Annotated in this window: 203 protein-coding genes and 1 pseudogene (1 of these 204 cut by a window edge); 96 read left to right on the top strand and 108 right to left on the bottom strand. The window is 62.1% G+C overall.

Going from position 1 to position 230,686, the window contains the following annotated elements:
* Positions 1-25: 25 nt before the first annotated feature.
* Positions 26-262, bottom strand: coding sequence for a hypothetical protein (locus JNB71_RS19100; RefSeq protein WP_220373391.1), 237 nt, complete (start codon positions 260-262; stop codon positions 26-28).
* A 149-nt stretch (positions 263-411) separates the two neighbouring features.
* Between JNB71_RS19100 and JNB71_RS19105 the strand changes: the two genes are divergently transcribed.
* From JNB71_RS19105 to JNB71_RS19120, 4 genes are all read left to right on the top strand, one after another.
* Positions 412-1,356 (top strand): ornithine cyclodeaminase family protein, encoded by a 945-nt coding sequence (locus JNB71_RS19105; protein ID WP_220373392.1) that lies wholly within the window; start codon positions 412-414, stop codon positions 1,354-1,356.
* An 87-nt stretch (positions 1,357-1,443) separates the two neighbouring features.
* On the top strand, positions 1,444-3,906 hold the full coding sequence (gene hrpB / locus JNB71_RS19110) for an ATP-dependent helicase HrpB (RefSeq protein WP_220373676.1): 2,463 nt from the start codon (positions 1,444-1,446) through the stop codon (positions 3,904-3,906).
* A gap of 29 nt (positions 3,907-3,935) precedes the next feature.
* Positions 3,936-5,240, top strand: coding sequence for an ActS/PrrB/RegB family redox-sensitive histidine kinase (locus tag JNB71_RS19115; protein ID WP_220373393.1), 1,305 nt, complete (start codon positions 3,936-3,938; stop codon positions 5,238-5,240).
* 78 nt (positions 5,241-5,318) lie between these two features.
* On the top strand, positions 5,319-5,912 hold the full coding sequence (locus JNB71_RS19120; RefSeq protein ID WP_220373394.1) for an ActR/PrrA/RegA family redox response regulator transcription factor: 594 nt from the start codon (positions 5,319-5,321) through the stop codon (positions 5,910-5,912).
* A 12-nt stretch (positions 5,913-5,924) separates the two neighbouring features.
* Here the strand turns inward: JNB71_RS19120 and JNB71_RS19125 are convergent, their stop codons facing one another.
* Positions 5,925-6,458: an MmcB family DNA repair protein gene (locus JNB71_RS19125; protein WP_220373395.1), complete on the bottom strand. Its 534-nt coding sequence runs from the start codon at positions 6,456-6,458 to the stop codon at positions 5,925-5,927.
* A gap of 180 nt (positions 6,459-6,638) precedes the next feature.
* Here JNB71_RS19125 and JNB71_RS19130 point away from each other — a divergent pair, with 180 nt between their 5' ends.
* Positions 6,639-7,301, top strand: a complete 663-nt coding sequence (locus JNB71_RS19130; RefSeq protein WP_220373396.1) for a L,D-transpeptidase — start codon at positions 6,639-6,641, stop codon at positions 7,299-7,301.
* 149 nt (positions 7,302-7,450) lie between these two features.
* The gene (locus JNB71_RS19135) at positions 7,451-8,356 is read left to right on the top strand and encodes an AraC family transcriptional regulator (RefSeq protein WP_220373397.1); all 906 of its coding nucleotides are present in this window, start codon (positions 7,451-7,453) and stop codon (positions 8,354-8,356) included.
* Between the two features lie 30 nt (positions 8,357-8,386).
* On the opposite strand, the gene JNB71_RS19140 is transcribed toward JNB71_RS19135, so the two are convergent.
* The 4 genes from JNB71_RS19140 to JNB71_RS19155 all read right to left on the bottom strand — a co-directional run bounded on the left by JNB71_RS19140 (position 8,387) and on the right by JNB71_RS19155 (position 13,796).
* Complete coding sequence (locus JNB71_RS19140; protein ID WP_220373398.1) at positions 8,387-8,632, bottom strand: Atu4866 domain-containing protein; 246 nt, start codon at positions 8,630-8,632, stop codon at positions 8,387-8,389.
* Positions 8,633-8,636: 4 nt separating this feature from the next.
* Positions 8,637-9,371 carry an SDR family oxidoreductase gene (locus tag JNB71_RS19145; RefSeq protein WP_220373399.1) on the bottom strand — a complete coding sequence of 245 codons (735 nt, stop codon included), beginning with the start codon at positions 9,369-9,371 and terminating at the stop codon, positions 8,637-8,639.
* Between the two features lie 146 nt (positions 9,372-9,517).
* On the bottom strand, positions 9,518-11,686 hold the full coding sequence (locus tag JNB71_RS19150) for a malate synthase G (RefSeq protein ID WP_220373400.1): 2,169 nt from the start codon (positions 11,684-11,686) through the stop codon (positions 9,518-9,520).
* 109 nt (positions 11,687-11,795) lie between these two features.
* Positions 11,796-13,796, bottom strand: coding sequence for a hydantoinase/oxoprolinase N-terminal domain-containing protein (locus tag JNB71_RS19155; protein ID WP_220373401.1), 2,001 nt, complete (start codon positions 13,794-13,796; stop codon positions 11,796-11,798).
* 141 nt (positions 13,797-13,937) lie between these two features.
* Between JNB71_RS19155 and JNB71_RS19160 the strand changes: the two genes are divergently transcribed.
* Positions 13,938-14,555 (top strand): hypothetical protein, encoded by a 618-nt coding sequence (locus tag JNB71_RS19160; RefSeq protein WP_220373402.1) that lies wholly within the window; start codon positions 13,938-13,940, stop codon positions 14,553-14,555.
* Here the strand turns inward: JNB71_RS19160 and JNB71_RS19165 are convergent.
* The 5 genes and pseudogenes from JNB71_RS19165 to hslV form a co-directional block, all read right to left on the bottom strand.
* Positions 14,518-15,211: pseudogene (locus JNB71_RS19165) on the bottom strand (cytochrome P450). The gene JNB71_RS19160 and the pseudogene JNB71_RS19165 sit on opposite strands and share 38 nt — an antisense overlap.
* 78 nt (positions 15,212-15,289) lie before the next feature.
* A complete protein-coding gene (locus JNB71_RS19170; RefSeq protein ID WP_220373677.1) occupies positions 15,290-16,222 on the bottom strand; it encodes a DUF1402 family protein in 933 nt (310 codons plus the stop codon).
* A 186-nt stretch (positions 16,223-16,408) separates the two neighbouring features.
* On the bottom strand, positions 16,409-17,713 hold the full coding sequence (hslU, locus tag JNB71_RS19175; protein ID WP_220373403.1) for an ATP-dependent protease ATPase subunit HslU: 1,305 nt from the start codon (positions 17,711-17,713) through the stop codon (positions 16,409-16,411).
* Positions 17,710-18,228 (bottom strand): GNAT family N-acetyltransferase, encoded by a 519-nt coding sequence (locus tag JNB71_RS19180; RefSeq protein WP_220373404.1) that lies wholly within the window; start codon positions 18,226-18,228, stop codon positions 17,710-17,712. The genes hslU and JNB71_RS19180 overlap by 4 nt, the downstream gene beginning before the upstream one ends.
* On the bottom strand, positions 18,218-18,742 hold the full coding sequence (hslV, locus tag JNB71_RS19185) for an ATP-dependent protease subunit HslV (protein ID WP_018327117.1): 525 nt from the start codon (positions 18,740-18,742) through the stop codon (positions 18,218-18,220). Before hslV ends, JNB71_RS19180 begins: the two co-directional genes overlap by 11 nt.
* A 225-nt stretch (positions 18,743-18,967) precedes the next feature.
* On the opposite strand from hslV, the gene hisB reads away from it, so the two are divergent.
* The 7 genes from hisB to coaA all read left to right on the top strand — a co-directional run bounded on the left by hisB (position 18,968) and on the right by coaA (position 23,651).
* A complete protein-coding gene (gene hisB / locus JNB71_RS19190) occupies positions 18,968-19,576 on the top strand; it encodes an imidazoleglycerol-phosphate dehydratase HisB (RefSeq protein WP_220373405.1) in 609 nt (202 codons plus the stop codon).
* Positions 19,577-19,602: 26 nt separating this feature from the next.
* Positions 19,603-20,076, top strand: coding sequence for a DUF2628 domain-containing protein (locus JNB71_RS19195; protein ID WP_220373406.1), 474 nt, complete (start codon positions 19,603-19,605; stop codon positions 20,074-20,076).
* Positions 20,076-20,726, top strand: coding sequence for an imidazole glycerol phosphate synthase subunit HisH (gene hisH, locus JNB71_RS19200; RefSeq protein WP_220373407.1), 651 nt, complete (start codon positions 20,076-20,078; stop codon positions 20,724-20,726). Before JNB71_RS19195 ends, hisH begins: the two co-directional genes overlap by 1 nt.
* 1 nt (position 20,727) lies before the next feature.
* Complete coding sequence (hisA, locus tag JNB71_RS19205) at positions 20,728-21,471, top strand: 1-(5-phosphoribosyl)-5-[(5-phosphoribosylamino)methylideneamino]imidazole-4-carboxamide isomerase (protein ID WP_220373408.1); 744 nt, start codon at positions 20,728-20,730, stop codon at positions 21,469-21,471.
* 67 nt (positions 21,472-21,538) lie between these two features.
* Positions 21,539-22,315, top strand: a complete 777-nt coding sequence (gene hisF / locus JNB71_RS19210) for an imidazole glycerol phosphate synthase subunit HisF (RefSeq protein WP_220373409.1) — start codon at positions 21,539-21,541, stop codon at positions 22,313-22,315.
* Positions 22,316-22,333: 18 nt separating this feature from the next.
* Positions 22,334-22,648 carry a phosphoribosyl-ATP diphosphatase gene (locus tag JNB71_RS19215; RefSeq protein WP_220373410.1) on the top strand — a complete coding sequence of 105 codons (315 nt, stop codon included), beginning with the start codon at positions 22,334-22,336 and terminating at the stop codon, positions 22,646-22,648.
* Positions 22,649-22,655: 7 nt separating this feature from the next.
* Complete coding sequence (gene coaA, locus JNB71_RS19220; protein ID WP_220373411.1) at positions 22,656-23,651, top strand: type I pantothenate kinase; 996 nt, start codon at positions 22,656-22,658, stop codon at positions 23,649-23,651.
* Between the two features lie 3 nt (positions 23,652-23,654).
* Here the strand turns inward: coaA and JNB71_RS19225 are convergent, their stop codons facing one another.
* From JNB71_RS19225 to JNB71_RS19245, 4 genes are all read right to left on the bottom strand, one after another.
* Complete coding sequence (locus JNB71_RS19225) at positions 23,655-24,266, bottom strand: alpha-ketoglutarate-dependent dioxygenase AlkB family protein (protein ID WP_220373412.1); 612 nt, start codon at positions 24,264-24,266, stop codon at positions 23,655-23,657.
* A gap of 8 nt (positions 24,267-24,274) precedes the next feature.
* A complete protein-coding gene (locus JNB71_RS19230; protein ID WP_223215926.1) occupies positions 24,275-24,772 on the bottom strand; it encodes a hypothetical protein in 498 nt (165 codons plus the stop codon).
* A gap of 76 nt (positions 24,773-24,848) precedes the next feature.
* Positions 24,849-25,283 (bottom strand): alternative ribosome rescue aminoacyl-tRNA hydrolase ArfB, encoded by a 435-nt coding sequence (gene arfB / locus JNB71_RS19240; protein ID WP_220373413.1) that lies wholly within the window; start codon positions 25,281-25,283, stop codon positions 24,849-24,851.
* Between the two features lie 139 nt (positions 25,284-25,422).
* Positions 25,423-27,033, bottom strand: coding sequence for a phosphoenolpyruvate carboxykinase (locus JNB71_RS19245; protein WP_220373414.1), 1,611 nt, complete (start codon positions 27,031-27,033; stop codon positions 25,423-25,425).
* A 339-nt stretch (positions 27,034-27,372) separates the two neighbouring features.
* Here JNB71_RS19245 and JNB71_RS19250 point away from each other — a divergent pair, with 339 nt between their 5' ends.
* The 12 genes from JNB71_RS19250 (at position 27,373) to trxA (ending at position 45,413) form a co-directional block, all read left to right on the top strand.
* A complete protein-coding gene (locus JNB71_RS19250) occupies positions 27,373-28,104 on the top strand; it encodes a response regulator transcription factor (RefSeq protein WP_220373679.1) in 732 nt (243 codons plus the stop codon).
* Positions 28,105-28,271: 167 nt separating this feature from the next.
* Positions 28,272-30,053, top strand: a complete 1,782-nt coding sequence (locus JNB71_RS19255; RefSeq protein ID WP_220373415.1) for a sensor histidine kinase — start codon at positions 28,272-28,274, stop codon at positions 30,051-30,053.
* Positions 30,050-30,517: an HPr kinase/phosphorylase gene (locus JNB71_RS19260; RefSeq protein WP_220373416.1), complete on the top strand. Its 468-nt coding sequence runs from the start codon at positions 30,050-30,052 to the stop codon at positions 30,515-30,517. The genes JNB71_RS19255 and JNB71_RS19260 overlap by 4 nt, the downstream gene beginning before the upstream one ends.
* A gap of 145 nt (positions 30,518-30,662) precedes the next feature.
* Positions 30,663-31,064, top strand: a complete 402-nt coding sequence (locus JNB71_RS19265; protein WP_018327133.1) for a PTS sugar transporter subunit IIA — start codon at positions 30,663-30,665, stop codon at positions 31,062-31,064.
* Positions 31,033-31,350, top strand: a complete 318-nt coding sequence (locus tag JNB71_RS19270) for an HPr family phosphocarrier protein (RefSeq protein WP_220373417.1) — start codon at positions 31,033-31,035, stop codon at positions 31,348-31,350. The genes JNB71_RS19265 and JNB71_RS19270 overlap by 32 nt, the downstream gene beginning before the upstream one ends.
* A 224-nt stretch (positions 31,351-31,574) precedes the next feature.
* On the top strand, positions 31,575-32,975 hold the full coding sequence (ahcY, locus tag JNB71_RS19275; RefSeq protein ID WP_220373418.1) for an adenosylhomocysteinase: 1,401 nt from the start codon (positions 31,575-31,577) through the stop codon (positions 32,973-32,975).
* A 491-nt stretch (positions 32,976-33,466) separates the two neighbouring features.
* The gene (locus tag JNB71_RS19280) at positions 33,467-35,947 is read left to right on the top strand and encodes a sensor histidine kinase (protein ID WP_220373419.1); all 2,481 of its coding nucleotides are present in this window, start codon (positions 33,467-33,469) and stop codon (positions 35,945-35,947) included.
* The gene (tsaE, locus tag JNB71_RS19285) at positions 35,947-37,437 is read left to right on the top strand and encodes a tRNA (adenosine(37)-N6)-threonylcarbamoyltransferase complex ATPase subunit type 1 TsaE (protein ID WP_220373680.1); all 1,491 of its coding nucleotides are present in this window, start codon (positions 35,947-35,949) and stop codon (positions 37,435-37,437) included. Before JNB71_RS19280 ends, tsaE begins: the two co-directional genes overlap by 1 nt.
* 87 nt (positions 37,438-37,524) lie before the next feature.
* Positions 37,525-38,256, top strand: coding sequence for a nucleotidyltransferase family protein (locus JNB71_RS19290; RefSeq protein WP_220373420.1), 732 nt, complete (start codon positions 37,525-37,527; stop codon positions 38,254-38,256).
* A gap of 7 nt (positions 38,257-38,263) precedes the next feature.
* A complete protein-coding gene (addB, locus tag JNB71_RS19295) occupies positions 38,264-41,446 on the top strand; it encodes a double-strand break repair protein AddB (RefSeq protein ID WP_220373421.1) in 3,183 nt (1,060 codons plus the stop codon).
* The gene (addA, locus tag JNB71_RS19300; RefSeq protein ID WP_220373422.1) at positions 41,436-45,002 is read left to right on the top strand and encodes a double-strand break repair helicase AddA; all 3,567 of its coding nucleotides are present in this window, start codon (positions 41,436-41,438) and stop codon (positions 45,000-45,002) included. The genes addB and addA overlap by 11 nt, the downstream gene beginning before the upstream one ends.
* A gap of 87 nt (positions 45,003-45,089) precedes the next feature.
* On the top strand, positions 45,090-45,413 hold the full coding sequence (gene trxA / locus JNB71_RS19305; RefSeq protein ID WP_018327141.1) for a thioredoxin: 324 nt from the start codon (positions 45,090-45,092) through the stop codon (positions 45,411-45,413).
* 80 nt (positions 45,414-45,493) lie between these two features.
* On the opposite strand, the gene JNB71_RS19310 is transcribed toward trxA, so the two are convergent.
* The 17 genes from JNB71_RS19310 to JNB71_RS19390 form a co-directional block, all read right to left on the bottom strand.
* Positions 45,494-46,126, bottom strand: coding sequence for a GNAT family N-acetyltransferase (locus JNB71_RS19310; RefSeq protein ID WP_220373423.1), 633 nt, complete (start codon positions 46,124-46,126; stop codon positions 45,494-45,496).
* Positions 46,127-46,173: 47 nt separating this feature from the next.
* Positions 46,174-47,517, bottom strand: a complete 1,344-nt coding sequence (locus JNB71_RS19315) for a bifunctional folylpolyglutamate synthase/dihydrofolate synthase (RefSeq protein WP_220373424.1) — start codon at positions 47,515-47,517, stop codon at positions 46,174-46,176.
* 111 nt (positions 47,518-47,628) lie between these two features.
* Complete coding sequence (gene accD / locus JNB71_RS19320) at positions 47,629-48,549, bottom strand: acetyl-CoA carboxylase, carboxyltransferase subunit beta (protein WP_220373425.1); 921 nt, start codon at positions 48,547-48,549, stop codon at positions 47,629-47,631.
* 50 nt (positions 48,550-48,599) lie between these two features.
* Positions 48,600-49,439: a tryptophan synthase subunit alpha gene (gene trpA / locus JNB71_RS19325; RefSeq protein WP_220373426.1), complete on the bottom strand. Its 840-nt coding sequence runs from the start codon at positions 49,437-49,439 to the stop codon at positions 48,600-48,602.
* 4 nt (positions 49,440-49,443) lie between these two features.
* A complete protein-coding gene (gene trpB / locus JNB71_RS19330; protein WP_220373427.1) occupies positions 49,444-50,664 on the bottom strand; it encodes a tryptophan synthase subunit beta in 1,221 nt (406 codons plus the stop codon).
* Entirely contained in the window at positions 50,661-51,347 is a 687-nt protein-coding gene (locus JNB71_RS19335) for a phosphoribosylanthranilate isomerase (protein ID WP_220373428.1), read from the bottom strand. The genes trpB and JNB71_RS19335 overlap by 4 nt, the downstream gene beginning before the upstream one ends.
* A gap of 274 nt (positions 51,348-51,621) precedes the next feature.
* Positions 51,622-52,383 (bottom strand): M48 family metallopeptidase, encoded by a 762-nt coding sequence (locus JNB71_RS19340; protein ID WP_223215927.1) that lies wholly within the window; start codon positions 52,381-52,383, stop codon positions 51,622-51,624.
* A 121-nt stretch (positions 52,384-52,504) separates the two neighbouring features.
* Positions 52,505-52,936, bottom strand: coding sequence for a DUF2852 domain-containing protein (locus JNB71_RS19345; RefSeq protein ID WP_018327150.1), 432 nt, complete (start codon positions 52,934-52,936; stop codon positions 52,505-52,507).
* A 142-nt stretch (positions 52,937-53,078) separates the two neighbouring features.
* A complete protein-coding gene (gene phaZ / locus JNB71_RS19350; RefSeq protein WP_220373429.1) occupies positions 53,079-54,353 on the bottom strand; it encodes a polyhydroxyalkanoate depolymerase in 1,275 nt (424 codons plus the stop codon).
* A gap of 203 nt (positions 54,354-54,556) precedes the next feature.
* Positions 54,557-55,390 carry an amidohydrolase family protein gene (locus tag JNB71_RS19355; RefSeq protein ID WP_220373430.1) on the bottom strand — a complete coding sequence of 278 codons (834 nt, stop codon included), beginning with the start codon at positions 55,388-55,390 and terminating at the stop codon, positions 54,557-54,559.
* Positions 55,387-56,406 carry a zinc-binding alcohol dehydrogenase family protein gene (locus JNB71_RS19360; protein ID WP_220373431.1) on the bottom strand — a complete coding sequence of 340 codons (1,020 nt, stop codon included), beginning with the start codon at positions 56,404-56,406 and terminating at the stop codon, positions 55,387-55,389. Before JNB71_RS19360 ends, JNB71_RS19355 begins: the two co-directional genes overlap by 4 nt.
* An 83-nt stretch (positions 56,407-56,489) precedes the next feature.
* Positions 56,490-57,464: an ABC transporter permease gene (locus JNB71_RS19365; protein WP_220373432.1), complete on the bottom strand. Its 975-nt coding sequence runs from the start codon at positions 57,462-57,464 to the stop codon at positions 56,490-56,492.
* A gap of 42 nt (positions 57,465-57,506) precedes the next feature.
* A complete protein-coding gene (locus tag JNB71_RS19370) occupies positions 57,507-59,060 on the bottom strand; it encodes a sugar ABC transporter ATP-binding protein (protein ID WP_220373433.1) in 1,554 nt (517 codons plus the stop codon).
* Between the two features lie 132 nt (positions 59,061-59,192).
* Entirely contained in the window at positions 59,193-60,182 is a 990-nt protein-coding gene (locus JNB71_RS19375) for an ABC transporter substrate-binding protein (protein ID WP_220373434.1), read from the bottom strand.
* Positions 60,183-60,418: 236 nt separating this feature from the next.
* Complete coding sequence (locus JNB71_RS19380; protein ID WP_220373435.1) at positions 60,419-60,865, bottom strand: RbsD/FucU family protein; 447 nt, start codon at positions 60,863-60,865, stop codon at positions 60,419-60,421.
* Positions 60,866-60,889: 24 nt separating this feature from the next.
* The gene (locus JNB71_RS19385; protein WP_220373436.1) at positions 60,890-61,909 is read right to left on the bottom strand and encodes an aldo/keto reductase; all 1,020 of its coding nucleotides are present in this window, start codon (positions 61,907-61,909) and stop codon (positions 60,890-60,892) included.
* A 28-nt stretch (positions 61,910-61,937) separates the two neighbouring features.
* Complete coding sequence (locus tag JNB71_RS19390) at positions 61,938-63,443, bottom strand: UxaA family hydrolase (protein ID WP_220373437.1); 1,506 nt, start codon at positions 63,441-63,443, stop codon at positions 61,938-61,940.
* A 282-nt stretch (positions 63,444-63,725) separates the two neighbouring features.
* Here JNB71_RS19390 and JNB71_RS19395 point away from each other — a divergent pair, with 282 nt between their 5' ends.
* On the top strand, positions 63,726-64,604 hold the full coding sequence (locus JNB71_RS19395; RefSeq protein ID WP_220373438.1) for a GntR family transcriptional regulator: 879 nt from the start codon (positions 63,726-63,728) through the stop codon (positions 64,602-64,604).
* Positions 64,605-64,619: 15 nt separating this feature from the next.
* Positions 64,620-65,711 (top strand): mannitol dehydrogenase family protein, encoded by a 1,092-nt coding sequence (locus JNB71_RS19400; protein WP_220373439.1) that lies wholly within the window; start codon positions 64,620-64,622, stop codon positions 65,709-65,711.
* Here the strand turns inward: JNB71_RS19400 and hpaI are convergent, their stop codons facing one another.
* Entirely contained in the window at positions 65,712-66,515 is an 804-nt protein-coding gene (gene hpaI, locus JNB71_RS19405; RefSeq protein ID WP_220373440.1) for a 4-hydroxy-2-oxoheptanedioate aldolase, read from the bottom strand.
* 156 nt (positions 66,516-66,671) lie between these two features.
* Positions 66,672-68,132 carry an NADP-dependent succinate-semialdehyde dehydrogenase gene (gene gabD, locus JNB71_RS19410; protein WP_220373441.1) on the bottom strand — a complete coding sequence of 487 codons (1,461 nt, stop codon included), beginning with the start codon at positions 68,130-68,132 and terminating at the stop codon, positions 66,672-66,674.
* Between the two features lie 245 nt (positions 68,133-68,377).
* On the opposite strand from gabD, the gene JNB71_RS19415 reads away from it, so the two are divergent.
* Complete coding sequence (locus tag JNB71_RS19415; RefSeq protein WP_220373442.1) at positions 68,378-68,980, top strand: nitroreductase family protein; 603 nt, start codon at positions 68,378-68,380, stop codon at positions 68,978-68,980.
* Positions 68,981-69,049: 69 nt separating this feature from the next.
* On the opposite strand, the gene gyrB is transcribed toward JNB71_RS19415, so the two are convergent.
* The 5 genes from gyrB to JNB71_RS19440 all read right to left on the bottom strand — a co-directional run bounded on the left by gyrB (position 69,050) and on the right by JNB71_RS19440 (position 74,385).
* Positions 69,050-71,518 (bottom strand): DNA topoisomerase (ATP-hydrolyzing) subunit B, encoded by a 2,469-nt coding sequence (gene gyrB / locus JNB71_RS19420; RefSeq protein ID WP_431029354.1) that lies wholly within the window; start codon positions 71,516-71,518, stop codon positions 69,050-69,052.
* A gap of 117 nt (positions 71,519-71,635) precedes the next feature.
* Complete coding sequence (locus tag JNB71_RS19425; protein WP_018327166.1) at positions 71,636-72,010, bottom strand: helix-turn-helix domain-containing protein; 375 nt, start codon at positions 72,008-72,010, stop codon at positions 71,636-71,638.
* Complete coding sequence (locus JNB71_RS19430) at positions 72,007-72,570, bottom strand: Smr/MutS family protein (protein WP_220373444.1); 564 nt, start codon at positions 72,568-72,570, stop codon at positions 72,007-72,009. Before JNB71_RS19430 ends, JNB71_RS19425 begins: the two co-directional genes overlap by 4 nt.
* Positions 72,563-73,672, bottom strand: a complete 1,110-nt coding sequence (gene mltA / locus JNB71_RS19435; protein WP_220373445.1) for a murein transglycosylase A — start codon at positions 73,670-73,672, stop codon at positions 72,563-72,565. The genes JNB71_RS19430 and mltA overlap by 8 nt, the downstream gene beginning before the upstream one ends.
* A gap of 14 nt (positions 73,673-73,686) precedes the next feature.
* Complete coding sequence (locus JNB71_RS19440) at positions 73,687-74,385, bottom strand: Tim44/TimA family putative adaptor protein (protein ID WP_220373446.1); 699 nt, start codon at positions 74,383-74,385, stop codon at positions 73,687-73,689.
* Between the two features lie 138 nt (positions 74,386-74,523).
* Here JNB71_RS19440 and JNB71_RS19445 point away from each other — a divergent pair, with 138 nt between their 5' ends.
* Both JNB71_RS19445 and secB read left to right on the top strand, forming a co-directional pair.
* Positions 74,524-75,042 carry an FxsA family protein gene (locus JNB71_RS19445; RefSeq protein ID WP_220373682.1) on the top strand — a complete coding sequence of 173 codons (519 nt, stop codon included), beginning with the start codon at positions 74,524-74,526 and terminating at the stop codon, positions 75,040-75,042.
* A 77-nt stretch (positions 75,043-75,119) separates the two neighbouring features.
* Entirely contained in the window at positions 75,120-75,611 is a 492-nt protein-coding gene (secB, locus tag JNB71_RS19450; RefSeq protein WP_018327171.1) for a protein-export chaperone SecB, read from the top strand.
* Positions 75,612-75,665: 54 nt separating this feature from the next.
* Here the strand turns inward: secB and dnaQ are convergent, their stop codons facing one another.
* Genes dnaQ through JNB71_RS19475 form a run of 5 tightly spaced genes read right to left on the bottom strand, consistent with a single transcriptional unit; the run spans position 75,666 to position 79,270 of the window.
* Positions 75,666-76,373 carry a DNA polymerase III subunit epsilon gene (dnaQ, locus tag JNB71_RS19455; RefSeq protein WP_220373683.1) on the bottom strand — a complete coding sequence of 236 codons (708 nt, stop codon included), beginning with the start codon at positions 76,371-76,373 and terminating at the stop codon, positions 75,666-75,668.
* A complete protein-coding gene (gene coaE, locus JNB71_RS19460; protein ID WP_220373447.1) occupies positions 76,373-76,966 on the bottom strand; it encodes a dephospho-CoA kinase in 594 nt (197 codons plus the stop codon). The genes dnaQ and coaE overlap by 1 nt, the downstream gene beginning before the upstream one ends.
* Complete coding sequence (locus JNB71_RS19465; RefSeq protein ID WP_220373448.1) at positions 76,963-77,823, bottom strand: shikimate dehydrogenase; 861 nt, start codon at positions 77,821-77,823, stop codon at positions 76,963-76,965. Before JNB71_RS19465 ends, coaE begins: the two co-directional genes overlap by 4 nt.
* A complete protein-coding gene (locus tag JNB71_RS19470; RefSeq protein WP_220373449.1) occupies positions 77,816-78,415 on the bottom strand; it encodes a Maf-like protein in 600 nt (199 codons plus the stop codon). The genes JNB71_RS19465 and JNB71_RS19470 overlap by 8 nt, the downstream gene beginning before the upstream one ends.
* Positions 78,416-78,445: 30 nt before the next feature.
* The gene (locus tag JNB71_RS19475) at positions 78,446-79,270 is read right to left on the bottom strand and encodes a pyruvate, water dikinase regulatory protein (protein ID WP_018327176.1); all 825 of its coding nucleotides are present in this window, start codon (positions 79,268-79,270) and stop codon (positions 78,446-78,448) included.
* A 404-nt stretch (positions 79,271-79,674) separates the two neighbouring features.
* Between JNB71_RS19475 and hemE the strand changes: the two genes are divergently transcribed.
* From hemE to JNB71_RS19515, 8 genes are all read left to right on the top strand, one after another.
* Positions 79,675-80,709, top strand: coding sequence for a uroporphyrinogen decarboxylase (gene hemE, locus JNB71_RS19480; protein ID WP_220373450.1), 1,035 nt, complete (start codon positions 79,675-79,677; stop codon positions 80,707-80,709).
* Positions 80,706-81,245, top strand: a complete 540-nt coding sequence (gene hemJ / locus JNB71_RS19485) for a protoporphyrinogen oxidase HemJ (protein ID WP_220373451.1) — start codon at positions 80,706-80,708, stop codon at positions 81,243-81,245. The genes hemE and hemJ overlap by 4 nt, the downstream gene beginning before the upstream one ends.
* Positions 81,246-81,438: 193 nt before the next feature.
* Positions 81,439-82,704: a transcription termination factor Rho gene (gene rho / locus JNB71_RS19490; protein ID WP_026203593.1), complete on the top strand. Its 1,266-nt coding sequence runs from the start codon at positions 81,439-81,441 to the stop codon at positions 82,702-82,704.
* A gap of 172 nt (positions 82,705-82,876) precedes the next feature.
* Positions 82,877-84,220, top strand: coding sequence for a tRNA uridine-5-carboxymethylaminomethyl(34) synthesis GTPase MnmE (gene mnmE / locus JNB71_RS19495; RefSeq protein WP_346657290.1), 1,344 nt, complete (start codon positions 82,877-82,879; stop codon positions 84,218-84,220).
* A gap of 97 nt (positions 84,221-84,317) precedes the next feature.
* Complete coding sequence (gene mnmG / locus JNB71_RS19500; RefSeq protein WP_220373452.1) at positions 84,318-86,201, top strand: tRNA uridine-5-carboxymethylaminomethyl(34) synthesis enzyme MnmG; 1,884 nt, start codon at positions 84,318-84,320, stop codon at positions 86,199-86,201.
* Entirely contained in the window at positions 86,198-86,836 is a 639-nt protein-coding gene (rsmG, locus tag JNB71_RS19505; protein ID WP_220373453.1) for a 16S rRNA (guanine(527)-N(7))-methyltransferase RsmG, read from the top strand. The genes mnmG and rsmG overlap by 4 nt, the downstream gene beginning before the upstream one ends.
* A 14-nt stretch (positions 86,837-86,850) precedes the next feature.
* On the top strand, positions 86,851-87,645 hold the full coding sequence (locus tag JNB71_RS19510) for a ParA family protein (RefSeq protein WP_220373454.1): 795 nt from the start codon (positions 86,851-86,853) through the stop codon (positions 87,643-87,645).
* 44 nt (positions 87,646-87,689) lie between these two features.
* Entirely contained in the window at positions 87,690-88,577 is an 888-nt protein-coding gene (locus JNB71_RS19515) for a ParB/RepB/Spo0J family partition protein (RefSeq protein WP_220373455.1), read from the top strand.
* Positions 88,578-88,622: 45 nt separating this feature from the next.
* Here the strand turns inward: JNB71_RS19515 and holA are convergent, their stop codons facing one another.
* Genes holA through leuS form a run of 3 tightly spaced genes read right to left on the bottom strand, consistent with a single transcriptional unit; the run spans position 88,623 to position 92,800 of the window.
* The gene (holA, locus tag JNB71_RS19520) at positions 88,623-89,657 is read right to left on the bottom strand and encodes a DNA polymerase III subunit delta (protein ID WP_220373456.1); all 1,035 of its coding nucleotides are present in this window, start codon (positions 89,655-89,657) and stop codon (positions 88,623-88,625) included.
* A 10-nt stretch (positions 89,658-89,667) separates the two neighbouring features.
* Positions 89,668-90,186: an LPS assembly lipoprotein LptE gene (gene lptE, locus JNB71_RS19525; protein ID WP_220373457.1), complete on the bottom strand. Its 519-nt coding sequence runs from the start codon at positions 90,184-90,186 to the stop codon at positions 89,668-89,670.
* Positions 90,173-92,800: a leucine--tRNA ligase gene (leuS, locus tag JNB71_RS19530; protein ID WP_220373458.1), complete on the bottom strand. Its 2,628-nt coding sequence runs from the start codon at positions 92,798-92,800 to the stop codon at positions 90,173-90,175. Before leuS ends, lptE begins: the two co-directional genes overlap by 14 nt.
* A gap of 247 nt (positions 92,801-93,047) precedes the next feature.
* Here leuS and JNB71_RS19535 point away from each other — a divergent pair, with 247 nt between their 5' ends.
* Both JNB71_RS19535 and JNB71_RS19540 read left to right on the top strand, forming a co-directional pair.
* Positions 93,048-93,707, top strand: coding sequence for a YggS family pyridoxal phosphate-dependent enzyme (locus JNB71_RS19535; protein ID WP_220373459.1), 660 nt, complete (start codon positions 93,048-93,050; stop codon positions 93,705-93,707).
* Between the two features lie 99 nt (positions 93,708-93,806).
* Positions 93,807-95,714 carry an AMP-binding protein gene (locus JNB71_RS19540; RefSeq protein ID WP_220373460.1) on the top strand — a complete coding sequence of 636 codons (1,908 nt, stop codon included), beginning with the start codon at positions 93,807-93,809 and terminating at the stop codon, positions 95,712-95,714.
* On the opposite strand, the gene JNB71_RS19545 is transcribed toward JNB71_RS19540, so the two are convergent.
* Entirely contained in the window at positions 95,711-96,592 is an 882-nt protein-coding gene (locus JNB71_RS19545) for a LysR substrate-binding domain-containing protein (protein ID WP_220373461.1), read from the bottom strand. The genes JNB71_RS19540 and JNB71_RS19545 overlap by 4 nt on opposite strands.
* A 140-nt stretch (positions 96,593-96,732) precedes the next feature.
* On the opposite strand from JNB71_RS19545, the gene JNB71_RS19550 reads away from it, so the two are divergent.
* Positions 96,733-97,119, top strand: coding sequence for an ectoine synthase (locus JNB71_RS19550; protein WP_220373462.1), 387 nt, complete (start codon positions 96,733-96,735; stop codon positions 97,117-97,119).
* A gap of 66 nt (positions 97,120-97,185) precedes the next feature.
* Here JNB71_RS19550 and JNB71_RS19555 read toward each other — a convergent pair whose 3' ends face one another.
* A complete protein-coding gene (locus tag JNB71_RS19555) occupies positions 97,186-97,887 on the bottom strand; it encodes a DUF1013 domain-containing protein (protein ID WP_026203596.1) in 702 nt (233 codons plus the stop codon).
* Positions 97,888-98,122: 235 nt separating this feature from the next.
* Here JNB71_RS19555 and acs point away from each other — a divergent pair, with 235 nt between their 5' ends.
* Positions 98,123-100,075: an acetate--CoA ligase gene (gene acs, locus JNB71_RS19560; RefSeq protein ID WP_220373463.1), complete on the top strand. Its 1,953-nt coding sequence runs from the start codon at positions 98,123-98,125 to the stop codon at positions 100,073-100,075.
* Between the two features lie 68 nt (positions 100,076-100,143).
* Here acs and JNB71_RS19565 read toward each other — a convergent pair whose 3' ends face one another.
* Positions 100,144-100,611, bottom strand: coding sequence for a thermonuclease family protein (locus JNB71_RS19565; protein ID WP_220373464.1), 468 nt, complete (start codon positions 100,609-100,611; stop codon positions 100,144-100,146).
* Positions 100,612-100,660: 49 nt separating this feature from the next.
* Complete coding sequence (locus JNB71_RS19570) at positions 100,661-100,861, bottom strand: DUF1674 domain-containing protein (protein ID WP_220373465.1); 201 nt, start codon at positions 100,859-100,861, stop codon at positions 100,661-100,663.
* Between the two features lie 124 nt (positions 100,862-100,985).
* On the opposite strand from JNB71_RS19570, the gene htpX reads away from it, so the two are divergent.
* From htpX to JNB71_RS19600, 6 genes are all read left to right on the top strand, one after another.
* On the top strand, positions 100,986-101,945 hold the full coding sequence (htpX, locus tag JNB71_RS19575) for a zinc metalloprotease HtpX (protein ID WP_220373466.1): 960 nt from the start codon (positions 100,986-100,988) through the stop codon (positions 101,943-101,945).
* Positions 101,942-103,360 (top strand): RsmB/NOP family class I SAM-dependent RNA methyltransferase, encoded by a 1,419-nt coding sequence (locus tag JNB71_RS19580; RefSeq protein WP_220373467.1) that lies wholly within the window; start codon positions 101,942-101,944, stop codon positions 103,358-103,360. The genes htpX and JNB71_RS19580 overlap by 4 nt, the downstream gene beginning before the upstream one ends.
* 219 nt (positions 103,361-103,579) lie before the next feature.
* Complete coding sequence (locus tag JNB71_RS19585; RefSeq protein WP_220373468.1) at positions 103,580-105,265, top strand: heparinase II/III family protein; 1,686 nt, start codon at positions 103,580-103,582, stop codon at positions 105,263-105,265.
* Positions 105,266-105,386: 121 nt separating this feature from the next.
* Entirely contained in the window at positions 105,387-107,000 is a 1,614-nt protein-coding gene (gene purH, locus JNB71_RS19590; protein ID WP_220373469.1) for a bifunctional phosphoribosylaminoimidazolecarboxamide formyltransferase/IMP cyclohydrolase, read from the top strand.
* A 90-nt stretch (positions 107,001-107,090) separates the two neighbouring features.
* Positions 107,091-107,339, top strand: a complete 249-nt coding sequence (locus JNB71_RS19595) for a type II toxin-antitoxin system VapB family antitoxin (protein WP_220373470.1) — start codon at positions 107,091-107,093, stop codon at positions 107,337-107,339.
* Positions 107,336-107,749, top strand: coding sequence for a type II toxin-antitoxin system VapC family toxin (locus tag JNB71_RS19600; protein WP_220373471.1), 414 nt, complete (start codon positions 107,336-107,338; stop codon positions 107,747-107,749). The genes JNB71_RS19595 and JNB71_RS19600 overlap by 4 nt, the downstream gene beginning before the upstream one ends.
* 16 nt (positions 107,750-107,765) lie before the next feature.
* Here the strand turns inward: JNB71_RS19600 and JNB71_RS19605 are convergent, their stop codons facing one another.
* A complete protein-coding gene (locus JNB71_RS19605) occupies positions 107,766-109,157 on the bottom strand; it encodes an MFS transporter (protein WP_220373472.1) in 1,392 nt (463 codons plus the stop codon).
* A gap of 43 nt (positions 109,158-109,200) precedes the next feature.
* Positions 109,201-113,988, bottom strand: coding sequence for an NAD-glutamate dehydrogenase (locus JNB71_RS19610; protein WP_220373473.1), 4,788 nt, complete (start codon positions 113,986-113,988; stop codon positions 109,201-109,203).
* Between the two features lie 285 nt (positions 113,989-114,273).
* Between JNB71_RS19610 and pdxY the strand changes: the two genes are divergently transcribed.
* Positions 114,274-115,149: a pyridoxal kinase PdxY gene (gene pdxY / locus JNB71_RS19615; protein WP_220373474.1), complete on the top strand. Its 876-nt coding sequence runs from the start codon at positions 114,274-114,276 to the stop codon at positions 115,147-115,149.
* A 245-nt stretch (positions 115,150-115,394) separates the two neighbouring features.
* Positions 115,395-116,036 carry a carbonic anhydrase gene (locus JNB71_RS19620; RefSeq protein WP_220373475.1) on the top strand — a complete coding sequence of 214 codons (642 nt, stop codon included), beginning with the start codon at positions 115,395-115,397 and terminating at the stop codon, positions 116,034-116,036.
* An 88-nt stretch (positions 116,037-116,124) separates the two neighbouring features.
* Here JNB71_RS19620 and JNB71_RS19625 read toward each other — a convergent pair whose 3' ends face one another.
* The 3 genes from JNB71_RS19625 to JNB71_RS19635 form a co-directional block, all read right to left on the bottom strand.
* Positions 116,125-116,952, bottom strand: coding sequence for a lytic murein transglycosylase (locus tag JNB71_RS19625; RefSeq protein WP_220373476.1), 828 nt, complete (start codon positions 116,950-116,952; stop codon positions 116,125-116,127).
* A gap of 220 nt (positions 116,953-117,172) precedes the next feature.
* Positions 117,173-118,207 carry an aspartate-semialdehyde dehydrogenase gene (locus tag JNB71_RS19630; protein ID WP_220373477.1) on the bottom strand — a complete coding sequence of 345 codons (1,035 nt, stop codon included), beginning with the start codon at positions 118,205-118,207 and terminating at the stop codon, positions 117,173-117,175.
* Between the two features lie 113 nt (positions 118,208-118,320).
* On the bottom strand, positions 118,321-118,533 hold the full coding sequence (locus JNB71_RS19635) for a hypothetical protein (protein ID WP_220373699.1): 213 nt from the start codon (positions 118,531-118,533) through the stop codon (positions 118,321-118,323).
* A gap of 157 nt (positions 118,534-118,690) precedes the next feature.
* Between JNB71_RS19635 and JNB71_RS19640 the strand changes: the two genes are divergently transcribed.
* A complete protein-coding gene (locus tag JNB71_RS19640; RefSeq protein ID WP_220373478.1) occupies positions 118,691-120,577 on the top strand; it encodes an MFS transporter in 1,887 nt (628 codons plus the stop codon).
* 77 nt (positions 120,578-120,654) lie between these two features.
* Here JNB71_RS19640 and JNB71_RS19645 read toward each other — a convergent pair whose 3' ends face one another.
* The gene (locus JNB71_RS19645; RefSeq protein WP_220373479.1) at positions 120,655-121,329 is read right to left on the bottom strand and encodes a phosphatase PAP2 family protein; all 675 of its coding nucleotides are present in this window, start codon (positions 121,327-121,329) and stop codon (positions 120,655-120,657) included.
* 683 nt (positions 121,330-122,012) lie between these two features.
* Positions 122,013-123,125, bottom strand: a complete 1,113-nt coding sequence (gene leuB, locus JNB71_RS19650; RefSeq protein WP_220373480.1) for a 3-isopropylmalate dehydrogenase — start codon at positions 123,123-123,125, stop codon at positions 122,013-122,015.
* A gap of 363 nt (positions 123,126-123,488) precedes the next feature.
* On the opposite strand from leuB, the gene JNB71_RS19655 reads away from it, so the two are divergent.
* Positions 123,489-123,665: a hypothetical protein gene (locus JNB71_RS19655; RefSeq protein ID WP_018328377.1), complete on the top strand. Its 177-nt coding sequence runs from the start codon at positions 123,489-123,491 to the stop codon at positions 123,663-123,665.
* Between the two features lie 263 nt (positions 123,666-123,928).
* Here JNB71_RS19655 and JNB71_RS19660 read toward each other — a convergent pair whose 3' ends face one another.
* Positions 123,929-124,759, bottom strand: a complete 831-nt coding sequence (locus tag JNB71_RS19660) for an alpha/beta fold hydrolase (protein WP_220373481.1) — start codon at positions 124,757-124,759, stop codon at positions 123,929-123,931.
* Positions 124,760-125,015: 256 nt separating this feature from the next.
* On the opposite strand from JNB71_RS19660, the gene JNB71_RS19665 reads away from it, so the two are divergent.
* Complete coding sequence (locus JNB71_RS19665) at positions 125,016-125,180, top strand: hypothetical protein (RefSeq protein WP_220373482.1); 165 nt, start codon at positions 125,016-125,018, stop codon at positions 125,178-125,180.
* Positions 125,181-125,659: 479 nt separating this feature from the next.
* A complete protein-coding gene (locus JNB71_RS19670) occupies positions 125,660-126,037 on the top strand; it encodes a hypothetical protein (protein ID WP_220373483.1) in 378 nt (125 codons plus the stop codon).
* On the opposite strand, the gene JNB71_RS19675 is transcribed toward JNB71_RS19670, so the two are convergent.
* The 3 genes from JNB71_RS19675 to JNB71_RS19685 form a co-directional block, all read right to left on the bottom strand.
* On the bottom strand, positions 126,038-126,424 hold the full coding sequence (locus tag JNB71_RS19675; RefSeq protein ID WP_220373484.1) for a RidA family protein: 387 nt from the start codon (positions 126,422-126,424) through the stop codon (positions 126,038-126,040).
* A 6-nt stretch (positions 126,425-126,430) separates the two neighbouring features.
* Positions 126,431-127,036 carry a 3-isopropylmalate dehydratase small subunit gene (gene leuD / locus JNB71_RS19680; protein WP_220373485.1) on the bottom strand — a complete coding sequence of 202 codons (606 nt, stop codon included), beginning with the start codon at positions 127,034-127,036 and terminating at the stop codon, positions 126,431-126,433.
* A gap of 116 nt (positions 127,037-127,152) precedes the next feature.
* Positions 127,153-127,398 carry a hypothetical protein gene (locus tag JNB71_RS19685; RefSeq protein WP_220373486.1) on the bottom strand — a complete coding sequence of 82 codons (246 nt, stop codon included), beginning with the start codon at positions 127,396-127,398 and terminating at the stop codon, positions 127,153-127,155.
* 125 nt (positions 127,399-127,523) lie between these two features.
* Here JNB71_RS19685 and JNB71_RS19690 point away from each other — a divergent pair, with 125 nt between their 5' ends.
* Both JNB71_RS19690 and JNB71_RS19695 read left to right on the top strand, forming a co-directional pair.
* Entirely contained in the window at positions 127,524-128,426 is a 903-nt protein-coding gene (locus JNB71_RS19690) for an HpcH/HpaI aldolase/citrate lyase family protein (RefSeq protein WP_220373487.1), read from the top strand.
* A 3-nt stretch (positions 128,427-128,429) separates the two neighbouring features.
* A complete protein-coding gene (locus JNB71_RS19695) occupies positions 128,430-128,636 on the top strand; it encodes a DUF1737 domain-containing protein (protein WP_220373488.1) in 207 nt (68 codons plus the stop codon).
* 59 nt (positions 128,637-128,695) lie between these two features.
* Here the strand turns inward: JNB71_RS19695 and JNB71_RS19700 are convergent, their stop codons facing one another.
* Positions 128,696-129,130: a metallopeptidase family protein gene (locus tag JNB71_RS19700; RefSeq protein WP_018328400.1), complete on the bottom strand. Its 435-nt coding sequence runs from the start codon at positions 129,128-129,130 to the stop codon at positions 128,696-128,698.
* A 169-nt stretch (positions 129,131-129,299) separates the two neighbouring features.
* Here JNB71_RS19700 and JNB71_RS24545 point away from each other — a divergent pair, with 169 nt between their 5' ends.
* The 12 genes from JNB71_RS24545 (at position 129,300) to typA (ending at position 145,424) form a co-directional block, all read left to right on the top strand.
* A complete protein-coding gene (locus JNB71_RS24545) occupies positions 129,300-130,226 on the top strand; it encodes an ImuA family protein (RefSeq protein WP_223215928.1) in 927 nt (308 codons plus the stop codon).
* A 40-nt stretch (positions 130,227-130,266) separates the two neighbouring features.
* Positions 130,267-131,685, top strand: coding sequence for a Y-family DNA polymerase (locus tag JNB71_RS19705; RefSeq protein WP_346657293.1), 1,419 nt, complete (start codon positions 130,267-130,269; stop codon positions 131,683-131,685).
* Positions 131,682-135,119, top strand: coding sequence for an error-prone DNA polymerase (locus JNB71_RS19710; protein ID WP_220373490.1), 3,438 nt, complete (start codon positions 131,682-131,684; stop codon positions 135,117-135,119). Before JNB71_RS19705 ends, JNB71_RS19710 begins: the two co-directional genes overlap by 4 nt.
* A gap of 328 nt (positions 135,120-135,447) precedes the next feature.
* On the top strand, positions 135,448-135,759 hold the full coding sequence (locus tag JNB71_RS19715; RefSeq protein WP_083926040.1) for a (2Fe-2S)-binding protein: 312 nt from the start codon (positions 135,448-135,450) through the stop codon (positions 135,757-135,759).
* A complete protein-coding gene (gene bfr / locus JNB71_RS19720; RefSeq protein ID WP_026203801.1) occupies positions 135,725-136,210 on the top strand; it encodes a bacterioferritin in 486 nt (161 codons plus the stop codon). The genes JNB71_RS19715 and bfr overlap by 35 nt, the downstream gene beginning before the upstream one ends.
* Positions 136,211-136,478: 268 nt before the next feature.
* Complete coding sequence (locus JNB71_RS19725; protein ID WP_220373491.1) at positions 136,479-136,670, top strand: hypothetical protein; 192 nt, start codon at positions 136,479-136,481, stop codon at positions 136,668-136,670.
* A gap of 142 nt (positions 136,671-136,812) precedes the next feature.
* Positions 136,813-137,076 (top strand): hypothetical protein, encoded by a 264-nt coding sequence (locus tag JNB71_RS19730; protein WP_220373492.1) that lies wholly within the window; start codon positions 136,813-136,815, stop codon positions 137,074-137,076.
* 99 nt (positions 137,077-137,175) lie between these two features.
* Positions 137,176-137,817, top strand: a complete 642-nt coding sequence (locus tag JNB71_RS19735) for a LysE family translocator (RefSeq protein ID WP_220373493.1) — start codon at positions 137,176-137,178, stop codon at positions 137,815-137,817.
* A 114-nt stretch (positions 137,818-137,931) separates the two neighbouring features.
* The gene (locus JNB71_RS19740) at positions 137,932-139,992 is read left to right on the top strand and encodes a M3 family metallopeptidase (RefSeq protein WP_220373494.1); all 2,061 of its coding nucleotides are present in this window, start codon (positions 137,932-137,934) and stop codon (positions 139,990-139,992) included.
* 131 nt (positions 139,993-140,123) lie between these two features.
* Positions 140,124-141,704 (top strand): alkaline phosphatase D family protein, encoded by a 1,581-nt coding sequence (locus tag JNB71_RS19745; protein WP_220373495.1) that lies wholly within the window; start codon positions 140,124-140,126, stop codon positions 141,702-141,704.
* Positions 141,705-141,901: 197 nt separating this feature from the next.
* Positions 141,902-143,464, top strand: coding sequence for an alkaline phosphatase D family protein (locus tag JNB71_RS19750; RefSeq protein WP_220373496.1), 1,563 nt, complete (start codon positions 141,902-141,904; stop codon positions 143,462-143,464).
* A gap of 136 nt (positions 143,465-143,600) precedes the next feature.
* Positions 143,601-145,424, top strand: a complete 1,824-nt coding sequence (gene typA, locus JNB71_RS19755) for a translational GTPase TypA (protein ID WP_220373497.1) — start codon at positions 143,601-143,603, stop codon at positions 145,422-145,424.
* Between the two features lie 173 nt (positions 145,425-145,597).
* Here typA and gfa read toward each other — a convergent pair whose 3' ends face one another.
* The 8 genes from gfa to JNB71_RS19795 all read right to left on the bottom strand — a co-directional run bounded on the left by gfa (position 145,598) and on the right by JNB71_RS19795 (position 154,881).
* Positions 145,598-146,173, bottom strand: coding sequence for an S-(hydroxymethyl)glutathione synthase (gfa, locus tag JNB71_RS19760; RefSeq protein ID WP_220373498.1), 576 nt, complete (start codon positions 146,171-146,173; stop codon positions 145,598-145,600).
* A gap of 127 nt (positions 146,174-146,300) precedes the next feature.
* Positions 146,301-146,939 carry a metallophosphoesterase family protein gene (locus JNB71_RS19765; RefSeq protein ID WP_220373499.1) on the bottom strand — a complete coding sequence of 213 codons (639 nt, stop codon included), beginning with the start codon at positions 146,937-146,939 and terminating at the stop codon, positions 146,301-146,303.
* Between the two features lie 215 nt (positions 146,940-147,154).
* Positions 147,155-147,724: a CarD family transcriptional regulator gene (locus JNB71_RS19770; RefSeq protein ID WP_220373500.1), complete on the bottom strand. Its 570-nt coding sequence runs from the start codon at positions 147,722-147,724 to the stop codon at positions 147,155-147,157.
* 412 nt (positions 147,725-148,136) lie between these two features.
* Positions 148,137-148,475: a ferredoxin FdxA gene (fdxA, locus tag JNB71_RS19775; RefSeq protein WP_112859337.1), complete on the bottom strand. Its 339-nt coding sequence runs from the start codon at positions 148,473-148,475 to the stop codon at positions 148,137-148,139.
* Between the two features lie 198 nt (positions 148,476-148,673).
* Positions 148,674-149,087, bottom strand: a complete 414-nt coding sequence (locus tag JNB71_RS19780; protein ID WP_220373501.1) for an RNA-binding S4 domain-containing protein — start codon at positions 149,085-149,087, stop codon at positions 148,674-148,676.
* 4 nt (positions 149,088-149,091) lie between these two features.
* The gene (locus JNB71_RS19785) at positions 149,092-152,154 is read right to left on the bottom strand and encodes a helicase-related protein (RefSeq protein WP_220373685.1); all 3,063 of its coding nucleotides are present in this window, start codon (positions 152,152-152,154) and stop codon (positions 149,092-149,094) included.
* A 693-nt stretch (positions 152,155-152,847) separates the two neighbouring features.
* Positions 152,848-153,573 (bottom strand): beta-ketoacyl-ACP reductase, encoded by a 726-nt coding sequence (locus JNB71_RS19790; RefSeq protein WP_220373502.1) that lies wholly within the window; start codon positions 153,571-153,573, stop codon positions 152,848-152,850.
* Between the two features lie 126 nt (positions 153,574-153,699).
* The gene (locus JNB71_RS19795) at positions 153,700-154,881 is read right to left on the bottom strand and encodes an acetyl-CoA C-acetyltransferase (RefSeq protein WP_220373503.1); all 1,182 of its coding nucleotides are present in this window, start codon (positions 154,879-154,881) and stop codon (positions 153,700-153,702) included.
* A 226-nt stretch (positions 154,882-155,107) separates the two neighbouring features.
* Here JNB71_RS19795 and phaR point away from each other — a divergent pair, with 226 nt between their 5' ends.
* A complete protein-coding gene (phaR, locus tag JNB71_RS19800; RefSeq protein WP_018328419.1) occupies positions 155,108-155,689 on the top strand; it encodes a polyhydroxyalkanoate synthesis repressor PhaR in 582 nt (193 codons plus the stop codon).
* A gap of 44 nt (positions 155,690-155,733) precedes the next feature.
* On the opposite strand, the gene JNB71_RS19805 is transcribed toward phaR, so the two are convergent.
* From JNB71_RS19805 to mtgA, 4 genes are all read right to left on the bottom strand, one after another.
* Positions 155,734-156,141, bottom strand: a complete 408-nt coding sequence (locus tag JNB71_RS19805; RefSeq protein ID WP_220373504.1) for a hypothetical protein — start codon at positions 156,139-156,141, stop codon at positions 155,734-155,736.
* Positions 156,142-156,335: 194 nt separating this feature from the next.
* A complete protein-coding gene (gene rpmF, locus JNB71_RS19810) occupies positions 156,336-156,521 on the bottom strand; it encodes a 50S ribosomal protein L32 (RefSeq protein WP_026203804.1) in 186 nt (61 codons plus the stop codon).
* Positions 156,522-156,680: 159 nt separating this feature from the next.
* Positions 156,681-157,328: a glutathione S-transferase family protein gene (locus JNB71_RS19815; protein WP_220373505.1), complete on the bottom strand. Its 648-nt coding sequence runs from the start codon at positions 157,326-157,328 to the stop codon at positions 156,681-156,683.
* Between the two features lie 78 nt (positions 157,329-157,406).
* Positions 157,407-158,186: a monofunctional biosynthetic peptidoglycan transglycosylase gene (gene mtgA, locus JNB71_RS19820; RefSeq protein WP_220373506.1), complete on the bottom strand. Its 780-nt coding sequence runs from the start codon at positions 158,184-158,186 to the stop codon at positions 157,407-157,409.
* Positions 158,187-158,318: 132 nt separating this feature from the next.
* Here mtgA and JNB71_RS19825 point away from each other — a divergent pair, with 132 nt between their 5' ends.
* The 3 genes from JNB71_RS19825 (at position 158,319) to JNB71_RS19835 (ending at position 161,024) form a co-directional block, all read left to right on the top strand.
* Positions 158,319-159,233 (top strand): polyprenyl synthetase family protein, encoded by a 915-nt coding sequence (locus JNB71_RS19825; protein WP_220373507.1) that lies wholly within the window; start codon positions 158,319-158,321, stop codon positions 159,231-159,233.
* 3 nt (positions 159,234-159,236) lie between these two features.
* Positions 159,237-160,292, top strand: coding sequence for a histidinol-phosphate transaminase (hisC, locus tag JNB71_RS19830; protein ID WP_220373508.1), 1,056 nt, complete (start codon positions 159,237-159,239; stop codon positions 160,290-160,292).
* Between the two features lie 90 nt (positions 160,293-160,382).
* On the top strand, positions 160,383-161,024 hold the full coding sequence (locus tag JNB71_RS19835) for a LysE family translocator (protein ID WP_220373509.1): 642 nt from the start codon (positions 160,383-160,385) through the stop codon (positions 161,022-161,024).
* A gap of 1 nt (position 161,025) precedes the next feature.
* Here the strand turns inward: JNB71_RS19835 and ispG are convergent, their stop codons facing one another.
* The 4 genes from ispG to JNB71_RS19855 form a co-directional block, all read right to left on the bottom strand.
* Positions 161,026-162,279 (bottom strand): flavodoxin-dependent (E)-4-hydroxy-3-methylbut-2-enyl-diphosphate synthase, encoded by a 1,254-nt coding sequence (gene ispG, locus JNB71_RS19840; RefSeq protein WP_220373510.1) that lies wholly within the window; start codon positions 162,277-162,279, stop codon positions 161,026-161,028.
* A gap of 121 nt (positions 162,280-162,400) precedes the next feature.
* Positions 162,401-163,594 (bottom strand): MFS transporter, encoded by a 1,194-nt coding sequence (locus tag JNB71_RS19845; protein ID WP_220373511.1) that lies wholly within the window; start codon positions 163,592-163,594, stop codon positions 162,401-162,403.
* Positions 163,595-163,622: 28 nt separating this feature from the next.
* Positions 163,623-164,003, bottom strand: a complete 381-nt coding sequence (locus JNB71_RS19850; protein WP_220373512.1) for a VOC family protein — start codon at positions 164,001-164,003, stop codon at positions 163,623-163,625.
* The gene (locus tag JNB71_RS19855) at positions 164,000-164,782 is read right to left on the bottom strand and encodes a DeoR/GlpR family DNA-binding transcription regulator (protein ID WP_220373513.1); all 783 of its coding nucleotides are present in this window, start codon (positions 164,780-164,782) and stop codon (positions 164,000-164,002) included. Before JNB71_RS19855 ends, JNB71_RS19850 begins: the two co-directional genes overlap by 4 nt.
* Positions 164,783-165,075: 293 nt before the next feature.
* Between JNB71_RS19855 and JNB71_RS19860 the strand changes: the two genes are divergently transcribed.
* The 3 genes from JNB71_RS19860 (at position 165,076) to JNB71_RS19870 (ending at position 167,494) form a co-directional block, all read left to right on the top strand.
* Positions 165,076-165,852 carry an amino acid ABC transporter substrate-binding protein gene (locus JNB71_RS19860; protein WP_220373514.1) on the top strand — a complete coding sequence of 259 codons (777 nt, stop codon included), beginning with the start codon at positions 165,076-165,078 and terminating at the stop codon, positions 165,850-165,852.
* Between the two features lie 203 nt (positions 165,853-166,055).
* Positions 166,056-166,736 (top strand): amino acid ABC transporter permease, encoded by a 681-nt coding sequence (locus JNB71_RS19865; RefSeq protein ID WP_220373515.1) that lies wholly within the window; start codon positions 166,056-166,058, stop codon positions 166,734-166,736.
* The gene (locus JNB71_RS19870; protein WP_220373516.1) at positions 166,733-167,494 is read left to right on the top strand and encodes an amino acid ABC transporter ATP-binding protein; all 762 of its coding nucleotides are present in this window, start codon (positions 166,733-166,735) and stop codon (positions 167,492-167,494) included. The genes JNB71_RS19865 and JNB71_RS19870 overlap by 4 nt, the downstream gene beginning before the upstream one ends.
* 302 nt (positions 167,495-167,796) lie before the next feature.
* Here JNB71_RS19870 and pyc read toward each other — a convergent pair whose 3' ends face one another.
* Positions 167,797-171,255, bottom strand: coding sequence for a pyruvate carboxylase (pyc, locus tag JNB71_RS19875; protein WP_220373517.1), 3,459 nt, complete (start codon positions 171,253-171,255; stop codon positions 167,797-167,799).
* A 110-nt stretch (positions 171,256-171,365) separates the two neighbouring features.
* The gene (locus JNB71_RS19880) at positions 171,366-172,106 is read right to left on the bottom strand and encodes an autoinducer binding domain-containing protein (RefSeq protein WP_220373518.1); all 741 of its coding nucleotides are present in this window, start codon (positions 172,104-172,106) and stop codon (positions 171,366-171,368) included.
* A gap of 462 nt (positions 172,107-172,568) precedes the next feature.
* Between JNB71_RS19880 and JNB71_RS19885 the strand changes: the two genes are divergently transcribed.
* Entirely contained in the window at positions 172,569-174,326 is a 1,758-nt protein-coding gene (locus tag JNB71_RS19885; protein ID WP_220373519.1) for a glucan ABC transporter ATP-binding protein/ permease, read from the top strand.
* A gap of 219 nt (positions 174,327-174,545) precedes the next feature.
* On the opposite strand, the gene JNB71_RS19890 is transcribed toward JNB71_RS19885, so the two are convergent.
* The 3 genes from JNB71_RS19890 to JNB71_RS19900 form a co-directional block, all read right to left on the bottom strand.
* Positions 174,546-175,709 carry an OpgC family protein gene (locus tag JNB71_RS19890; protein WP_220373520.1) on the bottom strand — a complete coding sequence of 388 codons (1,164 nt, stop codon included), beginning with the start codon at positions 175,707-175,709 and terminating at the stop codon, positions 174,546-174,548.
* A 128-nt stretch (positions 175,710-175,837) separates the two neighbouring features.
* Complete coding sequence (locus JNB71_RS19895) at positions 175,838-184,324, bottom strand: GH36-type glycosyl hydrolase domain-containing protein (protein WP_222857356.1); 8,487 nt, start codon at positions 184,322-184,324, stop codon at positions 175,838-175,840.
* Between the two features lie 467 nt (positions 184,325-184,791).
* A complete protein-coding gene (locus JNB71_RS19900) occupies positions 184,792-185,685 on the bottom strand; it encodes a LysR family transcriptional regulator (RefSeq protein WP_112859129.1) in 894 nt (297 codons plus the stop codon).
* Between the two features lie 115 nt (positions 185,686-185,800).
* Here JNB71_RS19900 and hglS point away from each other — a divergent pair, with 115 nt between their 5' ends.
* From hglS to JNB71_RS19930, 6 genes are all read left to right on the top strand, one after another.
* On the top strand, positions 185,801-187,201 hold the full coding sequence (hglS, locus tag JNB71_RS19905) for a 2-oxoadipate dioxygenase/decarboxylase HglS (protein WP_220373522.1): 1,401 nt from the start codon (positions 185,801-185,803) through the stop codon (positions 187,199-187,201).
* 10 nt (positions 187,202-187,211) lie between these two features.
* Positions 187,212-188,633, top strand: a complete 1,422-nt coding sequence (locus JNB71_RS19910; RefSeq protein WP_220373523.1) for an FAD-binding oxidoreductase — start codon at positions 187,212-187,214, stop codon at positions 188,631-188,633.
* Positions 188,634-188,666: 33 nt separating this feature from the next.
* A complete protein-coding gene (gene amaB, locus JNB71_RS19915) occupies positions 188,667-190,199 on the top strand; it encodes an L-piperidine-6-carboxylate dehydrogenase (protein ID WP_220373524.1) in 1,533 nt (510 codons plus the stop codon).
* Between the two features lie 25 nt (positions 190,200-190,224).
* Positions 190,225-191,457 (top strand): pyridoxal phosphate-dependent aminotransferase, encoded by a 1,233-nt coding sequence (locus JNB71_RS19920; protein ID WP_220373525.1) that lies wholly within the window; start codon positions 190,225-190,227, stop codon positions 191,455-191,457.
* Positions 191,458-191,621: 164 nt separating this feature from the next.
* Positions 191,622-193,040, top strand: coding sequence for a cytochrome P450 (locus JNB71_RS19925; protein WP_220373526.1), 1,419 nt, complete (start codon positions 191,622-191,624; stop codon positions 193,038-193,040).
* A gap of 5 nt (positions 193,041-193,045) precedes the next feature.
* On the top strand, positions 193,046-194,035 hold the full coding sequence (locus JNB71_RS19930) for a lysophospholipid acyltransferase family protein (protein ID WP_220373527.1): 990 nt from the start codon (positions 193,046-193,048) through the stop codon (positions 194,033-194,035).
* Positions 194,036-194,038: 3 nt separating this feature from the next.
* On the opposite strand, the gene phnN is transcribed toward JNB71_RS19930, so the two are convergent.
* From phnN to JNB71_RS19985, 11 genes are all read right to left on the bottom strand, one after another.
* Positions 194,039-194,629 (bottom strand): phosphonate metabolism protein/1,5-bisphosphokinase (PRPP-forming) PhnN, encoded by a 591-nt coding sequence (gene phnN / locus JNB71_RS19935; protein WP_220373528.1) that lies wholly within the window; start codon positions 194,627-194,629, stop codon positions 194,039-194,041.
* Positions 194,629-195,768, bottom strand: coding sequence for an alpha-D-ribose 1-methylphosphonate 5-triphosphate diphosphatase (locus tag JNB71_RS19940; RefSeq protein WP_220373529.1), 1,140 nt, complete (start codon positions 195,766-195,768; stop codon positions 194,629-194,631). The genes phnN and JNB71_RS19940 overlap by 1 nt, the downstream gene beginning before the upstream one ends.
* Before the next feature lies 1 nt (position 195,769).
* The gene (locus JNB71_RS19945) at positions 195,770-196,477 is read right to left on the bottom strand and encodes a DUF1045 domain-containing protein (RefSeq protein WP_220373530.1); all 708 of its coding nucleotides are present in this window, start codon (positions 196,475-196,477) and stop codon (positions 195,770-195,772) included.
* A gap of 118 nt (positions 196,478-196,595) precedes the next feature.
* The gene (phnE, locus tag JNB71_RS19950) at positions 196,596-198,101 is read right to left on the bottom strand and encodes a phosphonate ABC transporter, permease protein PhnE (RefSeq protein WP_220373531.1); all 1,506 of its coding nucleotides are present in this window, start codon (positions 198,099-198,101) and stop codon (positions 196,596-196,598) included.
* A 9-nt stretch (positions 198,102-198,110) separates the two neighbouring features.
* Complete coding sequence (phnE, locus tag JNB71_RS19955; protein WP_220373532.1) at positions 198,111-199,073, bottom strand: phosphonate ABC transporter, permease protein PhnE; 963 nt, start codon at positions 199,071-199,073, stop codon at positions 198,111-198,113.
* Positions 199,074-199,183: 110 nt separating this feature from the next.
* A complete protein-coding gene (gene phnD, locus JNB71_RS19960; protein WP_220373533.1) occupies positions 199,184-200,089 on the bottom strand; it encodes a phosphonate ABC transporter substrate-binding protein in 906 nt (301 codons plus the stop codon).
* A gap of 89 nt (positions 200,090-200,178) precedes the next feature.
* Positions 200,179-201,015, bottom strand: a complete 837-nt coding sequence (gene phnC / locus JNB71_RS19965) for a phosphonate ABC transporter ATP-binding protein (RefSeq protein WP_220373534.1) — start codon at positions 201,013-201,015, stop codon at positions 200,179-200,181.
* Positions 201,016-201,158: 143 nt separating this feature from the next.
* On the bottom strand, positions 201,159-201,776 hold the full coding sequence (locus JNB71_RS19970; protein WP_220373535.1) for a DapH/DapD/GlmU-related protein: 618 nt from the start codon (positions 201,774-201,776) through the stop codon (positions 201,159-201,161).
* Positions 201,773-202,480 (bottom strand): phosphonate C-P lyase system protein PhnL, encoded by a 708-nt coding sequence (phnL, locus tag JNB71_RS19975; RefSeq protein WP_220373536.1) that lies wholly within the window; start codon positions 202,478-202,480, stop codon positions 201,773-201,775. Before phnL ends, JNB71_RS19970 begins: the two co-directional genes overlap by 4 nt.
* A 63-nt stretch (positions 202,481-202,543) precedes the next feature.
* Positions 202,544-203,320 carry a phosphonate C-P lyase system protein PhnK gene (gene phnK, locus JNB71_RS19980; protein ID WP_220373537.1) on the bottom strand — a complete coding sequence of 259 codons (777 nt, stop codon included), beginning with the start codon at positions 203,318-203,320 and terminating at the stop codon, positions 202,544-202,546.
* 241 nt (positions 203,321-203,561) lie between these two features.
* On the bottom strand, positions 203,562-204,440 hold the full coding sequence (locus tag JNB71_RS19985; RefSeq protein ID WP_220373538.1) for an alpha-D-ribose 1-methylphosphonate 5-phosphate C-P-lyase PhnJ: 879 nt from the start codon (positions 204,438-204,440) through the stop codon (positions 203,562-203,564).
* A 46-nt stretch (positions 204,441-204,486) separates the two neighbouring features.
* On the opposite strand from JNB71_RS19985, the gene JNB71_RS19990 reads away from it, so the two are divergent.
* Complete coding sequence (locus tag JNB71_RS19990) at positions 204,487-204,690, top strand: hypothetical protein (protein WP_220373539.1); 204 nt, start codon at positions 204,487-204,489, stop codon at positions 204,688-204,690.
* Between the two features lie 23 nt (positions 204,691-204,713).
* Here JNB71_RS19990 and fosX read toward each other — a convergent pair whose 3' ends face one another.
* Genes fosX through phnG form a run of 4 tightly spaced genes read right to left on the bottom strand, consistent with a single transcriptional unit; the run spans position 204,714 to position 207,317 of the window.
* Positions 204,714-205,133: a FosX/FosE/FosI family fosfomycin resistance hydrolase gene (fosX, locus tag JNB71_RS19995; RefSeq protein ID WP_220373540.1), complete on the bottom strand. Its 420-nt coding sequence runs from the start codon at positions 205,131-205,133 to the stop codon at positions 204,714-204,716.
* Complete coding sequence (locus JNB71_RS20000; RefSeq protein ID WP_220373541.1) at positions 205,130-206,227, bottom strand: carbon-phosphorus lyase complex subunit PhnI; 1,098 nt, start codon at positions 206,225-206,227, stop codon at positions 205,130-205,132. The genes fosX and JNB71_RS20000 overlap by 4 nt, the downstream gene beginning before the upstream one ends.
* 2 nt (positions 206,228-206,229) lie before the next feature.
* Complete coding sequence (gene phnH, locus JNB71_RS20005) at positions 206,230-206,850, bottom strand: phosphonate C-P lyase system protein PhnH (protein ID WP_220373542.1); 621 nt, start codon at positions 206,848-206,850, stop codon at positions 206,230-206,232.
* Positions 206,850-207,317, bottom strand: a complete 468-nt coding sequence (gene phnG, locus JNB71_RS20010; RefSeq protein WP_220373543.1) for a phosphonate C-P lyase system protein PhnG — start codon at positions 207,315-207,317, stop codon at positions 206,850-206,852. The genes phnH and phnG overlap by 1 nt, the downstream gene beginning before the upstream one ends.
* An 86-nt stretch (positions 207,318-207,403) precedes the next feature.
* Between phnG and phnF the strand changes: the two genes are divergently transcribed.
* The gene (phnF, locus tag JNB71_RS20015) at positions 207,404-208,141 is read left to right on the top strand and encodes a phosphonate metabolism transcriptional regulator PhnF (RefSeq protein WP_220373544.1); all 738 of its coding nucleotides are present in this window, start codon (positions 207,404-207,406) and stop codon (positions 208,139-208,141) included.
* A 55-nt stretch (positions 208,142-208,196) separates the two neighbouring features.
* Here phnF and JNB71_RS20020 read toward each other — a convergent pair whose 3' ends face one another.
* Positions 208,197-209,036: a fumarylacetoacetate hydrolase family protein gene (locus tag JNB71_RS20020; RefSeq protein WP_220373545.1), complete on the bottom strand. Its 840-nt coding sequence runs from the start codon at positions 209,034-209,036 to the stop codon at positions 208,197-208,199.
* A gap of 190 nt (positions 209,037-209,226) precedes the next feature.
* A complete protein-coding gene (fba, locus tag JNB71_RS20025) occupies positions 209,227-210,273 on the bottom strand; it encodes a class II fructose-bisphosphate aldolase (RefSeq protein ID WP_220373546.1) in 1,047 nt (348 codons plus the stop codon).
* 642 nt (positions 210,274-210,915) lie between these two features.
* On the opposite strand from fba, the gene JNB71_RS20030 reads away from it, so the two are divergent.
* Genes JNB71_RS20030 through JNB71_RS20045 form a run of 4 tightly spaced genes read left to right on the top strand, consistent with a single transcriptional unit; the run spans position 210,916 to position 216,223 of the window.
* Positions 210,916-212,514, top strand: coding sequence for a peptide ABC transporter substrate-binding protein (locus JNB71_RS20030; RefSeq protein ID WP_220373547.1), 1,599 nt, complete (start codon positions 210,916-210,918; stop codon positions 212,512-212,514).
* A gap of 59 nt (positions 212,515-212,573) precedes the next feature.
* A complete protein-coding gene (gene oppB, locus JNB71_RS20035; protein ID WP_220373548.1) occupies positions 212,574-213,497 on the top strand; it encodes an oligopeptide ABC transporter permease OppB in 924 nt (307 codons plus the stop codon).
* The gene (locus JNB71_RS20040) at positions 213,490-214,620 is read left to right on the top strand and encodes an ABC transporter permease (RefSeq protein WP_220373549.1); all 1,131 of its coding nucleotides are present in this window, start codon (positions 213,490-213,492) and stop codon (positions 214,618-214,620) included. Before oppB ends, JNB71_RS20040 begins: the two co-directional genes overlap by 8 nt.
* A gap of 1 nt (position 214,621) precedes the next feature.
* Positions 214,622-216,223, top strand: coding sequence for an ABC transporter ATP-binding protein (locus JNB71_RS20045; protein WP_220373550.1), 1,602 nt, complete (start codon positions 214,622-214,624; stop codon positions 216,221-216,223).
* Here the strand turns inward: JNB71_RS20045 and JNB71_RS20050 are convergent.
* Entirely contained in the window at positions 216,213-217,166 is a 954-nt protein-coding gene (locus tag JNB71_RS20050; RefSeq protein WP_220373551.1) for a DMT family transporter, read from the bottom strand. The two genes, JNB71_RS20045 and JNB71_RS20050, sit on opposite strands and share 11 nt — an antisense overlap.
* A gap of 265 nt (positions 217,167-217,431) precedes the next feature.
* Here JNB71_RS20050 and JNB71_RS20055 point away from each other — a divergent pair, with 265 nt between their 5' ends.
* The 3 genes from JNB71_RS20055 to JNB71_RS20065 all read left to right on the top strand — a co-directional run bounded on the left by JNB71_RS20055 (position 217,432) and on the right by JNB71_RS20065 (position 221,371).
* Complete coding sequence (locus JNB71_RS20055) at positions 217,432-219,741, top strand: FdhF/YdeP family oxidoreductase (RefSeq protein ID WP_220373552.1); 2,310 nt, start codon at positions 217,432-217,434, stop codon at positions 219,739-219,741.
* Positions 219,742-220,065, top strand: coding sequence for a hypothetical protein (locus JNB71_RS20060; RefSeq protein WP_223215929.1), 324 nt, complete (start codon positions 219,742-219,744; stop codon positions 220,063-220,065).
* A 238-nt stretch (positions 220,066-220,303) separates the two neighbouring features.
* Positions 220,304-221,371: a DUF475 domain-containing protein gene (locus JNB71_RS20065; protein ID WP_220373553.1), complete on the top strand. Its 1,068-nt coding sequence runs from the start codon at positions 220,304-220,306 to the stop codon at positions 221,369-221,371.
* A 104-nt stretch (positions 221,372-221,475) separates the two neighbouring features.
* Here JNB71_RS20065 and JNB71_RS20070 read toward each other — a convergent pair whose 3' ends face one another.
* From JNB71_RS20070 to JNB71_RS20090, 5 genes are all read right to left on the bottom strand, one after another.
* Positions 221,476-221,646 (bottom strand): hypothetical protein, encoded by a 171-nt coding sequence (locus JNB71_RS20070; RefSeq protein ID WP_220373554.1) that lies wholly within the window; start codon positions 221,644-221,646, stop codon positions 221,476-221,478.
* Between the two features lie 171 nt (positions 221,647-221,817).
* Entirely contained in the window at positions 221,818-223,335 is a 1,518-nt protein-coding gene (locus JNB71_RS20075; RefSeq protein ID WP_220373555.1) for a tripartite tricarboxylate transporter permease, read from the bottom strand.
* Between the two features lie 9 nt (positions 223,336-223,344).
* Positions 223,345-223,836 carry a tripartite tricarboxylate transporter TctB family protein gene (locus JNB71_RS20080; RefSeq protein WP_220373556.1) on the bottom strand — a complete coding sequence of 164 codons (492 nt, stop codon included), beginning with the start codon at positions 223,834-223,836 and terminating at the stop codon, positions 223,345-223,347.
* On the bottom strand, positions 223,833-224,777 hold the full coding sequence (locus tag JNB71_RS20085; RefSeq protein ID WP_220373557.1) for a Bug family tripartite tricarboxylate transporter substrate binding protein: 945 nt from the start codon (positions 224,775-224,777) through the stop codon (positions 223,833-223,835). Before JNB71_RS20085 ends, JNB71_RS20080 begins: the two co-directional genes overlap by 4 nt.
* Positions 224,778-225,033: 256 nt before the next feature.
* On the bottom strand, positions 225,034-226,101 hold the full coding sequence (locus JNB71_RS20090) for an ABC transporter substrate-binding protein (protein WP_220373558.1): 1,068 nt from the start codon (positions 226,099-226,101) through the stop codon (positions 225,034-225,036).
* Positions 226,102-226,178: 77 nt separating this feature from the next.
* Here JNB71_RS20090 and JNB71_RS20095 point away from each other — a divergent pair, with 77 nt between their 5' ends.
* Together JNB71_RS20095 and JNB71_RS20100 are read left to right on the top strand one after the other, a co-directional pair.
* The gene (locus JNB71_RS20095; protein ID WP_220373559.1) at positions 226,179-226,853 is read left to right on the top strand and encodes a response regulator; all 675 of its coding nucleotides are present in this window, start codon (positions 226,179-226,181) and stop codon (positions 226,851-226,853) included.
* Positions 226,853-228,244, top strand: coding sequence for a sensor histidine kinase (locus JNB71_RS20100; RefSeq protein ID WP_220373560.1), 1,392 nt, complete (start codon positions 226,853-226,855; stop codon positions 228,242-228,244). The genes JNB71_RS20095 and JNB71_RS20100 overlap by 1 nt, the downstream gene beginning before the upstream one ends.
* Here the strand turns inward: JNB71_RS20100 and JNB71_RS24655 are convergent.
* Entirely contained in the window at positions 228,241-228,363 is a 123-nt protein-coding gene (locus JNB71_RS24655) for a hypothetical protein (protein ID WP_262927113.1), read from the bottom strand. The genes JNB71_RS20100 and JNB71_RS24655 overlap by 4 nt on opposite strands.
* A gap of 387 nt (positions 228,364-228,750) precedes the next feature.
* On the opposite strand from JNB71_RS24655, the gene JNB71_RS20105 reads away from it, so the two are divergent.
* Both JNB71_RS20105 and osmF read left to right on the top strand, forming a co-directional pair.
* Entirely contained in the window at positions 228,751-229,746 is a 996-nt protein-coding gene (locus JNB71_RS20105) for an MDR family oxidoreductase (RefSeq protein ID WP_220373561.1), read from the top strand.
* Positions 229,747-229,958: 212 nt separating this feature from the next.
* A protein-coding gene (gene osmF, locus JNB71_RS20110) for a glycine betaine ABC transporter substrate-binding protein OsmF (RefSeq protein ID WP_222857358.1) crosses the window boundary here: on the top strand, positions 229,959-230,686 show its 5' portion. The gene runs 223 nt beyond the window's last position; 728 of the gene's 951 nt are visible here — the first part of the coding sequence; its start codon is at positions 229,959-229,961; its stop codon lies beyond the right edge, outside the window.

Here is a 230,686-nt window from a genome sequence, read left to right on the forward strand (position 1 = left end):
CAAAAGAGCCCGACACGAAACCGCATCAACCCCAAATTCGCTCGCAATTTCCTAAAGAAACTTCAGAGCGAGTTCGTCGGTCGCCAGCAGCGCCGCCGCCCTCGTTGGTGAGCGGTTTATAGTCCCACCCCTCAAACGAAGTCAACAGCTCAATTTCAAAAAAATCAACTTTCTCGTAAATGATTGGTATTATTGGGGTATTCAAAGATTCTGGCAAATCCAGCCGGAATTCAGCCAAAATTTCCAGGTCGCGGCCGCGCAAATTCTTGTCCAAATGGTCAAAAGTAGAACAGACCCGACCGTACGCGGTTCGCGGTCATGCGCTACACGCACAACATCAAAAAATCCCGTCCTTTTCGCCACCGGAAGACTCCTGCTAATCTCCCCCCACTTTTGTCATGGGAGATCGACATGCTGGTTCTGAATGAGGCCGATACACGCGCAGCGCTGCCCTGGGGGGATCTCATAGAAGCGCTCCGGACGATGTTTCGCGACGGCTGCGAAATGCCGGTGCGCCATCACCACGATGTCGCCGTCCCCGGCGAGGAAGCCGCGACCCTGCTCCTTATGCCCGCGTGGCAACCCGGCCGCTATATCGGGGTAAAGATGGTTTCGGTGTTTCCGGGCAATACCGGCCGCGCTCTGCCGGCGATTCATGGCAGTTATCTGCTGTCGTCGGGAAAAACCGGCCAATTGCTGGCGATCATCGACGGAGCGGAGTTGACGGCTCGACGGACCGCAGCGGCCTCGGCGCTTGCAGCCGACTATCTTGCCGCAAAGGATGCGCGACGCATGCTGATGGTCGGTGCCGGGCGGCTGTCGCTGAACCTGATCGAGGCGCATGCCTGCGTCAGGCCGATTTGCGAGGTGACGATCTGGGCGCGCGATGCCCGCAAGGCCGAGGCGACGGCGGCACAGCTCGACCTTCCCGGCGTCACCGTCGCCGTGTCGACCGATCTCGAAGCGGCGGCCCGCCAGGCAGACCTGATCTCCTGCGCGACCCTGTCATCCCAACCTCTCGTGCGCGGCGAGTGGCTGAAGGACGGGGCGCATCTCGATCTGGTCGGCGCCTTCAAGCCGAGCATGCGTGAATCGGACGACCGGGCCGTCGAGCGCGCCTCATTGTTCGTCGATACCCGCGACGGCGCGCTCAGCGAAGGCGGCGACTTGGTCCAGCCGCTGCGCGCCGGCATCATTGCTGCGGGCGCTGTTCGGGCGGACCTGGCGGAGCTCGCAGGCGGACGGCATCCGGGGCGCACCGAACCCGGCGAGATCACTCTGTTCAAGTCTGTGGGGGCTGCCCTCGAAGACCTGGCGGGCGCCATTCTCGCCTTTGAAAGGTCGCGTCCAAACTGAGCGCCCGCGCCGATTGTCGTTGCGTCGTCGGTGGCGCACTTGCTATTGCGCGCGCGGCGCACGATCGGCGAGGAATTATCCATGAGCATGACGAGCACTCTGCCCGACCTGCCGGTGCGGGCTATCCTTGCCGAACTCGGCCAGGTTTTGGCGCACGCACCCTCGGTCGTTTTGTCCGCCCCGCCAGGGGCCGGCAAGACGACATTGGTGCCGCTATTCCTGCTCGATCAACCCTTTCGCGGCGACGGCCGGATCATCCTGCTCGAGCCGCGGCGGCTGGCCGCCCGCGCCGCTGCCGGCCGCATGGCAAGCCTGCTCGGCGAAGCCGTCGGCGAGACCGTGGGCTACCGCATGCGGCTCGACAGCCGGGTCTCGGCCAGAACGCGCATCGAAGTGGTGACCGAGGGCGTCTTTGCCCGCATGCTGCTCGACGATCCGGAACTGCCCGATGTTTCGGCCGTCCTGTTCGACGAATTTCATGAGCGTTCGCTCGACGCCGATGTCGGGCTGGCGCTGGCACTCGACGTGCAGCAGGCGCTGCGCGACGACCTGAAGCTGATCGTCATGTCGGCAACACTGGATGTCGAGCGCGTTGCCGGGCTTCTTGGGGGCGCGCCGGTCCTCGAAAGCCGGGGGCGCAGCTTTCCCGTGGATGTGCGCTATCAGGAACGGCCGTCCAGCGAACGGGTGGAAGACGCGGTGACGCGCGCGATCATCGAAGCCCATCGCAAGGAAACCGGTTCGATCCTTGCCTTCCTGCCGGGGCAGGCGGAAATCATCCGCACGGCCGAGCGGCTGGAGGGTCGGTTCGACGCCTCCACCGTGGTGACGCCGCTGTTTGGCAATCTCAGCCAGAAGGAACAGGACGCGGCGATTCGCCCGGCACCGGCGGGAACGCGCAAGATCGTTCTGGCCACCTCGATTGCCGAGACCTCCATCACCATCGACGGGGTTCGCATCGTGATCGACAGCGGGCTGCAGCGGCTTCCAGCCTTCGAAGCCTCCACCGGCATAACCCGATTGGAGACCCTGCGCGTATCTCGCGCCTCCGCCGACCAGCGCGCAGGCCGCGCCGGACGCACGGAGCCAGGCATCGCCATCCGCCTTTGGCATCAGGGTCAGACGGCAGCGCTTCCGGCCTTCACCCCGCCGCAAATTCTCTCAAGCGACCTCGCCGGTCTCGTGCTTGATCTCGCCCATTGGGGCGTGAGCGATCCGCAAGGTCTTGCCTTTCTCGACCCGCCGCCACCCGCGACGTGGCAGGAGGCGAAGGCGCTCATTACCCAACTTGGCGCGATCGATGCCAATGGCGCTTTGACAGCCCGGGGAAAGCAGATCCGCCAGTTGGCCCTGCCGCCGCGTCTGGCCGCCATGGCCGTTTCGGCGGCTAAGGAGGGACAGGCCTATGAGGCCTGCCTGCTGGCCGTTCTGCTGACCGAGCAGGGCCTGGGTGGAAATGGTGTCGATCTCGAAGACCGGTTGCGTCGCTTCAAGACCGAGCGCGGCGATCGCGCCGAGGCCTCGCGCGGCCTTGCCCGGCGCATGGCAAAGGGCCTGAGCGCGGGCAACGAGGCGAACGATCCGGTGCAGCCGGGCATACTGCTGATGCACGCCTTTCCTGACCGGATTGCCCTGCAGCGCGGCGGGCGCGGTCGCTTCGTGATGGCCAATGGCCGCGGCGCGGAACTGCCGGAAACCGAGCGTCTGGCTGGCACTTCGATGCTGGTCATCGCCGACCTCACCGGGCGCGCCGGCGGTCAGCGCATTCTTGCCGCCGCCGAAATTTCCCGTGCCGATGTCGAAGCACACATGCCGCAAGCGATCATTCGCGAGGACCAGACCTTCTTCGACCGGCCGAGCCGGCAGGTCCGGGCAAGGCGGGTGACGCGGCTGGGCGCCATCATCTTCGAGGAAACGCCGCTCCCGCGGCCGAAGGGCGAAACGGCCGCGCGGGCGCTCGCTCAAGGCGTCCGGCAACTCGGTCTTGCGGTACTGCCTTTCTCCAGGGAAGCCATGCAATTACGCGAGCGGCTCGGTTTCCTGTACCGGACCATCGGCAACCCTTGGCCGGATATGTCAGACGAGAGCCTGCTTGCTCGGCTGGAGGACTGGTTCGTGCCCTTCCAGGGTGAAACGCGGGGCATCGACGACATCAGCGCCGCCAGCCTTTCCGAAGGGCTGCAGTCGCTGGTACCGCACGCGGTCGCCCGCGATCTGGCACGGCTTGCACCGACCCATTTCGAGGCGCCGACTGGCCAGCGCCATCCGATTCGTTATGACGGCGACGAACCGGTTCTGTCCATCCGCGTGCAGGAACTGTTCGGACTGAAAACCCATCCGTCGATCGGTGGCGGGCGGCTGCCATTGCTTCTGGAATTGGTCTCGCCCGGTCACAAGCCGATGCAGACCACGCGCGACCTGCCGGGGTTCTGGGCCGGGTCCTGGAAGGACGTCCGCGCCGACATGCGCGGCCGCTACCCGAAACACCCGTGGCCCGAGGATCCGGCAAATGCGGCGCCGACGACACGGGCAAAGCCGCGTGGTACATGAAGCGTAACGCGAGGACGATGGGAAACCAGATGACGGCAGCAGAAATCGAAAGCGATGAACCGACGACGAGTCGGGTACTGCGGCTGCAGACGATCGTCCGCCTGCGCTGGCTGGCGGTTGGCGGGCAGTCCATCGCAGTAATCATCACCGCCTTCTTGCTGCAATTCCCCTTGCCGCTGGTTGCCTGCTCATCGCTGATCGCCTTTCTTGCCCTGGTGAATGCCTACCTGACGATCCGCTACCCGCCGACGCACCGGTTGCAGCCGCCAGCCGCTTTTGCGCTGCTCGGCATCGACCTGGCGCAATTGACCGCCCTTCTCTTCATCACCGGCGGGCTCGCCAATCCTTTTGCGCCGCTCGTCTGCGTACCGGTCATCATCTCGTCAGCCTCGCAACCCAAATGGCACAGCGTCGGCCTGGCGATCCTCGCGATTCTTGGGATCACGGCGCTGGCATTCACGCCCTTTCCGCTGCCGTGGTATCCTGGCGTCGTGCTTCTTGTGCCGACGATCCTGACGGCGGGTTTCTGGTTCGCCATCGTTTCCACCACGGCGTTTGCCGCATTCTACACCTACCGTGTCTCGCTGGAGGCGAGCGAGCTCTCGGAAGCGCTGACGGCGACGGAACTGGTGCTACAACGGGAAAAGCACCTGTCGCAGCTCGACGGGCTGGCTGCCGCGGCGGCGCACGAACTGGGAACACCGCTTGCCACCATCAGTGTCGTCGCCAAGGAGATGGAACGAGAGCTTGGCGACGACCCCCGTTTTGGTGAGGACGTGCAATTGCTGCGCAGCCAGAGCGAACGCTGCCGCGATATCCTGCGCCGGCTGACGACTTTGTCTTCCGAGAACGAAGCGCATATGCGGCACCTGCCGCTGTCGTCGCTGATCGAGGAAGTGATGGCACCGCACCGTGAATTCGGTATCCGGATCAACCTGGTCGAAAGGGGCGACCGCGCCACCGAGCCCGTCGGCAATCGCAATGCCGGCATTGTCTATGGCCTCGGCAACCTCCTGGAAAACGCGGTCGACTACGCCAAGCAGGAGGTGACGGTCACGGTCGTTCATACGCCGGACATCGTCTCGGTCACCATCGAGGACGATGGCGACGGCTATGCGCCCGACATTCTCAGCCGAATCGGCGAACCCTACGTGACCAAACGCCAGAAGGACGACAGCGCCGGCGGACTGGGTCTCGGCCTGTTCATCGCCAAGACGCTGCTGGAGCGCTCGGGCGCCAAACTGACGTTCGAAAACGGCGGCCCGGACAAGCCGGGCGCGCGCGTCAGCGTCGAATGGCCGCGCACACTGATGGACACGAAACTGACAAAATGACTTTATGGCGTTTTGAACCGCGAATATGCGAACTACATAGAGCGCAGAAAAATTGAGCCCTGCGCCGAGGATTGCGACATGACGGAAAGAACCACCGAACAGGGACCAGCCGCCGGTGACGGCAAGCTGGATGCCGCGTTGATCGGCGCAGACACCTCCCTGCTGATCGTCGATGACGACGCCCCCTTCCTGCGCCGTCTTGCCCGTGCGATGGAGACGCGCGGCTTTTCCGTCGATATAGCCGAATCCGTTGCCGAGGGGATCGCCAAGGCAAAGACCCGCCCGCCGAAACACGCGGTCGTCGATCTGCGGCTGGGCGACGGCAGCGGGCTGGACGTGATCGAAGCGATCCGTGCCAAGCGCGACGACACCCGCATCATCATGCTGACCGGCTATGGCAATATCGCCACCGCGGTCAACGCCGTGAAACTCGGTGCCGTCGACTATCTCGCCAAGCCTGCCGATGCCGACGATATATTCGCGGCCCTGGTACAACGGGCCGGCGAGCGCGCAGAGCCGCCGGAAAACCCGATGTCGGCCGATCGCGTCCGCTGGGAGCATATCCAGCGCGTCTACGAGATGTGCGAGCGCAACGTGTCGGAAACGGCCCGGAGACTGAACATGCATCGCCGTACCTTGCAGCGCATCCTGGCAAAGCGCGCGCCCAAGTAAGGTGTGCTCGCCTTAACTGTTGCTGTCGAGAGCGCCGGATACGATCTCGCGCATGTTCGGGCTGGTATCGCCCGCCCGGTCGGCCGACCACTCCGCCAGCATCAGCCGCTGCGCCGCGACCCGACCGAAATTGAGGGATACCGACTTGCGCGTCGGAGCCGCGAGCCGGTGTTCGGGCGCGTCGCGGATCATCTCCGCGTCATAGCCGTCCGACAGCAGCAGCCCGCATTCTTCCGGAAAGATGTCGAGCGGGACGCCGCTGTGGGTGGCGAAGTAAAGTCGGTCTGAATGCATCCGGTAATCCGGCCATTTGCGGTCGACCTTGAAGTCCTCGATCGAGGTCTTGATCTCGACGATCCAGATATCGCCTTTCGGCGAAATCGAGATCAGATCCGCCCGCCTTCCGCTCGCAAGCGTCAGCTCCGGCAGCACCGCATGGCGCATTTCATGAAGGAATCGCTGCACGCCGCGGCGCACCATCAGCGCGCGCTGGGACTGGCGCCCGTCGATCAGCGGGCTGTCGTTGTGGATAGAGAGAATCGCCATGCACTAAACTCTGGCACAAGGCCGCTTTTGTTGCAAAAAAACACTCCGTGGAATTTTTGAAGCACCCGGCAAAAATGCTGCGCCGCATTCACTTGCAATTGGATGTTAATCGAAAATAAACCATAATCGCTGATGGTCGAGCCGACCCAGATATTCTTAACTTCATTTTAAGAGACACCCATGCGCTTCCGCAATGCAGTTCTGCTGTGCAGCCTCGCGGCCTCCCTTGCTTTGGCCAGTTGCTCCACCGCACCGATCTCTCCGATCGGTGAAAAAGTCGCGACCAACCAGATTTTCTCGAATGGCTACGGCCCGGTGGAGGATCATGGCTACGCCCTGCCGGCGATCCCGATCAACAAGGTCAACGCGCGCTTCCACCGGCAGATCGTCGATTATACCACGGCTGAAAAGCCCGGCACGATCATCGTCAACACGCCGAATCGTTTCCTCTATTTCGTGCTGCCCGGCGGCAAGGCCGTTCGCTACGGCATCGGCGTAGGCAAGGCGGGCTTCGCATGGGAAGGCCGCGCCTATGTCGCCTGGAAGCAGGAATGGCCGACCTGGCATCCGCCGAAGGAAATGGCCGAGCGCAAGCCGGAAGTGGCGCAGTATGTCGAGGACGGCATGGGTCCGGGCCTGCGCAATCCGCTCGGCGCCCGCGCCATGTACCTGTTCAATGACGAGGGCAAGGATACGCTGTTCCGCATCCACGGATCGCCGGAATGGGCATCGATCGGCACCGCCGCCTCTTCGGGCTGCATCCGGATGATCAACCAGGACATCATCGATCTCTATGCCCGCGTCCGCCCGGGCAAGAACACGCGCGTCATCGTCCAGCAGTAACCGCTGGCGCGAACATCGCAGATACTTTCAAATCCCCGGCCCGCCCGGGGATTTTGCTTTTGTGATCACAAATCTGCTCGAAACCGTCGCCTTGACGCCAGGCTTCCGCTTTCCGATATCTGCCAGCAGGGTTTTGCGGAGGCTTCCTCTTGTACGACATCGAAAATCTTGCGGCACTGATGGACAAGCATACGCATCAGGACGGTGTGCTTCCGACAGCGATTCCCCGGGTCTTTCTCATTCGCGCTTCCCATCCCACGACGCCCCTTCACGTGCTGCATGCACCAGCTGTCTGCATCATCGCGCAGGGTGAAAAACAAGTGATGCTGGCAGATCGTATCTATCGATACGATCGCAGCCGCTATCTGACGGTTTCCGTCGATCTGCCCGTTGTCGGCCAGATCATCTCCGCGACGGCGGAAAGGCCATATCTTTGTTTCCGGATCGACCTCGATCCGATGCTGCTCAGCGAAATCATGATAGCTGCCGGACATATGGAAAACGAGGAAAGGGGCGCGGCCACCAGCGGCCTTTTTCTCAACGACGCCACACCCGACCTGATCGAGGCCGCCATACGGCTGATACGCCTGTTGGATAGTCCGCGCGACATCGCGATGCTTTCGCCGCTGATCGAACGCGAGCTCCTTTATCGCCTGCTGGTCGGTCCGCAAGGCGGACAATTACGCCAGATTGCCTATGGGGAAAGCCGGTTACGGCAGGTCAATGCAGCGATCGGCTGGATCAGGCGGAATTTCGACAAGCCACTGAGGATCGAGGACATGGCCGAACAGGCCCGCATGAGCACCTCGTCCTTCCACCAGCATTTCAAGGACGTCACGGCCATGAGCCCTCTGCAGTACCAGAAGCAGCTTCGCCTGCAGGAAGCGCGGCGGCTGATCCTTGGCCAAGCGCTAGACGCGGCAACCGCTGCCCACACGGTCGGCTACGAAAGTCCGTCGCAGTTTTCCCGGGAATATGCGCGCCTGTTCGGCGCGCCGCCGCTGCGCGACATCGCCCGATTGAAGGCTTCGCCGGACTATCTGCTGCAGGCTTGAGGACACCCGAAAGCGCCGCCAAGCGTCTGTCTATTTTGCCCGGCGCAGCACCATGCCGGCGTGGTGGAGAACGCCGTCGATGAAATCGCCATCGGCGGTGAAGCCGGTGTCGTCGACATAGTCGATATGCGTGCCGGTAACGGTGTACCGCCCACGATAAGCACTTCTGCGCTTTCCTCTCGCCTCGTCGTAACGGCCTTCCGGCAAAAGTTCATGGCGGATATAGCCGTCGGCTGTCACCCACATGCCGACATAGGGATGGCCTGCCATCGTCATCTCCTCAATAGGGGCTTGCCGTCGGGCGAACGATCAGTTCGCTGACATCCACGTCATCGGGTTGGGCGATGGCGTAGCCAATCGCGCGGGCAATGGCCTGCGGAGAAATGGCAATTTTGCGGAAGCCACGCATCGTCTCGCGTGCCGTCTCGTCGGAGATGGTTTCGGCCAACTCCGATTCGGTGACGCCGGGCGAAATCACGGTCACGCGAATCCGGTCGTTCTCCTGGCGCAACCCTTCCGAAATCGCACCAACGGCGAATTTCGTGGCGCAATAGACCGCAGCCGTCGGCGAAACCGCGTGGCCGCCGATCGACGAGAGATTGATGATCTGGCCGCTTCCTTGCGCCTTCATGATCGGCAGGCTTGCGGCGATGCCATGAAGCACGCCGCGGATGTTGACGTCGATCATCCGGTCCCACTCCTCGACTTTCAGTGCGTCGAGCGGCGACAGCGGCATGACGCCGGCATTATTGATGAAGACATCCAGGCGGCCATATTCGCGGACGGTCTCCCGGGCAAAGGCATCCATCTCTGCGCGACTGGTGACATCGAGCGCACGGCAAAATGCGGTTCCGCCTTGCGCTCTTATGGCGTCGACCAAGGCTTCCAGCCTGTTGGTGCGTCGGGCGCCAAGCACAACGCAGGCACCTTCCTTTGCAAGGTATCGCGCCGTCGCCTCGCCGATACCGCTGCTGGCGCCGGTAATTGCGATCACTTTTCCGCTAATAGCTGACATTTCATTGTCCCTTTTCATTGCGGCGGGAACGCCCCGCCGCTGGAAAGGACAATGATGCAGAGCGCCTCTTCAGCGGTAGATCATCCCTCCGAGAGTCTTGCCTGATCCTCCAGGGAGATTGCGAATCTGCAGGAATCTCCGCTCGATCAGGCCGTCTGACTTGCCTTCAACTCCAGCCGGCGGCGATGCAGGACCGGTTCGGTATAGCCGTTCGGCTGTTCGCGGCCCTTGAGCACGAGCTCAAGCGCTGCCTGGAAGGCGATGGAGCCTTCGAAGCTGCCGGCCATCGGCATGTAGGCCGAATCACCGGCGTTCTGCCCGTCCACGACCGCCGCCATGCGCTTCATCGTCTCGACGACCTGATCCTTGCTGACGATGCCGTGGTGAAGCCAGTTGGCCATATGCTGGGCGGAGATGCGCAGGGTCGCACGGTCTTCCATCAGGCCGACATTGTTGATGTCCGGTACCTTGGAGCAGCCAACCCCCTGATCGATCCAGCGGACAACGTAGCCAAGAATCCCTTGCGCATTGTTGTCGAGTTCGCGCTGGATTTCTTCCGGCGTCCAGTTCGGCCGCGACGCGACGGGGACAGAGAGGATATCGCTGAGCTTTGCCCGCGCCCGGCTCTTCAGCCCTGCCTGAACGGCGGTGACATCGACCTTGTGGTAGTGGGTTGCATGCAGCGTCGCGGCCGTCGGCGAGGGAACCCAGGCCGTGTTGGCGCCAGCCTTCGGGTGGGCGATCTTCTGCTCCAGCATCGCCGCCATCAGATCGGGCATTGCCCACATGCCTTTGCCGATCTGGGCATGGCCGGACAGGCCGCATTCCAGGCCGATATCGACATTCCAGTTTTCATAGGCCGCGATCCAGGCGGCCTGCTTCATGTCGCCCTTGCGGATCATCGGACCGGCTTCCATGGAAGTATGCATTTCGTCGCCGGTGCGATCGAGGAAACCGGTATTGATGAAGACGACGCGTTCCTTGGCCGCCCGGATGCATTCCTTCAGGTTGACGGTAGTGCGGCGCTCCTCGTCCATGATGCCCATCTTCATCGTGTTGGGCGCCATGCCAAGCGCGTCTTCGACGCGACTGAAGATTTCCGAGGCGAAGGCGACTTCTTCCGGACCATGCATCTTCGGCTTGACGACATAGATAGAGCCTTCGCGCGAGTTCATCCGGCGGCCGTTCGGGCCAATATCGTAAAGCGCGATCAGGCCGGTGATCATCGCATCCATGATCCCTTCCGGAACCTCGTTGCCGTCGCGGTCGAAAATGGCTGGATTGGTCATCAGGTGCCCGACATTGCGTACCAGCATGAGGGCGCGACCTTTCAGCGAAATCTCCGATCCATCCGGCGCCGTGAAGCTCAGATCCGGATTGAGCTTGCGAACAAATGTCTTCGCTCCTTTGGTCACTTCTTCCTGCAGGTCACCCCGCATCAGGCCGAGCCAGTTGCGATAGACGACGACCTTGTCCTCAGCATCGACGGCGGCGACGGAATCCTCGCAATCCATGATCGCGGTAATCGCCGACTCGAGAATGACGTCGGAAATATGAGCCGGATCATCCTTGCCGGTCGGCGTCGACGGATCGATGACGATCTGGATATGCAGGTTGTTGTTTTTCAGAAGCACGTGAGATGGCGACGCCGCATCGCCGCGGAAGCCGGCAAATTGAGCTGCATCGGCGAGCGTCGTCGCACCGGCCGCCGTCGAAATCGCCAGACGGGAGCCGGCGACGGCAAAGCCCGTTACATCGCTCCAGCTTCCTGCAGCCAGCGGTATACTGGTATCGAGAAAGTCACGCGACCAGGCGATAACCTTCTGTCCGCGAACGGGGTTATAGCCCTTGCCCTTTTCCGCGCCGCCGTCTTCGCTGATGGCGTCGGTGCCGTAGAGCGCATCATAAAGCGAGCCCCAGCGGGCATTGGCGGCGTTCAGGGCATAGCGCGCGTTCATCACGGGAACGACGAGCTGCGGTCCGGCGATGGTGGCGATTTCCGGATCGACATTGCTGGTGGAGACGGAGAAATCCGTCCCTTCCGGCAGAAGATAGCCGATCTCCCTCAGAAAACTTTCATAGGCGGCCATGTCGACGGGCGCGCCGTTCTGGCGGTACCAGCTGTCGAGCGTCTCCTGAAGCACGTCACGTCTGGCAAGAAGGGCGCGGTTTTTCGGCGCCAGGTCGTGAACGATCTGAGAAAATGCCGAGAAGAACCGATCGGCGTCGATGCCGGTGCCCGGAAGAGCCTCGGTCACCAGGAAATCGTGCAGGCCCGCATCGATCGTCAATCCATTCTTTTCTATCCGGCCCATCGGCAACTCCCTGAAATTACCCGCAAATATGAGAGGCCGCAGTCTCTCATGGTTTCATTCCCTGTCAATCCAGCGAAAATGCGAAGAATTATTTCCGAAACCGAACAAATCACGCATGCGCGACGCGCGGCCGGCCGCTGGCGACGGCCGTGAACCGGGCTTCTATCAGCCTTCGGCTGCCCTCGACCTCCGGCGCATCGATATCCTCTCGCACCATCACAGCCGGCTCGTCGGCGCCGTTCGCCCGGGCCGACGCCAGCGCCGCCGTTTCCGCCCTCTCGCGTGCCGATGTGAATGCCTTGCCTTCATCGAGGAAGCGGCTGCTCGGCCCGGCACCGTTGACGATGAAGATACCCTCTTCCGGCGTCGTGACAAACACGGTCACCGAAGCCCGCACCTGACCGACGACCGCGCCCACCGCATTGGCGACACCCGCTTCTTGCGGAATGCACGACTCTGCGCGCAGCATTTCCGCGATAGCCGGATAATAGACCGGCGCGGAAGCCCCCAAGCCCACCAGCGGCCGGTCGAGCGAGAGGGAAAACCCGACGATACCGCGCTCGCGTTTCAGCGCCCGATCGACGGCAAGCGACACGGCCGGATCGATCGCCGCGCCATCCTCCGCCAGGCAGGAAGAAAGAATGACTTCGGCGGACTGGCGCGTCACCCGGGCGACGATCAGTTCCGACAGTTCCTTAGCCGAGGCGGCGATCGGCTTGCCGGATCCGTCCTTGGTGCGCGCGGCAAGTTCGGCGCCCAGCCGCGCAGCCGTCGCATTCCACTGCCCCTGGCGCCCGAGAACATGCATGGCATCCGACGGTGTCAGGCCGCAGATATGCACGAGGCCGCGCGCCACCAGCCGGTCCAATGTCGCCTTCTGCGGCGTGCTCGTCAGAAGGTGCTCCAGCGACACCGGCACAGCACCTATCCGCTCGTACAAGGCCTGCTCCTGCAGGTGAAGGCCGCTCGCCAGTTGATCCGGAAGGCCGGTACGAACAGCAAAACGGCCGTCATGACGGCCGACATGGGCCGTGCGCAGCTGTCGTTCGAGCACGGAAATCACCGCATCCGCATGCTGGGCAGCCGCCAGACTGAGAGGCAGGAATCGGCGCGGACCGAGATCGATCTTCGCCTTGAGGCCGCGATCGTTGATGCGCACCTCCGAATCGCCGCCAAGCCCGAACGTGCGCATGGCGACAGCCTCGACCATGGTGCGGAAACCGCCGACGACGGCGCCTTCGCCGTCGAGACGCGGGCGCCCCTGATCAAGCACGGCCACATCGGTCGTCGTGCCGCCGATATCGGAGACGACCGCATTGTCGAGGCCGGTCAGGTGCCGGGCGCCGACAAGGCTGGCGGCGGGGCCGGAGAGAATGGTCTCGATCGGTCTGAGCCGCGCTTCGGCAGCGGAAATCAACGCCCCGTCGCCACGCACCACCATCATCGGCACGTCGATGCCGCGCTGTTTCAGAAAGCCTTCGCAGGCGCCGATCAGCCGGTCGATCATCGAGACCAGGCGGGCGTTGAGCAGGGTCGTCAGCGCGCGGCGAGGGCCGCCGAGTTTCGAGGAAAGCTCATGGCTGCAGGTGACCGGCAGGTGCGAGACCTCGCGGATACGATTGCGCACCCGCTGTTCGTGAGCCGGATTCCGCACCGCGAAATAGCCGGCAATCGCAAAGGACGAGACCTCTCTCGACAACTTCGGCAGCGCCTCGTCCAGCGCCGTCATGTCGAGCAGCGTTTCGCCGCCATGCACGTTGTGGCCACCCGGCAGGAAGATCACCGGATCGGAGCCGAGTGCTTCTGCCAGGCCGTCGCGCTTCAGGTCGTCCGGCGAAAAACCGATCATGACGAGGCCGGCGCGCCCGCCTTGGCCTTCGACCAGCGCGTTGGTGGCAAGCGTTGTCGACAGCGAAACGAGGCCGATGGCGGATGCAGGTGCCTTCGCCCCTGCCAGCACCGCCTCGACGGCACCGGCAATGCCGACGGAGAGGTCGTGGCGGGTGGTCAGCGCCTTTGCCTTGGCGACGACGCCCGCCGTCTCGCTGAAGAGGACCGCATCGGTATAGGTTCCGCCGGTGTCGATACCGAGGAGAAGGTGTTCAGTCAAAGCAACGTCCATTCACGCAGGGGCCGGAAACCCGGCTTCAAAGCCTAACGTCGAGGTGATATGACATCTTTCAGCGAAAGGCCATCGCCGCGCCGACGTCGATATTTCAACGCAGCGACACCGCGACACAAGAGGATCCGCATGACCCGTTTCCCTCACATGCTCTTTCTGACGGTCGCGCTTGCCGCCTGCCCCGCCCTTTCCGGCCCCGCTTTTGCCCAGGGGGCCGAGGACGAGGAGGAATACAAGCCGGTTCTTCCCGACGTCTCGATCTACAAGGCAATGCTCGATGCCAACAAGGTGACGGGGTGGATACAGTTCCGCAATTACGACGACAAGCAGCTCATCTATTTCACCACCCTGCAAACGATGCACTGCCGGCTTTCCGAAATCCGCTACTCGATCAATTCGGATGCGCTGGACAAGCGATTTCCGCTCGGCAAATGCAATCCCCAGATCCCGTTCAATCTGCCCGAGGACAATACCAACGAGTATATCTATATCTCGCTGCCCGCCGGAGAGGCGAAAACGCTGACCATCCAGGCCGTTTGGGACGATGGTGCGGGCAGCGAGATCGTCGTCTACAAACCCTGCGAGGGCGTCGGCGATTCCACCTGCGCGCAGATCAAGACGATCAAGAAACCGAAGAAGCAGCTGCAGGAGCCGGTGCCCGCCGATTCGCCTATCCGCGCCGTGCAATCCGCAACCCCGGGCAAGACCTTTACCGAGCCGACACCCTCAACGGCAGCCCGCCCCTAGGCTGCGTCGTCAGCCGCTGCACCGGCCAGGGCCTGGTTTCCGGCGTCATGTCGAACCGGAAGCGCCTCATCATGACGGCAAGCGCGATCACCGCTTCCTGCAAGGCAAAGGTGGCACCGATGCAGGTGCGCGGTCCTGCCCCGAAAGGCAGATACTGGAACCGGTGCAGCTTGTCGCGGTTCGCCGGCAGGAACCGTTCCGGCATGAAGGCGCGCGGCTTTTCCCAATAGAGCACATGGCGATGCAGCGTCCAGGGCATGATCAGGACCGGGATGCCCTTGGGGATCTCAACCCTTTCGCCCTCGGGCGACGTCCATGAATCGGCGTTGATCGCTGCACGGTTGATGGAGGGCGCCGGAGGATAGAGCCGTCAGCAGTCCATCGCGCAGGATCGGCCGCAGGATGAGGCGGCGCACCTTGGACATTTCGTAGTTCGAGGCATTCTCAACCAGCACATGGCGGATGAGGTTCGGATCATTGACGATCAGGGTTCGCTGGTTGATGAACTTGGTATCGATCCAGGGCAGCGTATAGGAGGGCTCGCCCCACAATTCGAGCGGATTGCGCATCACGGTGCGGATGATTTGCAGCCGCGATGGCGGCACCGTGCGCGGGATCGGCGCAGGCGGCTCGAAAGGTTCCGGTCTCACATCCATGGATGGCTTTCCGCGCCGCCTCGCACTGGCGGCTCCAACCACTCAGTGTCGCATAAAGGTGTGGCGATCTCAGGATCGTTAAAGCAGCGCTTTCAATTCCGCCAGCTTGTCGTTGACCAGCCAGCCATAATAATTTTCCTCTGGCCAATGCACATCGCCGCCCTGGTTTCTGGCGGCAAGCGCTGCAGCGCGCTGGTCTGGATTACCGACGTTATAGAGGGTTGCGGTTATTCCCGGATTGCCGGAAATATCCATGCCCGCGATCGACTTGTAGGCGTCGATCGAGTGACGGATCGAGGCCGCCATATAGGCGAGCGACTGATCGGGATCCATGATCGCCGCGTAAACGCCGGACGCATTGTTTTCATCGAGCCGGTCATAGCCGGACACGCGCGACACCATGTCCGTCAGCATGAGGGCCGTCAGCGGATTGATCTGGCCAAGGCCGAATGTCTGGCCAGCGAAAAACGGTTGGAAGAAGACGGCGCTGAAGCGGTTGTTCGGATAGGACATTCCACTCACCGTATTGCCGCGGAATTGACTGTCCCACACGCTTTCACGGCAGCTCCACAGCGCATAGGAGCTCTTCTTGCCCTGGCATTCTGCAAATTCCGGACGCGACACGAACTGGTCCACACTTTCGCCCTCATAGCCGAAGCGGAAGCTGTCGCCGGCATAGGCGGCGGCCTTGACGTAATAGGACTGCAGCCGGTCATAGGCGTCGACATTGTAGGTATGCTCGCCGACGATGGCGCCGATCATGTGGATCGGATCGATGCCATAGGCGCGCGCCGTTGACTTGATCTTGCTCATCAGCTTGCCGTCGGTGGCGAGCAGGTTGCGCACTTTCTCGTATTTCGCATCGAACGATGTCTTGCCTGCCTTGGTCCGCCGCACGGAGGCGCCTGGCACGTTCGGCTGCTCCTGATAGCGGTTGCCTTCGGGCACGACGCGCATTCCGTCGGCAAGAGCGGGACCGGTGGCGAGGATCATCCCCGCAAGAACAAGCATATGAACGATGGCGCGCACGAAGGTTTCCTGTGACCTGGCAAGACTGGGTTTGAATGCGCCGGGACGCATGCGGCAGAATCGTGTCGGAATCATGCCCGGCACGCAGAAACGCTTATCGCTTGCAGGCTCCGGAAACAACATGGGCACCCGTCAGGGCGCCCTGTCAGTGTCGCGATACCATGCCGCTCAGAGGATATAGCGCGACAGGTCCGTATTGGCGGCGAGATCGCCGACATGCTTCTTCACATAGTCCGCGTCGATCTCCAGCTGCTCGCCGGACTTGTCCGGCGCCACAAAGGAGATCTCATCGAGAACCCGCTCCATCACTGTCTGCAGCCGCCGGGCGCCGATATTCTCGACGCTCGCATTGAGCTGGACGGCGACATCGGCAAGCGCGTCGAGCGCGTCGTCGGTGAAGTCGAGAGCGACGCCCTCGGTCTCCAGCAGCGCCTTGTACTGGCGGATCAGGCTGACCTCCGTTTCCGTCAGGATACGGCGGAAGTCCTCCTTGGTCAGCGCCTTCAGTTCGACACGGATCGGCAGGCGGCCCTGGAGTTCAGGCAGGAGATCCGAGGGCTTGGAAACGTGGAAGGCGCCCGATGCGATGAACAGGATATGGTCGGTCTTCACCGGGCCATATTTGGTCGCGACCGTGGTGCCTTCGACGAGCGGAAGCAAGTCACGCTGCACGCCTTCGCGCGAAACGCCCGCTCCCATGCCGCCGTCGCGCGCCGCGATCTTGTCGATCTCGTCGAGGAAGACGATGCCGTCGTTTTCGGCGGAGCGCACCGCTTCGCGCTGGATCTCCTCGTTGTCGAGCAGCTTGTCGGATTCATCGTTGATCAGGATGCCGTAGCTATCCTTGACCGTGGTACGAACCTTCTTGGTGCGCTGACCCATCGCCTTGCCGAACATTTCCGACAGGTTGAGCACGCCGATGTTGGCGCCGGGCATGCCGGGGATCTCGAAGCCGCCGGGGGTCGATGTATCGGCGATGTCGATGTCGATTTCCTTGTCATCCAGTTCGTTGGCGCGCAGTTTCTTGCGGAAGCTGTCGCGCGTCGCAGGAGACGCGGTGGCGCCCACCAGCGCATCGAGCACCCGCTCCTCGGCATTCAGATGCGCCTTCGCCTTGACGTCAGCCCGCTTCTTTTCGCGCACAAGGCCGATACCGACCTCGACGAGGTCGCGGACGATCTGCTCGACATCGCGGCCGACATAGCCCACTTCGGTGAATTTCGTCGCCTCCACCTTGATGAAGGGGGCACCAGCCAGCTTGGCGAGGCGGCGGGAAATTTCCGTCTTGCCGACGCCGGTCGGCCCGATCATCAGGATGTTCTTCGGCATCACCTCGTCGCGCAGTTCGTCGGTGAGCTGCTGGCGGCGCCAGCGGTTGCGCAGGGCGATGGCGACAGCACGCTTTGCATCGTGCTGGCCGATGATGAACCGGTCGAGCTCCGACACGATTTCGCGGGGTGAAAATGTGGTCATGACATCCTCTCAAACTCTGTCCGGGTCAGCTCCATCAGGATGGTTCGCCCGTTGCTGTCGTTCCATTCGCCGTAAGGGGTAAAGCCCGCCTTGGCATAAGCCCGCAGGGCCCGTTTGTTCTCCGCATCGGGATCGATGATGATTCGCGGCGCGGTGCCTGCAAAAAGCCTCGCCGAAAAGGCCCTGATAACCGCCGGTGCCACGCCCTTGCCGATCATCTCGGGCGGTCCGACGAAAATGTCGACACCCGGCGTATCCGGCGTCAGATCCTTGGCCCAGGGCTCGCTTTCATATTGCGTCGGCAGCCAGGACTGGATGTAACCGGCCGGCTCGCCGTCGACCGAAAAGACGAAGCCTTCGACGTCACCGGTCAGATAGCCGTCACGGATCAGTTTCAGCTCCTTTTCCGGCTCACCCCACCAACGTCGCACATGCCGCTGCGAAAGCCAGCCGAACAGTGTCGCCATATGGCTCTCGTCAACAGCCGTGAAGGCAATGGACGGATCAGGCGGCATCGAGCTTTTCGATGACGATATTGCCATTGGTATACACGCAGATATCGCCGGCGATCTCCATTGCCCGGCGGGCAATCTCTTCGGCCGTTTTGTCCGAATCCATCAGCGCGCGGGCAGCCGCAAAGGCGAAATTTCCACCCGAGCCGATGGCGATCGTGCCATGTTCGGGCTCGAGCACATCGCCGTTGCCGGTGATCGCCAGCGTGATCGATTTGTCGGCGACCAGCATCATCGCCTCGAGATTGCGCAGATATTTGTTGGTGCGCCAGTCCTTGGCAAGCTCGACGGCCGCGCGCATCAGCTGGTCTGGATACTGCTCGAGCTTGGCCTCCAGGCGCTCCAGCAGCGTGAAGGCATCGGCCGTGGCGCCGGCAAACCCGGCAATCACATCGCCCTTGGCGAGGCGGCGGACCTTCCGCGCATTGCCCTTCATCACGGTCTGGCCAAGGCTCACCTGGCCATCGCCCGCCATCACCACCTGGCCGCCCTTGCGGACGGTAATAATTGTCGTCATGAAATACCTACCTGCCCTACCTGCCGGGCCTTTTCCGAGGAGCCGCACATCGGTCCTGGTTGAAGCCTATGTAAGAGCGGTTTTGCCGATTGCAAATAGCCCGTATCGCGCCGGCTATCATAACAAGTCCGGCCCACCTCGCGCCCGCGAGAATCGTGGCGGCGCTTCTGGATATTTCGCCCACCGCCTGATATGGAGCGGCTCTATGACAGTTGGGAGAACCTGATGGCAGACCAGCAAGCCACGCGCACCGGCAGCGTTTCGCGCAAGACCAACGAAACCTCGGTTGCCGTGACCGTCAACATTGACGGCACCGGCACATCGCGCATTTCGACGGGCGTCGGCTTCTTCGACCATATGCTGGAACAGCTTTCCCGCCATTCGCTGATCGACATGGACATCGTCGCCGACGGCGACCGGCATGTCGACGACCACCACACGGTGGAAGACACCGGCATCGCCATCGGCCAGGCCCTCTCCAAGGCGCTCGGCGACCGGCGCGGGATCACCCGCTACGCTTCGCTCGACCTTGCCATGGACGAGACGATGACGCGCGCCGCCGTGGATGTGTCCGGCCGGCCGTTCCTTGTCTGGAACGTCGCATTCTCGGCGCCGAAGATCGGCACCTTCGATACGGAACTGGTGCGCGAGTTCTTCCAGGCGCTGGCGCAGCATGGCGGCATCACGCTGCATGTGCAGAACATCTACGGCGCGAACAACCATCATATCTCCGAAACCTGCTTCAAGGCCGTTGCCCGCGTGCTTCGCACGGCAACAGAGATCGATCCGCGCCAGGCGGGCCGCGTTCCCTCCACCAAGGGAACGCTGGTCTGACCCGCCCAGTTTGAAAGTTGGCTGATATGGCCTCCTATCTGGTCCTGACACCGCCCGCCGCCCTCAAAAATGATGAGGATGCGCGGTTCATTGCCGACAAGTTTTCCTGGATTGCCTTCCTCTTCCCGGCGATCTGGCTGCTCTTCAAGCGGCAGTGGATTGCCGGCATTGTCGTTGTAATCCTGCAGTCGATCGTGGCAATTCTCACCTCCGAGCCCCGCGCCATGCTGGCAGGGCTGCTGATCGAGCTGGCACTGCGCCTTCTGGTCGCCCTCGAAGGTCCGGCCTTTGTTGCCCGGCGTCTGGAAGCTGACGGCTGGACGCTCCAGTCGGTCATCGCGACCGATGATCTGACCCTTGCCGAAATGATCTACGACCACGAAACGGCTGCGCATGCGCCGGGCGATTCCGGGTGGCAGCCCCCGGCGCTACCACAAACGACGGCAAAATCCGAAGGTCGCACGGCTTTCGGACTGTTTGAGAATTATGGAGAACGCTGATGCGCGTTGCGATCATCGACTATGGATCCGGCAACCTGCGCTCGGCGACCAAGGCATTCGAGCGTGCAGCGCGTGAAGCCGGCCTGGACGCCGAGATCGAGCTCACCGACAAGGCCGACCGCGTCGCGAGCGCGGACCGTATCGTCCTGCCCGGCGTCGGCGCCTATGCCGACTGCCGCCGTGGTCTCGACGCCGTCGAGGGCATGCAGGAGGCCCTGACGGAAGCGGTCGAAAAATCCGCCCGCCCCTTCCTCGGCATCTGCGTTGGCATGCAGCTGATGTCGTCGCGCGGCCTTGAAAAGACAACGACGCAAGGATTGGGCTGGATCAAGGGCGACGTCGTCGAGATGGTGCCAACCGATCCCACGCTGAAGATCCCGCAGATCGGCTGGAACACGCTGGAGCTGATGAAACCGCATCCGCTGTTTGCCGGCATCAGGACCGGCGAGGACGGCCTGCACGCCTATTTCGTTCATTCCTACCATCTCGCCGTCGACAACCCGGACGATCTGGTTGCGACCACCGCCTATGGCGGCGCGGTGACCGCCTTCGTCGCGAAAGGCAACAAGGCGGGCGCGCAGTTCCATCCGGAAAAGAGCCAGACGCTCGGCCTCGCCCTCATCTCGAATTTTCTGCGCTGGAAGCCCTGACATGATCCTTTTTCCCGCCATCGACCTCAAAGACGGCCAGTGCGTGCGCCTCAAGCTCGGCGACATGGAACAGGCGACCGTCTACAATCCGGACCCCGGCGCTCAGGCGAAGGCGTTCGAGGACCAGGGGTTCGAATGGCTGCATGTGGTCGATCTCAACGGCGCCTTTGCCGGCGAGACGGTCAACGGGGCGGCCGTCGACGCGATCCTCAAAGCGACCAGAAATCCGGTGCAGCTCGGCGGCGGCATCCGCACGCTCGATCATATCGAAAACTGGCTGTCGCGCGGGCTTGCGCGCGTCATTCTCGGCACCGTTGCCGTACGCGACCCGGCGCTGGTGATCGAGGCCTGCCGGAAATTCCCGGGCAAGGTCGCCGTCGGCATCGATGCCAAGGGCGGCAAGGTGGCGGTCGAAGGCTGGGCGGAGGCCTCGGAACTGGGCGTCATCGAGCTGGCCAGGAAATTCGAGGGAGCCGGCGTTTCGGCAATCATCTATACTGATATCGATCGCGACGGCATCCTCACTGGTATCAACTGGGCGTCGACCCTGGAGCTGGCAGACGCAGTATCGATCCCGGTCATCGCGTCGGGCGGCCTTGCCTCGATGGGCGATATCCGCCGCATGCTTGAACCCGACGCAGTGAAACTCGAAGGCGCCATTTCCGGCCGCGCGCTTTATGACGGGCGCATCGATCCGGCCGAGGCGCTGGCGCTCATTCGCAGCGCGAAAGGAAAAGCGGCATGACTTCAAAAGCCCGTGTCATCCCCTGCCTCAATGTCAAGGACGCGCAAACCAGGAAGGAGGCCGTCCTATGACCCTCAAGGCCCGTGTCATCCCCTGCCTGGACGTCAAGGACGGCCGCGTCGTCAAGGGCGTCAGCTTCGTTGACCTGATCGATGCCGGCGACCCCGTCGAATCGGCCAAGGCCTATGATGCCGCCGGTGCCGATGAACTCTGTTTCCTCGACATCACCGCCTCCTCGGACAACCGCGACACCATCTTCGACGTCGTGGCGCGGACTGCGGACCATTGTTTCATGCCGCTCACCGTCGGGGGCGGCGTGCGCACGGTTGCCGATATCCGCAAGCTGCTGCTCTCCGGCGCCGACAAGGTCTCGATCAACTCGGCCGCGGTGAAGAATCCTGATTTCGTCGCCGAGGCGGCCGACAAGTTCGGCAACCAGTGCATCGTCGTCTCGATCGATTCCAAGAAGGTCTCGCAGCCCGGCGAGGAAGACCGCTGGGAAATCTTCACCCATGGCGGACGCCAGGCGACCGGTATCGATGCTGTCGGCTTTGCCGAAAAGATGGTGGAGCGCGGTGCCGGCGAGCTGCTCTTGACCTCGATGGACCGCGACGGCCAGAAGACCGGCTACGACATTGCGCTCACCCGCACCATTGCCGACCGCGTTTCCGTGCCGGTCATCGCCTCGGGCGGCGTTGGCAATCTCGACCACATGGTGGAAGGCATTCGCGACGGGCATGCAACGGCGGTACTTGCCGCCTCGATCTTCCATTTCGGCACCTATAGCATCGGCGAGGCCAAGCGCTATATGGCAGAGCATGGCATCGCCATGCGGCTGGACTGAGCGGCAGGACGGAAACAGATGAGCGACTTTTCCCTTTCCAGCCTCGAGGCGATCGTCGCCGAGCGTGCCACGGCGTCGCCGGAGAACTCCTGGACGGCGAAACTGGTTGCCCATGGCCAGGCGAAGGCGGCGAAGAAGCTGGGCGAGGAAGCGGTGGAAACCGTGATCGCCGCAATCAGCAACGATCGCGCCAATCTGGTCGCGGAGAGCGCCGACCTGCTCTATCACCTTATGGTCGTATTGAAAATTGCTGATGTTCCGTTGCAGGATGTGATGAGCGAGCTCGAACGGCGCACCAGCCAGTCGGGCCTCCAGGAAAAGGCGAGCCGGTAGACAGTTCATGACCATCGCGGCAAAAGACCGGGGACCGGCCGACATTCCGGATCATTTCGGCAACACCGACTATTCCCCCTATCGTTTCTTCTCGGCCGATGAATGGTCCCGCTTCCGCGCCGACACGCCCTTGACGCTGACGGCCGACGAGGTCCAGCGGCTGCGCTCGCTCAACGACCCCGTCGATCTCGACGAAGTCCGGCGCATCTACCTGTCTCTGTCGCGGCTTCTGTCGGCCCATGTCGAATCCTCGCAGATGCTGTTTGCACAGCGGCAGCGTTTCCTCAGCATGTCGGGCGAGGCAAAAACGCCGTTCGTCATCGGTATTGCCGGTTCGGTCGCCGTCGGAAAATCCACCACGGCCCGTATTCTCGCCGAACTTCTCTCGCGCTGGCCATCCAGCCCGAAGGTCGATCTGGTGACGACCGACGGTTTCCTCTTTCCCAATGCGACGCTGCTTCGGGAAAACATGATGGACCGCAAGGGCTTTCCCGAGAGCTATGACATAGGCGCGCTCCTGCGCTTCCTGTCGGCGATCAAGGCCGGCCAGCCGAACGTCAGGGCGCCAAGCTATTCGCACCTGACCTATGACGTGCTGCCGGACCAGTTCCAGGTCATCGATCGGCCTGATATCCTCATTTTCGAAGGTATCAACGTGCTGCAGTCGCGCAACCTGCCGGCAGACGGCAAGATCGTTCCGATGGTCTCGGATTTCTTCGATTTCTCGATCTATATCGACGCCGAGGAAAGCCTGATCCACAGCTGGTACGTCGATCGTTTCATGCGCCTGCGCCAGACAGCTTTCCGCAATCCGGATTCCTTCTTCAAGCGCTATGCCGAGGTCAGCGAGGAGGAAGCGCTCTCGATCGCCGAAGGGCTCTGGCACAACATCAACCTGAAGAATTTGCGCCAGAACATCCTGCCGACCCGGCCGCGGGCCGACCTCATCCTGCAGAAGGGCCCCAATCACCTCACCGAGACGGTGGCGCTGCGCAAACTGTAAGGCTCAGACGGTGACCCGGCGAAGCGTCAGGTTGATGCGGCCACCGTTTTTCAGCAGCGTCGAGGTGTTGGGGTAGATCTTATCGACGCCGTGGAACGCAAGGCGCCCCTCGCCGCCCAGCACGACGACATCCCCGCTCGATAGCTTGAACGACAGGGTTTTGTCACGTCTCTCCCGCCCGCCCACACGAAACAGGCAGCTATCGCCGAGCGAAATGGACACGACCGCCGTCTCAAGATCCTGCTCGTCGCGATCCTGATGCAAGCCCATGCGGGCATCCCCGGCATAGAAGTTGACGAGGCAGGCCTCTGGTTCCTTGGGCGAGCCGGAAACCGCGCGCCAGATGTCGAGAAGGACGGCCGGCATCGGCGGCCATGGCTTGCCGGTAACGGGGTGCTCATGCTGATAACGATAGCCGCGCTCCCTGTCCGTCACCCAGCCGAGCGCGCCGCAATTGGTCATCCGCACGGACAGCGGCTTTCCGGTCTTGGGCATCGCCGGCACAAACAGCGGAGCCTCCGCGACGATGGCGCGAATACTCTCGACCATCGCTTCCTGCTTCTCGCGATCGAGAAAGCCGGGGATATGGCGAATACCCTGGGGCAGGCTGCGCATGGAAAAGCCTATTCCAGGCCGAGCACCGCGGGCGGCACGCCATAGCGCTGCTGCCAGGCTGCATAACCGACATCCGTCGGGCCGACCATGTGATCGATCAGATTCCACCGACCGAACTGGAAGGTCGCCAGGCCATAGACCGTCAGTCCGTCCATCATGTCGGATTCTCCCGCAAAACCGGTTCTTTCCGGATCGATCGCACCGCCGCCCGGCCGTTGCGGTTCGACCTGCACAAACGCCCAGTTCGGCGATACGCGCATCGTCGTCACCACGAATTCGACTGGTCCGCGCATCTCCGCTTCAACGGCGGGACGAAGGGTATCGAGGATCGCCGCCCGCTCCGCCGATCCCTTTTCCGGCTCACGAAACGGCTGGCCCAGCGCGGTTCCGCTCCATGCCGCCACGAGGGCAAAGCAAAGAAACAGTCGATTTGCCCTGGGCGCATCGTCATCACCGCCAATGCCGAATTTCTTTCCGGCATTCTTGATAAAGCTGAACAGACCCATGGCATTTCTCCCTTTATGGCTCCAGCCTGGCAGCGTGCGGTGAGGCGCAAAAACAAGGCCGGCGTGTAAGATGCGCTCATTCGTTTTCGGGACGGCCGCGCATCTTCTTGACTTCGCTGCGCCCGGTCTTTTCCTTCAGGCGGCGCTCGATCGAACCCTTCGTCGGCCCGGTCTTTCGCCGCGGCGGCGGCGGGGGCTCCGCCGCCTTGAGGATCAGCTCCTTCAACCGCTCGCGCGCATCCTCGCGATTGCGCTCCTGGCTGCGGAAGCGGCTTGCCTCGATCATCAGGACACCGTCCTTTGACACTTTGCGACCGGCGAGCTTGATCGCATTGTTGCGCACCCGCTCCGGCAAGGCGGGCGATGCCTTGATTCCATAGAAAAGCTGGACGGCTGTCGAGACCTTGTTGACGTTCTGCCCGCCCGGACCGCCAGCCAGCACGAATTGCTCCGTCAGCTCCCAGCCGGCGATGACGATGTTGTCGTTGATGTAAAGCGGATCGCTGGCCATGACGTTCTTCCTTCCTCCGCTCTATCTCACAGGATGGCGAAGTTGAAAACGCATGAAGCGCCAGACAGACGAAAACCCGGCCTTCTCAAGCCGGGTTTCACGTGAATCATAGCCGGCGATTTAAGTCCGCCTGTCTTTTTTATTCCGCAGCGAGCTTGGTGCCCGGGGCAGCATCGCGGACGCTGCCATCAACATGGTTTTCGAACTTGGCGAAATTTGCAACGAACATATCCACCAGCTTGGTGGCCTGCGCGTCATAGGCGGCGCCGTCGCTCCAGGTCGAGCGCGGATCGAGGATCTTGCCGTCGACGCCGGGAACGGCCACAGGCACGGCGAAGCCGAAATTGCCGTCCGTGCGGAATTCGGCCGATGCCAGCGAGCCGTCAAGTGCCGCCGCAAGCAGTGCCCGCGTCGCCTTGATCGGCATGCGGCTTCCGGTGCCATAGGCGCCCCCGGTCCAGCCGGTGTTGACCAGCCAGCAATTGACGCCATGCTCGGCAATCAGCGTCTTCAGGAGATTGCCGTATTCGGACGGATGGCGCGGCATGAAGGGTGCGCCGAAACAGGTCGAGAAGGTCGCTTCCGGTTCCGTCACGCCCTTTTCGGTGCCCGCCACCTTGGCGGTGTAACCGGAGAGGAAGTGATACATCGCCTGATCCGGAGTCAGCCGCGCGATCGGTGGCATCACGCCGAAGGCATCCGCTGTCAGCATGATAATCGTGCGCGGATGGCCCGCAGTGCCGGTCTTGCTGGCATTCGGGATGAAGTCCAACGGATAGGCGCAGCGGGTGTTTTCGGTCAGTGAGCCGTCGTTGAAATCCGGCACGCGGTTCTCGTCGAGAACGACGTTCTCGAGCACGGTGCCGAAGCGGCGCGTCGTTGCGAAGATTTCCGGCTCGGCTTCGGCCGACAGCCGAATGGTCTTGGCGTAGCAGCCGCCTTCGAAATTGAAGATGCCGTCCTCGCCCCAGCCATGCTCGTCATCACCGATGAGCGTGCGCTTCGGATCGGCAGAAAGCGTCGTCTTGCCAGTCCCCGAAAGACCGAAGAAGACCGCCGAGTCGCCCTCCGGGCCGACATTGGCGGAGCAATGCATCGGCATTACCCGCTTCGCCGGCAGCAGATAGTTGAGCATCGTAAAGACCGACTTCTTCATCTCGCCGGCATAGGATGTACCGCCGATCAGGATGATTCCCTTGGTGAAATTGCAGGCGATCACGGTTTCGGTGCGGCAACCATGGCGGGCAGGATCGCCCTTGAAATCCGGCAGGTCGATGATCGTCAGCTTCGGCGCGAAGGTGATGAGCGCTGCCTTTTCCGGACGGATCAGCAGGTTGCGGATGAACAGCGAATGCCAGGCGAATTCCGTAACGACGCGGGTCGCAAGAGCGTTTTCCGTGTCGGCGCCGCCGATCAGGTCCTGAACGTAGAGCGATTTGCCCTTAGCATGATCGAGCATGTCCTGGTGCAGGAGCTCGAAGTGTTCCGGCGACATCGCATTGTTGTTGTCCCACCAGATTTCGTTCGCCGTATTGGCGTCGCGAACGACGAATTTGTCCTTGGGCGAACGGCCCGTATGCTGACCGGTCAGCGCCCGCACGGCACCGTGCGCGGTCAGCTGCGCTTCGCCGCGGCGCAGGATTTCCTCATAGAGTTCAGCAGTGCCAAAGTTATACCGAACCATGTCCAGGTTGGTGAAACCGATTGATTCCAGCCCAAGGGATGGGTTGCGAATGCCGAGTTCCTTCATGGTTCAGCTTTCCTCCGTGGTTTGCCGATAAAAGTAGAATGTTCGTGACATTAAAAGGCGCGGCTGGAAAAGACAAGGTTGCTGTCTCAAAAAATATAATAATTTCAGTATATTAATCGATTTAAAGGAATTTATTGCTTTTTTAATCGGTTGAATCAGCCCTTTCTGCGGCCCGTTTCTTCGGCGAAATCGCGCTTCCTGCAACCGTCGCATTGCTTTTGCATTTCACTTCGCCACAATTTGTTCCACCTTTATACTCAAGAACGCGTCGTACCGCAGCATGGCCCCGGATAGCCGGGCTGGCCTCGGAGGCGAAGTGAAATGGTGGAGCCCTATACGATGCAGACGATTGCACTTGTCGATGACGACCGGAACATCCTGACCTCGGTGTCGATTGCGCTGGAAGCCGAAGGGTACAAGGTCGAAACCTATACCGACGGTGCTTCGGCCCTTGACGGCCTGCTTGCCCGGCCGCCGCAACTGGCCATATTCGACATCAAGATGCCACGCATGGACGGCATGGAACTCTTGCGCCGCCTGCGCCAGAAATCGGATGTTCCGGTGATATTCCTGACCTCCAAGGATGAGGAGATCGACGAGCTGTTCGGCCTGAAGATGGGCGCCGACGATTTCATCACCAAGCCCTTCTCGCAGCGACTGCTGGTTGAACGCGTCAAGGCGATCCTGCGCCGCTCGGCCAACCGCGAAGCCGCGGCTGCGGCAAATTCCGGCGGCACCGCCAAGACCGCCGCCGATGTGCAGGCGCGTTCGCTGGAACGCGGCCAGCTATCGATGGACCAGGAACGTCACACCTGCACCTGGAAGAACGAGCCGGTCACGCTGACGGTCACCGAATTCCTCATCCTGCATTCGCTGGCGCAGCGCCCCGGCGTCGTAAAGAGCCGCGATTCCCTGATGGACGCGGCCTATGACGAGCAGGTCTATGTCGACGATCGCACGATCGACAGCCACATCAAGCGGCTGCGCAAGAAGTTCAAGATGGTCGACAATGACTTCGACATGATCGAGACGCTTTACGGCGTCGGCTATCGCTTCCGCGAATCGGCCTGACGAACGCCAAGCTGACACGGACGCGCGCCGGCGCCGCGGCCGACACTGGCATGGCTTGTCGCGGAACTGTATGATACGGCTCCGCGCCGGAGCGAACCCCAAACGGTTTTCGCCATAATAGCCATATCCGTTGATATGCAGGAGCCGCGCGAGCGGGAGTTGAAGGCTTGGTCGAAGTCTTGCGAAACATCGATGTGGAAGACAGCGACGCGAGAACCGCGTCCGACCGAAAGTGGGCGCATCCCTTCACGCTGATACGCCGCATCTTCGGCAATGCGGTGTTTTCGAGCCTGACGCGCCGCATCCTGTTCTTCAATCTCGTCGCGCTCGTCGTCCTCGTCGGCGGCATCATGTACCTGAACCAGTTTCGCGAGGGCCTGATCGATGCGCGCGTCGAAAGCCTGCTGACGCAAGGCGAGATCATCGCAGGCGCCATCGCGGCTTCCGCTTCCGTCGATACCAACTCGATCACCATCGATCCGGAAAAGCTCTTGGAACTGCAGGCAGGGCAGAGCATCACGCCGCTGCCGAGCGACGAGGACCTCGAGTTTCCGATCAATCAGGAGCGCGTCGCGCCCGTTCTCAGGCGGTTGATCTCGCCGACCCGCACCCGCGCCCGCCTGTTCGATGCCGATGCCGACCTGCTGCTGGATTCACGCCATCTCTATACCGGCGGACAGGTGCTGCGCTTCGACCTGCCGCCGATCGAACCGGAATCGGCGACGTGGTCCGAACGGCTGAACTCCTGGTTCAACCGTATTCTGCAGCCCGGCAACCTGCCGCTCTACAAGGAACCGCCAGGCGGCAACGGCTCCATCTATCCGGAGGTCATGAATGCGCTGACCGGCGTTCGCGGCGCCGTCGTGCGCGTCACCGAAAAGGGCGAGCTGATCGTCTCTGTCGCCGTTCCGGTGCAGCGGTTCCGCGCCGTGCTCGGCGTTCTTCTTCTGTCGACCCAGGCCGGCGATATCGACAAGATCGTTCATGCCGAGCGGCTGGCCATCATCCGCGTCTTCGGTGTCGCAGCCCTCGTCAACGTCATCCTCTCCCTGCTCCTGTCGAGCACGATCGCCAATCCGCTGCGGCGCCTCTCGGCTGCGGCCATTCGCGTGCGGCGGGGCGGCGCCAAGGAGCGCGAGGAAATCCCGGACTTTTCCTCCCGCCAGGACGAGATCGGGAACCTTTCGGTTGCCCTGCGCGAAATGACCACGGCGCTGTACGACCGCATCGCCGCGATCGAGAATTTCGCCGCCGATGTCAGCCATGAGCTGAAGAACCCGCTGACATCGCTGCGCAGTGCCGTCGAAACCCTGCCGCTTGCCCGCACCGACGATTCCAAGAAGCGGTTGATGGATGTGATCCAGCACGACGTGCGCCGCCTGGATCGCCTGATTAGCGACATCTCCGACGCGTCTCGGCTCGACGCCGAGCTTGCCCGCAGCGACGCCAAGGCCATTGACCTGGAGAAGCTGGTGGGCGATCTCGTCGATATTTCCCGGCAGATCCGCGGCGGGAAGAAACCCGTGCAGCTCAGTTTCGTCGTCGAGCGCAAGGACAATCCGAAGGCCCGCTTCGATGTCGCCGGCTACGAACTTCGCATCGGCCAGATCATCACCAATCTCATCGAAAACGCCCGCTCATTCGTGCCCGAGGAAGGTGGCCGTATCATCCTGCGCCTGACGCGAACCCGCAGCCGCTGCCTCATCTATGTCGAGGACAACGGCCCCGGCATCCAGGCGGAAGACATCGACCGGATCTTCGAACGTTTCTACACCGATCGGCCGGAAGGTGAGGATTTCGGGCAGAATTCCGGCCTTGGACTGTCGATCTCGCGCCAGATCGCGGAAGCCCATGGCGGCACTCTGAAGGCCGAGAATATGACGAACGCAAGCGGCAAGGTCGTCGGAGCGCGCTTCATCCTGTCGCTACCGGTCGAGACCAACACATGACGGAGGAGGCGGTCAATATTCACGCCACGGCCGCCGTTCTCGGGACCCGCGGTTTCCTGTTCGTCGGTCCCTCGGGCATGGGCAAGACGGCTCTTGCGCTTTCCTGTGTAGCGGCCGCACGAGCAAGCGGATTGTTTGGCGCGCTCATATCGGACGATCAGGTGCTGATCGCCGCTAGAAATGGCAGGATTGTCGCCCGCAGACCCGCATCCATCGCCGGTCTGGCGGAGATTCGCGGCGCCGGCATCGTGAGCATCGAGACCATACCCGCTGCCGTCATCGATTTCGCCATTCAGCCGGTCAAATCGCCGTTTGAACCGCGCCTGCCGCCCGAAAACGAGGTATTTGCCCTTCCCGCAGGCAATTTTTTGCCACTGCTGCGGCTTCCCTTTGGCGAGGGCTTGAATTCCTTCGAAATTTTGCGGCTTATTTTGCCTCGAAATGCCGGTTTTCAAGGGCAATGATGCCTTCAAAAGCAGCATTTCTGGATTTTTAACTTGCACTTCGCCTTTTCCTTGCCAAGATGGCCGCCCCGAAGGTGGACGAAATTGCTGCATTGCGATATCTGGACCATCGACGATTAGCAGATGCAGTTGGAGCGGAGACACCATGATCGGACTTGTGCTTGTCACACACGGCAAGCTGGCTGAAGAGTTTCGTCATGCGCTTGAGCATGTCGTTGGTCCGCAAAAGTCGATCGAGACGGTCTGCATCGGCCCCGAGGATGACATGGATCAACGCCGCCAGGATATCCTGGAAGCGGTCCTGTCGGCGGATGAGGGCAATGGCGTCATCATCCTGACGGACATGTTCGGCGGCACCCCGTCCAATCTGGCGATCTCGGTGATGCAGAGCGGCACCGTCGAGGTCATCGCCGGCGTCAACCTGCCGATGCTGATCAAGCTCGCCGGCGTGCGCGGCGAAAGCGACATGGACAAGGCACTCGTCGAAGCATCCGAAGCAGGCAGGAAGTATATCAATGTCGCAAGCCGTGTCCTCAGTGGCAAATAGCGAAGTCGCCGCCGTGGCCCTTTCCCGCGAATTGCTGATCATCAATAAGCGAGGGCTGCACGCCCGCGCCTCGGCCAAGTTCGTCCAGACGGTGGAAGGCTACGACGCCGAGGTTCACGTGTCGAAAGACGGCATGACCGTCGGCGGGACGTCGATCATGGGCCTGATGATGCTGGCCGCCAGCACCGGCTGTTCGATCTCCGTCGTCGCCAGCGGCCGCCAGGCCCAGGAAGCGCTCGACGCCCTCGACGCGCTGGTCGCCGACAAGTTCGGCGAAGAGATCTGAGCTTGCTCTTTTGTTCCGACGAGCCGGTTCCGCGTTCGATCGGAAATCCACCCGCTCGTGAGACATAAAGATATAAAGACTTCTTTATGTCCTGTTGCTCCCTTTCATGAATCCTGCTAGTTGAGAGCCAAACTTCGGGCCCTGTGCCGGAAGTGCGAATTTCAGCTGCCTGCCCGGATCATCGTCACTAGACCCGGTGCATGGCCTCAAGCCCGGAGAGCTTCATGAGCACGACGAACGACTATCTGGTTGCGGATATCGGCCTTGCCGATTTCGGCCGCAAGGAAATCACCATTGCCGAGACCGAAATGCCGGGCCTTATCGCCTGCCGCGAGGAATTCGGCACAACGAAGCCGCTGAAGGGCGCGCGTATCACCGGTTCGCTGCACATGACCATCCAGACGGCCGTTCTGATCGAGACGCTGGTTGCGCTCGGCGCGGAAGTCCGCTGGGCATCCTGCAACATCTTCTCCACCCAGGACCATGCCGCCGCGGCGATCGCCGCCAGCGGCGTTCCGGTCTTTGCCGTCAAGGGCGAGACGCTCGAGGAATACTGGACCTACACCGACCGGATCTTCCAGTGGGCCGATGGCGGCGTCTCCAACATGATCCTCGATGACGGCGGCGACGCCACCATGTATATCCTGCTCGGCGCCCGTGCCGAAGCCGGCGAAGACGTGCTGTCGAACCCGACCTCGGAAGAAGAGGAAATCCTCGTCGCTCAGATCAAGAAGCGGCTTGCCGCCTCCCCGGGCTGGTTCACCCGGCAGCGCGACGCGATCAAGGGCGTGACGGAAGAAACCACCACCGGCGTCAACCGTCTGTACCAGCTGCATGCCAAGGGCCTTTTGCCCTTCCCGGCAATCAACGTCAACGATTCGGTCACCAAGTCGAAATTCGACAACAAGTACGGCTGCAAGGAATCGCTGGTCGACGGCATCCGCCGCGGCACCGACGTGATGATGGCCGGCAAGGTCGCCGTCGTCTGCGGTTATGGCGACGTCGGCAAGGGTTCGGCTGCCTCGCTGTCCGGCGCCGGTGCGCGCGTCAAGGTCACCGAAGTCGACCCGATCTGCGCTTTGCAGGCTGCCATGGACGGTTATGAAGTCGTGCAGCTCGAGGACGTCGTCTCGAGCGCCGACATCTTCATCACCACGACCGGCAACAAGGACGTCATCCGCATGGACCACATGCGCGAGATGAAGGACATGGCGATCGTCGGCAATATCGGCCACTTCGACAACGAGATCCAGGTTTCCGCCCTGCGCAACCTGAAATGGACCAACATCAAGCCGCAGGTCGATCTGATCGAGTTCCCGAAGGGCAACCGCATGATTCTTCTGTCGGAAGGACGCCTGCTCAATCTCGGCAACGCCACCGGGCATCCGTCCTTCGTCATGTCGGCCTCGTTCACCAATCAGGTCCTGGCCCAGATCGAGCTCTTCACCAAGGGCGAGCAGTACGACAAGAAGGTCCACATCCTGCCCAAGCACCTCGACGAAAAGGTCGCCCGCCTGCACCTCGCCAAGCTCGGTGCCAAGCTGACGACACTTTCCGAAGAACAGGCCAACTATATCGGTGTGAAGCCGCAAGGCCCGTTCAAGTCTGAACACTACCGCTATTAATCCTTACCCGGATCATCCACAATATATGGTGGCCGCGATCTTGACACGAGATCGCGGCCTCTTTTTTTGCCTCGCCCTTCCAGACGAATCGCCGAAAGCGTATGTTTTTGGGACAATGATTCGTAATCAGCGTCGCGCAGGGATGTCTTGCCGTCAGCGGCAGGCAGCCCGAGACATGCCGGACTGCAATCGGAATTGAACGAGGTCCGTCCCTGACGGGATTTCGATTGAGCACGAGGTGGCGATTGGCAACCTTTACGACTGCGTAGTTCCTCAAAGCGGAATCGCTGCAGGGACAAATTATGCAGAAGATGGAACTGCTACAGCGACCTTTGCGCGTCTGAATGGGCTCGCTGCGCTGTAAGCGCCTTGGGCGCGCCTCGCCGAAAGGTCGGGGCACGCTTCAAGGTGTTGAAGACACATGAGATCGTCCGTGATTCGGGATTTTTCCGATCATGGCATCCTATGTGATGAAAACGGGGAAGCATGCCATGGAAACAGGTCCTTCGAAACGCGCTGGTGGCCGGATTCCGTCCCTGCTGCGCCGGTTCATGGCGAGTTCCGCGATTGCGGCCTGTGCCGGCCCCGCTCGCGCGGCAGCCGAAGGTGTCGCCACCACAAGCGTTTTCCATTCCTCCGAAGTCGTGACTTTCGCCGTCCTGATCGGGGTGATTTCGGCGGCGATGATTTCCGCCGTCTGGCTGATCCGCCAGCGCGGCAGTATCGAAACGGACAATCGCGAGCTGAACGCGGCATTGGCCGACGCCAATCACAAGATCTCGCGTTTTCAAGCGCTGATCACCGACAAGAACCGTCGCATCGTCGTCTGGGAGGGCCTGGCGAACAAGCCGGAATTCCTGGGACAGCTGCCTGTCGAAACGGGCGCACCGCAGGATGACCGCGATTTCCTCGCTTTCGGCCGCTGGATCAAGTCCCAGTCTGCCTCCGAGCTCGAGAAGGCCATCGAGCTTTTGCGCTCCAGCGCCCAGAGCTTCGACCTCATCGTTGAAACCGCCCGTGGCGAAATCATCGAGACGCAGGGCCGCGTCTCCGGCGGCCGGGCTTTCGTCCGCTTCGTCGCTCTCAACAATCTGCGCGCCGAACTCGCCGAGATGAAACTCGAGCGGGATCGCCTGCACGGATCGCTGCTCAGCCTCCAGACGTTGCTCGATGCGATCGATCTGCCGGTCTGGCAGCGCGGCGCCGATGGTGCGCTCCTCTGGGTCAACGAAGCCTATGCGCATGCGGTCGAGTCCGCCAATCCGGGTGCCGCGGTGAAAGAAAACCGGGAGCTGCTGGCGACGGTAGCGCGCGAAAAGATCCGGGCGCTCAGCACCTACGATTCCGCTTATCGCGAAAAAGTCTCCACCGTGGTTCGGGGAAACCGGACTTTCTTCGAAGTCGTGGATGCCCGCAGCCCGGCCGGATCGGCCGGCATGGCGATCAATGTCTCGGATGTCGAGGCTGTGCGCGAGGAACTGAACCGGACGCTGAAAAGCCACGCCGAAACGCTCGATCATCTGGCCACGCCCGTGGCGATCTTCGATGGCAGCCAGCGCCTGCAATTCTACAACCAGGCCTTCCAAAGGCTCTGGGAGCTCGACATGGGCTTCCTGGAACGCAAGCCGGGCAATGGCGAGATTCTCGACCGGCTGCGCGCGGCAGCAAAGCTGCCCGAGCAATTGAACTGGAGGCAGTGGAAGGAAAATGCGCTCGCCGTCTATCAGGCAATCGACACGCAATCCGATCTCTGGCACCTGCCGAATGGCCAGACGCTGCGTGTTTTTGCAACGGCACGTCCGCAAGGAGGCGCGACCTGGGTGTTCGAGAACCTGACGGAAAAGGTCGATCTCGAAACCCGTTACAATACGCTGGTACAGGTCCAGGGCGAGACCATCGACCATCTGTCCGAAGGCGTCGCGGTGTTCGGGCCGGACGGGCGCATCAAACTGTCGAATCCCGCGTTCCGGGCGCTCTGGGGCGTCACGGAGGCCGAGGCCAAGCCAGGCACCCACATCCGGGCCATCGAGCAGGTTTGTGCGCCGTCCTATGACCAGCCGGACGGCTGGAAACAGTTCTCGCACCTCATCACGAGTTTCGACGACGAGAGACCGTCCTGCCAGGGAATTCTCGAGCTGCGCACCGGTCTCATTCTGGATTTCGCCGTCATCCCGCTGCCGAATGCACAGACGATGCTCACCTTCGTCAACATCACCGACAGCGTACGCGTCGAGCGGGCGCTGACCGAGAAGAACGACGCGCTGCAGATGGCCGACCATCTGAAGAACGACTTCGTCAAGCACGTGTCCTACGAGCTGCGCTCGCCGCTGACCAACATCATCGGTTTTGCCGATCTTTTGAAGACCCCCGCCTTCGGCACGCTGACGGAACGGCAGGCGGAATATGTCGATCATATCTCCACCTCGTCGTCGCTGCTTTTGACGATCGTCAACGATATTCTCGATCTCGCGACCGTCGACGCCGGCATCGTCGAGCTGGACCTGTCGGAAATCAACCTCACCGACCTGCTCGACGAGGTTTCCCTTCAGATGGCCGATCGACTGCAGGAAAGCGCCGTGACGCTGCAGATCGATACGCCCGACATGCTTGGCCTGTTCGTCGCCGACCACCAGCGGCTGAAGCAGATTCTCATCAAGCTCTTGACCAATGCCGCCAATTTCGCACCGGACGGCAGCACCGTCAGCCTGAGATGCCGTCGCGACGGCAGTGATTTCGTCTTCAGCGTAACCGACAACGGCCCCGGTATCCCGCAGGACATTCTCGATACCGTGTTCAACCGGTTCGAAAGCCATGGGACAGGCGGCGGCGCCGGGCTTGGCCTTTCCATCGTCGAAAGCTTCGTCAGCCTGCACCATGGTACGGTGTCGATCCGCAGCCACGAGGGCGAAGGAACGGAAGTGACCTGCCGTATTCCCTCCGGTGAGCTTCCGAAATTCGCAGCGGCGGAATGATGCAGGCGATCGAACTCCTCCTCAAAGACGAGGCCGCAACCATCCAACTCGGCGAAGACCTGGCGCTGGCCTTGAAGCCGGGCGACTGCCTGGCGCTCTCCGGCGACCTCGGTGCCGGCAAGTCGACGCTCGCCCGCGCCTTCCTGCGCGCCATGGCTGACGACGAAGCGCTTGAAGTGCCGAGCCCGACCTTCACGCTGGTGCAAAGCTACGACCTGCGCATTCCGGTTTCGCATTTCGATCTCTACCGGCTGGCGGACGTGTCGGAGCTCGACGAGCTGGGTCTCGACGAAGCGCTGTCGGACGGCATCTGCCTGGTGGAGTGGCCTGAACACGCCCTGTCGGCACTGCCGAAGACGCGGCTTACGGCGACGTTTACCCACCTCGACGATGGTCGACGCGTCACCATCTCCGGCGATCCCGCAGCTTTGGCGCGGGTCACGCGCAGCCTGGCGATTCGTTCCTTTCTAGAAGACCGCGGATACCGCCATGCACGACGCCGGCATCTCAGCGGTGACGCTTCGGCACGCGCGTATGAACGAATTCTGGTCGAAGGCGAGCCAGCGACGATCCTGATGGATTCGGCCCGCCACAAGCCCGGCCCAATCCTGCAGGATGGCAAATACTACCAGCAGCTCGCCCATCTCGCCGAAGACGTCGTCCCCTTCGTCGCGATTGGCCGCGACATTCGCGACAAGGGATTTTGCGCGCCCGCGATTTACGAACACGATCTCGACGCCGGCATTCTCCTGATCGAATATCTCGGCAGCGAGGGCATCATCGATGCCGATGGAGAGCCGATCGCTGAACGTTATCTGGAAAGCGTACGAATGCTTGCGCATCTGCATGCGCAGCCGGTGACCCGCGACATACCGCTGTCCGAGACCATCACGCATCGCGTCCCCGATTTCGATCGGGCGGCAATGACGATCGAAACCAGCCTGCTGATCGACTGGTATCTGCCGTGGAAGCGCGGTGAAAAGGCCTCGGACGCCGAGCGTGCAGAATATTTCGGAATCTGGGATTCGCTGATCGATCTTCTCGCCACCTCGGAAAAGAGGCTGCTGCTGCGGGACTTCCACTCACCGAACATCATCTGGCGCGATAAGCGCGCCGGCTTCGACCGTGTCGGCATCATCGATTTCCAGGACGCAATGATCGGCCCCACGGCCTATGACGTGGCCTCGATAGCGCAGGACGCTAGGGTGACGATCACCCCCGATCTTTGCGAGCAGATGCTCTCGCTCTATTGCGCGCAACGTCATGCCCTGGGCGATTTCGACGAGGCGATGTTCCGGCGCGATTGGCATCTCATGTCGGCGCAACGCAACTGCAAGCTTGTCGGCATCTGGGTCCGGCTGATGCAGCGCGACGGCAAGCCATTCTATATGAAGCACATGCCGCGGACATTTTCCTATCTTCAGGTGGCGCTTGAACATCAAGCGCTCGCGCCGTTGCGCGAATGGTGCATAAAGGCAGGAATCCTTTAAAGCGCGTCAAACTTGACGCGCAAAGGCCGCTATAACACTTTGAAAACCGAATCACCGGTCAGGAATTCAGTGGATCAAGTGCTGCCTATGCCCATCAAGAATGCCATGGTGCTTGCCGCGGGGCTTGGCACCCGGCTGCGCCCCATCACCAATACGATTCCCAAACCGCTCGTGCGCATCGCGGGAAAACCGATGATCGACTATGTGCTCGATGCGATCGAAGGCGCGGGGGTGGAGACGGCCGCCGTCAATGTCCATCATCTCGCCGACCAGATGGAAGCGCATCTGAAAGGAAGATGCCGGCCGAGAATCGTCATTTCCGATGAGCGGGCATCGCTGATGAATTCCGGCGGCGGCCTTGCCAAGGGCTTGAAACTGCTTCCCGACGGCCCGGTGCTGGTCATGAATGCCGATCTCTTCTGGGTCGGCGAAAAGCCGGGCGTGCCTTCCAATCTCCAACGGCTTGCATCGTTCTTCGACGCGCAGACCATGGACATGGCGCTGCTGTGCGTGCGCAACGAAGACACGACCGGGCATAACGGCAAGCTGGATTTCTCGCTGGGTCCGCAGGGCCGTCTTTGCCGCTACCGGGAAGGCATGGAAAACCCGGTCGTCTATGCGGGCGCGATGGCCCTGCACAGCCGGCTTTTCGCCGACGCCCCGGAGGAGCCCTTCAATCTCAACATCTATTTCGACAGGGCGGTCGAGAGAGGCAGGCTGTTCGGCATCGTGCTGGAAGGCCATTGGCTGACCGTTGGAACGCCGGAAGCGATCGGCGAGGCAGAGGAGGCGATCCGCCGCTTCCAGACGGGAGCGTGAGGGCGTGGTGAATACCGTTCCTAACGTCTTCACCATTCCACCGGGTCTTCCCTTCCTGAAGACACTGGTCGAAAAACTGTGCTCGGGTGAACTGGTGCCCGGTTTCCGCTATGCGCAGGCCGATCCGCTTGCCCTTGCCGGCATCACGATCTTCGTGCCGACCCGCCGCTCGGCGCGCGTCTTGCGCTCGGAACTGGTCGATTGCCTCGGCGGCCGCTCGGCGATCCTGCCGATGATCCGGGCGCTGGGCGAAACCGACGACGACAGCGGGTTCTTCGATGCGGAAATCCCCGCAATCCTTGATCTCGCCCCGCCCTTGCCCAACACAGCCCGGCTGATCGAGCTTGGCCGCCTCGTTCTCGCCTGGCGCAACCAGCTGCCGAAGGCCGTGGTGGACGTGCATGCGGAAAGCCCGCTGATTGCACCCGCCAGCCCTGCCGACGCGATCTGGCTCGCCCGTGATCTCGCCGAGATCATCGACGCGATGGAGACGGAAGAGCTGGATTGGGACGCGCTCGACAATCTCGACGCGAACGATCATGCGCTGTGGTGGCAACTGACCCTCGAATTCCTCAGGATCGCCCGCACCTACTGGCCGGCGCGGCTGGAGGAGCTCAAGCAATCCTCGCCGGCCCGGCACCGCAACGCCATCCTCGAAGCCGAGACGCAACGCATCGCCGCCGGCAAGGTTACCGGGCCGATCATCATTGCCGGATCCACCGGCTCCATCCCCGCGACGGCCAAGCTGATCGCCGCGGTGCAGAAGCTGCCGAACGGCACGATCGTGCTGCCCGGTCTCGACCGGACGATGAGTGATGCCGAGTGGGCGACGATCGCCCCGGAAACAGCGAAATTCGCCGCTGATCCGGGAAGCCGCAGCCATCCGCAATACGGCTTCTTTCGGCTCTTGAAGCGCATGGGCATCAATCGCCATGACGTCGTGTCGCTCGGCACGGCAGACGCAGACCTCGACTATCGTGCGGAACTCCTATCCCACGCACTGTTGCCGGTGCAGGCCACGAGCGGCTGGACAGCTTTGCGTGCCGCCGTCGATCAGCACCGGCTGACGGCAGCCTTTGCCGATGTGGCGCTGATCGAAACCGCCAATGAGCGCGAGGAGGCGACAGCTATCGCCGTTGCCCTTCGGCTCGCCCTGCACGGCAGTGAGGAAAGCCAGGCCGCGCTGATCACGCCCGATCGCAACCTGGCCCGCCGGGTGACGGCAGAACTGCTGCGTTTCGGCATCGAGGCCGATGATTCGGCCGGTACGCCACTTTCGGCCACCGGCCCCGGCGGCCTGGCGCGGCTGCTTCTCGAAGCCGCGCTGCGTCCAGGCGATCCCGTCTCGATCACAGCGCTGCTGAAGCATCCACTGGCGCGCTTCGGCCTGCCGGCTGAGGTGATGGATGCAGCGGCGGAAGTGCTGGAACTGATGGCGCTGCGCGGTGGCACCGGCAGCGCCGATATCTCCGAGCTCGAGGTGCTTCTCGATGAGGCGCTGCAGCACGAGGCCGGCAAAAAACATCTGCCGGAATGGCGAGGCCGGATTGATGACGCCGCGATCGCGCAGGCGCGCGACCTTGCCCGGCGCATTGCGGCCGCGACGGAGCCTCTGGCTGGCACGCTGGTTCGCCACCACAGAAGCGGGCGCGGCCTGACGACGGCCCTGACGCTTGCCGACTGGGCGGAAAAAACCGGCCTGGCGCTGGAAGCAGTCGCCGTCGACGAACACGGCAGCCTTGCCGGCCTGTGGTCGGGTGAGGCGGGCGAAGCCTTGGCTACGCTTCTGCGCTCCATCATCGACACGGATGGTCAGCTGACGGCCGATGGGCCACAATGGAGCGACATCATGGAGGCGCTCTCAACGAGCGAGGCGATCAAGCCACGGTCCATGCGCCATCCCCGCGTGTTCATTTTCGGGGCGCTGGAATCACGCCTGCAAAGCGTCGACCTCGTCGTTCTCGGCGGCATGAACGAGGGCACGTGGCCCGGACAGACGTCCAACGATCCCTTCCTGTCGCGCACGATGAAAACATCCATCGGCCTGGAGCCGCCGGAGCGGCGCATCGGCCAGCTCGCCCATGATTTCCAGATGGCCTGCGGCACCCGCAAGCTGATCCTGACGCGGGCGATGCGCAAGGGTGCCACGCCGACCGTCGCCTCCCGCTGGCTGCAGCGGCTTCTCGCCGTCGGCGGTCATGACTTCGCAGCGAAACTGCGCGAGAACGGCGAGGATTACCATCATTGGGCGGGCGTGCTCGACCAGGGCGTCACGCAACCGCTGGCGAGCCGCCCTGAGCCGAAGCCTGCGCCGGAACAGCAGCCTCGCAGCTATTCCTTCAGCGAAGTCACCCGCCTCAGGCGTGATCCCTATGCGATCTATGCCAAACGAATCCTGCGGCTGCAGCCGATCGATCCCTTCAACCGTGACCCGGGTGCCGCCGAGCGCGGCACGCTCTATCACAAGATCGTCGAGCGTTTCGTCCGCGCCAACCTCGATCCAGCCTCGCCCGAAGCGGCCCAGGAAATGAGCCGGCTGATCAACGCGGCCTTCGACGAACAGGCCCTGCCCGCCCATATCGACATCGTATGGCGGCCGCGCTTTGCCGCCGTCGGCAAGGCGTTCATCGATTGGGAAATCGCCCGGCATGCCGATATCCGCAAGTCCTACACCGAACTCTATGCCTCGATGGAAATCGGCGTCCAGGATATCAAGTTGACCGGCATCGCCGACCGTATCGACATTCTCGGCGATGGCAGCGCCGTGCTGATCGACTACAAGACCGGTTCCAGCCCATCGGTCAACGAGGCGCGGGCGCTGCTCGATCCGCAGCTGGCGCTGGAGGCCGCCTGCTTGAAGGCCGGCGCCTTCAGGCAGGCGGGATCACGGCATCCGCAATCGCTCGTCTATGTCCGCCTGAAACCCGGCGAACGATTTGCCGTGCAGGAAGTCAACAACGAACACGCCAAGGCGCGCGCCAATGTCCAGACCAAGTCGGCAGAACAGCTGGCCGACGATTCGCTGAAGGAACTGACCGGGCTCCTCACCGCCCTGATGAACGGCAAGTACGGCTTTGCCTCCCGAGTGATCGTGCAGAAAGAGCGCGATTATGGCGGCGAGTACGATCATCTTGCCCGTGTGGCCGAATGGGCGACCGCGGAAGACGAGGAGGATGGCAATGAGGGATGATCATTTCGGTCCTCTCGAACCCTCGCCTCAGGCCTGGCTCGACTGGACATCGGCCAAGCAGGCGCTCGCCTCTGATCCGGCCCGCTCCGCCTGGGTGGCAGCAAATGCCGGCTCGGGCAAGACGCATGTGCTGACGCAGCGTGTTATCCGGCTTCTGTTGTCCGGCTGCCGACCGTCTGCCATTCTCTGCCTGACCTACACGAAGGCTGCCGCGTCGGAAATGTCCAACCGCGTCTTCGAACGATTGGCCGAGTGGGTGACGCTCGACGACGACGCGCTCGACGAGCGCATCGCAGCAATCGAGGGTGAAAAACCTGATCTCTTGAAACGCCAGGAAGCGCGGCGCCTGTTTGCCCGGGCGCTGGAGACGCCGGGCGGGCTGAAGATCCAGACGATCCACGCCTTCTGCGAGGCGCTGCTGCACCAGTTTCCGCTGGAAGCCAATGTCGCCGGGCATTTCTCGGTCCTGGACGACCGGGCATCGGCGACGCTGCTCGCCGATGCGCGACGCGCGCTTTTGACCGCCACGGCAACCGAGGACGACCGCGAGCTGACGGAAGCTTTTGCAACGGTTCTCGATCTTGCCGACGATACCGGACTTGAAAAGCTGCTGTCGGCGATAGTCGCCAACCGCGCGGCAATCCAGGTATTTCTGGAGGATGCCGCTCTCAAGGGCGGCATCGACCCGGCGCTTCGTGCAGCACTCGATATCGCTCCGGACGAGACATCGGAAACGGCGATAGCCGGATTCTGGCCCTTGAAGGGTCTGAACGGCGCAGCGCTTGAGCGTTACATCGGCATCGCGCTTTCGGCCGGTGGGGCGAAGGCTGCGGAGTTCGCCGAAGGCTTGCGCGCCGTTGCAAAACTTGCCGATCCGCTACAGCGCTTCAACGCGCTCAGGGACCTGTTCTATACCCAGGGCGGCAAGTTGCGGGCAGAATCGGCCTTTCTGTCAAAACCGATCCGCGACAAGGCGCCAGATCTTGAACCGCTGATCCTTGCCGCGCGCGAACACGTCGCCGCGTCCATGGACCGCGTCAGCCTCCTTGAAATGTTCGAGGCGACGAATGCCGCCCTCACCCTCGCAGACCGGTTGAACGCCGACTACGAGGATATCAAGAAAAGCCGCAGCCAGCTCGATTTCGACGACCTGATCAACCGCACGGCGGCGATGCTGTCGCGCGGCGATGTCAGCGCGTGGGTGCACTACAAGCTCGATCAGGGCATCGACCACATTCTCGTCGATGAGGCGCAGGACACCAGCCCCGTGCAGTGGACCATCATCCAGTCGCTGGCGAAGGACTTTTTCTCCGGCGAAACAGCCCGCAGTGACAACCGCACGATGTTTGCCGTCGGCGACGAGAAGCAATCGATCTACTCCTTCCAGGGAGCCCGACCGGAGCGCTTCTCGGAAGAGAGCATCGAGACGGAGAAGCGCGTCCGTGACAGCGGCCGGGCCTTCAGCCCGATCCGGCTGCAGCTTTCCTTCCGCTCGACCGAGGATGTCCTGTCTGCCGTCGATACGGTCTTCGCAAATCCGCTGCACGCGCGGGGCCTCAGCGCCCGGCGCGATGCCGTCGTGCATGCGTCCAATCGCATCGGTCATCCCGGCCTGGTCGAAGTGTGGGATGCGATCGCACCAGCCGACAGCGTTCAAGAGGATGACTGGACCGCAGCCTTTGATGCGACGCCTGAGGATGCGCCGGCTAATATTCTTGCTCAACGCATCGCCGCCGTGCTTGCTGACTGGATCGGCACGGAAACGGTGATCGAAAAGGGTGTCAAGCGGCCGATGCAGCCGGGCGACGTCATCGTTCTCGTGCGCAAGCGCGATGCCTTCGTCAACGCGCTCACGCGCGCCTTGAAGACGCGCCGCAACATCCCGGTTGCCGGCGCCGACCGGCTGGTTCTCACCGACCATATCGCCGTGCAGGATCTGATGGCGCTCGGACGCTTCGTGCTCCTGCCGCAGGACGACCTTTCGCTCGCCGCCGTGCTCAAAAGCCCGTTGTTCAATCTGAGCGAAGACGACGTCCGGGATCTGGCAGTCGATCGCCCCCTCTCGGTCAGCGTCTGGCAACGGCTGCAGGAATGCGGCGGCGGCGAGGCGAGCCGCTACAATGCGCCTTTGCAAAAGCTGCAGCGATACAGGGCATTGTCGCGTGTCCTGCCTGTCCACGATTTCTACGCTCGTATCCTCGGCCATGACGGCGGCCGCGCCGCGTTCCTCGGCCGGCTCGGAACCGAGGTCAGCGACATCCTCGATGAATTCCTGACCTTTGCGCTCGATCACGAGAAAAACGGGCTGCCGGGCCTGCAGGCCTTCATTTCGGGTCTCGAAATGGAAGCGCCGACGGTCAAGCGCGAGCAGGACAAGGAACGCAACGAAGTGCGCATCATGACCGTGCATGCCGCCAAGGGGCTGGAGGCGCCGGTGGTGTTCCTGGTCGATGGTGGCGGCAAGGCCTTCAATTCGCAGCATGTCTCCGGCCTTCGGCTGATCCAGCCGGACAATCACAAGACTGACAGTCTGCTTCCCGTCTGGCGGCCCCCGGGTGCCGCGTCCAACAGCTTGATCGATGCGGATACCGCCCGGCTGAAGATCGCGGCCGAAGAGGAATATCGCCGGCTACTCTATGTCGGCATGACGCGTGCCGCCGACCGGCTGATCGTCTGTGGCTATCAGGGCAAGCGGGCCAATCCCGAAAGCTGGCACGCCATGGTCACGACCAGCCTGTCTGGCGACGAACGCGGCCGCAGCACGCCCCGAACCTTCACCGCAGGCAATCAGGAATGGACGGGCTATTCGTGGCAAACGTCCTCTGTCACGCGCGACCTGAAGATGCAGGATGCCGGCAAGGAAGCGGCCGCCGCCCGCCCGGCAGGTTTGCCGGCCATGCTTCTGCAGCCCCTGCCGCCGCAGCGACATCTACCCCGTCCATTGAGCCCTTCCGGTGCGGGCGCCGTTATTGACGAGGACGATTCCGGCACCATTGTCGGTTCGGCGCTGTTCTCGCAAAAAGACGCGCCAAACCGGTCGCTGCTGCGCGGCGCGATCCTGCACCGGTTCCTGCAGGTGTTGCCGTCGATCGCGCCCGCGGAACGGCCGGCCGCCGCCGATCGCTATCTCGCTCGCTCCGTGCCCCGCTGGTCCGCAAGCGAGCGGCAGGCGCTGACGGCTTCGGTGCTCAGCGTGATCGAGCATCCGCAACTCGCCGCACTGTTTTCAGACACGAGCCGCGCCGAAGTGTCGGTGATGGGGACGTTGAAGCTCGGTACGCGCGATTTCGCCGTCTCAGGCCGCATCGATCGGCTCGCAGTCTCCGGCAGGACCGTCATCCTGGCCGATTTCAAGACCAACCGGGAAGTTCCCGCTTCACCGGAAGACGTCCCCTTCGTGTACAAGGCGCAGCTGGCGATCTACCGCGCGCTTCTCGCACCGCTTTATCCCGATCACGTCTTCCAATGCGCGCTGATCTATACGGAAGGCCCGGCGGTGCTGACCTTGCCTCAGGAGATGCTGGACAGGAGCCTTGTGGAGCTCTCGAAGAAGTGAGATACCGAATATTGAAAAAGATGCGTTCCGCTATCACATCTTGACCAACCGTTCGAAGAACGCCGATTTCGAAACAAGGAGCAGCCTATGGCTACCGTAAAAGTCGATACCTCCAATTTTCAGGATGAAGTGCTGAATGCCGCCGAGCCGGTCATCGTGGATTTCTGGGCCGAATGGTGCGGCCCGTGCAAGATGATCGCCCCAAGTCTCGAAGAACTTTCCGTTGAACTCGCCGGCAAGGTAAAGGTCGCCAAGGTCAACATCGACGAAAACCCGGAAATCGCCGCCCAGTACGGCGTGCGCTCCATTCCGACGCTTGCCATGTTCAAGGCCGGCGAAGTCTCCGACATCAAGGTAGGCGCCGCTCCGAAAACCGCGCTGTCGTCCTGGATTTCCAACGCAGCCGCTTAAGCCCTGGTGTTGGCATGCACTTGAAGAGCCCGGGAAACCGGGCTTTTTTTGCGGGCTGTGCGACGGGTGCCGCGGGTGTTCTACCCCGTCACACCGTCGTGGCGCGGGACATCCAGCAGCGGGACGTGGGGGGCTGCCGTCCTTGGCAGCACACCCGTCAGGCGTGGATCGTCATGGACCTCGACCATCAGGGCATAGGGCGTGAACCCCGATCTCTGGTAAAACGCGAGGGCAGCCGGATGATCGAAGTGGCACGTGTGGAGCCAGAAACGATCAATCGGCCGCGCCCAGGCTTTGGCGATAGCCTCGTTCATGAGACAGCGGCCGACACCCTTGCCAATTGCCTCCCTGGCCAGGCCGAAAAAGACAAGCTCGCATTCGCCAGGCACGCGAAAATCAAGCTCGAGCAGGCCGATCTGCCGTTCCCCGTCCGTTAGCGCATACACCTCGACGGCAGGATCGGAGAGGATTGCCCGCAGGGAATCATCGCCCATCTCAAGGCGAGATACCCACATCCAGTCCTCGCCGATCAGCCGAAACAGAACCCGATAGTCTTCCAGATCCGAGGAGGTAAGCCGCACCAGCTCCAGAGGCATGTCGGCAGCCATAACCTTTTCCGGCGGCTGGCGCATCTCAAGGAAGGTGACCGCGTTGGCGATCTTGCCCGGCGGGACCGGCGAATAGCCCATCGGCAATTCAGCATTGGTGTTCATTCGCTTGCCTTTTTTGCAGGCCGAAGAGACTTCGTGGCCATCGGAAATCAGCGTGGCGGCGTGCCGTTGTCGGCAAGGACATCGCCGACCAGATAGAGTGAACCGCCAATCAGGATACGCGGCGATGCCGGATCGTCGGAAAACAGCTCGCTGATGGTCGCCAAGGCCTGCGCCACCGTATCGAGCGGTGTCGCATCGAAACCGGCCTCGCCGGCGTCGCCGGCCAGCGCCACAGCGTCAATCCCCGCATCCGAACCCCGAATCGGCACGGTGAACACCTGTTCGGCCAACCCGCGGAACGCCTTGAAATAACCGACCGGATCCTTGGTGTTGATCATGCCGATGATCAGGAATAGCGGTCGTGGGTCGCGCTCCTCGAGATTGGCCATGGTTTCGGCGATGACTTGGCCCGCCCCCGGATTGTGCCCGCCATCGACCCAGATCTCCGCGCGCTGCGGCGCCATCGAAACGAGCTTGCCTTCCGTCAGCCGCTGGAGCCGGCCCGGCCATTCTACAGTCGTCAGTCCGGTTTCGATCGCGTCTTCCGTCGGATCAAACCCGGCGGCCCGGCACGCGCGGATCGCGGCGGCGGCGTTGGCGTGCTGATGGCGGCCGGGCAGGCGCGGCAGCGGCAGGTCCGCCAGCCCGACCTCGTCCTGGTAGATCAGCCGCCCGTATTCCTCATGCGCCATGAAATCCTGGCCGTAGACAGAGACCGGGCATTTGAGGCGCCCGGCCGTCGCCACGAGGAGATCGCGCGCGGCGTCTTCCTCCTGGTGCCCGATCACCACCGGGCAACCGCGTTTCATGATACCCGCCTTCTCCGCGGCGATCAGTTCGACCCGGTCGCCGAGATAGGCCTGATGGTCGAGCGAGATCGGCATGATGACGGAAACGGCCGGTGCCTTGATGACGTTGGTCGCATCGAAGCGACCGCCAAGGCCGACCTCGATGATCGCCACATCCGCGGGGTGTTCGGCAAAGAGCAGGAAGGTGACGGCCGTCAGAATCTCGAAAACGGTGATCTTCCGCCCGCCATTCGCTGCGGCCACGCGGCGGACCGCGTCTGCCAGCACCGTATCGTTCACCAGCGCGCCGCGTCCGCCCTTCTTGCCGATACGGTAGCGCTCGTGCCAGTTGACGAGATGCGGCGAGGTATGGACGTGGACGCTCAGACCGGCGGCTTCGAGAATGGCACGCGAAAAGGCCGTCACCGACCCCTTGCCGTTGGTGCCGGCGACATGAATGACCGGCGGCAGCCTGTCCTGCGGGTTGCCAAGCGCGTCGAGCAGCCGCGTGATCCGGTCGAGCGACAGGTCGAAGCCCTTGGGATGAAGGGCCAGCAGCTTGTCGATCTCCTGCCCCGCCTCGCTGACATGCGCTGTCGTCATCATCGCTCCTGCAAACCGCCGTTGGAGCGCTGCACGCCATCGAGCGAGCCGAGAACGCTACAAACTCAAATTCTCAACATCCGCCTGCGTCAGAGGCGAACGCAGGCCGCCCTAAACGCTGGCCGAAGCCGCAATCGGCAAGGCGGCCAGAGGCGTGCTGCCATTCAACTTGGCGGCATCCATCGGCTTCTTCGTCAGGATTTTCAGCACACGGGCGAGCGTTGCCGGGATGTCGTGACGCTTGACCACCATGTCGACCATGCCGTGCTCCATCAGATACTCCGAGGTCTGGAAGCCCTCGGGCAGCTTCTCGCGAATGGTCTGTTCGATGACGCGTTTGCCGGCAAAGCAGATTTCGGCGCCCGGTTCGGCCAGGTGCAGGTCGCCAAGCATCGCGTAGGACGCCGTGACGCCGCCGGTGGTCGGATTGGTCAGGACGACAATGTAGGGAAGCCCGGCCTCTTTCAGCATCTGCACGGCCACGGTGGTCCGCGGCAACTGCATCAGTGACAGAATGCCTTCCTGCATGCGCGCGCCGCCCGATGCCGGGAATATGACCAGCGGGCATTTTTCAGAAATCGCCCTTTCGAAGGCCTTGATGATTGCTTCGCCGGCTGCCATGCCGAGCGAACCGCCCATGAAGTTGAATTCATGCACGACGCCGACCAGCTTGACGCCCTGGACGCGGCCGAGACCGGCGACGATCGTGTCTTCGAGGTCCGTCTTGGCGCGGCTGTCGCGCAGGCGATCGACGTACTTCTTGGAATCGCGGAATTTCAGCGGGTCCTGGGCCACCTTGGGCTGGGCCAAGGCCTCATAGACGCCGTCGTCGAACAGATCCTTCAACCGTGCCTTAGCCGGCATCTTCATGTGGAAGCCGGAGGCGGGAATGACCCATTTGTTCTCCTCGAGATCGCGGTGAAACACCATCTCGCCGGTTTCCGGGCACTTGATCCAGAGATTTTCCGGAACTTCCCGGCGCCCGAGCATCGAGTTGATCTTCGGTCGAACGTAATTCGTGATCCAGTTCAAATCCAAACTCCTGAATATTTAAAACCGGTCCTGCCCCATAATGTGGGCAATTATTCGGCCGCGACAAGTCGTGCGGAACGAACGCCGGCGGAAAGGCCGCGCACCAGGGCTTCCACGCCCGGCACCGTCGCCCCTGTCGATTTTCCGTCTTCGCTCAGGCTGGATGCCACCTGATTGACGATGGCGGTGCCGACGACCACACCGTCGGCCGAGGCGCCGATCGCGCGCGCATGTTCGGCTGTCTTGACGCCGAAACCAACGCAGACCGGCAATTGCGTGTGGTCCTTGATCCGCTGCACGGCGCCAGCCACAACGGACGGGTCCGGCAGGGCCGACCCGGTGATGCCGTTCATCGAGACATAATAAACGAAACCGGAGGTGTTTTCGAGAACCTTGGGCAACCGCTTGTCGTCCGTGGTCGGGGTTGCCAGGCGGATGAAGTTGATGTCCTTCTTCAGCGCCGGAAGGCAGAGTTCATCATCCATTTCCGGCGGCAGATCGACGACGATCAGGCCGTCAATGCCCGCTTCCAGCGCATCGTCGAGGAAGCGCTCGACGCCGTAGATATAGATCGGATTGTAGTAGCCCATCATGACGATGGGGGTATGCTGGTCGTCTGCGCGGAAATGGCGGGCGAGTTCCAGCGTCTTCTTGAGCGTCTGTCCACCCTTCAGGGCCCGCTGGCCGGCCAGTTGGATCGCTGGGCCATCGGCCATCGGGTCGGAAAAGGGCATGCCGAGTTCGATGATGTCGGCACCGGCAGACGGCAGCGCCTTCATGATCGCCAGCGACGTCTCGAAATCCGGGTCCCCGCCCATGAAATAGGTGACGAGCGCCGGGCGGCCTTCGGCAGCAAGATCGGCAAATCGTTTGTCCATGCGTGCGGTCATGCTCTTACAGCCCCATACCCAGAATCTTGCCGACGGTGAAGATGTCCTTGTCGCCGCGACCGGAGAGATTCATCAGGATGATCTCGTCCTTGCCCATTTTCGGTGCGCGCTTGATCACTTCGGCAATCGCGTGGCTCGGCTCCAGCGCCGGAATGATGCCCTCGAGGCGGGTCAACAGCTGGAATGCCTCAAGTGCCTCATGGTCCATGATCGGCACATATTCGACACGGCCAATATCTGCGAGCCAGGAATGCTCCGGACCGATGCCCGGATAGTCGAGACCGGCCGAAATGGAATGACCTTCCTTGATCTGCCCGTCACTGTCCTGCAGCAGATAGGTGCGATTGCCGTGCAGCACGCCCGGTGAACCCGCGGTGATCGAGGCGCAGTGCTCGTCGCCCTCCAGGCCTTTGCCGCCTGCCTCCACGCCAACGATCCGCACCGATTCGTCATCGAGGAACGGATGGAAAATGCCGATCGCATTCGAACCGCCGCCAACGGCCGCGACGACCAGGTCTGGCAGCCGGCCTTCGGCCGCGAGCATCTGTTCGCGCGCCTCGGTGCCGATGACCGACTGGAAGTCGCGGACCAGTTCCGGATAGGGATGCGGGCCGGCGGCCGTGCCGATCAGATAGTATGTGCTGTCCACATTGGTGACCCAGTCGCGCAACGCTTCGTTCATCGCGTCCTTCAGGGTGCCCGAGCCGGCGGTCACCGGTTTCACCTCGGCTCCGAGCAACTTCATGCGGAACACGTTCGGCGCCTGGCGCTCGACGTCTGTGGCGCCCATGTAGACGACGCAGGGAAGGCCGAACCGTGCCGCGACCGTTGCCGAGGCGACCCCGTGCTGTCCGGCGCCGGTTTCGGCGATGATGCGGGTCTTGCCCATGCGCTTGGCAAGCAGGATCTGGCCGATGCAATTATTGATCTTGTGCGAGCCGGTGTGGTTCAGTTCCTCGCGTTTGAAATAGATCTTGGCGCCGCCCAGATGTTCGCTCAGCCGCTCGGCGAAATAGAGCGGGCTCGGCCGGCCAATATAGTGTGCGCCGAGATGCTTCAGTTCCGCCTGGAATTCCGGATCGTTCTTGGCCTTGTTCCACTCGTCCTGCAGGTCGAGGATCAGCGGCATCAGGGTTTCGGCAACGAAGCGGCCACCGAAAATACCGAAGCGCCCATCCTCATCGGGACCTGATCGAAACGAATTCAGTTTTGGCGTCTCGTTCACGCGCTTCTCCCTGCCAATGCTACATTTCGGGCGATAGCCGTCTCTGCGCGCAGAACGGCGTCGAAAAACTCTTCCATGCGCTTCAGATCCTTGACGCCCGGCGCGCTTTCGACGCCGGACGAGGTATCGACCGCCTTTGCGCCCGTGAGCGCCAGGGCTTCTCCGATATTGCCCGCATTCAATCCACCGGAAAGCATGTAATCGACGCCCTCGTCAAGCGCATCGAGCAGGCGCCAGTCGAAAGAGACGCCATTGCCGCCCGGCAGTTCCGAGCCTTCCGGCGGCTTGGCATCGAGCAGGAACCGGTCGGCAATGCCGATATAGGGTTCGATCCGCTTTAGATCGTCAGCGTCGCGAACAGAGAGTGCCTTCATGACCGGCAGTCCATAGACGGCTTTGACAGTCAGGACACGCTCGGGGCTTTCGTTGCCATGAAGCTGCAGCATATCGGGCGACAGCGCCGAGACGATCTCGTCAAGCAGGTCGCTGTCGGCATCGACGGTTACCGCGACAATCTTCGCTTTGCCGCGAATGCGGGCAGCCAGGCGACCGGCATCGTCGGGCTCAATGTTGCGCGGGCTCTTCGGAAAAAAGATGAAGCCCGTATGGCGCGCACCGAGCGCGACGGCCCGATCCACGGCCTCGGCAGTCTTCAGCCCGCAAATTTTCACTTCCGTTTTCATGCACAGCGACCTGACATGAAATGCGGCGCGAGTCGAGCTAAAACACGTCAACCTGTGGCGCCAAGGGTGCATCAACCATTGCGAATGCTGGCCTGCGGCCTTCAATCGCCATCCAAAACGAATGGAGGACCCCATGCGCCTTCGGCTTGCCCTCCTTCTGTCCTGCTTCAGTTCTTCACCATGATCGGCTGCGCTGCGATCTGGTCGGTCTACGCGCTCAGCCGGTACAAGACGGACGAGAAGATCAGCGAATCGCTGGGCGGCGCTGAGCCGGTCAGTCGAAATCGATCGCGTGCAGCATCGTGCCGTTGCGCTTCAGCCAGCGCTTGGCATCCTCCATGGCCGGGCAAAGCTCCTCGCAAAGGTCCCAGAAGTCCGGCCCGTGATTCATCTCGCGCAGATGCGCCACTTCGTGCGCGGCCAGGTAGTCGATCACCTTCGGCGGCGCCATGACGATGCGCCAGGAGAAACTCAAGCTTCCATCGGCGGCGCAGGACCCCCAGCGGCTGCGCGTATCCTTCAAGCTCAGCGACTTTACCTTGCGGCCGACCATGCGGGCATAGATCGCAACCAGGTGCTCCAGGTCCTTGCGCGCTTCCTTCTTCAGAAAATCTGCAATCCGGCGGCGCAGATGCTCATCGGCGCCGCTCACGCGAAGCACGGGCTCGTCATCTATGATGACGGCTTCGGTCAGCCCCCGCAGCTTGCCGGTGCGCTCGATCCGGTGGGCGATGCCGCGCAGCAGGATGGTGCCGCCCTCTTCCAGAACGCTTTCACCGGAAAACCGCGCCAGCTTGGTCATCAGCCAGCCCTGGTGCCGGCTGAGAAAGGCGTTGATCTCTCGCTCCGGCAGGCCGGCCGGGATCGTCAGCTTCAAGGCCCGGCCGCCGGGCTCGATCCGCAACGTCATCCGCGTGGCGCGCGCGTTCTGCCGGATGGTCAGCGGCATCGCCTTGCCGGCAACGTCTATCGTCCGCTGCACGGGCGGCGGCGGGGATTTGGGCGGCTGGCGCGACTTTCGAAGCAGGGGGAACATGAGGGATTGATAGCCGATTCGTTTGATGGGCGCATGATCCGCAAGAAGTGCGGACGACATATCAAAAGAAAAACCGGCATCCGAGGTGGATACCGGTTTGTCGTCAGGCGGGCCGTAGCGTTCAGTGCGCCGGGAAGCCCGGTGCCGAGCCGGAACCGCCGGAATTGCGTTCACGCATGAAGCGGTCGAATTCTTCCTGGTCCTTGGCGCGGCGCAGCTCGCGAACATAGTCGTCGAACTGCTGGCGCATTTCGTCGAGCTTGCGGCGTTCCTCGTCGAGGCGGGCAAGTTCTGCTTCGCGCCAATCGTCAAAGGCGACGTTGCCGGTGCGGAATTGCGGACCGCAGAAGCCGCGGCCACTGCCGCGCTTGAACGACGAGAAAACGCTGTCGACGGTCGAATTGGCATCCTTCTTGAAGGATTTCAGCCTTTCGCCGAACAGGATATAGGCAAGCATGGCCAAGCCCAGCGGCCAGAAAACCACGAAACCGAGCACCATCATGGCAATCGTCGCAGGCGTCCAGTCCGGACGGATCAATGCAGATTGGTTCATGTTCAGACGTCCTCGCTAAAAGTGGGTCTCTCCTTCGGACCCGCTTATAACGAGATGGGAAGAGGCCTGCCGCTCTGCAAGACAAACCTTCGCAGATTCCGACAAGCCGCTGATATGGATCGATGAAATCGGTATTGCTGGATCAGGCGCTCTTTCCGCCTTTGATAATCCGCGGCAGCGGCTTGGCGCTGCGGGCATGCTGGCGCTGGAACGCGGTGATGCGCGGCGCGATCTCGCGGCGGAAGCGCGATCCGTTAAAGACGCCGTAGTGACCGACATCCGGCTGCATGTAGTGCATGCGCATGTTTTCCGGGATATTGGTGCAGATCGTCTGTGCCGCCTTCGTCTGGCCGACGCCCGAAATATCGTCGTTTTCGCCCTCGACCGTGAGCAGCGCGACCTTGCGGATCGCCGTCGTATCGACGGGGCGCCCGCGATGCATCATTTCGCCCTTCGGGAGGGCATGGCGCATGAAGACGGTCTCCACCGTCTGCAGGTAGAATTCGGCCGTGAGGTCCATGACCGCCATGTATTCATCGTAGAAATCGCGGTGTTTTTCGGCGGCGTCGCCATCGTTCTTGACCAGGTGCTCGAAAAACTCCTTGGTCGCCGTCATATGGCGGTCGAGATTCATCGACATGAAGCCGGAAAGCTGCAGGAAGCCGGGATAGACCGGACGCATGAAGCCCGGCTGCGGAAACGGCACCGGCATGATGACGTTGTCGCGGAACCATGTGATCGGCTTGTTCTCGGCGAGCTGGTTGACCGAGGTCGGGTTGATGCGCGTGTCGATCGGGCCGCCCATCAGCGTCATTGAGGACGGCGACAGGGGATCGTTATCGGCTTCCATCAGCGCCACCGCGGCAAGCACAGGAACCGCCGGCTGACAGACGGCGATCACATGCGTGTCGGGGCCGAGGAAATGCAGCATCTCGATGACATATTCGATATAGTCGTCGAGGTCGAAGCTGCCCTCGGTCAGCGGCACCACCCGCGCATCGATCCAGTCGGTGATGTAGACATCCGATTGCGGCAGCAGCGCTTCGACAGTGCCGCGCAGCAACGTTGCATAGTGCCCGGACATCGGCGCGACGATCAGCACCCGGGGATCGCTCGTCCTGGCTTTCGGCACGGCACGCTCGAAATGGACGAGATTGCAGAAGGGCTGGCGCCAGACGATGCGTTCATTAATCGGCACGGAAGTGCCATCGACGATCGTTTCGGCCAAACCGAATTCCGGTTTGCCATAGCGTCGGGTCGTTCGCTCGAAGACCTCGAGGCCAGCGGCTGCCGCCCGGCCGAGATAGGTATGGGCAAAGGGATTGAGCGGATTGGCATAGGCCAACCGCATGGCATCAGCCGCAGCGCGCCACGGAGCCATCATCGCATGATTGAGTTCGTAAAGCTGGTAAAACATCGGAAGCGATCTCCTTGTTAGCTAAACGACAATGCCGCTCCCAATCGGACGCAACCTTGCATTCGTGTTTTCGTGCCCAAGCGAGGCAAACAGTAGCACTTTTCTTGTGCGACGCAATAATCTCGTCCCTTCCATGGCAAGCCCCTGGAGACCTTGCCATGGAAGGTTTGATGCTAGGTAAAGTCGCTTGTCCGAACCTGCTCTCAAGCATCGATCCCATAGAAACGCGCCGCACTCGTGGAGAAGACAGCTTCCCGTGCGCTTTCATCAAGGTCCTTCAGCAGTTCGTTTGCGGCTATCCACCATTTTTCGTAGCTCGCGTCTAGATTGACGACCGGCCAGTCGCTGCCGAACATCACGCGCTGCGGACCGAAGACCTCGATCAGATGGCCGGCATAGGGTTTCAGCCGATCCACGGTCCAGCCGCCGCCTGCTTCGGTGACTAGCCCGGAGAGCTTGACGCAGACATTGGACCGCCGGGCGATCGCCGCCATATCCGCACGCCAGGGATCGAGGATACCTGCGCCAATGCAGGGTTTTGCGCCATGATCGATAACGATCTGCAGGTCGGGCAAGCGGTCCGCGAGAGCCGCGATCACGGGCAAGTGGCGCGGTTGGATGAGCGCATCGAAACGCAGGTCAAGCTCCGGCAGCATGCCGAGCGTGCGGATCGCCTCGGGCTGGAGGATGGAAAGCGTATCCGCGATGGCCTGCAGCATCGGGCGAATTCCGCGAAATTTCGGATGTCGCTTGAACCGCTCCAAATCGGAATGTGCGGTTGGCGACGAGACGTCGACCCAGCCAACGACGGCGGCGACGGTTTCTTCGCGTTCTGCCACCTCAAGCAGGAATTCGGTTTCGGCCAGGTTGGGCGCTGCCTGCACCAGCACGGTTTTGCTGATGCCCGCCGCCGCCAGATGCGGCCTCAGATCGCCCGGCGCGAAATCCCGATGAATCGCGGCAAGCTCCGGCGGCGGCCAATCATTGTGGCCGAGGCTGAGCGTCCAATAGTGCTGGTGGGCGTCGATGCGCGTCAAGGTGACACCTTCACCACTGCCTTGATCAAGCCGGCCTTCTCGTGCGCCCAGCGCGGCAGGTCACTCACCACGTCGTGCAGCGTCGTGCGATGCGTGATCAGCGCTTCGACCGGCACATGACCGGCGCGGATCGAGGCTGCCACGTGCTCGAAATCCTGCCGCGTCGCGTTACGGCTGCCGACGAGCATCATTTCGCGCTTGTGGAACTCGGGATCGGAGAAGCGGATGTCGTCCTTCACGACACTGACGAAGACCAGGCAGCCGCCATGGGCAACGAAGGCAAAGGATTTTTCCATCGAGCCGCCGAAGCCGGTGGCATCGAAAACAACATCGAAGCCATCGCCGCCCGTCGCGGCCAGCACTGCATGAGGCGCGCCGTCGCCGGCGAGAATGCCATGTGCAAAGGAAAGCCGATCGGCGGCCATCGCCAGCCGCTCGGCGCTCGCGTCGAGAAGCGTCACCTCATGGCCAGCGATACGCGAAAACAGCGCCGCGCCAAGACCGATCGGTCCGGCCCCGATCACCAGCGCCCGGGATCCTGCCGGCGCCAGCGAGCGACGCACGGCATGCGCCCCGATCGCCAGGAACTCTACGGTCGCTGCCGCCTCGAGCGAGAGGTCGCCAGCCGGATAAAGATTTTCCTCCGGCACGAGGATTTCCTCGCAGAAGGCGCCGTCGGTATGAACCCCGAGCACCTTGATCGCCGTGCAGCAGTTCGGCTTGCCCTTGCGGCAGGCGACACAACTGCCGCAGGAAAGATAGGGGTTGACGATCACCGGCGTGCCTGGCGCCAGCGAAACTCCTTCGCCGGATTCGATCACCCGCGCCGAGATCTCGTGGCCCATGACGCGGGGGTATTCGAGATACGGATGCTTGCCTTCGAAAATGTGGTAGTCGGTGCCGCAGATGCCGACATGGCTGACCGAAAGTCGAGCCCAGCCCCTTGGCGGCGCCGGCGGCGCCGGACGGTTAGTGAGTTCGAGGCGCCCGGGCTCGGGGCAGATCGCCGCTTTCATGGCAGGCAGTTCCTTAGCTTGTACAACAGGTGTGGCGTCGGGAGATCCGGCCGGCTGGACGAGCCGGCCGGTGTGGGGGACCGTCAACGCGAGCCGCGACGGCGCAACTGGTCGAAATAGACGATGACGATGATCAGCGCGCCGGTGATGATGCGCTGCCAGAACGAGTTGACGTTCAGAAGGTTGGCACCGTTGTTGATGGTCGCCAGGATGAAGGCGCCCAGCAGCGGTCCCTGCACCGATCCGACCGCGCCGAACAGGCTGGTGCCGCCGATGACCGAGGAAGCGATCGCCTGTAGTTCCCAGCCTTCCGCCTGGGTGGCGTTGCCGATGCCGATGCGCGAGGCAAGCAGCAGGCCGACAAAGGCAGCGCAGGTCGAAGAGAGGATATAGGCGACATAGATCGTCCGGTTGACGTTGACGCCGGACAGACGTGCCGCTTCGCTGTTGGAGCCGACGGCGAAGAGGTAACGGCCCCAGCGGCTCAAGTGAAGGAAGACATAGGCGGGGATGGCGACGACGATGACCATCCAGAACAGGCTGGGAACGCCGAGGAAATCGGCGCGGGAGAAATTCGTGAAGGCTTCGTTGGTGATCGAGATCGTCGAACCGTTGGTGATCAGCAGGCCGATGCCCCGCAGCGACGTCAAGGTCGCCAGTGTGATGATGAACGCCGGCAGGCCCATGCGCACGATGCCGAAAGCGTGGAACGCACCGATCAGTACGCCAATCAACAAGGTGATGATCATCGCCAGCCAGAGCGGCACGCCGGCCGCGAGCAACCAGGCGACCGCGACGCTGGCGAAACCGACCACCGCACCGACGGAAAGGTCGATGCCGGCGGTGATGATGACGAAGGTCTGACCGACGGCGAGAATGGCCGTCATCGCACCCTGCCGCAGGAGGTTGCTGATATTGTTCGGGGTCCAGAAACTGTTGGTGGCAAAGCCCAGAACCAGCCAGAGGAACAAGAGAAGGCCAAGCAGGGTCAGGCCGAACAGGATGTTCATGCCCCTTTTTGGCACTGGTGCCGCTTCTGTCGTCGCTTCAACGGTCATGATTTTCCTCCACGCATATTTTCTTCTGGTCTTTTGTCGATTTCAAACGCCGATCGCCTGGGTCAGGACGTCCTCGTGCGAGCCGCCGCGATAGCCGTGGCTGGCGACGAGCTTGCCCTGGCGGAACACATGCAGACGGTCGGCCAGTTCATAGACTTCGGGCAGATAGGACGAAATCAGGATGATGCCGGCGCCCTGTTCCAGCAGCCGGGCAAACAGGCGGTAGATTTCCGCCTTGGTGCCGACGTCGACGCCAACCGTCGGCTCGTCGAATATGAACAGCTTGGCACCATGGCTGAGCCACTTGCCGATGACGATCTTCTGCTGGTTGCCACCGGACATGGCGGAGGCCAGCACCCGCCGCGTCGGCGTCTTGATCTTCAGGTCTCTGATCTGCCGATCGGCATTGTCGATCTCGCGGCGGCGGTTGATGGTGAAACCGCTCGTCAGACGATCGAATACCGGCAGATTGATGTTGAGTCCGATCGGAAGGTTCAGGCAGAGCCCCTGGTCGCGGCGGCTTTCCGGCGCCAGCGCAATGCCAAGGTTCATCGCCTGACGCTCGTTGCGGATCTCGACCTGCTTGCCTTGCCAGTAGATCTCGCCCGACCTCACCGGCTGGCGGCCATAGAGCCCGAGCGCAAATTCGCTGCGCCCGGCGCCGATCAGGCCGTACAACCCGACAATTTCGCCTGCCCGCACCGACAGCGAGACATCCTCGAAACCGGGGCCGGTAAGTCCGCGCGTCTCAAGGATGGTGGCGCCGATCGGCAGGGTTTCCTTGTGGTAGATCTGCTCGATCGTGCGATTGATCATCAGCGCGATCAGCTCGGCGTCGTTGGTCTCGCTGATCTTGCGGGTGCCGACATGGGTGCCGTCGCGAAGCACTGAGACGCGATCGGCCAGTTCGAAGACCTCTTCCATGCGGTGGCTGATATAGACGATCGTCACGCCTTCGCCCTGGAGCCGGCGAATGAGGCGGAACAGTTGCGCCGATTCCTGGCGGGTGAGATAGGCGGTCGGCTCGTCAAAAATGAGGAACTGCGTGCCGCGCATCGCCGCGCGCGCCGTGGCGACGAGCTGCTGCTGGCCGATCGTCAGGCTCGAAAGAGTGGCCGCTGCGGGAAGGTTGAATCCGAGGTCGTTGAGCACGGCCTGCGCCGCAGCCGTCATGGCGCGCTTTCGCATCAGCCCTTTGTTGTTCATCTCGTCGCCGAGAAACATGTTGGCAGCGACGCTCAGGTGCGGGCAGAGCACGACTTCCTGATGCACGGCATTGATCCCGCGAGCAATGGCTTCCGTCGGATTCGAAAGCTGGACGGGCTGGCCGCACCAGAAAACCTCGCCGGACGTTCGCCGGATCACACCGGTCAGGAGCTTGATCAGCGTCGACTTGCCGGCGCCGTTTTCGCCGACGATGGCGTGGATTTCGCCGCAGAGGAACGTCAAGCTGGCCGGCTTCAAGGCCTCGACGGCACCGTATTTCTTCTGCAGGCCCCGCAACTCAAGGATCGGCTGCCCTTTCGGAACGGGATGCCTGGCAACGGTCGCAGCGCCTTCCTCGTGCCGGTGGCTGACATCGTATAGTCCTGTCATGGCGGCTCCTCCTCCTGGACCCGAAAACCTGCTCCAGGCCGGAATTTCAGCCTGAGCAGGTGCGTATCGCAATCTGCGGCGGGCGGCAGGACGGTTGCCCGACGGCTAGCGTCCTGCCGCCCGGTCTTGGGATCAGTTGACCTTCGGGTTCAGAAGGGCGTCGATCTTCGGGTCGGTCATGTTGGCCTTGGTCACCAGGGTAGCGCCGGTGTCGACATTGGCTTCGACCTTCTCGCCCTTGGAAGCGGCCAGCGCGGTTTTGATGCCGTCATAGCCCATGCGATAAGGATCCTGGACGACGAGGCCGGCAAGCACGCCTTCCTTGAGGAAGCCGACCGTCTTTTCGTCGCTGTCGAAGCCGATGACCTTGATCTTGTCGCCGAGCTTGTTTTCAGCGATCGCCTGGCCGACACCCTGCGCCATGATCAGGTTGGACGCAAAGACGCCGACGAGGTTCGGGTTGGCGGTAATCAGGTCGGTCATCATGTTGAGGCCGGTGGTCGCCTGGCCGTCGGCATATTTGTCGGCGACGACCTTGAGGCCCGGATATTTCGCGGCGATCTGCTCCATGAAGCCGTTATGGCGCTGATCGAGCGAGCCGACACCCGGCAGGCTGGTGATGATGGCGACTTCGCCCTCTTCCTTGCCGGTTGCTTCCTTGATCGCGGCGGCAAGACCGTCAGCAGCGATACGGCCGCCCTGAGTGTTGTCGGTGGTCAGGAAGGAGGTGAAAGCCTTCGAATCTGCGCCCGAATCGATGCCGATGATCGGAACGGACTTTGCGGCTTCGTCGATCGGCTTGCCAAGCGCCTTGAATTCCGTGGGCGCGATGACGACCGCGGCAGGCGAGCCGGCAACGGCATTTTCGAGGATGCTGATCTGGCCGTTGATGTCTGATTCCGACTGCGCGCCGAGTTCCGGCACGTTGACGCCGAGATCCTTGCCGGCAGCCCGGGCGCCGGCCAGAACGATCTGCCAATAGAAGGACGTGGTGTCCTTGACGATGATCGGAATGGTGACGTCCTGGGCGAACGAGGTCATCGGCATCATGGTGGCAAACACGGCAGCACCAGCAAGGCTGGTGAAGGCGCGGCGCGACAGGATATGCTTCATAAGAGTCATGGTGTTGTTCTCCTCCAACAGCGTCTTGTTGAGTTCTCCTCATCGATCCGCAAGACGCATGCGGATCGATCTTTTATCGATAAAAAACATTTTACTCTGGCAAGCTATCTCAGCAATTTTGAAATTGCAAGCGGCTGTTCAAATCCTTGTGCATTGATGTCCTCTCGGGGCCAAGTCTTTGTTTTTCCACCACAACGATGAAATCGGCCACGTCCCGGGCCGGGTAGTTGCAGGCCCTACACCCGGTATAATTCTTCCGGATGGACGACGCCCTTTTTCAGGATGATGTTTCCATAAAGCCGAAACTCCGTTGTCGCGACGATATAGGCGGCCTTGCGCGCCCGCTCATAGAAGGCGAAGCGCTCGACCGGCACGACCCTGAATTCGCCGGAAAGCTTGTGAACCAGCTCCTGGAACTGGACGCAGACCTCCGGCTCTGCCGCCGGATCACCGACAACCTCCATCCGCCAGGCGGCTTCGTCGGCGAAGGTATCGAGCGGCATATGCGCAAGGATCGCCTCCGTGATGCCGAGTGCGTCGACCCCATCGGCCCTCACCACCTTCGGCCCCATGCTGCTCGCCGGAAAATTGGCGTCGCCGACCACGATCTCGTCGCCATGGCCCATCGTGCGGATCGCGTGAAGCAGGTCCGGTCCGAGCAATGGATGTATTCCCTTCAGCATTCCGCTTTCCCTTTTGTGATCCGGCTAAACTCGAACAGCTTCCGTTCCCAGCTCGGGCGCGACCAGCGTATGGGCGTCGTAGGGCCTAAAGTCGGCCGGCTGCAGGCGCCGTTTCGTCAATTCCATATTGCGCGTCAGGCTCGACGGCTTTGCCGTACCGAGCAGGACCGAGGCAACCATCGGATTCTGGAGCGGAAACTGGATGGCGGGTGCCGCAAGCGGCAGCCCTTGCGACTGGGCGATCCTCTCCAGCGCATCCACCTTGTCCAGAACCTCCCGGGTTGCCGGCATATAGTCGAAATGTGATCCTTCCACCGGACCTGTCGCCAGAATACCTGAATTGAAAACGCCGCCAACCACCAGCGAGGTTTTCTTTTTTTCGCACAGCGGCAGCAATTCGGCAGAGGCGGTGCGGTCGAGCAGCGTATAGCGCCCGGCAAGCAGGATGCAGTCGAGATCCGCCTCTTGCAAGACATCCAGGCAGACGGGGACTTCATTGACGCCAAGACCATAGGCGGAAATGGCGCCGCTCGATTTCAGCTCCTCAAGGGCCTTGAGGCCGCCGTCGAACAGCTGGCGCAGAAAGACGCGGTTGCGCTCGGCACCGTGCGTATAGACGCCGATGTCGTGTACGAAGAGGATGTCGATGCGGTTCAGGCCAAGCCGGGCATAACTGAAATCGACCGAGCGCATGATCCCGTCGTAGGAATAGTCGTAGTCGGTGTCGAACGGCAGCGGATCGACGAAACCGTAGCTCGGCACCTTGTCGTCTGCGACCGGGCGCTGCAGGCGGCCGACCTTCGTCGACAGCACGTAACTGCCCTTGGGCTTGTCCCGCAGGAAATCCCCGACCCGTCTCTCGGCCAGGCCAAACCCATACCACGGTGCGGTATCGAAAAACCGCAGGCCCGCATCCCAGGCGGCAGCCAGCGTTTCCATCGCCGCCTCGCGCGGGCAGGCGCGATACATCCCGCCGAGCGGCGCGGTGCCGAAACTGTATTCGGTAACGGACAGATCCGTCCGACCGATCCTTCTCGTCTGCATCAACCCTCTCCTCCCCCCGACCGCTTCGTCAGAGTGTCGCGCCCAGGTGCCAGGGCACGAATTCATTGTCGCCGTAACCGAACAGTTCGCTCTTGGTCTTCCTTCCGGACGCGGTATCGATGATCAGGTCGAAAATCTCCCGCCCCTTGCCGGCGATTGTCGCATCACCGGTGGCTATGGTCCCGCAATCGATATCCATGTCCTCCTCCATGGCGCGATAGAGCGCCGTGTTGCTGGTCAGCTTGATGGAGGGACAGGGGCGAGAGCCGAAACAGCTGCCGCGGCCGGTCGTGAACGTGATCACATTGGCGCCACCAGCGACCTGGCCGGTTGCCGATACGGGGTCGTAGCCGGGCGTATCCATGAAGACGAGGCCGTGTTCGGTAACCCGCTCGGCATAGTGATAGACCGCGGTCAGCGGCGAGCGGCCGCCCTTGGCCACCGCGCCGAGCGATTTTTCGAGGATGGTGGTCAGGCCGCCGCGCTTGTTGCCGGGTGACGGATTGTTGTCGAGCGAAGCGCCGTGCATCTCGACATAGCGTTCCCACCAGGAGATAAGCCCATCCAGCTTTTGCGCCACCTCTTCGTTCACCGCGCGGCTGCGCAGCAGATGCTCGGCGCCGTAGATTTCCGAGGTTTCCGACAGGATCGCCGTGCCGCCGGCGCCGGCCAGGATATCGACCGCGGCCCCGAGCGCCGGGTTTGCGGTGATGCCCGAAAGCCCGTCCGAACCGCCGCATTGCAGGCCGACGATGAGTTCGCCGACGGGAATCGGAACGCGTTTGGCGGTTCCGACTTCCCGGGCGATCTCCTCCAGCACGCCGATCGCGCGGGCGACGGCGCGGCGCGAGCCGCCGGCATCCTGAATGTTGAAATGGCGTTTTCCGGCGCCGGAACCGCTCTGGCCGTAAAGGGTCAGCTGGTTGACCTCGCAGCCAAGGCCGACCATCAGCACCCCGCCGAAATTCACATGGCGGGTATAGCCGGCCAGCGTCCGATGCAGGTTCTTCATGCCGTCGCCTGTCGAGCTCATGCCGCAGCCCTGATCATGGACGATCGGAACGAAGCCGTCGATACCGTCATAACGCGGCAGGATGGTCCGGTTGGCCTCCTCGGCAATGGCGCGACAGACCGTGGTGGAACAGTTGACGCTGGCGATGATGCCGATGAAATTGCGCGTCGCGGCGCGGCCATCGGCGCGGCGATAACCCATGAAGGTGCGCGCCCTGTCGGCAGCGCTGGCGGCCTCCGGCGGCACCGGCGCGCCGATCGACAGGCGGTCCTGGTCAAAGGCGAGATTGTGCGAATGGACGTGGTCGCCAGGCTTGATATCGACGGTCGCGCGGCCGATCGCCTGGCCGTACTTCACCACCGGCTCGCCGACCGCAACCGGATGGATCGCCACCTTGTGCCCTGGATCGATCCTGGCTGCGGCGCGCACGCCATCCGGCAACTCGCCGCCCGGCTCGATGGCGAGCGACGCGACGGCCACATTGTCTTGCGGCGACAAAACGATGAAGGAAGGTGCGGTCACCCCTGGTATCTCCCTTGACGGTTTTTGTTTGAGCGAGCGCGCTCACTCATTTTTGTCTTTTATCTACAATAGACAGTTCGCCGTCAATGGGTATTATGCATCAGACCAGGTCGCAGCAATAAGGCAACGACCGCATCAAAAACAAAAACAGGGACCGAAACACCATGAAACTTGGGATATCAAGGCAAGACAGGGCCATACAGACCGGATAGAGCAACCGTAAAACCCGAACCGGGATTCTCCGGTTCGATCGACAGAAACCCTATCCGGCCGGCAAAAATCATGGCGAAACAGAATACCGTCTTCAAGGACGCCTTCAACCGCTGCCTCAAGCTGCTCGCGGAAACCTCCGCCCTGCCTTCCGAGCCGGAGCTGGGCGCGACGATCGGGGTCAGCCGCACGACCATCCGGGCGATCCTGACGCGCATGGAAGAGCTGCAGCTGATCGCCTGGGACAAGCGCACAAAGGTGGTCCTGCGGCATCCGAAGGCCGAGGATTACTACCCGGCCGAGGAAACCGATTCGCTGTCCGAAATCATCGAGCGCAGCTTCATGCGCCGGATTCTTGCCGGCGGCGCCGAGCCCGGCATGCAGATCAACGAGCTGGAGCTGGCGCGCGATATTGGCACCGGCACGACAAGCGTGCGCGAGTTCCTCATCCGCTTCAGCCGCTTCGGACTGATCGAGAAACGGCCGAACAGTCACTGGATCCTGAAGGGTTTCACGCGCGAATTTGCGCTGGAACTGACCGAAGTGCGCGAAATGTTCGAGCTGCGTTCCGCGGCTAGTTTCGCCACCCTTGATGCCGATCATCCGGCCTGGCAGGAGCTGGAGCGGATCGAGGCGCTGCACCACGAAATCCTGGCCGACATCGACAGCCGCTACCGCGATTTCTCCGAACTGGACGAACGCTTCCACCTGCTGGTGCACAAGTCGTCGAGCAACCGCTTCATCGTCGATTTCTACGACATCATCGCCATCGTCTTCCACTACCACTACCAGTGGAACAAGACGAATGCGCGCGAACGCAACGCCAGGGCGCTGGAAGAACACCTCGCCTATATCGCGGCGCTGAAGACACGGGACGTGGCGCAGATCGAAGCCGCCTGCAAGCGGCATCTGCGGTCCGCCCGCGAAACCCTGCTCCAATCAATTCAATAGCCGGATTCATCAGATATGCCGACACCGATCGTCCAGTTTGGAACCAGCCGCTTCCTGCAGGCGCATGCCGATCTATTCATCAGCGAAGCGCTGGAGGGGGGCAATGCCATCGGCAAGATCACCATCGTCCAGACAACCGGCTCGGCGGAGCGGGCGGGACGGCTGAACGCGCTGGCTGCGCCGCGGGGATTTCCGGTGATCATCCGGGGCCTCGCCGATGGCATCGAAATCGACCGGAGGCAACAGGTGACCAGCGTCGCGCGCGCCCTGTCGACGGCCAGCGACTGGCCGGACGTGCTACGGATCGTCGCCGAGGAGGCGGAGATACTCATCTCGAATACCGGCGACACCGGCTACGATGTCGCAAGCGGAAAGCCCGACACGGAGATCCCCCCGTCCTTCCCCGGAAAACTGCTGCTTCTGCTGCACGCGAGATTCGTTGCGGGCGGCAGACCGCTGACGGTTCTTCCCTGCGAGCTGATCGCCCGCAACGGCGACAGGCTGAAGGAGATCGTTCTACGCCTTCAGGCCGAGCGGATCGGCGATGCCGATTTCGAAGCCTGGCTGTCGTCAGCCGTTGTCTGGGGCAATACCCTTGTCGACCGCATCGTTTCAGAACCGCTGGAACCGGCCGGCGCCATCGCGGAACCTTATGCGCTGTGGGCAATCGAGAACCAGCCGGGATTGTCGGCGCCGTGTAAGCACCCGTCGATCCTTCTGGTCGACGACCTGACGCCCTATGAAAAGCTCAAGCTGCACATTCTCAACCTCGGCCACACCGTGCTTGCCGATATCTGGTTGAAAACGGCGCGTCCGCGAGACGAGACGGTAAAGGACATCCTGCGCGACACTAATGTCGCCGCGACATTGATGGATATCTACGAGACCGAAGTCATTCCCGGCTTTGCCGGCAAGGGGCTTGGCCGTGAGGCGGCCGACTATGTAGCCCTGACGCTCGACCGGTTCCGCAACCCGTTCCTCGAGCACCGGCTTGCCGACATCGCCAATCATCACGCCGAAAAAATCGTCCGGCGGATTGTCGATTTCCGGGCCTGGAGCCCGGATGTCGCCATGCCGCGGCTGGCGGCGATCGCCGGGAACCGATGATCAGTAGCCGGCGACCGGCTTGGCTTTACTCTCGCCCCCGGCCAGAAAATCCTCGCGCAGCTTGGCGGTAGCGCTGACAAGAAGTGTCACATCCGTTCCGATCGCCATGAAGTCCGCGCCAAGCTCGCGATAGAGGCGCGCCTGATCAAGGCTGAGGGTCATGATGCCGCGGGCCTTGCCGGCTTTCCTGATTCGCCCGAACGCGTCCTTGATGGCGGCGGTCACCGCCGGATGGCCGGGCTGGCCGAGATGGCCCATGTCGGCGGCGAGATCGGATGGACCGATGAACAGCCCGTCGATCCCGTCGAGCGCGGCAATCTCCTCAAGTGCCGCCAGCCCTGCCCGGCTTTCGATCTGGACGATGAGGCAGATTTCCTCGTTCGCCGTCTCGAGATAATCGCCGATGCGACTGAACTGCGACGCCCGGCCGAGTGCCGCACCCACCCCGCGCACGCCGTGCGGCGGATAGCGCACCGCCCTGACCAGCGCCTGTGCCTGTTCGACGCTCTCGACCATCGGTATCAACAGCGTCTGCGCTCCGGTGTCGAGGATCTGCTTGATCATCCAGGTCTCGCCGACCGGCAGCCGCACGATCGGATGGCTGGCCGAGCGGGCAACTGCCTGGATTTGCGACGACAGGAGCGGAATGTCATTCGGCCCATGTTCCCCGTCTATCAGCAGCCAGTCATAGCCGCTGCCGGCGACGATTTCGGCGGCGTAGGGACTTGCCAGCGCGACCCACAAACCGAGCTGGAAGCGGTCCTCACGAATCGCGGCCTTGAAAGTGTTTTTCGGGGCGGGCATCGCATCTCTCCTTGTGGCTGTCGCTGCTACTTAAAACGCCATTGCAAGGCCTGTGAAGCAGTTTCCGTCGATGCCGGCCCGCGAATTCTGGTCATCCGGAAATGGAAAGGCCGGCAGGATTTCTCCAGCCGGCCCGCCCGTTTCAGAGGACTGCGGTCAAGCAATGCCGCCAAGGCAGACATATTTGATTTCGGTGAACTCCTCGATGCCGTATTTCGAGCCCTCGCGGCCGAGGCCGGAGAGCTTGACGCCGCCGAACGGCGCTTCCGCGGTGGAGATCAGCCCGGTATTGACGCCGACCATGCCGTATTCCAGGGCCTCGGCGACGCGGAAGACGCGGGCGAGATCCTTGGCGTAGAAATAGGAGGCGAGCCCGAACTCGGTGTCGTTGGCCTGCTCGATGACGTCGGCTTCGTCCTTGAAGCGAAACAGCGGCGCCACGGGCCCGAAGGTCTCCTCGCGCGCTACTGCCATATCACTGGTGACGTCAGCCAGGATCGTCGCCTCGAAGAAGGTGCCGCCGAGCGCATGCTTCTTGCCGCCCTGCAGGATGCGCGCGCCCTTGGCCGTCGCATCGGCAATATGCTCCTCGACCTTGGCGAGCGCGGCCTTGTCAATCAGCGGCCCGAGGATTACGCCTTCCTCGAAGCCGTTGCCGGTCTTCAGCTTGCCGACTGCCGCCGCCAGCTTTTCGGCAAAGGCGTCATAGACGCCGTCCTGCACATAGATACGGTTGGCGCAAACGCAGGTCTGGCCGTTATTGCGATATTTGGCGATCAGCGCGCCTTCGACCGCCGCATCAAGATCGGCATCGTCGAAAACGATGAACGGCGCATTGCCACCAAGCTCCAGGCCGAGTTTCTTGATGGTCGGTGCACTCTGCTTGTAGAGTTCGGTGCCGACCTCGGTCGAACCGGTGAAAGTCAGCTTGCGCACCACCGGGTTCGACGTCATCTCGCCGCCGATCTCGCGGGCCGAGCCGGTGATGACGGAAAAGAGGCCCTTCGGCAGGCCAGCGCGCTCGGCAAGGATCGCGATGGCGATCGCCGAAAACGGCGTCTGTGCCGCGGGTTTCAACACCATGGCGCAACCGGCGGCGAAGGCTGGACCCGCCTTGCGGGTGATCATCGCATTCGGGAAGTTCCACGGCGTGATCGCCGCGACGACGCCGATCGGCTGCTTCATCACCAGGATGCGCTTGTCCGGCTGGTGGCCCGGGATCATGTCGCCATAGATACGACGGCCCTCTTCGGCGAACCATTCGATGAAGCTTGCGCCATAGACGATCTCGCCGGTGGCTTCCGCCAGCGGCTTGCCCTGCTCCAGTGTCAGGATGCGGCCGAGATCGTCCTTGTTGTCGATCATCAGCTCGTACCATTTGCGCAGAACAGCGCAGCGCTCCTTGGCCGTTCGGGCAGCCCAGCCCTTCTGTGCGATCCTTGCCGCCTCGATCGCCGCCTTCGTTTCGGCCGCCCCGAGCTTCGGCACTAGGCCGATGATCTCGCCGGTGGCAGGATTGTTCACCTCGATCGCATTCTTGGGATCGGCCTCGATCCAGCTCTCGCCAACAAGAGCCGCCTGGCGGAACAAGGAAGGGTCTTTCAAGGTCGCGGTCATAGCGGCATTCCCTCGTTTCGGAAAATCTACAGAACTTATACAACTTTTTTCGGCCGTTCGACAATGGCCGTAACACCGATTTTTTCGGATCGCGCCGCCGCTGCCCAGGTCAGGCGTTGTCGCCGGAATGGAAACGATCTATCTCAAAACCCGGGTCTAGCGACCCAGCAGCCGATCCCTATATACGGACTGTGTCCGTTAGAACCTCCCACAAATCTTCTGACCTCCCAAGACAGGATTTTGCCATGACGATCTCCAGCAACTACCGCCAGGCCGATTATCCGATCGAGCCGAGCTTTCTTAACCGTTGGTCGCCGCGCGCGTTCACCAGCGAGACCATCTCGCAAACCGAACTCCTGACGATCCTCGAAGCCGGCCGCTGGGCGCCGTCGGCCTACAACTCGCAGCCCTGGCGCTTTGTCTATGCGCTCCGCGGCACCGAACAGTGGGACAAGCTCCTCCCGATCCTCAACGAGTTCAACCAGAGCTGGGCAAAATCCGCGTCCGCTCTCGTCATCTTCATTTCGAAAACCCATTTCACTGCGCCGGGCGCATCCGAGCCAAGCCTCTCCTACAGCCACAGCTTCGACGTAGGCGCCGCATGGAGCGCGATCGCCCATCAGGCCCAGCTTCTCGGCTTCCAGGCGCACGGCATGACAGGACTGCATTTCGACAAGGCCATCGAGATTCTCGGCATTCCGGACGGCTACCGCGTCGAGGCCGCTGCGGCTATCGGGCGTCCTGGCGACAAAGCGCAGCTGCCGGAATATTTGCAGGCGCGCGAGACGCCTAGCCCGCGCCGGCCACTCGCCGAAATTGCCTTCAACGGCATCTTTGTCGCCGAGTAAGTGTCGAAAAAAGAAAACCACGCCTTCTTGCGAAGGCGTGGTTTTACGGCCAGCAATTGATCGCCCGGATCAGATATCGAGATTGGCGACGCTCAGCGCGTTTTCCTGGATGAAATCGCGGCGCGGCTCGACTTCGTCGCCCATCAGACGCGAGAACAAACCGTCAGCGTCGGTCGCATCGGCCACCTTGACCTGCAGCAGCGACCGGACATTCGGATCGAGCGTCGTCTCCCAGAGCTGTTCGGCATTCATCTCGCCAAGGCCCTTGTAGCGCTGCATCGACAGGCCCTTGCGGCCGCTGGCGAAGATCGCATCGAGCAGGGCGCGCGGGCCGCTGATTTCCAAGGCACCGTCCTTGCGGCGCAGGGTCGGCGGATGGGCGTAGATTTCCTTCAGACGCGGGGTCAGCTGGTCAATGTGCCGCGCGTCCGAAGAGCCGATCAGCGCCATGTCGAGCAAGGCCACTTCCTTGACGCCGCGCACCATGCGTTCGAAGCGCAGCCCGCCGTCACCGGCCACCACCGCGGTCCAGCCGCGTTCCGTTTCTTCGGCAATGAGATCAAGGCGCTTTGCAACCTCGTCCGCGGTCGCTTTCGACTGAGCGGTGTGCTGGTTGAGCTCGGGATTGAGCGCCCCTGCAATCGCTGCCTGTTCGACGACGGCGCGGCTGTAGCGCGAATGCAGGCCGTCTATCAGAGAGCGCAGGCGCAGCGCGTCGAGAATGACCTCGCGCAGGTCCTGGCCGACACGTACCTCGCCGGAGCCGAGTTCGAGCGCGGCGTCCTCGAGACCCATGGAGATCAGATACTCCTCCAGCGCCTTCTCGTCCTTCAGGTACTGAGCCGACTTGCCGCGCGCCACCTTGTAGAGCGGCGGCTGGGCAATATAGAGGTGGCCGCGCTCGATCAGTTCCGGCATCTGCCGGAAAAAGAACGTCAAAAGCAATGTCCGGATATGGGCGCCGTCCACGTCGGCATCGGTCATGATGATGATCTTGTGGTAGCGCAGCTTTTCGGGATTGAATTCGTCCTTGCCGATCGAGGTGCCGAGCGCCGTGATCAGCGTGCCGATTTCCTGACTCGACAGCATCTTGTCGAAGCGGGCCCGCTCGACATTGAGGATCTTGCCGCGCAGCGGCAGGATGGCCTGGTTTTCGCGCGAGCGGCCCTGCTTGGCCGAGCCGCCTGCCGAGTCCCCTTCGACCAGGAACAGTTCGGACTTCGCCGGATCCCGTTCGGAGCAATCGGCCAGTTTTCCCGGCAGCGAGGAGATATCGAGCGCACCCTTGCGGCGCGTCAGTTCGCGCGCCTTGCGCGCCGCTTCGCGGGCTGCGGCCGCCTCGACGACCTTGCCGACGAGGATTTTCGCATCACCCGGATGTTCCTCCAGCCAGACGCTCAGCGCCTCGTTGACGAGGCTTTCGACGACCGGGCGGACTTCCGAGGAGACCAGCTTGTCCTTGGTCTGCGAGGAGAATTTCGGATCCGGCACCTTGACCGAGAGAACTGCCGTCAAGCCTTCACGGCAGTCGTCACCGGTCAGCGTTACCTTCTCCTTCTTCATGATGCCGGAACTGTCGGCATAGGAGACGATCTGGCGGGTCAGTGCGCCACGGAAGCCGGCCATATGGGTGCCGCCGTCGCGCTGCGGAATGTTGTTGGTGAAGCAGAGCACGTTCTCGTGGTAGCTGTCGTTCCACCACATCGCGACTTCGACGGTAATGCCGTCCTTTTCACCGCGGATCGCAACAGGCTTGGAGACCAGCGGCTTCTTTGCCCTGTCGAGATAGGCGACGAAGGCTTCAAGACCCCCGTCATAGATCATCTCGTCCTGGCGGATATCGGAGTGGCGTTTGTCGGTAAGCAGGATGCGAACGCCGGAATTCAGGAAGGCGAGTTCGCGCAACCGGTGTTCCAGCGTGCCGTAGTCGAAATCGATCATGGTGAAGGTTTCGGTGCTCGGCAGGAAGGTGACTTCGGTGCCGGTCTCGCCGTTGCTGTCGCCGACGACGGCCAGCGGCGCGTCCGCAACACCGTGGGTGAAGTTGATTTCGTGGATCTTGCCCTGACGCTTGATCTTGAGCTTGAGCTTGACCGAGAGAGCATTGACGACCGAGACGCCGACGCCGTGCAGGCCACCGGAGACCTTGTAGGAGTTCTGGTCGAACTTACCGCCGGCGTGCAGCTGCGTCATGATCACTTCCGCCGCTGAAATCCCCTCTCCGGTATGGATGTCGGTCGGGATGCCGCGGCCGTTGTCGGTGACCGTCACCGAGCCATCGGGGTTCAGCGTCACGGTGACGATATCGGCATGACCGGCCAAGGCCTCGTCAATGGCATTGTCGACGACTTCATAGACCATGTGGTGAAGACCGGAACCGTCGTCGGTATCGCCGATATACATGCCCGGCCGCTTGCGGACGGCATCGAGACCCTTCAGAACCTTGATGGAATCGGCACCATATTCGGCGTTTGCGCCGGCTTCGGTTTCAGGCAAATCGGTCATGCGGCTATAGGTCTTTCCAGGTTTTGATGCCATGTCTTCGGAGATCGGATTCCGTGCGAATCAGCCCTCGATGGCGCTCCCCGAATATAGGGATTTTGTCCAGAGTTCCAAATCCCGTGCAGCCTGAAAGCGGCAGAATTCAGGGGATCATCAGAGTTCCTTATCAGGAAACCGGCCTTTTTCCAAAACATCTTCCAGGATGCCGATGGTTTCACCGGATAAACCGCGGATACGGCTGGCAAGCCGGTTGGCAAAGGCGGTGTGCGCGGGCGACAGGCCGGATGTGTCGAGCACGACTTTCGGATCGGAAAGGGCCGCCAGTCCGAAAAGCTCATCGGCATCATCCCAGATGACGTTGAAATATCCGGCGACCCTTTGCAGGAATTCAAAGCTCGGCGCACCGCGCTTTCCATGTTCCAATGCCGAAAGGTAGGCCGGCGACACGCCGATGGCCGCGGCCATTTGCTTCTGCGACACGCCCTTCTTTCGCCGCAGCCGGTGCATCGCTTCGCCAAAGGGCGTCATGGGGTCGACCCCTTGGGCTTCGACAGGCGAACATAGAGAGCGCCCTCGCCGCCGTGGTTGCGTGCCGCCGGCTCGTAGGACGATATCAGCATCCGGAATTCCGGCAGCGAAAACCACATCGGCACCGCCCGCTTCAATGCCCCCTCGCTGCCAAGCGACGTGCCCTTGCCGGTGATGACGAGCACATGCCGAAGCCCTCGCTCGTGCGCACGCAAAAGAAAATGCAGGAGGAACCCATGCGCCTCATTTTGCACCATGCCGTGCAGGTCGATGCGCGCTTCGATCGGCAGATGGCCTTTTGCCAGTTTGCGCTTGACCGGCTTTTCGAGCGGATGGTGGACGCGCGGACGCTTCACGGCTTCCGGTGCCGAGCCGAAAGCCTCGGCCAGGGATTTGCCTTCCTTGATCGTCGGGACAGCGGGCTTCTCCGGCTCCGGTTCCGGCGCCGGCTCCTCGAATTCGGCAAGCTCGTCCAGGCGCCCGGGCAGAGGACGGGTGGTGCGGGCGACCTTGCCCCACAATATCCGATCCTCGCTCGTCAGGTTCTTGATCCTAGCCATGGTCGTATCTTGCCGCCGCAGCCTTCGGAACGAAAATGAAAAAGTCGGCGTCGTTGCGCACGCCCCCAGCCAACCGTCCTGCCTCGTCGCCCGAACCGGTGAAAAGATCGCCCCGGGCAGGCCCGACGATCGCCGAACCGGTATCGAGCGCCAGCATCAGGCGTCGAAACGGCCGCCCGCTGTCGATCGACGTCAGACTGTCGCTCGAAATGAAGAAGGGAACGCCGAAGGTATGGATGAGCCGGTCGACCGCGAGCGAGCGGCCGGGCTCCAGGGCCACTTTGGCAGCTGCCACCGGACCGAGACCGGTATCATCGACCTCCGCCTCGCGAAAGAAGATGAAGGACCGATTGTGCCAGAGCACCTCGTCAGTCTCATTCGGATGATCATCCAGCCATTGCCGGATCGACTGCATCGAGACGGATGCCGCGTCGATCTTGCCGCGCTCGATCAGCAGCTTTCCGGTGGCGGAGAAATAATGCCCGGTTTTTGCCGCGTAGGTGATGCGCTTCATCGAACCGTCGGGAAAGACCAGCCGGGCGGCGCCTTGCACATGGGCGAAGAACACGTCGACCTTGGATTTCGCATAGGCGATCTCCAGTCCGCGTCCGGCCAGAAAGCCCTGCTCGATCGCCTTGCGGTCCGGATATTCGCCGATGACACCGTCCTTCAATCTGCCGAAGGCAAAATAAGGGTCCAGGCCATCCGGCCGATTGGTGTCGTCGACATCGATGAGGTCGTCCGGCCGTCGGTAGAAGGGAAAGCGAAAAGTCTCGTCCGGCGTCGCACTGACGAGGACTTCGGGTTCGTAAAAAGCCGTGACGAAACCGGGCTTGCCGTCCCGGCGAACGATCTTGAACGGGGCGAAATGCTCCTCGAAGAAGGCCCGGGCTGCGTCTTCAGTCCGGATGTCGACCGTCGCTGCCGCCTCATAGGCCGGCATCAGGTCGGCGGATGAGACGCCGAGCGAGCCCGTCCTGTGCGGTTTGACGGTCGTGACGTGATTTCGACAGCGCTTCAGAGCGGCCAGCAAGGGCAATGGATTGTCGTCCTGCCAACCGGGGAGGCCGGAAAAGTCTACCCTCTGCAAATCGAAATCCATCGCCCGTGACCCGATCAGTTTTCGGATTCGGTGGCGATCAGCTTCCAGTTCGGATCGCGCGAGCGGATGTCGCGGGCAAATGTCCAGAGATCGTTGACCTCGGAAACGGCTTCACCATCGCCATCGACGATCGCGCCGGATTTGTCATAGGTGGCGGAAATCAATTGGCTGATGATCCGCAGCGTGATGTTGGCTTCGCTGTCCTTGATCTCGGCATGCACCATCTCGGCCTTCTCAATGCCAACGAAAGTGGACTTGACCACTTCGCCCTTCCTTTCACGTTCGGAAATGGCGGCATCGAACCCTTCATAGACGTCGCGGGACAAAAGCCCCTTCAGGGTCTTTCGGTCCCCGTCGGCAAAAGCCATGACGATCATTTCGTAGGCCATCTTGGCGCCGTTCACGAATTCCTGCGGGTCGAAACCCGGATCGGCATCGCTCATGCGGCGCAGCGCCTCGTTCAGCGGCGTGCCGGCCTTGGTAAAGGCATCGATATCGGCATAGCGTGAAATGTCCTCGCCAGTGCCGTCGCGGCGGGGAAGCTGCACGACCTTGCCGGCTGCTTCCGGGCGTTGGGCGGCCTCGCGCGGCGAATAGGGATCAACGGGCGGACGTTCGTTGCCGGTCCTCTTTCCCAGCACGCTGCGCAACTGAAGGAAGATGATCACCGCGGCGACCAGGAAAAACAACGTGATGAAGTCAAAAGAGCCCATTTCCACCCAGAACCGCCGTTAACATGCCGTGCAATCATCCCATATAGTCTGCATGACACGATCATTCAAACGACTATATCACTTCTTTGCAATTGCCGGTCCAATGGGGACAGGCTGCTTTGAGAATAAGTGGACACAATGCGCTCGGTGATCATTCCGCTGCTTTTCCTTTTGATGCCGCTTGCGGAGATCGCTGCCTTCATCCTTGTCGGCCGCGAGCTCGGTGTCGGCATGACGTTGCTGCTGGTACTGGCAAGCGCGATCGCCGGTGCCGCTCTCCTGCGCATCCAAGGCTTCGGCGTGCTCAGGAAAATTCAGCAGGCCTCGCGGACCGGTACCGATCCCGGGCGGCAACTCGTGCATGGCGCGATGATCGTGATCGCCGCATTCCTGCTGATCATTCCCGGCTTCATCAGCGACGTCGTCGGGCTGCTGCTTTTCATTCCGGCCGTCAGGGATCTCGGCTGGTCGCTGATCAAGACCCGGCTGACCGTCGTGACGACGGGTGGGTTGGGCGGCTTTTCGCGCGGACTGGGACCTGAGCACGGACCGTCACAGCGATCCGGCCCGCAGGTCATTGACCTCGATGAAGACGAATTTTCCCGTACCGATGGCCGTGGCCGCACCGATCCGAACGACCGCGACCGCCTGAAGTGAAGGGCGTTGCGGGTTGTAAGCCCAGGTGCGAAGTGCTAGATGGCCTCACCTCATTCATGTTCGAAGGAAAAGGCCTTATGACCGATACCGCATCCACCCCCAACGGCGGCGCAGCAGAGAGCCCGTCCCTGAACATCCTGGCGCAGTACATCAAGGACCTTTCGTTTGAAAATCCCGGTGCGCCGCGTTCGCTTCAGGCACGCGAAAAGGCCCCGTCGATCAACATCAATGTCAACGTCAACGCCAACCCGCTGTCGGATGCCGAATTCGACGTGGTGCTGACGCTGAATGCCGAAGCCAAGGACGGCGACAAGATGCTGTTCAATGTGGAACTCGCCTATGGCGGCGTCTTCCGCGTCACCGGCTTCCCTCAGGAACACATGCTGCCGCTGCTCTTCATCGAGTGCCCGCGGCTGCTCTTCCCCTTCGCGCGCCAGATCGTTGCCGATGCAACGCGCAACGGCGGTTTCCCGCCGCTGATGATCGACCCGATCGATTTCGCCCAGATGTTCACCCAAAGGATGGCCGAAGAGAAGGTCCGTTCGCAGGTCTCCGCCAACACGAACTGATCCGGTTCCCGTCAGGCGTGATTTGAACGATGCCCGGTCGGTGACCGGGCATTTTCATTTGGCGGGCTCGTATCTTGCCCAGATCGCCTTCGCGCCCATTTTGGCGACGAGCGCCGCATGCGCCTCGATTTCCACGATGGTCAGCCGGGGGGCGAGCGGCCGCGGCCTTTGCCCGGCGACGACGATTATATCGTCGGTCTCGGCGACCTGGCCGCCGCGGCTCTCGCCGGACAAAAGGCCGAGCGCCGTCTGCCGGCCGCCGATCATCTCGATATAAACTTCCGCGAGAAGCTCGGAGTCGAGCAGCGCGCCGTGCTTGGTGCGGTGCGAATTGTCGATCCCGTAGCGCCGGCAAAGCGCATCGAGCGAGTTCGGACCCATCGGGTGTTTGCGCCGGGCAAGAGCCAGCGTATCGGTCACCAGGTCATTGGTGATGGCAGGCAGACCGAGCCGCGCCAATTCGGCGTTGATGAAGCCCATGTCGAAGGTGGCATTGTGAGCGACCCAGCGGGCGTCGCCGAAGAAATCCAGGAGCTCGGTGACGATGCCGGCAAAGTCCGGCTTGTCCTTCAGGAACTCGTCGGAAATGCCATGGACCGCCAACGCATCGGGATGCACCTTGCGGTCACCGGGATTGATGTAGACATGGAACGTTCGCCCCGTCGGAAAATGGTTGTGGAGTTCGATGCCGCCGATTTCGATGACCCGGTCCAGCCTGTTGTCGAGACCGGTCGTTTCCGTATCGAAGATGATTTCGCGCATCATGGCCCCTTCTGGCTGGTCACCTGCCGGACGATCGCCGCGACCTGGGCGCGGGTCGAATCAAACTCGCCGCTGGTATCGATGACGTAATCTGCTTTCGCACGTTTTTCGGCATCGGGAACCTGGCGGGAGAGAATGAGGGCGAATTTTTCCTCCGTCATCCCCGGTCTTTTCATCACGCGCTCCTTCTGGATCTCCGGATCGCAGGTGACGACCACCACCGCATGGACCCGATCTTCCGCCTTCGTCTCGAACAACAGCGGAATATCGAGTAGGACCATCGGCGATTTTTTCGCGCGCTGACGCGCAAGGAACGCCCGCTCCGCTCTGCGCACCAGGGGATGAACGATTGCCTCCAGTTTCTTGAATAGAGCGGGGTTTTCAGCGAGCTGCCGTGACAGCTCCTCCCTGTCGACTGCCCCGGCCGCCGTCGCTCCGGGAAATGCCGCCTCGATCGGCGCAACCGCTTCCCCCCGATAAAGCGAATGCACGACTGCGTCGGCATCGTTCACGGGCACGCCGAGATCCGCAAACATTTGCGCGGCAGTCGATTTGCCCATGCCGATCGATCCTGTAAGTCCCAGAATGATCATGCGTGCCGCGCCATGTCGTCGATGATGATCTGCCGCAACGTCGCGTCGACCTCGGGTCTCTTGCCAAACCATTTTTCAAAACCGGGCGCCGCCTGATGCAGCAGCATGCCAAGACCGTCAACGATCCTGTGGCCCTGCGCCTCGGCCTGCTGCAGGATCGGCGTCTTCAGCGGGACATAGACGATATCCGTCACCACACTGCCGGGTCGCATCACCGTGAAATCGATATCGGGCGCCTCTGATCCATCCATCCCGAGCGACGTGGTGTTGATGAAAAGGCCGGCGTCCAGCATTACCTCCGGCAAGGCCTGCATCGGCTGCGCATGAACTGCCGGACCGAACCGCTCGGCCAGTTCCTGGGCCCTCGCCTGCGTCCGGTTAACCACGTGAATGGTCTTGACGCCGCGATCCCGAACGGCCTGTATGACGGCCCGGCTGGCCCCGCCGGCGCCGAGGACGATCGCAGTGTCGCATCGATCCCAGCCGACAGAGCGTTCGTCTAGATTCGCCGTGAAGCCATATCCGTCCGTATTGGTCGCATGCACCACCCCGCCCTCGACCCACAGGGTATTGGAAGCGCCCAGCTCGGTGCTCAGCTCGTCCGGCCGGTCGGCAAGGGCGTAGGCCGTTTCCTTGTGCGGGATGGTGACATTGCCGCCGATGAAGCCGGACTGGCCGCTCCGCAGCGACGCGATGAAGGTCGGGAAGTCTTCAGGCGCGACTTCATGCGCCCGGTAGCTTCCTTCGAGACCAAGCTGTTTCAGCCAGTAACCATGGATCAGAGGCGAGCGGGAATGCTTGACGGGATAGCCGGTGACGAAGGCATGGTTAACAAATGTTTCACGTGAATCACGCATCGATCACCCGCAAATCCCTGAGCTTGGCCAGAAGTGGCAGCATCGGCAGACCGAGGATGGTGAAATAATCACCTTCGATCTTCTCGAAGAGTTGAATGCCCTCACCCTCCAGCTGATAGGCGCCAACGCTCGACAGCGCCTTTGCGCCGACGCGTTCCAGGTGCCGATCGATGAAGTCCGCACTTAAAGCGCGAACGGTCATCCGGGCGGCAGACAGATGTTTCCAGAGGATGTCGCCTCCCCGTGTCAGGACGATCGCGCTGTTCAGCTGGTGGGTCTGTCCGGAGAGCGACAGCAGATGCTCCCTCGCTTCCTTCATGTCCCGTGGCTTGTGATAGACGCGCTGGCCGAGCGACATGGTCTGGTCCGAGCCTATTATAATGTCTTTAGGAAAGACCCCGCCGACATCTCTCGCTTTCGCCTCGGCCAGAATGAGGGCCATCTCCTCAGGCGAAGAATGCTGTTGCTCCACCTGGTTTTCGATCGCCCGCTCGTCGATCCCGGCCGCCTTCGCCTGGAAACGAATGCCGGCATTCTCCAGGAGCATGCGCCGGAAGGGGCTCGCCGAAGCGAGGACGAGTGAACCTGCCATTGTCTTCAATCCTGATTGACCGGACTGGCCTTAACGCAGCCGCGGTCTCAGGGCAACAATTGCAGCCGCCGTTTCCTCGATCGAGCGACGCGTCACGTCGATCATCGGCCAGTTGTTGCGGGTGCAGAGCGATCGCGCGTATTTCAGTTCCTCGGCAATCGAGGCGCGGTCGACATATTCTTCGCCGCGGAAATTGTGCGACGGGGTTCCGAGCACCCGGTTCTCCCGCACCTGGGAAATCCGGTCGACGGTTGCGATCAGCCCGACGACCAGTGGCTTGGTTGCCTCCATGAGCCGGTCCGGCAACGGGACGCCGGGCACGATCGGAATATTGGCAGTCTTGATGCCGCGATTGGCGAGATAGATGCTGGTCGGTGTTTTCGAGGTCCGGCTGATGCCAACCAGCACGACGTCGGCATCGTTGAAATCCGCCGGCATCTGCCCGTCATCATGATCCATGGTGAAATTGAGCGCATCGATACGCGCGAAGTAGTCGGCGTCCATCACATGTTGCGCACCGGACCGCCGCCGGGACGTGGTGCCCAGATAGGACTGGAAAAGCTCGATAATCGGGTCGAGCACCGAAACACACGGCAGGCCCATCTCCTTGCAGGTCGCATCGATGATGTCGGCGAGCTCCCGATCGACGATGGTATAAAGCACGATCCCCGGCGCACCATCGATCGCGGCCATCACCTGCATCAGCTGCTTGCGATTCCTGATCAGCGGATAGACGTGTTCGAGCGCATGCGACGACTGAAACTGCGCGGCCGCTGCCCTGCCCGCCGCGATCAACGTCTCGCCGGTCGAATCGGAGATCAGATGCAGATGGAAATAGTTTTTATGGTTCTCCACGCTATTTCTCCGGGGCTGTTGATAAACCGGGACAACGACGATCAAGCGCCGGCCCTTTTCCAAGGCGGAGGGAAAACCGGCGCGTTATTCACAATCCGGATTCGCGGGAGACCGATTTTCCTCGCTTGTGGACAAGACTCATGGAAGGACAAAGTGTCACGTTTGTCCACCGCTTTTCCACAAGAAAGGCGCGCGGCTGGAAACAGGCAAGATTTTGAATCCCCTGAATTTTCCCGGGTATGCCGGAAGTTATGGCGGCGCGGCGAAATTTGAACCCGGCAATTGGGTCGAACGAGCACAAACGTGGAAAAAGGTTGGGTGACTTTTAATCCTTGATAGTCACCGACTCTAAGAAATAGAAACCTTTAGAGATCTGATTTCTTTTATATTGGGAGAATGTGTCGGTGACCGAGAAAAGCCGCAAGGTGCTACGGGTGTTGAATGGTGAAACCCTGTCACCTCCCCCTGTCTGGTTGATGCGGCAGGCTGGACGCTATCTTCCCGAATATCGCCAGACCCGGGCAGCAGCCGGCAGCTTTCTCGATCTCTGTTACACCCCGGAGCTTGCTGTCGAAGTGACGCTGCAGCCGATCCGCCGATACGGCTTTGACGCTGCCATTCTCTTTTCCGATATCCTGGTCATTCCCGATGCATTGAAACGCAATGTGCGTTTCGAGGAGGGGCATGGACCACGCATGGATCCGATCGAGGAAGCCGACATTGCAAGGCTCGATACCCGACCGGTCGCCGATCATCTGAAGCCGGTCATCGAAACGGTCCGGCGGCTGCGCGACGAACTGCCTGAAGAGACGACCCTGCTCGGTTTCTGCGGCGCGCCCTGGACGGTGGCGACCTATATGATCGCAGGCCACGGGACACCGGACCAGGCGCCGGCGCGTTTGTTTGCCTATCGCTATTCGGAAGCCTTCGACTGTTTGCTGGCAACGCTTGCCGACGTTTCGGCCGATTACCTCGTCGCGCAGATCGATGCCGGCGCCGACGCGGTACAGATTTTCGATTCCTGGGCAGGCGTGCTCGGCGAAGACGAGTTTCTGAGATATGCCGTCAAGCCGGTTCGCCGGATGATCGACAGTGTTCGGGCGCGACGGCCGAATGCCAGGATCATCGCCTTTGCAAAGGGTGCCGGCATTCTTCTCAAGGGCTATCGCCAGGGAACCGCTGCCGACGCCATCGGTCTGGACTGGTCGGTGCCGCTTTCCTTTGCGGCCGAGCTTCAGAAGGACGGTCCCGTCCAGGGCAATCTCGACCCGATGCGGGTCGTTGCCGGCGGGCAGGCGCTGGATGACGGCATCGACGCGATCCTGCAAGCCCTGGGCAACGGCCCGCTGATCTTCAACCTCGGCCATGGCATCACGCCGCAGGCCGATCCGGACAACGTCTTGCGTCTCGTCTCGCGGGTGCGCGGAGCAAGGGCATGACGGAGCGCCAGACCGAGGCTGGTCCCGGGAAAAGGGCGCGCATGCGCGCTCTTGTCGCCATTGCGCTGTTTCTGGCACTGCTCGCTGGGTTGTTCGTTTGGCAGCCCGATAATCTCTATCTCTGGGTCAAGGCGCTGCATATCATCGCCGTGATGTCCTGGATGGCCGCCCTGCTCTACATGCCGCGACTGTTCATCTATCACACGGATGCGGCGCCGGGCTCCGACCAGTCCGAGACCTTCAAGATGATGGAACAGCGGCTCTTGAAGGTCATCATGAACCCGGCAATGATGATCAGCTGGATGCTCGGCCTTTATCTCGCCTGGAGCGTCTACGGATTTCAGGGCGGATGGCTGCATGCAAAGTTGCTTTTGGTTGTTCTCCTGACGGGCGTCCATATGCTGTTTGCCCGCGCGGTGCGGGCCTTCGGGCGGGATGAAAACGCCCGCAGCGCCCGCTATTGGCGGCTGATGAACGAGGCGCCGACGGTGCTGATGATCCTGATCGTCATCATGGCAGTTGTAAAACCGCTTTGATCAGCGCACGTTCTTAAGGAAACTTTTGCTAATTTTTCCAAACCCCTTGCGGCGCGGCGAGTGAATCGCTATTTTCCGCCCACCTCCTCTTATCGTGACCTATGTAAACGTTACGAGCCTGCCCCTTCCGCTGCAGCTCCCCTTACATCAGACACGCCGATTTTTCCTTTCCGATTCCAAGTGTGGTCCCTTCATGGCTGAGATGAAGCTACAAGAACTTAAGAACAAAACAGCGACGGATCTCCTGGCCTTTGCTGAATCACTCGAGGTCGAGAACGCCAGCGTCATGCGCAAGCAGGAGCTGATGTTCGCGATCCTGAAAATGCTGGCGAGCCAGGATGTCGAAATCATCGGCGAAGGCGTCGTCGAGGTACTGCAGGACGGCTTCGGCTTCCTGCGCTCGGCCAATGCCAATTATCTGCCGGGCCCGGACGACATCTACATCTCGCCCTCGCAGATCCGCCGCTTCTCGCTGAAGACCGGCGATACCGTCGAGGGCCCGATCCGCGGTCCGAAGGAAGGCGAACGCTATTTCGCCCTGCTCAAGGTCAACACGATCAACTTCGAGGACCCGGAGAAGATTCGCCACAAGGTTCATTTCGACAATCTGACGCCGCTCTACCCGAACGAGCGCTTCAAGATGGAGCTTGAGGTCCCGACCTCGAAGGATCTTTCCGCTCGCGTCATCGACCTGATCGCCCCCCTCGGCAAGGGCCAGCGCGGCCTGATCGTTGCGCCGCCGCGCACGGGTAAAACCGTCCTCTTGCAGAACATCGCCCATTCGATCACCGCCAACCATCCGGAGTGCTACCTGATCGTTCTCCTGATCGATGAGCGGCCGGAAGAAGTCACCGACATGCAGCGCTCGGTCAAGGGCGAAGTCGTCTCCTCGACCTTCGACGAGCCGGCGACGCGCCACGTCCAGGTCGCCGAAATGGTCATCGAGAAGGCCAAGCGCCTGGTCGAACACGGCCGCGACGTCGTCATCCTGCTTGACTCGATCACCCGCCTCGGCCGCGCCTACAACACCGTCGTGCCGTCGTCGGGCAAGGTGCTGACCGGTGGTGTCGATGCCAACGCCCTGCAGCGGCCGAAGCGCTTCTTCGGTGCCGCGCGCAACATCGAGGAAGGCGGCTCGCTGACGATCATTGCCACCGCGCTGATCGATACGGGTAGCCGTATGGACGAAGTCATCTTCGAAGAATTCAAGGGTACCGGCAACTCGGAAATCGTGCTGGACCGCAAGGTCGCCGACAAGCGCATCTTCCCGTCCATGGACATCCTCAAGTCCGGTACGCGCAAGGAAGACCTTCTCGTGCCGCGTCAGGACCTGCAGAAGATCTTCGTGCTTCGCCGCATCCTCGCGCCAATGGGCACCACGGATGCGATCGAGTTCCTGATCGACAAGCTGAAGCAGACCAAAACCAATGGCGATTTCTTCGATTCGATGAATACCTGACCGGATCGACGGATTTCGTGACAAAGCCCAGGTTCTGCCTGGGCTTTCGTGTTTTAACTTAGCCGGATTCCTTCGCCGGAGTCGCGGCTGGGAGTTGCAGCGCTCACGGTGACGCCCGATCTGGCGTATAATCGCGACGACGATAGCAGTTCCGAACCAGGAGGTTCCGGCGGTGAACCATCAGCAGGATCAGAGCGTGGCCGACACGATCTATGCCTTGTCCTCCGGCGGACTTCCGTCCGGCGTCGCGGTGATCCGTATCAGCGGTCCGCGCACACGGTCGGCGGTGGAACGGCTGTGTGGATCCGTACCCGCGCCAAGAAAGGCGTCGCTGCGGTCGATTCGCAATCGAAACAATGATGTCCTGGACCAGGGCCTGGTGCTTTACTTCGCGGCGCCGGCATCATTCACCGGAGAGGATTGTGCCGAGTTCCAGATTCATGGAGGACGCGCTGTCGTCGACGCTGTTCTGTCTGAACTTTCGACGATTGCCGGACTGAAGCATGCAGAGGCGGGCGAGTTTTCAAGGCGCGCCTTTCACAACGGCAAGCTCGACCTTGTTGAGGTCGAAGGCCTCGCCGACCTGATTGCCGCAGAAACCGAGATGCAGCGTCGCCTGGCGCAGGAACATTCGAGCGGGCATCTGTCGGCGCTTTATCACGGCTGGGCGCGCCGTCTTACTCACGCAAGGGCGATGATCGAAGCCGAGCTTGATTTTGCCGATGAGGACGATGTTCCGGGCTCGGTGGCGGCGTCCATATGGGTTGACATGCGAGCCCTGCGCGCAGAGATCGATGCGCATCTGGCTGGGGCCGGTACGGCGGAAATCATCCGCGACGGGCTGAAAATCGTGATCGCCGGCGAACCGAATGCCGGTAAATCGAGCCTGCTCAACTGCCTCGCCCGGCGCGACGTCGCCATCGTCACCGACATCGCCGGGACCACCAGGGACGTGCTGTCCGTCGATCTTTCCTTAGCCGGATTCTCCGTACGGCTTTTTGACACGGCAGGGCTTCGTCCTACCGATGACCTGGTCGAGAAAGAGGGTGTGCGCCGCGCCTACGTGACACTGGAGCAGGCCGACCTTGTCCTGTTGCTGGCCGATGCCCCGGGCGGCTTCCCGGAACTGACGGAGCTTTATGCAGCCAAGCCGGTTATTCGCATCGGTACCAAGATTGATCGGGGCACCGATTTATGGGATAAGGCTGGCGCCGATGTCTTGATTTCGACAAAGACGGGCGCGGGAATAGACCGGCTTATCGAACAATTGAAAAACCACCTCCCCGACCTTTCGGGCCAAACGGCGTTGGCGTTGCCGTCGCGAAAAAGGCATGTCAACTGTCTTAAGCAAGCGCGTGATGCGATCGATTTGAGTTTGGCACAATCTAATCGCGGGCTTGATATTCAGGCTGAATATCTTCGCCAGGCTGGAGACGCACTCGGTCGAATCACGGGGCGTGTTGACGTTGAAGACCTGTTGGACGTGATTTTCTCCGAGTTCTGTATCGGTAAATGAGGTACAACCGCGGAATACAACGTGCGCGAGTCTCCGTGGATGTTTCACGTGAAACGATTCGGAACCGATTTGATACCGTGATGGAGACGGTTTGGGTATGATTGAGTACGATGTGATTGTCATCGGCGGCGGCCATGCCGGGTGTGAAGCTGCAAGTGCCGCGGCTCGCATGGGGGCAAAAACGGCTCTTGTTACGCACAAGCGGGATACGATCGGCGTGATGTCGTGCAATCCGGCGATTGGCGGGCTCGGCAAGGGCCATCTCGTTCGCGAGATCGATGCCATGGACGGTCTGATGGGCCGCGTCGCCGACGCTGCTGGCATCCAGTTCCGCTTGCTCAATCGCCGTAAGGGACCGGCCGTTCGTGGCCCGCGCACCCAGGCTGATCGAAAGCTCTATCGGCTGGCGATGCAGGCAGAGATCCAGTCGATCCACAACCTGGATGTCATTGAGGGCGATGCATTCGATCTCCAGCTTGAAGGCGGCCGGGTCAGAGGTGTTGTTCTTGCCGACGGCCGAGTGCTGCGATGCGGAGCCGCCGTCCTGACGACCGGCACGTTTCTGCGCGGCTTGATTCACATCGGCAACCGGAAGATCCCCGCTGGCCGCGTGGGAGAAGTGCCCAGCGTCGGATTGTCAGCGACGCTTGAAGGCTTCGGTCTGCGCCTCGGCCGCTTGAAAACGGGAACGCCTGCCCGACTGGATGGCAAGACGATCGATTGGGGATCCGTTGGCCGGCAGAGCGCGGATGAAGATCCGGTGCCTTTCTCCTTTATGACCGACCGGATTGTCAATCGCCAGATCGATTGCGGCGTCACGCGAACGACGGCGGCCACGCATCAGATCATCGCCGACAACCTCAACCGGTCCGCGATGTATTCGGGCCAGATCGAAGGCGTGGGGCCGCGATATTGCCCTTCGATTGAAGACAAGATCGTCAAATTCGGCGAGCGCGATGGTCACCAGATTTTTCTCGAGCCGGAAGGCCTGGATGACGATACCGTCTACCCCAATGGCATTTCGACATCGCTACCCGAGGATGTGCAGGACGCCTTCATCAGGACGATTCCCGGCCTGGAGCGGGTCTCTATCCTGCAACCGGGCTATGCGATCGAGTATGATCACGTCGATCCGCGTGAACTTTCTGCGTCCTTGGAAGTGAAAAAGATTTCGGGCCTGTTTCTGGCGGGTCAAATCAACGGTACGACCGGCTATGAAGAAGCCGGGGCCCAGGGGCTGGTGGCGGGACTCAATGCGGCGCTGCTTTGTGGCGGGAGTGCGCCTTATCAGTTCAGCCGGACGAATTCCTATATCGGTGTGATGATTGATGACCTCACCTCCCGCGGCGTTGCCGAGCCCTATCGCATGTTCACCTCCCGCGCGGAATACAGGCTGTCCTTGCGTGCGGACAACGCAGATATCCGGCTGACGCCCGAGGCGATGTCGCTCGGCTGTGTCTCGGAACGTCGAGCGGAGAAGTTCAGAGCATGGGTCGAGGCGATCGAGTCCCACCGTCAGATGCTAAAATCGCTGGCGGTTACCCCGACAGAAGGCCGGATGCGCGGCCTCAAGCTCAATCTCGATGGACAGCGGCGGTCTGCCTTTGAACTTCTGTCCTATGCCGAGCATAGTATTCAGTCGCTCGGCGCCGTGTGGCCCGAACTGCTGGCCATCGACGCCAAGCTGGCGGAGGCGCTGGAGATCGATGCGACCTATGCCGTCTATATGGACCGGCAGGCCGCGGATATTGCCGGCGTCCAGCGCGAAGAAAGCCGTGCCATTCCCGAGGGCTTCGACTTTCAATCGCTTTCCGGCTTATCGAATGAGTTGAAGCAAAAGCTCGTCGCCGCCATGCCGCGCAATCTCGCCCAGGCGATGAAGGTCGACGGCATCACGCCGTCGGCCATTTCGCTGATTCTTGCTCATATTCGCAAGGGCGAGGCGTCATCGGTTGCATATTCCAGGCAGGCGATTCAATGATTGCGAGTCCTTCCAGAGAGCTGAACGGATTGCGTGTTTCACGTGAAACGTCTGAGAAACTCGAGCACTTTGCCTTTCTTTTTCAGAAATGGGCAAAGTCGATCAACCTGGTAGCACCGTCGACTTTGAATGATCTATGGCAGCGTCACATTGCAGACAGCGCACAAATTTTTCAGCTCTGTCCTGGGCCAATACGGTGGGTTGATCTGGGCAGCGGCGGTGGTTTTCCCGGCATCATTACCGCAATCTTGCTCGCGGAGTTGGATGGCGGATGGGTTCATCTGGTTGAAAGCAACAACAAGAAGGCGGCATTTCTTCGTGTCGCCTTGACCGAAACCGGGGCGCGCGGCTCCGTTCACCCGATTCGCATCGAGGAAGCCATCAAGATTATCCCGGAATGCGACGCGATCTCCGCTCGTGCGCTTGCGGATCTGCCTCAACTGCTGGATTACTGTGCACCTTGGATGACGAGTGACAGACAAGCTCGCGCATTCTTTCACAAAGGCCGGGATTACCAGCAAGAGATAGACAAAGCCGTTAGCCGCTTTCACTTTGATCTGATAAAACACACAAGCGTCATCGAGGCGGATTCTGTGATTCTCGAGATCGCAAATCTTTCGCGGAACAATCAATAGCGGCGGACCGTGGCATGGCAGGCGAAAAGAACCGGATCATCACCATCGCCAACCAAAAGGGTGGTGTCGGAAAGACAACGACAGCAATCAACCTCGCAACTGCGCTTGCGGCGATCGGTGAGAAGGTGCTGATTGTCGATCTTGATCCGCAGGGCAACGCTAGCACCGGCCTTGGGATCCAGCGCCGCGACCGCAAGCTTTCCTCCTACGAACTGCTGATCGGTTCGCACGGCATTGACGCGATCGCCCAGGACACTGTTGTTCCCAATCTGTCGATCATTCCATCGACCATGGACCTGCTTGGCGTCGAGATGGAAATTTCTCGCGAAAGTGACCGCGTCTTCCGGCTACGAAAGGCACTCGCCTCACCCGAAGCGCTTGCATATTCTTACGTGCTGGTTGATTGCCCGCCATCGTTCAATCTCCTGACCATGAATGCCATGGCCGCCGCGCACTCGGTCCTGGTGCCATTGCAATGTGAGTTCTTTGCGCTTGAGGGATTGAGCCAGTTGCTCGAAACCGTCGATCAGATTCGCCGTTCGGTCAATCCCATCCTGGATATCCAGGGTATCGTGCTGACCATGTTCGATTCCCGCAACAATCTTGCCCAGCAGGTGGTCAATGACGTGCGAACCCATTTGGGCGAGAAGGTCTATCATACGCTGATCCCGCGTAACGTCCGCGTGTCCGAGGCGCCGTCCTACGGGAAGCCGGCGATTCTTTACGACCTCAAGTGCGCGGGCAGCCAAGCCTATCTTCAGCTGGCATCCGAAGTGATTCAGCGCGAAAGGCTGCGCAAGGCGGCGTGAGTGCAATCGATTCGACATCGTAACGATAAGTGTGAGTGCAGACGATGAATGATGACAATTCGAGACGAAGACTCGGCCGCGGCCTAGCGGCCTTGATCGGCGAGATGGACCAGCCCTTGCAGGCCAGCGGTCCGGTGGCGCCGGTCACTGCCGACCGACGCATTCCGATCGAATTTGTCGCCCGCAACCCGCGCAACCCGCGGCGCGCCTTTGATGAGGCAGAGTTGCAGGATCTTGCAAGCTCGATCCGCCAACACGGCATCGTTCAGCCGGTGGTCGTCCGGACGATCGCCGATCAACGCTACGAGATCATAGCCGGGGAGCGCCGTTGGCGCGCCGCTCAGCTTGCCGGCTTCACCGATATTCCGGTGATTGTCCGCGACGTGGATGACCGTACGGCGCTGGAGATCGCGATCGTTGAAAACGTCCAGCGGTCCGACCTCAATCCGCTGGAAGAGGCGCTCGGCTACGACCAATTGATTGCCGAGCATGGCTACACGCAGAATGATCTCGGCGAAATAATCGGCAAGAGTCGCAGCCATGTGGCCAACAGTCTGCGCCTGCTGAAACTGCCGGAACCGGTGCGCGACATGCTCTCTTCGGGCACGCTTTCGGCCGGCCACGCCCGCGCTCTCATTCCGACATCCGATCCGGTCGGTCTGGCCCGCTCAATTGTTGCGAAGGGCCTGTCCGTCCGTGATGCGGAGCGCCTGGCCCAAAACGATATCCGTGCCCAGAACGACCCTAACTACGGCAAGCCTTCGCAGAAGGAAGAGAAAGACGCCGACACGCTTGCTCTGGAAAGAACGCTTTCCGACAGCCTCGGATTGGATGTGACCGTCAATCACAAGGCAAACGGCGGCCAGTTGCGCATTTCCTACAAAACGCTCGATCAGCTTGAGGAAATCTGCCGGCTGCTGGAGCGGCGTTAAATCGTTTCTTATCCGAAACAATTTGCTTTATTCCAGTCGGAAAGGCTATCGCCGGGCCGACTGCAGCGTGATGGCCAGCAATGTCTGCATGGCGATGCTGTCTTCCAGGCCTTGTCGGGTGCGGCTCTGGAAAATTGCCGTCTGCAAACGCGCTAGTTCGCGGCGGATGGCGGGCAAGGTCCAGGTCTTGAGCGCCGCTTCGACCAGCGGCTTGCGTCGGAAATGGAGGTGGCGACCGAGCGTTGCGACGACCTGACTCGGCTGCTGGCGCCTGTCGTCCATTTCCGCCCGCATGAGGTCGAGAAGTTGAAACTGCTTGAGGCACGCCTGCAATACGAGAAAGATTGCCGTCTTTGAGGCCGTGATCTTGCGGATGGCATGCTGCAGGCCGTCGACATCGCCCTTGAGGACCGCATCGATGGCGTCGTCGACCGATATGGCGCTGGCATCGCCGACGATCTCGGAAACGTGTTCCTCTTCGATCATGGCCAGGCCGCGGCAGTAGAGTGCCAGCTTGCGGATCTCGTTGCGCGAGGCGAGGCGATCGCCGCCCAGCGCTTCGTTCAGCCGTTGCCGCGCCGTCGGTGTGATCCTTAGGCGTTCCTCGCCAAGTTCGTGGTCGATCAGGCTGTTCAACGCGCGTGCGTCGTCGCTGTAGCAGGCGACGGCCACGACCGAACGCGCGGTTTCGCCGATCTTTCTGACCCCGGTTCCCTTCTTCAGGTCGCCGGCCTCGATGATCACATAGCTGCCGTCGGGCGGTTGCTGTGCGAGTGTCGAGAGGCTGTCGACCAGCGTCTTTTCCGTGCCCGACGCGCGGATCCAGACAAGCTTTTCGCCTCCGAACAGCCCGATCGTGTTGACCTCGTCGAGCAAGCGTCCGGGGCTTTGCTGCAGGTCGGAGGCATCGAGCTTGACCAGCGAAAAGGGATCATCCAGCGCCACGCCAGTTTTCGCGACGATCTGGCCGGCGCGTTCGGAGACAAGGCCGCGATCCGGCCCGTAGACCAGATAGAGCCTGTTCTCCCCGAGCGGCCGCTGCAGGAATCCGTCGAATTCGTGCGACTTGATCTCGCTCATGCCGCCACCGTCAGCGGCCGAGCGCCGCCGCTATATCCGCCCGGATGATCTCGGCCAACTCCCTGGCTGCCCGGTTTTGCGCGTCGCGCGTGGCGCGAACCTTGGCGAATTCCTGTTCGGGGAAGTCGACGAGGGCGACGGCGCTGCGATTGCCGGACCGGACGGTTTCGCCGCTATCGGCGCGCGTCAGGTTGTAGTCCGCCCTGACGACGACGCGGCCGGCACCCGCGGTGTCGGATTCCTGATCGTAAAGCACGCCCATCACCTCGCTGGTGACATTCAGCGCCATCTTATACTCCGGACGAGCCGGCTCACCAGCGCCGCCGGATGTCAGAAAGATCAGTGCGTTGCGGACTTCCTGCTCGACACGGTCGTCGGCATCGGAGATCTCGATCGAAGCGAGTGCCTTGGCCGGCTTTCCCTGTGGCCCCTCGGAATAGAGCGGCTTCACCTGGCAGCCAGCCAGGGCGATGAAGCTGCCGATTGCCAGAAGTTGCGCGTATCTTTGAGCTTTCTCAGACAACGACATTCACGATCCTCTGGGGCACGACGATGATTTTCTTCGGGCTCTGGCCGTTCAGCGCGGCCTTGACGGGGTCGAGCGCCAGCACCGCGCTCTCGATCGCAGTCTGATCTGCGTCGCGCGCAATTGTCAAATCGCCGCGCTTCTTGCCGTTGATCTGAACCGGCATCGTCACCTCGTTCTCGGCAACGAGCGCCTCGTTGTAAGTCGGCCAGGCGGCCTGCGCGACCAGACCCGTGCCGCCGATCTCCTGCCAGCACTGTTCGGCAAGATGCGGCATCATCGGCGCGAAGAGGTTGATCAGGATCGTGGTCGCGTCCTTGACGGCGCAGATCGTTGCGGCGTCGGCCGAACCGTCGGCGACCTGCGTCAGCGGGCCCGCAAGCGCGTTCACCAGCTCGTAGAGGCGCGCCACGGCCTTGTTGAAGGCGAGCTTGTCATAGTCCGCCTCGACAGCCTTCAGCGTCTTGTGGGCGGCCTGCGAGATCGCCAGCGCCGGTCCCTGAGAAGCCGGCTTGGCTTCGGTCGCCTTCAACGTCCCGGATGCCTCCGAGACCAGCCGCCACAGGCGCTGCACGAAGCGGTGGGCGCCCTCGACGCCGGCTTCCGACCAGATGACGTCGCGATCCGGCGGGGAATCGGAGAGGACGAAGAAGCGCGCCGTGTCGGCTCCATAGGAGGCGATGATGTCGTCCGGATCGACGACGTTCTTCTTCGACTTCGACATCTTCTCGATCGAGCCGATCGTGATCGGTTCGCCGGTTTCGATCAGCGTCGCCCGGCGCTTGCCGTCGACTTCCTCGATCGCGATCTCGGCCGGCGTGATCCATTCGCGTTGTGCGCCCTCGCCGCGGCTGTAGGTCTCGTGCACGACCATGCCCTGGGTGAAAAGACCCTTGAACGGCTCGTCGAGGCCGGCATGGCCGGTTGCCTTCATTGCCCGGGTAAAGAACCGCGAATAGAGCAGGTGCAGGATCGCGTGTTCGATTCCGCCGATATACTGGTCGACCGGCAACCAGCGGTCGACGACGGCCGGATTGGTGGGGTTGTTGTCCCACGGTGCGGTGAAGCGGGCGAAATACCAGGATGAATCGACGAAGGTATCCATCGTGTCGGTCTCGCGCCGCGCATCCTTGCCGCATTGCGGGCAAGCGACGTGTCGCCAGGTCGGATGGCGGTCGAGCGGATTGCCCGGCCTGTCGAAGGTCACATCATCCGGCAGTTTCACCGGCAGATCGGCCTTTGGCACCGGCAGCACGCCGCAGTCTTCGCAATGAATGACCGGGATCGGGCAGCCCCAATAGCGCTGGCGCGAGATGCCCCAGTCGCGCAGGCGGAAATTGACCTTGCGCTTTGCCTGCGGTTCGCCGCCGATCTTCGTGTTCTCCAGTGTCGAAGCGACCTTCTCGAAGGCCTCTTCGGTCGAAAGGCCATCGAGGAAGCGCGAATTGATCATCACGCCATCGCCGACATAGGCTTCATTGCCGATAGCGAAGCTTGCCGCATCGCCGTCCCTCGGCATGACCACGGCAACGACCGGCAGGCCGTATTTGCGAGCGAAGTCGAGGTCGCGCTGATCGCCGGAAGGGCAGCCGAAGATGGCGCCAGTGCCGTAGTCCATCAGCACGAAGTTGGCGACGTAGACCGGCAGTTCCCAGTTCGGATCGAGCGGATGCTTGACCCGGATTCCGGTGTCGATACCCTTCTTCTCGGCCGTCTCGAGCGCGGCGAGCGATGTACCGGCACGGCGGCATTCGTCGCAGAATGCTTCGATTTCCGCATTTGCAGCGGCTGCCTGTTGCGCCAGCGGGTGGTCGGCGGCGATCGCCAGGAAGGAGGCACCGAACAGCGTGTCCGGCCGCGTTGTATAGACGGTCACTTCAGATGCTTCAGCGCCGGTGCCTGGAACGATTTCCCAGCGGATCGTCAGGCCCTCGGAACGGCCGATCCAGTTCTTCTGCATCAGCCGGACCTTTTCCGGCCACTGGTCGAGCTTGTCCAGCGAATCCAAGAGGTCCTGGCTGAAATCGGTGATGCGGAAAAACCACTGTGTCAGTTCGCGTTGCTCCACCAATGCGCCGGAGCGCCAGCCGCGGCCGTCGATGACCTGCTCGTTGGCCAGAACGGTGTTGTCGACAGGATCCCAGTTGACCTTCGATTGCTTGCGATAGACCAGACCCTTTTCGAGGAAGTCCAGGAACAGGTGCTGCTGGCGCTGGTAATAATCGACGTCGCAGGTCGCAAACTCCCGCGACCAGTCGAGCGACAGGCCCATCACCTTCAGTTGCGCCTTCATCGAGGCGATGTTCTGGTAAGTCCAGGAGGCCGGATGTACGCCACGCTCCATGGCGGCGTTTTCGGCCGGCATGCCGAAAGCGTCCCAGCCCATCGGATGTAGCACATTGTAACCACGGGCACGCTTGTAGCGCGCCACGACATCACCCATCGCATAGTTGCGGACATGGCCCATATGGATGCGGCCCGACGGATAGGGAAACATCTCAAGCACGTAGTATTTTTCGCGCGGATCGTCATTGTCCGTGGTGAAGACGTTTTTCTGCTCCCATTCCTGTTGCCAGCGGGGTTCAGCATCGCGCGGATTGTAACGTTCGGTAGCCATATGATCGATGTTCCGGAAATTTGGGCGAGGGGAAATCATCCCCTCCGACATTTGGCGTGACCTTCACCATGAAACAAGCGTAGCGTCAAGTTTTGGAAGGCTTTGAGGGCAAATCTTTGAGCCATTCGGCCAGTCGGTGGCGATAACGGCTTGGCATCCGCGCCATGTTTGACTATTGCGCCAGAAGCCCGGCTTCCGAAGCGTCGAAGGCCGGCGGGGTCGAAGGATACCAATGGAGATGGTGGCCATGAGCGTGGTTGAACGGTTGAACGATGTCCTGAGCCGGATTCGCGATGCGGAAGCCCGTGCGAGCCGCGCCACCGGCTCGGTTTCGTTGGTTGCCGTTTCGAAGACGTTCGACGTCGAGGCGATTCGCCCGGTGATCGAGGCGGGACAACGTGTCTTCGGCGAAAACCGCGTGCAGGAAGCGCAAGGCAAGTGGCCGCAGCTTCGCGCGGGGAGGTCCGATATCGAGTTGCATCTGATCGGCCCGCTGCAATCCAACAAGGCGGCGGATGCGGTTGCCCTCTTCGATGTCATCGAGACGATCGACCGGGAGAAGATCGCCAGAGCCGTCGCCGCCGAGATCGTGCGTCAGGGCAAGCCCGTTCGCCTCTATGTCCAGGTCAATACCGGCCTAGAGCCGCAGAAGGCCGGCATTGCGCCGGATGAAACCGTTGCCTTCGTCACCTTGTGTCGGGAGACGATCGGCATTCCGATCGAGGGCCTGATGTGCATTCCGCCGGCGGAAGAGAATCCCGGGCCGCACTTCGCGCTGCTCGCCAAGCTCGCAGCGCGTTGCGGGCTGACGAAGCTCTCCATGGGCATGTCCGGCGATTTCGATGTGGCCGTGCAGTTCGGCGCCACCAGCGTGCGCGTCGGCTCGGCGATCTTCGGCACGCGGTGATCTAACCCTTTGGTCTGGCTTCTCGCCCCCCTCGCAATCTCTTAAAGTTTCCGCCCGGAGGCCGGTTGAGCAGCCGGTTCGGGAGTGGAGGAGACGGAAATGGCGAGCAGCTATTCCGAAGTGTATGGCGCGTGGAGGCAGGACCCGCGAGCGTTCTGGGCAAAGGCCGCAGAAGATATCGACTGGCTGCGGCCGCCGCAGCGGGTTTTTGATCCAGACGGTGGCGTCTACGGCCACTGGTTTAGCGGCGGCGAGACAAATACCTGCTTCAACTGTCTGGATCGCCAGGTCGCTGCCGGTCGCGCCGATCAGACCGCGCTAATCTATGACAGTCCGGTCACGGGCACCGTGGAACATTGGACCTACGGTGCCATGTTGGCGGAGGTTGTCGCGCTTGCGGCCGTCTATCGTGACCTGGGCATCGGCAAGGGCGACCGGATCATCATCTATATGCCGATGATCCCGCAGGCGGCCTTTGCCATGCTTGCGGCAGCGCGCATCGGGGCCGTGCACTCTGTCGTTTTCGGCGGTTTCGCAGCTAATGAACTCGCCACGCGCATCAGCGACAGTCAGGCGCGACTGATCGTTTCTGCCAGTTGCGGCATCGAAGGCGGCCGCGCCATCGCCTACAAGCCCCTGCTCGACGCGGCGATAGAGATCAGTGCCCATAAGCCCGATCATTGCCTGATTTATCAGCGCGAAATGCTTCGGGCGGAGTTGCGGGGGAAGCGAGATATCGACCTTGCTTCGGCGGTCGGCGCGGCAAAGCACAGAGGAGCGGATGTGCCCTGCACGCCGGTTCTTGCCACTGATCCCTTGTACATTCTCTACACGTCCGGAACGACCGGCCAGCCCAAGGGCGTGGTGCGAGATACGGGCGGCCATATGGTCGCGCTTTTATGGTCGATGCAGAACTTCTTCGGCCTGAAGCCGGGTGAGGTTTTCTGGGCGGCATCCGATATCGGCTGGGTCGTCGGCCACTCCTACATCGTCTACGGTCCCCTGCTCAACGGCAGCACGTCTGTGCTCTACGAGGGAAAGCCCGTGGGCACGCCCGATGCGGGCGCCTACTGGCGCGTCGTCGAACAGCACGGTGTTACCAAGCTGTTCACAGCGCCGACGGCGTTTCGTGCCATCCGCAAGGAAGATCCGCAGGGAGAACTGATCGGCCGGCATGACATTTCATCGCTGCAAGCCCTGTTTCTTGCCGGAGAGCGGGCCGATCCCGATACCGTTGGCTGGGCGCAGGCGAAGCTCGGCGTGCCCGTCATCGATAATTGGTGGCAGACGGAAACCGGTTGGCCGGTGGCGGGAAATCCGATCGGCCTCGGTCTGCTGCCGGTCAAATATGGTTCGGCCGCGGTGCCGCTGCCCGGTTATGACGTCGAGGTCCTCGACGATGCCGGACACCCGGTTGCCAAAGGAATTCTCGGCAATGTCGTGATCAAGCTGCCGCTGCCGCCCGGCTGCCTGCCGACGTTCTGGAATGCCGACGCGCGGTTTCGCGAGGCGTGCCTCTCTGAATTCCCCGGTTACTACCGCACCGCCGATGCAGGCTATATCGATGAAGACGGCTATATCTTCATCATGTCGCGCACCGACGACATCATCAATGTCGCCGGACATCGCCTCTCCACGGGGGCGATGGAGGAAATCTGCGCCAGCCATGCGGATGTGGCCGAATGCGCGGTGATTGGCATTGCCGACGCAATCAAGGGCCAGATTCCGGCGGGTTTCCTTGTCATCAACGCCGATGTTTCCCGTGAAACAGCTGCGATCGAGCGGGAAGTCGTTGCCTTGGTGCGCGAACGTCTCGGCCCGGTCGCCGCGTTCAAGACGGTCATCTGCGTCAAGCGCCTGCCGAAGACGCGCTCGGGAAAAATCCTCCGCGGCACGATGCAGAAGATCGCCGATCGCGAAAGCTGGAAGATGCCGGCGACGATCGACGACCCGGCCGTGCTGGAGGAAATCGCCACGGCGCTGAAAGAACGCGGCATCGGTGGTTAGCCGGATTCACGCAAAATCGCCGTCAGACCGCAAAACCAGTCCCTGAAGCGGATAGCCCCGCCACCGGCGGGCCGGGCGGTGACGAGGAAATAGCTTTCGTCGGTCAAGGTCTCGACATCGGAGAGGATAACGAGGTCGCCATTGGCCAATTCGCGGCGGAACACTTCGGTCGGACAGAGGGCAATGCCGTGTCCGGCGATCACGGCGGTGGCGAGCAGGTTGAAGTCCTGGAAAACCGGGCCGCGCAGCGGGCCGTGCGGCTGAAGCCCCGCCTTCCGGCACCAGCTCAGCCAGCGTTCCGGCGTCTCGTCGTGCAGGAGGTCGGCTGCGGCGATCTCCGGGGCGCTCTGCGGCTTTCCGCGGCGTGCAAGATAGATCGGGCTGGCAACGGGCCGGTTGGCGCGGGAAAACAGCCGGGTGCATTCGCGCGTCTCGCTCTTGTCTTCCCCGAGCGTGATCAGGACGTCACAGTCGGCCTCGCGAAAGCGTTGCTCGCCCATCGCATAGAGGACCCGCACATTGAGGTCCGGATGGGCGTTCAGGAACTCCGGAAGCGCTGGGATCAGCCATCGCGTCGCGATCGAAGCGATGCAGGCGACCGTCAGTTCGCCCCTCGTCTGCATGCGCAAGGCGTGGGCCTCCGCTTCGATCCGCCCCAGGCTGACCGACAGCGTTTGCGCAAGCGCCAGAGCGTCGGGCACGAGGCGGACGCTACGCTTTTCGCGCAGAAACAGCGGCCGGCCGAACCAGTCCTCGAGCAGACGGATCTGATGGCTGACCGCTGCGTGCGTGACATGCAGTTCGTCGGCGGCGCGCGAAAAGTTGTTGTGGCGTGCTGCGGCCTCGAAGACGCGCAAAGCGCTGAGCGATGGCAACATAGTCAAGTTTTCCTAACCTAAATGACGAAAAAGCATCATTTGCCGATCGCGTAAATGCAAGCGATACGTGGAAATGGCAGAGCGGTTGACCACCCTCTTTCATCCAATCGTCAAATTTTCCTGAAGAAAGGCCAAGGCTGATGTTCGTGCGCAATCTGAAGCAAGTCGAGGAAACGCCGCATTTCGTCGAATGGGGAAGCGGCACCAGCCATCGTCTGCTGACCGAGCGCGATGGCATGGGCTTTACTGTCTGCCACACCGTGGTGCGCGCCAACACCACCTCGCTGCTCGAATACCGCAACCATCTCGAGGCCTGCTACTGCATCGCCGGCGCCGGAGAGGTCGAGGACATGGAGGGCAATGTCTTTCCGATCGTGCCGGGCGACATCTACGTGCTCGACAAGCACGACAAGCATTACCTGCGCGGCGGCAAGAACGAGGACCTGATCCTCGTCAGCATCTTCAATCCGCCGCTCAAGGGGACGGAGCGGCACCGGCTTAACGGCAGCGAGGGCTCTGCCTACTGACGGCTTGCCGCTCGGCAAAAAAAACCCGGATCAGGCGATCCGGGTTTGTGGTGTGCGGCGATCCGATCAGTAATGATCGTCGTCGTCTTCGTCCTTGCGGTCGGACTTGAGCGACTTGAGCTTGGCGAAAACGGCGTCGGCGTCCATTTCCTTCTCTTCCTCGCGCTCATAGGAGAACGGCAGCTTTTCAGTCTCCTTCGACGCTTCGAGCGTCGCGCCGAGTTCGGCAGCGGTCGGCAGCGGCCGGCCCTTGGATGCGCGTTCAACTTCGAGGTCGAGGTCGATCTGGGTGCAGAGGCCAAGCGTAACCGGGTCCATCGCCGTCAGGTTCGTCGAGTTCCAGTGGGTGCGCTCGCGGATCTGCTCGATCGTCGACTTGGTCGTGCCGACGAGACGCGAGATCTGGGCGTCCTTCAGTTCCGGATGGTTGCGCACCAGCCAGAGAATGGCGTTCGGCCGGTCCTGGCGCTTCGAAACCGGGGTATAGCGCGGGCCCTTGCGCTTCGAGTCCGGCACACGCACCTTCGGCTCGGAAAGTTTCAGTTTGTGGTTCGGGTTGCCTTCGGCGCGGGCGATCTCGTCGCGCGACAGCTGGCCGGTGGCGATCGGGTCGAGGCCCTTGATGCCCTGCGCCGATTCACCGTCCGCGATCGCCTTGACCTCCAGCGGGTGCAGCTTGCAGAACTGGGCGATCTGCTCGAACGACAGGGCAGTGTTGTCAACAAGCCATACGGCCGTCGCTTTGGGCATAAGCAGTTGTTGAGCCATGGGTATAGTCCTTCTGTCCGTCCGCGCCGGTGTCGCGGGCCGTGGGGTGTAACCACTTAATTTCCGGGAAATTAGCGCCTCTATACCCTCGTCGTCGCATAAATGCAATTCTTCTCGCAGAAATGACCTTTTGTCTAATTGCCGCCGTGTGTTGACCTGATATGAATGCGGCCGGAGAGGACGCACAGGGAGACGCGGCGTCCGGAAACTTGCCTGCGCAGGGAGGAAAATCAGCATGTCCGTCAAGACCTATCCGGTGCTCAAGCCGGCCAAGCAACGCGCTTTGATCGACAACGCCACCTATCTGAAATGGTACAAGCAGAGCGTCGCCGATCCGGAGGCGTTCTGGGGCGAACACGGCAAGCGCATCGACTGGTTCAAGCCTTACACCAAGGTCAAGAACACCAGCTTTGAAGGCAAGGTATCGATCAAGTGGTTCGAGGACGGTCTCACCAACGTCTCCTACAATTGCATCGACCGGCATCTGGAAAAGCGCGGCGACCAGGTGGCGATCATCTGGGAGGGCGACAACCCGTATGATGACAGGAAGATCACTTATCGCGAACTCTACGAGCATGTCTGCCGCCTTGCCAACGTGCTGAAGGCAAACGGCGTCAAAAAGGGCGACCGCGTCACGATCTACATGCCCATGATCCCGGAAGCCGCCTATGCGATGCTCGCCTGCACCCGCATCGGTGCCGTGCATTCGATCGTGTTTGGCGGTTTTTCCCCCGATGCGCTGGCCGGCCGCATAGTGGATTGCCAGTCCACCTTCGTCATCACCGCCGACGAGGGCCTGCGCGGCGGCAGGACGATTCCGCTCAAGGCCAACACCGACCAGGCGATCGACATCGCCAAGCGCGACGGCGTCGAGGTCAAGTCCGTTCTTGTCGTTCGTCGCACCGCCGGCAAGATCCACTGGTTCGCGGAGCGCGACATCTGGTACCATCAGGCCGTCGCCACGGTGAAAGCCGATTGCCCGCCGGCGAAGATGAAGGCCGAGGATCCGCTGTTCATCCTCTATACCTCGGGTTCGACCGGCAAGCCGAAGGGCGTGCTGCACACGACGGGCGGCTACCTGGTCTATGCCTCGATGACCCATCAATATGTCTTCGATTATCACGACGGTGACATCTACTGGTGCACCGCCGATGTCGGCTGGGTCACCGGCCATTCCTATATCGTCTATGGCCCGCTCGCCAACGGCGCGACGACGCTGATGTTCGAGGGCGTGCCGACCTATCCGGATGCCGGCCGCTTCTGGGACGTGGTCGACAAGCACAAGGTCAACATCTTCTACACGGCACCGACGGCGATCCGTGCCTTGATGGGCCAGGGCGATGCCCTCGTCACGCGCTCGTCGCGTAAATCGCTGCGCATCCTCGGTTCCGTCGGCGAGCCGATCAACCCGGAAGCCTGGGAATGGTACTACCACACCGTCGGCGAAGGCCGCTGCCCGATCGTCGACACCTGGTGGCAGACGGAGACCGGCGGCATTCTGATCACGCCGCTCCCCGGCGCGACCGCCTTGAAGCCGGGCTCGGCCACCCGGCCCTTCTTCGGCGTGCAGCCGCAACTCGTCGACGCCGAAGGCAAGGTGATCGACGGTGCGGCCGACGGCAATCTGTGCATCATCGACAGCTGGCCCGGCCAGATGCGCACCGTCTATGGCGACCATGAGCGCTTCATCCAGACGTACTTCTCCACCTACAAGGGCAAGTATTTCACCGGCGACGGCTGCCGCCGCGACGAGGACGGCTATTACTGGATCACCGGGCGCGTCGATGACGTGCTCAATGTCTCAGGCCACCGCATGGGCACGGCCGAGGTCGAATCGGCCCTGGTCAGCCATGATGCGGTGTCGGAAGCCGCCGTCGTCGGCTATCCGCACGACATCAAGGGCCAGGGCATCTACAGCTACGTGACGTTGATGGTCGGCCAGCAGGGCACGGAAGAGCTGCGCAAGGAACTGATCTCACATGTCCGCAAGGAAATCGGCGCGATCGCCTCGCCGGACAAGATCCAGTTCGCCCCCGGCCTGCCGAAAACCCGCTCCGGCAAGATCATGCGCCGCATCCTGCGCAAGATCGCCGAGGACGATTACGGCGCGCTCGGCGATACCTCGACGCTGGCCGATCCCACCGTCGTCGACGACCTCATCGCCAACCGGCAGAACAGGAAGGCCTGATTCGCGCGTTGCCTGTGCCCCGGCTTCCGTGCCGGGGCCGCTGTGATCGGGGATGGCTCAACCGGCCTTCAGAAGGTAGAACAGTTCTCCGTCTTGCGGCCACCGCCATAAGGCGCAACATAACCGGCCACAAGCATCTCCTGAGCCGGATTCCGGCCGTCGGAAAAACTGATGTCGGCGACCACCCGGCCGAAATATTTGTCGCCGGCAATGCGCATCAGCTGGATGTCGTGCTGATCCCGGGTGAGGTCGCTCAAGGCAGCGCGTGCCTGCCTGCCGGCATCGCGGACTGCAGCACAGGCCGATTTCAGCTCCGGCGCGTCGATGCCGCGCAACCGCACATAGACTTCCATCGTCTGCTGCGGCCACGGCCGGGCCGCGACCAGGATCGTATCCCCGTCGATGACGCGAATGATCTCTGCGCTGACCGGACCGGCGATTTCGATTCGTTTGCCGGATTCGAAGGCATGGGCGTACAAGCCCAGGAAAGGCAGGAAGAGAGGGGCGAGAAGGCCGGAGCGGTTGCGAGACATCATAATAGGAAAATATACCGGCAACCACGGCCTGGCAACAGGAATTATTTCCTTAGAAATCGATCGCCCGGCCGTTGATTTCCCAGTCGCCGAAACGGGCCGGCTCCGCCCCGCCGCGACCGCCCAGTTCCTCCGGCAGCTCGAGCGGCTGCTGCTGCTTGCGGCGTTCCTCCGCCTCGGCCAGGGCGCGTTGCGCCGCAGGCGTGAGCGGCTTGCGGGGTTCTTCAGGTGAATTGCCGTTGTCGTTCTGCATGCCAGGTCCTAATTTCCGCGAGAATGTTGAAGAATGCGGTCGATGTCACCATCATATAGGAACCTCGCGTGCAAACGGAACCAATGATTCACGTGAAACGTTGCTGACCTTGGGAGATGGATCGATGAACCTTATGCGCACCGCGATGCTTCTGGCGTTCATGACCGCGTTGTTCATGGCGGTCGGCTTCCTGATCGGCGGCAAGGGCGGCATGATGATTGCGCTCGTGATCGCCGCCGGCATGAACTTCTTCTCCTACTGGAATTCGGACCGCATGGTGCTGAGCATGTACCGCGCGCAGGAGGTCGATGAGCGCTCGGCACCGGAATATTACGGCATCGTGCGCGACCTGGCGAGAAACGCCGGGCTGCCGATGCCGAAGGTCTATGTCATCGACAATCCGCAGCCGAATGCCTTCGCCACCGGCCGCAACCCGGAAAACGCCGCGGTTGCCGCGTCCACGGGACTGCTCCATGCGCTGACCTATGACGAGGTGGCCGGCGTCATGGCGCATGAGCTCGCGCACATCCAAAACCGCGATACGCTGACCATGACGCTGACGGCGACATTGGCCGGTGCGATTTCGATGCTCGGCAATTTCGCCTTCTTCTTCGGCGGCAACCGTGAAAACAACAACCCGCTGGGCTTCATCGGCGTTCTGGTCGCGATGGTCGTCGCGCCGCTTGCGGCGATGATCGTGCAGATGGCCATCAGTCGGACGCGCGAATATTCCGCCGACCGGCGCGGCGCCGAGATCTGCGGGCAGCCGCTGTCGCTCGCTTCCGCGCTCGCCAAGATTGCCAATTTCGCCCATCAGGTGCCGAACGAGGAGGCCGAGCGCAATCCGGCAACCGCCCATATGTTCATTATCAATCCTTTGTCCGGCGAGCGCATGGACAACCTGTTTTCCACCCATCCGGCGACGGAAAACCGTATCGCCGCGTTGCAAAGGATGGCCGGTGAAATGTCGGCGGTCTCGACGCCGCCGGTCAGGGCTGATAATCCGATGCGCAAATCGCGCTCCGTGCCGCCGACGGGCTGGGGTCGCGGTGGTTCCGAACCACCGAAAGGTCCCTGGTCTTGACGTCAGACGAAAACAAAACCGCTTCGCTTCCGAAACGAAATAGCCGCAAGCCGGACCTTGCTCGGAGAGGTCAGGAAAATCCGGCCTTTGTGCGCAGCGACAAGCCCGGTCTCAAGGCCCGGCAGGCGGCGGCAAAGATGCTTGCGGCCGTTGTCGATCGCAAGACCTCGCTGGATGGCATGCTCGATGCCGCCAACGGCAACCCGGTCTATCGCGAGCTCAACGAGGCGGATCGCGCGCTGGTGCGGGCGATCCTGAATTCGGCCCTGCGCCAGCTGCCCCGCATCGAGGCGATGATCGGCTCGCTGCTGCAGACGCCGTTGCCGGAGGGCGCGCGGGCGCTGCATCATGTTCTGGTCGTCGCGGCCGCGCAAATCCTCTATCTCGATATCCCGGATCATTCCGCCGTCGATCTGGCCGTCGAACAGGCGCAGACCGACCCGCGCAACAAGCGCTTCGCCAGTTTGGTTAACGCGGTTTTGCGTCGCCTTTCCCGCGAAAAAAAGCAGTTGCTCGCAACGGTCGGCGAAACGATCCCGGCAATTCCGGCATGGTTCTATAAAAGGCTGGTCGGCTATTACGGGGCTGCGGAAGCCGCCCGTATCGCCGATGCACTGCTCACCCCTGCGGCCATCGACGTAACCGTCAAGTCGGATGCGCAAGGATGGGCGCAGCGTCTGAATGGGCGTGTCCTGCCGACCGGTTCGGTGCGTCTTGCCGGGTTTTCCGGCGCGGTGCCGGCCCTTGCGGGCTTTGAGGATGGCGAATGGTGGGTGCAGGATGCCGCCGCATCCCTTCCGGCGAAGCTTTTTGGCGCGCTAGGCGGCAAACGGGTGGTCGATCTTTGCGCGGCGCCGGGTGGAAAAACCGCGCAACTGGTTCTGGCCGGGGCGAAAGTCACCGCCCTCGACCAGTCGGCGAGCCGCCTGAAGCGCCTTGAGGGCAATCTTGCCCGGCTCGGGCTCCAGGCGACGACGCAGGAAACCAACATGGCGGATTTCCGCGCGGAGGAACTGTTCGATGCGGCGCTGCTCGACGCGCCCTGCTCCTCGACCGGGACGATCCGCCGCCATCCGGATGTTTTGTGGACCAAGGGTCCCGAAGATATCGAGAAACTGGCGCTGTTGCAGGAAAGGCTGCTGCGCCACGCGCTGACGCTGGTCAAGCCGGGCGGTCTCGTCGTCTTCTCCAACTGCTCGCTCGACAAGCGCGAGGGCGAAGAGGTGACCGAACGCGTGCTTGGCGAGGGTCGTTGCGAGCGGGTCGCAATCGATCCGGCCGATTGGCCGGGCTTGGAAGATGCGGTCACACCGCTCGGCGAATTTCGCACGACGCCGGCAATGATCCCGCCGCAGGACGGCTTTTCCGGTGGACTGGATGGCTTTTATGCCGTCATTTTACGCCGCACGGCATGATGCGCGACATTGTGCCCACAGACTTCGTCAACAGGCAGATTGCGCCGGTCAATTGACGGGTTCGGCGGCTTTGCCTAACAATACCGCCACGATCCATAAAAGTTTAATGGCTTTTTCACGATCATGGTCCTGGTCGTATCTGGTGCGGACAGCAATCATTCCGATTAGTTGATGCGGTTTGAAGCCCGGTCCGGGAGGGGGAGGCACACGGGCTCAGCGATGCGCATTTCGGACCGGCAAAGGCTTCTCTATCTGTATCTGCGTGAGGGCTGGCGCCGCTTCTCGCGCCGCCTTGCCTTGGGACGCAATACGGCGTTTCGCTTCGCGGGCAGTACTCCCGATCGCCTGATCGTCGCGCCGACCGATCTGCGGGCCGTCGATCCCTTCGTCGCCGAAGAAATCCTGCAGGGCCGGTTTCCCCTGGCGGGCCGGGTGCTCGACACGGAAGGCGAATCGCCCTTCGAAATCGACCTGCCTTCGCGCGAATTTGCCGTCCGGCTGCATTCCTTCGGCTGGGTTCGCCACATGCGTGCGGTGAAGGAAGAGGAGGCTTTTGTCCGGTTGCGCCATGTCGTCAACGACTGGATCGCCACGCAGGGCCGCTTTATCGATGGCATCGCCTGGGAGCCGGAAATCATTGCCCAGCGGCTGATCGCCTGGCTGTCGCATTCGCCGATCATCCTGCGCAATGCCGAGCATGGCTTCTATCGCCGGTTCCTGAAAAATCTTGCCTTTCAGGTGCGGTATCTGCGCCACGTCGCCGACACCACCTGCGACGGCGAAGCGCGGCTGCGGGTGCGCATCGCCCTTGCGATGGCCTCCGTCGCCATGCCGGCGTCGGAATCGGCCATCCGCAAGGCGGCCCGCAATCTCGATCTTGAGCTTGATCGACAGATTCTGCCGGATGGCGGCCACAGCTCGCGCAACCCGCGCACCGGGCTCGAGCTGCTGCTCGACCTGCTGCCGCTGCGCCAGACCTATGTCAATCTCGGCCATGATGTTCCCGCCAAGCTCATTCCCTGCATCGACCGGATGTATCCGGCTCTGCGGTTCTTCCGCCATCAGGGTGGGGAGCTCGCCTTGTTCAATGGCGCCACCTCGACGCTCGCCAACGAGCTGATGGCTGTCCTGCGCTATGACGAGACGGCCGGCGCGCCGTTCAAGGCCCTGCCGCATATCAACTATCAGCGCCTGACCGCCAACAATGTCGTTGTCATCATCGATACCGGATTGCCGCTTTCGCCGGAACTGTCGCGCACCGCCCATGCCGGCTGCCTGTCGTTCGAAATGTCATCGGGCAAGCATCGCTTCATCATCAACTCGGGCTCGCCAAAGTTTGCCGGCGAACGATTCCGCCAGTTGGCGCGACTGACGGCGGCGCATTCGACCGTCACCATCAACGACCGCTCGTCCTCGCGACTGTCGGATTCGCAGTTCCTCGGCCCCATCGTCACCGGCGGTGTCTCCAGGGTGGCCCTTCGCCGGCAGGAGGAGGAGGGCCAGCCGGATGCGGTGATCGCTAGCCATGATGGCTATGCCCAGTCCTGCGGCTTGATACATGAGCGCGATATCAGCGTGAACGGCCAGGGAAGTGCGGTGCGCGGCCGCGACCGGCTGTTCCAGCCGGACGGCACGGATCCGGTGGACAGCCATTCGGCGATTGCCGTTGCCCGTTTTCATATCCATCCGGCGATCAATCTGCGCCAGCACAGCCCGCACGAGGTTTATCTTGCGGCTCCCGATGGTGAAACCTGGCTGTTCACCTGCCGCGACAGCGAGGTGGCGATCGAAGAAGACATTTTCTTCGCCGACCCTTCCGGCATGCGCAAGACGTCGCAGATCACCATAACCTTCGCCGTCGCCTCCGTGCCGGAAATCCAGTGGATTTTGTCGCGCGAGGCGTGACAGGCCGGCCAGCGGTACCCCGGCGAATCAAACGGTTCCTTCATCGGGAAAGCTGTGCTAACGGCAGGCGAACATTCGCCGGAAGACCTTCCGATATCCGGCCCGCAAAAGGAGCTTGATGATGGCTGTCGCCTCCAAGAAAATTCCCGCCCCCGATCAGGTGACGATCCGCACCGCTTTGCTCTCCGTGTCCGACAAGACCGGCATCGTCGAGCTTGCCCGTTCGCTGCACAGCAAGGGCATCCATCTGGTCTCGACCGGCGGTACGCACAAGACGCTGGCCGAAGCGGGCTTGCCGGTCACCGACGTCTCCGACCTCACCGGTTTTCCGGAGGTGATGGACGGCCGGGTCAAAACCCTGCATCCGGGCGTCCATGGCGGCCTTCTGGCGATCCGCGACGACGAGGACCATGTGCAGGCGATGACGACGCATGGCATCACCGGCATCGATCTTGCCGTCATTAATCTCTATCCGTTCGAGGAAGTCCGCGCCAAGGGCGGCGATTATCCGACAACGGTCGAAAATATCGACATCGGCGGCCCGGCGATGATCCGCGCCTCGGCCAAGAACCATGCCTATGTCACCGTCATCACCGATGCCGCCGATTACGGGGCGCTGCTCTCCGAACTGGGTAACGGTGCCGCCACCTCCTTCGGTTTCCGCCGGCAGATGGCCGCCAAGGCCTATGCCCGCACCGCAGCCTACGACACCGCCATTTCCGGCTGGTTTGCCGAAGTCCTCGACACGCCGATGCCGCTCCACCGCACCATTGGCGGCGTCTTGAAGGAAGAGATGCGCTACGGCGAGAATCCGCATCAGAAAGCCGGATTCTACCTGACCGGCGAAAACCGCCCGGGCGTCGCAACCGCGACCCTTTTGCAGGGCAAGCAGCTTTCCTACAACAATATCAACGACACCGACGCGGCCTTCGAACTCGTCGCCGAATTCCTGCCGGAAAAGGCGCCGGCCTGCGCCATCATCAAGCACGCCAATCCCTGCGGCGTCGCGACGGGCGCGACCCTGCTGGAAGCCTATGAGCGGGCGCTTGCCTGCGATTCCACTTCGGCCTTCGGCGGCATCATCGCGCTCAATCAGGAACTCGACGGCGTCACGGCGGAAGAAATCGTCAAGCTGTTCACCGAAGTCATCATCGCTCCCTCGGTCAGCGATGCTGCCAAGGTCGTCATCGCCGCCAAGCCGAACCTGCGCCTGCTCGTCACAGGAGCCTTGCCCGATCCACGGGCGCCGGGCCTTGCGGCGAAAACCGTCGCCGGCGGCTTGCTCGTGCAGACCCGCGACAACGGCATGGTCGAAGACCTCGAGCTGAAGGTCGTAACCAAACGCGCACCGACCGCGCGGGAACTGGAAGACATGAAGTTCGCCTTCAAGGTCGCGAAGCACGTGAAGTCCAATGCCGTGGTCTACGCCAAGGACGGCCAGACGGTCGGCATCGGCGCCGGCCAGATGAGTCGCGTCGATTCGGCCCGCATCGCCGGGCTGAAAGCCGAGGAAGCGGCAAGGGCGCTCGGCCTGCCCGCGCCCTTGACACATGGCTCGGCAGTTGCCTCGGAGGCCTTCCTGCCGTTTGCCGACGGCCTGCTCTCGATGATCGCCGCTGGCGCCACCGCCGTCATCCAGCCGGGGGGCTCGATGCGCGATCCGGAAGTCATCGCCGCCGCCGACGAAGCCGGCGTCGCCATGGTCTTCACCGGCATGCGCCATTTCCGCCACTAAGACAGCCCACTCTCGCCATCAAGATGGCATCAGCTATCTTGATGGCATGGCTCGCGCCGCCTATATTCGAGACTGAAAGGAGTTCCGGATATGGCTGAACCACAACTTTCGGTGCGCAGTGCGAGAGCCCGCGATCTCGCTCATCGGCTTGCCCGCCGGGAGAACCGCTCGATCGCCGATATCGTCGAGCGCGCGCTTGAAGCCTATGAAATCCGCGAGGTGGGGCGCGAACCCGCATCGGCTTTCTATAACCGACTGTCGGAAAATTGCGGCACCGATATCGATCTCGACGCGATTATCCGGGAAGGGCGGAAAGTCCATACGGGTCCTGAACTTTGATTTTCGTCGATACCAATGTCATCTCCGAAACATTGCGGAAGTCGCCCTCGGAGGCAGTGATCTCCTGGCTGGTGCGGTATGATGCGGAACTTGCGCTTTCGACGGTTGCCATTGCAGAAATTGCATTCGGCATCCAAAAGATTATGCCTGATCAACGCGCCTTGCGACTTGAGCAGGGATTGACCGATTGGCGGCGTCGCTTCGCTGATCGGATATTCGGTTTTACCGAAGAGGCGGCACTGGCCTATGGCGACATCATGGGCACGGCATCGCGACAAGGCATGGGAATGTCTGCTCCAGACGGCATGATCGCCGCCATTGCACGGGTGAACGGTGGCCGCTTGGCGACCCGAAACCTCGCTGATTTCCGCACTACCGGATTGGATCTTGTTTCACCCTTCGACTTTTAGCGTCGGTCTCTACCGATCACGTCGCTCTGTTCGCCGGATAAGGAGTGCGGATGAGGATCAACAGTCCCACCGCCAGAAACGCTACCAGTGCCATCATGCCGATGCGGGCCGATCCCGTTATAAGCGTGATGGTTGCGACCGAGGCGGGTGCGAGAAACGAGGTCGCTCGGCCGGAGAGAGCGTAAAGGCCGAAATAGCGTCCAGCCTCATCGGCGCTGACGCTGCGGGCCAGATAGGAGCGCGACGAGGCCTGCACCGGCCCGAAGGCGATGCCGACCAGCAGGCCGAAGACGATATAGGCCTTCTCGGCCGCGGTGCCGAACAGGCCGCCGGCGTCGGTCGTGGATAGAGGCAGCAGCCCGAACAGCGTATAACCGGGGCCGGTCGAGACAATGCCGAGCGTTGCAATCGTCAGGCAGATGAGGCTCGCGGTAACGATCACCTTCGACCCGAGCCTGGCATCGAGACGGCTGGCATAGAGGCACCCGCCGATCGCCACGACGTTGAGAATGATGCCATAGACGCCAAGTTCGACCGTCTGCCAGGCAAACATGCCGGCGGCGAACGTGCCGCCGAGTGTCAGGAGCCCGTTGACGCCATCCTGGAAGATCATTCGTGCCACCAGAAACTTGAGGATGCCCGACCGTTGCCGCAGTTCGCCGATCGTGCGCCCAAGTTCGGCAAGGCCGCTGCGGACGGCAACGGCTGCCGGCACCGATACCCGCTGCGCGTCGGGCGTGAACAGGAACATCGGCAGGATGAAGACCAGGTACCAGAGGGCCGAGATCGGCCCGGTCACGCGCGCATCGGCGCCGGTCGCCGGATCAAGCCCGAACAGCGGATCCATTCCCAGAATTGTTTTGCCGGATTCAGGGCTTCCGGCCAGAAGCGTGACCACGGCGATCAGCACGATCATGCCGCCGAGATAGCCCAGTCCCCAGGCGATGTTGGAAATCCGCCCGATCTGGCTTTCGCTCACGAGCCGCGGCATCATCGAATCGTTGAAGACGATCGAGAATTCCGCCGCGACCGAGGCGAGGATGATGCAGATAAATGGATAGAGCAGCGGTGATCCGGGCATGGCGAACCAGAGTGCCGCCAGCGACGCGATCTTGATCACCGCGAAGAAGGCGATCCAGGGTTTGCGCGTGCCGGTCGCGTCGGCAATCGAACCCAGCACCGGCGACAATATCGCGATGATGAAGCCGGATATGGTGATCGTATAGCCCCACATCGCCTGGCCATGCACCGGATCGTCCGTGAGCCTGGAAACGAAATAGGGGCCGAAGATGAAGGTGATGACCACCGTGAAGAACGGCTGCGCCGCCCAGTCGAACAGCATCCAGCCGAAAAGGCCGGCGCGCGATACTCTTGGCTCGTCGCCGGCCTCTGCGGTGATGCTGCTCACTTGATTCTCCACTGTCTGCTCCGCCTGTTCGGCGCGGACAGTGTCACCTCGCCCGGTCCTGCGCAAGATCGCTCAGGAGACCGGCAGCGACGGTGATCTTGGCGAGCGTCGTTTCGCCCTTCTCCGTCAGTTGGGTCAGTTGGTCGGTAATGCGGGAAATCCGGCTGCGGTCGCTGTCGCGCCAGGCACCGACCGGATTGCGCTCGTCCTTCTTGTCCGTGAGCGCCGCGATGGTGATGTCCTTGCGCGCGGTGGCGATGTCGTGGATGCTGCGCGAAAGCGCCATGGCCTCGTATTGCTCGGTTGCCGAAACGCGCTCGGCGGCCGCCAGCAGCCGGGCGATCCGCAGGTTCTGCGTCACGCCAAAATAGCTCTGCGCCGTGCGCGCCAGCGTCACGCCGGTATCGGCGGCGATCTGGATGATTTCCGGCACGAAAGTCATCACGGCGAGAGCGGCGATCTCCTCGGCGAGCGCCGGCGGCACGCCGCGCTCGATAAAATAGGCGGCCCTTTGCCGGACTTCCGCCGTTGCGTCCTCGGGAATCGAGCTTTGCAGGGCGGATTTCAGTTTCTGCAACGCTTCCCGCAGCCGCTCGATCGCCTCGCCCAGCGGCGCTTGCATCGACTTGGTCCTGAGCGTCCGTTCAGTGACGATGGCAAAGATGCGCGCTACCTCCTGGTAGAGCTCGTTCTGCACAGCGCCGCTGATGACATTGTCGAGGGCGTCGATCTCCCCGTAGATGCGCTTCAGGTCGTAGCCGTCGCGTGTCAGCACCGCGGCCTTCACCACGTCAGCCGGCATGAAGCCCGTCTGGTCGATCAGCGCGCTGACGAAGGGAGGTCCACCACGATTGATGACGTCGTTGGCCAGCACCGTCGCGATGATCTCGCGACGCAGCCGGTGTTCGTTGATGTCGCTGGCATGCGCCTTGTGCATCCTGGCCGGGAAATAATCACGCAGCGTTGTCCGCAGGTAGGGATCATCCGGCAGGTCGCTGGCGACGATTTCGTCGAACAGCACGATCTTGGCATAGGACAACAGCACGCCGATCTCGGCGCGCGTCAGCGCCTTGCCGCTCTGGTAGCGCTCGCTCAGCGCCTGGTCGTTGGGCAGCACCTCCACCTTGCGGTTCAGATGCCCGTCGGCCTCCAGCCGTGTCATCAGCCGGGCAAGGGCCGTCCGGTTGCCGGCGCCTTGCATCTCGGTCAGCGAAATCGACAGCGACTGTTCGTAGTTGTTGCGCAGGACGAGCGCTGCGACTTCGTCGGTCATCGAGGCGAGCAGCGTGTTGCGCTTGGCGCGCGTCAGGCGCCCGTCGCGCATGGCCGAAGCCAGTGCGATCTTGATGTTGACCTCGAAGTCGGAGGAGTTGACGCCGGCCGAGTTGTCGATCGCGTCGGAGTTGCAGCGGCCGCCCTTGAGGCCGAAGGCGATGCGGCCGCGCTGGGTGACGCCGAGATTGGCCCCCTCGCCGATCACCCTGGCGCCGACCTCGTCGGCGGTGATGCGGATCGGATCGTTGGCACGGTCGCCGACCTCCGCATCCGTTTCGTTCGGCCCGCGCACATAGGTGCCGATGCCGCCGAACCAGAGCAGATCGACGGGGCTCTTCAGGATCGCCGTCATGATCTCGAACGGTGTTGCCTGTTGCTTGTCAATGCCGATCGCCGCCATTGCCTGGGGCGTCAGCGTCACGGATTTCTCGGTGCGTGGAATGATCATGCCGCCGGCCGAAAGCGTCGCGCGGTCGTAGTCCTGCCAGCTCGAGCGCGGCAGGTTGAACATGCGCTTGCGCTCGGCAAAGGAGCGATCGGTATCCGGGTCCGGATCGATGAAGATGTCGCGGTGGTCGAAGGCGGCGATCAGCTTGATCTTTTCCGACAAGAGCATGCCGTTGCCGAAGACGTCGCCGGACATATCGCCGACGCCGGCGACGGTGAAGGGCGTCGTCTGGATGTCGATGTCCATTTCGCGGAAATGCCGTTTGACGGTTTCCCAGGCGCCGCGCGCGGTGATGCCCATCTTCTTGTGGTCGTAGCCGGCAGAACCGCCGGAGGCGAAGGCGTCGTCCAGCCAGAAGCCGGCTTCCTGAGCCAGTCCGTTGGCCGTGTCGGAGAACGTCGCGGTGCCCTTGTCGGCGGCAACGACGAAATACGGATCGTCATCGTCGTGCCGCAGCGTATCGGCCGGCGGCACCACTTCCTGACCGACGATGTTGTCGGTGATCGACAAGAGCGTCCGGATATAGGTCTTGTAAGCCTCGGTGCCGGCCTTGAAGATTTCGTCGCGCGTGCCGCCCACCGGCAGCTGCTTGGGATAGAAGCCGCCCTTGGCGCCGACCGGCACGATGACGGCGTTTTTGACCTGCTGTGCCTTGACGAGGCCGAGCACCTCGGTGCGATAGTCCTGCGACCGGTCCGACCAGCGCAGGCCGCCGCGCGCCACCTTGCCGAAACGCAGGTGAACGCCTTCGACCTCGGTGCCGTAGACGAAGATTTCGCGGAACGGGCGCGGTTCGGGCAGGCCGTCGAGGATCTTGGGGTCGAGCTTGAAGGCGAGCATCGGCTTGGCATTGCCGTTGGAGTCGCGCTGGAAATAGTTGGTGCGCAGCGTCCCCTGCACGACGTTGACGTAACGGCGCAGGATCTGGTCCTCGTCGAGGCTCGGCACCGCGTTCAGCGCCTGCTCGATTGCCGCGAGCAGCTGGGCCATGCGCTTCGTCCGCGGCTTGTTGTCGAGCGCGGGGTCCATGCGGGTGACAAAGAGCTTGAAGATATCGGCAGCGATCGCCGGATATTTGTTCAGCGTCTCGGCAATGTAGCCTTGGGAATAGGTGATGCCGGTCTGGCGCAGATAGCGCGCATAGGCGCGCAGAACGGTCACTTCGCGGGCCGTCAGGCCGGCAAGCAGGATCAGCCGGTTGAAGCTGTCATCCTCGATCAGGCCATTCCAGGCGGCGAGATAGGCTTCCTCCAGCATCGGCCCCGACCTGTCGAGATTGAGCACGAGCCCGTCGCGATGCACCAGTTCCATATCGTGCAGAACGACGAGGCGCTGTCCGCTTGCCGTGTCGGTCACGGCAATATCATGCGTCTGTTCGCTGATCACCCGGAAGCCGAGATTTTCAAGCAGTGGAACGCGATGGGAGAGCGACACCGGCTCGCCGGCGTGGAAGATCTTCAGCTCGAGAGCTCCCGGTGCCTTGCCGCGCTTCTGATAGAAGGCGATGCGGATGGGGTCGGTGGGCAGGCAGGCCGCGATATCGTCGAGGTCGGCATAGGCCTCGGCCGGCGTGAACGCCACCTGATAGGCTTCGTTGACGTTGATCTCGATGCCCTTGTGGCGAGCCAGGAGGTCGAAGCGGTCGATCCAGCGCGTGACGATCTCCCGCACGGCCTCTTCCAGTTTCGCCTGCGGCACGCGCGGGGTCTTGCCGGCATAGCGGCCGATAATGAAGTGCACCCGCGCCAGGCCGCCTTCCGGAAAGGCCGGATAGTAGGCGGAAACGCGGCCGTCATAGATGGTTTTCAGGTAGTTGCCGATCTTTTCGCGGACATCCGAATCATATTGCTCGCGCGGCACGTAGACGATCACGGAAACGAAACGATCGAAGTGGTCGATGCGCGGCAGAACGCGGATTCGCGGCCGGTCGCCGAGCTCGTTGATCTGTTCGCAGAAGCTGGCGAGAAGACCCACATCGATCTGGAACAGGTCGTCGCGCGGGTAGGATTCCAGGGTATTGGCCAGCATCTTGCCGGAATGGCTCTGTGGATCGTAGCCGAAATGATCGACGATCTTCTCCACTTTGAAGCGCAACAATGGAATGTCTGCTGCCGGCCGCGTATAGGCGCTGGAGGTGAAGAGGCCGACGATACGCAATTCGCCGGTCACGTTTCCCGCCTCGTCGAAACGCTTGACACCGATATAGTCCATATAGGCGCGGCGGTGGACGACCGATTTCACATTCGCCTTGGTGACGATCAGGAAATCCGGGCCGTTGAGGAAGGCGAGGATTTCCGGCGTCGTCAGCACTGCGTCCTTGCCCTGGCGCAGCACGCGAACATCCGGATTGGAAAGGATGCCCAGGCCCCGGCCCTTGCCGCGCTCGACCACGGCGTTGTCGCCCTTGCCCGAATAGGTGTATTCGCGCATCCCCAGGAAGGTGAAGTTGTTGTCACGCAGCCAGCGCAGGAAGGCCAGCGCCTCTTCGCGGTCGTTTTTCTTGCGGGATGGGGCGTGGTTCTCGAGTTCGCTCATCGCCTGGTCGAGGAGCGCCGTCATCTGCGTCCAGTCGCCGACTGCCTGATGCACCTGGGAGAGAACGTTGCCGACCCGCTCCTTCAGGTTTTCCGCTTCCGCATCGCTGAGCTTGGAAAGGTGAATCTCGATATGGCTGACCCGTGAGGCCGGCTCGCTCTTTTCTTCCGGGTCGAAAAGCTTGGCCGGCTTTCCAGCTTCGAGCACCAGGATGGGATGGATAGCAAGGTGAATGTCGCGGTGGGTGGAGGTGACCTCGCCCATGATCGAATCGTAAAGGAACGGCATGTTGCGGTCGGTGACGGACAGGATCGATACCTCTGTCCCGTTGGGCGCGATGCCATCGACGGATTCGACGCTGATGATCGGACGGTGGTTCTCGCTCCGGCGCACTTCCTTGAGGGCATGCGCCGCCGTAAGCGCCAGCATCTCCGGCGTATATTGATCGAGATCGTCATGGCTTGCCCGCCGGAAAAGGATCTCCGGCGACAGCATGGTCAGCCCGAGCGCCTTGCCGGCCTCGCATACAACTTCAAAGTGCCGGTCTCGTTTCGGATTGTATTTTGCGCCCATGGTCTTTTCTCCCCGCAACCACTATTTTTGCCGAACCTAACAGAAGAATGATGCTTGGCGACTGTTTTTGTGGCGATTTTTTGTGATTTTCGAACGAATTCGGAATGAAATCACGAAATTTCCAGCGAGAATGCGCGGATCTTGAAATTAAATCGGTTGTATCGACCATTCGATCCCGCGGATGAACAGATGCCCGAAAGCCTCGCCTGGTCTTTTGCCGGTCACAGTTGACAGTGACATGAGTGTCAGGCGATCTGAGGTGGTCGAAACAACGGAAAATCATGAATGTCCGAGCCTGCATCCGGCGCCGTCATCGTCATTTCAAGCCATGTGATTCGTGGCTCCGTCGGCAATCGCGCCGCCGTGTTTGCGTTCGAGACGCTGGGCTATCCGGTCTGGGCAGTGCCGACGGTGATCCTGCCCTGGCATCCCGGCCATGGGCCTTCGACGCGAATAACGGTGAGCGAAGGCGATTTCAACAGCCTGATCGATGACCTCATCCGGGCGCCCTGGACGGGCGAGGTGCGCGCCGTGCTCTCCGGCTATCTCGGTGCCGCCTATCAGGCGGAAGGCGTCGCGCGGCTCATCGCGGCTCTGAGAGAGAAAAATCCCGACCTTTTCTATGCCTGCGATCCGGTCATGGGTGATCAAGGCGGCCTCTACGTACCCGAGGCGACGGCGATCGCCATGCGCGACCGGCTGTTGCCGCTGGCTTCGCTTGCCACACCCAATCGGTTCGAGCTGTCCTGGCTCTGCGGAGTGCCGCTTGAAACCAACGCCGCCATTCTCGAGGCCGCCCTGTCGCTCGGGCCGTCGCGGATGCTGGTCAGCTCGGCAATCCCGATGATGCATGGCAGCACGGGCAATCTCTATCTTTCCGGCAGTCATGCGCTGCTTGCCGAGCATCGCCTGATCGACAATCCGCCCAAAGGCACCGGGGATCTCCTGGCGGCGCTGTTTGTCGCCCGGCTTCTGGAAGGGCTGAAGGAGGAGCGGGCGTTACAGCTTGCAACGGCCAGCGTCTTCGAGATCATCGCCCGGACGGGCAAGCGCGGTGCCGATGAACTGACGCTCGAGCGTGACGCGGCGAGCCTCGCAACGCCGATGGCGATGGTCCAGATGCGCCGATTGCTGCATCCGAGCCAGAAGCGGCGGTCCTGAGGAGCGGCGCGGTAGTTTCTGCGGACATGTATATGACGGGCAACTCAATGTACCGCTTGCCACCCCCCGCCCCGAGCGAATAAACCGGTCGGACCTTGAGATGAAACGGTGACTTTCATGGATGTCACCGGCGGCGCGGCTGCCGGAAATTTGCATGTGCGCGACGCACAAAGGCTGTGTCCCTCGGGCCACAAGCGTGCAATGTATATCGTGATTGTCTTGAATAGGCGGAGTGATCGAGCACCATGCAGCGTTTTCCGGACCATTTGCTGAAGGGCTACAACAACTTCATGAGCGGGCGCTTCAGCGAGCAGCAGCAGCGCTACAAGGCTCTCGCCGAAACCGGGCAGCAGCCGAAAACGCTCGTGATTGCCTGTTGTGACAGCCGGGCCGCACCCGAGACGATCTTCGACAGCGGCCCGGGAGAGCTTTTCGTCGTCCGCAACGTCGCCAACATGATGCCGCCCTACGAGCCGGACGGTCATTATCACTCGACCTCGGCTGCGCTGGAGTTTGCCGTTCAGGTGCTCAAGGTGAGCGATATCGTCGTCATGGGTCACGGCCGTTGCGGTGGCATCAAGGCGGCGCTCGACGTCGATGCCGAGCCGCTGTCGCCTGGCGATTTCATCGGCCGCTGGATGCATCTTTTGAAGCCCGCCGCCGAGCAGATCCAGAGCAACGACGTCATGACCGCCGCCGAGCGGCAGCGGGCACTGGAGCGCGTTTCGATCCGCAACTCCATCGCCAACCTGCGCACCTTCCCTTGCGTCGATATCCTTGAAAAGCGCGGCAAGCTTAGTCTGCATGGCGCCTGGTTCGACATTTCGACAGGCGAGCTCTGGATCATGGACGCCAAGACCGGCGATTTCGCCCGGCCGGGAATGTAAAAAAGGCCCGCTTCCTGGGAAGCGAGCCACATATCAGACCAAGATGAACCTGTCGATTTTTTCCGGCGGGTTTTGTTTGTGCGGCCGGTTAGTAAGAGCCGCCGTCGATTTCCGCGCCGATAATGGCGATCGCCTGCTGGTAGACGCTGGCGGCATTCCATCCTTGAAGGGCACCGAAATTCGCCTCGCCCGGCTGATAGCCGGCGCCGGCGCGCCAGCCATGGCCGCGCAGGAAGTTGGCGGTCGAGGCGAGCGCGTCGGCCTTGGAGCGGACCATGTCGATATGGCCGCTGCCATCGCCGTCGACGCCGAACTTCAGCACGTTGGCCGGCAGAAACTGCGTCTGGCCGATTTCACCGTGGGCAGCACCCCGCGCATCCGGGCTCAGATCGCCGCGCTGCACGAGGTTGAGAGCCGCATAGAGCTGGTCGGTGAAATAGTCCGAGCGGCGGCAGTCATAGGCAAGCGTCGAGACGGCCGAGAGCGTATGCTCCTTGCCCAGGAAGCCGCCGAAGCCGGTTTCCATGCCCCAGATGGCGATGATCGGGCCGGCCGGCACGCCGTAGCGGCTCTCGATCGAATCGAACAGGGCAGCGTTCTGCGCCTTCATCTTCCTGCCGCGTGAAATGATCGCCTGGCCGCCACGCTTCTGCATGAACTGGTCGAGCGACAGCTTGAAGCTCTTCTGGCCGCGGTCGGCACGGATCGTCGCCTTGCTGTAGTTGACATTGGCGAATGCCTTGTCGAGCACGGACGGGCTGATGCCCTGACTTGCAGCCTCGCTCTTGAAGTCCTCGACCCAAGCCTCGAAACCGCCTGCATTGTTGCCGCATTGAGCCGCCGATGCCGTGGCCGGCAGCACTGCCGCCGCGACGATTGCCGTGAAACCTGCCAATACGCACTTTGCCTTGTGCATGTAAAAACCCCGTGAGCGCCTTGAATCCAATCTGGTGTCCGCAAAATGCCAGTCTTTGCGGGGCCTGTCACGATCTTGGCGCAGTGTAAGGAGGCCGCGTTTCACGTGAATCCTCACTACAGGGGCACAAGCCATGGCAGACTGTCGGTACGAAGAAGCCCCGCAAACCCTTTGACGGATGATGCGGGGCTTTTATTGGTTAAAACTTTACAATTCCTGATCAGGCGGCCTGCTTCTTCGCCTTGATCAGACCGCGATTGACGAGAAGCTCGGCGATCTGGATGGCGTTGAGGGCCGCACCCTTGCGCAGGTTGTCGGAAACCACCCACATGTTGAGACCGTTTTCGATGGTCGCGTCCTCGCGGATGCGCGAGATATAGGTCGCGTCCTCGCCGGCCGATTCGTAAGGCGTGATGTAGCCGCCGTTCTCGTGCTTGTCGATGACGAGGCAACCCGGCGCCTCGCGCAGGATGTCGCGGGCCTGGTCGGCGCTGATCTCGTTTTCGAATTCGATATTGACCGATTCCGAATGGCCGATGAAGACCGGAACGCGCACGGCCGTGCAGGTCACCTTGATCTTCGGGTCGAGCATCTTCTTGGTCTCGGCGAGAACCTTCCACTCTTCCTTGGTGTAGCCGTCTTCCATGAACACGTCGATGTGCGGGATGACGTTGAAGGCGATGCGCTTGGTGAACTTCTTGCTCTCGATCGGATCGGCGACGAAGACGGCGCGCGTCTGGTTGAACAGCTCGTCCATGCCTTCCTTGCCGGCGCCGGAAACCGACTGGTAGGTCGAGACGACGACGCGCTTGATCTTGGCGAAATCATGCAGCGGCTTCAGCGCGACGACGAGCTGGGCAGTCGAGCAATTCGGGTTGGCGATGATGTTGCGCTTGGTAAACTGGGTGATGGCGTCCGGGTTCACTTCCGGAACGATCAGCGGCACGTCGGCGTCGTAGCGCCAGGCCGACGAGTTGTCGATGACGACGCAGCCCTGCGCACCGATCTTCGGCGACCACTTCAGCGACACGGCGCCGCCGGCCGACATCAGGCAGATGTCGGTGTCGGAAAAATCGTAGTTCTCGAGGTTCTTCACCTTCAGCGTCTTGTCGCCGAAAGAGACTTCGGTGCCTTGGCTGCGGGCCGAAGCAAGCGCCACGACTTCATCGACCGGGAAGCCGCGTTCTGAAAGGATGTTCAGCATTTCGCGGCCGACATTTCCGGTCGCGCCTGCTACGGCAATCTTGAAACCCATTGTCTTTGCTCTCTTTCTCGTCTCTCCGCGGGCTTGGGGGGAGAAACCCGCCGGCCAAGGCGCGGGCTTCGGGTCCCCGGCCTAACCGGGGAGAGAGCGGTGGGCCAGAGACGTCAGACGGTTTTCGTCGTCGTTTTGGCCGTAGTTTGGGAAGAAATCGAGAAGGAACGAACCCGCCCGGCAAAGAATGCCGGGGCGATCAGCGCAGCGATGGAAGTACCAAAACGGTGCATGGCGGTCCCTTTTCCGCTGTTGCTCATACTGGGTTTTGCCGCGGAGTCAACAGAAAGCTGAAAGTTCCGCGATCGGCGGCCCGCCTGCGTCATGCCGTCTCATTCGACTAAAGTCATAATCCCAAAGCATCTCTGCCGCCTGCAGGGGTTTTCTGCCATTTTGTCGTCATGGCGTGTTCCGCCTCGGAATCAGGGAGGATTCGGAGGCTTCAGGGGATACGCGAGCCGTTTTTGAGTGGAGGACAACACAATGGCAGACGTCGCAACAGTGGGCAGAGCAAAGGCCGCCCCCATGACAGGCGAGCAGAAGAAGGTGATTTTCGCCTCTTCGCTCGGCACGATCTTCGAGTGGTACGATTTCTATCTCTACGGTTCGCTGGCCATCTATATCGGCGCCACGTTCTTTTCGCAGTATCCTGAAACGACCCGCAACATCTTTGCGCTGCTCGCCTTTGCGGCGGGCTTCCTGGTGCGTCCCTTCGGTGCGCTGGTATTCGGCCGCCTCGGCGATCTCGTCGGCCGCAAGTACACCTTCCTCGTCACTATCGTCATCATGGGCCTGTCGACCTTCCTCGTCGGCATCCTGCCCGGTGCCGCCTCGATCGGCATCGCCGCTCCGATCCTTCTGATCGCGCTGCGCATGCTGCAGGGCCTGGCGCTCGGCGGCGAATATGGCGGTGCAGCGACCTATGTCGCCGAACATGCGCCGCAGGGCAAGCGCGGCTACTTCACCTCGTGGATCCAGACGACGGCGACGCTCGGCCTGTTCCTGTCGCTGGTGGTCATCGTCACCGTGCAGCTGCTTCTCGGCAAGGAAGCCTTCGCGGCATGGGGCTGGCGCGTTCCGTTCCTGCTCTCCTGCATCCTGCTCGGCGTCTCGGTCTGGATTCGTCTGAAGATGAACGAATCGCCGGCCTTCAAGAAGATGAAGGAAGAAGGCAAGGGCTCCAAGGCGCCGCTGACGGAAGCCTTCGGCCAGTGGAGAAACGCGAAGATCGCGCTGCTTGCCTTGTTCGGTGCCGTCGTCGGCCAGGCCGTCGTCTGGTATTCCGGCCAGTTCTACGCGCTGTTCTTCCTGCAGAACATCCTGAAGGTCGATGGCCAGTCGGCAAACATCATGGTTGCCGCATCGCTGCTCATCGGCACCGGCTTCTTCGTCTTCTTCGGCTGGTTGTCCGACAAGATCGGCCGCAAGCCGATCATCATGGCCGGCCTGCTGCTCGCAATGCTCACCTACTTCCCGCTGTTCAAGACGCTGACCTGGGCCGGCAATCCGGCGCTGGCCGAAGCACAGGAAACCATCCGGGCGACCGTCACCGCCGCTCCCGGCGACTGCAAGTTCCAGTTCAACCCGACCGGCACGGCGAAGTTCACGACATCCTGCGATATCGCGACCTCGTTCCTGACGCGCAATTCCGTACCCTATGACGTCGTTGCCGGTCCTGCCGGCTCGGCCGCAACGGTCAAGATCGGCGACGCAACCATCAACAGTTACGATGCCGTTGCCGCAGGCGACAAGGCCAAGGCCACAGGTGCTGCCTTCGAAAAGCAGATCAACATGGCGCTGCAGGCGAGCGGTTATCCGCTGGTTCGTGCCGCTGCCAAGGTTCCGGAAAGCAAGGTTGACGGCTTCGTTGCCGCCAATCCGGAGCTGGCGCTCGATGCCGCAGCCGTTCGCGGCGGCGAGAAGGCAACCATGACCGGCGAACAGCTGGTCGCAGCCAAGCTGCTGACGGCCGAAGAAGCCGCAGGCGTCACCGAAATGCCGGTCTACACGGTCGCCAAGGGCGGTACTTTCGCCATGGTCGCCGATCCGGCACGGGTCAACTGGGTCACCATCATCGCGGTTCTGACCGTCCTCGTCATCTATGTGACGATGGTCTATGGCCCGATCGCAGCGCTTCTGGTCGAACTCTTCCCGACCCGTATCCGCTATACCGGCATGTCCCTGCCCTACCATATCGGCAACGGCTGGTTCGGCGGTCTGCTTCCGGCAACGGCCTTTGCGATGAGCGCTGCCCAGGGCGATATCTACTACGGTCTCTGGTACCCGATCGTGTTTGCCGGCCTCACGCTGGTGATCGGCATGCTCTTCCTGCCCGAGACGAAGGATCGCGACATCCACGCGATGAACTGATCCACGCTTTCCCCCCGCCAACTGAGCCCGGCACTCCCCGTGCCGGGTTTTTTCATGCCGCTATGTGGAACGGACCATTACACCTTCGGCCGCGGCCAGCCCTGCTCATCCAGGCGGAACAGCCAGTTCCGCTGCGCAAAGACGAAGGCGGTCATCAGCGCCGCCCAGAGCCCCAGCAGCAGCCCGGCCGCCACGTCGCTCGGATAATGGGCGCCGACAACAACGCGGGTGATGCCGATCGTGAGTGCACCGAGCGCAAAGAAAATGCGCAGGCGCGGCGCCAGCATGGCGAAGGCGCCGAAGAACGAGCCGACGGCCGCCGAATGGCCCGAGGGAAAGCTTTCGAACAGCCATTCATTGGCAAAGGGCGTCAGGCTATGGGCGCCATAGTCGAGGTAAAGCTCCGGCCGCGCCCGGCCGATGACGAGTTTGAGCAGGTGAACCAGCGCGCTGGCGCTACCGATCGTCACGAGGAAATACAGCGCCAGCCGCCACGCCGTCTTCGTCTTCGAGGAGAAGCCGGCGCTGCGCGAAACCCGGTGCAGGATATAGGCGACGATCGTGACCGAGCCGGAACCGTAGATCATCCAGCCGAAGGTGCCGAAATCGGTGATCCGCTCGTTGAAGGCGACGATCGCGGGCGGCAGCGCCTGCGCGCTTTGGGAGACGAGCCCGTCGAAGGGCAGCAGTGCGGCGACCAGCACGATCGTTGCCAGCAAAAGCCAGAAGGATGAGGAGAGCGGTGGGTTCATGAAAGGCCTGTTCGTTGGTTCTCTTCCATGTGTCAATAAAAACAGCAATTTCAATGGTGCATTCGAAAAATGCCATGACGGTGCATGAGGCGGAATGTTTTACACGCCGCCTTCACTGCTTTTCGTTCCCGCCTCGTTTACCGTCATCCTCGGGCTTGACCCGAGGATCCACCAACATAACGTCGCGTTGCGTGAGAGAGTCCTCCGAGCGGTCCGCGCTGGATCCTCGGGTCGAGCCCGAGGATGACCCGGGAGAAGCGGCGGCAGCCTGCCTCTTCTCCCCGGCGGGGAGAAGATGCCCGAAGGGCAGATGAGGGGGTGCGCGAAGCGCCAATGGTGTGCCGAAAGCCCCGCCTCGCGTGCGCTCGGCTCTTCTCCCCGCGGGGGAGCCCGTCAACGATCGTTGCCAGCAAAAGCCAGAGGGATGCGGAAAGCGGTCGGTTCATGAGGCGGTTTCTCGAATTGAATGTTTAACACGCGGCCTTCGCTGCTTGTCGTTACCGCCCCCTTCTACCGTCATCCTCGGGCTTGACCCGAGGATCCACCAACATAACGTCACGTTGCGTCAGTCCTCCGAGGGGGCCGCGTTAGTCCTATCTTTGCTTCGTCGGCAACCAATCCCAAACAAACGGCACCCGAACCGATCGTCCGGATGCCGCCCATCCTGCAATACGCGAGGAACTTTACGCCGAAAGTGCCTTGAATTCGGCAAGGATCGCGTCGCCCATTTCGGCGGTGCCGACCTTGCGGGCGCCCTCGGCCATGATGTCGCCGGTGCGGATGCCCTTGTCGAGCACGTTGGCAATGGCCTTCTCCAGATTGTCGGCTTCCTTGACCAGGTTGAAGGAGTAGCGCAGGCACATGGCAAAGGAGGCGATCATGGCGATCGGGTTGGCGATGCCCTTTCCGGCAATGTCCGGCGCCGAGCCGTGCACGGGCTCGTAGAGCGCCTTGCGCTTGCCGGTCTTGGCATCCGGGGCGCCGAGCGAGGCCGACGGCAGCATGCCGAGCGAGCCGGTCAGCATGGCGGCAACGTCCGACAGCATGTCGCCGAACAGGTTGTCGGTGACGATCACGTCGAACTGCTTCGGCGCACGCACGAGCTGCATGCCGCCGGCGTCGGCCAGCATGTGCTCCAGCTGCACGTCGGAATATTTCGCCTTGTGCGTCGCCGTCACCACCTGGTTCCAGAGCACGCCCGACTTCATGACGTTGCGCTTCTCCATCGAGCAGACGCGGTTCTGCCGCGTGCGCGCCAGTTCGAAGGCGACGCCGGCGATGCGCTCGATCTCGTAGGTGTCATAGACCTGCGTGTCGATGCCGCGCTTCTGGCCGTTGCCGAGATCGATGATTTCCTTCGGCTCACCGAAATAGACCCCGCCGGTCAGCTCGCGGACGATCAGGATGTCGAGGCCCTCGACCAGCTCGGCCTTCAGCGACGAGGCATTGGCGAGCGCCGGGTAGCAGATCGCCGGGCGCAGGTTGGCAAACAGTTCCATGTCCTTGCGCAGGCGCAAAAGGCCGGCTTCGGGGCGCACTTCATAGGGAACGTCATCCCATTTCGGGCCGCCGACGGCGCCGAACAGAACGGCGTCCGCCGCCATCGCCTTTGCCATGTCCGCGTCCGAAATCGCCGCGCCATGGGCGTCGTAGGCTGAGCCGCCGACAAGACCTTCGTCCGTCGTGAAGCCGCCCGCCATCTCGGCGTTCATATGGGCGATGATTTTGCGGACTTCCGCCATGGCTTCCGGGCCGATGCCGTCGCCGGGCAGAAGGAAAAGATTGCGCGCTGTCATGGGCATTCCTTTTAAGTCGAAGGGTGGGCTTGTCAGATGTTGGCGCGTTCTTAACGCAACTTCCGTTCAAGGAAAATGCGGTTCAGGAAAGAATTGTGCGCGCAGTTCCTGCCGGAACAGGCATGCCGGCAGGAGGGTGGGATTCTGGCGTGACCGGGCATGCCTGGAAGGATCCACGCGCAAATTCATCCGCTCCGTTGCCGCGGTCCTGCGGACAATGCCGGACAGGCCTCTCTATTGCCGGAAAATCCAGAAGTGAGCGCCCCCTGTTCCATTCGAAACAGCGCGGGCGTCCCGGGCGTGGAATAGTCGGGTCACTGGATGAGGGAGGCTCATCCAGCAAGATCTCAAGGAGAGACCCGCATGCGCAAGTTCGTTTTGACCGCCGCTGTCGCTGCCATCACTGCTGTTTCCTTCGCCGCCCCGTCGCAGGCCGGCTACTACAGCGATGATTGCCAGCCTTATTGCTTCATCAAGAAGGTCAAGACCTACGATTATTACGGCAACGTCATCATCAAGAAGATCCGCGTCTGCGAATAAGCGCACCTTTTTCTGGCTTCCTCCCTGAAAACCCGGCTGTCCCTGCAGCCGGGTTTTTGGTTTGGGTGCGCCAGCCGCCTGAAGTGGTCGCGGTTTCACCCCCCTCTGTCCCTTCGGGACATCTCCCCCTCAAGGGGGGAGATCATTTCTTTCCCCTATTTCGTAAGGGACGCGCGATACTGTCGGCCAATCTCCCCCCTTGAGGGGGAGATGTCACGGGGTGGTACTTTTCGGAACGCCGGCCCCCTCTTGCGCCCCTCTCCTCACCCCTTGAAAAACGCCAGCATATCCGGATTGACCACGTCTGGATGCGTCGAGAGCATGCCGTGCGGAAGTCCCTCATAGGTCTTGAGGGTGCCGTTTTTCAAAAGCTTGACGGCAAGCGGCGCGGAATCGGCATAGGGCACGATCTGGTCGTCGGTTCCGTGCATCACCAGCACGGGAACGTCGATCTTCTTCAGATCCTCGGTGAAGTCGGTTTCGGAGAAAGCCTTGATGCATTCGTAGTGGGCGTTTGCGCCGCCCATCATGCCCTGGCGCCACCAGTTGTCGATCAGCCCCTGGGAAATCTCGGCGCCCGGCCGGTTGAAGCCGTAGAACGGACCGGTCGGCACGTCGATGAAGAATTGGGCGCGATTTGCCACCAGGGCGCCACGCAGGCCGTCGAAGACATCGATCGGCAGACCGCCCGGATTCGTGTCCGATTTCACCATCACCGGCGGCACGGCGCCGACGATGACGGCTTTTCCGACGCGTCCCGGTTTCGCCCGCGCCACATAGTGCACGACCTCGCCGCCGCCGGTGGAATGGCCGACATGGAAGGCATTTTTGAGATCGAGCGCTTCGGCCAGCGCCGCGACGTCGGCCGCGTAGGTATCCATTTCGTGGCCCGACGATGTCTGCGTCGAGCGCCCGTGGCCGCGGCGGTCGTGCGCGATCACCCGAAAGCCCCTGCCGAGGAAAAACAGCATCTGGTTATCCCAGTCGTCGGCGCTCAGCGGCCAGCCGTGATGGAAGACGATTGGCTGCGCATCGCGCGGACCCCAGTCCTTGTAGAAGATTTCGGTGCCGTCCGTCGTGGTAATCGTAGGCATGTCTGCGGTTCCTTCTCTACGGTTGTGAACTGTGCCGGGTGGCGTGGGGTGGAAGTCTCAGGTTTTCCGGATGGCTGTTACCTGTGTCGGTCGACGCGAGGCGGCAAGCCGGTCCGGCGCATAAAATCAAATCATGGGCGCGGCAGTGGCCCGGTTTTTCCGACCGGAGGAACGGAGTGGCTGGCAAAAGGCTGGTCGGAATCGATGCGTGGATTGAAATTGCGCGGCGGTTTTAGGTATTGCAGCGGACGTCACAATGGATAGGCGGCGCGGTAGTGTCGAATTCGATCTGGCAGCGCGCGGGGAAATTTTTAATTCAGAACGTTTGTACAATCTGTTCGATGTATTGGAAATAGCTGGCCTTTATTTCATCGGCATGAAGGTCTTCCCGGAAAAATTGTCCCCGCTGATCCCCGCCTGAAAAACCCGTGCCATGATCATGGCGTCCTGTCACGGATACACCGCAAGACGTTGGCGGCGAGGCAGGGCTGGCGCTCCACGGGAAGCCTCGTGGCCTTCGGGCCACGAACGTCAGGCGGACCGGAAGGAGAGCCCCCGGAAAATGGATCCCCTCCGTCCTTCTGGGGCGGGCGTGCCTGTGTGGCACACATGTCGGGACAGGACGCGTGACGTACCGGAGCCGTGATGCTTAATGCCGGCACCGGAGAGCTACGCCACGAAGTCGTCGCGAGGCAGAGGATCTAAAGTCGGGGTCTGTAGGGAGGAAAGCTCCCGAGAGAACGCCAAACGGGGCGCTGGAAGGCGTCACATATGCTTATTCGTTAGAGACGGTTTCCAGTGCCCCGTCCGATCGAATGCATGTTTGAAAAACCACGGCGGCAAACCGCGCGGGGATGCCGTCCCATGACGTTGAACGACCTGTAAACCGGGAAAACAGCCATGCCCTACAGAAAACCGGAAAAATCACCCGCCGTCGAGGTTCTGTTTCGCGTCGCCGCAACGGCCTGGCTCAATCATTGGGGTTGCGGGGTGCGGCGCTGCCGCCGTGAGGGCCGCTGTCTCGGGATGGGCAGGTTTGGATCGCCTTTTTGTTTTCGCGCGATGTCCGATGCAGAGTTCGACGAGATGCTGGATTTTGTCGCCAATACCATCGAACTCGCGACGCCCGACATGGTTGCGCAACATCTGGCGCAGGCGAAGACCGACGACGAGCGCGAGATGATCGCGTTCCGGCGCAGCGTGTTTTTAAGCTATCATCAGGAACTGGCAAAGGCGGGGCTGGCCGAGCCTCTGGGGCCGCCCTTCATCGAGGGCTGATCATCCGCGAAAGGCGGTGACTTCGATCTCGATCAGCATCTCCGGGCGGATCAGGCCGCAGACCACCATCGTCGCTGCCGGACGGATCTCGCCGAAAGTTTCGCCCAGGATCGGAAACACCACATCGGCCAGGGCCGCATCGGTGACGTAGTAGTGAGTGCGCACCACGTCACCAAGTGAAAACCCGGCATCCGCCAGCGCGCTTTCGATCGTCTTCAGGCAGTTGCGGGTCTGCTCTTCCACCGTCTCCGGCATGGTCATGGTGGCATAGTCGTAGCCGGTCGTGCCGGAAACGAAGCACCAGTCGCCCTGTACCAAGGCGCGCGAATAGCCCGCCGTCCTTTCGAACGGCGAGCCGGAAGAGATCAGCCTGCGCGGGCTTGGCATTGGGCCTTACGCCCAGGGATGCGCAGCGGCGTTGGCCTTCTCGAAGGTGTCGATGGCGGAGGCCTTCTCCAGCGTCAGGCCGATATCGTCGAGGCCGTTCAGCATGCAGTGACGCTTGAATTCGTCGAGCTCGAAGGTGATCTTGCCGCCGTCCGGACCGGTGATTTCCTGGGCTTCCAGGTCGACCGTGAGGATGGCGTTGGAGCCGCGGCTGGCGTCATCCATCAGCTTTTCCAGGTCTTCGGCAGAGACCACGACCGGCAGGATTCCGTTCTTGAAACAGTTGTTGTAGAAGATGTCGGCGAACGAGGTCGAGATGACGCAGCGGATACCGAAGTCGAGCAGGGCCCAGGGCGCATGCTCGCGCGACGAGCCGCAGCCGAAATTGTCGCCGGCAACCAGGATCTTGGCGTTCTGGTAGGCGGGCTTGTTGAGGACGAAATCCTCGTTCGGCGAGCCGTCTTCGTTGTAGCGGGCTTCCGCGAACAGTCCGGTGCCAAGGCCCGTGCGCTTGATCGTCTTCAGGTAATCCTTCGGAATGATCATGTCCGTGTCGATATTGACGACGGGAAGGGGCGCGGCAACGCCGGTGAGCTTGACGAACTTGTCCATGGCAATGGCCTTCGATTTCAACGGGACGGAAAAATTTCCGCTGAGCGTTTAGAGCAATTTTACGCCGAAATGAAGGAAAATCTCACGCAGAGGCGCCGCAAGCCGGCGTCCAGTCCTCAGAGATCGATGATCGTGCCGCGTCCGTCGTTCCAGATACGCGGTTCGCGCTGCTTTTGGCGAGGCGCGCGGTTGGCGGTTGCACGCACCGGCTTCGGCGAAAGCCGCGCGGAAATGGCGCTGCCGATGAGAAGCACGGTCGCGATACCGGCGAGCGCCAGGCCGAGCGAAGCCGTGAACACCAGCGCCATCAGCGTGAACGCGATGCCGGCGGCCGTGAGGAGGAGAGAGCGAATGCTTTGCATGATCGTCACCTTTCGTTAGCTGAATGTGGGCCCGCCCGCCGCGCCTTGCAAGACCTTCTTTGGTATAGCCTGCCTGCCGACAGGTCTGCCTTGCGAAAACGGCGAAAGACGGGCACAAAAGCCGCATGAATTCAGTTGCCGACCGCCATCCCGCCCGCCTGCGCCGCTCAGTGCTCTGCGTGCCTGCCGACAATGCCCGCGCGCTTGCCAAGGTCGCGACCCTTGCCTGCGACGCCGTCATCTACGATCTCGAGGATGCCGTTTCCGTCGACAACAAGGCCGCCGCCCGCAAGACGCTTGCCGATCATCTTGCCCGCAGGCGGCGCAGCGATATCGAGGTGATCGTCCGCATCAACGGCCTGAAAACCCCCTTCGGCGAAAAGGATCTGGCAGCGGTGCTTGCGCTTTCGCCCGATGCCATCCTGTTGCCCAAGGTGGAAAGTCCGCAGGATATCCAGGCGGTGGCGGACGTGCTGTCGGAAAACGACGCGCCGGACACTCTGCGTCTCTGGGCGATGATCGAGACCCCGCACGGGGTGCTGAACGCCGCTGCCATTGCCGAGACCGGCCGCACCCGCGGCGGCAGGCTCGATTGCCTTGTGCCGGGCCTGAATGATCTGCGCAAGGAAACCGGCGTGGCCGCTTTGCCCGGCCGCACCTATCTCGTGCCCTGGCTGATGCAGATCCTGCTCGCCGGCCGCAGTTGCGGTCTCGATATCATCGATGCCGTCTTCAACGATATCAGCGATACGGCCGGCTTCGCGGCGGAATGTGCGCAAGGCCGCGACATGGGTTTCGACGGCAAGATGCTGATCCACCCGGCCCAGATCGGCCCCGCAAACGACCATTTCGGCGTCGATGCCGCCGCCGTCACCGAGGCCAGAGCCATCATCGACGCCTTCGCGCTTCCGGAAAACTCCGACAAGGGCGTCATCAATCTTAATGGCCTGATGGTCGAACGCCTGCATCTCGAGCAGGCCCTGCGGCTTGCCGCCAAGGCAGAGGCCATTCAGCGTAAAAGGACGTGAAGCATGAAACTCTATCGCTTTCTTACCGGCACGGACGATGCGGCATTCTGCCACCGCGTCACCGACGCCCTCAACAAGGGCTGGTCGCTGCATGGCTCGCCCGTGCTTTCCTTCAACAGCCAGACGGGCCAGCCGATGACCGGACAGGCGATCGTCAAGGAGGTCGAAGGCAAGGACTATCACCCCGACATGAAACTCTCCGAGCAGTGAAATGAAAAGCGCCGCGCATCATTTAATACGCGGCGTCCTTCATGGGTCCTTCGGGCGGTTTAACCGCCCACATGCTCGACGCTTGCCTCGATCCGCTCCATGTCGTCGTCGGACAGGCCGAAATGATGGCCGATCTCGTGGATCAGCACATGGGTAACGATGTCGCCCAGCGTCTCCTCGTTTTCCGCCCAGTAATCGAGGATCGGCCGGCGATAGAGGATGATCCGGTTCGGCACCTGGCCGGTCTCCATGCTGAAGCGCTCGCCGATGCCGCGTCCTTCGAACAGGCCCAGGAGGTCGAAGGGCGTCTCTAGCGCCATGTCCTCGAAGACGTCCTCGGTCGGAAAGTCGTCGATCTCGATGGTGAGGTTGGTGGCAAGCGCGCGGAATTCCTCCGGCAGATGGCTGTAGGCCTCCAGTGCCAGGGATTCGAATGTGCTGATTGTCGGCGCATGGCGTTCACGCCAATCATCGGTTTGGTCTATGCGGGCCATGGGCACTCCTTGCTGCCCCCTGATATAGCCATTTCAGCAGCTTTTTTCGAGGGTTGAATTTTTACGCGCCCTGTCAAGGAATAAATTCTCATAAATTGCCGTTGACTCTTCTCCGAAGCTCTGGAATCAATAAGAACATAACAGGAACAATCGGGATTGGAGTAACGTCATGGTGCAGGCGCCCATGGCGCGTGAGCAGCTTTTTGCGCTCCGTGAAGAGATAGCAAGGCTGGAAGGCAAACCGGTCCCCGCCATGGCGGCGGCGAGACAGGAGGCCTTGGCCGAACGGGGCGGCAGGGACAGGGAAAAGCCTCGCCTGTCCTTGGGAATATCGATGCTGGACGAGGCGCTGGAGGGCGGCGTGCCGCTCGACGGATTGTCGGAAATCCGCTCGTCTTGTCTGCGCGATGCGACGGCCTCGGCCGGTTTTGCCCTGGCGATTTCCGCCCTCATGCAAAGACAGGCGGCGGCCGATGCCACGCCGATCCTCTGGATCGCCGACAGGGTGACCGCGATGGAGGCAGGCGTGCCCTATGCGTTGGGGCTCAAGGATTTCGGCCTCGATCCGCAGCGTTTCCTCCATGCGGCACCGCGCAAGCTGGACGAGGCCCTCTGGCTTGCCGAAACGGCGGTCGAAAGCGGCGCCTTCGCCGTCACCCTGTTGGAGGTCAAGGGCAATCCGGCGCATTTCGGCCTGACCGAAAGCCGCAGGCTCAGTCTCAGGGCAAGGGCGGCGGGGCGGCCGCTCCTCCTGTTGCGGCAATCGGGAGAAGAGGAGGCAAGCAGTGCAGCCTTGCGTTTTCTCGTGGAACCCGCGCCTGCAGCAATCCGGCTTTTGCCGGACCGGTCGATGCTTGGCGGCAGCATCGGCAATCCGGTTTTCCGTCTCACCCTGGAGAAGAGCCGAAATCCGGCGCCTCTCTCCCTCATTCTGGAGTGGAACCCCCATGACCGTCAGTTTTTCCCCGCCCGCGAGCAGGCTCGGCCTCCGCTCAAGCGCACAGCGCATCCTGGCTCTCGCCTTTCCGCATCTCTCAACCGACCGGATCGCCCGCAGGAAATGGGGGCCGTCCTGGCGTTCGACCAGGCGTCCTGAGGCCCAACCCCTCGTCTGCTCCGGCCGGCTCAACAATGCCATGCGGCTGACGGCGCTCGACGAGGCCGCCGAAGCGATCGGCCTTAGGAAAAATCAGGCCGTGGCGGAAGCGCGGGCCATCTGCCCGAAGCTTGATGTCGTCGAGGAGGATCCGGCGGCCGACCGCCGCCTGCTCGACGGTATCGCCGACTGGTGCGACCGCTATACGCCCCTTGTGGCACTCGACGGCCGTGACGGGCTGTTTCTCGATATCACCGGCTGCACCCATCTTTTCGGCGGCGAGAAGGCGCTGCTCCAGGATGTCCTGTCGCGGCTCTTCCAGATGGGGATCGACGCGCGCGGCGCCATCTCGTCCGCGCCCGGTCTTTCCTGGGGGATCGCCCGCTTCGGCAATGGCGGCGTCATTGCCGACCAAGAGATGGAGCTTGTACTTTCACCGCTGCCGGTTGCCGCGCTGCGACTGGAGGAAGAGACCGTCGCCGCGTTGCAGAAGCTCGGCTTGAAACAGGTCGGCGATCTTATCCATGCGCCGCGTGCGCCGCTGGCGCGCCGCTTCGGAGCGCATCTGCTGTTGCGGCTCGATCAGGCGCTTGGCCTTGACGAGGAGCCGGTCTCGCCGCGCCGGCCCGTTGCCAGCCTTTCCGCCGAACGCCGCTTGGCCGAGCCCGTTCAGGCGGAAGAAGACATCCTGCATCTGACCGGGCAGATCGCCCTGTCGCTGAAAACCAGCCTGGAGGAGCGTGGCACGGGTGGACGGGCTTTCGAGCTCGTGCTGTTTAGGGTCGATGGCCGGGTCTTTCGGGTCGCGGCCGGCGCCTCGCAGCCGCTGCGTGATCCGAGCCGCATCGCCGCGCTGTTTTCCGAACGTCTTCACGCCGTTCACGACGATCTCGATGCCGGTTATGGTTTCGAAATCCTGCGGCTGAACGTCACGCGCCATGAAGCCTTCGATGCCGCGCAGGAGGATTTCGCTGGCGACCGGCAAAAGCATGTTTCCCTTGCAGGCTTCGTCGACCGCGTCTCGGCCCGCCTCGGCGAGGATTGTCTGCAGAGTTTTCACCTGTGCGAAAGCCATGTGCCGGAACGGGCGGTGATCGCTGCCCCAGCCATCCGCACGCTGTCCTCCGGCAAGGGGCCGGAGAAGAGCGGCGTCTCCTGGTCCCGCGGCGAGCGGCCGCTCAGGCTGTTCCCGAGGCCGGAAGCGGTGGAGGTTTTTCTGGCGGAAGTGCCGGAGGGCCCGCCGGAAAGCTTCCGCTGGCGGCGCATGCTGCACCGCGTCTCGCGCAGCGAGGGACCGGAGCGGCTTGCCATGGAATGGTGGATCGATGGCCCTGAAGCTGGGGCACGGGATTATTTCCGCATCGAGGACGACACCGGCCATCGTTTCTGGATCTATCGCGAAGGCCTTTACGGCCAGCTGCCACCGCCGCGCTGGTTCATGCATGGGATTTTCGCATGAACCCCGTTCCGCGTTTTTTCGAGATCGGCGCCCGGACGAATTTCTCCTTCCTCGAAGGGGCGTCCAAGCCGGAGGAGATGGTAATCCAGGCCGCGTTGCTGAAACTTTCGGGTCTCGGGATCGCCGACCGGAATTCGGTCGCCGGCGTTGTCCGGGCTCATGCGCAGATCCGGGCGCTGGAGGAAAAATATGAAAGGACTGTCGCGGAAAACCGGGAGCGCCGCGAAAAGGGACAGGCGGAAGAGAAATCCGTGAAGCCGGTTCCCTTCCGGCCGGGCGCAAGGCTGGTCTTTTCCGATGGCACGCCGGATATCCTTGCCTTCCCGCAAAACAGGAAGGGCTGGGCTCATCTCTGCCGCCTGCTGAGCGCCGGAAATCTCAGAACCCAGAAGGGTAAGTGCATCCTCACCGAGGCGGACCTTGCCGAATGGGGAGACGAGATGATGCTCGCCCTCGTAGCCAATCCCGCTTTGCTTGGTGATTCCGGCGCGCAGGAAAAGCTGGAAGACTGCCTTGCGCGCCTGAGGAAACGCTTTCGCGACAAACTCCATCTGCTGCTTTCCCCGTCCTATGGTGGCCGGGATGCCGAGGTGTTCGCAAGTTTTTCCGTGCTGGCCGCTCGCAACCGCATTCCGCTGATGGCGAGCAACCAGCCGCTCTATCACCACCCCGCCCGCCGTCCCCTGTCCGATATCGTCACCGCCATCCGCGAGCATGTGACGATATCGGAAGCCGGCTTCCGGCTGGCCCCCAATGCGGAACGCTATCTCAAGGATGGGCGCGAGATGACGCGCCTGTTTTGCGATTATCCAATGGCGGTCGCCAATACCGAAACGTTCTTCAGGCGCCTGTCCTTCTCGCTGGATGAGCTCAGCCACAATTATCCGGACGAAGGCGTCGAAGGCGAGACGCCATCGCAGACGCTGGCGCGCCTGACTTGGGAAGGGGCGCGAGACCGATACCGAAAAGGCATTCCCGACAAGGTGTCGAAGCAAATCATCTACGAACTCGATCTCATCGCGAAGATGAAATACGAGCATTATTTCCTGACGGTGCGCCACATCGTCCATCACGCCCGCCATACGCTGAAAATCCTCTGCCAGGGGCGCGGGTCCGCCGCCAATTCCGTCATCTGTTTCTGCCTCGGCATCACGGAAGTCGACCCCACCCTCACGACGCTTCTGTTCGAGCGGTTCATTTCGACGGAGCGCAACGAGCCGCCGGATATCGACGTCGATTTCGAGCATGAGCGCCGCGAAGAGGTGATCCAGCACATCTATGAGAAATACGGCATCGAACATGCCGGCCTGACGGCGGCGGTGACGAGCTACCGTGCCCGATCGGCCGGCCGCGAAGTGGCCAAGGCTTTCGGCCTGTCGGAAGATGTGCAATCGGCCCTTGCCAGCACGGTCTGGGGCTGGTCGGCGGCGGATCTGACGGAACGGGAGGCGAGAGCGGCCGGGCTCGATCTTTCCGATCCGACGACGAGGGATGTCCTGAAATACGCGACCGAACTGATGGGTTTTCCGCGGCACCTGACCCAGCATGTCGGCGGTTTCGTCATCACCCGCGACCGGCTGGACGAGGTCATGCCGATCATGCCGACGGCCATGCCCGATCGCTACATGGTCGAATGGGACAAGGATGATCTGGATACGCTCGGCATCCTGAAGATCGACATTCTCGCTCTTGGAATGCTCACCTGCCTGAAAAAGGCGTTCGGCCTGCTGGACACGCATTATGGTCGTCAGATCACGCTTGGCGGCTTCGGCGAGATGGCGGACGAGGCGATCTACGCAATGATCTGCCGGGCGGACACGATCGGCGTCTTCCAGATCGAAAGCCGCGCGCAAATGAGCATGCTGCCGCGGCTGAGGCCGGAAAGATTCTACGATCTTGTCGTGGAGGTGGCGATCGTCCGGCCGGGTCCCATCCAGGGAAACATGGTCCATCCCTATCTCAAGCGCCGGGAGGATCAGCGCAACAACAGGCCCATCGACTATCAGAAGCCGGAGCTGAAGGCGGTTCTGGAAAGAACGCTGGGTGTTCCGCTCTTTCAGGAGCAGGCAATGCAGATCGCCATTACCGCGGCAGGCTTTCCTCCCGCAAAGGCCGACAGGCTGCGGCGCTCGATGGCGACATTCAAGCGGTCGGGACAGGTCAATTCCTTCAAGAAGGACCTGATCGAAGGCATGGTCGGCAACGGTTACCCCCGCGACTTTGCCGAACGCTGCTTCAGCCAGATCGAAGGTTTCGGCGAATACGGCTTTCCGGAAAGCCATGCGGCCTCCTTTGCCTTGCTCGTCTACGCCTCCTCCTGGGTCAAGGCCTATTACCCCGATGTTTTTTGCGCGGCATTGCTGAATTCCCAGCCGATGGGATTTTATGCGCCGGCGCAGCTGGTGCGCGATGCGCGCGAACATGGCGTCGAGATGCGCCCCGTCGATATCAATCATTCCCAATGGGATTGCCTTCTCGAGGATGCCGACTTCGACAGGGAGGCGATCGACCGACGCCATGTGTCCATGCGCGATATCATCAGGACGAGGAGGGCGGTGCGTCTCGGCTTCCGGCAGGTCAAGGGGCTTTCCGAGGCCGACATGGTCACGCTCGTCGAACAGCGCGGCCAGGGTTATGTCTCCGTGCGCGATCTGTGGCTGCGTTCGGGGTTGCGCAAATCCGACATCGAGCGGCTGGCGGATGCCGATGCCTTCCGGTCGATCGGGCTGTCGCGACGCGAGGCGCTCTGGGCCGTGCGGGCGCTCGATGCGAAGAGTGCCGCGGAGAAACTGCCGCTGTTCGACCGTGCGGATCACGCCGATCTTCAGGTCGAGCCGGAAACTCGTCTGCCGGAAATGCTGCCGGGCGAGCAGGTGATCGAGGATTACCGCCATCTCTCCCTGTCCCTGAAGGCACATCCCGTTTCCTTCCTGCGAAGCGATTTCGAAAAAAGCAACATTGTCAGGAACAGGGATCTGCTGGCGGTGCCCAATGGGCGGCGCGTCACCATTGCCGGGCTCGTGCTGGTGCGCCAGCGACCCGGCTCCGCCAAGGGGGTGATCTTCATGACACTGGAAGACGAGACGGGTGTTGCCAACGCCATCGTCTGGAACAAGACATTCGACCGGTTCCGCTCCGTCGTCATGGGCGCCCGGCTGGTGAAGATCACGGGCAGGCTCCAGAGCGAAAGCGGGGTAATCCATGTCGTGGTCGATCAGATCGAGGACCTGACGCCGATGCTTGGCCTGCTGCAACGCGAGGCCCGTCGTTTTGGCGTGTCGGACCGCTCGGACGAAGCCCTGCGGCCGACCGCCGATCATCGACAGAAGAAACGGGTGACTGCAGCGGCGCATTTCGTCAAGGGCGGGAACACGGCTCGCACCGAAATCGCCGAGACCGCCAGCGTCATGCCGAAGGGGAGGAATTTTCATTGATGCCGCCCAAGGCGGGCAGCGGCTGCAAGCGGCCAGCATAACCGCGCCCGTTTCACCCTCGTGGCGCGCGCCGGGCGGCTCAAAGCGCGTCTGTAACAAAATTTGTACGCATTCTTGCCGCTCAAGAATTTTTGAAGACGATCGGAAACGACTGCTCTGCGTCGTTCCGGCAAGATTAAGTCAATGAAAATTCGATCTTTTTAATCAAGTTTAGAATGACTCTAAGATTTTGAGCTGCCAAAGGCGGCCCGGACATTTTTGTTGACAGTAAATATCCGCTTTTGCTTTATGAAAAAACTCAGGGCATTGCGTATCACGGGCAGGCAGGATGCTGGTTTGTAGCTGCAATTTCATCACCGACAAGGACATCGAGGACACGATCATCGAGCTCCTCGATGAGGACTGCTGGCAACTGATCGTTCCTGCGAAGGTTTACCACGCGATGCAAAAGCGCGGTCGTTGCTGCGGCTGCTTCCCCAATGTGGTCGACATCATTGTTCGCACAACCGAGCAATATCACGCCAGCCGCCCCTCGACGGATGACCGGATATTTGATTTCATGACCCGCCTCAAACAATTCCACGAAGAAAACAGGAGAGCGGATCTTGAAAGGCGACATAAAAGTCATCGAGCGGCTTAACGAAGCCCTTTTCCTCGAACTCGGTGCGGTCAATCAGTATTGGGTTCATTATCGCCTTCTCGAAGACTGGGGCTATACGCTTCTCGCCAAGAAGGAGCGGGCCGAATCGATCGAGGAAATGCACCATGCGGACAAGCTGATCGCCCGCATCATCTTCCTCGAAGGCCATCCCAACCTGCAGACGGTCGCGCCGCTGCGCATCGGCCAGAACGTCAAGGAAGTGCTGGAAGCCGATCTTGCCGGCGAGTATGACGCCCGCACGGCCTACAAGCAGTCCCGCGATATCTGTCATGCGGCGGGCGACTATGTTTCGATGAAGCTGTTCGAAGAACTGCTGGCCGACGAAGAAAGCCATATCGACTTCCTCGAAACCCAGATCGATCTCTTCAACAAGATCGGTGCCGAGAAATACGGCCAGCTCAACGCCGCGCCGGCCAACGAAGCCGAATAACGTTCCGTCTCGCAAAGCGACCCGCTTCGGTTCCCGAAGCGGGTTTTTCAATGCCTGCCGGTGGGCTTCGACAGCCGGCCCCGGTCGTTCCCGCCTGTAGCGGTGGTCGAGGGCCCCGCTACGCGCTGTTCGGAAGGGTCGCCGGATAATCGTGTGCCGCGCCCCGCCGCTCATCAAAAGCCCGAGCCGCGCCCCGTTGCTCAAAGAGCGCTCTCCACGCCTCGGCAACATTGAGCAACCGGGTGAACGAAGTCGTCGAATCGCAGGCATGATCATTGCAGCTGACATGCCGATCGAAAGCGCGCGCAACAATTGCGCCTGTCAGCAGCATTCTGATCGTATTGGTTTCAGCCTGGCAGGCATGGCACTCGCTTCGATGATTATCGTCAGCTTTACCTATCATTCGGTCAGACCGACACGTTCGGCAGCCGCCGCGGTGCGGAATATGTGTGGATCATAATAAATCAATCACGGAAATATCACGGTAAAACACAGCCGATGACAACAGCGTGCCTCGCGCACGCGTGAATTGAACGTGCTTGACCTGCAGGCGCACAGTTCGGTCGCGGGCAATCAAGCCCCATGTCACTGGGAGAGACATCATGTTGAAGACAATTCTTGCCGCCACGGTCCTCGTCTCCGGCCTGTCGGCACCGGCCTTCGCACAGGGGATGATGGCCTGCGACGAGGCATCGATCATGAAGACCGAGGAAATGGCCAAGGGCATGACCGATCCGATGAAGAAGGACGCGATGATGATGGCGATGAAGGAGGTCGACAGCGCGAAGATGGCGATGAAGGACGGCAAGACCGACGACTGCGCCAAGCATCTCGACAATGCGATGAAAGCAACCGAAGCGAAGTAATTTGCCGCGTCCCGCGGGCAGGGCCTGCACCGCCCCGCCCGCATCTTGACGGAATCAGCAACGCAAGGTCGAATGGCTCTTCACGCGCAAGGAGATACCATGACGCAGGCCCTGCTTTTCGGCGCCTTTCTGGCGGCGTTGTCCTACGTGCTCATTCCCGGCCCGGCCTTTCTCGCCCTCCTCGGCATCGGCGCCGGTCAGGGCCGCAAGGCGGGCGCGCTCTTTATGGGCGGCCATCTGGCGGGCGATCTCCTGTGGTCGGCGCTGGCACTTGTCGCGATCGTCGGCGCCAGGACCATCGGCAGCACGATCTTCGACATTCTCGGCCTGCTCTGCGGCTTCTATCTCGCCTGGATCGGCTGGACGGCGCTCAGGGCAAAGCCGCGCGGCGAAAACCGGCCCTTGCTCAGCGTCGAGCGGCCTTATCGCCGCGGCCTCATTTTCGGCCTGACCAATCCCAAGGGTTATCCGGTGGCTTTGGCGACGTTCACGGCGCTGCTTGCAGGCTCTGCCAATGCGCTCGATTTTCATGCCTTGCCCGCGCTGCTGGCGGTGTCGTTCCTCGGGTTTCTCGTCGCCGACGTCATCCTGATCGGCATCATCGGCGCATCCGTGGTGCGGCGCTTCTACCGCAAACATGAACTGGCGATCGTCCGCCTTTCGGGCCTGCTGTTCATCGGCTTTGCGGTACAGGCCGTCTGGCATGCGGCACCCGGCCTTCTCGGGCTGCGGAAGCCGTGATCCGCGGCCTCACACGCCTGCCCGACAATCTTGATATCTCCACAATCGCTGCCGACAAGATGCGCAGCACCCGCCTTCCCCGGCGGCAAGAACCGGAATTGAAAGGACTGCCCCATGACCTCCAGCCCCGCGCTGAACCCTGCCGTCACCGACTGGAATGGCCCGGACGGCCTGCCACGCTTCGAGGCGGTCAGCGACGGTGATTTTGCGCCGGCATTCGACGCGGCGCTGGTCGAACATGAGGCGGAAATCGACGCCATTGCCGCCAATGCCGAGGCGCCGACCTTCGCAAACACCATCGTTGCGCTGGAGATCGCGGGCGACCGGCTGTCGCGCGTTTCGGCGCTGTTCTGGAACCGCGCCGGCGCCCACACCAACGATGCGATCCAGGCGCTGGAGCGCGATATTGCGCCGAAAATGTCACGGCATTACTCGAAGATCGGCATGAACGCAGCGCTTTTTGCCCGCATCGACGCGCTGTGGGAAGGGCGTGAGACGCTGGGGCTTGACCTGGAAGCGACGCGCGTTCTCGAGCGGCACTGGAAGGGTTTCGTCAAGTCCGGCGCGAAACTGCCGAAGGCGGAGCAGGAGCGGTTGGCCGCGATCAACGAGACGCTGGCGAGCCTCGGCGCAAAATTCGGCCAGAACGTGCTGGCGGACGAAAAAAGCTGGGCGCTCCTGCTCGACAACGAGGACCTCGCAGGAGTGCCGCAGTTCCTGAAGGACTCCATGGCGGCGGCCGCGCGCGACCGCGGCGAGGAGGGCAAGTATGCCGTTACGCTGTCGCGCTCGATCATCGAGCCGTTTTTGACCTTCTCGGAAAGGCGCGATCTGCGCGAACAGGCTTTCAAGGCCTGGGTCGCGCGCGGCGCCAATGGCGGCGAGACCGACAACCGCGCCATCATCCGCGAAACGCTTGCCTTGCGCGCGGAGAAGGCAACGCTGCTCGGCTACCAAAACTACGCCGCGCTGAAGCTCGACGATACGATGGCCAAGACGCCGGAAGCCGTGAACGAGCTGCTGACCCAGGTCTGGGAAAAGGCAGTGGTTCGGGCGAGGCAGGAAGAGGCCGAACTTGCCGAACTGATCGCGCGGGAAGGCCGCAACCATCCGGTCATGCCGTGGGACTGGCGCCATTACGCCGAAAAGCTGCGGGCGCGGAAATTCAATTTCTCCGAAAGCGAGCTCAAGCCCTATCTCCAGCTCGAAAAGATCATCGACGCCTGCTTCGACGTCGCGCAGCGGCTGTTCGGCATCACGGCCACGGAGAAGAAGGGCGTCAAGGGATATCACCCGGATGTGCGCGTCTTCGATATCCGTGACCCGGACGGCAAGCTCGTCGCGTTGTTCCTCGGCGACTATTTCGCCCGGGCCTCGAAGCGCTCCGGTGCCTGGATGAGTTCCTTCCAGTCGCAGCACCGGCTGACGCTGAAAAACGGTGCCAAGGGCGAACTGCCGATCATCTACAATGTCTGCAATTTCGCCAAGCCGGCCGACGGCAAGCCAGCGCTGCTGTCGCTCGACGATGCCCGCACGCTGTTCCACGAATTCGGCCATGCGCTGCACGGCATGCTATCCAACGTTACCTATCCCTCCGTTTCCGGCACCAGCGTTGCGCGCGACTTCGTCGAGCTTCCCTCGCAGCTCTATGAACACTGGCTGACGGTACCGGCGATCCTGAAGAGATATGCCGTGCACGAGGCAACCGGCGAGCCGATGCCGCAGGATTTGCTCGACAAGGTTCTCTCGGCACGCACCTTCAATGCCGGTTTCAACACCGTTGAATTCACATCGTCGGCATTGGTGGACATGGCATTCCATACCCGCGCCGCCGTCGAGGACCCGATGGCGGTGCAGTCCGAGGTGCTGGAAAAGATCGGCATGCCGGCCTCGATCGTCATGCGCCATGCGACGCCTCACTTCCAGCACGTCTTTTCCGGCGACGGCTACTCGGCCGGCTACTATTCCTACATGTGGTCGGAAGTGCTCGATGCCGACGCCTTCGCCGCCTTCGAGGAAACGGGTGATGCCTTCGATGCCGATGTGGCCGGAAAACTGAAGGACAACATCTATTCCGTCGGTGGGGCGATCGACCCGGAAGATGCCTACAGGGCCTTCCGCGGCAAGCTGCCGAGCCCGGAGGCGATGTTGCGCAAGAAGGGGCTGGCTGCCTGAAAGGCAGGTGAAGACAACCCCGTCATAAAACGGAAATCTATCTGTCACGGCTCCTTCAGCGCGCTGACATGAATCCCTGCTTATGTCTGCGCCCGGGTAGAAACTGCCCGGGCCTGGAACAGGAGAGATTCATGCCGAACACACTGAAATCCGTCACCCGCCGGACCCTGCTGCAGGGCGTCGGCGCAACCGGCCTCGTCGCCGCCTCCGGCCTTGCGCTGCCTTCCTATGCCCGCGCAGTCAATGCGCCGCAATTCACCCACGGCGTTCAGTCCGGTGATGTCGATGCGTCTTCCGGCATGATCTGGACGCGCGTCGACCGTCCGTCCCGCATCCAGATGGAAATCTCGACGGTCGAGAGCTTCAAGGGCGCCGTCAGGCTGGCTCCGATGGACGCCTTGCCGGAAAGCGACTTCACCATGAAGCGGCTGATCGAAAACCTGCCGTCGGACCAGGACATCTTCTACCGCTTCGTCGCAGCCGACCTGCAGGACATCAATGTGGTCTCCGAGCCGATCGTCGGTCGTTTCCGCACCGGACCGTCCTCGCGTCGCAGCGTCCGCTTCGTCTGGTCCGGCGACACGGCGGGCCAGGGCTTCGGTATCGATGAGAAGGGCATGTATACCTATGGCACGATGGCCAGGTATCAACCCGACTTCTTCATCCATTCCGGCGACACGATCTATGCCGACGGCCCGCTCAAGGACAGTGTCGACCTTTCTGACGGCGCCAAGTGGATCAACAAAGTCGTTACCGACGAGAAGCGCAAGGTTGCAGAAACGCTCGCCGAATATCGCGGCCAGTGGAAATACAACATGATGGACGAACACGTCCGTGCTCTGTCGGCCGTCTGTCCGACCTTCTTCCAGTGGGACGACCACGAAGTCGTCAACAACTGGTCGTCCTCCAAGAACCTGATGAACGACGATCGCTATACGGAAAAGTCGGTCTTCCTGCTGTCGGCCCGCGCGGCCCGCGCCTTCCACGAGATGACGCCGATCCGCTACACGCCGGCCGAGCCGGGTCGCGTCTACCGCAAGATCGCCTATGGGCCGATGCTCGATGTCTTCTTCATCGACCTGCGGTCCTATCGCGGCCCGAACGGCGAGAGCAAGGAAGCCGTGATCGACGACAGGTCGCGGATCATCGGCGCGGAGCAAGTCGCCTGGCTCAAGCGCGAACTCGCCAACTCGCGCGCCACCTGGAAGGTGCTGGCCTGCGACATGCCGCTCGGTGTGATGGTCTGGGACAACTTCAAGGAGCTGAAGGGGGCGGAAGCGGTCGCCAACGGCGACAACGGCAAGGCCAGCGGCCGGGAACTCGAGATCGCCGATCTGCTGCGCTACATCAAGAATGCCGGGATCACCAATACGGTCTGGCTGACCGCCGACGTCCACTATACGGCGGCCCATTATTACAACCCGGACAAAGCGCAATTCCAGGATTTCGCACCGTTCTGGGAATTCGTCTCCGGCCCGCTGCATGCAGGCAGCTTCGGCCCGAACGACATGGACATGACCTTCGGCCCGGAAGTCAAGTTCGTCAGCGCGCCGACCAAGGAGCAGGGACAGAACCTCCCGCCATCGGCTGGCCTGCAGTTCTTCGGCCTCGTCGACATCGACGGTGCAACCGAGCAGCTTACCGTACGGCTGATGAACCGCGACGACCAGGAGCTCTGGAAGATCACGCTCGATCCAGCCCGCGCGGCCTGACAGCCGGAGGCGGTGAGGCGGGATTTTCCGGTCTCACCGTCCGCCGGTGCGAACGACTCCTTCGGGAGCGTGTAACAAAACTGTCGCCGAAGTTTCGGAAAACCGTCATTCGGCGTTCAAGAGACTGACATGACGGAACCGTTAGCTGGCATCAGGAGATTCGCTCCTCGCCCCGACGTCCAGCTGAAGAGCTCTGCATGACACCGATCGAGACGACCCGTCGCCGTTTCCTTTCCTCCATGGGAGCGGTTGGCGGATTTGCCGTCGCCAGCCTTGCAATGCCCTATTACGCCCGAGGTACATCGAGCCGTCCGGTTTTCACCCACGGCGTCCAGTCGGGTGATGTCGACACAAAGTCCGGCATGATCTGGGCGCGGGTCGATCGCCCGTCGCGCATCGCCGTCGAATATTCGACGACCGAGAGCTTCTCGGCGCCCTTGCGACTGCCGTCGATCGACGCCCTGCCGAACAGCGATTTCGCGGCAAAGTGCCTGCTCGACAACCTTTTGCCCGATCAGGATATCTTCTATCGCTTCACTGCAACCGACCTCTACGACGCCAACAGCGTTGCCGAGCCGATCGTCGGCCGCTTCCGCACCGCGCCGCTCGACCGCCGCTCCGTCCGCTTCGCCTGGTCCGGCGATACGGCCGGACAGGGCTGGGGCATCGACTATGTCGGCATGAAGACCTATTCGACCATGCGACTGCACGAGCCGGATTTCTTCATCCATTCCGGCGACACGGTCTATGCGGACAATCCGATCCCCGACGAAATCCCGTTGCGCGACGGGACGGTCTGGAAGAACCGCATCGTCACGCCAGAGAAGAGCGACGTCGCCCGCTCGCTCGACGAATATCGCGGCCAGTGGAAATACAATCTGCTCGACGAGCACGTTCGGGCGATGAACGCGGTGTGTCCGACGTTCTATCAATGGGACGACCACGAAGTGCTGAACAACTGGTCGGCCTCGACCGACCTTCGCGACGATGCCCGTTACCGGGAAAAGGACATCTCCGTCTATGCGGCGCGCGCCATGCGGGCCTTTCAGGAAATGACGCCGATCCGCACCCTTGCCGCGCAGCCGGGCCGCATCTTCCGCAAGATAGCCTATGGCCGGCTGCTCGACGTCTTCTTCGTCGACCTGCGTTCCTATCGCGGCGCCAACCAGGGCGATGCGAATGCGGATCTTTTCGGCTGGCGGCAGGCCGATTGGCTGAAACGGGAACTGGCCGCCTCGAGGGCTACTTGGAAGGTCATCGCCTGCGACATGCCGATCGGTCTCGTCGTCTGGGACGACCATGGCGACAAGCGCGGCTCCGACGCGATCGCCAATGGCGACAATGGCAAGCCGAAGGGGCGTGAACGGGAATTCGCCGATATCCTGACCTTCATCCGCGACAATGCGATAGAGAACATCGTCTGGCTGACGGCCGACGTGCACTATACCGCAGCCCATCACTATGATCCGGCCCGCGGCGCCTTCAAGGATTTCCTGCCGTTCTGGGAGTTCGTCTCCGGCCCGCTGCATTCCGGCACCTACGGGCCGAAGGAGCTGGACATGACCTTTGGCCCCGAAGTGCGCTTCATCAAGGCGTCCGGCACCGGCATCGACCAGAACCTGCCACCGTCGGCCGGCCTGCAATTCTTCGGCCTCGTCGACATCAACGGCCAGACGGAGCAGATGACCGTTCGCCTGATGGACCGGGAAGATCAGGAGTTGTGGCAGGTGACGCTCGATCCCGCCGGAGGCAGCGTGTAACCAGCATGGGACCTTGGCCGTCCGTCAAGACTTTGCCGCCGCCCCCTTTCGCGAATGCAAAAAAACCTGTATGAGCCGCCCAATTGAAGATGTGGGCAGTTCCCAGATACGCCCCGAAACCTCCGAGTATTCACAGATGAAGATGCGCAACATCGCGATTATCGCACACGTTGACCATGGCAAAACCACGCTTGTCGACGAACTCCTCAAGCAGTCGGGTTCCTTCCGCGACAACCAGCGCACGACCGAGCGCATGATGGACTCGAACGAACTCGAAAAAGAGCGCGGCATCACCATTCTCGCCAAGGCGACGTCGATCGAGTGGAAGGGTACGCGCATCAATATCGTCGACACCCCCGGTCACGCCGACTTCGGCGGCGAAGTCGAGCGCATCCTGTCGATGGTCGACGGCGCGATTGTTCTCGTTGACTCGTCGGAAGGCCCGATGCCGCAGACCAAGTTCGTAGTTTCGAAGGCGCTGAAGGTCGGTCTTCGCCCGATCGTCGCGATCAACAAGATCGACCGCCCCGACGGCCGTCACGAGGAAGTCATCAACGAAGTCTTCGATCTTTTCGCCAATCTCGATGCGACCGACGAACAGCTCGACTTCCCGATCCTCTACGGTTCAGGCCGCGATGGCTGGATGAACGTCAACCCGGAAGGCCCGAAGGAAGCCGGTCTGGCGCCGCTGCTCGACCTCGTTCTGGAACATGTTCCGGAGCCGACCGTCGAAGAAGGTCCGTTCCGCATGATCGGCACCATCCTTGAAGCCAACCCCTTCCTCGGCCGCATCATCACGGGTCGTATCGCCTCCGGCTCGATCAAGCCGAACCAGGCGGTGAAGGTTCTCGGCCAGGACGGCAAGCTGATCGAAAACGGCCGTATCTCCAAGATTCTTGCCTTCCGCGGCATCGAGCGCACGGCGATCGAAGAAGCGCATGCGGGCGACATCGTCGCAATCGCCGGCCTTTCCAAGGGCACCGTGGCCGACACGTTCTGCGATCCGTCGGTCACCGAGGCGATGAAGGCGCAGCCGATCGACCCGCCGACGGTCACCATGTCGTTTATCGTCAATGACTCGCCGCTTGCCGGCACTGAAGGTGACAAGGTCACTTCGCGCGTCATCCGCGACCGCCTGTTCAAGGAAGCCGAAGGCAACGTCGCGCTGAAGATCGAGGAGTCCTCCGAGAAGGATTCGTTCTATGTTTCCGGCCGCGGCGAACTGCAGCTTGCCGTTTTGATCGAAACCATGCGCCGCGAAGGCTTCGAGCTTGCCGTTTCGCGTCCGCGCGTCGTCATGCACAAGGACGAAGCGACGGGCCAGATGCTGGAGCCGATCGAAGAAGTCGTGATCGACGTCGACGAGGAATATTCCGGCGTCGTCGTCCAGAAGATGTCCGAGCGCAAGGCGGAGATGTCCGAGCTTCGCCCGTCCGGCGGCAACCGCGTTCGTCTGAAGTTCTTCGCGCCGACCCGCGGCCTCATCGGCTACCAGTCGGAGCTTCTGACCGACACGCGCGGCACGGCGATCATGAACCGCCTGTTCCACGACTACCAGCCCTACAAGGGTGAGATCGGCGGCCGCGTCAACGGCGTGCTGCTCTCCAATGATGCCGGCGAATCCGTCGCTTACGCCATGTTCAACCTGGAAGATCGCGGCCCGATGATCATCGACGCCGGCGAGAAGGTTTATGCCGGCATGATCATCGGCATCCACACCCGCGACAACGATCTGGAAGTGAATGTGCTGAAGGGCAAGAAGCTCACCAACATGCGCGCCTCCGGCAAGGACGAAGCCGTCAAGCTGACGCCGCCGATCCGCATGACCCTCGACCGCGCGCTTTCCTGGATACAGGATGACGAACTGGTCGAAGTGACGCCGAAGAACATCCGCCTGCGCAAGATCTATCTCGACTCGAACGACCGCAAGCGTTTCGAAAAGTCGCGCGGCGCTGCATAAGCGGTCGCTTCGCGCTGAACAGGAAAAGGGCGCTGCGATCCCCATCGCAGCGCCCTTTTCATTGACTGTATGTGTCCTTGAATCGTGGCCGGGACAAAAACATGTAGCAATTCAAAGTGCTACAACGACCTTTGGGCGTCTGACAAGACGCGCGGCGCTGACCTGCCGGGTCATCAGGATTTCAGCACGCCGCTTTTCTTCGCCGTCCAGGTGGCAATGTAATCCATCAGGCCGGGTGACAGGCAATCGAAGGGCGGCAGGCCGAGGGCGCTGAGGCGCTGGCGAATGGCGTCCATGTCGGCCGGATCGGTGCCGGCTTCGATGATCGACGAGACGAAGGCCGCGAAGCCGGGCGGTGCCCAGCCGTCGGTGTCGAAGCGTTCGGGGTGGATGAAATCCAGCCCCTGGAAGGGATGTTCGCGCACCACCGGGCCGTACATGTGCACGCCGCAGCCCTTGCAGGCGTGGCGCTGGATCAGCGCCGATTTGTCGACCACCTCGAGCTTGTCGCCGTTCTCAAGCACGGTGATCTTGTCATGCGCAACGACGGCAACGATCGAGAAGGTCGCGCCTGCCGGTTTCCAGCATTTCGTGCAGCCGCAGGCGTGGTTATGCGCGACATCGCCATCAACCCTGACCTTCACGGGCCTGTCGGTGCATTCGCAGACGAGAATGCCGCCGTTAAAGTCTTGCGAGCCCTGCGGCACGCCATTGTCGATCAGCGGATGTAGAGAAACGGTACCTGTCATGTTCTCCTCCCAGTGCCGGCGATGGTTTCGCCCCGCCGCGCCGGCAGTTCGCGGCAGAACGCCTCGACACGCAGCATAGCACGATGACACGAGGAGTCGCGCGGTGTTCACAAGGGTGCTGCGGTGCTTACCAACCCGCCTTGATGAATTCGACCGGGCCGCCCTCGACACCATCGTCGAACACGGCACAGCTCAGCTTGCCGCCGAAGACGCAGCCACTGTCTATATTCGTTCGGTTGCCGATGGTCCGGGGATTGGCCCTTGCCGGCGTATGCCCATGGCAGAGATGCCTTCCCCAGTAATAGGCCGAGGATTCCGGCCGCAGCCAGAGCAGGTCCTGCGGCGATTGCTGGTCGAGCGCGACATCGGGATTGACGCCTGCATGGACGAAGAGGCGGTGTGCGTCCATATACATGAGCGGCAGCCGGTCGGCCCATGCGAGATCCACCGTCGGCACCCTGCCACCGTAGGACAGCTCGGTCTCCAGCCCGCCATTGTCGAGCCACCAATCCCGATCATAGCGGCCCGCATAGGCGCCGACCATCATGTCCTCATGATTGCCCTTGAGCATGATCCATTGCCAATGCGGCCGCGCCGGGCCGGCCTTGAGCAGGTCGATCACGCCCCGGCTGTCGGGGCCGCGGTCGATATAGTCCCCGACGAACACGATCGTTCCGGAAGCCCAGCGAGCCTCGACCATGGCCAGCAGCTTGCGCAGAGGTTTCAGGCAACCATGGATGTCACCGATAGCGAAAGTATAGGTCATCGACATTCCGCCCCTGCCGCAACCGCATCGCCGCAAGCCGCCCGAAGTGCGCAGTGCTACAGCGACCTTTGCGCGTCCGGTAAGACGCGCGGCACTGTAGGAGCAGAATACTACAACGATCCGTGACGCACAGGTATGCATCGCGGCGCCCATATGAAAAAAGCCCCGTCATCACTGACAGGGCTTTTGAATGCAGGCACGGTGGGAGGCGGGTTTTACGCTGCTTCTTCCTGTGCATCCTCTTCTTCGAGGAGCTTGCCGCGCTTCGGACCCTTGCTGAGATTGGCTTCGACAAGGCGGACGGCTTCGGTTTCCGACATCCTGTTCACGGCTGCGATCTCGCGCGCCATGCGGTCAAGCGCAGCTTCGTAAAGCTGACGTTCGGAATAGGACTGCTCCGGCTGGTTTTCAGCCCGGTAGAGATCGCGTACGACCTCGGCGATCGAGATCAGGTCGCCGGAATTGATCTTGGCATCATATTCCTGCGCACGGCGGGACCACATGGTCCGCTTGACGCGCGCCCTGCCCTGGACAACCTTCAATGCACGCTCGACGAAATCGGTTTCAGACAGCTTGCGCATGCCGATGCTGACGGCCTTGGCAACCGGCACCTTGAGACGCATCTTGTCCTTTTCGAAATCGATCACAAACAGTTCGAGCGACATGCCCGCAACCACCTGCTCTTCGATTGCCACGATTTGTCCGACGCCATGAGCCGGATAAACGATCGATTCACCGGTCTTGAATCCATGGCGTGCTGAAGATTTTTTCTGCTGGGTCGTCATTCGTTTCAAAAACTCCCTGTTACGCTCCCGGCTACAAGCCGGGGCCGGGTCAGTCAGGCCCGGGATGGACGGGGGCACCGTCGGGTGACTCCATGCTGATCCGAGCCAACGGTCATCAAATCGATCTTCTGCGTGGCGATCACACACAAGCAACAGACGTTGCGTATTTGGGGTCAGCCGCGCCGTAGGATTCTTTTGCTTTCGTGATGGTTTTCAGGCACACGCGTGCCGTGATGTGGATCAGTTTTTCGACCCTATCATAAAAAACTGTCGAAATCAATAATTTGCTTCACAACTGCGGATCAGACCAACCCGTCCGGCAGGGACACGGTTAAGCCACAATTGCCAAATTTTCGCCACTTTTCGCGACGGAAAAACGCGCTGTGAACCGTCGCGGAAAGCGCCCTAAGGATCAGTCGCCCTTGCCGGGGTTCGGCGAGAAATATTTCTCGTACTTGCCTTCCACGCCATCCATTTCCTTGGCTTCCGGCATCTCGTCTTTCTTGACGGTGATGTTGGGCCACTGGGTGGCAAAATCAGCATTTACTTTCAGCCACATATCGAGACCCGGCTCGGTATCGGGCTTGATGGCCCCGGCCGGACATTCCGGTTCGCAGACGCCGCAGTCGATGCATTCATCGGGATGAATGACCAGGAAATTCTCGCCTTCATAGAAGCAGTCCACCGGGCAAACTTCCACGCAATCGGTATATTTGCAGCGTATGCAATTGTCGGTCACGACATACGTCATGAGGTACTCCAGCGATTTCTCACATTCGATGGCAGACAGCAATCGAGAGCGAAGACCCGCTTGTCCGCATCCATCCAGGATATCAGCCCGCCAACGCCTTCACGGCGCAACAGCGCATTTGTCCCGTCAGGTAAAGGCTTTGCCCGGGCTTTGCAAGAATAATCCATACGCCAAAGCAACGCGTGGAGGGTCAGTTTTCTAATCCTCCTGCCAGCCCGGCCGCAGCCGGTCCACATCGCGGCGCTCCTTCTTGGTCGGCCGGCCGCTGCCTCGCTCGCGCGTCGCCTGCTCGAACGCGTTCGGCTTTTCGCCCGCGACGGGGGGCGGGGTCAGGTCCTCGTAGAGAAGCCGTGCCTCCTCGTAGGGACCGCGCCGATTGCCGGGTTGCAGGACACGCACCGTGATATCGCGCCGATCGAGCGAAAGAACGATGACGTCGCCGGTCTTCAGTGCAAAGGAAGGCTGGGTGACACGGGCGTCGTTGACCCGGACGTGCCCGGCCTCGATCGCCTTCTGGGCGATCGAGCGGGACTTTTGCAGGCGCGTGAAAAACAGCCATTTGTCGAGACGCTGGCGGAGAACCGACAGGGACTGGGGCTGCTTTTCGCTCATGGCCTTATTTCTTCATCTGCTCCTTCAGGGCAGCGAGCTTGGCGAAAGGTGAATCCGGATCGATCGGCTTTTCCTTGCGCGGCGGACGTGCCTCGAACTGGGCGGCCTGCGGCATTACGCCGCGGTCGTTGCGATCGGGGCGATCCTGGCGATCGCCTTTCTCATGCCGCTGGCCATTCTGCGGCTTGCCGCCGTCACGACCTCGGTTGCGGTCCGCACGACCGCCGCCCTTGCGATTGTCATCGCCACGGGCTTCGCGCCGGCCATCGCCGTCGCGGCGCGGCTCGCCGCCATCGCGACGAGCTTCACCCTGATGCGCCCGATTGCCGGCGCCGCGGTTGCCGTGCGGGCGACCGCCGGAGCGCTGGTTGTCGTTGCGGCCGCCGGGGCGCCACAAAAGAACCGGCTTGGCTTCGACCGGCTCTGCGGGTTCGCCCGCCTGTTCGGCGACGACAGCTTCCGCCTCCGCAGCGGCCGGAGCGGGCGCTGCCTGTTCCGGTGCTGGCTCGGAAGCCTCTTCGTTTGGCGCATCCGCGTCGTCATGGTCGGCCGTCTCGGCCGGCGCTTCGACCGCGGCCGCGTCCGCCGGCGCGGACGCACCACCCGCCTGCGCAGCAAGGAATGCCGCAGCCTCCTCGGCCTTTACGCTGTCGGCGCGATAACCAAGGCCCTTGAGAATCTCCTCCATGTCGTCGGGCGTCGCACCGAGAATGGACAGCATGGCCGTCGTCGCGGTGAAGCGGCGACCGTCATAGGCGCCGTCAGGACGCGGCGTCGTGCCCGGCTTCCACTGCAGGAGCGGCCGGATGAGGTCGGCGAGCCGCTCGAGAATATCGATGCGGACGGCGCGCTTGCCGAGGAACCGGAAGCCGGCCAGCTTGTAGAAGGTGCGCTCGAAAGACGGATCGGTGACGACCGAGGTGCGGCCAGCCGCCAGAACCGGGATGAGCTCGCCATAGCCGGGCTTTTCCATGCCGTCATTCTTCAAGGCCCAGAGCAGCGTGATGAGCTCGGCGGGAGCGGGCTTCAGCAGCGCCGGCATGAAGATATGATAGGCACCGAAGCGAATGCCGTGGCGGCGGATCGAGGCGCGCGCCTCCTGATCCAGCGACTTGACCTCGTCGGCGACGTCGCGGCGGAACATCACGCCGAGATTCTCGACGAGTTGGAACGCCAGGCCCTTGGCAAGGCCTTCGAGATCCTCGGCACGCGACAGGTCGTCGAGCGGCTTGAGGACCGTCGAGATGTGGTGGTTGACGAAGCGCTCGATGCGGGCAAGCACGTGATCACGCGCATTGCCCTGCAGCTGCTCGTCGGCAAGCAGGATGACGCGCGGGCGCATCACATGGTCGCTTGCGGCAAGCCGCGCAACGGGTTCGCCGACCCAGCGCACGAGGCCATCGGAAGCCAACGCCAGATCGGCATTGCCGGCTGCATGCAGGCGCGCGGCGCGCGCTTCGAATTCCAGCGCCAACGCCTTCTGGGCGGCACCCTGCACCGCACGCGCGTCGAGCCCGTCGGTCACTGCCGCCAGCGTGAAACGGAACCCGGCCAATTGTCCCACATGATGCCCTTCAACGAAGACATCGCCATTTACACTGATTTCAGCTTCCAGCATCGCATTCTCTCTCAGGCGCTTCATGAGCACAGATGTCCTGCGATCAACAAAGCGTTTCGTCAACCTTTCATGTAACGCGTCAGACAATCGATCTTCGATTTCCCGCGTCTTTTCTTGCCAGTGTGTCGGATCGGCAAGCCACCCTGGACGGTTAGACACATAGGTCCATGTCCTGATTTGTGCAATTCTCGCGGACAATGTGTCGATTTCACCATCGGTCTGGTCCGCGCGGCGAACCTGTTCGGCCATGAAATCTTCGTTCACTGTGCCACGCCGGACGAGATCGGCATAGATTGTCGAGATCAGATCGGCGTGTTGCGCCGGGGTTATACGACGATAGTCGGGAAGCGCACAGGCCTCCCAGAGCTTTTCTACACGCTCCGGTGTCGTTGCGACACTGGTGATTTCGGGATAACGCGAAAGATAGTCCAGCGCCTGCTGGTCGACGGCCGGCAGAGCCCGCGTCAGACCGCTTACCGTGGGTGCGGCATCAAGGCTTTTCTTCAATGCCGCAAGCGAGGCGAAGCTGACCGCCTTGGAGCGCCATTGCAGCACCCGCACCGGATCGAACTGGTGCGATTCGATGCGGTGGACAAGCTCGTTGTCGAACGGCTCTACCCGCGACGTGACGCCGAAGGTGCCATCGCGCATATGCCGCCCCGCGCGACCGGCGATCTGCGCCAGTTCCCCGGGGTTGAGATTGCGGAACTGATAGCCATCATATTTTCGATCCTGGGCGAAGGCGACGTGATCGACATCGAGGTTCAGCCCCATGCCGATCGCATCGGTCGCCACCAGATATTCGACATCGCCCGCCTGGTACAGTGCAACCTGGGCGTTGCGCGTGCGGGGCGACAGGGCTCCGAGCACGACGGCTGCCCCACCCCTCTGGCGGCGGATCAGTTCGGCGATCGCATAGACCTCTTCCGCCGAGAAGGCGACGATCGCCGTGCGCTGCGGCAAGCGGGTGATCTTCTTCGAGCCGGCATAGAGAAGCTGCGACAGCCGCGGTCGCTCGACGACGGTAATGCCCGGCAGCAATTGTTCCAGGATCGGCCGCATGGTCGCTGCGCCGAGAAGCAGGGTTTCGCTTCTGCCGCGCAGATGCATCAGCCGGTCGGTGAAGATGTGGCCGCGTTCGAGATCGCCGGCGAGCTGCACTTCGTCGATCGCAACGAACGCCGCCTTCGTCTCGCGCGGCATGGCCTCGACGGTGCAGACCGAATAGCGTGCCATATGCGGCGCAATCTTCTCCTCGCCGGTAATCAGCGCCACATTGTGAGCGCCGACCTTTTCGACCAGCCGCGTATAGACCTCGCGGGCAAGCAGCCGGAGCGGCAATCCGATCACGCCGGATTCATGCGCGACCATGCGCTCGATCGCATAATGCGTCTTGCCGGTATTGGTGGGGCCGAGGACCGCGATCACACCGCGGCCGCTCAAGATCATGGGTTGGTCACGCACTTTATCGATCCTGCGCACTTTCACTCTGCGAAGGCCATTCACGGCGGAAAGCCGTTTCAACCGGCGCAGCACACATGCCCACGCAACGGCACAAACGCAAGGGTGCCGGAGCATGAAATACTGCAAATGGGGCATGTGGCCTGCATTTCCACCCGCATTTACCGGATCGGAACAGCTACGGAACGAATCGGAGACGAATCGCTGACTCGCCGGGATTCATTGTTTGTTCACTGCTAGATATTGATTTTCTAAGTCGGATTCGCACCACATGCTGAATCTCATGATCGTCGGAGGAACGGCACGTGGCAGTTAGTCTCATCGGCCGGCGCAGGCTGTGAGATTCGGAATCCAAACTGCTGAAAATTCAGAAAAATTTTACCACGTTGATTAATCCGCCCGCCGGCGGCGCGGCGACTGGTGAGGCCGCGGTGAAAGGCTGGACGAATCGGCGACAAATCGGCGACACCGCGAATTTCCCGGTTTGTTCCCTACAAGATATGGTAGGGGAAGCGGATGTTTAACCATAGGAAACATCGAGTCTTTTGCCAGATTCCGGCCGCCGCTTTTCCGCCGAAGCCGAGTACCTGATCGCTGTGCAAGCGGGAGCGGATCGTCGCCTGCCGCGAAAATGGAAACGGCGCCACAAGGGCGCCGTTCGCAAAGCCCGAGGCACCGCGATCAGACGAAGAACTGGCCGCCATTGGCAGAAATCGTCGAACCGGTGATGAAGCCTGCGTCGTCGGACGCCAGGAACACTGCGATGCGGGCAATCTCTTCCGGTTCGCCGAGGCGGCCGACGGGAATCTGCGGAATGATGCGTTCCGCCAACACCTTTTCGGGGACGGCGCGGACCATTTCCGTGCCGATATAGCCGGGGCAGATGGCGTTGACGGTGATGCCCTTGGCAGCACCCTCCTGCGCCAGCGCCTTGGTGAAGCCGAGATCGCCGGCCTTCGCCGCCGAATAATTGGCCTGGCCCATCTGGCCTTTCTGGCCGTTGATCGAGGAAATGTTGATCACCCGTCCGAAATTGCGATCGCGCATGCCGCTCCAGATCGGGTGCGTCATGTTAAACAGGCCGCTGAGATTGGTGTCGATGACGTCCTTCCAGTTCTCCGGGGTCATCTTGTGGAACATGGCGTCGCGGGTGATGCCGGCATTGTTGACGAGAATTTCGATCGGGCCGAGATCGGCCTCGACCTTGGCGATGCCGGCCGCGCAGGCCGCGTAGTCGGAAACGTCCCATTTGTAAGTCGGGATGCCGGTTTCGGCGGTGAAGGCCTGCGCCTTCTCGTCGTTGCCGGCATAGTTTGCCGCAACCTTGTATCCTGCGTCCTTCAAGGCAATCGATATGGCCGCGCCGATGCCGCGTGAACCGCCGGTGACCAATGCTACTCTGCTCATCCGTCTCTCCCTTTTAGGTTTCTGGCCCGATGCCTGTGCCCGCAGATGCGCACACGGTTGTTCCGGCTCTTGCTCGTGAAGTTGCCCCGGCCGCGCGGCCGGAGCGGTTTGACTAGCGGATGATTGTCACAGCCGTTCGACACACATGGCAACGCCCATGCCGCCGCCGATGCACAGTGTCGCAAGCCCCCTGGATACGCCGCGGCGCTTCATTTCGAACAGCAGCGTGTTGAGAACGCGGGCGCCGGACGCGCCGATCGGATGGCCGATGGCGATCGCACCGCCATTGACGTTGACGATCGACGTATCCCAGCCGAGATCCTTGTTGACCGCGCAGGCCTGCGCCGCAAAGGCCTCGTTGGCCTCGACAAGCTCGACATCGCCGACCGACCAGCCGGCCTTCTCCAACGCCTTGCGCGAGGCGGGAATGGGGCCGGTGCCCATGATCTGCGGATCAACGCCGGCGGTTGCCCAGGAGACGATCCGCGCCAGCGGCTGGATGCCGCGGCGGCCGGCTTCGGCCTCGGTCATCAGCAACGTTGCGGCCGCACCGTCGTTGAGGCCGGAGGCGTTGCCGGCGGTGACGGTGCCCTCCTTGTCGAAGGCCGGGCGCAGCTTTGCCATGGAATCGAGCGTCGCGCCGTGGCGGATATATTCGTCCTGATCGACCGTGACGTCGCCCTTGCGCCCCTTGACGACGAACGGAATGATCTCGTCGGCGAAGCGGCCGGCCTTCTGGGCGGCCTCGGCCTTGTTCTGCGAGGCAAGCGCGAACTGGTCCTGCTCGTCGCGCGACAGCTGCCATTTCTTGGCGATGTTCTCGGCGGTGGTGCCCATGTGATAGCCGTAGAAGGCGTCGGTCAGGCCGTCCTTGATCATCGTGTCGACCATCTTGAAGTCCCCCATCTTGACGCCGCCGCGCAGATGCGCGCAATGCGGCGCCAGCGACATGGACTCCATGCCGCCGGCCACGATGATCCCGGCGTCACCCGTGGCAATCTGCTGCATGCCGAGTGCGACCGCCCGCAGACCGGAACCGCAGAGCTGGTTCATGCCCCAGGCGGTGGCTTCCTGCGGAATGCCGGCCTTGATCGCCGCCTGGCGGGCCGGGTTCTGGCCTTCGCCGGCCGACAGAACCTGGCCGAGGATCACCTCGTCCACTTCGCCGGCATCGACGCCGGCGCGCTCGAGCACACCCTTGATGACCGCCGCGCCGAGTTCGTGCGCGGGCGTATTGGCAAATGCCCCGTTGAAAGACCCGACGGCGGTGCGGCCGGCGCTGGCGATGACGATAGAGGGAGTGCTCATCAGATGTTTCCTCGTTCATTTTTTTCGCAACTGCCAAAGACTGGCAAAGGTCAACGCCCAAGTCAAACGCCATAATGCAGCGATTGCCTTTTCCGCTCCACAATCAAGGCGCGAAAAGAAATTTTGCACCTGCGTCGTCGCATTGCACAAAGAGATTGTCAGAACAGGTTTTTTACGGATACTCTGAAAAACTCAATAAAGACGGGAGCATGGGGAGGAGACCCTGATGGCAAAACACGACGGCCAGATCGTTATCAAAAAATACGCCAACCGGAGGCTCTACAATACCGGAACCAGTACATACGTCACGCTCGACGATCTCGCGGTCATGGTCAAGAAGGGCGAGGAATTCACCGTCCTTGACGCGAAATCAGGCGAGGACATCACGCATCAGGTGTTGACGCAGATCATTTTCGAGCAGGAATCCAAGACCGGCAACACGCTTTTGCCGATTTCCTTCCTGCGCCAGCTGATCTCCTTCTACGGCGACCAGATGCAGATGGTGGTGCCGAGCTATCTCGAACATTCGATGCAGGCCTTCACCGACCAGCAGGTGCAGATGCGCGAGCAGATCAACAAGGCCTTCGGCGACACGCCGCTCGGCAAGAACCTCGCTGTTCCCTTGCAACTGGTGGAGGAACAGGTCCGGCGCAATACCGAGCTGTTCCATCAGGCGATGCAGATGTTCTCGCCCTTCATGGCAGCGACACCGCAGGCCAGGGAGCCGCGCAAGGCCGAAGCCAAGGACATCGACGAGTTGAAGGAACAGCTTCGCGCGCTGCAGACGAAGCTGGAAAACCTCGGCTGACTATAGCCCTTGCCGCGCCTGCCGAAGGCGCGGCACCTGGCCTCTTACAGTCCGATCGAGACATCCCGGCCGGCGCTGCGCATCGACACCGAGAAGCCGGCAATCACATCGATGAAGCTGATCGTCATCAGGATGAAGAAGGTGTGCGTCGCCGCATTGGCGACAAGCAGGAATTCCACCAGGAAGACGATGAACAGCACCATCGACAGCAGGTGATCCATCAAGGCCTTGGAACCGACACGGGTCGCCTTGAGAATTTCGACGAAAAGCAGCACGAGCGCGATGACGATCACGAGATCGCCGACGCTCATTGTCCAGACGGCGCCCGAGAGCATCGTCATCGACAGGACGGTGCTTTCGAAGACCGCGACACCTCCGCTTCCCAGCAGTCCGACCATTCCGAGATTGTAGAGAATGAACGGCAGGATCAGCAACGGAATGGCGGCAATCATCGGCAATGGCTCCCAGTTTATCGCACCGGCCGCCGGGCCGGACATCGATCAATATTTGCCTACAGCATGGTCATGGTCAAGAAAATGACCGCCTCGGAAGGAGCGCCGCGAAAAAGAGCCAGCCTGCAAGCAGACAACAGAAAAGGGCCAGCGAAAGCCAGCCCTTCAAAACTCAAGCCTGACGGCAACGCTGATTAAGCGGAAGCCTTCGGGGTCAGAACCTGGCGACCGCGATACATGCCGGTCTTCAGGTCGATGTGGTGCGGACGGCGCAGTTCGCCGGAGTTCTTGTCTTCGACATAGGTCGGAGCCTTCAGCGCGTCAGCGGAACGGCGCATACCGCGCTTGGACGGGCTTGTTTTTCTTTTCGGTACAGCCATTTCATACTCCACTTATCGGGCAAAACTCTGTTGAGCGGCCAGACCGTTGGCCGGGACAAACAGATGTCAATCTCGGAATTTGCCGGGCTTATACATGCCCCGTAGGCGTTTGACCAGTCCCCACAGGTATTTTTTCATGGCGACCGGCGGCGGGACGAATCACGCTTCGTCTTCCGGCACGATCCAGGTTTCCTTCAGCGCCGCCTCCTGCCACTTGGCGAAGGCAGGGTGCGTCTTCACCGCATCCATGTAGGCGAGCGAGCCGGGATTGCGGGTGAGGTCATAGACCTCGAACCGGTTGACGACGGGCGCAAACATGGCGTCGGCGGCGGTGAAGCGGCCAAACAGGAACGGGCCGCCGGAGCGCGCCACGGCCTCGCGCCAGATCGTCTCGATCCGCTCGACATCGCCCATGACATCATTCGGCAGATTGATCGCCCGCTTTTCGCGGCGCATGTTCATCGGGCAGGCGCCGCGCAGCGCCCGGAAGCCGGAGAGCATCTCCATGGAATAGCTGCGGGCAACCGCCCTTTCGGCCGGATCTTCCGGCCAGAGGCCGGCCTGCGGGAAAAGCTCGGCGACATATTCGATGATCGCCAGCGATTCCCAGACGCGAATATCGCCATGATGCAGCACCGGGACCCGCCCCGTCGGCGAAATATCCCTGAATTTCGGATTGCCGGCCGGGAAATCGAAGGGGATGACGACATCCTCGAAAGGCACGCCGCAGGCTTCCAGCGCCAGCCAGGGCCGAAGCGACCAGGAGGAATAGTTCTTGTTGCCGACATAGAGCGTGAGCTTGGTCACCGGTGTTCTCCAATCCCGTGAATAAGGCTCACGCTATAAAGGGAAAGCCACGTTGAGCGCCAATGAAAAGGCCTGATCTCATTCATAAAGGCATTTGATATATTCGCCCGACCGGCCGGCACGGCGCTCGATCACCGAGGCGAGCCGCCGCAGGCCGCGGCCGGGCTTGCCTGCATTGCGCTCGAACGGATTGGGCAGGGCGACAGCCAGCAACGCGGCCTGGCGGCGCGTCAGCTTGGCCGCAGAAACGCCGAAGTGGTGGCGGGCCGCAGCTTCGGCGCCATAAATTCCCGGACCCCATTCCGCCACGTTGAGATAAAGCTCCATTATCCGCTGCTTGCTCCAGACGAAATCCGCAACAAGCGCCAGGGGAAGCTCCATCCCCTTGCGGATGAAGGAGCGGCCGTTCCAGAGAAACAGGTTCTTTGCCGTTTGCATCGGGATGGTCGAGGCGCCGCGGGTGGATTCGCCCTCCAGCGCATCCGTGACGACGCCGCGCATCTGCACCCAGTCGACGCCGTCATGGATACAGAACTGGCCGTCTTCGGACATCATCACCGATTGCACGAGATTGGGCGAAATCTCGTCGAAGGAGACCCATTGGCGGTCATAACCGCGCAGAAACAAGATATCGCGCAGCATCAGCGTCGAAATCGGGTGAATGAAGCTCGGGATATAGAGGATGATCAAGACATAGGGCAGGAGGACGATGGCGGCGGCGATCAACAGCATGCGGCGCCAGTGCCGACGCAAGATATCGCGCCACCCCCGCGAACGACTGGAAGACACGTCCTCTTCCTCTTCCCGAGTTTCCGGTACGATGTCCACCACCCCTGAGACGCCCGCCTGATAATCCATAAAATTCTCATAGAGCAAGTACGGGCAAAATTGAACGGTTTTCTAAGGTTTGCACCGCAGGCCGCGCCGACCTCTGGCGACATGGTAAAATCCCGTTGCCAGCGGCCTTGCAGTCATGCCAAAGAGCGCCGCATGAGCGAAAACTCCGCATCCTTCAAAATCCGCCTGAAGAACAATGCTGCAGAGGTCGAGGCCTGTCTGGCCGGCATTCTCACCGACACGGCACAACCGGATGAAATCGCCCGGCCGGAACCGCTGCTGGCGGCCATGCGCCATGGCGTGCTGAACGGCGGCAAGCGCCTGCGCCCGTTCCTGGTGATGGAGAGTGCGGCCCTTCTCGGCGGCGATGCACAGGCCGCCTTGCGCATAGGCGCGGCATTGGAATGCGTCCACAGCTATTCGCTGGTCCACGACGATCTCCCGGCCATGGACGACGATGACTTGCGCCGCGGCCAGCCGACCGTGCATATCGCTCATGGCGAGGCAAACGCGATTCTCGCCGGCGACAGCCTGCTGACGCTCGCCTTCGACATCATCGCCGCACCGGAAACAAGGCTTGAGGACCGGCAGAAGACCGAGTTGGTGCTCGCATTGGCGCGTGCCTCGGGCATCGGCGGCATGGCCGGCGGCCAAGCCCTCGACCTGGCGGCGGAAGGACTGGCGCTCGACGAGACGGGCATCACCACGCTGCAGGCGATGAAGACCGGCGCCCTGATCCGCTTTGCCTGCGAGGCCGGCGCCATCATCGCCGGCAGCTCCGATGCCGATCGGCGGTTGATGCGGCAATACGGCGAAAAGATCGGCCTTGCCTTCCAGCTGGCCGACGACCTTCTCGACCTTACGGCGGACGCGGAGACGATGGGAAAGGCGACCGGCAAGGACGCTGCCCGCGGCAAGGGCACGCTCGTTGCCCTGCACGGGAAGGACTGGACCGAGGCCCAGCTCGCGCGGCTGGTGCAGGAGGCTGCCACACTGCTTGAGCCGTTCGGTGAGCAGGCGGACATTCTCAACGAGGCCGCCCGTTTCGTCGCCAATCGCAGGAGTTGACGAATGAGCAAGTTCTGGTCGCCGATCGTCGGCACGCTGAAGCCCTATGTCGCAGGCGAGCAGCCGCGCATCGAGAATCTCGTCAAGCTCAACACCAACGAGAACCCCTATGGTCCGTCGCCCAAGGCAATCGCCGCCATGCAGGCGGCCGTCGCCGATACGCTGAGGCTTTATCCGGATCCGGGCGCGGTTGCACTGCGCGAAGCGATCGCCAGGACCTACGGCGTCTTGCCGGACGAGGTCTTTGTCGGCAACGGTTCCGACGAGGTGCTGGCACATGCCTTCGTGGCGCTGCTCAAGCACGAGAAGCCGCTGCTTTATCCCGACATCACCTACAGCTTCTACCCGACCTATTGCCGCCTCTTCGGCATCGAGGCAGTGGAAATCCCGCTGAACGACGATTTCGGCATCAACATCGGTGATTATGACCGTCCCTGCGGCGCGATCATCCTGCCCAACCCGAATGCGCCCACCGGCATCGGCCTGCCGCTGTCGGCGATCGAGACCCTTCTAGCAGCGCATCCCCAGCAGCCGGTGGTGATCGATGAAGCCTATATCGACTTCGGTGGCGAGAGCGTGATCCCCCTCACCCGGAAATACGACAATCTGCTGGTCATCCACACCCTGTCCAAGTCACGCTCGCTGGCGGGCCTGCGGGTCGGCTATGCCATTGGCCAGCGGCCACTGATCGATGCGCTGGAGCGCGTCAAGGACAGTTTCAACTCCTATCCGTTGGACCGCATCGCGCAGGCGGGCGCCACCGCCGCCATCGAAGACACCGCGTGGTTCGACGAGACACGCCATGCCGTCATCGCCTCGCGAGACCGCGTTTCCGGTGCACTGCGCCAGCGGGGCTTTGCGGTGCTTCCTTCGCAGGCCAACTTCGTTTTTGCCCGCCACCCGGACCACAGCGGCGAGGCACTGGCAAAGGGCCTGCGCGAGCGGGCGGTGCTCGTGCGCCGCTTCCCCGAGCCGCGTATTTCCGATTTCCTGCGCATCTCGATCGGCACGCCGGAGGAATGTAGCCGGCTCATCGAGGCTCTCGACGACATTCTTTGACGCAATATTGTCACCACGACAAAATGCCTGTTTCACCGAATGGAATAACGGGGGCATAGTGGCGCCGAAAAAACCGTCGGAAAATCGCCCATGTCCTCCCTCCTGCCCTATCTGCCGCAGCTCATGGTCGCCTGGGGCGCCTATCTAATCGCCACCGCCTCGCCCGGCCCGGCTGTGCTTGCCATCATCGGCACGTCGATCAGCCGCGGGAGAAGCTCCGGCGTGGCGCTGGCGCTGGGCGTGCTGACCGGTTCCTACATCTGGGCGATGCTGACGGCAGCGGGGCTTTCCGCGCTGATCCGCTCCTACGGCCAGGCGCTGGTCATCCTGAAGATAGCCGGCGGTCTCTATCTGCTGTGGCTGGCGTTCCACGCGCTGAGGGCGGCACTTCGAAAAGAGCCACCGAGGGACATCGCGGAGAACGAGGGTGCCCCCTCCCTGCACCGGCTCTACCTCAAGGGATTGGGTATCCACCTGACGAACCCGAAGGCCATTTTCAACTGGATCATGCTTGTCTCGCTCGGCATGCCGAAGGACGCGCCGGTCGGTGTCACCGCAGCATTCATCGCCGGCTGTATGGTGCTCGGCGTCGCAGTGTTCACCGGCTTTGCGCTTCTGTTTTCACTCGGCGCGGTGAACCGGGTCTACCGCAAGGCGCGCCGCGGGATCGAAGGCGCGATGGCCGGCTTCTTCGCTTTTGCCGGATTGCGGTTGCTGACGGCCAAGCTGTAGCCTATTCGGCGGCCGCCTGGCCCCGGCCGAAGCGCTTCTCGATATAGTCGTTGACGAGCGCCTCGAAATCGCCGGCGATGTTGGTGCCGCGGATCGTCATCGCCTTCTTGCCGTCGATATAGACCGGGGCTGCCGGAAGCTCGCCGGTGCCGGGCAGCGAGATGCCGATATCGGCATGCTTGCTTTCGCCCGGGCCATTGACGATGCAGCCCATGACCGCAACCTTCAGGCCTTCGACGCCCGGATATTTTTCACGCCAGACCGGCATGTTGCGGCGGATATCGTCCTCGATCTTGCGGGCAAGCTCCTGGAACACCGTCGAGGTCGTGCGGCCGCAGCCGGGACAGGCGGCAACGACCGGGATGAACTGCCGGAAGCCCATGACCTGCAAGAGCTCCTGCGCCACCTGCACCTCGCGGCTGCGGTCGCCGCCGGGCTCGGGGGTGAGCGAAATGCGGATCGTGTCGCCGATGCCCTGCTGCATCAGGATGCCGAGCGAGGCGGCGGATGCGACGATGCCCTTGGAGCCCATGCCGGCCTCGGTCAGGCCGAGGTGCAGGGCATGGTCGGAACGGGCGGCCAGCATCGCATAGACGGCGATCAGGTCCTGTACGTTCGAGACCTTGGCCGAGAGGATGATGCGATTGCGCGCCAGGCCGATTTCCTCCGCCAGCTCCGCCGAGATCAGCGCCGACTGGACGATGGTCTCGCGCATGACCTGGCTGGCCGTCAGCGGAAATCCCTTCGCCTGGTTGTCGTCCATCATCCGCGTCAACAGTTCCTGGTCGAGCGAGCCCCAGTTGACGCCGATGCGCACCGGCTTGTTGAATTCGATGGCGCGCTCGATGATGGCGGCGAACTGCTTGTCCTTCTTGTCCCTGAAGCCGACATTACCGGGATTGATGCGGTATTTCGCCAGCGCCTCGGCGCAGGCCGGATGGTCGGCGAGCAACTTGTGGCCGATATAATGGAAATCGCCGATCAGCGGCACGTCGAGGCCAAGGCGCTCGAGCCGCTCGCGGATCTTCGGCACGGCGGCTGCACTTTCGTCGCGATCGACGGTGATGCGCACCAGTTCGGAGCCGGCACGATTAAGCGCTGCGACCTGCGCGACGGTGGCGTCGACGTCTGCCGTGTCGGTATTGGTCATCGACTGCACGACGACGGGTGCAGCTCCCCCGACGATCACGCCACCGACATCGACGGCGACGGAGGCGCGGCGCGGCTGCGGCTCAAAATCGAAGGCGGAAGACATGAAGGCCCCTTGCACGTGCTGTTGCGGCGATTTCCCCTGAGGTGGATGAGGAAGGCCGCCTTGTCAACGGCAACATCATGGATTGACGGCGAATTGATGACCGCAAGGCCGCATGTTGACCTCAGTCGTGCCCTTTCGGATCGGCGTGAACCGCATGATGCGACAAGAGAAGCACCACGATGAACAAGGCCGGGATGCAGGTGAAGATGATCGAAAAACCGGTGTGCTCGGCGATGAAGCCGATCAGTGACGGCGCAAACAGCATGCCGGAATAACCCATGAAGGTGGCGACCGACAGCCCGATGCCCGGGGCCAGTCCCGGCATGTTGCCTGCGGCGGAAAAGGCGATCGGCACCATGTTGGAAATGCCAACGCCGGCCAGCGCAAAGCCGAAGATGGCCAGCGGCGCGTTGGGCGCAAGACCGGCAAGGACGAGGCCGACCAGTGCCGTCAGCGTGCAGACGCGCAGGGTCTTTACGCCGCCGAAGCGGTCGCGCACGTGATCGCCGGCAAAGCGCATGATCGCCATGGTCGCGGAAAAGGCGGCAAAGCCGAAGCCGGACAGAGCGACCGAGGCGCCGAGTTCGTTGCGCAGGTAGAGAGCGCCCCAATCCAGCACGCTGCCTTCGGGTATCATCGAAAACAGTGCCACGAGACCGATCAGCCATGGAAGCGGCGTCATCGGCAGACGCAGCTTCTGCTTGGCGACATCGGGATGCGGCCGGTCGTGCAGAATCATCGGCCAGGCAAGGCCAAGCACCACAAGGCAGAACAGCGTGACGAGGATCGCGTGCGGCAACACGCCAAATTGCGCCATGATGACACCGCCGCTTGCCGAGCCGATGAGACCGCCAAGGCTCCAATAAGCGTGGCATGACGACATGATCGCCCGGCGCATCGACTTCTCCACCTCGACCGCATTGGCATTCATCGCCACATCCATGGCGCCGACGAAGCCGCCGAGCAGGAACATGCCGATCGCTGCCGTCCAGACATTCGGCAAAAGCGTCAGGAGCAGGAGAAGCGGCGACAGGATGATGGCGGTAACCTTCACCACCTTCTGCGAGCCCAACCGGGCGATAAAACCGCCGGCGATCGGCATCAGCACCAGCGAGCCGATGCCGAAGGCGAGGATCAGCAGACCGAGCACGCTCTCGCCGATGCCGAGCTTCTCCTTGAATTCCGGGATCTTCGGCGCCCAGCTTCCGGTGACGAAGCCGTTCATCAGGAACAGCAGCGACACGGCGAGACGGGTTTTCGGCATGTAGGGCGAGCGCACGGCGGCTTGCGGCCGGAGGGTGTTGCGTTGATCCATGATCTTTTCCTGTGTCGTACGTGCGGACTCAAACCGTAATTTCAATGAGATTGCCGTCGGGGTCCTTGAGGACCGCCTCGTAGAAGCCATCGCCCGTCATGCGGGCGGGAGAGATGAGTATTCCTGACGACGCCGCCTGCTCCGCCATTGCATCCACGGCCTCGCGACTGCCGAGCGACAACGCCAGATGGGCGTAGCCCTGCCGTTCCTGAAGCACCTCTTTCGTGATCCAGGGCCCCTGCATCACCTCGATCGAGGGGCCGCCCGTCAGCGTCAGGAAGCGCGAACTGAAGCCCGGCCGGCGGGCGCTCTCGTAGAGATCACCCACGACTGCGCCGAACGTCTCGGCCCAGAAACGGCAAAGGCCATCGAGGTCGGCTGTCCAAAGGGCGACGTGAGCGATTCTCATGCCTTGGTCTTTCGGGCGTGGGCGATAGCAATGCCGGCCGCTTCGTAGCGATCGATGGCATCTGCCGGCGCATCGTGCTCGACAATGAGCGCCGAGCATTGAGCTGCCGCGATGACCCTGTGTGGCGCCGAGGTCGCGAATTTGTCGTTGGTGATTGCCGCCAGCACCGATGCGCTGCCGAGCGCGACAAGCCGCTTGAATTCGGCATCCTCGTATTCGAAGACGGTGAGGCCAGCGTCGATATCGGCGCCACACGCGCCGAGAATGCACAGGTCGGGTCGCAGCGTCTCGATGTCGCGCTGCGCCCTGGCGCCGACCGCAGCGCCGACACGCCGGTCGATCTTGCCGCCGATGACGATCAGGTCAATGCCTGGCTTGTCCATCAGTGCGGCGGCAATCAGCGGCGTGTTCGTCACCGCCGTCAGCTCCAGATCGTCCGGCAGGGCCTTGGCAATCGCCAGATTTGTGGAGCCTGCGTCGAAGAAGACGGTTGTTCCGGGTTTGATGAAGGCAAGCGCGGCCCAGGCAAGTGCGGCCTTGCGCTCCGGCGCCTCGCCGACACGCTGGGCAAGGGTGGTGCTGCCGGGCGTAACCGGCAGCGCGCCGCCATAGACCCGCTCGCAAAGCCCTGCGGCGGCAAGCTCGCGCAGATCACGGCGAATCGTGTCTTCGGAGACGTTGAATTCCTGCGCGAGATCGACAGCCAGCACCCGCCCGGACGCCCGCAGGCGGTCCTGGATCAGCCGTTGACGTTGCTGAAGAAGCAATTCTGCCTGCATGGTTGGTCACATCGTGCATGATTACGGATAAATCGGCACAAACAGGCATACAAAGGTTTTCCTGGCACTTCAACCGAATTGTGAGGGTTGCTGGCAAAATTTGCCGCGAAAACCGCCAGGCCGCCTTGAATTTGAGCGATCGGCGCCAATTTTGCGTGGAAACGGCCGTAATTTGAGAAAACCTTTCGCTGCTGCGCCGCACAATTGAAGTTTTGTGCGCTGTCGGCGGCGGGACCATATGCGATTGTCCTCTCACACCGGCGACGGGCCGGACAGAAAGATGGAAAAAGACAATGAAATGGGTTCACACACTTCTCGCCGCCGCGGCAATCGCGCAGCTGGTTTCGATCGCTCCGGCCCTTGCCGGCGAAAACCTTGAGGCCATCAAGTCGGCCGGGGCGCTGAAGATCGGCACCGAGGGTACCTACGCACCCTTCACCTATCACGACGAAAGCGGCAAGCTCGTCGGCTTCGACGTCGAGATCGGCGAAGCGATCGCCAGCAAGCTGGGCGTCAAGGCCGAGTTCCTCGAAGGTAAGTGGGACGGGCTGATCGCCGGCCTCGATGCCAACCGCTACGACACGGTGATCAACCAGGTCGGCATCACCGAGGAGCGCAAGAAGAAATACGATTTCTCCGAGCCCTATATCGCCTCCAAGGCCGTGCTGATCGTCAAGACCGACAATGAGGAGATCAAGGATTTCCCGGACCTCAAGGGCAAGAAGGCGGCGCAGTCGCTGACCAGCAACTTCGGCAAGCTGGCCGAGGCTTCCGGCGCCGAACTCGTCGGCACCGATGGCTTCGACCAGTCGATCCAGCTCGTGCTGACCGGTCGCACCGATGCGACGATCAACGACAGTCTGTCGTTCCTCGATTTCAAGAAGCACAAACCGGATGCGCCGGTGAAGATCGCCGCCGAGCAGGCGAATGCCGACTATTCCGGCATCATCATCCGCAAGGGCGAGCCTGAGCTTCTCGACGCGATCAACAAGGCGCTGGTAGAAATCAAGTCCGACGGCACCTACGACGCGATTTCGAAAAAGTATTTCGGCGCCGACGTTTCGAAGTAAATTAGGGGAAGACCCCTCCCCAACCCCTCCCCACAAGGGGGAGGGGTTTACCCGTAGCAACATTTCTCCGCCAAGAATTAGCCTCTCCCCCGCCGAGTGTCCGAAAATCGAGAATGCGCGGCATTGAAGCCCCTCCCCCTTGTGGGGAGGGGTTGGGGAGGGGTATTTGCCGATATTAGAAAGACCTTTCGAGGAAGAAGATCGTGCCCTCCTGGCTCCAACTCATGCTCGATTCGCTCCTGCCGCTGTTGCGGGCCGGACTGATCTTCACCATCCCGCTGACGCTGCTGTCGTTCGCTCTTGGCCTGGCGCTCGGGCTCTTGACGGCGATTGCCCGTCTGTTCGGGGCCAAGCCGCTGGTTGCCGTGGCGCGGTTCTACGTCTGGGTCATTCGCGGCACGCCGCTGCTCGTCCAGCTTTTCGTCATCTTCTACGGCCTGCCGAGCCTCGGCATCCTGCTCGACGCCTTTCCCGCGGCGCTGATCGGCTTCACGCTCAACATCGGCGCCTATACGTCCGAAATCATCCGCGCCGTCATCTCCTCGGTACCGCGCGGCCAGTGGGAGGCGGCCTATTCGATCGGCATGAGCTGGGGCCAGGCGATGCGCCGCACCATCCTGCCGCAGGCGACCCGCGTTGCCGTGCCGCCGCTGTCCAACACCTTCATTTCGCTGGTCAAGGACACCTCGCTCGCCGCTGCCATCACCGTGCCGGAACTGTTCCAGACGGCACAGCGCATCGTTGCCACCACCTATGAACCGCTGATCCTCTATATCGAGGCGGCGCTGATCTACCTGGCGCTCAGCTCCGTTCTCTCCGCCCTGCAGGTGCGGCTGGAAAACCGCTTTGCCCGCTATGGCGGCTTCCTGGAGGCGCGCACATGATCGAGCTCACCCATATCGAAAAGCGCTTCGGCGACAATGTCGTCCTGAAGGACATCAGCATCACCATCGCCGAAGGCACCGTCACCGCGCTGGTCGGCCCCTCAGGCGGCGGCAAGAGCACGCTGCTTCGCTGTGTCAACCTGCTCGAAATCCCGACATCCGGCGCGATCCGGCTGGGCGAGGAGCGCATCGAGTTCTCCCCAAACAGGAAGACCGGCTGGGACGCCATTCAGCGCCTGCGCCGCCAGACCGGGATGGTCTTCCAGAACTTCCAGCTTTTCCCGCACCAGACAGCGATCGAGAATGTCATGGAAGGGCTGGTGACCGTCCTGAAATGGCCGAAGGACAGGGCACGGGCGCGGGCGCACGAACTTTTGGAAAAGGTCGGCATGGCCCACAAGGCCGATGCCTGGCCGGCGACGCTCTCCGGCGGCCAGCAGCAGCGCGTGGCGATCGCCCGGGCGCTGGCCCCTTCGCCGCGCGTGCTGCTCTGCGACGAGCCGACCTCGGCGCTCGACCCGGAACTGGCCGAGGAAGTCGTCGAGGTCCTGAACCGGCTCGCGGCCGAGGGCACGACGATGATCATGGCCACCCACGACCTGCGGCTCGCCTCGAAAGTCGCCGACCAGGTGCTGTTCCTCGACGGCGGCCTGATTGTCGAAAGCGGCCCGCCGAAAAACATCTTCCAGGCGCCGCAGCGGGAACGCACGAAGAAGTTCATTTCCTCGCTCAACATGGGCAACGACTACGAAATTTGAGGATAGGGCACGCTCCCACCCCCTCCAAAAGTCGTCATCCTCGGGCTTGACCCGAGGATCCATGCTCCGGATATCGGAGATACGCAGTGGCCATTACATCTGGATCCTCGGGTCAAGCCCGAGGATGACGGAGCAAGAGGTTAGCGACTGGCCGCAAGCCGAACGAGGATGCTCCATCGCTTAAATCATCCCCGTTTTTCTCCCGAGGTGGTCTCCAACGCGGCTGATGCCGCGGCTGGATCCCGGCTCAATACCGGGATGACGGTGAGAACAGGGACAGTCTCACGGAGAACGGGTGTCGGTCACCCCCCGTAGACGATCAAGAGGTCCTTCGTGTCGATCTGGTCGCCGGTGCGCACAAGAACTTCGGCGATCGTGCCGTCCTTCTCGGCGTGCAGCGCCGTCTCCATCTTCATCGCCTCGATCGAAAGCAGCACGTCGCCGGACTTGACCGCCTGGCCGGCATGAACGGCGACGGTGGAGATGACGCCCGGCATCGGCGCGCCCAGATGGGCGGCGTTGCCGGCTTCCGCCTTGCGGCGCGCGGCGCTGGAGGCCGAGCGGTTGCGGTCCGGCACCTTGATCAGGCGCGGCTGGCCGTTGAGCTCGAAGAACACCTTGACCATGGCCTGCTCGTCCGGCTCGCTCTTGGCCTGGTGCAGGATGACCAGCGACACGCCTCTTTCAAGTTCCGGCAGCAGCTCCTCGCCGGCCGACAGCCCGTAAAAATAGGCGGGCGTGGGCAGCACCGAGACCGGACCGTAGGTTTCGGCGGCCTGCGCATAGTCGGTGAAGACCTTCGGATACATCAGATAGGAGGCAAATTCGAAGTCGCTGACCTTGCGCTCCAGCTTGGTCTCGATGTCCTTGCGCTCCTTGTCGAGATCGGCATCCGCAAGCAGCGAACCGGGACGCGCGGTATAGGCCTTCTCGCCCTTCAGCGCCTTTGCCTGCAGCGCCTTCGGCCATCCGCCCGGCGGCTGGCCGAGATCGCCCTTCAGCATCGACACGACCGAATCCGGGAAGGAGACGTCCTTGGCCGGGTTCTCGACATCGGCGACCGTCAGGTCCTGAGAGACCATCATCAGCGCCATATCGCCCACAACCTTGGAGGACGGCGTCACCTTGACGATGTCGCCGAACATCTGGTTGGCATCGGCATAGGCCTGCGCCACCTGGTGCCAGCGGGTCTCCAGCCCGAGCGAGCGGGCCTGTTCCTTGAGGTTGGTGAACTGGCCGCCCGGCATTTCATGCAGATAGACTTCCGAAGCCGGCCCCTTGAGGTCGCTTTCGAAGGCGGCATACTGGTTGCGCACCGCTTCCCAGTAGAAGGAGATGCGGCGGATCCACTCGGGATCAAGGCCCGGATCGCGCTCGGACCCGCGCAGCGCCTCGACGATCGAGCCGAGACAGGGCTGCGAGGTGTTGCCGGAGAAGGCGTCCATCGCCGCATCGACGACGTCGACCCCGGCATCCACAGCGGCAAGGACGGTCGCGGCGGAAATGCCCGAGGTATCATGCGTGTGGAAATGGATCGGCAGGTCGGTCGCCTCGCGCAGAGCCTTGAAAAGCACCATCGCCGCCGCCGGCTTCAGCAGGCCGGCCATGTCCTTCAGCGCGATCATGTGCGCGCCGGCCTTTTCCAGCTCGGTTGCCAGCGCGGTGTAGTATTTCAGGTCGTATTTCGGCCGGGCCGAATTGAGGATGTCGCCGGTATAGCAGATCGCCGCCTCGCAGATCTTGTTCTCCTCGGCGACCGCATCCATCGAGACGCGCATGTTGTCGACCCAGTTGAGGCAGTCGAACACCCGGAACACGTCGATGCCGCCCTTTGCCGCTTGGCGGACGAAGTATTTGACGACATTGTCGGGATAGTTTTTGTAGCCGACGCCATTGGCGCCGCGCAAAAGCATCTGCAAGAGCAGGTTCGGCGCATCCTCGCGCACCCTGGCGAGACGCTCCCAGGGATCTTCGGTCAGGAAGCGCATTGACACGTCGAAGGTGGCGCCGCCCCAGCATTCGAGCGAGAACAGGTTGGGCAGGGCACGGGCATAGGTACCGGCGACCCGGGCGATGTCATAGGTGCGCACGCGGGTGGCGAGCAGCGACTGATGGCCGTCGCGCATGGTCGTGTCGGTCAAGAGCACGCGCTTTTCCGCCCGCACCCACTCGGCGAACTTCTTCGGACCGAGTGCATCGAGCTTCTGCTTGGTGCCGTCGACAATCGCTGCCTTGCTGTGGGGGACGATCGGCTTTGCCGCATCCGCGCTCGGCTTCGGCCGGCCCTTGGCTTCCGGGTGCCCGTTGACCGTCACGTCGGCGAGGTAAGTCAAGAGCTTGGTTGCGCGGTCCTGGCGCTTGACCTGCTGGAACAGCTCGGGCGTCGTGTCGATGAAGCGGGTGGTGTAGGAATTGTCCTTGAATTTAGGGTGGCTGATGATCGCTTCCAGGAAGGTGAGGTTCGTCGCCACCCCGCGAATACGGAATTCACGCAGGGCGCGGTCCATGCGGGCGATCGCCTCTGCGGGATTCGGCGCCCACGCGGTGACCTTGACCAGCAGCGGATCGTAAAAGCGCGTGATGACAGCTCCCGGATAGGCCGTGCCGCCGTCGAGGCGAATACCGAAGCCGGACGCCGAGCGGTAGCCGGTGATGCGGCCATAGTCCGGGATGAAGTTCTGTTCCGGATCTTCGGTGGTGATGCGGCACTGCAGCGCATGGCCGTTGAGACGGATGTCCTCCTGTTTCGGCACGCCCGATTCCGGCGTCCCGATGGCAAAGCCGTCGAGGATGTGGATCTGCGCCTTGACGATGTCGATGCCGGTCACGACTTCGGTGACGGTATGCTCGACCTGGATGCGCGGATTGACCTCGATGAAGTAGAATTTGCCGGTATCCATGTCCATCAGGTACTCGACGGTACCGGCGCCGATGTAGTTCGTCGCCTGGGCGATCCGGGTCGAATAGCCGGCCAGTTCCTGGCGCTGCGCTTCCGTGAGATAGGGAGCCGGAGCGCGCTCGACGACTTTCTGGTTACGGCGCTGGACGGAGCAATCCCGCTCAAACAGGTGCACCACGTTGCCGTGGGTATCGCCGAGCACTTGGCTTTCGACATGGCGGGCACGCTCGACCAGTTTCTCCAGATAGACCTCGTCCTTGCCGAAAGCGGCCATTGCCTCGCGCTTGGCTTCCGTCACCTCGCGGATCAGGTCCTTGGGGTCGCGGATCGCGCGCATGCCGCGCCCGCCGCCGCCCCAGGAAGCCTTCAGCATCACCGGATAGCCGATTTCTCCGGCGAGCCGCTGGATCTCGGCAGGATCGTCCGGCAATGGTTCGGTCGCCGGCACGACTGGCACGCCGATCTCGATCGCCAGATTGCGGGCGGCGACCTTGTTGCCGAGGCGCCGCATCGTGTCACCCGACGGCCCGATGAAGATGATGCCGGCCGCCTTACAGGCATCGACGAATTCCGGGCTTTCCGACAGAAGGCCGTAGCCCGGATGGATGGCATCGGCGCCCGACAGCTTGGCGACGCGGATGATTTCATCGATCGACAGATAGCTCTCGATCGGACCGAGATCGCGTGGGAGATGCGGGCCGCGGCCGATCTGGTAGCTTTCGTCCGCCTTGAACCGGTGCAGCGCGAGCTTGTCCTCCTCCGCCCATACCGCAACCGTTTTTATTCCCAGCTCGTTTGCAGCGCGAAACACGCGGATGGCAATTTCGGAACGATTGGCGACAAGGATCTTTGAAATGGGCAAGTCGGACTCCTCAAGACTTGAACGCGGTCATGCTGCACCGCGAAAAGGACTATTAGCGGTTCATGACAGGAAGTTCAATTTCAGAGTCGACACAAGGGCGTTCAATTTCGTCAGGAAATCAATCCCAGGCGGAACGATAGGGCAACCGCGTGGTGGCGGTTTTTCGCGCGCAGTTTCTCCTGGATGCCGTTCATGTACCAGTCGACGGTATGGTTGGAGATGTCGAGGATCCGGCTGATCTCGTTCGAGGTCATGCCGTCGGCCAGATAGTTCAACGCTTCCATCTCGCGGCGGGTCATCTGCACATCGACGGTGGAGACCATGTCGGCGAGAACCGCCGGATCGGTCAGTTCGAGAAGCCGCCAGAAGATCTTCTTGGCAATGCCGTCGAACAGGCTCATCTCCACCGGGCTGAGATCGACAACGCGGCCGCCGAGCGACAAATTGCCGAGCAGTCCGCGACGCCCGTGGACGGGAAAAATGTACCCGTCGTGAAGGCCATAGCCGCGCGCCTCGACCATCATGCGTTCCATGCGCTTGCGGTGCGGATCAGAGCGGAAGGCAACCAGCGTTTCGCGCCAGCGGAAACCGCGCTGCGCATGGCCGAGAAAGCGTATCGTAGGGTCGATGATGACGTATTTTTTCTTGATGTAGATCTGCGGCCAGCCGTCCGGCCAGCGCCCGGCGAGCAGCAGGCTCATGGGATTTTCATTCGGCTTCGGCTGGCGGACTACTCCGTAGTAGTCAAAGCCGTAGCGGTCCAGGACCCGCTCGAACTCCTGAACGATTTCGTCCCTGCTCGTCATTTCGTCGATCAGCGCCAGAAACTGCACCAGCAACGTAATATTCATAAATGCCCCTTGAAAAAATTCATTCCAGTCTTTCGGCAGCGCCCACCGCAGCGCAACATGAATGTCCTGTTCAGCACCCATTCATGTTGCAATCGCAATAATCCCTCCGTCAGCCATGGAGCCACCTAACACCGCATCGCCGTTCACCCGCAAGGCGCGAAAAATAGCAAACTATGAATAATTTTACCGGACGACACGTGCAATTTGTCTCTCCCGGTATTTATCACAGATGGGCTTGTTCGTTCGACCTGAAAGTTGATCAAGACGATGTTTTGTTTTGCCATGGAAGACAAAGGAAGAACTGGAGATTTACCGTGAAGAACTAAGCGGGGTCATCAAGGATGATGGTTCACGATGTTCACTTCCGGAGGATATCCTTCGTTCTCAGTAACTTATACCGCGATGCGAATGTCCTGTTGCTTTTCATTGCACCGCAACCAACTGCCCAAGAGGGATAAGACAGTGTCATTGTTCCAGGTCTATGCAAGAGCGCTTCAGTATCTTGCCGTCCACAAACTTCGCGTCTCCGCCATTGTTCTCGCCAACATCGTGCTGGCGGTGATTACGATTGCAGAGCCCATTTTGTTCGGCCGCATCATCGACGCGATCTCATCCAAACAGGCCGTGACACCGATGCTCCTGATGTGGGCCGGTCTCGGCGTCTTCAACACGATCGCTTTCGTTCTGGTCGCCCGCGAAGCCGACCGGCTGGCGCATACGCGCCGCTCGACGCTGATCACGGAAGCCTTCGGCCGCATCATCGCGATGCCGCTTTCGTGGCATAGCCAGCGCGGCACCTCCAACGCCCTGCACACGCTGCTGCGCGCCTGCGAGACGCTGTTCGGCCTCTGGCTCGAATTCATGCGCCAGCACCTGGCGACCGCGGTGGCGCTGACGCTGCTCGTCCCGACAGCCTTTGCCATGGACGTCCGGCTGTCGCTGGTCCTCGTCGTGCTCGGCGTTCTCTACGTGGTGATCGGCAAGATCGTGATGACGCGCACAAAGGAAGGCCAGGCCTCTGTCGAGGACCACTATCATACCGTCTTTTCGCATGTCTCCGACTCGATCAGCAACGTCTCGGTCGTACACAGCTACAACCGCATCGAGGCAGAGACCCGCGAACTGAAGAACTTTACCCAGAAGCTGATCTCGGCCCAGCTGCCGGTCCTCGACTGGTGGGCGCTGGCCAGCGCACTGAACCGCATGGCCTCGACGATCTCCATGATGGCCATCCTCGTCATCGGTACCTTCCTCGTCCAGAAGGGCGAACTGGGTATTGGCGACGTCATTGCCTTCATCGGTTTTGCCGGCCTTCTGATCGGGCGTCTCGACCAGATGAAGGCCTTCGTGACCCAGATTTTCGAAGCCCGCGCCAAGCTTGAGGACTTCTTCAACCTTGAGGATTCAGTCCGCGACCGGGAAGAGCCCGCCGACGCCGGGGAGCTGAACCATGTCCGCGGCGAAGTCGAATTCCGCGACGTGTCGTTCAACTTCGCCAACTCGAACGAAGGCCTGCGCAACGTCTCCTTCACAGCCAAGGCCGGCCAGACGATCGCCATCGTCGGCCCGACCGGCGCCGGCAAGACGACGCTGGTCAACCTATTGCAGCGCGTGCACGAACCGGCCAGCGGCAAGGTCCTGATCGACGGCGTCGACATCTCGACGGTGACCCGCAAGTCGCTGCGCCGCTCGATCGCCACCGTCTTCCAGGATGCAGGCCTGCTCAACCGGTCGATCTGCGAGAACATCCGCCTTGGCCGCGAGGACGCATCGCTGGTCGAAGTCGCGCAGGCAGCTCAGGCCGCAGCGGCGGCCGACTTCATCGAAGGTCGTCAGGGTGGCTACGACACCAAGGTGGGCGAACGCGGCAACCGGCTCTCCGGAGGCGAACGCCAGCGCATCGCCATCGCCCGCGCAATCCTGAAGAATGCGCCGATCCTTGTGCTCGACGAGGCGACCAGCGCGCTCGACGTCGAAACGGAAAACCGCGTCAAGACGGCGATCGACAACCTGCGCAAGGACCGCACGACCTTCATCATCGCCCACCGCCTTTCGACGGTGCGCGAGGCCGACCTGGTGATCTTCATGGATCACGGCCGCATCGTGGAGATGGGCGGCTTCAACGAACTCAGCCACAGCAACGGCCGCTTTGCATCGCTGTTGCGCGCAAGCGGCATCCTTACCGACGAGGACGTCCGCAAGAGCCACGCTGCGGCCTGACCCTGCACGCAGCATGCGCGTCCACATCTCCCCTCATGGCGCCGCCATGGGGGGATTTTTTATGCGGGGTTGCCCCGCGACAGGTCGCCCGTTGGATGAAGCCAGGCTTTCACTCAGCCAGCCGACGAAAGCCGAGGCGGCTTTCGCAAGGCTGTCGAAGCGGGGTGCCTCGGCAGCCAGCAGGCGCCCCAGAGGTTCGCCTTGACGGCAGACCCTGCCTCAGGCCCTGACCGCCTCGGGCTGCGACAATCCGCCAACCCAATCGAGATAACGCGCATAGGCGAAATGGAGCCCTATGCCGACGATGACGAACAGCGAGCCCCAGAGCGGGTCACGCCCCGTGACGAACAGAAGCACCTGCCCCGCCATGGCAAGGATCGTGCCGAGGATGAACACCGGCAACGAATGGCGGCCGATCATCACCAGCGGATGATCGAGGCGCAGCCGCGCCATCCGGCCGAAAACGGCAAAGACTGCCAGCAGATAGCCTAGCGCCAGAACATGCAGCAGGCGCGTCAGAGACAGGAAGGTCTTGTCGAAACCCGTCAGGACGGCTGGCAGGCCATAGGAGAAATCGATGTTCCACCAGGAGAACACGACCCAGAAGAACGACAGCGTCACATAGCTGGCGGACAGCACCACGAGCAGCGGGTGGCGCGGCAGGCGCTTGCCGGCACGCGCGCGCATCATGCAGATCATGCCGATGACGAACAGGAACTGCCAGGACCATGGATTGAGAAACCAATAGCCTTCATCGAGGAAATTGATCGGGACGATCGTGAAGATGCCGGCGGCAAGCCAGAGCGCGGCGGACGCGACGAACAACAGCAGGGGGCTGCGGCCGTAGAGCCAGAGCATGCCCGGCAAAAGCAGGAAGACGACTGCATACATCGACAGGATGTTGTTGTAGCCCAGCTGGTGACCCAGCAGGACCATCGCAACGAAGCCCTGTTCCGTGTGGTCGACCAGCGGGCGAATATTGATCTCGCTGATCAGGTCCTGCCGCCCGAAATAAAGCGCTCCGCCGGCGAAGATCGCCAGCGTGATGATGCTGGTCATGATATGCGCGACGTAGAGCGTGAACGCCCGGCGCCAGATCTTCAGGCTGAGCGCGAGGCGGCTGCCGACATTGAATTTTTGCCCATAGGCGAGCCCCGCAGAAAGCCCCGAAATGAGCACGAAGGCTTCCGCCGAATCGGAGAAGCCGAAGTTCTTCGTCGTCACATATTCGAGATATTGCCCCGGCACATGATTGACGAAGATGGTGATGAGGCAAAGCGCGCGAAACACGTCGAGGCGGGTATCACGCTTAGGAGGGATGGATCGCTTCGTTCCGGTATGTCCGTCATCGGCAGACGGTTCGAATTGCAGTTTTTGAAGCATTCAGAATGTTCTCGTCCGAGTTCAGTGCCCCTGCCCCCTTGACGCAATACGACTGCCGGCAATCAGACGAAGCCGGCTTTGCAACTTGCGAAGCAAAGCCGGCTGCACGTCCGACGTAGCGCCGGCAGCTACACCAAAACGCTTTCATGCACCTCTTTTGTGACAGTTTTATTGATGCTGACGATCGGCTCGCCGCTTTGCGCATCTTTCGTCACGGAAATTACCTGCGCCTTTCCGTCAATGGTCAGCGTCGCCGAGAAACCATCCCAGGCGTCCGGCAGGACCGGGCGAACCGTCAGCGTCCCGCCCTGTCTGCGAATGCCGAGAATGCCTTCGACTGCTGCCCGATAGAGCCAGGCCGCCGAACCGGTGTACCAGGTCCAGCCGCCGCGGCCGGTCAGAGCGCCGTCGCCATAAATATCGGCAGCCACCACATAGGGTTCGACGCGATAGTGATCAGCGCCTTGGCGATCCTTGGAATGGTTGACCGGATTGAGCATCTCGAAAGCGCGCCATGCGTCTTCGGTGCGGTTTTGCGCTGCAAGCGCCAGCACGACCCAGGTTGCAGCATGGGTATATTGCCCACCATTTTCGCGGACGCCGGGCGGATAGCCCTTGATGTAGCCCGGATCCTGCGCCGTCTCGGAAAGTGGTGGCGTGAACAGGCGGATGATCTGGTGGTCGGCATCCGCAAGCTCGGCCAGCACGGCGTCCATCGCCTGCGCTGAACGCGCGCGGTCACCTTCCCCGGACAGGACGCTCCAGGATTGCGCGATCGAATCGATGCGGCATTCCTTGCTGTTGGCAGAGCCAAGCGGCGCCCCGTCGTCGTAGTAGCCCCGGCGATAGTACCCACCGTCCCAACCGGCGGTCTCCAGTGCCTGCTTGAGACTGGCGAGATGCGTCTCCCAGGCGGCAACCCGCCTGGTATCGCAGCGCTGGCGCGCGATCTCGGTGAAGGCGCGCAGGGTGGCCGCAAGGAACCAGCCAAGCCACACACTGGTGCCGCGCCCTTCGATACCCACACGGTTCATGCCGTCATTCCAGTCGCCGCCGAGGATCAACGGCAATCCGTTTTCTCCCTTGCGGGCAATCGCCAAGTCGAGTGCCAACGCGCAGTGCTCATACAGCGTTGCACGCCGCCCGGACACCAGCGGCTGGAAGAAATTGTCGTGCTGGCCGGCTTCCAGCGGAGGCCCCTCGATGAAGGCGACCTGCTCGTCGAGAATGTCCTGGGTGCCCGTTACATTGCAGTAATACTGCACGGCATGGCCGAGCCAGACGACGTCGTCGGAGATCATCGTGCGGACGCCCGAGCCGTTGCCCGGCAGCCACCAATGCAGGACGTCGCCCTCCGGAAACTGCCGCGCCGCGGCGTTGAGGATCTGGGCCCGCGCAAGTTCCGGACGGTGAACGATGAAGGCAAGCGTGTCCTGCAGCTGGTCGCGGAAGCCGAAGGCACCGCTGGCCTGGTAGAAGGCCGAACGAGCCAGGATACGGCAGCCGAGGCTCTGATAGGGCAGCCAGGCATTGACCATGTTGTTGAACGCCTTGTCGGGCGTATCGACCTGGAGGATGCCGGTAAAATCCCGCCAGAAGCTGTTGGACGCCTCAAGGACGGTTTCGAATGGCGTGCTGCGCGCCGTTTCAAGATGTTCGAGCGCCTGATCGGCATTGTCGGCGTCGCCCACGTAGAAGGTCAGCTCGCGGCTTGCGCCCGGCTCCAGCGAAAGATCGAGAACGAGCGCTGCGCAGGGATCGCCATCCGCGTCGATCACGCCCGACAGCGAGGTACCGTCAAGCACCGCCTTTGGCGCGTAGATGCTGCCGGCGAGGCCGATGAAGTCGCGGCGGCTCGCCGTGAAGCCCGCCGGCATTTCGCTAGACGCCAGGAAAGCCGTGCGGCCGGAATAGTCGATGCTGTAGGGGTTGGTCGCGAGCAGCGCCCCACTTGCCTCGTCGCGATGCGACAGAACGAACGGTGCCGTCTTGCCGCGATTGTTGCCGAGAACCCATTCCGCATAGCCGTAGATCTTCAGGCTGCGCGCTTCGCCCGTGAGGTTCTTCAACCGCATCCGCCAGTATTTCACCGGCGCCTTGCGGTGAACGGCGTGGCTGACCTCGATCTCCAATCCGTCCTGGATGCTGTTGAACACCGAATAGCCCAGACCATGCCGGGTTTCGAAGAGCACGGACTTGCGCCGCGACAGGGCGGCGTAGGGTGAGAGCACAGCACCGCTGTCCATGTCTCTCACGAAGATCGCTTCACCCGGCCGGTTGATCACCGGATCGTTGGTCCAAGGCGTCAGCTGATAGTCGCGGGAATTGCGGCCCCAGGTGAAGGCAGCGCCTTCCGCCGCCACGTGGAAGCCGAAGCTTTCGTTGGAAATGACATTGATCCACGGCTGCGGCGTCGCTTCGCCGCCGCGCAGGCGCGTCACATATTCACGGCCGTCCCTGGAAAAGCCGCCATAGCCGTTCCAGAAGTCGAGCCCGTCGCCGTCAATTCTGGCAGGCAACGCATCGCCTTCCGCGGCCGGAGCTGCAAGCAGCGGCAGGGCGATCTTGCTCTTCTTGAGCGGCTTGGCAAACAGATTTTCCGCGCGGGAGATCTGATCGGAAATCTTGCCGTTGCGGGCATGGAAGACGGCACGCGATGCGGCCAGAAGCGCCGACCACGTCTGCGGTTCCATGATATCGCGGCGGACCGCGAAGATATGCTGGCGCGCGCTGTCGGACAGGCGCAGGCGCAGGTTCTCGCACATGGCATCGAGCGTGTGCTGCATGTCCTGCGCGTAGGAGGAGGCCCGCTCGTTGATGATGACGAGATCGGCCGTGACGCCGCGCGAGCGCAGATATTCCTGCGCCTTCAGGGCCTCACGCGCAATACCGAGGTCGATGTCATCGTTGATGCGGACGGAAAAGATCGGGAAGTCGCCCGAAATCGACAGCGGCCACAGCGACGATTGCGGTGCAAGACCGGCCTGAACCGTGGCGATGTCGGCACGCAACTGCATGTCGGGATAGGTCAGGTAGCGGCCAAGCGTCTGGAAGCTTGCCGCCTCCTGCGAGGTCACGCCGACATGGCGCATCTGCACCTGGGAACGGGTCCAGGCGTGGATCATCTCGTGATTGAAGCTGTCCGGATGGCGATAGCGATCGACCGCCTTGTCGATCTGCTCGCGCCCTGGCGCCGCGATGGTCCAGAAGATCACGCTGACCTTTTTTCCGGCCGGAACGCGCACGATACGGCGCAGCGAAACGATCGGATCGAGCGTATAGCCGTCCGTGCCGGACAGCTTGGCGTCGGTGTCGAAGGCCTGCGCCTCGGCGAGTGTCCGGCCCGTCCCGATGAACCGGCGCCTGTCCGTCTCGGCTTCCGTATGGCGGCTGCTGCCGGCATTGTCGACTATCAGGTGAGCGACCTGCATATCCGGGTCGCCGGGGCTGCGCTTGTTGCGCGTGACGCGGATGACGTCGCCCTTCGGATCGATTTCGGTGCGCAGGAACATCTTGGCAAACAGCGGATGGGCATTGTCCGTGTCGTCGGTCGTCAGCACCGGCTCGGCATAGGACGTCACCTCGATGAAGCGGTCTTCCGTGCCTCGGTTGAGAAGGATCACCCGGCGACCTTCGGCATCGTGCTCGGTGGCGACGATGCATTCGACTTCGCTGGTGAGGTCACCGACGGTCTTGATGAATTCGGCCTTGTCGTCGCCGAAGCGGATCATGGCCTTTTCGCCTTCCACCCGGCGCGGCTCGGCCGTCGCCGACCACCAGCTGCCGGTCGCCGTGTCTCGCAGGAAGATGAACGTTCCCGTGCGGTCCTCGCTCGGATCGGCATTCCAGCGGGCGACGGTCTGGCCGTTCCAGCGGGAATAGCCGCTGCCGGTCGCCGTCAGCATGACCGAATAGTGGCCATTCGACAGGAAGACGGTTTCGCGATCCTTGATCAGCGGGTTGTTGACGGTGCGGATTTCGGGGCGAAGAAGATCTTCCTGGCCCTTGCCGAGCGATTCCGGTTCCTTCTTGGTGTTGATGATCGGAATATCGCGCGGCGCCTTTTCCTGCAGCAGCAGTTCGGCAGCTTCGATGACCGGATCGGCGTGGAACCACTCGCGCAGGCGGCCGTTGAAGACGACGTTGGCCACGGCGGCGATCGACATGCCATGGTGGTGGGCATAATAGTTGCGCACCACGGCGCAGGTCTTGCCTTCCGGTACGCGGGTGGGGGTGAAATCGACGGCGTCATGGAAACCGTAGGCGCCAAGCGCACCGACCGCTCGCAGCCGCTCCAGATTGGCGAGCGCCGCCTTCGGATCGTACATGCTGGCAAGGATCGAGGCATAGGGCGCGATGACGGCGTTCTGGCCGAGGCCGCGCTTGAGGCCGAGCGTCGGCACCCCGAAATTGGTGTACTGATAAGTCAGTTCGTGGTCGCGGGCATTGAATGCCGCTTCCGAAATGCCCCACGGCGTGCCGAGACGACGGCCGTGATTCATCTGTTCCCTGACGATCAGATTGTTGGTCTGGTTGAGGATGCCGCCCTGCGGCTCCTGCATGACCAGAGGCGGCATCAGATATTCGAACATCGAGCCCGACCAGGAAACGAGCGCACCGCGCGCGCCGATCGGCACGATTGGACGGCCGAGCTTGTACCAGTGCTCGGTGGGCAAATCGCCCTTGGCAATGGCAAACAGGCTGGTCAGTCGTGCTTCCGAGGCGAGCAGGTCGTAGCAGGCTTCGTCCAGCTCGTTCGTGTTTACCCGATATCCGATCGACAGCAACCGCCGCTCCGGACGGAACAGGAAGCCGAAATCCATGGAGAAGGCAATATCCCGCGCCCTGTCGCGCACGACGATCAGCCGCTGGCGCAGCACCTCGATGGCATCGAGATCAAAGACGCCGTCGGCGATGTGGGATTCGCAGGTATTGACGAGAATACCGGCCCATTTCCTCACTTCGCCACTTTGCGCGCTGCGGACTTCATGATCGAGGTTGGCAGTCAGCTTCTGAATGTCACGCGCGAGCACCGCAAGGTTGATCACCCGGATGGAGGCGAATTCCTGCTCGCGCTTGACCACTTGCAACGCACTGTGGAACCCGGCGATCCGCTCGTCCAACAGCCGTCGCAGCGGCCGTACGGTCTTGCGGTCATCCGGCAGTTCGGCCAGCACCTCCGACAGGATCGATGCGACATCGCCGATGCCGTCGAGATTGCCCTGAACGTGCGCTGAGGGCGCTTCGGCCCATTCGCGGCACATCGAGGAGACGGCGATCAGATGTCCGGCGAGGTTGCCGCTGTCGACAGACGAAATGTACTTCGGCTCCATCGTTTCAAGCGGGTTCGTCGTATACCAGTTGAACAGATGGCCACGAAATTTCGGCATCCGGTCGATCGTGCTGACCGTTTCTTCCAGGCGCCGGACGGTCTCCTCGAATCCGATCCAGCCAAAATCGCGGGCCGACATGACGGATAGAAGGTAGACGCCGATATTCGTCGGCGAAGTCCGCTCGGCCAGAACCGGATGCGGGGTTTCCTGGAAGTTGTCCGGCGGCAGGAAGTTCTGCTCGGCCGTGACGAACGTCTCGAAATAGAGCCAGGTGCGGCGCGCGATCTTGCGCAGTTCCTCGACGGTGTCTTCCGGCACGACCAGCTGGTCCTCCGTCTCGGCCGACTGGCTGACGAACCAGGCAATGGCCGGAGACAGCGCCCAGAGGAGGGCGAACGGCAGTCCAATGAACGGGAGGCCGGTATCGGAGATGGCCGCAAGCAGCAACGAGACCACCGAGAGGCCCGGCGCGGTCCACATCGAGCGGTAGTAGTCCCAGATCGTACCGCTGGCCGAGCCCTGCACCTGCGCTGCCGTGCGCCATTCGAGCATCAGCTTGCCGCTGACGAAGGTCCGATAGAGGGAGCGCACGATGGCGTCGGCCATCATTGCGGCGCCATGGGCAATGAAGACGATGCGCAGCGCGACCTGTGCGTTGGCTGCCTGGATTTCGGACAGAACCGCATGCAGATGAGCGCGCGCGACGATATCGTTGCGGCGCGGCATGACGCCGGAGATGAGCGAAAGGGTCGGCGCGACGAACAAGCTGAAGATCAGCACGAACTGCCAGACCAGAGCCTGGGTGGGCTGCATGTAGTACCAGCCCATGACAGAGGCGACCAGCCATGCGCAGGGGATCAGCGAGCGGCGCAGGTTGTCGTACATCTTCCACCGGCCAAGCATGCTGACGCCGTTGGAAAGATCGAACATGTAAGGCAGAAGCTGCCAGTCGCCGCGCGCCCAGCGATGCTGGCGCGACATCTCGACTTCGTAGCGGATCGGGAAATCCTCGACCAGTTCGACGTCGGTCACCAGCGCGCATTTGGCGAGCGAACCCTCCAGGAGGTCGTGGCTGAGAACGGCGTTTTCCTCGATCTTGCCTTTCAGCGCCGCCTCGAAGGCGTCGACATGATAAAGACCCTTGCCGGTGAACGTGCCCTCGCCGGCGATGTCCTGATAGACGTCGGAAACGGTGAAGACATAAGGGTCGATGCCGCGATTGACCGAAAAGATGCGTTGGAAGGCCGAGGCTTCGTTGCCGGTGGTCAGCGACGGCGTGACGCGCGGCTGCAGGATGCCGTAACCGGCGGTTACCTTCTGCGTCACCGGATCGACGACCGGACGGTTGATCGGATGATAGAGCTTGCCGACGAGCTTGGTCACCGCATCGCGCATCAGGCGCGTGTCGGAATCAAGCGTCATGACGTACTGCACGTTTTCCGGCACGGTGTTGGCGCCGGGCAGGAAGCTTGTGTCGCTGTCGCCACGCAGAAGCAGGTTCAGTTCGTGCAGCTTGCCGCGCTTGCGCTCCCAGCCCATCCAGGCACCCTCAGCCTCATTGTAGAGGCGGCGGCGATGCAGGAGGTAGAAGCGGGTGCGGCCGTCATGGGCATAACGCGCGCTCAAGATGTCGATCTCGCGCTTGGCATAGTCGAGCACGTCCAGATCGGTGGCCGTTTCCTCGACCTTGCTGTCGGTCCAGTCGCTCAGCAGCGCGAAATAAATCTCGCCCTTCGGGTTGGCGAGATAGTGGACCTCGATGTTGCGCACGAGTTCGTCGACATGATCGCGCTTGGAGATCAGACAGGGGACGACGACGAGGGTGCGCGCGTCCTCCGGAATCCCGTTGAGAAACTCGTAGCCGACGAGACGCGAGGGCGTCACGCACAGCGTGACCAGCGTATTGAAGAGGCCGGCAGCACCTTCGGAAGCCGGAAGCGCGAACAGGAGCAGCATGATCAGCTTTGCCCCCGTCGGAATATCCATCGGGCTGACGAAGGCATAGACGGCAATCATCGCCAGGATCGTCAGGATGATGTTGGGGCCGGCAATCGCGAGCCAATCGAGCTTGCGGCTGACGCGGATGATGCTTTGCAGGATAGTCGGACGGTAGCCGATCCGCTGCTCCAGAAGCCGGCGCTGCTTGCCGACCAGGAACCCGCCGACATTCGGCTCATGCGGGATTTCCTCCGCCGACGCGGCCTGTTCCTTGACCATGTCCAGCGCGATCTGGGTGACTTCCAGCTCGGTGTAGCCGGAGCGGCGAGCCAGTTTTTCGATGGTGTTGCGATACTTGTTGCGCGAGCCGAAATCGAGCGACGAGTAATCCGAGCGGGCGCGCAGGGCATCGTCGAGCTTGCTGACGCTTTCGAACCAGACGGCCCAGTCGTTGTCGTCGATTTCGCGCAGGCTGCGGATGATGTTGCTCATCGTCACATTGCCCGACGACAGGCGGTTCTGCTCGGCGACGAGCGCTTCCTCGACGTTGCTGCCGCGCTTTTCCAGCTGTTCTTCGAGCCAGGTGATCACGTAGCCGGACGTCTGCGAGCCGTCACGCAGGCGATAGAGAAGCTGCGTCACGAAGGTATTGTCTTCGGTCAGCGGCTGGGCTTCCAAAAGCACCGAGTTGAACTTCTCCGGATCGCCCAGCCGGACGATCTGGTCGGCGACGTCGTTCGCCCTCTTGCGCATGCCCCGCGAACGATCGACGCGAATGGCGATGCGGCGCAGGTTCTCGATCAGCACGAAGCGGAGAATGGACGGCAGCGCCCAGAGTTCACCGATCTTGAAGGTCTCGTGGTTCTGGAAACCGGCGACCATCGCCGTGAGGCTCTCGCGCGACACCGTGCTGTGGGTGTGGGCAACATAGAGCCAGGCAAGCGCCATGGTGCGCGGGATCGTCGTGCCGGCCACGGCCAAGGTCGGGAGCTGGCGGTAGAACCTGCGCGGAAAATCGCGCCGCACTTCCTGAATCGACTCTTCGACGAGATAGTGGTTGTCGAGCAGCCATTCCGCGGCGGGGGTAATCGAGGCGCCGGCTTCGACGTCGGCGGCGGTCACCTTGTAGACGCGGAAAATCTCGTGTTCATTCTCGCGATGGCGCTGACGAAACTCGAACGGGAAGAAACCCGGAAGGCTTGCCACGCCATTGCGGGCAAGTGCGGCGCCGCATTCATGAAGCTCATCGATGGTGAAATAGGTCGACCGGATCGAATCGTTGTAATCGATCGGCTTGATTTCAGCTTCGCGCGGAGGCGTGGAATGCGTATTTTGAAGGTTCATCGGTACGGGTTCTGGATCCAGGCGGTGTTGAAGGGTCCGGCTGTGGTCGTCATGCCGGATGGGCGGCTGCCCTGTCGTTTGGCTCTGCGCCGCCACGGCCTAGAGACTCGTCTGAGTTATGCCATCAGCGTTAAGGTCTCGCGCACGCGGGAAACCATGGGCTTTGGCACAGCCCGGAAGGGCCTTGAGGGTCGTGAAGGCGGCAGTCGCTTCGCTGTCAGGGCTGCGTGATGCAAGAAATGGGCATTTTTTAGCCGTAGTGCCAATGTGTTGCAAGGAGTTGGACGCTCCCGCGGGGCGAATTCTATCATACCGCGCTAAAGAACGACCAGTGACGTGGTCCTCTTTCGCGTCAAATGAAGTGAAATCCCCCGGGGCTGTCTCTTCCACACTGTTCATCCGGCCCGGAACGCGTGCCGCGCGGAAAGGTTCCGCATTTCATTTTGCAAGTCAGCAGGGCCTGAATCCTAGCCGACCTGCGCTGTGATCCAGCCACGGAAAGCCTGGCTGATCGGATTTTCCAGCTTGCCTTCCGGCACGACCAGGTAATAGCTGTTTTCGGTCTGCATCGGCCGGTCGAACACCACGCGCAAATGGCCGCTCGCAAGTTCCTGTTCGATCAAATAGCGCGGCAGAAGCGCAAAACCGAGACCGGCCGCAGCCGCTTCGATGACCATCGAAAACTGGTCGAAGCGGTTGCCGCGATAAGCGGACTTCATCTCGCCGCCGTTGTGCTCGAACCATTGCGCCCACATCTTCGGGCGAGTGGCGAGATGCAGCAGCGGCTTGTCTTCCAATTCGCCCGGCTCCTTCATGGGATGCTGTTCACAAAGCGCAGGATTTGCCACGGGCACGATGATCTCGCTGCAGAGATAGCTGCAGGTCGCATGCGCCCAGACGGGCTGGCCATAGTGAATGGCGAGATCGAAGTTCTGCTCCTCGAAATCGAAGGGTTGGGAGCGTGAGGCAATATTGATCACCGTGCCGGGATGCCGCTTCAGGAAATCCGGCAGGCGCGGCGTCAGCCAGCGGCTGCCGAAGGTCGGCAGCGAGGCGATCGAGAGGGTCGATTCCGAGCGCGCCGAGGCCATCGCCCGCACCATCAGCTCCTCCGATTGCGTCAGCAGCCTGCGCACCTCGGGCAGGAACTTCTGGCCCGCGTCGGAGAGGATCACCCGCTGGCGGACGCGTTCGAACAAAAGCACGCCGATCTGGCCTTCGAGATCCTTGATCTGGCGGCTGACGGCGCTCTGCGTCAGGTTCAGCTCAGCCGCGGCCTGGGTGAAACTGCCGTGGCGCGCAGCGCATTCGAACGCCTGCAGCGTGGTGATGTCTGGAACCAGTCGTCTGCTCAACTTCATTCCCGCCTCGCATGATCATAGTCACAACAGTCGCAATCAATGCTCATTCGACCCGGATATGATACGAAATGAGAATGATCGACCCCATCCATTCAATACTGCGAGGCGTGCTGCCGTGAAAGAGAATAGTTTCGTATCCAGCGACGAGATCCGTGCGGCCTTTTCGGCCGCCATGTCCGCGATGTATAGGACTGAAGTGCCTGCCTACGGCACGCTGATGGAACTGGTCGGGCAGGTGAACGCCGAAACCCTCGCGGCCGACCCCGATCTGCAGGCCAGGCTCGAGGATACCGATTCGCTGGATCGCATTTCCGAAGAGCGACATGGCGCGATCCGCCTTGGTACGTCTGCCGAACTCTCGATGATGCGCCGCGTCTTTGCCGTCATGGGCATGCACCCCGTCGGCTACTACGACCTCTCGACGGCGGGCGTCCCGGTTCATTCGACGGCGTTTCGCCCGGTCGGCGACGCCAGCCTGAAGAAGAACCCGTTTCGCGTCTTTACCTCGCTGCTCAGGCTCGACCTGATCGCCGACGAGACCCTGCGCACCGAGGCCGAGCAGATCCTGTCGAAGCGGCAGATCTTCACGTCCGGCGCCGTCGCCCTGACGGAAAAGGCCGAGAGAGAAGGCGGCCTCGACAAGGCCGATGCCGAGCGTTTCGTTGCCGAAGCGCTCGAGACCTTCCGCTGGCACGACAAGGCCAATGTCAGCCCGCAGATGTACCAGCGGCTGCATGACGCCCACCGGTTGATTGCCGACGTCGTTTCCTTCAAGGGCCCGCACATCAACCACCTGACGCCTCGCACGCTCGACATCGACGCCGTCCAGGCGCGCATGCCCGATCGCGGCATTGCGCCGAAGGCGATCGTCGAAGGGCCGCCGACCCGCAAATGCGCCATCCTGCTGCGCCAGACCTCGTTCAAGGCGCTCGAAGAGCCGGTCTCCTTCCAGGCCGGCGACGGCAGCTGGCACGCGGGCTCGCACACCGCCCGTTTCGGCGAGATCGAACAGCGCGGCATCGCGCTGACGCCGAAGGGCCGCGCGCTCTACGACGAGTTGTTGAACGCCTCCCGCAAGATCGTTCGCCCTGCCGCCGACGGCTCGAATGCGGCGGAGTATGAAAAGGCGCTCGCCGAAGCCTTCGTCCCATTCCCCGATACCTGGGCCGGCATCCGCGCCGAAGGCCTCGGCTATTTCGCCTATTCGCTGACCGCCAAGGGCCGCAAGGCGAAGGTCAATGCCGAAAAAAGCCTCGACAGCCTGATCGAAGACGGCCTCGTCCAGTTCGATCCGATCGTCTACGAGGACTTCCTGCCGGTCAGCGCCGCCGGCATCTTCCAGTCCAACCTCGGCGACGATGCCGCGCAGGAATTCGTGGCAAGCCCGAACCAGCAGCGCTTCGAGCTCGATCTCGGCGCCAAGGTGCTGAACGAATTCGATCACTATGCCGGCATCGAGCAGGCATCCATCGCCGATTGCGTTCAGATGCTTTCCTGCGCCGAGGCAGCGGAGTAAACCTGAAACGATGATTGACCAAGCGCATATCGCCGCACTGACCGGTATTCTCGGCGACAAGGGTGTTGTCACCGAGCCACGGGACATGGCGGCCTATCAGACCGGCGCGCGCTATGACGAGGGCCGGGCCGCACTCGTCCTGCGGCCGCAGACGACCGAAGAGGTCTCGGCGGCGGTCAGCTATTGCGTGAAACACGGCATTCCGCTCGTTCCGCAGTCCGGCAATACCGGCCTCGTTTCCGGCTCGACGCCGGATGCGAGCGGGACTCAAGCCGTGCTCAGCCTCGACCGCATGACCCAGCGCTTCGATCTCGACCTCGACAATCGGTCGCTGCGCGCTGGCGCCGGTTTCCGGCTATCGGACGTCAACCAGAGGCTCGAAAGGCACGGCCTGTTCTTTCCGATCGACCTTAGCGCCGATCCGCGCCTTGGCGGCATGCTCGCGACCAATACCGGCGGCTCGCGCTTCCTGAAATATGGCGATGTGCGCCGCAACACGCTCGGCATCAAGGTGGTGCTGGCCGACGGCGAGGGCACTATCCTCGACCTCACCTCGGAGCTGCGCAAGAACAACACCGGCATCGACTGGAAACAGCTGTTCATCGGCACCGCCGGTTCCTTCGGCATCATCACGGAATGCGTGCTGAATCTCGAACCGTTGCCGAAGCAGGTGGCGACCGCCTACCTGGTACCGGCAAGCGGCGCCCATGTCATGCCGCTGCTGCGCGCCATGGAAGACCGCCTCGGCGCCTATCTCTCCGCGTTCGAGGGCATGTCGAAGAACGCCGTCGCAGCGGCGCTCGGTCACGTGCCGTCGCTGAAAAACCCGTTTCAGGGCGGCAACGTGCCCGATTATGTCATTCTCGCCGAACTCTCCCGGACCTGGGAGCCGCGCGCGGGCGAACAGCCGCTCGATGCGGTTCTGGAAACGGTGCTGGCGGAAATCTGGGAAAGTGAAGACGCGCCGCTCGCGGACGCCTTCGTCGGTCCGGCGCATGAAATGTGGGCGCTGCGCCATGCCCTGTCCGAGGGTGTCAAGCACGCCGGAAAACTGATCGCCTTCGATCTTTCCTTCCGCAGAGGTGATATCATGGCCTTCTGCGACCGAATGAAGGGCGAGATGCCGCAAACCTTTGCGGAGGTGACGATCTGCGATTTCGGCCATATCGGCGACGGCGGCGTACATTTCAATCTTGTCGTGCCCAAGGACAGCGCGGCAGCATCGGACAAGGACTTCGAGCGGCGGCTGCGCGACTGGGTATTTGCCATCGCCGTTCAGGATTTCAACGGCAGCTTCAGCGCCGAACATGCCATCGGCCGGAAAAACCAGGCCTGTTACGACCTCTATACACACCAGAAGATCAAGGACATGGCCCACGGCCTCAAAGTCATCACCTCGCCGGGAGACCTCGGCACGGTCAGCTTCGGATAGTCCTTAGAGACAAGAAACGGGAGTTTGCTCATCATGAACATTGCAACGAAGACGGTGAACGTGGTTCACGAAACGGCCGCACTTCTCGAAAAGCTCGGCGTCGCCAAGGAGCTCTACACCGGCGGCGACATGGCCTCCTTCTCGCCGGTCACAGGCGAACAGATCGCCAGCCTGAAGACGGTCTCGGCCGCTGAAGCCGCAGCCAAGATCGAAAAGGCCGACGCAGCTTTCCGCGCCTGGCGTCTCGTTCCGGCCCCCAAGCGGGGCGAACTGATCCGCCTGCTCGGCGAAGAACTGCGCGCCCACAAGGCCGACCTCGGCCGCCTGGTATCGATCGAAGCCGGCAAGATACCGTCGGAAGGCCTCGGCGAAGTGCAGGAAATGATCGACATCTGCGATTTCGCGGTCGGCCTCTCGCGCCAGCTCTACGGCCTGACGATCGCCACCGAACGTCCCGGCCACCGGATGATGGAAACCTGGCATCCGCTTGGCGTCATCGGCGTCATCTCCGCCTTCAATTTCCCGGTCGCCGTCTGGTCGTGGAATGCGGCGCTGGCGCTGGTCTGCGGCAATGCCGTCGTCTGGAAGCCTTCGGAAAAGACGCCGCTCACGGCACTTGCATCGCAGGCTATCTTTGAGCGCGCCCTTGCCCGCTTCGGCGATGCACCTGAAGGCCTCGCCCAGGTGCTGATCGGCGACCGTGCCATCGGCGAAGTGCTCGTCGATCATCCGAAGGTGCCGCTGGTTTCGGCGACCGGCTCCACCCGCATGGGCCGCGACGTCGGCCCGCGCCTTGCCAAGCGCTTTGCCCGCGCCATCCTCGAACTCGGCGGCAATAATGGTGGCATCGTGTGCCCCTCGGCCGACCTCGACATGGCCCTGCGCGCCATCGCCTTCGGCGCCATGGGCACGGCCGGCCAGCGCTGCACGACATTGCGCCGCCTGTTCGTTCACGAAAGCGTCTACGACAAGCTCGTTCCGCGCCTGAAGAAGGCTTACCAGAGCGTATCGGTCGGCAATCCGCTGGAATCGACCGCCCTCGTCGGTCCGCTGGTCGACAAGCCGGCGTTCGACAACATGCAGAAGGCGCTTGCCGAAGCCAAGGCCCATGGCGGCTCGGTCACGGGTGGCGATCGCGTCGATCTCGGCCATGCCGACAGCTACTATGTCAAACCCGCTCTCGTCGAAATGCCGAAGCAGGCAGGCCCGGTTCTCGAAGAGACCTTTGCGCCGATCCTGTACGTCATGAAGTACAGCGATTTCGACGCCGCCGTTGCCGAGCATAACGCCGTCGCAGCCGGCCTCTCGTCGTCGATCTTCACGCTCGACCTGCAGGAAGCCGAGCGGTTCCTGTCGCCTGACGGTTCCGACTGCGGCATCGCCAACGTCAATATCGGCACCTCGGGCGCCGAGATCGGCGGCGCGTTCGGCGGCGAGAAGGAAACGGGCGGCGGCCGCGAATCCGGCTCGGACTCGTGGAAGGCCTACATGCGGCGCGCCACCAACACGATCAACTATTCTAAGGCCCTGCCGCTGGCACAGGGCGTCTCGTTCGACATCGAATGATTGGCGCTTCGAACAGGATTGCACCATGACCATCAACACCAAGGTTGAGGAGGCGGGCTTTTCGCCCGCCTCGCGGATTTCCGCGATCGGCGTCTCGGAAATCCTGAAGATCGGCGCACGCGCACAAGCCATGAAGCGTGACGGCAAGCCGGTGATCATTCTCGGCGCCGGCGAACCCGATTTCGACACGCCGGACCACGTCAAGCGCGCGGCAACCGCGGCCATGCTCAGGGGCGAAACCAAATACACGGCGCTCGACGGAACTCCGGAACTGAAGGACGCGATCCGCAAGAAATTCGCGCGCGAAAACGATCTCTCCTACGAACAGGACGAAATCACCGTTGCGACCGGCGCCAAGCAGGTCCTCTTCAACGCGATGATGGCGACGCTCGACCCGGGCGACGAGGTGATCATCCCGACACCTTACTGGACCTCCTATTCGGACATCGTCGAAATCGCCGAGGGCAGGCCGGTGCTGATTGCCTGCGATGCCGGAGCCGGCTTCCGGCTGCGGGCCGAGCAGCTCGAAGCGGCGATCACGCCGAAGACGCGCTGGGTGATGTTGAACTCGCCATCCAACCCCTCGGGTGCGGCCTACAGCGCCGAGGACTACCGGCCGCTGCTCGACGTGCTCTTGAAATATCCGCATGTCTGGCTGCTGGTCGACGACATGTACGAACACATCGTCTACGATGGATTTCGTTTCGTGACCCCGGCCGCCCTGGAACCGCGCCTGAAGAACCGCACGCTGACGGTCAACGGCGTTTCCAAGGCCTATGCCATGACCGGCTGGCGCATCGGCTATGGCGGCGGTCCGCGCGCGCTGATCAAGGCGATGGCCGTCGTCCAGAGCCAGTCGACCTCCTGTCCGTCCTCGATCAGCCAGGCGGCTGCGGTCGAAGCCCTTAACGGACCGCAGGATTTCCTCAAGGAGCGCACCGAAAGCTTCAAGCGCCGCCGCGATCTGGTCGTCGCCGCGCTCAACGCCATAGACGGCCTCGAATGCCGCGTGCCGGAAGGGGCGTTCTATACCTTCTCGGGCTGCAGCGGCATGCTCGGCAAGACGACGCCCGGCGGCAAGCGGATCGAGACGGACACGGATTTTTGTGCCTATCTGCTCGAAGATGCGCATGTCGCGGTCGTGCCGGGTTCCGCCTTCGGCCTCTCGCCATTCTTCCGCATCTCCTATGCCACTTCGGAAGCGGAACTGCGCGAAGCACTTCAGCGGATTGCAAAGGCTTGCGCTGCCTTGCGCTGAATTCCCTTCACCGGCCGCGACAGCACCCGCGGCCGGGGATGGCTTTCGCGCCGCGCCGGGGAGCTTCGAAAGGATTTTGCGCCGCGGAGAATTGCTGCTATCCGGTAAGCCGCAACGAAGCGCGCGATGAGCCGTGAGCGGACACAGAGAGGGGCAACCGGAGCATGTTCTCCCGTTTACGGCAAACGACGGATATCATTGAAAAACTCAGGAAGACGTCGTTCGAGCCCGCGCATTCCGCCTATTACACGGGCAAGCCCGGACGGCCACTGAACCTGATCCTCAAGGCCCGCCACGACTTCCTGTCGATCTGGCGCAAGGGCGATTATACCGACCGCGTCACCCAGATGAAAATCTTCGGACGACAGATCGTCGTCGTCAATTCGCCGGACGCGATCCGCTATGTCGTCGCCAAACGGCACGAGAATTTCGAGCGCAAGACGCCTCAGATGCGCCGCGCGCTGGAGTTCCTGCTCGGCGACGGCCTGTTCATCTCCGATGGCGAAACCTGGAAGCAGCGCCGCCCGCTGGTCAACGATATCGTTCACAAGAACCGTGTGCCGGCGTTCGGCAAGATCATGGAAAACACGACCAGCGAGCTCGTCCAACGCTGGGAATCGTTGCCGGACGGTGCGCCCGTCAACGCGCTGTTCGAGATGGCGGGACTGACGGCCGAGATCATCTCGCGTTCCGTCTTCGGCAACGACCTCGGCGAAGAGGCGGCCAGCGCCGTCAGCGAGGGGTTCGAGAGCTATCAATCGCTGATCGATTCCGTCAACATCGGCTATTTTCTCGGCTTCGATGATGGCCTGCCGGTGCTGCGCACGCCGAAACTGCGCCGCTCCGTTTCGCGCATCCACCAGATCATCGACAAGGTGGTGGAGGACCATCTGGCCGGCCGCGGCGACAACAATTCGATGATCGAGCTCCTGGTGCGCCGGCAGAACCGCAATCCGGAGCTGAAGCTCGACGTGGTGGCGCTGCGCAACGAGGCGGCGACGATCTTCATGGCCGGCCATGAGACGACGGCGGCGACACTGACCTGGGCCTGGTACCTCTTGTCGCGGGCCGGCTGGGTGGAAAAATCCCTGCATGAGGAGATCGCCCGCGTCTGCGGCGACCGCGTGCCGACACTTGACGACATCCCGCAGCTCGAATGGTGCCGGGCGGTAATCGAGGAAACGCTCAGGCTCTATCCGCCGGTGCCGATTCTTGCGCGGCAGACGAACGAAGCCGACCGGATCGGCGATATCGACGTCAAGCCGGCTTCGCTGATCCTGATCGTGCCGTGGCTGCTGCATCGCACCGAGGCTTTTTTCAAGGACGCGCATCTGTTCAAGCCGGAGCGCTTCCTGAACGGGCAGAGACCGATCCCCTACAGCTACATCCCCTTTGCGAGCGGGCCGCGCGTGTGCCCCGGGCTGCAATTCGGCCTCACGGAGGCGATCCTGTGCCTGGCGATCCTCGCGCAGCGCTTCAGGGTGCGCGTTGCCGACGATGCCAGGGTCGAGCCGCAGTGCCGCCTGACGCTGCGGCCGCGCGGAGGCCTGCCGGTGACGCTGCACCGGCGAGAAAGGGTGTAGAGCCCATGGTCGAGGCGAACAAAAAGGCGAAGAGCGTTCCGGCGAAACGGTCCGCCTGGGTCTACAGCGCCCCGGCCGCGCCGCCGCTCGCGGATCTGTTTGCGAACGCCGACCGGCGCCGGGCGGCATTTCGCTACCATGTGACCGACAATATCCAGAACCTCCTCGACCTCGCCGTCCATTTCGGACTGAAAGCCATGCCGGCGCGGGTCTGTTCGGCGGCAGGCGCGCGGCTTGGCGCTTTTGTCATGCCTCGCTGGCATAAATCCGCAGTCAAGAAGGCGCGGAAGAACCTGGAGCGGCTTCTGCCGGATGCGACCGAAGAAGAACGCGACCGTATTCTGAAGCGAAACTGGGAAAACCAGGGACGCATCATGACGGAGTTCTCGATTGTCGGGCGTCTGGCGCGACGCGTCGTCTGGCACAATCTCAACTATTTCACCGAGTCCCACGCGAAGGGGCCGGTGATCATGGTCGGCATGCATCTCGGAAACTGGGAGATTTATGCCCCGAAGCTCGTTGAACTCGGACTGAACCCATCCGCCAACTATACGCCGCCCGCCGGACGGGCGCGGGCCTGGATCGCCGAGCGGGTCCGGCGCAAGCTGGGATACGGCCTTATGCCGCCGGGCAAGGAGGGGATACGGCCGGCGTTGAAGATATTGAAGGAAGGCGGTGCGATTTCGGTGTTCTGCGACGAGGGTTTTGCCGGCAAGATCCGTGGCCCGTTCTTCGATCGTCCTCCCCATCTCGAAGGCAATCTCGCGGTCGTCGTGCGGCTTGCCCGGCTGACGCAGGCGACAATCTGCCCGGGCTATATCCTGCGCAAGGAAGGGGCGCATTTCGAAGCTTTCGCGCTCCCGCCGATCACGCTGCCGCCAGAAAACAAACCCGGCGAGCGCCTGATTGACGACGTCCTGCTGCTCAATTCGATCATCGAGCCCGTCGTCCGCGCCCATCTCGACCAGTGGTATTTCCTCGACAACGCCCTTTGATCTTTATCCGGTCTCCAACGCCGTCCCCTGAAGTTCGGCGACAAGGGCGACAAAGCGCGATCCGGCGATCTCAAGCGGTCCGCTGTTGTCGATCGTCGTGACATCGGCCTCGTCGAGAATATCGGGTGTCTGCCGCTGCAGCCGTTTCAGGATGTCTGCTTCGCTCTCCCGCCCGCGAGCGACGAGGCGCTGAGCAAGCGCTGCCGGCGACGCGGTGATATTGACGACCACGACCTTCGGGAACACTTGCCGGAATTGATCGAGTGCGCCGCGGCTGCCATTGGCGATAACGATGCGCCCGGCACGCACGCGGTCGAGAGCCTCGCGAGGAATGCCATACTGCAGCCCGTGCGCCTTCCAGGCAACAGCGAAATCGCCCGCTGCAAGCCGGGCGTCGAAGTCGATCTCGGATACGCTCTCGTGATCCTCGCCGCCGGCATCAGAGGGACGGGTGATCACACGGCGGACGAAATCGATGTCGACGCGGCCGACGAAACGCTGCGCGACGAAGCCGATCACGCTGTCCTTGCCGGCACCGCTCGGGCCTACGACGACGACCATCGCGCCTGCGGGGTTCGTTGGATATCCGTCCATCAGGCGACCCGCCGGCCTTCGCGCCAGACGGACCGGACGACCGGGATGCCCTCCTGTCGGTGAACTCTCACGACGTCGGCGCGCAAGCCGGGGGCGATTCGGCCGCGATCATTGAGACCGACAGTGCGGGCTGGCGTCGCCGTCACCATGGCAAGCGCCTGCGGCAGGCTGACGCTTTCGACCTCGTCCGACAGCACGAAGGGCGCATGGATCAGGCTGAACGGCACGTAGTCGGAGGACAGCACGTCAAGAACACCGCGTTCGGCAAGGTCACGCGCCGCGATATTGCCGGAGTGCGACTTGCCCCGCACGATATTCGGCGCACCCATCAAGACGCTCAGGCCAGCCGCATGCGAGGCTTCCGCCGCTTCGAAGCTCGTCGGAAACTCGGCTAGGCGAATGCCGAAACCAACCGATTCCTCGACATGAGCGATGGTCGCGTCGTCGTGGCTGGCAATCGTGATGCCACGCTCGGCGCAGGCCCTAGCGATCTCGGTGCGATGCGGTCCGGCGTATTTGGCCGAAAGCGCCTGCTGGCGGGCACAGAACGCCGCGAAGGCCTCGTCCGTCATGCCGCGCTTGTTCTTGTAGTAGAGCGTGTACTGATCCATCGTCTGGAACTGGCGCTGGCCCGGCGCATGATCCATCAGCGAGACGAGGCCGACCTGCGGGTCGTTCTCGAATTCCTGGAAATGCGCAAGCACGTTATCGGTCGAGACCTCGCAGCGCAGGTGGATGCGATGGTCTGCGCGCAGGCGATTTTCCCTGGCGGCCTGCGCCAGCGCGTCCGCCATCTCGCGCATCTCGCCCTGCTCGAAGCCGCCGTCCTCGTCGGAGCCCATGCGCAGACAGTCGAACACCGTGGTGATGCCCGAGGTGACAACCTGCGCGTCATGCGCCTGGATCGCCGCCATCTTCAGCCAGCGAACGCCGGGGCGCGGCGAGTAATGCGCTTCCAGATGATCGGTGTGCAGCTCGACCAGGCCGGGAATCAGGTAATCGCCTTCGAAGTCCTCACCAGTGCGGGCGGCGCCTTCCGAGACATCGGCGATTTTGCCCCCGCGGATCAGCACCGAGCCGGTGAGGATCTGGTCCTCAAGCACGATGCGGGCATTGGAAAGAACGGTTTCAGCAGTCATGTCATGCCATCTTTCGTTGGGATGTGCCGCCAAGCGGCAAGAGCGTGTGGACGGTGAAAGGCGCGCCGCGCGCGTGTTCGGTAAACAGTGCCAGCGACGTGACAGAGAGCGGCTTGCCGATAAAGGGCGCGAAAATCTGCTCCAGCAGCGCCTTCATTGCAGCCTGCCGCTCCACCGGCACCGGGCCGGTCAACGTCATGTGGAACTGGAAGCTCTCGAACACATAAGGGTAGCCCCAGGAGAGCAGATTGCTCCGGTGCGCATCGCTCAGCGAATCCGGCTTGCGCCGCGAGAAATCCTCAGCCGAGAGAGGCGCCCGGAAAGGTTCGAAGCGCCGCACCGTCTCGTCGGCAAGCGCCTGCAGTTCCGCACAGTCCGCCGCCGGCACCAGCGCAAAAAACGGTCCGAGCTGCCCCAGCGTCATTTCCGGTATCTCGAAAGGCGGGCATTCGGCGGCAAAACCATCGAAGGCGGCAAGCAGCTGTGCTTCGGTTTTTGCCGCGGCAAGGCGAAACGGCGCCTTCAGCGTGCCGTGAAATCCGTAGCGGCGCGGATCGGCGGTCAGGGCCGTCAGTTCGGCTGCATCGAAATCCCCGGCAGCCTGGAGAGCCCTGGTTTCGCCGGTGAACGGATTGCTGCCCAGCCAGTTCGCCGCTGCGATCGTCAGCGGGTGGTCTTCGTCCGGCGTCAAATAGAATGCGTAGCGCACGGTCCATTTCCTATCGAGGGCGTCACGGGAACGTCGATCGGACGGGGCCGATGAGACGCCGTCGCTAACCGCTTTTCGTGACATTATCGTGATGGCCGGCGATGAACCGGCACGTTTTTCAATGTATTTTCTGGCCTATCAGTCGCGAGCGCAGAAGATTGGAGATGCTGTCGAAAATGAAAATGACGATGAGAATCAGGATAACCATGTAACAGACGTTTTCCCAGTCGGAATTCGTTCGCATCGCTTCCCAGAGTTTAAGGCCGATACCGCCGGCACCGACCGCGCCGATGATCGTCGCGGACCGCGTATTGGATTCCCAGAAATAGAGCGCCTGACTGGCAAAGACCGGCAGAACCTGCGGCAGCACGCCATACCGCTGCACGGCAAGCGGCGCGGCACCGACCGACTTCACACCCTCGCGCTGCTTGTCGTCGATATTCTCCAGTGCTTCCGAATAGAGCTTTCCGAGCGTGCCGGTATCGGTGAAGAAGATCGCCGACATGCCGGCCAGCGGCCCGGGGCCGAAGGCACGGGTGAAGAACAGCGCCCAGATCAGCATGTCGACGGAGCGCAGGAAGTCGAAGAAGCGCTTGGTGACCTGGTTGAGTACACCGTTGCGCGTGATGTTGCGCGCCGCCAGGAAGCACAGCGGAAAGGCGACGATCGAGGCAAACAAGGTGCCGACGAAGGCCATGACAATGGTCTGCAACAGCTTGGTCCAGACGTCGAGATGCTGCCATTCGGCATTGTAGAGAATGTTGTTCCAGGCGAGCGACAGGTTCGACCGCGCCGGATCGAGACGCTCTCCAGCGAAGATCAGGCCTGCCACTTCGCCGAAGGATTTGTTGAAGAACGGCGAGCTGGTGTCGAAGATGAAATTGGCCCAGCCGGGGAAGCGGTTGTGGATGCTGACCTTTTCCACATCGACATCTGCCCAGCCGGTCATGCCGAAGGCGAGCGTGATCTTTTCGCCCGGCCGCTTCTGTGTCGCCCAATCCGGCAGGTCGCCTTTTGGCTGCACGCCACGGCCGGGATCAAGATCGATCAGCAGCGTCTCGCCGTTATGCGTGGCGGTCACAGTGCGATCGACGACATCGACGCTGGTCGCGCTGTTGAAACTGATCGTTGCCCGGCTGACGACCTCTTCGCTGCTTCTTTCGGGTTTGACTTCGGCTTCCGCGCTGCGGCCGACTGCCGCTTTCGGCGCCATGAAGCTGAAGGTGGAGCTCTTTGGGAGAGCCTGCTGCGTCGCGGCCGGCGCATCGATGGTACGCTCTATCGTCTTCGTCTCGATCTTCACCCATTCCGGCCTGGCATCGGGACCGAGCGGCGAGAAGCGCGGATAGACGACCTGCATCGCCCCGTCGGCGGCGATCTTGATATCCGGGCGAACTTCGTACGAGACCCAGTCGGCCAGGTACGTGCCGGCGATGCCCCAATTGGCGTTCGTCAGGACCTGGCCGATCGAAAAGAACCACCAGCTATAGATCATGTAGAGCGCGATGCCGGCAAAGATCAGGGCCGAGCGGATGCGCTTGCGCGACGAACCATGGATCAGATGCGGATGCCGGGCGGCGATCGCTTCCATCTCGGCGGCGTTCATCATGGTGTTGACGGTCATGGTCCGCTCCTATTGCGCAAGCTGGAAGGCCTGGTCGCCGACGAGGCGGCGGCGCAGCCATGCGGAAAACTGATCGACGGCGATGATCGTCGAGAACAACAGGATGATGATGGCGAGCGTCTTTGCCTCATGCGCCTGGCCGATCGACAGCCGCAGCGGCTCGCCGATACCGCCGCCGCCGACGGCGCCGATGATGGTCGAGGCGCGCACGTTGATCTCGAGCCTGAGCAGCGCGTAGCTCATGAAATTGGGCAGGACCTGCGGCACCATGCCGAACCAGACCCGTTCGATCCAGTTGCCGCCGGTGGCCCTGAGCCCCTCTTCCGGCCGCATGTCGGCATTTTCGACAACTTCGAAGAACAGCTTACCCAGCGCGCCGACCGTATGGATCGATACGGCGATCATCGCCGGGATCGGCCCGAGGGACAGGATGGCGAGGAAGAAGCCGGCGATGACCACTTCCGGAAAAGCCCGCAATATCTCCATGAGGCGGCGGACGAGGCCCCGCACCCAAGGGTTCGGCATCAGGTTGCGGGCCGCAAGGAAGCAGAGGATGAAGCCGAAGAACATGCCGAAAATGGTGGAGAAGATCGCGATATTCAGCGTTTCCAGCATCCTGTAGACATATTCCGGCACGTAGATCGTGTCCGTCAGATACATCCGGCCTTCAGGATAGTTGTACTTGAGGCTGCCGTCGTCATAGGGCGAGGCTAGATCGAACATGGCGCGGCCGATTTCGGCGCCGTCGCGCGGCACGAGATCGCCGACGAAATCGAAGAAATAGGGCAGCCGGTCGAAGAACTTGCCGGCATTGGTCTCGTTGGCAAACCAGAGAGACCCGGAGAGAGCCATGGCAAGCAGTGCAAGACCTATGAAAGTGTAGGTCCGGCGACGCAGATTGAGCTCCTGCCAGTGGCGTTCGACCACAGCGCCGTTATCGCTCAAGGTCGGGAAAGGCGCTGACGTGGCCATGGAATCTCCGGCAAAACGAGGCGGCTTCAGCGGACATCATGCCCCTGAAGCCTGTCCAGACGCGGAACGCTGGCCGGCAGGACCGGCCAGCGTCTTGAATTCAGGCGATATCAGCCGCCGATGGTCGACTTGCGGGCGTCGATGATCGGCTTGTAGAAATCGGAGTTGACTTCGACGAAGCCCTTGTACTCGCCGCCTTCGACAGCCGCGAAGCAGGCCGCATCGGTCTTCGGCAGGTCGAGCATGAACTGCTTGAACTTGGCCTTGATGTCGGCGCTGAGCGACGAACGGACAACGGTCGGGCCGTTCGGGATCAGCGGCGAGCGCCACAGTTCGACCAGGTCGTTCATGTCGAGGATGCCCTTGTCGACCATCTTGCGCAGGTTGCCGGAGGTGTAGCCTTCCTTGAAGTCGCCGATGCCCGAACCGAAGGTCGTGCCGGCATCGAAGGTGCCCTTCAGCACTTCCAGCACCAGGTTTTCATGGCCGCCGCCGAAGCCGGTCTCGGCGAAGAATTCCTTGACCGGCATGCCGATCGTTTCCGGGAGGGTGACGTTCGGGATCAGGTAGCCGGAGGTGGAGTCCGGATCGGCAAAGCCGAGCTTCTTGCCCTTGAGGTCCTCGATCTTGGTGAAGCCCTTGTCCTTGCGAGCGACCATGATCGAGTAATAGCCGGTCGAACCGTCGGTCTGTTCGGTCGTCAGGATCGGCTCGACGGCGTCAGCCTTGGCGAGGTAGATCTTGGCGTAGCCGGAAGCACCGAGTTCGGCAAAATCGAGCGTGCCGCCGAGCAGACCCTGGATGACGCCGTCGTAGTCCGCCGCCGGGAAGAACGACACCTTCTCGACGTTGAGCGCGGTTTTCAGGTGATCGCCGAGGCACTGGAAGTTGCGCAGGCGGTCGGCTTCGTTTTCGCCGCCAATGATACCGACGCGGAATTCCTTGAGGTCTTCAGCCTGAACGTGGCCGATCAGGGCAAAGAGCGCAACGGCGCTCAGAAGGGCTTTCTTCAACATAGAGTCTTCTCCTGTTATCCCGGCGGCGCCGGTTCACATTCGGTTGCGAGGATGCGCCCGTGACGTGGGCTTTCGATCCTGGCGGGCGCTTACAGCCCGGCCAGTGCCAGCGGCTTGACGCCGGCGGATTTCTGATTGTCCTGCGCGGCAGGAATGCTGATGCTGGTCGAGGTCATCGATTCCTCGATTTGCGCACCGCCTCCGTAGATTTCAGCGACGGCCGCCGCCGTCAGGTCCCTGGGCTGACCATCGAAAACCACGCGGCCATGTGCCATGCCGATGATCCGCTCGCAGTAATTGCGCGCCGTATCCAGCGTGTGCAGATTGGTGACGACGGTGATGCCGTCGCGCTCGTTGATGTCGCGCAGCGCATCCATGACGATCTTTGCATTGAGCGGATCGAGCGAGGCGATCGGCTCGTCGGCGAGCAGCATCTTCGGCTGCTGCATGAGGGCGCGGGCGATGGCGACGCGCTGCTGCTGGCCGCCGGAAAGCGTGCCTGCCGGCTGCAGCGCCGTCTGCTCGATGCCGAGCCGCTCCAGCGCGCCGATCGCCATGATGCGTTCCTCGCGGGTGAACATGTTGAGAATGCTGAGCACCGTCGAACGGTGATTGAGGCGGCCAAGCAGCACGTTGGTCAGTACATCGAGACGCGGCACCAGATTGAACTGCTGGAAGATCATCGCGCAATCGCGCTGCCACCTGCGCAGCGCCGCACCGCGCAGCGAGGAGACCTCGAGATCGCCGAAATGGATGGAGCCCGACGATACGTCGTTGAGCCGGTTGATCATCCGCAGCAGCGTCGACTTGCCCGCGCCGGACCGGCCGATGATGCCGACCATCTGACCCTGCGGAATGTCGAAGGTAACCGAGTTGACGGCGATCTTCTTGCCGAACTGTCGCGTTACGTTCTTCAGCTGGAACATGGGCACTCGTCCTCTTTGGCAGTGGGACCGATCATCGGTCGACCTTTGCATTAGCGGCGCATGATGAAGGGGGAATGTCAGTTCGATGTCTGTTTTGTTACAGTCCACAAACCCCGGCGGCACAGGGTTGGCAGGGGCTGAAATCAGGCATTGTGACGGATGAGAAATGCGTCGGCATCCAGCATCCTGAAATCATTCAGCGCATCGCGGAGCTTCGCATGATCCCAGTCCCACCAAGCGAGCTTTTCGAAGCGCTCGGCGATCTCCCGGCCGAAGCGCTCGCGGATCGGCTTTGCCGGAACACCGCCGACGATCGTGTAGGGCGCAACGTCCTTCGCCACGACAGCTCCCGCGCCGATCACCGCGCCATTGCCGACGGTGACGCCCGGCAACACCGTCGCTCCATGGCCGATCCAGACGTCATGGCCGATGACGACCCGATTTTTCCGCCGCCAGGCGAAGAAATCCTGTTCCACGTCAGCATCCGGCCAATAGCTGGAGGCGCGATAGGTGAAGTGATGCAGCGTCGCCCGCCATGTCGGATGGTTGGTGGCGTTGATGCGCACGGAGGCCGCCAAATTGGCGAATTTGCCGATCGTTGCGCACCAGATCGACCCATCCCGTTCAATATAGGAATAATCACCGAATTCGACCTCGTCGATCCGGCAGCGTTCGCCCACCTCGGTATATCGGCCAAGCGTCGATTCGCTGACGGTCGCCGTCGGATGGATCGTCGGCTGTTCGGCCAGTTTCTTGATCATGCGGCAGCCTTTCTGGGCGAGAAGGCAGAGACGTCGAGGATGCGGTCTGCAACGGCGTCGCGCACCTCCTCGTCATGGAAGATGCCGAGAAGTGCGACCCCTTCGGCCTTCTTGCCGGCGATCATCTCGACCACGACGCGGCGGTTTTGCGCGTCGAGCGACGCCGTCGGCTCGTCGAGCAGAAGGACCGCATGGTCGGTGATGAAACCGCGGGCAATATTGACGCGCTGCTGCTCACCACCGGAGAAGGTCGCCGGCGGCAATTGCCAGAGTTCACGCGGCAGGTTGAGCTTTGCCAGCAGATCGGACGCCTTTTCGCTTGCCTCCGGATGGGAAACGCCGCGCGCCAGGAGCGGCTCGGCAACGACGTCGAGAGCCGACACGCGGGGAACGACGCGCAGGAACTGGCTGACATAGCCGAGCGTGTCGCGGCGGACCTCAAGCACCGAGCGCGGCGCGGCGCTGGCGAGATCGACCAGACGGCCGCGATGCTCGATCAGGATCTGTCCGGCATCGACGGCGTAGTTGCCATAGAGCATCTTCAGGATCGAACTCTTGCCGACGCCGGACGGACCGCCGAGCACGACGCATTCACCCTTTTTGACGGAAAAGGAAACGCCGGCGACCACCGGCAAGGTGATGCCGTCGCGTAGATGCATGGTGAAGCTCTTGGCGACTTCGGAAACAACAAGCGGTGTCGGCATGTCTGTTCTTCCTGTTGGAGCATGTTCCGTGCGAACACTGGTTCCGGCTTCACGGGCCCGTGCTCAGACCTGCAGAATGGAGGAAACGAGAAGCTGGGTGTAGGGCTCGCGCGGATCGTCGAGCACGCGGTCGGTCAAGCCCTCTTCGATCACCACACCGTCTTTCATCACCATCATTCGATGCGAGAGAAGGCGGGCGACGGCGAGGTCATGGGTGACGATGATCGCCGACAGGCCGAGGTCGTGGACGAGGCCGCGCACCAGGTCCAGCAGGCGCGCCTGCACTGAAACGTCGAGGCCGCCGGTCGGCTCATCCATGAAGACGAGACGCGGGGAGGTGACGAGATTGCGGGCGATCTGCAGCCGCTGGCGCATGCCGCCGGAAAAAGCGCGCGGCTGATCGTCGATGCGGTCTTCCTCGATCTCGACACGGCGCAGCCAGTCGGTGGCGGTGGCCCGGATTTGCCCGTAGTGCCGGTCGCCGACTGCCATCAGCCGCTCGCCGACATTGGCGCCGGCCGAAACCGTCATGCGCAGGCCATCGGCCGGGTTCTGATGAACAAAACCCCAGTCCGTGCGCATCAGGAAACGGCGCTCGGCCTCGCCCATGCGGGCAAGATCGCGGTATTGGCCGTCACGCATGTGATATTCGACGACGCCGGAGGTCGGCATAAGCCGCGTGGAAAGGCAGGAGAGCAGCGTCGTCTTGCCGGAACCGGATTCGCCGACGATGGCCAGCACTTCGCCCGGCCAGAGCTCGAAGGAGACATTGCGACAGCCGATACGCCCGCCGTAGAATTTCGAGATGTCGCTGACCTTGAGGAGGGGTGTTGTCGTCATCTCTGCATCTCCTTCGTGCCGTGCAGAGGGTTACCCCCCTCCGTCCTGCCGGACATCTCCCCCTCAAGGGGGGAGATCGGCTGGACGCACCACACAGCCCAGCCCACCGCCGGGATTTGCCGCAACGGCGAAAGTACGAATGGAGACGGAGGGCTCAGCCGCTCGATCTCCCCCCTTGAGGGGGAGATGTCACGAAGTGACAGAGGGGGGTAACCCCTCGGTAAACGCTCAGCCGACCCGCTCATTCCGCTGCCTCCTGTCGCGCCAGCATCTCACCGGCATGGCCATGCGCCCGCCGATCCTCGCAGTGATCGGTATCGGAGCAGACGAACATGCGACCGCCGTGGTCATCGAGCACGACCTCGTCGAGATAAACGTGCTCGGCGCCGCAGAGCGCGCAGGGCTTGTCGAAATGCTGGATCTCGAACGGATGGTCCTCGAAGTCGAGGCTGACGACCTCGGTATGGGGCGGCACGGCGTAGATGCGCTTTTCGCGGCCGGCGCCGAACAGCTGCAGCGCCTCCGACATGTGCATTTTCGGATTGTCGAACTTCGGCGTCGGCGAAGGATCCATCACATAGCGATCTTCGACCTTGACCGGATAGGCATAGGTCGTGGCGATATGGCCGTTGCGGGCGATGTCCTCATAGAGCTTGACATGCATGAGGCCGTATTCCTCCAGCGCATGCATCTTGCGGGTCTCGGTCTCGCGCGGTTCGAGGAACCGTAACGGTTCCGGAATCGGCACCTGATAGACCAGTGTCTGGCCGGTCTTCAGCCGTTCCTCCGGAATGCGGTGGCGGGTCTGGATGATCGTCGCCTCACTGGTCTTCGTCGTCACAGCGACATTGGCGACCTTCTGGAAGAAGGCGCGGATCGAGACGGCATTGGTCGTGTCGTCTGCGCCCTGGTCGATGACCTTCAGCACGTCATCCGGCCCGAGGATCGCCGCCGTCACCTGCACACCGCCGGTGCCCCAGCCGTAGGGCATCGGCATTTCGCGCGACGCGAAGGGAACCTGATAGCCGGGTATGGCGATCGCCTTAAGGATCGCCCGGCGGATCATCCGCTTGGTCTGCTCGTCGAGATAGGCGAAGTTGTATGTGGCAAGGTCAGGCATTGTCGATTACCTTGAGATGCAGAGGACCACGGGAGAAAGATCCGGAATGGAAGCCGAACCCAGCGTCTTCAACGTGCTGCCGCTCTTTCTGGCGGGGCTTGTCGTGCTGGTGATCGTCATCCTGGGCGACCGCGCCGCGAGAAAGAGGAAAAGCCAGGCGGCGGGATCGGGTGGCGACGGCGGCCTCTATGCGTCGGGCGACGGGGATACCGGCGGCGACTGTGGCGGCGGAGACGGTGGGGGCGACTGATCCACCGTGCGATAACGGCAATATCATTCGGGCGCCTCCTCCAAACGGGAATACGTCTCGAGCCGCTCTGCAAGCGTACCGCTGTGCAGTTCGAAGAGATGGTTGTCGGCGTCGTGGAAGTAGATCGACCGCCCCTGGCCTTCCACGCGCGGGGGCGGCGGCATGACATCGAGATTGAGCGAGCGGATGCGTTCGAGATAAATATCGATATCCTCATCCCTTATCTTGAAGGCGACGTGATCATACGTGCGTTCGCTCAGGCCCTTGCCTTGAATGATCGCGATCCAGAGATCGCCGACGGTGAAGAATTTTTCCGGTGCTTGCGAGATCTGCTTTTCGCCGCTCTCGTAAACCTGCTTGGCGCCGAAAACCGTTTCGAGGATCTCCGTCATCCGGTCGAGATCGCTGACGATGAAAGTGATGTGGGAGAGATCCTCGATCATTCCGCCGCCTCCCGGACCCCGCCGGACTTTGCGTCATATTCGGCGCGCATGCGGCGGACGAGATCGAGTTCGGCCTGGAAATCGACGTAGTGCGGCAGCTTCAGGTGCTCGACGAAACCGGTCGCCTGGACGTTGTCGGAATGCGAAATGACGAATTCCTCGTCCTGCGCCGGTGCGACGATATCCTCGCCGAACTCCTCTGCCCGAAGCGCCCGATCGACCAGCGACATCGCCATCGCCTTGCGTTCGCTCTGGCCGAAGACGAGACCATAGCCGCGGGTGAATTGCGGTGGGTTGCTGGCCGAGCCCTTGAACTGGTTGACCATCTGGCATTCCGTGACCTGGATGCGGCCCAGCGACACCGCAAAACCGAGCTCCGGCATGTCGAGTTCGACCTCGACCTCACCGATGCGGACTTCGCCAACGAAGGGATGGGTCCGGGCATAGCCGCGCTGCGTCGAATAGGCGAGCGCCAGCAGAAAGCCTTCGTCGCCGCGCGCCAAGGCCTGAAGGCGCAGGTCGCGGGCCAAGGGAAACTCAAGCGGCTCGCGCGTCAGGTCGCCCGGGACATGGTCCTGCGGCAACCTGCCGTCGGCTTCGATCAGCCCTTCATCGGCGAGAATATCGCAAACGCGCATCATCGCGCTCTCGTCAGCCTGCTTGCGGACCGGATCGGCGACCGGCTCGTCCGTAAGCAGCGACGGGTCGAGCAGGCGGTGGGTATAGTCGAAGGTTGCCCCGAGCAGCTGGCCGCCGGGCAGATCCTTGTAGGTCGCCGAGACGCGGCGCTCGATCTTCATCCTGGCCGTATCGATCGCCACCGACAGGCCGAACCGTGGCAGCGTCGTGCGATAGGCGCGAAGGATGAAGATCGCTTCGATCATGTCGCCGCGCGCCTGCCGCAGGGCAAGCGCTGCCAGCTCGCGGTCGTAAAGCGAGGCTTCCGCCATGACGCGATCGACGGCGAGGCCGAGCTGGGCGACGATCTGGTCGATGGAGATCGCGGGCAGCGACCGGTCTCCCCGGCGGCGGTCGGCGAGAAGGCGGTGCGCATTGGCGATGGCGGTTTCGCCACCCTTGACGGCAACATACATGCTCAGACCTCCCGAGGGCGAAGCTTGGTGGTGCGCGGCAGGCAGAGAACGTCCGTGCCGGCGACCAGGATCAGATCGACGCCCCTTGGAAACAGCGCGCTATTTTCCGCCCAGAGCGTGAGGATAATGTCCGGCAGGCCCATCGGAGAAACGACGGCCTCGCCGTTGATGCCGGGCCCGGTGGCAGTCAACCGGGCACCGCCTTTAAGCGCTGCGATTTCAAGCACCAGCGTTGCCGAACGATCCGGATATTCCTGCGTTCCGAGCGCGAACTGATCGAAGCCCGGAACAATGCCGCCGGCCTCCACGAAGACGAAACGGGCCTGCGGCTTGACGTCGGTCGGCGCGGCCCCGGTATGGAAGGACAGCCAGGCCGGCACCGAGGATCTGGCAAGGGCGGGGCTCAGCCAGACTGGGGTTCCGTCGTCGCACAGCGTCAGCGCAATCGCTCCGGCTCCTGGACCGAGCGGCGCCGGCGGCGCCGCCGAAGCGCCAAGCGCCGTGATCGTGCCCGGACGCGCCATGGCATCCATCAGCGCCCGGAACACGGCCTGCGACTGGAACACGGGATCGGCAAAGGCACCGGCATAGGCGCTGGCGTGGATCTCGGCTTGAACGCCCATCAGTCGTCTCCCCGCACCATGGTGAAAAAATCAACCCGCGTTGCCGCGGTCTGTTCGGCGCGCTTGCGATCCTCGGCGGCGATGCGCCTTTCCACCGCGTCGACCAGCGCGTCGACAGCCTGCCGGTGTTCGTGCCGCTGGCGAAGCGCGTCGAAAACCGCCGCCAGGCGGGCTCTTTCGCGATCATTGCCAAGCAGCTGGCCATGGCCGATCTCGCCGGAGCCCAGGCGCACAGTGGCGCGGCTCACCGTTGCCTCGCCGAGATTGAAGGGATCGCCCCGGCCGCCGATTCGACCGCGCACCATGACCAGGCCGCTTTCCGGCCCGCGCACCGCATGCACCTCCGGCTTGGCCTTGATCGCCTGCCAACCTGCCTGGAGTTCCTCGGTCGACGCTTTGGCCAGCAATTCCATCGCCCGCTTGCGCCCATTCACCGCCGCGCTGCCATCTTGTTTGATCGGGTCCATTGCTTCCATCCGAAATGTCTATTAATATAGACAACCATACATCTGATGATTGCTTTTCTAGAACTGCTGCATGACGGGCTTGTGACATGAATGCGAAAAAGGTGGTCGAACGGCAAACCGGCGTTGCCCTCTGGCGGCAGATTGCCGATCTGATCCGGCTATCGATCAGCAACGGCGATTACGACCAGACCGGCATGATACCGCCGGAAATCGTCCTGGCAAGCCAGTTCGGCGTCAACCGCCACACCGTGCGCAGCGCCCTTGCCGCACTCGCCGAGGAAGGTCTGGTGCAGGCGATCCAGGGGAGAGGCACGCTGATTCAGCGGAAGGAACGGCTGAGCTTTCCGATTTCCAGGCGCACGCGCTTTGCGCAGGGGCTTGGCGACCAGGCACGCGAGACGGAAGCGAAACTGCTTTCCCAAGCCGCCCTGCCGGCTGCCGTCGAGGTTGCCGCCGGGTTGGGGATCGCTCCCGGAACGAACTGCATCATGCTGGACCTGATGCGCAGCGCAGACGGCCGGCCGGTATCCTGTTCCACCAATTTCTTTCCTGCTGATCGCTTTCCGCGCATGGCAGAGCAAGTCGAAAGGCTGGGCTCGATCACCAAGGCCTTCGCCGCCGAAGGCCTGCCGGACTACGTGCGCGTCTCGACCGAGCTTGTCGCCCGCCACGCCGATGCCGACGAACTGGCCCTGCTTCGTCTTTCGCCCGGCGCCATCGTCATCGAGGCGACCGCCGTCAATGCCGATCCGGACGGCGTGCCGGTGCAGTTTGCCCGCACCCGCTTTGCCGCCGACCGCGTCAAGCTGAAGATCGAAACGTGAGGCCACGAAAAAGGGCGCAATGCCGTAGCACGCGCCCTCACATGTGATCGCGATCTCAGACGTCGGCGATGAAGGTCTGCTTCTGCGTACCGAGGCCCTCGATGCCGAGCTCGACGACGTCGCCGGCCTTGAGGTATTGCGGTGGCTTGAAGCCCATGCCGACGCCGGGGGGCGTGCCGGTCGAGATGATATCGCCGGGGTGCAGCGTCATGAACTGACTGAGATAGCTGACCACATTGGCGACCCCATAAACCATGGTCTTCGTGGAGCCATCCTGCTTGGTAACGCCGTTGACGGTCAGCCACATCTTCAGCTTCTGCGGATCGGCAACCTCGTCGCGCGTCACCAGCCACGGCCCGGTCGGGCCGAACGTGTCGCAGGACTTGCCCTTGGTCCACTGTCCGGAGCGCTTGGTCTGGAAATCGCGCTCGGAGACGTCATTGATGACGCAGTAGCCGGCCACATGCTCCAGCGCATCCGCTTCGGAGACGTACTTGGCTTTTTTGCCGATCACCACGCCGAGCTCGACCTCCCAGTCGGTGGATTCGGAGCCGCGTGGGATGATGACGTCGTCGTTCGGGCCGACGATGGCCGATGTCGCCTTCATGAAGATCACCGGTTCCGGCGGCACCGTCGCGCCGGTTTCGGCGGCGTGGTCGGCATAGTTCAGTCCGATGCAGATGAACTTGCCGGTTCCGGCAACGCAGGCGCCGAGGCGCGGACTGCCACCGACGATCGGCAGGCCGTCGATATCGAGCCCCTTGGCCCAGCTCATATCGCTGATGGCGTCGCCGCCGACATCGGCGATGACGCCGCTCAGATCCCTGATCTGGCCATCCTTGTCGAGAATGCCCGGCTTTTCCGACCCCAGGGGCCCATAGCGCAAAAGTTTCATGTTACCTCTTCCCTTGGAACGACAGACTGTCGTGCCGCCTGACAAATCAAAGGCGGGCAGCGTTGTAAAGCGCTTTTGCCGGTGCGCAGGGTCGGCGGATCGCCAAATCTTGCAGGCGATCGGGCGCCCTCGCCTCGCCGCGGCCCGCCGAAGGAGATTGTGGCGGGAGTTCTCCCGCCAAATTGTGCTCTCAGGCCGCCTTGGAATAGGCCCTTGCCATGTCCGGCAGGCGCTTGACGCGAATTTTCGACGCCTGACCGGCGGCGTTGAAGGCGATGAAGCGCTCCTTACAGACCTCGACCATGCGGGCGGTCGCCGGCTTGAGATAATTGCGCGGATCGAAATTATCGGGATGCTGCAGGTGATGCTTGCGGATCTCGCCGGTAAAGGCAAGGCGAAGATCGGTGTCGATATTGACCTTGCGGACGCCGAGCGGAATGGCCTTCTGGATCTCGGCCACCGGCACGCCCCAGGTCTGCTTCATCTTGCCGCCGAATTCGTTGAACAGGTCCTGCAGGTCCTGCGGCACCGTCGAGGAGCCATGCATGACCATGTGGGTGTTCGGCAGCCGCTTGTTGATCTTGGCGATCGTCTCGATCGACAGGATGTCGCCGTCCGGCGCGCGCGTGAACTTGTAGGCGCCGTGGCTGGTGCCGATCGCGACGGCCAGCGCGTCGACGCCGGTCTTCTCGACGAAATCGAATGCCTGTTCCGGATCGGTCAGCAATTCCTCACGCGACAGTTTGCCTTCAAAGCCATGGCCGTCTTCCTTTTCCCCGGCACCGGTCTCGAGATTGCCGAGACAGCCAAGCTCGCCTTCGACCGAGACACCGGCCGCATGGGCGATCTTCACAACTTCCGCCGTGACAGCGACATTGTAATCATAGCTGGCGATCGTCTTGCCGTCGGCCAGCAGCGAACCGTCCATCATCACGGAGGTGAAGCCGTTGGTGATTGCCGAAATGCAGGTCGAGGGTTGGTCGCCATGGTCGAGATGCAGGCAGACCGGAATATGGGGATACTCCTCAGCCGCGCCGAGGATGAGATGACGCAGGAAAGCATCGCCTGCATAGGCGCGGGCGCCGCGGCTGGCCTGCAGGATGACGGGTGAATCCGTGGCATCGGCGGCGCGCATCACCGCCTGAATATATTCCAGATTGTTTACATTGAAGGCGGGCAGGGCGTAGTTGTTTTCAGCGGCGTGGTCCAGCAACTGCCGCAAGGTGATCAATGCCATTCAGAAGTCTCCCATTGTCCTGTCGCCGCCGATCCGTGGGGCGTCGACTTTATTCTCCACTTGAGCAAAAGCGCCCGCCACAAACGCCGACTGGTATCGCGACCAGGCCTCCTGGCAACTGTGGGGCAGGATTTTCCTGCACCATAATTGATGATCATGGTTTGGCAACCACTGCCGAAACGGAAAATTCCATCACTCCTGCGACGGAAACGTTGCAGATACGGCCCTGTGGCCAAACTTTCCGCATTTTTTTGTCGTGCCGAACGAATCAATTTGTAGTTGTGAACAAGTAAGGCTTGGCGGCACCCTTCACACCTGCAACCGTCGAGGGAAGGCGACCTGCCCATAACGGTGATCGACACTTTCGTTTCGAGAGGCAGGCACCGGACGAATGCATATTACGTAAACTGCCGAAAATGATCCCGGTAATTGCGCGAGGGTCGATCCTGGTGGTCGGTGCGGCGATTTCGACAGGCGCAAATCCATCGCTAAATGACGCAATTGAAATGCAACCTCGGCGCTATAGATACATGTCTGTCAGCTTCATCGTGGCGTTTGAACGACGGCCGATGCCTTGCCTTTGCGAAAAAATTGGCATTCTCTCGCCGTTTCAAAACCTGAAAAGAGGGGAAGGAAAACAAAATGACATTGGCGAACATCAAGCTCAGCACAGCAATCCTGCTCGGATCGTTTCTCATCGGCGCAAGCCCCGTACTCGCCGAAACCGTCCTGCATCGCGGCAATGCTGGCGAACCACAGACGCTCGATCAGGCCCACACCTCGATCAATATCGAAGAGTTCATCCTGAAGGATCTCTATGAAGGCCTGACCATCTATGACGCGGCCGGCAAGGTGGTTCCGGGTGCGGCCGAAACCTGGGACCTCTCCGACGACGGCCTGGTCTACACCTTCAAGCTGCGCGCCGACGCCAAGTGGTCGGACGGCTCTCCGGTCACCGCCACCGACTTCGTCTTTTCGCTTCAGCGCATCGAGGATCCGAAGACCGCAGCCGGCTACGCCAACATCCTTTTCCCGATCAAGAATGCCGAAAAGGTCAACAAGGGTGAAGTTCCCGTCGATCAGCTCGGTGTCAAGGCCGTCGACGACAAGACGCTCGAAATCACGCTTGAGCGCCCGACGCCGTTCTTCCTGGAACTGCTGGCGCATCAGACGGCCCTGCCCGTCTCCAAGGCAAGCGTCGAAAAGAACGGCGCCGATTTCGTCAAGCCGGGCGTCATGGTCTCGAACGGCGCCTACAAGCTTGTCGCCCATACGCCGAACGACAGCCTGACCACCGAAAAGAACCCGGAATACTGGGACGCTGCGAACGTCAAGATCGACAAGGTGATCTTCTACCCGATCGACGACCAGGCCGCCTCCGTTCGCCGCTTCGAGGCCAAGGAAATGGACCTCGCCTACAACTTCTCGGCCGACCAGCTGGACCGGCTGCGCAAGTCCTATGGCGAGCAGGTCCATGTTTCCCCGACGCTCGCGACCTACTATTACGCCTTCGACACCCGCCAGGAACCCTATAGCGACGTGCGCGTGCGCCGGGCGCTGTCGATGTCGGTCGATCGCGACTTCCTCGCCAAGGAAATCTACTCGGGCTCGCAGCTGCCGTCCTACTCCATGGTGCCTCCGGGCATGGCCAGCTACGGCGATCCGGCAAAGGCCGACTTCTCCGAGATGTCGCAGCTCGATCGCGAGGATGAAGCGGTCAAGCTGATGAAGGAAGCCGGCTACGGCGAAGGCGGCAAGCCGCTCAACATCGAGATCCGCTACAACACCAACCCGAACCATGAGCGTGTTGCCACCGCCGTCGCCGACATGTGGAAGAACACGTTCGGCGCCCAGGTGTCGCTGGTCAATCTCGACGTCTCCTCGCACTACGCCTATCTGCAGGAGGGCGGCAAGTTCAACGTCGCCCGCGCCGGTTGGGTAGCCGACTATGCCGACGCCGAAAACTTCCTCGCGCTCAGCCTCTCCTCGAACAAGACGTTCAACTACGGTCACTTCGAAAACGCCGAGTTCGACGCCCTGATGAAGAAATCCTACGAGGAGACCGATCCGACGGTTCGGTCGAAGATCTTGCATGAAGCCGAGGCACTTCTGATGAAGGAACAGCCGATCGCGCCGTTCCTGACTCAGGCCGACCTCTGGCTGGTGTCCGACAAGGTGAAAGGTTGGCAGGATAACGCCGTCAACGCGCATCTCAGCCGCTTCCTGAGGGTTTCCGAATAACGGATTTTTGACGTGCGACGGCTTGGCGCCGCCGCGCGTCACGGTCAGAGAGCAAAACCATGATCTCCTTTGTCCTGCGCCGCCTCGCGAGCGCCGTGCCGACCCTTTTCATCGTCGTCACGATTTCCTTCTTCCTGATGCGGTTCGCGCCCGGCGGCCCCTTCAATCTCGAGCGTCCGCTGCCGCCCCAGACCATGGCGAACCTGATGGCGACCTATCACCTCGATCAGCCGCTGTGGAATCAGTACCTCACCTACATCAGCAACGCCGTCACCGGCGATTTCGGACCGAGCTATATCTACAAGGACAACACCGTGGCCGAACTGATCGGCAAGGGCCTGCCCTATTCGATCCAACTCGGTTCCTACGCCCTGCTCCTGGCACTGATCGGCGGCGTACTTGCCGGCACCCTTGCCGCGCTCCGGCAGAACAGTGTTCTCGATTTCCTCATCATGTCGGTCTCGACCGTCGGCGTCACGGTGCCCAATTTCGTGGTCGGGCCGGTGCTGACGCTGGTCTTTGCCGTCGTGCTTGCCTGGCTGCCGGCCGGAAGCTGGGGTGACGGTTCGCTGCGCTTCCTGATCCTGCCGATGGTGGCACTCGCGCTGCCGCAACTGGCGGTCTTTGCCCGGCTGACGCGCGGCTCGATGATCGAGGCGATGCACACCGACCATATCCGCACGGCCCGCGCCTACGGCCTGCCGCCGCGCGTCGTCGTCGTCACGCACGCGATGCGCGCCGCCATGCTGCCGGTCGTTTCCTATCTCGCACCCGCCGCCGCCGCCCTGCTCACCGGCTCGGCCGTCGTCGAAACGATCTTCACCATTCCCGGTGTCGGCCGCTATTTCGTGCTCGGTGCGATCAATCGCGACTACACGCTGGTGATGGGAACCGTCGTACTGATCGCCATCTTCGTCATCGTCTTCAATCTTGTGGTCGATATTCTCTACGGCCTTCTCGATCCGAGGGTTCGCCATGACTGATATTGTCACCACGCCGGCTCTGCCGCCCGAAACCGCCAGCCGAAGCCTGTTCCAGCTCGCAGCACTCCGCTTCCGCCGCAACCGCGCCGCCATGGCCGGCTGCGTCATGCTGGTGCTGATCGCAATGTTTTCCTTCCTCGGTCCCCATTTCATCAGCCACAGCTACGACCAGGTATTTCCATCCTACGTCTCGGTCCCGCCGAGCTTCGAACCGCGGCCGGATGCATCGAGCCTGCAGGATGTGATCGAGGGCGTTGCCGGACGGGCCCGCGTCGACCTGAAGGAGTTTGCCGTCGAAGGCCAGACCTTCACGGCGACGGTGACGTCGGACAAGCCGATCGATCCGCGCGCCACGCGCTATTTCGACCGCGCCAACGAATTCGACAACACGCAGGTCGTGGCAACCGAAAACGATGGCAAGACGTTGAAGCTCACCGGCAGCGTCTCGCGGGAATATTTCCTGTTCGGTACCGATTCCAACGGCCGCGATCTGATGGCGCGCGTCATGCTAGGCGGCCAGATATCGATCGCCGTCGGCCTGCTCGCGAGCCTCGTCTCGCTCTCGATCGGCGTCCTTTACGGTGCGACATCCGGCTATATCGGCGGGCGCATCGACAATGTCATGATGCGCTTCGTCGAGATCCTCTACTCGCTGCCCTTCGTCTTCCTCGTCGTCGTGCTGGTCGTCTTCTTCGGCCGCTCGTTCATCCTGATCTTCCTCGTCATCGGCGCGGTGGAATGGCTGGACATGGCCCGCATCGTGCGCGGCCAGACGCTGGCGCTGAAACGACGAGAGTTCATCGGCGCGGCGCAGGCGCTGGGGCTGACCGACTGGCAGATCATCCGCCGACACATCATCCCCAACACCATCGGCCCGGTCGTCGTCTTCGTCACCGTCGTCGTGCCGAAGGTCATCCTGCTCGAAAGCTTCCTCTCCTTCCTCGGCCTCGGCGTCCAGGCGCCGTTGACGAGCTGGGGCGCGCTGATTGCGGAAGGCGCCAACAACATCCAGTCGGCCCCGTGGCTGTTGATTTTCCCGGCGATCTTCTTCGTTCTCACCCTCTTCTCGCTGAATTTCGCCGGCGACGGCCTGCGCGATGCGCTCGACCCCAAGGACCGCTGACATGACTGATTCACGGGAAACAATTCTCGCCGTGCGCAAACTCAAGGTCTCGTTCTCGACGCCGGACGGAACGGTGGAGGCGGTCAAGGGCATCGATCTCGACGTCAAGGCCGGCGAAACGCTGGCCGTGGTGGGCGAATCCGGCTCCGGCAAGAGCCAGACGATGATGGGCATCATGGGGCTGCTTGCTGGAAACGGCACGGTCACGGGATCGGCAAAATACCGCGGCCAGGAACTCGTCGGCCTGCCGCTGAAGGCGCTGAACAATGTGCGCGGCGAAAAGATCACCATGATCTTCCAGGAGCCGATGACCTCGCTCGACCCCCTCTATACGATCGGCCGGCAGATCGCCGAACCGATCGTCCATCATCGCGGCGGCACCTTCAAACAGGCGCGCACCCGCGTGCTGGAACTGCTCGAGCTCGTTGGCATTCCCGAACCGAAACGGCGGATCGACAGCTATCCGCACGAGCTTTCCGGCGGCCAGCGGCAGCGCGTGATGATCGCCATGGCGCTCGCCAACGATCCTGACATCCTGATCGCCGACGAGCCGACGACGGCGCTCGACGTCACCATCCAGGCACAGATCCTCGATCTGCTGAATTCGCTGCAGGCCAAGTTCGGCATGGCCGTCGTGCTGATTACCCACGATCTCGGCATCGTCCGCCATTTCGCCAGCCGCGTTGCCGTCATGCGCCGCGGCGAAGTGGTCGAGACGGGAGCAACCACCGACATCTTCGAGCGACCGCAGGCGGATTATACCAAGATGCTGCTCGCCGCCGAACCGCGCGGCCGCAAGGAGCCGCCGGCAGCCACCGCGCCGATCGTTCTCGAAGGCGCGAATGTTGCGGTCGACTATGCCACCGGCGGCGGCCTGTTCGGCGGTTCAGCCGGCGTGTTCCGTGCCGTCGATGGCGTCAGCATCCGGCTGCGGGAGGGGCAGACCATCGGCGTCGTCGGCGAATCCGGCTCCGGCAAATCGACGCTCGGCCGCGCGCTTCTGCGGCTGATCCCGAGCAGCGGGCGTTACCGCTTCGGCGCGACGAACATCTCCGATTTCAGCCGCTCCGCCATGCGGCCGCTGCGCCGGCAGCTGCAGCTGGTGTTTCAGGATCCCTATGGATCGCTCTCGCCGCGCCAGACCGTCGGCGAGATCATCACCGAGGGGCTGTACGTCCACGAACCGCAGCTCAGCCGCGCCGAGCGTGACAAGCGGGCGATCGAGGCACTCAAGGAGGTCGGGCTCGATCCGGCGGCCCGCAACCGCTATCCGCATGAATTCTCCGGCGGCCAGCGGCAGCGCATCGCCATTGCCCGCGCCATCATTCTCAAGCCGAAGGTCGTCATTCTCGACGAACCGACTTCGGCGCTCGACCGCTCCGTGCAGGGACAGGTCATCGACCTTCTGCGTGCTCTGCAGAAGGCCTATGGCCTCTCCTACATCTTCATCAGCCACGACCTGTCGGTGATCAAGGCGATGTCGGACTACGTGGTGGTGATGAAGAACGGCAGGATCGTCGAGGAAGGCGATACCGACGCGATCTTCGAGGCGCCGCGCGAGAGCTATACGCAGACCCTGATGAGCGCGGCCTTTACCGCGTGACCTCTCCGTGCCCGGCTTCCATGGCCGGGTCCGGCTGCAGCGGTTTGCGTCGCTTCAGCTGCTGCTCGCGGAAAAAGATGAACAGGCCGGACGCAATGATCAGAGCGGAGCCGAGGATCACGGTCCAGCGCGGCGTATCGCCGAAGAAGATCCAGCCGAAAATCACCGCCCAGAAAAGCAGCGTATATTGCAAGGGCACGACGGTGGCCGCATCCGCCAGTTTCAGCGAGCGGGTAACGAGGAGATGGGCGAGCATGGCGACGATGCCGAGAAGGCTCAGGCACGCCAGGGCCTGCAGGTCCATCGGCGCCCAGCCGGCCGGATTAACGCCGACACCCGCCAGAGAAAAGATCAGCGCGCCGCTCAACTGCCAGAAGATCAGCGTCGTATCCGGCGTTGCCCGCAGGGTTCGCCCGAGAAGCAGCGCGAAGGCATAGGCGGTGCTGCCGGCAAGCGCGATCAGCGCCGGCAGGGAAAAGCTCTCGGCCGACGGCTCGAGCGCAATGAGGACGCCGAGGAAGCCGACGATGATCGCCGTCCACCGCCGCCAGCCGACCTTCTCGCCCAGAAGCAGCGGCGAGGCAGCCGCGACATAGATCGGGGCCGCCAGCCAATAGGTCATCGCGTCGGCAAGCGGCATGTAGGCGACGGCAAAATAGAAGGCCGATGCATCGAATGCAAAAAGAAGCGACCGCAGTCCCTGCAGCCACGGGCGATCGACGATCAGCAGGCTGCGCCACCCGCGCTTGACGAAGAATGGAATGAGCACCACCAGAGCCGCGAGGCTGCGGATCGTCATCAACTGGCTGACGGAATAGGTCGACACCAGCCATTTCCCCATCGCGTCGTTCAGCGAGAACATCAGCATGCCGAGCAGCATGAAGAGGACGCCGGTTCGGGCGGCATTCGAAGTGTGAGCAAAGGGGGCTGTTGCGACCGTCATGGCTTCGGCTCCGGGAAAGACGGCTTGCCCTCGCATATTCCGGCACTTCAATCCATCCACGAAAATCGATGGATCGATGAACAATCGGAATAGATGCTACGCGGCACCCGCAATCCTTTGAATTTGCACCGCAGCACGATAGAAGTATTCTATTAGCACATGCAAAATGGACCATTGAAAGAAAACAAAAATTCAATCAAAAGCCGGTGGGATATGGGTTTTTGATCATGTTTCTTCTATTGACCGCGGAGGGATCGCTTCGTTCATGGGCAAGACTGTTTTCATCGGCAAACCTTCCCGCGCCGCAGGCGGCTGGGGGGCGCTGAAAAGCTGCGGCAAGCGCCTTCTGGAAAGCGGCTCGCCGCTTTCTGGCGCGCGCACCCTGCTGAAGGCCAATCAGCCGGATGGATTCGACTGCCCGGGCTGCGCCTGGGGTGATCCGGAGCACGGCTCCTCGTTCGAATTCTGCGAGAACGGCGTGAAAGCCGTCGCCTGGGAGGCGACCGACAAGCGCACGCCACCGGATTTCTTTGCCACGCACAGCGTCTCCGAGCTGAAAACGTGGAGCGACTACGCGCTTGAACAGCAGGGCCGTCTCACCCATCCGATGCGCTACGACCGGGCGACGGACAGCTATGTCCGTGTCGACTGGGATGCCGCCTTTGCCGAGATCGCCGCAATCCTCAACAGTTTCGACACGCCGGACCGTGCCGAGTTCTACACCTCCGGCCGCGCCTCCAACGAAGCTGCCTTCCTCTACCAGCTCTTCGTGCGGCTCTACGGCACCAACAATTTTCCCGATTGCTCGAACATGTGCCATGAGGCGAGCGGCATCGCCATGAAGCAGGCGGTCGGCGTCGGCAAGGGCACGGTGCTGCTCGAGGATTTCGAGAAGGCCGACGCCATCTTCGTCATCGGCCAGAATCCCGGCACCAACCATCCGCGCATGCTCGGCGATCTTCGCCGCGCCGCTCGACGCGGTGCAAAGATCGTCATCTTCAATCCGCTGCGCGAGCGCGGCCTCGAGCGTTTCGCCGACCCGCAGGACAAGCTCGAAATGCTGCGTGGCGGCTCGAGCGAAATCGCCAGCGACTATTTCCAGCCGCGCCTCGGCGGCGACATGGCCGCGGTGCGCGGCATGGCCAAGGCGGTCTTCGCCGCAGACGAGGCAGCACGGACTGCAGGCCGGCCCTCCGTTCTCGACCTCGATTTCATCAGCAGGCATACCGCGGATTTCGATGCCTATCGTGGCGCCGTCGAGGCGACCGGATGGGCCGAGATCGAGGACCAGTCCGGCCTGACGCGCGATGAAATCGAGCGGGCGGCAGCGGTCTATCTCGGCGCCGGACGGGTGATCTGTACCTGGGCGATGGGCGTCACCCAGCACCGGCATTCGGTGATCACCATCCGCGAGATCGCCAGTTTCATGATGCTGCGCGGCAATATCGGCAAGCCGGGCGCCGGCCTCTGCCCCGTGCGCGGCCATTCCAACGTCCAGGGCGACCGTACCGTCGGCATCAACGAGAAGCCGCCGGCCGCCTTCCTCGATGCATTGGAACGGGAGTTCGATTTCCAGGCGCCCCGGCATCACGGCCACAATGTGCTTGCAGCCATCGGCGCCATGCTGGACGGCTCGGCACAGGCCTTCATCGGCCTCGGCGGCAATTTCGCGCGTGCAACGCCGGACAGCCAGCTCATCGAAAGGGCGCTGGCCAGGCAAAAGCTGACGGTCAACATCGCAACCAAGCTCAACCACTCGCACCTGATGCCGGGCGAGGTGAGTTTCATCCTGCCCTGCCTCGGCCGCACGGAGATCGACCACAACTCGAAGGGCGTCAGCCAGATCGTCACGGTCGAGGATTCGATGAGCATGGTGCACGGTTCGGGCGGCATCAACAGGCCCGCCTCGCCGGAACTGCGCTCCGAGGTGGCGATCATCGCCGGCATCGCTGCCGCGACCGTCGGCTCGGCAAAGGTCGATTGGGCAGCGCTCGCCGATGACTACGACCTGATCCGCGATCATATCGCCAATGTCATTCCCGGCTTTGAAAACTACAACCAGCGCGTCCGCAAGCCGCGCGGCTTCCATCTGCGCAATGCCGCCGCCAATCGCGAATGGGAGACACCGCAGGGGCGCGCCATGTTCTGGAGCGGCCCGCTCCCTGATGCCGTCGAACATCAGGTCGCCCGCGGCAGGGATGGCGTTTTCGTGCTGCAGACCTTCCGTTCGCACGATCAGTACAACACGACGATCTATGGCATGGACGACCGCTATCGCGGCGTCTACGGCGAGCGCAACGTCGTCTTCATCAATCCCGCCGACCTGGCCGATCTCGGCGCCGAGGCCGGTGACCGCGCCGACGTGATCGGGCGCCACGAGGACGGCGTTTCCCGTGTCGCCAGCGATTTCCGCTTCGTGCCCTATGATATCCCGCGCGGCTGCGTCGCCGGTTATTATCCCGAACTCAACGTGCTCGTGCCCTTGTCGAGCGCCGGGGACGAGAGCGATACGCCGACCTCAAAATCGGTGCTGGTATCCTTCCGCACCAAAGCCAGGCAGGCAGATGCGGCCTGAATGCCAGATAGCCCGTCCGAAGCCGATTTCCTTGCCCTGGTCGAGGTGGTGCGCAGACGGCACGCCACGCTTTCGCCGCTGGGCGCAGGCATCATCACGGCCATTTCGCAAGGGATAGCTGACGACAGCCGCACCTTTGCGAGACTGTTCGGCATCGCCCACGCGCTCGTCCTGCGGGAGATCAATCTGCTTTGCGGGCCGCAGGCGCCGATCGATATCGTCCGTCGCGATGCCCGCACGCAGCGAACGTATATCAAACTTACGGTAAAAGGCGACACGCTTATGGCCGGCGTGCTTGACCTTGGCGATAACGTCGCTAAGTAAGAACCATCTCCGCAGTGCAGGGCATTCTAACACGCCTGCGGAGTTCAACCTGATACCGGGCCCCTCTGGCGAGAATCTACGGCGCTCTCGTGATGTCGGTATCACCCGCAAATAAGCCGGCGGACTATAAGCACATGACAATCCATCTCATGCGTTCTTCGCATGCCGATCATGGCATGCGGGATTTCTCCATCTATGCACCCCTTGGCCCTAATCTTGACGGATCGGAGGTGCGGCCATGAAGCCCGCCTCGCAAACTTCGGCTCTCGGTTATTTCACCTGGGCCTTCATCACGACGGCGGCCGGTCTTGCGCTCGGCGCCTGGCTCGGGTGGGCCACGACCGGTACCCTGGGCGGCATGGCTACCGTCTTCTTCGTCTGTACGGTGCTTGCCGTGCTGGAAATCTCGCTTTCCTTCGACAACGCCATCGTCAACGCCAACAAACTGAAGGAAATGACGCCGGTCTGGCAACACCGGTTCCTCACCTGGGGCATCGTGATCGCCGTCTTCGGCATGCGCATCATCTTCCCGCTGCTGATCGTGGTGATCGCCGCCAAGATCGGGCCGATCGATGCCGTGGTGCTGGCCGCCTCGCGTCCCGAGGAATACGCCCGCATCATGCACGAGGCGCATCTGCCGATTGCGGCGTTCGGCGGAACCTTCCTGATGATGGTCGGCCTGAAGTTCTTCTTCGACCACGAGAAGGACACCCACTGGATCGCGTCACTCGAACGCGGCATGTCACGCTTCGCGACGATCAAGGGCGTCGAAATCGCCTTCGTGCTCGTGTTGATCCTGGTGTTTTCCTCCTTCCTGCACGGAGAGGAAGCCACCACCTTCGTCTATTGCTCCATCTACGGCCTCCTGACCTTTCTCGCGGTCGAGGTGGTTGGCGGGCTGCTTGATGCCTCGCAGCAGACGATGAGTGCTGCAGCAAGAGGTGGGCTCGGCGCTTTCATCTATCTTGAAGTGCTGGACGCCAGCTTCTCCTTCGACGGCGTGATCGGCGCCTTCGCGCTGACGCAGAACCTCTTCGTCATTGCCATCGGTCTCGGCATCGGCGCCATGTATGTGCGTTCGATGACGATCATGCTGGTCGAGAAGGGGACGCTTGCCGAATATCGTTACCTCGAGCACGGTGCCTTCTACGCGATCCTGATCCTGTCGGTGATCATGTATTGCCAGACGCTGGTGCATATTCCGGAGGTTATCACCGGTCTCGGCGGGGCGGCCCTGATCGGCATCTCGCTGTGGTCTTCGATCCGCCACAACAGGCGGCAACGCTCTGAACACGTCAACGCCTGACGCTGTTGCGGCAACGAAAAGCCCGCCAATCCTTGGGATTGGCGGGCTTTTTCATTCGGATTGCAGCAGCTGAACGGCAGCGCGCAATATTTCAGGCTTTGGTGTTAGCGGTGCTTCACGGAGTTGAAGTTCTTCGGATCGATACCGAGAGTGTAGAGATCGCGGTCCAGCGGACGGCGGTGGCCTTCAACAGCCGCGGCTGCGGCCGTGGCCGCGCCAAAGATGGCGATGGCATTACCGAAGAAGCCTCGGGCAGGTTTACGAAGGGCGGACATCTCTTTTACTCACTTTCCGGTTGGTTGATCGTGTTTCATTCGATGAGTGGAAGATGATCCTTTGGGCATCGCTTTACAATGCACAGGAATTCATCCCAGCCATGCAAATAGGAAAGGCCCGGTTAACATCAGCTAACCGGGCCCTTCGCTCAGACGGTCTTGGGAGGAACGTCAGTCTTCGCTTGCTGCCAGCTGGGCCAGGACTTCTCCACGACCACGCGCCCGCAGGATCAAGGGGATGATCAGGGCGGCGGCCGCAATCACCAGCAGCACGGCGGCGATCGGCGAGGTGAACAGCACCGTCACATCGCCTTGGCTGATCGACAGTGCCCGGCGAAGTTGCTGTTCGGCGAGCGGGCCGAGGATCAGGCCGACGACGACAGGGGCGATCGGATAGCCGAAGATGCGCATGACATAGCCGAGGACACCGAAGGCGAGCAGCATGCCGAGTTCGAACACCGATGGATTGGCGCCGATGGTGCCGAGCGTCGCAAACAGGAGAATGCCGGCATAGAGCCAGGGTTTCGGGATCGTCAGGAGCTTCACCCAGAGACCAACCAACGGCAGGTTCAGCACAAGCAGCATGAAGTTGGCGATCAGCAGGCTGGCGATCAGGCCCCAGACGAGCTGCGGGTTGGTCGCGAACAAGAGCGGACCGGGCTGCAGGCCGTACTGCTGGAAGCCGGCCAGCATGATAGCCGCCGTTGCCGTCGTCGGCAGGCCTAGCGTCAGGAGCGGCACCAGCGTGCCGGCAGCCGAGGCATTGTTGGCCGCTTCGGGACCGGCTACACCCTCGATGGCGCCGTTGCCGAATTCTTCCGGATGGTTGGTCAGCCGCTTTTCGGTGGCATAGGAGAGGAACGTGCCGATCTCGGCGCCGCCCGCCGGCATCGCGCCGATCGGGAAGCCGATCGCCGTGCCGCGCAGCCACGGCTTCCAGGAGCGCGCCCAATCCTGGGCGTTCATCCAGACGGATCCCTTGACCGCTTCGACCTTGTCCGGGCCGAGGTCGCCTTGTGCCGCGATATAGAGCGATTCGCCGATGGCGAACATCGCGACCGCCAGTGTCGTCACCTCGATTCCGTCGAGCAGGTCGGGAATGCCGAAGCTCATGCGCGTCTGGCCGGTCAGCTGGTCGATGCCGACGATGGCGAGCGCAAAGCCGATGAACAGCGACGTCAGCCCGCGCAGCGTCGAATCGCCGAAGGCCGAGGAAACCGTGACGAAGGCAAGCACCATCAGCGCAAAATATTCGCGCGGGCCGAAAACCAGCGCCAGCTTGACGACGTAAGGCGCAATCAAGGCCAGCGCCATGGTTGCGATCAGGCCGGCGACGAAGGAACCGATCGCGGCTGTCGCCAATGCCGGTCCGCCGCGCCCGGCCCGGGCCATCTTGTTTCCCTCGAGTGCGGTGACGATCGACGAGCTTTCACCCGGGGTGTTCAGGAGGATCGAAGTGGTCGAGCCGCCATACATGCCGCCATAATAGATGCCGGCGAACATGATCAGCGAGCCGCCCGGATCGAGCTTGTAGGTCACCGGCAGGAGCAGCGCCACGGTGAGCGCCGGGCCGATGCCGGGAAGAACCCCGACGGCTGTGCCGAGCGTCACGCCGATCAGCGCGTAGAGGAGGTTCATGGGCTGGGCGGCGACAAGCAGGCCCTGCAGCAGGAAATCGAATGTGTTCATGTCAGGGCCTTACCAAAACAGGTGTTCGAGCGGACCGGCGGGCAGCGACAATTGCAACAGCCCGGCAAAGATCAGCCAGACGCCAAGACAGATGAGGATACCGAGCGGAATCGTCATCCACAGCTTGCGCTTGCCGAAGGCCGCTGCCGTTGCGGCAAAGAGCACACCCGTGGCGATCGAGAACCCCGCCGTTTTCAGAAGCAGCATCTGCAAGGCCAGGCCGCCGACGATCCAGACGACCGGAGCGACTTCCTGGCGATCGCGCGCCGGGAAATCACCGCGCAGGGCCTCAAAAACGGTCCAGACCGCCAGTATCAGCAAGCCGCCGGCGATCACGAAGGGCGTGGTGGCCGGGCCGATGCCGGAATAGCCGCCCATGCTCGCAAGCCGTGACGCATCCCAGTAGATCAGGCCGCCGAGGGCCGCGAGGAAGACGGCGATGACAAGCGCCGCCTTGTCAGGGCGGCGCGTTTCCGTCGAAGGGGTGTGGCCCTTGCTCATTTTACCAGACCAATGTCCTTGAGGACGGTTTCGGTTGCCGAAATGTCCTTGGCGAGCTGCTCCTTGAAGGCATCACCGGCCAGATAGGTATCCTGCCAGCCCTTGGTCTTCAGGGTTTCCTGCCAGCTGGCGGACTTGACCATTTTCTCGATGTCGGCCGAAACGGCAGCCTTCTGCTCGTCGGTCAGGCCGGGAGCGGCGGCAACCATGCGCCAGTTCTGAACCACCACGTCGAGGCCGCTTTCCTTGATGGTCGGCGCATCGACGCCGGCAATGCGCTCGGCGCTTGAAACGGCGAGAAGACGCAGCGTGCCGGACTTCACCTGGCTTTCGAATTCGCCGTAGCCGGAAATGCCGGCCGTTACCTGGCTGCCGAGAATGGCGGCCAGCGCTTCGCCACCGCCGGAGAAGGCGATGTAGTTGATCTTGGTCGGGTCCACGCCCGCAGCCTTGGCGATCAGGCCGACAGCGATATGGTCGGTGCCGCCGGCCGAGCCGCCACCCCAGGAGACTGCGCCCGGATCCTTCTTCAGCGCCTCGACGAGATCGCCGAAGGACTTCAGCGGTGAATCCGCCGGCACGACGATGGCTTCGTATTCGCCGGTCAGGCGAGCGATCGGGGTGACATCATTCAACGTCACCGGCGAGTTGTTGGTCAGGATTGCGCCGACCATGACGTAGCCGCCGACGATCAGGGCATTCGGATTGCCCTTCGACTGGCTGGCGAACTGTGCAAGGCCGATGGTACCGCCGGCGCCGGGTACGTTCTGCACCTGGACGTTGCCGGAGATGCCTTCCTGCTGCATCACGGTCTGGATCGAGCGCGCGGTCTGGTCCCAGCCGCCGCCGGGGTTCGCCGGGGCGATGATGGTGTAGTCAGCGGCAAAAGCCGGCAGGGCAAGAGCACCGGCGAGAATGGATGCCAGAAAAAACTGTTTCAAGATTAGTCCTCCGTCAGGCGCGCTCCTTGATCTGGCGCGCAGTGTTCATCTTTGCGGACGGGGGTGGCTCACTCTTAATCGGACGCGTTCGCTTCCTCAGCAGAACGACGTCGGGTCTGGTGAAACTCCTCCCATTCGCCTCGATCATCCGCCTCCACGGACGATGAAGAACTGCAAGGCACCATAAAAAGCTGTCATCTACCTGACATCGAACGGAACCCTGCCGGATTAATCTCCGCTAATTTTTCTGCTTCGTCTACTGGAGCCGCAAAACTTCGTTCCACCGGGCGATCAGCCGCGCCCGCTTGACCTGATCGAGGTAAACCATCAGCCCGGGACTGACCGGAACCGGTCGCAACTGCCCGCCGAGCATTTCCCGCATCGTATTGGCCGTGTTGGCGCCCGCAACGTCCGGACTGACGGCGGGGATCTGCAACTCGCGCGCCATGATCGTCTGGCCTTCCTTCGACATGAAGAATTCCAGATAGCGCCGGCCGAGATCGGGCGAGGCGGCCGCCTGCGGCACCAGCCCGATGCGCGACATGACGACGGTATAATCGCGCGGCAGGACGATGCCGACATCCGGGTGACGCGAGGCCCAGTCGGCGGCATAGGAGCCGAGAATATTGTAGCCGAGAACAAAGCGGCCGTCGGAGACCCGCTCGAGAATGGCCGAACTGGTGGAATACAGCTTGACGCCGGCAGCACCCATCATCTGGATCACCGACCAGATGTCGCCGAACTGCTCCTGGTCGCGCGCCATGAACAGGAAGCCGACGCCGGACCGCTCGATATCATAGGTGCCGATCTTTCCATAAACGCCGCTGCCGTGGCGCTTCAGATAATCCACGAACTCGGCCCGCGTGGAGGGCGGCTTCTCTTTTGTGAAACTCGGCTTGTGATAGACGAAGACCGCCGGTTCGAATGTCAGCGCGTAGGCCGTGTTGCGCCAATTGGCCCAGCCCGGCCAGCGGGCGCTCATCGGCAGGTCGCTGCGCTGGGCATAGCCGTCATTGCTAAGCTTGACCTGCAGGTCCATCGCCGAGGAAAAGGCGAAATCAGCGGTCTTTTCGCCTGTGTCGGTCTCCTTGACAATCCGGTCGTAGATCTCGCCGGTCAGCATATCTTCGTAGCGCACCGCCACATCCGGATTGGCTTTCTGGAAACCGACGATCATCGGTCGCGCCAGCGGTTCGTCGAGCGAGGAATAGACGATGACGGTCGGGGCGTCCGGGTTGCCCGAGAGCGCCGGAAACACGACCGGCTCGGCGGTGACAGGCAGGGAAAATCCGCAGAGAAAACTGAGACACAGAAGCAAACGCATAAAACGATATTGCCGCAGCCCCGGGCCGTTCACAAGCCGGATGACGGCCGCTAGAGTGCATCAGGGAGACAGCGGATTTGCGGATATTACTGGTCGAAGACAATACGGCGCTTGCGGAAGGGCTTGTCGCCATCCTGCGCGGCAGCGGCTATGCGGTCGATGTCGTCGGCGACGGCGCGTCGGCCGATGCCGTGGCCGCGACCGAAAATTTCGATCTTGTCATCCTCGACCTGACCCTGCCGGAAATGGACGGCCTCGACGTGTTGCGCTCGATGCGCGCGCGGCAGAACAAGGCGGCGGTGCTCATCCTCACTGCGCGAGGCACACAGGAGGAGAAGATCCGCGGCCTCGATCTCGGCGCCGATGACTACATGATCAAGCCCTTCGACGTCAGCGAGTTCGAGGCTCGCGTCCGCGTGCTCTTGCGCCGGCAGGCGGGGCTTCGCTCCTCCCTCGTCAGCTACGGCAAGATCTCGTTCGACCTCAACTCCCGCACCTTTTCCGCCGGCGGCGTCACCGTCGATATTCCGGCCCGTGAGCTTGGCCTGCTTGAAATCCTGTTCATGCGGGCCGGAAAGGTCGTCGCCAAGGAAGCGATCATCCAGTCGCTGACCGCCTTCGACGACGACCTGAGCGCCAATGCGATCGAGCAATATGTCAGCCGGCTGCGCAAGCGGCTTGGCCCCCACGGTCTGACGGTCCGCACGGCGCGCGGCATCGGCTACTATCTCGACAAGATGGCGGACGCCTGATGGCGCGGGCCGCCTATTCGCTGCGTCGCAGGCTGCTTGCCTGGCTGCTGATCTCGACGGTGGTCATCGGATGCCTCGCCCTGATCGATACCTATCGCGAGGCGGTGAAGACGGCAAACGTCGTCTCCGATCGTGTGCTTGCCGGCTCGGCGCTGGCGATTGCCGAGCGGGTCGTGGTTGCGGAAGACGGTTCGCTCGAGGTGGACATTCCCTATGTCGCGCTGGAAATGCTGACCTCGGCGGCACAGGACCGTGTGTTCTACCGCGTCGACGGGCCGCCCGGCCGGTTCATCACCGGCTACCAGAACCTGCCGTCGATCACCGACATGAAGGGGCAGTCCGCGGTCTATGCCGACGCGCAGTTCCGCGGCGAGCCGATCCGCGTCGCGGCGCTGGAACGCTCTGCCTCGACCGGCATCAACTCCGTCCCCTTCGTCGTCACCGTTGCCGAGACGACCATCGCGCGGCGGCAATTGACGCAGGCCATTCTGTTGCGATCGGCATTGCGCCTCTTGATGATGATCCTTGGCGCGGCGGCGATCGTCTGGATCGCGGTGACCTTTTCGCTGCGGCCGCTCTATCGTCTGGGAGACGCCATTGCCGAGCGCAATCCAGACGATCTGCACCCGATCGAGCAATCGGTGCCGAGCGAAGTCGAGGGGCTGGTCGAGACGGTCAATTCCTTCATGGTGCGGCTGCAATCGGCCCTCGATGCGCTCCGGCATTTCTCCGGCAATGCCAGCCACCAGTTGCGCACGCCGCTCGCAATCATCCGCACCCAGCTTGCCCTTTCCAACCGCGCTGCGACGCTGGAGGAGGCGCAGGCCGCAGCGCGCAAGAGCGACGAGGCCGTAGCCCATGCCGAACGCATCCTCGCGCAACTGCTGCTGATGGCCAAGATCGATGCCGCCGGCTCGAAGGAGCCGCAGCCCGTGGAGATCATCGACCTGATGGCATTGGCGCAGGAGATCACCGGCGATCGGGTGCCCGGCGCTGGCGACGCAGGCGTCGATCTCGGTTTCGAAGGTGAGGGCAGGGTGCTGATCCGCGCCGAGCCTCTCCTGATCGGCGAACTCCTGCGCAACCTGATCGAAAACGCCATCGCCTATGCCGGCAAGGGTGCGGAAGTGACCGTTCGCGTCGGAACCGAAGACGACACCGTCCGCCTCGACGTCGAAGACAATGGCCCGGGTATCCCGCCGGAGAAGCGGCAGGTCGTGCGCCAGCGTTTCGCGCGCGGCGGGCGCGGCGAAGCACCGGGAATGGGGTTGGGACTTCCGATCGTCGAAGAAATCGCCGGTCTGTTCGGCGGACATCTCTCGCTGGGCGAAGGGCCGGATGGCCAGGGGCTGAAGGCCTCCGTGACATTTCCGGCCGCTGGCTCGTCCTAGCGTTGGCGACCCGTCATCAGCGAGGACGTTTCACGGGTCTGAACGAGAAGGATCGCGCTCCAGATCATCTGGACAAGACTGCGATCAGACGGGTTCGACAGCTTGCGCTGCGAGAACATGATAAGCTCCATGGGATTGTTGCGAGCGCCTGATAGCACGCCGACAGGTATTTCGCCAGGGCGCGGAAGGCAAATCTGCCTTGCGCAGCAAGCATGGCAGATAAATTTGAATTCATGTTGGCTTTATACATTACGACAAAAGTAAAAAATCAGAACCATCTTTTCATAATCGTTGGTAATGACCTTTTGATTCAATGACTTGCTTGGGTAGAGGCCGGCCGGATGCCGCAGCTTTTTCAGGCCGGCCATTGCCGGCGTCTTACCGATCTTTTGCTTGTAGGGGACCACTGTAGTGTGCGGCCATGGCCCGTCCTCCTTTGCCTTTGGTCCAAATGGCTTTTCGCGTCTTCCCATGCGATGGTGCGCGAAAACAGACGGGAGAAGATCATGGCGGATCGTTTCAGGGCACTTGTGATCGAGGAACGCGACGGCAAGCCGGTCAGCGGCTTCAAGGACCTGACATTGTCGGACCTGCCGGATCATGACGTGCTGGTCGAGGTGCTGTTTTCGACGCTCAATTACAAGGATGGCCTCGCCATTTCCGGCAGGGGCCGCATCGCCCGTCGTCTGCCAATGGTTGCAGGCGTCGATCTCGCAGGCATCGTCGTCTCATCCCGCAATCCGGACTGGAAGCCGGGCGACAAGGTCGTCGTCAACGGCTGGGGCATGTCCGAAACCGAATGGGGCGGCTATACCCGCTTTCAACGGCTGAAGCCGGAATGGCTGACACGCCTGCCGGATGGCTTCAGTCTCGAGCAAAGCATGGCGATCGGCACTGCCGGCTATACCGCGGCCCTGGCCATTGACGCACTCGAACGCTGGGGAAAGATCAGGACGGACGATCGCGAGGTTCTCGTGACCGGCGCCGCAGGCGGCGTCGGCTCGGTCGCCGTCGCGCTGCTTGCCAGACGCGGCTACAGGGCGACGGCATCGACGGGGCGCCCGGAAACCCACGACTATCTTGCGACGCTCGGTGCAACCGCCTTTGTCGACCGTGCCGAACTGGCAGTGAAAGGTGGCGCACTGCAGAAGGAGCGCTGGGCCGGTGCCATCGATTCCGTCGGTTCGGCGACGCTTGCCAATGTGCTGGCGCAGACCGTCCAGAACGGCGCGGTGGCGGCCTGCGGCCTCGCCGGTGGCGCCGACCTGCCCGCAACCGTGATGCCGCACATCCTGCGCGGCGTGGCATTGCTCGGCATCAATTCGGTGACGGCGCCGCATGCGGAGCGCGACAAGGCCTGGGCGATCCTTGCAGAAAGCCTCGATCGCGCACTTCTGGCATCGATGACGACGGTCGAGCCGCTGTCGAACCTGCCGCAATTGGCAGAGGACATCGTCGCCGGAAAGATCCGCGGCCGCGTCGTCATCGATGTGACGCGCTGATCGATAGGGACCCGTTCACGTCTCAGAGCCCTTCTGCCGTTCCTCATCCGTCAAATGCCCAAGGGTGGTGCATAGCCGCTCATTGTGCATCCTGTCGCGCGCCTTTTGATGGAGAGCCTGAAGCAAGGCGCGCGATTTTCTACCAAAAAGCTCTATTTTTCTCCCGAACCCGCCACATATGGCAGTTTATGCCCCGACGAAGGTCGGTCGCCATGGGAGAAATTGTGACGCAGTTTCAAGGGAGAAGTATCGTGGGTCTCAACACAAAGCTTATCGGCGCCGCGTTTGCGGTGCTCGTTGCCGCCGCCGCGGCAAATGCTCAGGTCGTCGTCGCTTCCAAGATCGATACCGAAGGCGGCGTGCTCGGCAACATCATCCTGGCCGTCCTGAATGCCAACAACATCCAGACGACCGATCGGGTGCAGCTTGGGGCGACGCCCGTCGTACGCAAGGCGATCATCGCCGGCGAGATCGACATCTATCCGGAATATACCGGCAACGCCGCCTTCTTCTTCGAAAAGGCCGACGACCCGCTCTGGAAGGATGCGGCCAAGGGTTACGAAGAGGCCAAGAAGCTCGATTACGACGCCAACAAGATCGTCTGGCTGACGCCGTCGCCGGCCAACAACACCTGGGCCGTCGCCGTTCGCAAGGATCTTGCCGATGCCAACGGCATCAAGACCTTCAGCGACTTCGGCAAATATGTCTCCGGCGGCGGCAAGGTCGTGCTCGCGGCCTCCTCGGAATTCGTCAATTCGGCGGCGGCGCTTCCGGCGTTCCAGACCGCCTATGGCTTCACGCTGAAGTCTGACCAGCTGATCACCCTATCGGGCGGCGACACCGCAGCGACGATCTCGGCAGCCGCCAATCAGACCAACGGGGCCAATGCGGCCATGGTCTACGGCACGGATGGCGGCATCGCGCCGTCCGGCCTGGTGGT

The organism is Rhizobium herbae (genome assembly GCF_019511375.1).
GTDB lineage: Bacteria > Pseudomonadota > Alphaproteobacteria > Rhizobiales > Rhizobiaceae > Pararhizobium > Pararhizobium herbae_A.

What these genes read in the sequence shown, in the direction of transcription:
- JNB71_RS19105 (WP_220373392.1), top strand. Translation starts at nt 412, where the DNA reads ATGCTGGTTCTGAATGAGGCCGATACACGCGCAGCGCTGCCCTGGGGG.
- hrpB (WP_220373676.1), top strand. Translation starts at nt 1,444, where the DNA reads ATGACGAGCACTCTGCCCGACCTGCCGGTGCGGGCTATCCTTGCCGAA.
- JNB71_RS19115 (WP_220373393.1), top strand. Translation starts at nt 3,936, where the DNA reads ATGACGGCAGCAGAAATCGAAAGCGATGAACCGACGACGAGTCGGGTA.
- JNB71_RS19120 (WP_220373394.1), top strand. Translation starts at nt 5,319, where the DNA reads ATGACGGAAAGAACCACCGAACAGGGACCAGCCGCCGGTGACGGCAAG.
- JNB71_RS19125 (WP_220373395.1), bottom strand. Translation starts at nt 6,458, where the DNA reads ATGGCGATTCTCTCTATCCACAACGACAGCCCGCTGATCGACGGGCGC.
- JNB71_RS19130 (WP_220373396.1), top strand. Translation starts at nt 6,639, where the DNA reads ATGCGCTTCCGCAATGCAGTTCTGCTGTGCAGCCTCGCGGCCTCCCTT.
- JNB71_RS19140 (WP_220373398.1), bottom strand. Translation starts at nt 8,632, where the DNA reads ATGACGATGGCAGGCCATCCCTATGTCGGCATGTGGGTGACAGCCGAC.
- JNB71_RS19145 (WP_220373399.1), bottom strand. Translation starts at nt 9,371, where the DNA reads ATGTCAGCTATTAGCGGAAAAGTGATCGCAATTACCGGCGCCAGCAGC.
- JNB71_RS19150 (WP_220373400.1), bottom strand. Translation starts at nt 11,686, where the DNA reads ATGGGCCGGATAGAAAAGAATGGATTGACGATCGATGCGGGCCTGCAC.
- JNB71_RS19160 (WP_220373402.1), top strand. Translation starts at nt 13,938, where the DNA reads ATGACCCGTTTCCCTCACATGCTCTTTCTGACGGTCGCGCTTGCCGCC.
- JNB71_RS19170 (WP_220373677.1), bottom strand. Translation starts at nt 16,222, where the DNA reads ATGCTTGTTCTTGCGGGGATGATCCTCGCCACCGGTCCCGCTCTTGCC.
- hslU (WP_220373403.1), bottom strand. Translation starts at nt 17,713, where the DNA reads ATGACCACATTTTCACCCCGCGAAATCGTGTCGGAGCTCGACCGGTTC.
- JNB71_RS19180 (WP_220373404.1), bottom strand. Translation starts at nt 18,228, where the DNA reads ATGCCGCCTGATCCGTCCATTGCCTTCACGGCTGTTGACGAGAGCCAT.
- hslV (WP_018327117.1), bottom strand. Translation starts at nt 18,742, where the DNA reads ATGACGACAATTATTACCGTCCGCAAGGGCGGCCAGGTGGTGATGGCG.
- hisB (WP_220373405.1), top strand. Translation starts at nt 18,968, where the DNA reads ATGGCAGACCAGCAAGCCACGCGCACCGGCAGCGTTTCGCGCAAGACC.
- JNB71_RS19195 (WP_220373406.1), top strand. Translation starts at nt 19,603, where the DNA reads ATGGCCTCCTATCTGGTCCTGACACCGCCCGCCGCCCTCAAAAATGAT.
- hisH (WP_220373407.1), top strand. Translation starts at nt 20,076, where the DNA reads ATGCGCGTTGCGATCATCGACTATGGATCCGGCAACCTGCGCTCGGCG.
- hisA (WP_220373408.1), top strand. Translation starts at nt 20,728, where the DNA reads ATGATCCTTTTTCCCGCCATCGACCTCAAAGACGGCCAGTGCGTGCGC.
- hisF (WP_220373409.1), top strand. Translation starts at nt 21,539, where the DNA reads ATGACCCTCAAGGCCCGTGTCATCCCCTGCCTGGACGTCAAGGACGGC.
- JNB71_RS19215 (WP_220373410.1), top strand. Translation starts at nt 22,334, where the DNA reads ATGAGCGACTTTTCCCTTTCCAGCCTCGAGGCGATCGTCGCCGAGCGT.
- coaA (WP_220373411.1), top strand. Translation starts at nt 22,656, where the DNA reads ATGACCATCGCGGCAAAAGACCGGGGACCGGCCGACATTCCGGATCAT.
- JNB71_RS19225 (WP_220373412.1), bottom strand. Translation starts at nt 24,266, where the DNA reads ATGCGCAGCCTGCCCCAGGGTATTCGCCATATCCCCGGCTTTCTCGAT.
- JNB71_RS19230 (WP_223215926.1), bottom strand. Translation starts at nt 24,772, where the DNA reads ATGGGTCTGTTCAGCTTTATCAAGAATGCCGGAAAGAAATTCGGCATT.
- arfB (WP_220373413.1), bottom strand. Translation starts at nt 25,283, where the DNA reads ATGGCCAGCGATCCGCTTTACATCAACGACAACATCGTCATCGCCGGC.
- JNB71_RS19245 (WP_220373414.1), bottom strand. Translation starts at nt 27,033, where the DNA reads ATGAAGGAACTCGGCATTCGCAACCCATCCCTTGGGCTGGAATCAATC.
- JNB71_RS19250 (WP_220373679.1), top strand. Translation starts at nt 27,373, where the DNA reads ATGCAGACGATTGCACTTGTCGATGACGACCGGAACATCCTGACCTCG.
- JNB71_RS19260 (WP_220373416.1), top strand. Translation starts at nt 30,050, where the DNA reads ATGACGGAGGAGGCGGTCAATATTCACGCCACGGCCGCCGTTCTCGGG.
- JNB71_RS19265 (WP_018327133.1), top strand. Translation starts at nt 30,663, where the DNA reads ATGATCGGACTTGTGCTTGTCACACACGGCAAGCTGGCTGAAGAGTTT.
- JNB71_RS19270 (WP_220373417.1), top strand. Translation starts at nt 31,033, where the DNA reads ATGTCGCAAGCCGTGTCCTCAGTGGCAAATAGCGAAGTCGCCGCCGTG.
- ahcY (WP_220373418.1), top strand. Translation starts at nt 31,575, where the DNA reads ATGAGCACGACGAACGACTATCTGGTTGCGGATATCGGCCTTGCCGAT.
- JNB71_RS19280 (WP_220373419.1), top strand. Translation starts at nt 33,467, where the DNA reads ATGGAAACAGGTCCTTCGAAACGCGCTGGTGGCCGGATTCCGTCCCTG.
- tsaE (WP_220373680.1), top strand. Translation starts at nt 35,947, where the DNA reads ATGCAGGCGATCGAACTCCTCCTCAAAGACGAGGCCGCAACCATCCAA.
- JNB71_RS19290 (WP_220373420.1), top strand. Translation starts at nt 37,525, where the DNA reads ATGCCCATCAAGAATGCCATGGTGCTTGCCGCGGGGCTTGGCACCCGG.
- addA (WP_220373422.1), top strand. Translation starts at nt 41,436, where the DNA reads ATGAGGGATGATCATTTCGGTCCTCTCGAACCCTCGCCTCAGGCCTGG.
- trxA (WP_018327141.1), top strand. Translation starts at nt 45,090, where the DNA reads ATGGCTACCGTAAAAGTCGATACCTCCAATTTTCAGGATGAAGTGCTG.
- JNB71_RS19310 (WP_220373423.1), bottom strand. Translation starts at nt 46,126, where the DNA reads ATGAACACCAATGCTGAATTGCCGATGGGCTATTCGCCGGTCCCGCCG.
- JNB71_RS19315 (WP_220373424.1), bottom strand. Translation starts at nt 47,517, where the DNA reads ATGACGACAGCGCATGTCAGCGAGGCGGGGCAGGAGATCGACAAGCTG.
- trpA (WP_220373426.1), bottom strand. Translation starts at nt 49,439, where the DNA reads ATGACCGCACGCATGGACAAACGATTTGCCGATCTTGCTGCCGAAGGC.
- JNB71_RS19335 (WP_220373428.1), bottom strand. Translation starts at nt 51,347, where the DNA reads ATGAAAACGGAAGTGAAAATTTGCGGGCTGAAGACTGCCGAGGCCGTG.
- JNB71_RS19340 (WP_223215927.1), bottom strand. Translation starts at nt 52,383, where the DNA reads ATGTTCCCCCTGCTTCGAAAGTCGCGCCAGCCGCCCAAATCCCCGCCG.
- JNB71_RS19345 (WP_018327150.1), bottom strand. Translation starts at nt 52,936, where the DNA reads ATGAACCAATCTGCATTGATCCGTCCGGACTGGACGCCTGCGACGATT.
- phaZ (WP_220373429.1), bottom strand. Translation starts at nt 54,353, where the DNA reads ATGTTTTACCAGCTTTACGAACTCAATCATGCGATGATGGCTCCGTGG.
- JNB71_RS19360 (WP_220373431.1), bottom strand. Translation starts at nt 56,406, where the DNA reads ATGAAAGCGGCGATCTGCCCCGAGCCCGGGCGCCTCGAACTCACTAAC.
- JNB71_RS19365 (WP_220373432.1), bottom strand. Translation starts at nt 57,464, where the DNA reads ATGACCGTTGAAGCGACGACAGAAGCGGCACCAGTGCCAAAAAGGGGC.
- JNB71_RS19370 (WP_220373433.1), bottom strand. Translation starts at nt 59,060, where the DNA reads ATGACAGGACTATACGATGTCAGCCACCGGCACGAGGAAGGCGCTGCG.
- JNB71_RS19375 (WP_220373434.1), bottom strand. Translation starts at nt 60,182, where the DNA reads ATGACTCTTATGAAGCATATCCTGTCGCGCCGCGCCTTCACCAGCCTT.
- JNB71_RS19380 (WP_220373435.1), bottom strand. Translation starts at nt 60,865, where the DNA reads ATGCTGAAGGGAATACATCCATTGCTCGGACCGGACCTGCTTCACGCG.
- JNB71_RS19385 (WP_220373436.1), bottom strand. Translation starts at nt 61,909, where the DNA reads ATGCAGACGAGAAGGATCGGTCGGACGGATCTGTCCGTTACCGAATAC.
- JNB71_RS19395 (WP_220373438.1), top strand. Translation starts at nt 63,726, where the DNA reads ATGGCGAAACAGAATACCGTCTTCAAGGACGCCTTCAACCGCTGCCTC.
- JNB71_RS19400 (WP_220373439.1), top strand. Translation starts at nt 64,620, where the DNA reads ATGCCGACACCGATCGTCCAGTTTGGAACCAGCCGCTTCCTGCAGGCG.
- hpaI (WP_220373440.1), bottom strand. Translation starts at nt 66,515, where the DNA reads ATGCCCGCCCCGAAAAACACTTTCAAGGCCGCGATTCGTGAGGACCGC.
- gabD (WP_220373441.1), bottom strand. Translation starts at nt 68,132, where the DNA reads ATGACCGCGACCTTGAAAGACCCTTCCTTGTTCCGCCAGGCGGCTCTT.
- JNB71_RS19415 (WP_220373442.1), top strand. Translation starts at nt 68,378, where the DNA reads ATGACGATCTCCAGCAACTACCGCCAGGCCGATTATCCGATCGAGCCG.
- gyrB (WP_431029354.1), bottom strand. Translation starts at nt 71,518, where the DNA reads ATGGCATCAAAACCTGGAAAGACCTATAGCCGCATGACCGATTTGCCT.
- JNB71_RS19425 (WP_018327166.1), bottom strand. Translation starts at nt 72,010, where the DNA reads ATGACGCCCTTTGGCGAAGCGATGCACCGGCTGCGGCGAAAGAAGGGC.
- JNB71_RS19430 (WP_220373444.1), bottom strand. Translation starts at nt 72,570, where the DNA reads ATGGCTAGGATCAAGAACCTGACGAGCGAGGATCGGATATTGTGGGGC.
- mltA (WP_220373445.1), bottom strand. Translation starts at nt 73,672, where the DNA reads ATGGATTTCGATTTGCAGAGGGTAGACTTTTCCGGCCTCCCCGGTTGG.
- JNB71_RS19440 (WP_220373446.1), bottom strand. Translation starts at nt 74,385, where the DNA reads ATGGGCTCTTTTGACTTCATCACGTTGTTTTTCCTGGTCGCCGCGGTG.
- JNB71_RS19445 (WP_220373682.1), top strand. Translation starts at nt 74,524, where the DNA reads ATGCGCTCGGTGATCATTCCGCTGCTTTTCCTTTTGATGCCGCTTGCG.
- secB (WP_018327171.1), top strand. Translation starts at nt 75,120, where the DNA reads ATGACCGATACCGCATCCACCCCCAACGGCGGCGCAGCAGAGAGCCCG.
- dnaQ (WP_220373683.1), bottom strand. Translation starts at nt 76,373, where the DNA reads ATGCGCGAAATCATCTTCGATACGGAAACGACCGGTCTCGACAACAGG.
- coaE (WP_220373447.1), bottom strand. Translation starts at nt 76,966, where the DNA reads ATGATCATTCTGGGACTTACAGGATCGATCGGCATGGGCAAATCGACT.
- JNB71_RS19465 (WP_220373448.1), bottom strand. Translation starts at nt 77,823, where the DNA reads ATGCGTGATTCACGTGAAACATTTGTTAACCATGCCTTCGTCACCGGC.
- JNB71_RS19470 (WP_220373449.1), bottom strand. Translation starts at nt 78,415, where the DNA reads ATGGCAGGTTCACTCGTCCTCGCTTCGGCGAGCCCCTTCCGGCGCATG.
- hemJ (WP_220373451.1), top strand. Translation starts at nt 80,706, where the DNA reads ATGACGGAGCGCCAGACCGAGGCTGGTCCCGGGAAAAGGGCGCGCATG.
- rho (WP_026203593.1), top strand. Translation starts at nt 81,439, where the DNA reads ATGGCTGAGATGAAGCTACAAGAACTTAAGAACAAAACAGCGACGGAT.
- mnmG (WP_220373452.1), top strand. Translation starts at nt 84,318, where the DNA reads ATGATTGAGTACGATGTGATTGTCATCGGCGGCGGCCATGCCGGGTGT.
- rsmG (WP_220373453.1), top strand. Translation starts at nt 86,198, where the DNA reads ATGATTGCGAGTCCTTCCAGAGAGCTGAACGGATTGCGTGTTTCACGT.
- JNB71_RS19510 (WP_220373454.1), top strand. Translation starts at nt 86,851, where the DNA reads ATGGCAGGCGAAAAGAACCGGATCATCACCATCGCCAACCAAAAGGGT.
- JNB71_RS19515 (WP_220373455.1), top strand. Translation starts at nt 87,690, where the DNA reads ATGAATGATGACAATTCGAGACGAAGACTCGGCCGCGGCCTAGCGGCC.
- holA (WP_220373456.1), bottom strand. Translation starts at nt 89,657, where the DNA reads ATGAGCGAGATCAAGTCGCACGAATTCGACGGATTCCTGCAGCGGCCG.
- lptE (WP_220373457.1), bottom strand. Translation starts at nt 90,186, where the DNA reads ATGTCGTTGTCTGAGAAAGCTCAAAGATACGCGCAACTTCTGGCAATC.
- leuS (WP_220373458.1), bottom strand. Translation starts at nt 92,800, where the DNA reads ATGGCTACCGAACGTTACAATCCGCGCGATGCTGAACCCCGCTGGCAA.
- JNB71_RS19535 (WP_220373459.1), top strand. Translation starts at nt 93,048, where the DNA reads ATGAGCGTGGTTGAACGGTTGAACGATGTCCTGAGCCGGATTCGCGAT.
- JNB71_RS19540 (WP_220373460.1), top strand. Translation starts at nt 93,807, where the DNA reads ATGGCGAGCAGCTATTCCGAAGTGTATGGCGCGTGGAGGCAGGACCCG.
- JNB71_RS19545 (WP_220373461.1), bottom strand. Translation starts at nt 96,592, where the DNA reads ATGTTGCCATCGCTCAGCGCTTTGCGCGTCTTCGAGGCCGCAGCACGC.
- JNB71_RS19550 (WP_220373462.1), top strand. Translation starts at nt 96,733, where the DNA reads ATGTTCGTGCGCAATCTGAAGCAAGTCGAGGAAACGCCGCATTTCGTC.
- JNB71_RS19555 (WP_026203596.1), bottom strand. Translation starts at nt 97,887, where the DNA reads ATGGCTCAACAACTGCTTATGCCCAAAGCGACGGCCGTATGGCTTGTT.
- acs (WP_220373463.1), top strand. Translation starts at nt 98,123, where the DNA reads ATGTCCGTCAAGACCTATCCGGTGCTCAAGCCGGCCAAGCAACGCGCT.
- JNB71_RS19565 (WP_220373464.1), bottom strand. Translation starts at nt 100,611, where the DNA reads ATGATGTCTCGCAACCGCTCCGGCCTTCTCGCCCCTCTCTTCCTGCCT.
- JNB71_RS19570 (WP_220373465.1), bottom strand. Translation starts at nt 100,861, where the DNA reads ATGCAGAACGACAACGGCAATTCACCTGAAGAACCCCGCAAGCCGCTC.
- htpX (WP_220373466.1), top strand. Translation starts at nt 100,986, where the DNA reads ATGAACCTTATGCGCACCGCGATGCTTCTGGCGTTCATGACCGCGTTG.
- JNB71_RS19585 (WP_220373468.1), top strand. Translation starts at nt 103,580, where the DNA reads ATGCGCATTTCGGACCGGCAAAGGCTTCTCTATCTGTATCTGCGTGAG.
- purH (WP_220373469.1), top strand. Translation starts at nt 105,387, where the DNA reads ATGGCTGTCGCCTCCAAGAAAATTCCCGCCCCCGATCAGGTGACGATC.
- JNB71_RS19595 (WP_220373470.1), top strand. Translation starts at nt 107,091, where the DNA reads ATGGCTGAACCACAACTTTCGGTGCGCAGTGCGAGAGCCCGCGATCTC.
- JNB71_RS19610 (WP_220373473.1), bottom strand. Translation starts at nt 113,988, where the DNA reads ATGGGCGCAAAATACAATCCGAAACGAGACCGGCACTTTGAAGTTGTA.
- pdxY (WP_220373474.1), top strand. Translation starts at nt 114,274, where the DNA reads ATGTCCGAGCCTGCATCCGGCGCCGTCATCGTCATTTCAAGCCATGTG.
- JNB71_RS19620 (WP_220373475.1), top strand. Translation starts at nt 115,395, where the DNA reads ATGCAGCGTTTTCCGGACCATTTGCTGAAGGGCTACAACAACTTCATG.
- JNB71_RS19625 (WP_220373476.1), bottom strand. Translation starts at nt 116,952, where the DNA reads ATGCACAAGGCAAAGTGCGTATTGGCAGGTTTCACGGCAATCGTCGCG.
- JNB71_RS19630 (WP_220373477.1), bottom strand. Translation starts at nt 118,207, where the DNA reads ATGGGTTTCAAGATTGCCGTAGCAGGCGCGACCGGAAATGTCGGCCGC.
- JNB71_RS19635 (WP_220373699.1), bottom strand. Translation starts at nt 118,533, where the DNA reads ATGACGCAGGCGGGCCGCCGATCGCGGAACTTTCAGCTTTCTGTTGAC.
- JNB71_RS19640 (WP_220373478.1), top strand. Translation starts at nt 118,691, where the DNA reads ATGGCAGACGTCGCAACAGTGGGCAGAGCAAAGGCCGCCCCCATGACA.
- JNB71_RS19645 (WP_220373479.1), bottom strand. Translation starts at nt 121,329, where the DNA reads ATGAACCCACCGCTCTCCTCATCCTTCTGGCTTTTGCTGGCAACGATC.
- leuB (WP_220373480.1), bottom strand. Translation starts at nt 123,125, where the DNA reads ATGACAGCGCGCAATCTTTTCCTTCTGCCCGGCGACGGCATCGGCCCG.
- JNB71_RS19655 (WP_018328377.1), top strand. Translation starts at nt 123,489, where the DNA reads ATGCGCAAGTTCGTTTTGACCGCCGCTGTCGCTGCCATCACTGCTGTT.
- JNB71_RS19660 (WP_220373481.1), bottom strand. Translation starts at nt 124,759, where the DNA reads ATGCCTACGATTACCACGACGGACGGCACCGAAATCTTCTACAAGGAC.
- JNB71_RS19665 (WP_220373482.1), top strand. Translation starts at nt 125,016, where the DNA reads ATGGATAGGCGGCGCGGTAGTGTCGAATTCGATCTGGCAGCGCGCGGG.
- JNB71_RS19670 (WP_220373483.1), top strand. Translation starts at nt 125,660, where the DNA reads ATGCCCTACAGAAAACCGGAAAAATCACCCGCCGTCGAGGTTCTGTTT.
- JNB71_RS19675 (WP_220373484.1), bottom strand. Translation starts at nt 126,424, where the DNA reads ATGCCAAGCCCGCGCAGGCTGATCTCTTCCGGCTCGCCGTTCGAAAGG.
- leuD (WP_220373485.1), bottom strand. Translation starts at nt 127,036, where the DNA reads ATGGACAAGTTCGTCAAGCTCACCGGCGTTGCCGCGCCCCTTCCCGTC.
- JNB71_RS19685 (WP_220373486.1), bottom strand. Translation starts at nt 127,398, where the DNA reads ATGCAAAGCATTCGCTCTCTCCTCCTCACGGCCGCCGGCATCGCGTTC.
- JNB71_RS19690 (WP_220373487.1), top strand. Translation starts at nt 127,524, where the DNA reads ATGAATTCAGTTGCCGACCGCCATCCCGCCCGCCTGCGCCGCTCAGTG.
- JNB71_RS19695 (WP_220373488.1), top strand. Translation starts at nt 128,430, where the DNA reads ATGAAACTCTATCGCTTTCTTACCGGCACGGACGATGCGGCATTCTGC.
- JNB71_RS19700 (WP_018328400.1), bottom strand. Translation starts at nt 129,130, where the DNA reads ATGGCCCGCATAGACCAAACCGATGATTGGCGTGAACGCCATGCGCCG.
- JNB71_RS24545 (WP_223215928.1), top strand. Translation starts at nt 129,300, where the DNA reads ATGGTGCAGGCGCCCATGGCGCGTGAGCAGCTTTTTGCGCTCCGTGAA.
- JNB71_RS19705 (WP_346657293.1), top strand. Translation starts at nt 130,267, where the DNA reads ATGCGGCTGACGGCGCTCGACGAGGCCGCCGAAGCGATCGGCCTTAGG.
- JNB71_RS19710 (WP_220373490.1), top strand. Translation starts at nt 131,682, where the DNA reads ATGAACCCCGTTCCGCGTTTTTTCGAGATCGGCGCCCGGACGAATTTC.
- JNB71_RS19715 (WP_083926040.1), top strand. Translation starts at nt 135,448, where the DNA reads ATGCTGGTTTGTAGCTGCAATTTCATCACCGACAAGGACATCGAGGAC.
- JNB71_RS19725 (WP_220373491.1), top strand. Translation starts at nt 136,479, where the DNA reads ATGATCATTGCAGCTGACATGCCGATCGAAAGCGCGCGCAACAATTGC.
- JNB71_RS19730 (WP_220373492.1), top strand. Translation starts at nt 136,813, where the DNA reads ATGTTGAAGACAATTCTTGCCGCCACGGTCCTCGTCTCCGGCCTGTCG.
- JNB71_RS19735 (WP_220373493.1), top strand. Translation starts at nt 137,176, where the DNA reads ATGACGCAGGCCCTGCTTTTCGGCGCCTTTCTGGCGGCGTTGTCCTAC.
- JNB71_RS19740 (WP_220373494.1), top strand. Translation starts at nt 137,932, where the DNA reads ATGACCTCCAGCCCCGCGCTGAACCCTGCCGTCACCGACTGGAATGGC.
- JNB71_RS19745 (WP_220373495.1), top strand. Translation starts at nt 140,124, where the DNA reads ATGCCGAACACACTGAAATCCGTCACCCGCCGGACCCTGCTGCAGGGC.
- JNB71_RS19750 (WP_220373496.1), top strand. Translation starts at nt 141,902, where the DNA reads ATGACACCGATCGAGACGACCCGTCGCCGTTTCCTTTCCTCCATGGGA.
- typA (WP_220373497.1), top strand. Translation starts at nt 143,601, where the DNA reads ATGAAGATGCGCAACATCGCGATTATCGCACACGTTGACCATGGCAAA.
- gfa (WP_220373498.1), bottom strand. Translation starts at nt 146,173, where the DNA reads ATGACAGGTACCGTTTCTCTACATCCGCTGATCGACAATGGCGTGCCG.
- JNB71_RS19765 (WP_220373499.1), bottom strand. Translation starts at nt 146,939, where the DNA reads ATGACCTATACTTTCGCTATCGGTGACATCCATGGTTGCCTGAAACCT.
- JNB71_RS19770 (WP_220373500.1), bottom strand. Translation starts at nt 147,724, where the DNA reads ATGACGACCCAGCAGAAAAAATCTTCAGCACGCCATGGATTCAAGACC.
- fdxA (WP_112859337.1), bottom strand. Translation starts at nt 148,475, where the DNA reads ATGACGTATGTCGTGACCGACAATTGCATACGCTGCAAATATACCGAT.
- JNB71_RS19780 (WP_220373501.1), bottom strand. Translation starts at nt 149,087, where the DNA reads ATGAGCGAAAAGCAGCCCCAGTCCCTGTCGGTTCTCCGCCAGCGTCTC.
- JNB71_RS19785 (WP_220373685.1), bottom strand. Translation starts at nt 152,154, where the DNA reads ATGATCTTGAGCGGCCGCGGTGTGATCGCGGTCCTCGGCCCCACCAAT.
- JNB71_RS19790 (WP_220373502.1), bottom strand. Translation starts at nt 153,573, where the DNA reads ATGAGCAGAGTAGCATTGGTCACCGGCGGTTCACGCGGCATCGGCGCG.
- JNB71_RS19795 (WP_220373503.1), bottom strand. Translation starts at nt 154,881, where the DNA reads ATGAGCACTCCCTCTATCGTCATCGCCAGCGCCGGCCGCACCGCCGTC.
- phaR (WP_018328419.1), top strand. Translation starts at nt 155,108, where the DNA reads ATGGCAAAACACGACGGCCAGATCGTTATCAAAAAATACGCCAACCGG.
- JNB71_RS19805 (WP_220373504.1), bottom strand. Translation starts at nt 156,141, where the DNA reads ATGATTGCCGCCATTCCGTTGCTGATCCTGCCGTTCATTCTCTACAAT.
- rpmF (WP_026203804.1), bottom strand. Translation starts at nt 156,521, where the DNA reads ATGGCTGTACCGAAAAGAAAAACAAGCCCGTCCAAGCGCGGTATGCGC.
- mtgA (WP_220373506.1), bottom strand. Translation starts at nt 158,186, where the DNA reads ATGGATTATCAGGCGGGCGTCTCAGGGGTGGTGGACATCGTACCGGAA.
- JNB71_RS19825 (WP_220373507.1), top strand. Translation starts at nt 158,319, where the DNA reads ATGAGCGAAAACTCCGCATCCTTCAAAATCCGCCTGAAGAACAATGCT.
- hisC (WP_220373508.1), top strand. Translation starts at nt 159,237, where the DNA reads ATGAGCAAGTTCTGGTCGCCGATCGTCGGCACGCTGAAGCCCTATGTC.
- JNB71_RS19835 (WP_220373509.1), top strand. Translation starts at nt 160,383, where the DNA reads ATGTCCTCCCTCCTGCCCTATCTGCCGCAGCTCATGGTCGCCTGGGGC.
- ispG (WP_220373510.1), bottom strand. Translation starts at nt 162,279, where the DNA reads ATGTCTTCCGCCTTCGATTTTGAGCCGCAGCCGCGCCGCGCCTCCGTC.
- JNB71_RS19845 (WP_220373511.1), bottom strand. Translation starts at nt 163,594, where the DNA reads ATGGATCAACGCAACACCCTCCGGCCGCAAGCCGCCGTGCGCTCGCCC.
- JNB71_RS19850 (WP_220373512.1), bottom strand. Translation starts at nt 164,003, where the DNA reads ATGAGAATCGCTCACGTCGCCCTTTGGACAGCCGACCTCGATGGCCTT.
- JNB71_RS19855 (WP_220373513.1), bottom strand. Translation starts at nt 164,782, where the DNA reads ATGCAGGCAGAATTGCTTCTTCAGCAACGTCAACGGCTGATCCAGGAC.
- JNB71_RS19860 (WP_220373514.1), top strand. Translation starts at nt 165,076, where the DNA reads ATGAAATGGGTTCACACACTTCTCGCCGCCGCGGCAATCGCGCAGCTG.
- JNB71_RS19870 (WP_220373516.1), top strand. Translation starts at nt 166,733, where the DNA reads ATGATCGAGCTCACCCATATCGAAAAGCGCTTCGGCGACAATGTCGTC.
- JNB71_RS19880 (WP_220373518.1), bottom strand. Translation starts at nt 172,106, where the DNA reads ATGAATATTACGTTGCTGGTGCAGTTTCTGGCGCTGATCGACGAAATG.
- JNB71_RS19890 (WP_220373520.1), bottom strand. Translation starts at nt 175,709, where the DNA reads ATGCTTCAAAAACTGCAATTCGAACCGTCTGCCGATGACGGACATACC.
- JNB71_RS19895 (WP_222857356.1), bottom strand. Translation starts at nt 184,324, where the DNA reads ATGAACCTTCAAAATACGCATTCCACGCCTCCGCGCGAAGCTGAAATC.
- JNB71_RS19900 (WP_112859129.1), bottom strand. Translation starts at nt 185,685, where the DNA reads ATGAAGTTGAGCAGACGACTGGTTCCAGACATCACCACGCTGCAGGCG.
- JNB71_RS19910 (WP_220373523.1), top strand. Translation starts at nt 187,212, where the DNA reads ATGATTGACCAAGCGCATATCGCCGCACTGACCGGTATTCTCGGCGAC.
- amaB (WP_220373524.1), top strand. Translation starts at nt 188,667, where the DNA reads ATGAACATTGCAACGAAGACGGTGAACGTGGTTCACGAAACGGCCGCA.
- JNB71_RS19920 (WP_220373525.1), top strand. Translation starts at nt 190,225, where the DNA reads ATGACCATCAACACCAAGGTTGAGGAGGCGGGCTTTTCGCCCGCCTCG.
- JNB71_RS19925 (WP_220373526.1), top strand. Translation starts at nt 191,622, where the DNA reads ATGTTCTCCCGTTTACGGCAAACGACGGATATCATTGAAAAACTCAGG.
- JNB71_RS19930 (WP_220373527.1), top strand. Translation starts at nt 193,046, where the DNA reads ATGGTCGAGGCGAACAAAAAGGCGAAGAGCGTTCCGGCGAAACGGTCC.
- phnN (WP_220373528.1), bottom strand. Translation starts at nt 194,629, where the DNA reads ATGGACGGATATCCAACGAACCCCGCAGGCGCGATGGTCGTCGTCGTA.
- JNB71_RS19940 (WP_220373529.1), bottom strand. Translation starts at nt 195,768, where the DNA reads ATGACTGCTGAAACCGTTCTTTCCAATGCCCGCATCGTGCTTGAGGAC.
- phnE (WP_220373531.1), bottom strand. Translation starts at nt 198,101, where the DNA reads ATGACCGTCAACACCATGATGAACGCCGCCGAGATGGAAGCGATCGCC.
- phnE (WP_220373532.1), bottom strand. Translation starts at nt 199,073, where the DNA reads ATGGCCACGTCAGCGCCTTTCCCGACCTTGAGCGATAACGGCGCTGTG.
- phnD (WP_220373533.1), bottom strand. Translation starts at nt 200,089, where the DNA reads ATGTTGAAGAAAGCCCTTCTGAGCGCCGTTGCGCTCTTTGCCCTGATC.
- phnC (WP_220373534.1), bottom strand. Translation starts at nt 201,015, where the DNA reads ATGTTCCAGCTGAAGAACGTAACGCGACAGTTCGGCAAGAAGATCGCC.
- JNB71_RS19970 (WP_220373535.1), bottom strand. Translation starts at nt 201,776, where the DNA reads ATGATCAAGAAACTGGCCGAACAGCCGACGATCCATCCGACGGCGACC.
- phnL (WP_220373536.1), bottom strand. Translation starts at nt 202,480, where the DNA reads ATGCCGACACCGCTTGTTGTTTCCGAAGTCGCCAAGAGCTTCACCATG.
- phnK (WP_220373537.1), bottom strand. Translation starts at nt 203,320, where the DNA reads ATGACGACAACACCCCTCCTCAAGGTCAGCGACATCTCGAAATTCTAC.
- JNB71_RS19985 (WP_220373538.1), bottom strand. Translation starts at nt 204,440, where the DNA reads ATGCCTGACCTTGCCACATACAACTTCGCCTATCTCGACGAGCAGACC.
- JNB71_RS19990 (WP_220373539.1), top strand. Translation starts at nt 204,487, where the DNA reads ATGGAAGCCGAACCCAGCGTCTTCAACGTGCTGCCGCTCTTTCTGGCG.
- fosX (WP_220373540.1), bottom strand. Translation starts at nt 205,133, where the DNA reads ATGATCGAGGATCTCTCCCACATCACTTTCATCGTCAGCGATCTCGAC.
- JNB71_RS20000 (WP_220373541.1), bottom strand. Translation starts at nt 206,227, where the DNA reads ATGTATGTTGCCGTCAAGGGTGGCGAAACCGCCATCGCCAATGCGCAC.
- phnH (WP_220373542.1), bottom strand. Translation starts at nt 206,850, where the DNA reads ATGGGCGTTCAAGCCGAGATCCACGCCAGCGCCTATGCCGGTGCCTTT.
- phnG (WP_220373543.1), bottom strand. Translation starts at nt 207,317, where the DNA reads ATGGACCCGATCAAACAAGATGGCAGCGCGGCGGTGAATGGGCGCAAG.
- phnF (WP_220373544.1), top strand. Translation starts at nt 207,404, where the DNA reads ATGAATGCGAAAAAGGTGGTCGAACGGCAAACCGGCGTTGCCCTCTGG.
- JNB71_RS20020 (WP_220373545.1), bottom strand. Translation starts at nt 209,036, where the DNA reads ATGAAACTTTTGCGCTATGGGCCCCTGGGGTCGGAAAAGCCGGGCATT.
- fba (WP_220373546.1), bottom strand. Translation starts at nt 210,273, where the DNA reads ATGGCATTGATCACCTTGCGGCAGTTGCTGGACCACGCCGCTGAAAAC.
- JNB71_RS20030 (WP_220373547.1), top strand. Translation starts at nt 210,916, where the DNA reads ATGACATTGGCGAACATCAAGCTCAGCACAGCAATCCTGCTCGGATCG.
- oppB (WP_220373548.1), top strand. Translation starts at nt 212,574, where the DNA reads ATGATCTCCTTTGTCCTGCGCCGCCTCGCGAGCGCCGTGCCGACCCTT.
- JNB71_RS20040 (WP_220373549.1), top strand. Translation starts at nt 213,490, where the DNA reads ATGACTGATATTGTCACCACGCCGGCTCTGCCGCCCGAAACCGCCAGC.
- JNB71_RS20045 (WP_220373550.1), top strand. Translation starts at nt 214,622, where the DNA reads ATGACTGATTCACGGGAAACAATTCTCGCCGTGCGCAAACTCAAGGTC.
- JNB71_RS20050 (WP_220373551.1), bottom strand. Translation starts at nt 217,166, where the DNA reads ATGACGGTCGCAACAGCCCCCTTTGCTCACACTTCGAATGCCGCCCGA.
- JNB71_RS20055 (WP_220373552.1), top strand. Translation starts at nt 217,432, where the DNA reads ATGGGCAAGACTGTTTTCATCGGCAAACCTTCCCGCGCCGCAGGCGGC.
- JNB71_RS20060 (WP_223215929.1), top strand. Translation starts at nt 219,742, where the DNA reads ATGCCAGATAGCCCGTCCGAAGCCGATTTCCTTGCCCTGGTCGAGGTG.
- JNB71_RS20065 (WP_220373553.1), top strand. Translation starts at nt 220,304, where the DNA reads ATGAAGCCCGCCTCGCAAACTTCGGCTCTCGGTTATTTCACCTGGGCC.
- JNB71_RS20070 (WP_220373554.1), bottom strand. Translation starts at nt 221,646, where the DNA reads ATGTCCGCCCTTCGTAAACCTGCCCGAGGCTTCTTCGGTAATGCCATC.
- JNB71_RS20075 (WP_220373555.1), bottom strand. Translation starts at nt 223,335, where the DNA reads ATGAACACATTCGATTTCCTGCTGCAGGGCCTGCTTGTCGCCGCCCAG.
- JNB71_RS20080 (WP_220373556.1), bottom strand. Translation starts at nt 223,836, where the DNA reads ATGAGCAAGGGCCACACCCCTTCGACGGAAACGCGCCGCCCTGACAAG.
- JNB71_RS20090 (WP_220373558.1), bottom strand. Translation starts at nt 226,101, where the DNA reads ATGCGTTTGCTTCTGTGTCTCAGTTTTCTCTGCGGATTTTCCCTGCCT.
- JNB71_RS20100 (WP_220373560.1), top strand. Translation starts at nt 226,853, where the DNA reads ATGGCGCGGGCCGCCTATTCGCTGCGTCGCAGGCTGCTTGCCTGGCTG.
- JNB71_RS24655 (WP_262927113.1), bottom strand. Translation starts at nt 228,363, where the DNA reads ATGTTCTCGCAGCGCAAGCTGTCGAACCCGTCTGATCGCAGTCTTGTC.
- JNB71_RS20105 (WP_220373561.1), top strand. Translation starts at nt 228,751, where the DNA reads ATGGCGGATCGTTTCAGGGCACTTGTGATCGAGGAACGCGACGGCAAG.